Annotated in this window: 172 protein-coding genes, 2 tRNA genes, 2 rRNA genes and 1 riboswitch; of the genes, 118 read left to right on the forward strand and 58 right to left on the reverse strand. The window is 46.7% G+C overall.

Annotation, left to right across the window (positions count from 1 at the left end; translation table 11 throughout):
* The 15 genes from AAE250_RS16065 to AAE250_RS16135 all read left to right on the forward strand — a co-directional run.
* A 23S ribosomal RNA gene (locus AAE250_RS16065) occupies window positions 1-96 on the forward strand; the annotation flags it as partial.
* Window positions 97-164: 68 nt separating this feature from the next.
* A 5S ribosomal RNA gene (gene rrf, locus AAE250_RS16070) occupies window positions 165-275 on the forward strand.
* Window positions 276-417: 142 nt separating this feature from the next.
* Window positions 418-858 carry a hypothetical protein gene (locus AAE250_RS16075; RefSeq protein WP_294601985.1) on the forward strand — a complete coding sequence of 147 codons (441 nt, stop codon included), beginning with the start codon at window positions 418-420 and terminating at the stop codon, window positions 856-858.
* A gap of 153 nt (window positions 859-1,011) precedes the next feature.
* Window positions 1,012-1,824 carry a MotA/TolQ/ExbB proton channel family protein gene (locus AAE250_RS16080; RefSeq protein WP_294601984.1) on the forward strand — a complete coding sequence of 271 codons (813 nt, stop codon included), beginning with the start codon at window positions 1,012-1,014 and terminating at the stop codon, window positions 1,822-1,824.
* Window positions 1,825-1,853: 29 nt separating this feature from the next.
* Window positions 1,854-2,459 carry an ExbD/TolR family protein gene (locus tag AAE250_RS16085; RefSeq protein ID WP_294601982.1) on the forward strand — a complete coding sequence of 202 codons (606 nt, stop codon included), beginning with the start codon at window positions 1,854-1,856 and terminating at the stop codon, window positions 2,457-2,459.
* 40 nt (window positions 2,460-2,499) lie between these two features.
* Window positions 2,500-3,150, forward strand: a complete 651-nt coding sequence (locus AAE250_RS16090; protein ID WP_294601980.1) for an ExbD/TolR family protein — start codon at window positions 2,500-2,502, stop codon at window positions 3,148-3,150.
* 27 nt (window positions 3,151-3,177) lie between these two features.
* The gene (locus AAE250_RS16095; protein WP_294601978.1) at window positions 3,178-3,993 is read left to right on the forward strand and encodes an energy transducer TonB; all 816 of its coding nucleotides are present in this window, start codon (window positions 3,178-3,180) and stop codon (window positions 3,991-3,993) included.
* A gap of 10 nt (window positions 3,994-4,003) precedes the next feature.
* Window positions 4,004-4,954: a PstS family phosphate ABC transporter substrate-binding protein gene (locus tag AAE250_RS16100; protein ID WP_294601976.1), complete on the forward strand. Its 951-nt coding sequence runs from the start codon at window positions 4,004-4,006 to the stop codon at window positions 4,952-4,954.
* A gap of 5 nt (window positions 4,955-4,959) precedes the next feature.
* Window positions 4,960-6,405, forward strand: coding sequence for a tetratricopeptide repeat protein (locus tag AAE250_RS16105; RefSeq protein WP_294601974.1), 1,446 nt, complete (start codon window positions 4,960-4,962; stop codon window positions 6,403-6,405).
* Between the two features lie 204 nt (window positions 6,406-6,609).
* On the forward strand, window positions 6,610-7,464 hold the full coding sequence (locus tag AAE250_RS16110) for an ABC transporter ATP-binding protein (protein ID WP_294601972.1): 855 nt from the start codon (window positions 6,610-6,612) through the stop codon (window positions 7,462-7,464).
* Complete coding sequence (locus AAE250_RS16115) at window positions 7,461-8,291, forward strand: hypothetical protein (RefSeq protein WP_294601970.1); 831 nt, start codon at window positions 7,461-7,463, stop codon at window positions 8,289-8,291. Before AAE250_RS16110 ends, AAE250_RS16115 begins: the two co-directional genes overlap by 4 nt.
* A 2-nt stretch (window positions 8,292-8,293) precedes the next feature.
* A complete protein-coding gene (locus tag AAE250_RS16120; RefSeq protein ID WP_294601968.1) occupies window positions 8,294-8,662 on the forward strand; it encodes a GntR family transcriptional regulator in 369 nt (122 codons plus the stop codon).
* A gap of 12 nt (window positions 8,663-8,674) precedes the next feature.
* The gene (locus AAE250_RS16125; protein WP_294601966.1) at window positions 8,675-9,481 is read left to right on the forward strand and encodes a hypothetical protein; all 807 of its coding nucleotides are present in this window, start codon (window positions 8,675-8,677) and stop codon (window positions 9,479-9,481) included.
* Between the two features lie 206 nt (window positions 9,482-9,687).
* A complete protein-coding gene (locus tag AAE250_RS16130; protein WP_294601964.1) occupies window positions 9,688-10,788 on the forward strand; it encodes an SGNH/GDSL hydrolase family protein in 1,101 nt (366 codons plus the stop codon).
* A 33-nt stretch (window positions 10,789-10,821) separates the two neighbouring features.
* Window positions 10,822-12,132, forward strand: coding sequence for an anaerobic C4-dicarboxylate transporter family protein (locus AAE250_RS16135; protein WP_294601963.1), 1,311 nt, complete (start codon window positions 10,822-10,824; stop codon window positions 12,130-12,132).
* A 215-nt stretch (window positions 12,133-12,347) separates the two neighbouring features.
* On the opposite strand, the gene AAE250_RS16140 is transcribed toward AAE250_RS16135, so the two are convergent.
* Together AAE250_RS16140 and AAE250_RS16145 are read right to left on the reverse strand one after the other, a co-directional pair.
* Complete coding sequence (locus AAE250_RS16140; RefSeq protein WP_294601962.1) at window positions 12,348-12,587, reverse strand: hypothetical protein; 240 nt, start codon at window positions 12,585-12,587, stop codon at window positions 12,348-12,350.
* A 28-nt stretch (window positions 12,588-12,615) separates the two neighbouring features.
* The gene (locus AAE250_RS16145) at window positions 12,616-13,014 is read right to left on the reverse strand and encodes a hypothetical protein (RefSeq protein ID WP_294601960.1); all 399 of its coding nucleotides are present in this window, start codon (window positions 13,012-13,014) and stop codon (window positions 12,616-12,618) included.
* Between the two features lie 169 nt (window positions 13,015-13,183).
* Between AAE250_RS16145 and AAE250_RS16150 the strand changes: the two genes are divergently transcribed.
* The 46 genes from AAE250_RS16150 (at window position 13,184) to AAE250_RS16375 (ending at window position 52,127) form a co-directional block, all read left to right on the forward strand.
* Entirely contained in the window at window positions 13,184-13,387 is a 204-nt protein-coding gene (locus AAE250_RS16150; RefSeq protein ID WP_294601958.1) for a helix-turn-helix domain-containing protein, read from the forward strand.
* A 7-nt stretch (window positions 13,388-13,394) separates the two neighbouring features.
* Window positions 13,395-13,628, forward strand: coding sequence for a hypothetical protein (locus tag AAE250_RS16155; protein WP_294601956.1), 234 nt, complete (start codon window positions 13,395-13,397; stop codon window positions 13,626-13,628).
* Window positions 13,625-14,185: a response regulator transcription factor gene (locus AAE250_RS16160; RefSeq protein ID WP_294601954.1), complete on the forward strand. Its 561-nt coding sequence runs from the start codon at window positions 13,625-13,627 to the stop codon at window positions 14,183-14,185. The genes AAE250_RS16155 and AAE250_RS16160 overlap by 4 nt, the downstream gene beginning before the upstream one ends.
* A 29-nt stretch (window positions 14,186-14,214) precedes the next feature.
* Window positions 14,215-14,682 (forward strand): hypothetical protein, encoded by a 468-nt coding sequence (locus AAE250_RS16165; protein WP_294601952.1) that lies wholly within the window; start codon window positions 14,215-14,217, stop codon window positions 14,680-14,682.
* A 36-nt stretch (window positions 14,683-14,718) separates the two neighbouring features.
* Window positions 14,719-14,955, forward strand: a complete 237-nt coding sequence (locus tag AAE250_RS16170) for a hypothetical protein (RefSeq protein WP_294601951.1) — start codon at window positions 14,719-14,721, stop codon at window positions 14,953-14,955.
* Window positions 14,956-14,974: 19 nt separating this feature from the next.
* Window positions 14,975-15,340, forward strand: a complete 366-nt coding sequence (locus AAE250_RS16175) for a hypothetical protein (protein WP_294601949.1) — start codon at window positions 14,975-14,977, stop codon at window positions 15,338-15,340.
* 9 nt (window positions 15,341-15,349) lie between these two features.
* A complete protein-coding gene (locus tag AAE250_RS16180; RefSeq protein ID WP_294601947.1) occupies window positions 15,350-16,270 on the forward strand; it encodes a radical SAM protein in 921 nt (306 codons plus the stop codon).
* Between the two features lie 18 nt (window positions 16,271-16,288).
* Complete coding sequence (locus AAE250_RS16185) at window positions 16,289-17,134, forward strand: phosphoadenosine phosphosulfate reductase family protein (protein ID WP_294601946.1); 846 nt, start codon at window positions 16,289-16,291, stop codon at window positions 17,132-17,134.
* 10 nt (window positions 17,135-17,144) lie between these two features.
* Window positions 17,145-17,414, forward strand: a complete 270-nt coding sequence (locus AAE250_RS16190; protein WP_294601945.1) for a hypothetical protein — start codon at window positions 17,145-17,147, stop codon at window positions 17,412-17,414.
* Window positions 17,415-17,431: 17 nt separating this feature from the next.
* Entirely contained in the window at window positions 17,432-17,590 is a 159-nt protein-coding gene (locus AAE250_RS16195; protein WP_294601943.1) for a hypothetical protein, read from the forward strand.
* Between the two features lie 78 nt (window positions 17,591-17,668).
* A complete protein-coding gene (locus AAE250_RS16200) occupies window positions 17,669-20,536 on the forward strand; it encodes a hypothetical protein (RefSeq protein WP_294601941.1) in 2,868 nt (955 codons plus the stop codon).
* Window positions 20,517-20,831 (forward strand): hypothetical protein, encoded by a 315-nt coding sequence (locus AAE250_RS16205; RefSeq protein ID WP_294601939.1) that lies wholly within the window; start codon window positions 20,517-20,519, stop codon window positions 20,829-20,831. The genes AAE250_RS16200 and AAE250_RS16205 overlap by 20 nt, the downstream gene beginning before the upstream one ends.
* 549 nt (window positions 20,832-21,380) lie before the next feature.
* Entirely contained in the window at window positions 21,381-21,878 is a 498-nt protein-coding gene (locus AAE250_RS16210; protein WP_294601937.1) for a transcriptional regulator, read from the forward strand.
* A gap of 73 nt (window positions 21,879-21,951) precedes the next feature.
* Window positions 21,952-22,365 (forward strand): hypothetical protein, encoded by a 414-nt coding sequence (locus AAE250_RS16215; RefSeq protein WP_294601936.1) that lies wholly within the window; start codon window positions 21,952-21,954, stop codon window positions 22,363-22,365.
* A 51-nt stretch (window positions 22,366-22,416) separates the two neighbouring features.
* Window positions 22,417-23,331, forward strand: coding sequence for a S49 family peptidase (locus AAE250_RS16220; protein ID WP_294601935.1), 915 nt, complete (start codon window positions 22,417-22,419; stop codon window positions 23,329-23,331).
* Window positions 23,332-23,336: 5 nt separating this feature from the next.
* Window positions 23,337-24,830 (forward strand): hypothetical protein, encoded by a 1,494-nt coding sequence (locus AAE250_RS16225; protein ID WP_294601934.1) that lies wholly within the window; start codon window positions 23,337-23,339, stop codon window positions 24,828-24,830.
* A 16-nt stretch (window positions 24,831-24,846) separates the two neighbouring features.
* Window positions 24,847-25,431 carry a hypothetical protein gene (locus tag AAE250_RS16230; protein ID WP_294601933.1) on the forward strand — a complete coding sequence of 195 codons (585 nt, stop codon included), beginning with the start codon at window positions 24,847-24,849 and terminating at the stop codon, window positions 25,429-25,431.
* Window positions 25,432-25,545: 114 nt separating this feature from the next.
* Window positions 25,546-26,418: a hypothetical protein gene (locus AAE250_RS16235; protein ID WP_294601931.1), complete on the forward strand. Its 873-nt coding sequence runs from the start codon at window positions 25,546-25,548 to the stop codon at window positions 26,416-26,418.
* Between the two features lie 84 nt (window positions 26,419-26,502).
* Window positions 26,503-26,913 (forward strand): hypothetical protein, encoded by a 411-nt coding sequence (locus AAE250_RS16240; protein WP_294601929.1) that lies wholly within the window; start codon window positions 26,503-26,505, stop codon window positions 26,911-26,913.
* A complete protein-coding gene (locus tag AAE250_RS16245) occupies window positions 26,910-27,479 on the forward strand; it encodes a hypothetical protein (protein ID WP_294601927.1) in 570 nt (189 codons plus the stop codon). The genes AAE250_RS16240 and AAE250_RS16245 overlap by 4 nt, the downstream gene beginning before the upstream one ends.
* Entirely contained in the window at window positions 27,442-27,798 is a 357-nt protein-coding gene (locus tag AAE250_RS16250; RefSeq protein ID WP_294601925.1) for a hypothetical protein, read from the forward strand. The genes AAE250_RS16245 and AAE250_RS16250 overlap by 38 nt, the downstream gene beginning before the upstream one ends.
* Complete coding sequence (locus tag AAE250_RS16255) at window positions 27,798-28,421, forward strand: hypothetical protein (protein WP_294601923.1); 624 nt, start codon at window positions 27,798-27,800, stop codon at window positions 28,419-28,421. The genes AAE250_RS16250 and AAE250_RS16255 overlap by 1 nt, the downstream gene beginning before the upstream one ends.
* Complete coding sequence (locus AAE250_RS16260; RefSeq protein ID WP_294601921.1) at window positions 28,387-30,138, forward strand: hypothetical protein; 1,752 nt, start codon at window positions 28,387-28,389, stop codon at window positions 30,136-30,138. Before AAE250_RS16255 ends, AAE250_RS16260 begins: the two co-directional genes overlap by 35 nt.
* A gap of 629 nt (window positions 30,139-30,767) precedes the next feature.
* On the forward strand, window positions 30,768-31,091 hold the full coding sequence (locus AAE250_RS16265) for a trypco2 family protein (protein WP_294601919.1): 324 nt from the start codon (window positions 30,768-30,770) through the stop codon (window positions 31,089-31,091).
* A 244-nt stretch (window positions 31,092-31,335) separates the two neighbouring features.
* Window positions 31,336-32,286, forward strand: coding sequence for an AbiH family protein (locus tag AAE250_RS16270; RefSeq protein ID WP_294601916.1), 951 nt, complete (start codon window positions 31,336-31,338; stop codon window positions 32,284-32,286).
* A 146-nt stretch (window positions 32,287-32,432) separates the two neighbouring features.
* Entirely contained in the window at window positions 32,433-32,804 is a 372-nt protein-coding gene (locus AAE250_RS16275; protein WP_294601914.1) for a hypothetical protein, read from the forward strand.
* Between the two features lie 307 nt (window positions 32,805-33,111).
* Window positions 33,112-33,381 (forward strand): hypothetical protein, encoded by a 270-nt coding sequence (locus tag AAE250_RS16280; RefSeq protein WP_294601912.1) that lies wholly within the window; start codon window positions 33,112-33,114, stop codon window positions 33,379-33,381.
* Window positions 33,374-33,643, forward strand: a complete 270-nt coding sequence (locus AAE250_RS16285) for a hypothetical protein (RefSeq protein ID WP_294601911.1) — start codon at window positions 33,374-33,376, stop codon at window positions 33,641-33,643. Before AAE250_RS16280 ends, AAE250_RS16285 begins: the two co-directional genes overlap by 8 nt.
* Window positions 33,636-33,848, forward strand: coding sequence for a hypothetical protein (locus AAE250_RS16290; RefSeq protein ID WP_294601910.1), 213 nt, complete (start codon window positions 33,636-33,638; stop codon window positions 33,846-33,848). Before AAE250_RS16285 ends, AAE250_RS16290 begins: the two co-directional genes overlap by 8 nt.
* A gap of 154 nt (window positions 33,849-34,002) precedes the next feature.
* Window positions 34,003-34,185: a type II toxin-antitoxin system HicA family toxin gene (locus AAE250_RS16295; RefSeq protein WP_294601909.1), complete on the forward strand. Its 183-nt coding sequence runs from the start codon at window positions 34,003-34,005 to the stop codon at window positions 34,183-34,185.
* Between the two features lie 32 nt (window positions 34,186-34,217).
* Window positions 34,218-34,616 (forward strand): hypothetical protein, encoded by a 399-nt coding sequence (locus AAE250_RS16300; RefSeq protein WP_294601908.1) that lies wholly within the window; start codon window positions 34,218-34,220, stop codon window positions 34,614-34,616.
* Between the two features lie 108 nt (window positions 34,617-34,724).
* The gene (locus tag AAE250_RS16305; protein ID WP_294601907.1) at window positions 34,725-35,288 is read left to right on the forward strand and encodes a hypothetical protein; all 564 of its coding nucleotides are present in this window, start codon (window positions 34,725-34,727) and stop codon (window positions 35,286-35,288) included.
* A 2-nt stretch (window positions 35,289-35,290) separates the two neighbouring features.
* Window positions 35,291-36,646 (forward strand): hypothetical protein, encoded by a 1,356-nt coding sequence (locus AAE250_RS16310; protein ID WP_294601905.1) that lies wholly within the window; start codon window positions 35,291-35,293, stop codon window positions 36,644-36,646.
* Window positions 36,647-36,649: 3 nt separating this feature from the next.
* Window positions 36,650-37,504 carry a hypothetical protein gene (locus AAE250_RS16315; protein WP_294601902.1) on the forward strand — a complete coding sequence of 285 codons (855 nt, stop codon included), beginning with the start codon at window positions 36,650-36,652 and terminating at the stop codon, window positions 37,502-37,504.
* Between the two features lie 5 nt (window positions 37,505-37,509).
* Window positions 37,510-38,439, forward strand: a complete 930-nt coding sequence (locus AAE250_RS16320) for a DUF6712 family protein (protein ID WP_294601900.1) — start codon at window positions 37,510-37,512, stop codon at window positions 38,437-38,439.
* Entirely contained in the window at window positions 38,436-39,437 is a 1,002-nt protein-coding gene (locus AAE250_RS16325; RefSeq protein WP_294601898.1) for a hypothetical protein, read from the forward strand. The genes AAE250_RS16320 and AAE250_RS16325 overlap by 4 nt, the downstream gene beginning before the upstream one ends.
* On the forward strand, window positions 39,434-39,883 hold the full coding sequence (locus AAE250_RS16330) for a hypothetical protein (RefSeq protein WP_294601896.1): 450 nt from the start codon (window positions 39,434-39,436) through the stop codon (window positions 39,881-39,883). Before AAE250_RS16325 ends, AAE250_RS16330 begins: the two co-directional genes overlap by 4 nt.
* Window positions 39,876-41,720, forward strand: coding sequence for a hypothetical protein (locus AAE250_RS16335; protein WP_294601895.1), 1,845 nt, complete (start codon window positions 39,876-39,878; stop codon window positions 41,718-41,720). Before AAE250_RS16330 ends, AAE250_RS16335 begins: the two co-directional genes overlap by 8 nt.
* 117 nt (window positions 41,721-41,837) lie before the next feature.
* A complete protein-coding gene (locus AAE250_RS16340; protein ID WP_294601893.1) occupies window positions 41,838-45,491 on the forward strand; it encodes a phage tail tape measure protein in 3,654 nt (1,217 codons plus the stop codon).
* A 42-nt stretch (window positions 45,492-45,533) separates the two neighbouring features.
* On the forward strand, window positions 45,534-45,806 hold the full coding sequence (locus AAE250_RS16345) for a hypothetical protein (protein ID WP_294601891.1): 273 nt from the start codon (window positions 45,534-45,536) through the stop codon (window positions 45,804-45,806).
* Window positions 45,806-47,326: a hypothetical protein gene (locus AAE250_RS16350; RefSeq protein WP_294601889.1), complete on the forward strand. Its 1,521-nt coding sequence runs from the start codon at window positions 45,806-45,808 to the stop codon at window positions 47,324-47,326. Before AAE250_RS16345 ends, AAE250_RS16350 begins: the two co-directional genes overlap by 1 nt.
* A 3-nt stretch (window positions 47,327-47,329) precedes the next feature.
* Window positions 47,330-48,526, forward strand: coding sequence for a hypothetical protein (locus AAE250_RS16355; RefSeq protein WP_294601887.1), 1,197 nt, complete (start codon window positions 47,330-47,332; stop codon window positions 48,524-48,526).
* A 3-nt stretch (window positions 48,527-48,529) separates the two neighbouring features.
* A complete protein-coding gene (locus AAE250_RS16360; RefSeq protein WP_294601885.1) occupies window positions 48,530-48,910 on the forward strand; it encodes a hypothetical protein in 381 nt (126 codons plus the stop codon).
* Window positions 48,907-49,977, forward strand: a complete 1,071-nt coding sequence (locus tag AAE250_RS16365) for a hypothetical protein (protein ID WP_294601883.1) — start codon at window positions 48,907-48,909, stop codon at window positions 49,975-49,977. The genes AAE250_RS16360 and AAE250_RS16365 overlap by 4 nt, the downstream gene beginning before the upstream one ends.
* A gap of 10 nt (window positions 49,978-49,987) precedes the next feature.
* Entirely contained in the window at window positions 49,988-51,448 is a 1,461-nt protein-coding gene (locus tag AAE250_RS16370; RefSeq protein WP_342289164.1) for a hypothetical protein, read from the forward strand.
* 148 nt (window positions 51,449-51,596) lie between these two features.
* Complete coding sequence (locus tag AAE250_RS16375) at window positions 51,597-52,127, forward strand: hypothetical protein (protein ID WP_342289166.1); 531 nt, start codon at window positions 51,597-51,599, stop codon at window positions 52,125-52,127.
* Window positions 52,128-52,154: 27 nt separating this feature from the next.
* Here the strand turns inward: AAE250_RS16375 and AAE250_RS16380 are convergent, their stop codons facing one another.
* The 3 genes from AAE250_RS16380 to AAE250_RS16390 all read right to left on the reverse strand — a co-directional run bounded on the left by AAE250_RS16380 (window position 52,155) and on the right by AAE250_RS16390 (window position 53,687).
* Window positions 52,155-52,649 carry a hypothetical protein gene (locus AAE250_RS16380; protein WP_342289167.1) on the reverse strand — a complete coding sequence of 165 codons (495 nt, stop codon included), beginning with the start codon at window positions 52,647-52,649 and terminating at the stop codon, window positions 52,155-52,157.
* Between the two features lie 63 nt (window positions 52,650-52,712).
* On the reverse strand, window positions 52,713-53,093 hold the full coding sequence (locus tag AAE250_RS16385; protein WP_342289169.1) for a pyocin knob domain-containing protein: 381 nt from the start codon (window positions 53,091-53,093) through the stop codon (window positions 52,713-52,715).
* 60 nt (window positions 53,094-53,153) lie between these two features.
* Window positions 53,154-53,687, reverse strand: coding sequence for a hypothetical protein (locus AAE250_RS16390; RefSeq protein ID WP_342289170.1), 534 nt, complete (start codon window positions 53,685-53,687; stop codon window positions 53,154-53,156).
* A 110-nt stretch (window positions 53,688-53,797) separates the two neighbouring features.
* Between AAE250_RS16390 and AAE250_RS16395 the strand changes: the two genes are divergently transcribed.
* The 5 genes from AAE250_RS16395 to AAE250_RS16415 all read left to right on the forward strand — a co-directional run bounded on the left by AAE250_RS16395 (window position 53,798) and on the right by AAE250_RS16415 (window position 56,336).
* Window positions 53,798-54,160 carry a recombinase family protein gene (locus tag AAE250_RS16395; protein WP_294595568.1) on the forward strand — a complete coding sequence of 121 codons (363 nt, stop codon included), beginning with the start codon at window positions 53,798-53,800 and terminating at the stop codon, window positions 54,158-54,160.
* Window positions 54,161-54,437: 277 nt separating this feature from the next.
* Window positions 54,438-55,046 (forward strand): master DNA invertase Mpi family serine-type recombinase, encoded by a 609-nt coding sequence (locus tag AAE250_RS16400; RefSeq protein WP_294595570.1) that lies wholly within the window; start codon window positions 54,438-54,440, stop codon window positions 55,044-55,046.
* Between the two features lie 44 nt (window positions 55,047-55,090).
* Window positions 55,091-55,333: a hypothetical protein gene (locus AAE250_RS16405; RefSeq protein ID WP_294595572.1), complete on the forward strand. Its 243-nt coding sequence runs from the start codon at window positions 55,091-55,093 to the stop codon at window positions 55,331-55,333.
* Window positions 55,330-55,824, forward strand: a complete 495-nt coding sequence (locus AAE250_RS16410; protein WP_294595574.1) for an N-acetylmuramoyl-L-alanine amidase — start codon at window positions 55,330-55,332, stop codon at window positions 55,822-55,824. The genes AAE250_RS16405 and AAE250_RS16410 overlap by 4 nt, the downstream gene beginning before the upstream one ends.
* A complete protein-coding gene (locus AAE250_RS16415; protein WP_294595576.1) occupies window positions 55,821-56,336 on the forward strand; it encodes a hypothetical protein in 516 nt (171 codons plus the stop codon). The genes AAE250_RS16410 and AAE250_RS16415 overlap by 4 nt, the downstream gene beginning before the upstream one ends.
* Before the next feature lie 17 nt (window positions 56,337-56,353).
* Here the strand turns inward: AAE250_RS16415 and AAE250_RS16420 are convergent, their stop codons facing one another.
* Together AAE250_RS16420 and AAE250_RS16425 are read right to left on the reverse strand one after the other, a co-directional pair.
* Complete coding sequence (locus AAE250_RS16420) at window positions 56,354-57,523, reverse strand: tyrosine-type recombinase/integrase (RefSeq protein WP_294595578.1); 1,170 nt, start codon at window positions 57,521-57,523, stop codon at window positions 56,354-56,356.
* Window positions 57,524-57,655: 132 nt separating this feature from the next.
* A tRNA-Met gene (locus AAE250_RS16425) sits at window positions 57,656-57,728 on the reverse strand.
* Window positions 57,729-57,967: 239 nt separating this feature from the next.
* On the opposite strand from AAE250_RS16425, the gene AAE250_RS16430 reads away from it, so the two are divergent.
* The 4 genes from AAE250_RS16430 to AAE250_RS16445 are packed head-to-tail and all read left to right on the forward strand — an operon-like array spanning window position 57,968 to window position 62,570.
* Window positions 57,968-58,552, forward strand: a complete 585-nt coding sequence (locus AAE250_RS16430) for a TetR/AcrR family transcriptional regulator (protein WP_294595580.1) — start codon at window positions 57,968-57,970, stop codon at window positions 58,550-58,552.
* 30 nt (window positions 58,553-58,582) lie between these two features.
* Entirely contained in the window at window positions 58,583-59,329 is a 747-nt protein-coding gene (gene fabG, locus AAE250_RS16435; protein WP_294595582.1) for a 3-oxoacyl-[acyl-carrier-protein] reductase, read from the forward strand.
* A gap of 9 nt (window positions 59,330-59,338) precedes the next feature.
* Window positions 59,339-60,010, forward strand: coding sequence for an RluA family pseudouridine synthase (locus tag AAE250_RS16440; RefSeq protein ID WP_294595584.1), 672 nt, complete (start codon window positions 59,339-59,341; stop codon window positions 60,008-60,010).
* Window positions 60,011-60,032: 22 nt separating this feature from the next.
* Window positions 60,033-62,570: a S9 family peptidase gene (locus AAE250_RS16445; protein ID WP_294595586.1), complete on the forward strand. Its 2,538-nt coding sequence runs from the start codon at window positions 60,033-60,035 to the stop codon at window positions 62,568-62,570.
* Between the two features lie 661 nt (window positions 62,571-63,231).
* Here the strand turns inward: AAE250_RS16445 and AAE250_RS16450 are convergent.
* Together AAE250_RS16450 and AAE250_RS16455 are read right to left on the reverse strand one after the other, a co-directional pair.
* The gene (locus AAE250_RS16450; RefSeq protein ID WP_294595587.1) at window positions 63,232-63,414 is read right to left on the reverse strand and encodes a hypothetical protein; all 183 of its coding nucleotides are present in this window, start codon (window positions 63,412-63,414) and stop codon (window positions 63,232-63,234) included.
* 227 nt (window positions 63,415-63,641) lie between these two features.
* The gene (locus AAE250_RS16455; protein ID WP_294595589.1) at window positions 63,642-65,003 is read right to left on the reverse strand and encodes a sigma-54-dependent transcriptional regulator; all 1,362 of its coding nucleotides are present in this window, start codon (window positions 65,001-65,003) and stop codon (window positions 63,642-63,644) included.
* 93 nt (window positions 65,004-65,096) lie between these two features.
* On the opposite strand from AAE250_RS16455, the gene AAE250_RS16460 reads away from it, so the two are divergent.
* The 7 genes from AAE250_RS16460 to AAE250_RS16490 all read left to right on the forward strand — a co-directional run bounded on the left by AAE250_RS16460 (window position 65,097) and on the right by AAE250_RS16490 (window position 79,207).
* A complete protein-coding gene (locus AAE250_RS16460; RefSeq protein WP_294595590.1) occupies window positions 65,097-65,936 on the forward strand; it encodes a peptidylprolyl isomerase in 840 nt (279 codons plus the stop codon).
* Window positions 65,937-67,172: a M16 family metallopeptidase gene (locus tag AAE250_RS16465; protein WP_294595592.1), complete on the forward strand. Its 1,236-nt coding sequence runs from the start codon at window positions 65,937-65,939 to the stop codon at window positions 67,170-67,172.
* Entirely contained in the window at window positions 67,169-68,503 is a 1,335-nt protein-coding gene (locus AAE250_RS16470) for an MATE family efflux transporter (RefSeq protein ID WP_294595594.1), read from the forward strand. Before AAE250_RS16465 ends, AAE250_RS16470 begins: the two co-directional genes overlap by 4 nt.
* On the forward strand, window positions 68,500-70,806 hold the full coding sequence (locus tag AAE250_RS16475) for a hybrid sensor histidine kinase/response regulator (protein ID WP_294595596.1): 2,307 nt from the start codon (window positions 68,500-68,502) through the stop codon (window positions 70,804-70,806). Before AAE250_RS16470 ends, AAE250_RS16475 begins: the two co-directional genes overlap by 4 nt.
* A 431-nt stretch (window positions 70,807-71,237) precedes the next feature.
* Entirely contained in the window at window positions 71,238-75,800 is a 4,563-nt protein-coding gene (locus AAE250_RS16480) for a translocation/assembly module TamB domain-containing protein (RefSeq protein ID WP_294595598.1), read from the forward strand.
* A 16-nt stretch (window positions 75,801-75,816) separates the two neighbouring features.
* Window positions 75,817-78,171 carry a translocation and assembly module lipoprotein TamL gene (gene tamL / locus AAE250_RS16485; protein WP_294595601.1) on the forward strand — a complete coding sequence of 785 codons (2,355 nt, stop codon included), beginning with the start codon at window positions 75,817-75,819 and terminating at the stop codon, window positions 78,169-78,171.
* 124 nt (window positions 78,172-78,295) lie between these two features.
* A complete protein-coding gene (locus tag AAE250_RS16490; protein ID WP_294595603.1) occupies window positions 78,296-79,207 on the forward strand; it encodes a nucleotidyltransferase in 912 nt (303 codons plus the stop codon).
* Between the two features lie 8 nt (window positions 79,208-79,215).
* Here the strand turns inward: AAE250_RS16490 and AAE250_RS16495 are convergent, their stop codons facing one another.
* The 6 genes from AAE250_RS16495 to AAE250_RS16520 form a co-directional block, all read right to left on the reverse strand.
* The gene (locus tag AAE250_RS16495) at window positions 79,216-80,865 is read right to left on the reverse strand and encodes an ABC transporter ATP-binding protein (RefSeq protein WP_294595605.1); all 1,650 of its coding nucleotides are present in this window, start codon (window positions 80,863-80,865) and stop codon (window positions 79,216-79,218) included.
* 5 nt (window positions 80,866-80,870) lie between these two features.
* Window positions 80,871-81,137 carry a PqqD family protein gene (locus tag AAE250_RS16500; RefSeq protein WP_294595607.1) on the reverse strand — a complete coding sequence of 89 codons (267 nt, stop codon included), beginning with the start codon at window positions 81,135-81,137 and terminating at the stop codon, window positions 80,871-80,873.
* Between the two features lie 25 nt (window positions 81,138-81,162).
* The gene (locus tag AAE250_RS16505; RefSeq protein ID WP_294595608.1) at window positions 81,163-81,603 is read right to left on the reverse strand and encodes a S24/S26 family peptidase; all 441 of its coding nucleotides are present in this window, start codon (window positions 81,601-81,603) and stop codon (window positions 81,163-81,165) included.
* A gap of 26 nt (window positions 81,604-81,629) precedes the next feature.
* A complete protein-coding gene (locus tag AAE250_RS16510; protein WP_294595610.1) occupies window positions 81,630-82,553 on the reverse strand; it encodes a hypothetical protein in 924 nt (307 codons plus the stop codon).
* A 146-nt stretch (window positions 82,554-82,699) separates the two neighbouring features.
* Window positions 82,700-83,557, reverse strand: coding sequence for an Rpn family recombination-promoting nuclease/putative transposase (locus AAE250_RS16515; protein ID WP_294595612.1), 858 nt, complete (start codon window positions 83,555-83,557; stop codon window positions 82,700-82,702).
* 460 nt (window positions 83,558-84,017) lie between these two features.
* Window positions 84,018-84,917 carry a helix-turn-helix domain-containing protein gene (locus AAE250_RS16520; RefSeq protein WP_294595614.1) on the reverse strand — a complete coding sequence of 300 codons (900 nt, stop codon included), beginning with the start codon at window positions 84,915-84,917 and terminating at the stop codon, window positions 84,018-84,020.
* Between the two features lie 209 nt (window positions 84,918-85,126).
* Between AAE250_RS16520 and AAE250_RS16525 the strand changes: the two genes are divergently transcribed.
* The 3 genes from AAE250_RS16525 to AAE250_RS16535 are packed head-to-tail and all read left to right on the forward strand — an operon-like array spanning window position 85,127 to window position 89,106.
* Window positions 85,127-86,446, forward strand: coding sequence for a TolC family protein (locus AAE250_RS16525; protein WP_294595616.1), 1,320 nt, complete (start codon window positions 85,127-85,129; stop codon window positions 86,444-86,446).
* Between the two features lie 34 nt (window positions 86,447-86,480).
* A complete protein-coding gene (locus tag AAE250_RS16530; RefSeq protein WP_294595618.1) occupies window positions 86,481-87,515 on the forward strand; it encodes an HlyD family secretion protein in 1,035 nt (344 codons plus the stop codon).
* Between the two features lie 4 nt (window positions 87,516-87,519).
* Entirely contained in the window at window positions 87,520-89,106 is a 1,587-nt protein-coding gene (locus AAE250_RS16535; RefSeq protein ID WP_294595619.1) for a hypothetical protein, read from the forward strand.
* Between the two features lie 73 nt (window positions 89,107-89,179).
* Here AAE250_RS16535 and AAE250_RS16540 read toward each other — a convergent pair whose 3' ends face one another.
* Window positions 89,180-90,028 (reverse strand): AraC family transcriptional regulator, encoded by an 849-nt coding sequence (locus AAE250_RS16540; RefSeq protein WP_294595621.1) that lies wholly within the window; start codon window positions 90,026-90,028, stop codon window positions 89,180-89,182.
* A 395-nt stretch (window positions 90,029-90,423) separates the two neighbouring features.
* Here AAE250_RS16540 and AAE250_RS16545 point away from each other — a divergent pair, with 395 nt between their 5' ends.
* The 9 genes from AAE250_RS16545 (at window position 90,424) to rodA (ending at window position 103,637) form a co-directional block, all read left to right on the forward strand.
* The gene (locus tag AAE250_RS16545; protein WP_294595623.1) at window positions 90,424-91,926 is read left to right on the forward strand and encodes a sensor histidine kinase; all 1,503 of its coding nucleotides are present in this window, start codon (window positions 90,424-90,426) and stop codon (window positions 91,924-91,926) included.
* A gap of 89 nt (window positions 91,927-92,015) precedes the next feature.
* Window positions 92,016-93,971, forward strand: a complete 1,956-nt coding sequence (locus tag AAE250_RS16550; protein ID WP_294595625.1) for an ABC-F family ATP-binding cassette domain-containing protein — start codon at window positions 92,016-92,018, stop codon at window positions 93,969-93,971.
* 46 nt (window positions 93,972-94,017) lie between these two features.
* Window positions 94,018-96,054 carry a M13 family metallopeptidase gene (locus AAE250_RS16555; protein ID WP_294595627.1) on the forward strand — a complete coding sequence of 679 codons (2,037 nt, stop codon included), beginning with the start codon at window positions 94,018-94,020 and terminating at the stop codon, window positions 96,052-96,054.
* Window positions 96,055-96,249: 195 nt separating this feature from the next.
* Window positions 96,250-97,773, forward strand: coding sequence for a bifunctional phosphoribosylaminoimidazolecarboxamide formyltransferase/IMP cyclohydrolase (gene purH / locus AAE250_RS16560; RefSeq protein ID WP_294595628.1), 1,524 nt, complete (start codon window positions 96,250-96,252; stop codon window positions 97,771-97,773).
* 14 nt (window positions 97,774-97,787) lie between these two features.
* Window positions 97,788-98,810 carry a rod shape-determining protein gene (locus AAE250_RS16565; RefSeq protein WP_007667579.1) on the forward strand — a complete coding sequence of 341 codons (1,023 nt, stop codon included), beginning with the start codon at window positions 97,788-97,790 and terminating at the stop codon, window positions 98,808-98,810.
* Between the two features lie 9 nt (window positions 98,811-98,819).
* Window positions 98,820-99,665: a rod shape-determining protein MreC gene (gene mreC, locus AAE250_RS16570; RefSeq protein ID WP_294595630.1), complete on the forward strand. Its 846-nt coding sequence runs from the start codon at window positions 98,820-98,822 to the stop codon at window positions 99,663-99,665.
* Window positions 99,666-99,704: 39 nt separating this feature from the next.
* The gene (gene mreD / locus AAE250_RS16575) at window positions 99,705-100,205 is read left to right on the forward strand and encodes a rod shape-determining protein MreD (protein ID WP_294595632.1); all 501 of its coding nucleotides are present in this window, start codon (window positions 99,705-99,707) and stop codon (window positions 100,203-100,205) included.
* Between the two features lie 57 nt (window positions 100,206-100,262).
* Complete coding sequence (mrdA, locus tag AAE250_RS16580; RefSeq protein ID WP_294595634.1) at window positions 100,263-102,131, forward strand: penicillin-binding protein 2; 1,869 nt, start codon at window positions 100,263-100,265, stop codon at window positions 102,129-102,131.
* A gap of 54 nt (window positions 102,132-102,185) precedes the next feature.
* Complete coding sequence (gene rodA, locus AAE250_RS16585) at window positions 102,186-103,637, forward strand: rod shape-determining protein RodA (RefSeq protein WP_294595636.1); 1,452 nt, start codon at window positions 102,186-102,188, stop codon at window positions 103,635-103,637.
* A gap of 189 nt (window positions 103,638-103,826) precedes the next feature.
* Here rodA and AAE250_RS16590 read toward each other — a convergent pair whose 3' ends face one another.
* The 5 genes from AAE250_RS16590 to AAE250_RS16610 all read right to left on the reverse strand — a co-directional run bounded on the left by AAE250_RS16590 (window position 103,827) and on the right by AAE250_RS16610 (window position 109,794).
* Entirely contained in the window at window positions 103,827-104,312 is a 486-nt protein-coding gene (locus AAE250_RS16590) for a gliding motility lipoprotein GldH (protein ID WP_294595638.1), read from the reverse strand.
* A complete protein-coding gene (locus AAE250_RS16595) occupies window positions 104,290-105,693 on the reverse strand; it encodes a PSP1 domain-containing protein (RefSeq protein ID WP_294595640.1) in 1,404 nt (467 codons plus the stop codon). Before AAE250_RS16595 ends, AAE250_RS16590 begins: the two co-directional genes overlap by 23 nt.
* 10 nt (window positions 105,694-105,703) lie before the next feature.
* Window positions 105,704-106,828: a DNA polymerase III subunit gene (locus AAE250_RS16600; protein ID WP_294595974.1), complete on the reverse strand. Its 1,125-nt coding sequence runs from the start codon at window positions 106,826-106,828 to the stop codon at window positions 105,704-105,706.
* A gap of 19 nt (window positions 106,829-106,847) precedes the next feature.
* On the reverse strand, window positions 106,848-107,801 hold the full coding sequence (gene metF / locus AAE250_RS16605; RefSeq protein ID WP_294595642.1) for a methylenetetrahydrofolate reductase [NAD(P)H]: 954 nt from the start codon (window positions 107,799-107,801) through the stop codon (window positions 106,848-106,850).
* A gap of 91 nt (window positions 107,802-107,892) precedes the next feature.
* Window positions 107,893-109,794, reverse strand: coding sequence for a fimbrillin family protein (locus AAE250_RS16610; RefSeq protein ID WP_294595644.1), 1,902 nt, complete (start codon window positions 109,792-109,794; stop codon window positions 107,893-107,895).
* Window positions 109,795-110,135: 341 nt separating this feature from the next.
* On the opposite strand from AAE250_RS16610, the gene metA reads away from it, so the two are divergent.
* From metA to AAE250_RS16635, 5 genes are all read left to right on the forward strand, one after another.
* On the forward strand, window positions 110,136-111,053 hold the full coding sequence (metA, locus tag AAE250_RS16615) for a homoserine O-acetyltransferase MetA (protein ID WP_294595645.1): 918 nt from the start codon (window positions 110,136-110,138) through the stop codon (window positions 111,051-111,053).
* A gap of 16 nt (window positions 111,054-111,069) precedes the next feature.
* The gene (locus tag AAE250_RS16620; RefSeq protein ID WP_294595646.1) at window positions 111,070-112,929 is read left to right on the forward strand and encodes a peptidase U32 family protein; all 1,860 of its coding nucleotides are present in this window, start codon (window positions 111,070-111,072) and stop codon (window positions 112,927-112,929) included.
* Between the two features lie 110 nt (window positions 112,930-113,039).
* Entirely contained in the window at window positions 113,040-114,020 is a 981-nt protein-coding gene (locus tag AAE250_RS16625) for a hypothetical protein (RefSeq protein ID WP_294595977.1), read from the forward strand.
* 96 nt (window positions 114,021-114,116) lie between these two features.
* Window positions 114,117-114,326 carry a hypothetical protein gene (locus AAE250_RS16630; protein ID WP_294595648.1) on the forward strand — a complete coding sequence of 70 codons (210 nt, stop codon included), beginning with the start codon at window positions 114,117-114,119 and terminating at the stop codon, window positions 114,324-114,326.
* Window positions 114,323-114,598, forward strand: a complete 276-nt coding sequence (locus AAE250_RS16635; RefSeq protein WP_294595650.1) for a type II toxin-antitoxin system RelE/ParE family toxin — start codon at window positions 114,323-114,325, stop codon at window positions 114,596-114,598. Before AAE250_RS16630 ends, AAE250_RS16635 begins: the two co-directional genes overlap by 4 nt.
* Before the next feature lie 67 nt (window positions 114,599-114,665).
* Here the strand turns inward: AAE250_RS16635 and AAE250_RS16640 are convergent, their stop codons facing one another.
* From AAE250_RS16640 to radA, 5 genes are all read right to left on the reverse strand, one after another.
* The gene (locus AAE250_RS16640) at window positions 114,666-117,122 is read right to left on the reverse strand and encodes a TonB-dependent receptor (RefSeq protein WP_294595651.1); all 2,457 of its coding nucleotides are present in this window, start codon (window positions 117,120-117,122) and stop codon (window positions 114,666-114,668) included.
* Between the two features lie 98 nt (window positions 117,123-117,220).
* Window positions 117,221-117,832 (reverse strand): response regulator transcription factor, encoded by a 612-nt coding sequence (locus AAE250_RS16645; protein WP_294595978.1) that lies wholly within the window; start codon window positions 117,830-117,832, stop codon window positions 117,221-117,223.
* Between the two features lie 370 nt (window positions 117,833-118,202).
* Entirely contained in the window at window positions 118,203-119,762 is a 1,560-nt protein-coding gene (locus tag AAE250_RS16650) for an FAD-dependent protein (RefSeq protein WP_294595653.1), read from the reverse strand.
* 134 nt (window positions 119,763-119,896) lie between these two features.
* Window positions 119,897-120,541 carry a mannan-binding protein gene (locus AAE250_RS16655; RefSeq protein ID WP_294595655.1) on the reverse strand — a complete coding sequence of 215 codons (645 nt, stop codon included), beginning with the start codon at window positions 120,539-120,541 and terminating at the stop codon, window positions 119,897-119,899.
* Between the two features lie 170 nt (window positions 120,542-120,711).
* Entirely contained in the window at window positions 120,712-122,079 is a 1,368-nt protein-coding gene (gene radA / locus AAE250_RS16660; RefSeq protein ID WP_294595657.1) for a DNA repair protein RadA, read from the reverse strand.
* A gap of 227 nt (window positions 122,080-122,306) precedes the next feature.
* On the opposite strand from radA, the gene AAE250_RS16665 reads away from it, so the two are divergent.
* Window positions 122,307-123,623, forward strand: coding sequence for a tyrosine-type recombinase/integrase (locus AAE250_RS16665; RefSeq protein WP_294595659.1), 1,317 nt, complete (start codon window positions 122,307-122,309; stop codon window positions 123,621-123,623).
* Between the two features lie 301 nt (window positions 123,624-123,924).
* Here AAE250_RS16665 and AAE250_RS16670 read toward each other — a convergent pair whose 3' ends face one another.
* Window positions 123,925-124,815 (reverse strand): helix-turn-helix transcriptional regulator, encoded by an 891-nt coding sequence (locus tag AAE250_RS16670; protein WP_294595661.1) that lies wholly within the window; start codon window positions 124,813-124,815, stop codon window positions 123,925-123,927.
* Between the two features lie 286 nt (window positions 124,816-125,101).
* On the opposite strand from AAE250_RS16670, the gene AAE250_RS16675 reads away from it, so the two are divergent.
* The 6 genes from AAE250_RS16675 to AAE250_RS16700 all read left to right on the forward strand — a co-directional run bounded on the left by AAE250_RS16675 (window position 125,102) and on the right by AAE250_RS16700 (window position 133,695).
* Window positions 125,102-125,695: a DUF3575 domain-containing protein gene (locus tag AAE250_RS16675; protein WP_294595663.1), complete on the forward strand. Its 594-nt coding sequence runs from the start codon at window positions 125,102-125,104 to the stop codon at window positions 125,693-125,695.
* 57 nt (window positions 125,696-125,752) lie between these two features.
* The gene (locus AAE250_RS16680) at window positions 125,753-127,126 is read left to right on the forward strand and encodes an Mfa1 family fimbria major subunit (protein WP_294595665.1); all 1,374 of its coding nucleotides are present in this window, start codon (window positions 125,753-125,755) and stop codon (window positions 127,124-127,126) included.
* A 95-nt stretch (window positions 127,127-127,221) separates the two neighbouring features.
* Entirely contained in the window at window positions 127,222-128,124 is a 903-nt protein-coding gene (locus tag AAE250_RS16685) for a FimB/Mfa2 family fimbrial subunit (RefSeq protein ID WP_294595667.1), read from the forward strand.
* A 24-nt stretch (window positions 128,125-128,148) separates the two neighbouring features.
* The gene (locus AAE250_RS16690; RefSeq protein ID WP_294595669.1) at window positions 128,149-131,802 is read left to right on the forward strand and encodes a hypothetical protein; all 3,654 of its coding nucleotides are present in this window, start codon (window positions 128,149-128,151) and stop codon (window positions 131,800-131,802) included.
* A 25-nt stretch (window positions 131,803-131,827) separates the two neighbouring features.
* Entirely contained in the window at window positions 131,828-132,988 is a 1,161-nt protein-coding gene (locus AAE250_RS16695) for a clostripain-related cysteine peptidase (RefSeq protein ID WP_294595671.1), read from the forward strand.
* A gap of 158 nt (window positions 132,989-133,146) precedes the next feature.
* Window positions 133,147-133,695, forward strand: coding sequence for a hypothetical protein (locus tag AAE250_RS16700; RefSeq protein WP_294595673.1), 549 nt, complete (start codon window positions 133,147-133,149; stop codon window positions 133,693-133,695).
* A 10-nt stretch (window positions 133,696-133,705) separates the two neighbouring features.
* Here the strand turns inward: AAE250_RS16700 and AAE250_RS16705 are convergent, their stop codons facing one another.
* From AAE250_RS16705 to AAE250_RS16725, 5 genes are read right to left on the reverse strand one after another with little or no spacing between them, the layout of a single operon-like run.
* Window positions 133,706-134,710 (reverse strand): AMP-binding protein, encoded by a 1,005-nt coding sequence (locus AAE250_RS16705; RefSeq protein WP_294595675.1) that lies wholly within the window; start codon window positions 134,708-134,710, stop codon window positions 133,706-133,708.
* On the reverse strand, window positions 134,707-135,765 hold the full coding sequence (locus tag AAE250_RS16710) for an o-succinylbenzoate synthase (RefSeq protein ID WP_294595677.1): 1,059 nt from the start codon (window positions 135,763-135,765) through the stop codon (window positions 134,707-134,709). Before AAE250_RS16710 ends, AAE250_RS16705 begins: the two co-directional genes overlap by 4 nt.
* Window positions 135,766-135,798: 33 nt before the next feature.
* Window positions 135,799-136,620: a 1,4-dihydroxy-2-naphthoyl-CoA synthase gene (gene menB / locus AAE250_RS16715; RefSeq protein WP_294595679.1), complete on the reverse strand. Its 822-nt coding sequence runs from the start codon at window positions 136,618-136,620 to the stop codon at window positions 135,799-135,801.
* Between the two features lie 4 nt (window positions 136,621-136,624).
* On the reverse strand, window positions 136,625-138,295 hold the full coding sequence (gene menD, locus AAE250_RS16720; RefSeq protein ID WP_294595681.1) for a 2-succinyl-5-enolpyruvyl-6-hydroxy-3-cyclohexene-1-carboxylic-acid synthase: 1,671 nt from the start codon (window positions 138,293-138,295) through the stop codon (window positions 136,625-136,627).
* Between the two features lie 7 nt (window positions 138,296-138,302).
* Complete coding sequence (locus AAE250_RS16725) at window positions 138,303-139,451, reverse strand: isochorismate synthase (protein WP_294595979.1); 1,149 nt, start codon at window positions 139,449-139,451, stop codon at window positions 138,303-138,305.
* 698 nt (window positions 139,452-140,149) lie between these two features.
* On the opposite strand from AAE250_RS16725, the gene AAE250_RS16730 reads away from it, so the two are divergent.
* The 5 genes from AAE250_RS16730 to AAE250_RS16750 are packed head-to-tail and all read left to right on the forward strand — an operon-like array spanning window position 140,150 to window position 147,732.
* Window positions 140,150-141,412, forward strand: a complete 1,263-nt coding sequence (locus tag AAE250_RS16730; RefSeq protein ID WP_294595682.1) for a TolC family protein — start codon at window positions 140,150-140,152, stop codon at window positions 141,410-141,412.
* A gap of 7 nt (window positions 141,413-141,419) precedes the next feature.
* Window positions 141,420-142,511 (forward strand): efflux RND transporter periplasmic adaptor subunit, encoded by a 1,092-nt coding sequence (locus AAE250_RS16735; protein WP_294595683.1) that lies wholly within the window; start codon window positions 141,420-141,422, stop codon window positions 142,509-142,511.
* Window positions 142,512-142,526: 15 nt separating this feature from the next.
* On the forward strand, window positions 142,527-145,652 hold the full coding sequence (locus AAE250_RS16740; RefSeq protein WP_294595684.1) for an efflux RND transporter permease subunit: 3,126 nt from the start codon (window positions 142,527-142,529) through the stop codon (window positions 145,650-145,652).
* A 47-nt stretch (window positions 145,653-145,699) separates the two neighbouring features.
* Complete coding sequence (locus AAE250_RS16745; protein ID WP_294595686.1) at window positions 145,700-146,377, forward strand: response regulator transcription factor; 678 nt, start codon at window positions 145,700-145,702, stop codon at window positions 146,375-146,377.
* A 23-nt stretch (window positions 146,378-146,400) separates the two neighbouring features.
* Window positions 146,401-147,732, forward strand: a complete 1,332-nt coding sequence (locus AAE250_RS16750; protein ID WP_294595688.1) for a sensor histidine kinase — start codon at window positions 146,401-146,403, stop codon at window positions 147,730-147,732.
* A gap of 18 nt (window positions 147,733-147,750) precedes the next feature.
* Here the strand turns inward: AAE250_RS16750 and AAE250_RS16755 are convergent, their stop codons facing one another.
* The gene (locus AAE250_RS16755) at window positions 147,751-148,788 is read right to left on the reverse strand and encodes an asparaginase (RefSeq protein ID WP_294595690.1); all 1,038 of its coding nucleotides are present in this window, start codon (window positions 148,786-148,788) and stop codon (window positions 147,751-147,753) included.
* A 523-nt stretch (window positions 148,789-149,311) separates the two neighbouring features.
* On the opposite strand from AAE250_RS16755, the gene thrA reads away from it, so the two are divergent.
* Genes thrA through thrC form a run of 3 tightly spaced genes read left to right on the forward strand, consistent with a single transcriptional unit; the run spans window position 149,312 to window position 154,358 of the window.
* Window positions 149,312-151,744 carry a bifunctional aspartate kinase/homoserine dehydrogenase I gene (gene thrA, locus AAE250_RS16760; RefSeq protein WP_294595692.1) on the forward strand — a complete coding sequence of 811 codons (2,433 nt, stop codon included), beginning with the start codon at window positions 149,312-149,314 and terminating at the stop codon, window positions 151,742-151,744.
* A gap of 10 nt (window positions 151,745-151,754) precedes the next feature.
* A complete protein-coding gene (locus AAE250_RS16765; protein WP_294595695.1) occupies window positions 151,755-153,005 on the forward strand; it encodes a cofactor-independent phosphoglycerate mutase in 1,251 nt (416 codons plus the stop codon).
* 51 nt (window positions 153,006-153,056) lie between these two features.
* Window positions 153,057-154,358, forward strand: a complete 1,302-nt coding sequence (gene thrC / locus AAE250_RS16770; protein ID WP_294595696.1) for a threonine synthase — start codon at window positions 153,057-153,059, stop codon at window positions 154,356-154,358.
* A gap of 98 nt (window positions 154,359-154,456) precedes the next feature.
* Here the strand turns inward: thrC and AAE250_RS16775 are convergent, their stop codons facing one another.
* From AAE250_RS16775 to AAE250_RS16805, 7 genes are all read right to left on the reverse strand, one after another.
* Complete coding sequence (locus AAE250_RS16775; protein WP_294595698.1) at window positions 154,457-154,912, reverse strand: hypothetical protein; 456 nt, start codon at window positions 154,910-154,912, stop codon at window positions 154,457-154,459.
* Window positions 154,909-155,364, reverse strand: coding sequence for a DUF3990 domain-containing protein (locus AAE250_RS16780; protein WP_294595700.1), 456 nt, complete (start codon window positions 155,362-155,364; stop codon window positions 154,909-154,911). The genes AAE250_RS16775 and AAE250_RS16780 overlap by 4 nt, the downstream gene beginning before the upstream one ends.
* Window positions 155,365-155,541: 177 nt before the next feature.
* Window positions 155,542-156,087: an HU family DNA-binding protein gene (locus AAE250_RS16785; protein ID WP_294595702.1), complete on the reverse strand. Its 546-nt coding sequence runs from the start codon at window positions 156,085-156,087 to the stop codon at window positions 155,542-155,544.
* A gap of 206 nt (window positions 156,088-156,293) precedes the next feature.
* Window positions 156,294-158,096 carry a hypothetical protein gene (locus AAE250_RS16790; protein ID WP_342289174.1) on the reverse strand — a complete coding sequence of 601 codons (1,803 nt, stop codon included), beginning with the start codon at window positions 158,094-158,096 and terminating at the stop codon, window positions 156,294-156,296.
* On the reverse strand, window positions 158,093-158,308 hold the full coding sequence (locus AAE250_RS16795) for a hypothetical protein (RefSeq protein ID WP_294595706.1): 216 nt from the start codon (window positions 158,306-158,308) through the stop codon (window positions 158,093-158,095). Before AAE250_RS16795 ends, AAE250_RS16790 begins: the two co-directional genes overlap by 4 nt.
* 287 nt (window positions 158,309-158,595) lie before the next feature.
* Window positions 158,596-158,910: a type II toxin-antitoxin system RelE/ParE family toxin gene (locus tag AAE250_RS16800; RefSeq protein WP_294595708.1), complete on the reverse strand. Its 315-nt coding sequence runs from the start codon at window positions 158,908-158,910 to the stop codon at window positions 158,596-158,598.
* The gene (locus tag AAE250_RS16805; protein ID WP_294595709.1) at window positions 158,895-159,044 is read right to left on the reverse strand and encodes a hypothetical protein; all 150 of its coding nucleotides are present in this window, start codon (window positions 159,042-159,044) and stop codon (window positions 158,895-158,897) included. The genes AAE250_RS16800 and AAE250_RS16805 overlap by 16 nt, the downstream gene beginning before the upstream one ends.
* A gap of 69 nt (window positions 159,045-159,113) precedes the next feature.
* On the opposite strand from AAE250_RS16805, the gene AAE250_RS16810 reads away from it, so the two are divergent.
* On the forward strand, window positions 159,114-160,022 hold the full coding sequence (locus AAE250_RS16810; protein ID WP_294595711.1) for a DMT family transporter: 909 nt from the start codon (window positions 159,114-159,116) through the stop codon (window positions 160,020-160,022).
* A gap of 21 nt (window positions 160,023-160,043) precedes the next feature.
* Here AAE250_RS16810 and AAE250_RS16815 read toward each other — a convergent pair whose 3' ends face one another.
* Genes AAE250_RS16815 through AAE250_RS16825 form a run of 3 tightly spaced genes read right to left on the reverse strand, consistent with a single transcriptional unit; the run spans window position 160,044 to window position 163,516 of the window.
* Window positions 160,044-160,667 (reverse strand): thiamine diphosphokinase, encoded by a 624-nt coding sequence (locus tag AAE250_RS16815; protein ID WP_294595713.1) that lies wholly within the window; start codon window positions 160,665-160,667, stop codon window positions 160,044-160,046.
* The gene (pnuC, locus tag AAE250_RS16820) at window positions 160,643-161,278 is read right to left on the reverse strand and encodes a nicotinamide riboside transporter PnuC (RefSeq protein WP_294595715.1); all 636 of its coding nucleotides are present in this window, start codon (window positions 161,276-161,278) and stop codon (window positions 160,643-160,645) included. Before pnuC ends, AAE250_RS16815 begins: the two co-directional genes overlap by 25 nt.
* Window positions 161,279-163,516 carry a TonB-dependent receptor gene (locus tag AAE250_RS16825; protein WP_294595716.1) on the reverse strand — a complete coding sequence of 746 codons (2,238 nt, stop codon included), beginning with the start codon at window positions 163,514-163,516 and terminating at the stop codon, window positions 161,279-161,281.
* Between the two features lie 34 nt (window positions 163,517-163,550).
* Window positions 163,551-163,647: riboswitch (TPP riboswitch) on the reverse strand.
* Between the two features lie 107 nt (window positions 163,648-163,754).
* Here AAE250_RS16825 and AAE250_RS16830 point away from each other — a divergent pair.
* The gene (locus AAE250_RS16830) at window positions 163,755-164,624 is read left to right on the forward strand and encodes a mechanosensitive ion channel family protein (protein ID WP_294595718.1); all 870 of its coding nucleotides are present in this window, start codon (window positions 163,755-163,757) and stop codon (window positions 164,622-164,624) included.
* Window positions 164,625-164,672: 48 nt separating this feature from the next.
* On the opposite strand, the gene AAE250_RS16835 is transcribed toward AAE250_RS16830, so the two are convergent.
* The 6 genes from AAE250_RS16835 to AAE250_RS16860 all read right to left on the reverse strand — a co-directional run bounded on the left by AAE250_RS16835 (window position 164,673) and on the right by AAE250_RS16860 (window position 168,326).
* Window positions 164,673-164,921, reverse strand: a complete 249-nt coding sequence (locus AAE250_RS16835) for a hypothetical protein (protein ID WP_294595719.1) — start codon at window positions 164,919-164,921, stop codon at window positions 164,673-164,675.
* A gap of 116 nt (window positions 164,922-165,037) precedes the next feature.
* The gene (locus AAE250_RS16840; protein WP_294595720.1) at window positions 165,038-165,445 is read right to left on the reverse strand and encodes a pyridoxamine 5'-phosphate oxidase family protein; all 408 of its coding nucleotides are present in this window, start codon (window positions 165,443-165,445) and stop codon (window positions 165,038-165,040) included.
* A 144-nt stretch (window positions 165,446-165,589) separates the two neighbouring features.
* Window positions 165,590-165,910, reverse strand: a complete 321-nt coding sequence (locus AAE250_RS16845; RefSeq protein WP_294595722.1) for a heavy metal-binding domain-containing protein — start codon at window positions 165,908-165,910, stop codon at window positions 165,590-165,592.
* A gap of 463 nt (window positions 165,911-166,373) precedes the next feature.
* Entirely contained in the window at window positions 166,374-166,898 is a 525-nt protein-coding gene (locus AAE250_RS16850; RefSeq protein ID WP_294595724.1) for a hypothetical protein, read from the reverse strand.
* Window positions 166,895-167,617 (reverse strand): hypothetical protein, encoded by a 723-nt coding sequence (locus tag AAE250_RS16855; protein WP_294595726.1) that lies wholly within the window; start codon window positions 167,615-167,617, stop codon window positions 166,895-166,897. Before AAE250_RS16855 ends, AAE250_RS16850 begins: the two co-directional genes overlap by 4 nt.
* A gap of 100 nt (window positions 167,618-167,717) precedes the next feature.
* Complete coding sequence (locus AAE250_RS16860; RefSeq protein WP_294595728.1) at window positions 167,718-168,326, reverse strand: TetR/AcrR family transcriptional regulator; 609 nt, start codon at window positions 168,324-168,326, stop codon at window positions 167,718-167,720.
* A gap of 217 nt (window positions 168,327-168,543) precedes the next feature.
* Between AAE250_RS16860 and AAE250_RS16865 the strand changes: the two genes are divergently transcribed.
* Complete coding sequence (locus tag AAE250_RS16865) at window positions 168,544-169,869, forward strand: ATP-binding protein (RefSeq protein WP_294595730.1); 1,326 nt, start codon at window positions 168,544-168,546, stop codon at window positions 169,867-169,869.
* 17 nt (window positions 169,870-169,886) lie between these two features.
* Here the strand turns inward: AAE250_RS16865 and AAE250_RS16870 are convergent, their stop codons facing one another.
* On the reverse strand, window positions 169,887-170,489 hold the full coding sequence (locus tag AAE250_RS16870; protein ID WP_294595732.1) for a DUF1062 domain-containing protein: 603 nt from the start codon (window positions 170,487-170,489) through the stop codon (window positions 169,887-169,889).
* Window positions 170,490-170,582: 93 nt separating this feature from the next.
* Complete coding sequence (locus AAE250_RS16875; protein WP_294595734.1) at window positions 170,583-171,422, reverse strand: RteC domain-containing protein; 840 nt, start codon at window positions 171,420-171,422, stop codon at window positions 170,583-170,585.
* Between the two features lie 782 nt (window positions 171,423-172,204).
* Between AAE250_RS16875 and AAE250_RS16880 the strand changes: the two genes are divergently transcribed.
* On the forward strand, window positions 172,205-174,343 hold the full coding sequence (locus AAE250_RS16880) for a hybrid sensor histidine kinase/response regulator (RefSeq protein ID WP_294595736.1): 2,139 nt from the start codon (window positions 172,205-172,207) through the stop codon (window positions 174,341-174,343).
* A 113-nt stretch (window positions 174,344-174,456) separates the two neighbouring features.
* On the opposite strand, the gene AAE250_RS16885 is transcribed toward AAE250_RS16880, so the two are convergent.
* The 5 genes from AAE250_RS16885 to AAE250_RS16905 form a co-directional block, all read right to left on the reverse strand.
* Window positions 174,457-175,086, reverse strand: a complete 630-nt coding sequence (locus AAE250_RS16885) for a CatB-related O-acetyltransferase (RefSeq protein ID WP_294595738.1) — start codon at window positions 175,084-175,086, stop codon at window positions 174,457-174,459.
* Window positions 175,087-175,099: 13 nt separating this feature from the next.
* A complete protein-coding gene (locus AAE250_RS16890) occupies window positions 175,100-176,392 on the reverse strand; it encodes an MATE family efflux transporter (protein WP_294595739.1) in 1,293 nt (430 codons plus the stop codon).
* Between the two features lie 439 nt (window positions 176,393-176,831).
* A tRNA-Lys gene (locus tag AAE250_RS16895) sits at window positions 176,832-176,907 on the reverse strand.
* Between the two features lie 81 nt (window positions 176,908-176,988).
* Window positions 176,989-178,119, reverse strand: a complete 1,131-nt coding sequence (locus tag AAE250_RS16900) for an AI-2E family transporter (RefSeq protein ID WP_294595741.1) — start codon at window positions 178,117-178,119, stop codon at window positions 176,989-176,991.
* 23 nt (window positions 178,120-178,142) lie between these two features.
* On the reverse strand, window positions 178,143-178,748 hold the full coding sequence (locus AAE250_RS16905; protein ID WP_294595743.1) for a thymidine kinase: 606 nt from the start codon (window positions 178,746-178,748) through the stop codon (window positions 178,143-178,145).
* Window positions 178,749-178,858: 110 nt separating this feature from the next.
* Here AAE250_RS16905 and AAE250_RS16910 point away from each other — a divergent pair, with 110 nt between their 5' ends.
* From AAE250_RS16910 to AAE250_RS16930, 5 genes are all read left to right on the forward strand, one after another.
* Window positions 178,859-179,380: a hypothetical protein gene (locus AAE250_RS16910; protein ID WP_294595745.1), complete on the forward strand. Its 522-nt coding sequence runs from the start codon at window positions 178,859-178,861 to the stop codon at window positions 179,378-179,380.
* 13 nt (window positions 179,381-179,393) lie between these two features.
* Entirely contained in the window at window positions 179,394-180,068 is a 675-nt protein-coding gene (gene rsmI / locus AAE250_RS16915; protein ID WP_294595746.1) for a 16S rRNA (cytidine(1402)-2'-O)-methyltransferase, read from the forward strand.
* A 34-nt stretch (window positions 180,069-180,102) separates the two neighbouring features.
* Window positions 180,103-180,981: a Cbp1 family collagen-binding glycoprotein adhesin gene (locus AAE250_RS16920; protein ID WP_294595748.1), complete on the forward strand. Its 879-nt coding sequence runs from the start codon at window positions 180,103-180,105 to the stop codon at window positions 180,979-180,981.
* A gap of 118 nt (window positions 180,982-181,099) precedes the next feature.
* Window positions 181,100-181,798 (forward strand): YjjG family noncanonical pyrimidine nucleotidase, encoded by a 699-nt coding sequence (locus tag AAE250_RS16925; RefSeq protein WP_294595751.1) that lies wholly within the window; start codon window positions 181,100-181,102, stop codon window positions 181,796-181,798.
* Between the two features lie 53 nt (window positions 181,799-181,851).
* On the forward strand, window positions 181,852-182,505 hold the full coding sequence (locus tag AAE250_RS16930) for a MarC family protein (protein WP_294595753.1): 654 nt from the start codon (window positions 181,852-181,854) through the stop codon (window positions 182,503-182,505).
* Between the two features lie 123 nt (window positions 182,506-182,628).
* Here AAE250_RS16930 and AAE250_RS16935 read toward each other — a convergent pair whose 3' ends face one another.
* The gene (locus AAE250_RS16935) at window positions 182,629-184,107 is read right to left on the reverse strand and encodes a RagB/SusD family nutrient uptake outer membrane protein (RefSeq protein ID WP_294595755.1); all 1,479 of its coding nucleotides are present in this window, start codon (window positions 184,105-184,107) and stop codon (window positions 182,629-182,631) included.
* A 37-nt stretch (window positions 184,108-184,144) separates the two neighbouring features.
* Window positions 184,145-186,940 (reverse strand): SusC/RagA family TonB-linked outer membrane protein, encoded by a 2,796-nt coding sequence (locus AAE250_RS16940; protein ID WP_342289175.1) that lies wholly within the window; start codon window positions 186,938-186,940, stop codon window positions 184,145-184,147.
* Window positions 186,941-186,999: the final 59 nt, after the last annotated feature.

A 186,999-nucleotide genomic window follows, 5' to 3' on the forward strand; every position in this document is an offset into this window, starting at 1 on the left:
TTAGGGTCGTCAAAGACGATGACGTTGATAGGATGCAGGTGTACAGGTGGTAACATCATAGCCGAGCATTACTAATTGCCCGTTCACTTTTTGTCTTCCGGGTATGGGGATATATACCTTCAGTAAGCAAATAGCTTTACTTTTTTACATCATGTCTACCTTATTCAGGTGACTATAGCACCGGGGTTCCACCTCTTCCCATTCCGAACAGAGAAGTTAAGCCCGGTCACGCCGATGGTACTGCGTAACAGTGGGAGAGTAGGTAGTCGCCGTTTTAGAGAGAAGCCTCCATATCATTAGATGTGGGGGCTTTCTTGTTTTTATATGTTTTCTGTGTCGAAAATGTAAAAAAGTGCAGTTCTTGAAAAACAAATATAAACCTCAACTGTTTATTATTGTGAACCTATTAGAAACGACATGAAAACAACTGTAAAGACATTCTGGCTGTACATGCTACTGATGCTGACTTGCAGCATTAGTGCTAAAGCCTTTGACTTTACAAAGGTGGATGCCAGACTGGCCGAAACCTGCGAAGTCTCAGCTTCCTTATCTTCATGTTCTTCTTCCGATAATGTTGAAACGAAAGCCTCTGCTTTTACCGATATTAAATATACGTGGACATCGGATATAGAATTGGGTAATAAACCAATTACCGAAATCTATTCTATGAACCAGCAGCGTCTGCGCAGAGCTCTTGAAGATAACATATTTCTAAGAAATATTCTTTTGGTTTTATCCAATCACGAGAACCTTCTCGTACAAGATCAGTCTAAACTATACTATTCAGATAAAGACCCGTATTATGCAATGACGGGTAGTGATTACTATATTTATACGCTCCGGCGGATTTTGATTTAGCCGATACTTCTTTATTAAAACCTCTCTTTCCCCTTCTTTCCCTGTAGTAGCAGAAAGTGGGTGTCCTCTTCGTATGCCTTTGTGCTGAGATGTGGACATTGCTACCCCTATGCTTCAAAATCAATTTCAATACTAACAATTAAATTTATCGTTATGGAAACTACTCAAAAGAAATCCGCCTCTTTTAAGGGCATCAAGTCTGCCGGTTGGGTAATCGTTATCTGTTTTATTATCGCCGTGCTTATTTTTAACTTTGTGTTGGGAAATCCATCCAACTTCATGAACAATGATCCGAACAACCACCCGTTGCCGGGAAACTTCCTCGGTACTATCTATAAAGGTGGGTTTATTGTTCCGATCATTCAAACCCTCTTGCTGACCGTCATTGCACTCAGCATTGAACGTTACATTGCTATTCGTGCTGCTTTCGGTAAAGGCCAGTTGGCAAAATTTGTGGCTAATATAAAGGCGGCTCTGGCTGCCGGTGATATGAAGAAGGCTCAGCAGGTCTGTGATGCACAGCGTGGCTCCGTGGCCAATGTAGTGAATGCTACTTTGAAGAAGTATGCCGAAATGGAGAATGACACCGAGCTTTCTAAAGATCAGAAATTACTTGCCATTCAGAAGGAACTGGAAGAAGCTACCGCGCTGGAACTGCCGATGATGGAGCAGAACCTTCCGATCATCGGTACCATTACTACGCTGGGCACATTGATGGGACTGCTCGGTACGGTTATCGGCATGATCCGTTCGTTTGCTGCCTTGGCTGCCGGAGGTAGTGCCGACTCTATGGCGTTGTCGCAAGGTATTTCCGAGGCATTGATTAATACTGCCTTCGGTATCTTGACCGGTGCACTGGCCGTTATTTCCTACAACTACTATACCAATAAGATTGATAAGCTGACTTACAGCCTCGATGAGGTTGGCTTCTCCATTGTGCAGACTTTTGCTGCTACGCATAAATAAATCGACCGGACCCTTTAAATCTTACAATTATGGGTAGAGCGAAGATAAAAAAGAAAAGTACGTTCATCGATATGACGGCGATGAGTGACGTGACCGTATTGCTGCTGACTTTCTTCATGCTGACTTCTACGTTTGTGAAGAAAGAACCGGTACAGGTCACCACCCCGGCCTCCGTATCAGAGATTAAGATTCCGGAGACAAATGTACTCCAGATATTGGTCGACCCGAGCGGAAAAATATTTATGAGTCTGGACAAACAGGCTGACTTGCGCAATGTGCTGGAAGCTATGGGGCAGGAATACGGAGTAACCTTTACTCCGGAGGAAACCAAGAAGTTCATGTTGGCATCTACTTTCGGCGTGCCGATGAAGAGCATGAAGAAATACCTCGACTTGCCGCAAGACCAGCAGGATGCAGTGTTGAAGAATGAAGGAATACCGACCGACAGTATCGACAATCAGTTCAAAGCATGGGTACGCAATGCCCGTGCAGCGAACAGCGACCTGCGTATTGCCATCAAGGCAGATGCCAATACTCCTTATTCCGTAATAAAGAACGTGATGAACTCGCTTCAGGACCTCAGGGAGAACCGGTACAACCTGATTACTTCTCTGAAAACAACAAGTGACGAGTGACAAGCTACGAGTTACAAGTAGAACAAGAAAGGAAAACATTATGGCTGAAATACAAGAAAGCGGCAATAAGAAAGGCGGGAAAAGCAAACAGAAGAAAATGACCGTCCGGGTGGACTTTACTCCGATGGTAGATATGAACATGCTGCTGATTACCTTCTTTATGCTTTGTACCTCACTGAGCAAACCTCAGACCATGGAGATAAGCATGCCGAGCAACGACAAGAGCATTACCGAAGAGCAGCAGACTAAAGTAAAGGCATCGCAAGCCATCACGCTGCTACTGGGCGATGACAACAAACTGTATTATTACGAAGGAGAGCCCAACTACAAAGACTACACCTCGCTGAAGGAAACCACCTATCAGCCGGACGGTCTGAGGGCAATGCTCCTGCAACGTAATAGAGCTGCTGTGAATGAAGTGAACAAGCTGAAGCAGCAGAAACTGGAACTGAAGATATCAGAAGACGACTACCGGAAACAGCTCTCTGAAATAAAGAGCGGAAAAGATACGCCGACAGTCATCATCAAGGCTACCGATGCAGCCTCGTACAAGAATCTGATTGATGCCCTCGATGAGATGCAGATATGCAATATAGGTAAGTATGTGATAACGGACATTGCCGAAGCCGACCAGTTTCTGATGAAGAACTACGAAGGCAAAGGCGCTCTGTCGCAGAACATTGCCGAATGATGTGTAACACCTAAAAATTAGAAGAATATGTCTAAAGTAGATTTAAGTTCTCAGGCGTGGTGTGACCTGATATTCAGCGGCAAGAACAAAGCGTACGGCGCCTATAAGATGCGTGAGGACTCTCCCAAGCGTCATAATATAGCTGTGATATTGGTGATAGTCATTGCACTGATAGGCTTCAGCATTCCTACACTGATAAAGATGGCTACCCCCAAGCAGAAGGAAGTGATGACGGAAGTGACCACCCTCTCGCAACTGGAAGAGCCCGAAGTGAAGCAGGAAGAAATGAAGCGCGTGGAACCTGTAGCCCCGCCGCCGCCCGCCTTGAAGAGTTCAATCAAGTTCACCGCCCCCGTCATCAAGAAAGATGAAGAGGTAAGGGATGAGGATGAGATAAAGAGCCAGACGGAACTGACCCAGACCAAAGTCGCCATCTCCATTGCAGATGTGAAAGGTAATGACGAAGCCAATGGCAAGGACATTGCCGACCTGAAACAAGTGGTTACGCAGGCACCCGTAGAAGAGGAAAAAGTATTCGATATGGTAGAGCAGATGCCTACCTTCCCCGGTGGCCAGGCCGAACTGCTGAAATATATTGCCGATCATTTGAAATATCCGACAATTGCCCAGGAGAACGGTGTGCAAGGACGTGTGACCTGCCAGTTTGTAGTAGGCAAAGACGGTAAAGTGCGGGATGTGACCATCCTCAAAACCCTGGACCCCTACTGTGACAAAGAAGCCGTCCGGGTGATATTATCAATGCCCAGTTGGATTCCGGGCAAGCAGAATGGTAAACCGGTCTCTGTGAAGTATACAGTGCCGATAACGTTTAGGTTACGATAAGTGTGTGTGTATGAAAACGGTGAAACAACTTCAGCTTTCGGGCTTGTTCGTAATGCTGGCTCTGCTGTCTGCCTGCCAGAGCAAGCCCAAGGATGGACAGACGGATACCTATACATCCGGTGTGATTGCAATAGCTGCCGACGAAAGTTTCCAGCCTATTGTTCAGGAAGAAATCGATGTATTCGAGGGTCTGTTCCCCCTGGCAGGAATTGTACCCCGTTATGTGACGGAAGTTGAAGCCGTCAATCTCTTGCTCAAGGACAGTCTGCGGTTGGCAATAACCAGCCGCAGGCTGACTCCCGAGGAGATGAACTCCTTCAACAGCCGGAAATTCTTCCCGGAGGAGATAAAGATTGCCACGGACGGGCTGGCTTTGATTACCCACCGCAGCAATCCGGATTCGCTGATTACGGTAAAAGACATCCGCCGCATCCTGACCGGAGATGCCGGACAATGGACGGACATTTATCCCACTTCCCGCCTGAAGGATATTCGCTTGGTCTTCGACAATAAGAATTCCAGTACCGTACGCTTTGCAGTGGACTCCATCTGTCGGGGAGCAGCGCTCTCGAACCGTGTAAAGGCGCTGAAGACAAATAAAGAAGTCATCGACTACGTATCCCGTACGCCCGATGCCATCGGCATTATCGGTGTGAACTGGCTGAGCGACCGCAACGACAGTACAGGACTCTCTTTCAGTGCAGAGGTGCGGGTAATGTCCGTCAGTGCCGCCGACAAAGCCACACCTGCGAATAGTTACAAACCCTATCAGGCATATTTGTTTTACGGCACTTATCCGTTGACACGCAGCATCTATGCCCTGCTGAACGACCCGCGGGGCGCACTCCCCTGGGGATTTGCCTCCTTCCTCGCTTCCGACCGGGGACAGCGGATTATACTGAAGTCGGGATTACTGCCCGCCACCCAGCCGGTGCGCGTGGTGAACGTCAAAGATGAATAACTAAAATGAAAGCTGAAATGAAACACAAATTTGTACTCTGTATGGGAGCGCTGCTGCTGGCAGGTACGCTCGCCGCACAAACGCCGGTGCCCGAATGGCAGGCGGGTGTGGATAAAGTGAAAAGTCTGATAAAGACGAGTCCCGAACAAGCTCTCGATGAAGCCGATGCACTGCTGAAAGGCAAGAATAAAAAGAATGTGGATCTTGTGACCTCCGTTGCCCGTGCCTACCTGGATGCAGGCAAACTGCCGGAAGCCGAGAACTACCTGGAACTGGCAAAGAAGGCCGATAACAAAGCTCCGGCGGTCTCTGTACTCGAAGGTGACATAGCCCTTGCCCGGAAAGACGTGGGCAAGGCTTGCCAACTTTATGAGCAATCCATCTATTTCGACCCCAATTACCGCGAAGGTTATCTGAAGTATGCGCAAGCCTACAAATCGGCCAGTCCCACGCAGGCCATAGAGAAGTTGCAGCAACTCAAAGCGATAGCCCCCGACTGCGTGGAAGCCGACAAGGAACTGGCCGAAGTGTATTATGCCAACAACCGCTTTGGGAAAGCAGCCGAAACCTATGCCAAGTTTATCGACACCCCCGTGGCTACGGAAGACGACCGGCTGAAATATGCTTTCGCCCTGTTCCTGAACCATGATTTTGAGAAATCCTTGCAGGTTGCTCAGGAAGGTTTGGCTGCGAATGCCCGCCATGCCGCCTTCAACCGCCTTGCCATGTACAACACTACCGACCTGAAACGCTACGAGGAAGCCGAACGATATGCCGACGCCTTCTTCCACGCTTCGGACAATGCCGATTATTCTTATCTGGACTATCGGTACCATGGAGCTTTGTTGAGCGCCCTGAAGAAATACGATCAGGCTGTGGCGGAGTATGCCAAAGCATTAGAAAAAGACAATACCCAGATTGAACTGTGGCGCGAAATCTCCGATGCCTACGAGCAGAACAACGATTATCCGCAATCCATAGCTGCTTACCGGAAATATTATGATGCATTGAAGCAGAGTGAAAAGACTCCCGAAACCCTGTTCCAGTTAGGCCGCCTCTATTACGGAGAAGGAACTTCCCAGGACACGCTCGCCGTCCGGCCTGCCGACCGCATGGCCGCCTTGCAGTCTGCCGACTCTGTGTTTGCACTTGTTTCCGAACAAGCTCCCGATAGTTACCTGGGCGATTTGTGGCGTGCCCGCACCAACTCTGCTATAGACCCTGAAACAACAGAAGGTTTGGCAAAACCTTATTATGAAAAGGTAGCGGGCATACTTTTGGCTAAAAACGATTCGAAATACAACGCAGCATTGATAGAGTGCTACAGTTACTTGGGCTATTACTATCTGCTGAAGAGCGATTACCCTGTTTCAAAAGAGTTCTGGAATAAAATTCTGGCTATCGACCCCACCAATGCCACAGCAAAAAAGGCGTTGGACGGCATCAAATAGCGATAATTTTAGTTGTTTGTCGTGTCGGGAGGAGCGGAGAGTGATTCTTAGCTCCTCTTTTTTTTGAGGCTTCTGATTCTTTTTTCTTCTTCCTTTGCATTTTTCTTGCTCGGGCGCTTGCAGATATCAAAAGAATGTCTACCTTTGCGGTGTACTATTATACTAATACACATAAATAATAGAATATTTAAATCATCCAAGCGTATGTTACAAGTAGAAAACATTTCATTTAGTTATCGTAAGGGCAAGAAAGAAGTCCTGCACGATTTTTCGCTTTCGCTGGAAGGAGGCAGGGTATACGGGCTGTTGGGAAAGAACGGAGCCGGTAAGTCCACACTGCTTTACCTGATGAGCGGGTTGCTTACTCCCAAACGTGGGAAGGTAATGTACCGTGATACCGATGTACGTCGTCGGTTGCCTGTTACGTTGCAGGACATGTTCCTGGTGCCCGAAGAGTTCGAACTGCCATCGATTTCTCTGATCAGCTACGTAGAACTGAACAGTAAGTTCTATCCGCGCTTCAGTAAGGAAGATATGGTGAAGTACCTGCATTTCTTCGAGATGAATTTGGATGCAGACCTGGGAGCGTTGTCCATGGGGCAGAAGAAGAAAGTCTTCATGAGTTTTGCACTTGCCACCAATACCTCACTGCTGCTGATGGACGAGCCTACCAATGGGCTGGATATTCCGGGCAAGAGTCAGTTCCGCAAATTTATTGCTTCGGGCATGTCGGACGATAAAACCATTGTCATCTCTACACACCAGGTGCGCGATATCGACAAGGTGCTGGACCATGTATTGATAATGGACAATAGCCATGTGTTGCTGGACCAGTCCATTGCCAGCATCTGCAGCAAACTCTTTTTCACGGAGAGCGACGACCGGGAGCTGGCGAAGACGGCACTCTATACACTTCCGTCCGTGCAGGGCAATTTCCTGATGTTGCCTAATAAGGAAGGTGAAGAATCGGAAATCAACCTCGAACTGTTGTTCGGCGCCGCGCTTGCCGCCCCCGATGAGATAGCAACTATGTTTCACTCTAAAACGAACGAACAATGATAAGCGATACTTTTTTTAGTTTAAGCCGCTTTGTGAGCGTATGCCGCAAGGAGATGGTAGAGAATTGGAAGCCATACGTGCTCCGTTCGGTGATGGTCTATGGAGTTCTGGCAATTCTTTTTATTTGGAATGGGTATTATACTTATAAGTTTGCCGGTTCCTACTCGGCAGGTGAGACGGACCCTATGTGGGTATTTGAATCTGTATTGTTTCTGTGCGGACTTTTTGCCTGGGGATGTATCAGTGCTTCGTTCACCATGGAGCGGATGAAGACCAAAACGAGCCGGCTTGTTGTGTTGATGACGCCTGCCACCATGTTCGAGAAATTCTTCTCCCGCTGGTTACTGGCTACATTTGGTTTTCTCGTGGTATACTTGATTGCTTTCAAGATGGCAGACTGGACCCGCGTTGCTGTCTATACGGTAGCTTATCCTCAATTGGATATCGTCTCTTCATTCCCGCTTTGGGAGTTTTGTACGAATACCGGTAGCTTTTACGACGCTTCTGTAGAAAATGGCCAGGCGCTGATGTTTATAAGCGGATACTTCTTTGCCCAATCGTTCTTTTTGTTGGGTAGCGTTGTCTGGCCCAAGAATGCACTTGTCAAGACGTTTGCTGCCGGGATATGTATTGTGATAGTGTATGTTTTGGTTGCAATAGCATGTATCAAGGCTGTCGTACCCCATGATCTCAATATAAGCGGTGGAGATATCTCCGAAGTGGCGGCACGCAATACGGTAATTACGATCAATTTCATTTTCGTCTTCTTTAATTGGGTACTTGCCTATTTCCGTTTCAAAGAATCAGAAATCATTAACCGTTGGTAATTATGAACTTTAAAGATAGTAAAGCCATCTACCTGCAAATAGCAGACCGCATTTGCGATGAAGTGCTTCTCGGGCAATATCAGGAGGAAGAGCGTATTCCTTCGGTACGGGAGTATGCGGCTGTGGTAGAGGTCAACGCCAATACGGTGATGCGCTCGTACGACTACTTGCAGACGCAAGGCGTCATCTACAACAAGCGGGGCATCGGTTACTTTGTATCGGCCGGTGCACGCGGATTGATCCTTTCGCTGCGAAAAGAATATTTTCTGAAAGAAGAAGTGGATTATTTCTTCAAGCAGATATTTACGTTGGGGATTTCGGCCAAAGAACTGGCGGATATGTACCAGGAGTTTATTAAGAAACAAAAATAAAAGAAGATAGTTATGAAAAGAACAACTTATATACTGATAGGAATGCTGATTGCCGGACTGGTGGCGATAATCGGCGTAATATTCTATATACCTACCCTGGGTAGTACCTGGGAAGACAATTCCGTGGAGATCAACGGAGAACAGAAGACGGTGCAGTTGCCCGAATGCCGTGTAGTACAGTTCTTGATACATACGGACGAGAAGGATAGGGGGAAAACCGTCGCTTTTGAAAACACAACGCTGTTGATGCAATCTACGGGTGCGGCAACGGGTAGCTTTGCCTATGCCGATGGACTGGATTCATACTTGTCGATGAAAACCAGTGGAGATACTTTGAATATTGTGTTCGATCTCTCGGCAAACAAATTGGATGATAAATTTAAGGATATGCGCTGGATAAATGTGCGCACGGCAGGGATGTGCCTGAATATACCGGAGAGTGTTCAGCATGTGTCTGTCGCGGCTTATGTCTTGAAAACAACCTTCAAGGGTTTCGACCGGGATACTTTTTCGTTCAACGTACAGGGGGCTGCCAGCGTGGAAGATTGCCGTATCAATTCTTTAAGCGCTTGTGCTGAAAGCTTGCATTTTAATAGCGGTGAAGTACATGATTTATATCTGAACCTGGATGACATTCGCAGATGGGATGTAGAAACAGATTCTTTCCATATAGATACGGAGCATCTGACCGGTTCCAGGGAGCATCGTAACACTCTTCAGAAAGGAGAATGCCGACAAGTTTTGTGGACTCCGCAAACAGAAAAGGCTTCCTTGACTCTGAATTTGCCGGAGGCGGCCAAGATAGAAATAGGAGAGTGACCGATAATGCTGTAACAATAATATGCAGAGTATCTTAATTCCCCTCCTTCAGGAAGGAGGGGTGCCCGAAGGGTGGGGTGGTAGGTGAGTCCTGAGAGGAGGAGAATGGAAATGACAGATTTTCATTCTCCTACATTATAGCGAGTGCAGCTTTGCTTTGTTTTGTAGATTTTCCTATCTTCGCATCCTATAAAACATTAGAATCTATGAACAAGCATCTTTTTCTGCAAATAGTTGTTGCATTCACTTTCCTCAGCCAGTCGCTGGCTGTATTTGCCCAATCGGCTGACTGTACATTTATTCCCGCAAACGACTCCCGTATCGTCTACATGGGACGTGTTTCACATCGTAATCCTTCTTCGCCTTGCTTCACCTATCCCGGAGTCAGCATCATTGCGAATTTCGAAGGAACTTCCCTGGCCATGAAGGCAAAGCCCAACAGCGGCTATTTCATGGTAGAGATCGATAACCAATCTCCCTATAAAATCGGTTTCGGCGAGAAAGACTCTGTTCAGATTCTGGCGGAAGCATTGCCGGCAGGTGTGCATACGGCACGCATCATGTACGTCATCGAAGGTTTTCACCTTCGCCCGGAATTCAGAGGGTTCTATCTTGACAAAGGTTGTAAACTTGCCCAGGCTCCCCAACTGCCGGCGAGGAAGATTGAATTTATAGGCAACTCCATCACTTGCGGATATGGTGTAGAGGCTACCGATGCTTCGCTGCCCTTCACCAACGAAACGGAGAATCATTACTATACTTATGCGGCTGTCACGGCCCGTGCCTTGAAGGCGCAACATTTGGTGGTTGCCCGTTCGGGCATCGGTATTTATCGCAATTATAACGGGCCGAGGACGGGGAATCCCGACTGCATGCCTGCCATGTACGAGCAGACTTTGTTCTCCGACCCGTCCGAAACGTGGGACCATAGTCTGTATACTCCGGATGTGGTCTGCATCAACCTGGGTACGAACGATACGAGTACCGACAATTACGACCCGCAGCTGCTGACGCAAGCTTATCGTAATTTCCTGAAGACCATCCGCGGTCATTATCCCCAGGCTAAGATTGTTTTCCTGACCGGATGCATGTTGGGCGGTAAGTCTCTCGAAGTGGTAAAAACAGCTTTGAATACAGTCGTTACCGAAGCCAAGCAGAAGGGTGATGCAAACTTGTATCGCTTCGACATGTCTCTTCAGACGGGCGCTTTGGGAATGGGGGCTTCTTATCATCCTTCCCGCAGGCAGCAGCAAAAGATGGCAAATGAGTTGACTGCTTTTCTGAAAACAATTACGGGTTGGAATTAGTTTATACTTCGTAACGGATAGAATGTACAAAGTATGATTCTGCAATTAGCATTTGTATTAGTCGCTATCATCATCGGTGCCCGTTTGGGCGGCATCGGTCTTGGTGTTATGGGAGGAGTCGGCCTGGCGATACTGACATTTGGTTTCGGATTGCAACCCACCTCTCCGCCTATTGATGTGATGTTGATGATAGCTGCTGTTATCTCTGCCGCATCGTGTATGCAGGCGGCCGGTGGACTGGACTATATGGTAAAGTTGGCAGAGAAACTGCTGCGCAAGAATCCGTCGCAAGTTACGCTTCTGAGCCCTATCGTAACCTATTTGTTTACATTTGTAGCCGGTACGGGGCATGTGGCATATTCTGTGCTTCCCGTTATTGCAGAAGTAGCTACCGAAACAAAGATACGTCCGGAAAGACCGTTGGGGATAGCCGTTATTGCTTCGCAGCAAGCCATCACGGCAAGTCCTATTTCTGCTGCAACCGTTGCGCTGCTCGGACTGCTGACGGGGTTTGATATAACTCTGTTCGATATATTGAAGATCACCATCCCGGCTACTATCATAGGTGTATTGGTAGGCGCCTTGTTCTCAATGAAAGTAGGCAAGGAGCTGGTCGATGACCCTGAATACAAGAAAAGACTGGCAGAAGGTTATCTCGATACTAAGAAGGTAGAACTGCAAGACATACATAATAAGCATCACGCCATAATATCTGTATTAATCTTCATACTTGCCACTGTCTTTATTGTCTTCTTTGGCTCCTTCGATGGCTTACGCCCTTCGTTCGTGGTGGATGGTGAAACGGTGAAGCTGGGCATGTCTGCCATCATCGAGATTGTGATGCTGTCCGCCGCCGCCCTTATTTTGTTGCTGACCAGGACTGATGGCATTAAGGCGACGCAAGGTTCGGTATTTCCGGCAGGTATGCAGGCCGTCATTGCTATTTTCGGTATTGCCTGGATGGGTGATACTTTTCTTCAGGGCAATATGCTCCAACTGACGCAATCTATTGAAGGAGTGGTAAGGGAGATGCCGTGGTTGTTTGGCATAGCCTTGTTTGCTATGTCCATTCTGCTTTATAGTCAGGCGGCTACGGTGCGTGCTTTGATGCCTTTAGGCATTGCTTTGGGCATTTCACCGATGATACTTATTGCTTTGTTTCCAGCCGTAAATGGTTATTTCTTCATTCCCAATTATCCTACCGTCGTGGCTGCCATCAATTTTGACCGTACGGGAACTACCAAGATTGGTAAATATGTGTTGAATCATTCATTTATGATGCCCGGCTTAGTTGCAACGGTAGTGGCCATCGCATTGGGGTTGCTGTTTATAAAAGTCTTTTGAATGTAAAGGGAGACGGGTGATTACAGACGTATAGAAACAAAAAAGAATCGCGGAATTGCGATTCTTTTTTTATTTAGTTGCGGAGATCCGACCCTATATCGTAATTTGGATTTTAAAACATAGCTGATTATCAATCTTATACGTTTCTTTACTCAGTTGTTTTTATGGGTATTTGTCCGAAATCTGTCCGAGGATAATTCCTGTAAGTTATTGATTTACTGTATCTGATCTATCGCTTTCTCGATATTTTCCAATTTGTTCATGAGAACAGATTCCAAATTGATGATGGCAGCTGTCTGCATAAAAGCAGCTACAAGTTCGGGGTGATCCTCCGCATAGGCAACGCCATATTTATTGCTGATAATGTCCATTGCAGATGTCATGTAGAAGGTGGTTTCTTCTACTGATTGTTGCATAAGTTCTGAATATGCTTTCTTTTCAAATTCCTTTTCCATAATGTTTAATATTTAGATATTATATATTCTACTTCTCCAAATCTGATCCGCTTGCAATGGCACATATTACATTGCTTTCCTCGTGGACATCTTTTTTAATGACTTTAAGCTGACCTCTCAATTCACCAATTTCTAAAAGCAACTTTTTATTTTCACTCTCAAGCTGGTTGTACTTCTCGATGAAAAATGAAAAATTAATTTCACTATTCAAATTTTTATTATCATCAAGCAAGATATCCCCCTCTCCGGTTATAATTCTCATGATATTTACTGAAGGATATTTGGTATGTATATTTAGCAATACTTCTGTTGTTATATCCTTTTTAAGATTGGCGATGTAAGGACGGCTCATACCAATAGAGGTGCTCATCTCACTCGCAGAGATGCCCAAAGCTTTACAGATATCTAAAAGACGTTGCTTAATCATACTTTATTCCTAACTGATAATAAAAGTTAATACGATAAATATATTTATCTATTTATTTTAGTATGATAAATATGTTTATCATATTTGCGTTGTGTTACTAATAATAACACCGCTAAGTTAACAAAAACACAATTATAGCGAATTATAAACCATCAAATATTTATCAAATATGGCATTTAGAGACTATATAGATTCGTTACCCAATGTACGGTTAGATACAATCCAAAAGATTGCGGAGATAACCTATTCTTCCAAGATGACAGTGTATCGTTGGCTGTCTGGCGAGGTGGAGCCGCCTATGCTTAAAAAGAAAGTGATTGCCGAACATCTTGGCAAGAGTGTAGAAGAACTATTCCCGATAAATAAAAATTGATAAGGTTATGAGTGTACAATTTATTACAGCCGAAGAGGCACGAGAAAAAGCTATGAATTATAGCAATGTAGAGGAAATATGCAGTCATATAGAGATGGCGGCAAAAAGAGGTCTATACAAGACTCGTTTCATTTTTATTTCTGAAAATGACCAGGACAAATTGAAAGAACTTGGGTATAGTATAACAGAGGATGATGACTACAAGATGCCTTTCATTGTATCATGGAAATACAAACAATGACATCTCTTACTAACATAGAATTTTATAACACTCCTGAAGGTGAAGTGATGGTTAAGGCTGTGGGGCAACCGGCTGTTCCATTTAAGGAGAATGATCGGGAGCTCGTATCTGAAATGTTGGCCATTATCCGAGACAGATACACGAAGGCGCATGATGCGCTAATGAAGTTGTATTCTGCCAGCACGATGAATCGGTGGCACTACGAATATAAGGTCGTTCATCGCTTTATCCGCTGCAACTTCGGAGAGTATGATCAATATAATCTTGATATCAATCACAACGGTGTATTCCAATTCGAAGAGGTGCGTTGCCCTCTGCGTGGCGAGTGTGAGCTTGAAGGCATTGTTTGCAAGCCTGAACTTAATACCAAACTTACCGAGCGCGAGCTCGAAGTGTTTCGACTGATTGCGGCTAATTTGCAAACGGATGCAATTTCTGTAGAGTTGCATATTTCTCCGTGTACCGTGAACAGACACCGCGAGAATATCAAGGCTAAAATAAGGGTAAACAATGTGGCCGAATTGGTGGCATATTGGCATCAGAACCAAATGAAATAAAAAGTATTAACTTCAAATAATTAAGTAAAATGGATTTAAACAACATTGAAAAAGCAAGAACACTTTTTCCGGATGCAGTGAAGCTGCAGCTTCGGATCAATCAATCAGCAACCAAAGAAGATATTCGACGGTTATTGCCTGGTAGCGTTGTGCTGTTATCATGCAAGATCAGCAAGAACTATGCGAATGTCATTTATAGCGAGGGTGCGGCCAAACGTATGTTCCCGGATGCGACCAAGTATGTGGATAAGATAGATCTTGGCAATGAGCGTTTCGCTAATATCTATCGGGATGACCAGAACGACGGAGTTAAGGTGATGGTGAACTTTCTCCCAGCAACTTACGAGCGACTTATCAATGCGCTGGAGATGGCCTTTGGTGAGAATTTGTATCAAATGAGTAATTATGCAGAGTGCTCGATGGGGTGCCTTTTCTTCAAAAAAACATACGTAGAGGATGTTGCTAAAGTGCTTCTCCTATTCAAGGAAGATGCATGATGACAAACCGTAATTGATTAATAAAGGAATAATATTATGGAATCAAATTCAGAAAGAATTTTTCTTTTAGCAACTAAAGAAAGCAAAAAGTATGTAGGTTTTACCTATTGTATAGGTGTATTCAAATTAGGTACTCCAAACATGGAGTTTATTTTGGGAGAAACAGATAATGATCGGCAGTACAAGGCCGGTGATGAAGTAGCTTATATCTATAATGCCGATTATACTGATAGTTTGCAAAGCGCTTTAGATTGGTTAAACAAGAAAAAGTAATATTTAAGTAATAAGGATCATGATTACTAAAACAATATTCAAAAAGAAGTTCCCGGACGTTAAAGTACAGAAGCTGCAGACCAGTGTTGTCTTTAGCAGGCAGCAAGTGGAAGAAACCGTCTTGCAGATGTGCGATTCTCTCGGCATCGGATTGCTTTATTACAATTATTCTAATAGATGGATAACCGCCTATACCTCCGAGAAAATGAAAAAAGCACTGGATTCAATGGAGCCGGGTTCAGAAGTCTTTCACGAACATTATGGTGTATATGGCAAGGTGGTGAGCGAAAAGCCTTTTGTCATTTGCGGGGAGTTGTGTATTCGGGTTGACTTTGGAGGGATTCCTGAAGATGGAGTATATAGTTGTACATGTTTTGTAATGTAAAAAGAAGGTATGAACATTGGAATATTAGCAATTGACAGTAATTATCCTAATCTCGCACTTATGAAGATTAGTAGCTATCATAAGGCAATAGGTGACAATGTGGAATGGTATAATCCGTTGTTCCATTATGATAAAGTCTATGCCGCCAAAGTATTCAGTTTCACGCCTAATTACGGGTATTACATCAACACTGATGAACTGGAGGTTGGGGGAACGGGTATTAATGTAGATAAGATACTTCCTCTTGAGATAGACCGATTGCAGCCAGACTATTCGCTTTACAAACTTGATGACAAAGTGGCTTACGGATTCCTTACTCGTGGATGTCCCAACAAGTGCAAATGGTGTGTAGTTCCGAAAAAAGAAGGCCCGATAGCTCCTTATATGGACATTGAGGAAATATTCATCAATGGAAGAAAGAACATTATCCTGATGGATAACAATGTTCTGGCTTCTGATTATGGACTCAGACAAATAGAAAAGATTGTGAAGTTGAAGCTCCATGTGGATTTTAATCAAGGTTTAGATGCTCGTTTGGTAACAGATGATATAGCTCATCTACTTGCAAGGGTTAAATGGATAAAGCGAATAAGATTCGGTTGTGATACACCGGGGCAGATTGCGGAAGTTGAACGTGCAGCGATGCTGATTGATAAATACGGGTACAAGGGAGAATATTTCCTATACTGCATTCTAATGGAATTCAAAGAGTCCTTCCATCGTGTAAATCATTGGAAAGGTGTAAGCCGCCGTTTTCTCCCTCACTGCCAACCTTATCGGAGCTTGAACAATCCACACCAAGTGATTCCGCAATGGCAGAAAGATATGGCGCATTGGGCTGACCGGAAAGAATTCTATATGAGTTGCGAGTTTAAAGACTTCACCCCACGCAAAGGGTTTAGATGTAATGAATATTTTTATAACAATTAGAGTAAAATAAAAGTAGAAATGAACCTGCAATCCAAAATAGACTACTCCATTGCCCTACTTCGCAAATGTGAACAGATGGCACTTGATTATGACCCGGAGAATGGCTTCTACCTTGCTTTCTCCGGTGGAAAGGATAGCCAAGCCCTCTACCACCTTGCAAAGATGGCAGGAGTAAAATTTAAGGCTCACATGAACCTTACAAGCATTGACCCTCCGGATGTTATTCGCTTCGTAAAACGGAACTACCCGGACGTGGAACTGATAAAACCTAAAATGTCTATTTACGACATGGCTTTGAAGTGTCACTTTCTTCCGACACGTAGGTTACGTTGGTGCTGCGCTAAATACAAAGAAATGTCCGGTGAAGGAAAAGTAACTCTTATCGGCATTCGCCATGCAGAAAGCGTAAGACGTTCCAAGCGTAATGAGGTGGAGACAGGGGATAGAAAATTTAGCGGAAACTTCGACCAATTCTCCGAGCATAAGGAAAAGATGATTACGTGCGTAGGAGGCAAGGATAAAGTACTGATTTCTCCTATAATCTATTGGACTGATAAAGACGTATGGGACTTCCTAAACGGGAATGGCATAAAACATTGTTCACTATACGACGAAGGGTATAAAAGAATTGGTTGTATTCTTTGTCCGATGTCTAATTACAAGCAGAAACGAAAAGACTGTCAGCGTTTTCCCCATGCAAAACGAAAGTGGGTTCAAACTATTCAAAAGCTCATTGATGCCGGATATATCAACCATAACTTTACCGATGCCGAATTTGGTTTTAATTGGTGGATAAGCGATAAAAGTTTTGACCAATATTATGCAGACGAAGTGCTGCAACAGAAAATAGAGTTTAACGTATAACAAGAAATATATGAGCAAAACATGGATATTTAATTATAGATCAATGGCTGCCATGACGGAGGCGAATCCAGAGTATAACCCTACAAGTGGTGTAGAGCTTGTGATATGCGATTCTGAAACATTTGAATCTAAATCATCTGATTTTTTAGAAGCCTGCAAAGAGTTTGATGAATTTTCAAGAAATGTCAAAATGTGGGACGTTGATCCGGAAGCCTCTTTCAACAATGGAGAATGTTACAAAAACATTAAAGGAGTTGTAACGTATAATGAATTTTTATAACATCAAAACAAAGTAGAATGAAACATGAAAAAAAAGTCTTAACCATTACGTTCGATACCATGAGTGGAGCAATTTCTGCAGATTGGGATCAAGGAATTGAAGCTGAATTAATCAAACAGATGTGTGAATATGCGTGGTGCAAAGCTGAATGTGAGTTAGAGCCACCGGATGATTAAGCAATAATATGAAAAAGTTACGTCCTTGATAACTTGACCGTAACGCTATTCCTTTGTACCAATTAAATAATCCTCAATATGATTAAAGCTACCGATATCTACGCTGCTACCCATGACGGGTTAGATATTATTTTATACTACTACCCGCAAGCTGAAGGGTGCGTAGACAACAAAAAAAAATTCAAGCGCCGTCCTGATGAAGATGACGCTTCAGCCTGCCTCAAGAAGTTCCAGGACTGCTACAAGGTTACTGACTTCGGCGATGCAGGTTCGGCCATGAGCCCGATAGATATCTGCATGAATGAAGAGAACATCCGCTTTCCTGAAGCTGTGGCACTGCTTGCTTCTCGATACAATGTGACGGATGAACTCAAGCGATCCGTAAACAAACCTGATATTCGTAAGCGGCCTGCTATGGCTGACGAAGCCGAAGGCAGCAGGTTCTTCGAGCTCGAAGAGAAGTTTACTGATGAGCAATTACAAATCCTCGGCCCGCGCGTCAAGCAGGAGCATGCCGATGCGCTGCACTGGTATGTGGCCAAGTCCATTTCCTACGTCCGGAACCGTGAAGTCACCACCAAATACACTACGCCTACTTACCCCATCTTCATGCGCGAATGTGTAGTCACCAAAAAAGATGGTAGCACCGACAAGTTCTACAAGATATACGAACCTTTAAATCCAGATAAGCAATGGCGATTCAGCTATACCCCTGATGGAGTAAAGCCGAAACAATATATCAACGGTTTTGCCGAGCTACAGAAAGCTTATCGGGATTTCAATGTACAAGAAGAGAAATCTTTCTTCAATGATCCGAAGAACAAAGACGCCCAATACAAGGAGCAGAAGCTGAAAGAGGCCTTCATCTGTTCCGGTGAGCGTGATTCTCTCTGTGTCCGTGCCCTCGGCTGCCACCCACTGTGGTTCAACAGCGAAACCTACAAGGTGACTCCTGAAGAAATCAAGGAGATATATAAATACGTGGAGTGCATCTATAACATTCCCGACATCGACGATACCGGTATTCGCAAGGGAACCGAGTTGGCACTGTGCTTCCTTGACATCTATACGATATGGCTTCCGGATTGGTTGCGTGGCTATCGCGACCAACGCGGAAAGCCCCGCAAAGATTTCCGTGACTTTGTGGGCTTGCGGCCGAAGCAGGAGGACTTCCGCAACCTGCAGACACTGGCCATGCCCGCCAGATTCTGGGTGGATAGCTGGAGCGAGCGCAGCCGCAAGATGACCTATGAAGTGAACACTTCCTATCTGCACTATTTTCTTTCCCTGAACGGGTTCTATACCCTAAAGGATGATAACTCCAACGAGGTTAGGTATATACGTCGGAAGGGATGCATCATTAGTGAGATTAAGGCCAAGGATATTGTGGCATTTCTCAAGCGGTTTACCATAGAGCGTTATCTTCCGGTGGATATCCGCAATCTGATAATGAACTCTCCTCGTACTGGAGAATCGTCCTTGGCGCAGCTTGATGAAATCAACCTGGATTTCCGGAGCTATACCCCCAAGGAGCAATATATATTCTTCGACAAAGAGACATGGGAGGTCAGCAAAGACGGCATTAAGTCGCTGCATGGGCAGATACCCGACAACCGCAGCGCATGGGAGTCGAACGTAATAACTCATAAGGTCAGTATTCTCCCTCCGATGTTTGAATGGTCGTATAGACAAGATGCAGAAGGCAGAGATATATTCGATGTCACCATCAAGGAGCACAGGAGTTGCTTCTTCAATTATCTAATAAATGCCAGCCGCCTGTACTGGCGTAAGGAGCTGGAGTATGCCTGGAAGGATAAGGGAGTGGACGAAGCGGATAAGTACCGGGCAGAGCATAAGTTTGACATTGCCGGACCGCTGCTTTCTCCGGATGAGATCCGCGAGCAGAAGCAGAATCTGCTGAACAAGATGTTTGCCATCGGTTATAATATGCACCGATATAAATCGCCGTCACGTGCATGGGCGCTCTATGCCATGGACAACAAGATAGGCGAAGATGATGAATGTAACGGGCGTAGCGGCAAGAGCTTCCTTTTTAAGACGTTCCGGTTCTTTATGCGGACCGTCAATCTTTCCGGGCGTAATCCCCGTCTACTCGACAATCCGCACGTGTTCGATCAGGTGGATGTTCATACGGACTTTGTCCTGGTCGATGACTGCGACCGTTACCTGCCGATGAGCCAGTTCTATGACAACATCACTTCGGGCATGACGGTCAATCCTAAGAACAACAAATCATTCTTTATCGAGTTTGAAGACTCTCCGAAGTTCGGTTTTACCACGAACTATGTACCGCGTGAGTTTGATCCCTCCACGTCGGCACGTATGTTGTATATGGTGTTCTCGGATTACTACCACCAGAAGACAGAAGAAAACGATTATCTTGAGACCCGTACCATCCGCGATGACTTCGACCGCAACCTGATGACGAACACGGACTACAGTGAAGAGGACTGGAACTGGGATTTGAATTTCTTCGCCCAATGCCTTCAGTTCTACCTGGCCATGGCCGACCGCAGCATCAAAATACAGCCACCGATGGAGAACATCATTACCCGCAAGCGCAAGGCCGACATGGGCAGCGACTTCGAGGATTGGGCCTACTGCTACTTCGCTGAAGACGGCGAGAATCTGAATACGCCCATTGTCCGGGAATTGGTCTATGATGACTTCATTACCACCTCCAAGTCGAAAAAGGAATTCTGGAAGATGCAGCGCTTCACCAAGGCATTGCGTAGTTTCTCCGAGTTGTGCCCTTACATTGCCGAGATGAATCCGATGGATCTGCTCAACAAGTCCGGCCGATATCTCCAGAAGATAGACGGTAAGACCAAAGAGATGATTTATATGCGCTCAAGACAGAAGAATGGAGAGCCGGCGGCTTTCGTGCCTCAAACAGAAAGTAGTGATGGAAACGTTCCGTTCTGATTATATCAAGCATTACGAGCGGTTTCTTCCGGAAATGCTGCTCGATGAATCGGCTACCGCCTACATCCGTCAGGTTTATGACTACCTGGAGCTAATGAAGCCGACTACTATCCTGAACCTCAATGCCGACAAGAAGAAACTGCCGTGGATGCTTGTGGCTGTAGGCGCGTTCCTCCTGGCACAAAATCACTGGATGGACTTTGAGCTGAACGATGATTACACCAGGCTAAGGCGAAAGCCCCTGCCTCCGAATTTCCATAAGGCCATGAGGTACCGACATCCTGTACCGGAGTAGAGCTTTTTGTAAAGGCTGTGGGCACAACTGTCCGCAGCTTTTACTATTTAATAAGATAGCGCCGACATCCCTCGTTCCTGGGTTTCTCACTCTCTTTCCTTAATTTATACAAAAACTTTGTAACTCTGTAACCTATGTTTGAAAAAAGAGATAAATACTTAATAAATAGAAAGTAACAAAGGTTACATTCTTAGTAACAAACATCGGTTACAAAAAATAAGGGTTTGTTACTTTTAAAACTTGGATAACAAATGGGCTGCATAGTTACGATTCTATTTGAATGGCACAAATTGTATTCATTTGGTTTGTTACCAATATATATACTGGTAGCCAATTAGTTAAATCTTAAAAGTTACAAGGCGCAAAGTTGCAAAAATTTCTAAGCAAAACAATCAGAACGATATATAACGCAGAACAAATGAGAACGTGATAAGACTTTATTTTCCTAATAATGTAACTATATTTTATATAATTTCTGTTTTTCAGTAAAATTCAGATGTGATATCTATATTTATCACTATATTTGCTTTGAAATAAACTACTTACCGTATGAGACCTAACGTAATAATAGAACTGCATCCCTATCTGCATGATTACTTGTATCATGAATTCGGATGCAGGCCATCGGATGACGGCGTGAATGTGACTACATCCAACGATATAGGCAAGTTCATTCAGGCGATGGTCACCGTCACTGACCGCCCACCCAAACAAGCCATCAAAGAGAATCCGATAACCTTGTTTCTTCCTATCCAGGAGTGGAATCACTTCATCCTGCAAGAGAACTTCATCTATATACCCGAATGGAAGCAGCGTATGCTCCAGGATTATATTGAGGCATCCTTCCGCATCCGGGTGCGAGAGTATTTTGTGGCTGGCTATGAAAAAGGTTATAAACAAGACCGGATTGTCCGGGCATTCTTGATGGCATATAATATCAAGAGCAATGCCATCAATTACGATGCGGTCAAGAAGTTTGATTATCGCAACCGGCAGCGGATGATTAAAGAGGTGAACAAGGATATTCAGTTATCGTTGTTTCCTTAATATTTTTTAGCAGATTAATTGTTAAGTAAAAAACAGATTTTCAGTAATTTATCACTTAAAAATTCAGTAAAATATGAATCAGTTCAACAAGAGGTCGCAGATATGCGGTATGTATTTCCTGCCGATATCGGGTGCACAGATTTACAATGTTCCCGGGAGCAATATAATCAAAGTTCGTGGCGAATGGGTTAACCTTGCCATATCTTCCGGAGATTTTAAGGAGAAAGATGAACTCGGTGGGATTGTTGAGCAGGAGTTGAAAGCGATTGTCACGGATACAGGAGAGGATAAAGCTGCTCTGATACGTGATTTGATCATGAACGAAGGCCTGGTGTTAATTCAGATGACGAACGGCAGCCGTAGAGTGGTAGGTACAGAACAATTCCCTGTGGCACTATCTTCAGAGTGCGGCGGTTCTCCGATGACGCAAACGCTTTCGTTTAAACGTGATAGCCCCGAACCTGCCAAGATTTTAAAGTCCTTTTAAACGGTTATCTCCATTGTAATTTTGTACCGACAATCAATAGGTATAATTACAATGGCATTTTCCTCATTATATAGTGCAGTCTGTCGCGGCAAGTGGTTTATCTCTTTCCGGGATGTAGAAGCTAACCTGATACTGGTTGACAAGTTACTGGAGCGTGGCATCACAAAAGAAGATGCAACCAAACGTTCCGAAGTCGAACCGATATCGGTCATGTTATCCGTGCCGGGCAAAGAAGCCAAGGCGGGCAACGGGTTTTCCGATGCGCCCAAAGACAGCACGGCTATTGTTCCCATCCATGGAACTCTGCTGAAATATGGTACATATTGCAGCTATGGTACTACCGAACTGGCGGATGTATTGCGCCAGGCGGCTGATGCTCCGAATATATCTTCCGTTTTACTTGATATAGATTCGGGGGGTGGCAGTGTTGATGCCATCGCTCCGATGGTCGATGCCATTCAGTATGTGCAATCGAAAGGTAAGGCCGTGGTAGCGCATTGCGATCTGTGCGCTTCCGCTGCTTACTATATTGCATCATACTGTGATGAGATTATTGCCTCAAACCTGATATCTTCCGAGTTCGGTTCTATCGGTGTGATGATGAGCTTCCCGGATTATGCCAAGTATTACGAGCGTGAGGGTGTGAAGGTGCACACCATTTACAGCAGCTTGTCCGACTACAAGAATGCTCCGTTTGAGGCGGCCAAGGAAGGCAAGTATGAGATGATCCGCGAAGAAGAATTGGACCCGTTGGCTCTTGACTTCCAAAACAATGTCAAGGCAAATCGCGGTGACAAATTAAAAATGGACACGCCCGGATTGCTGCGGGGACGTATGTTCTATGCCAAGGATGCGGTTAATGTAGGCTTGGCCGATTCGATAGGTTCCGTTGACTTTGCCCTTCAGCGGGTAAGGGATATTCGTAGCGAGGCGTGTATTAACGAATATATTAATTCAAAATCGTAAAGTGTATGTTTGGACAAGTAATGAGCGTGGTACTTTCTTTTTTGGGTATTTCTGCTTTTGCGAAGGATAAAGAAGGCAAATCTGTCTTGCTTTCCGCACAAGAGGATCAACTCAAGAACAAGTACGGTGAGAAATTTCTGGAGGAATTTAAAAAAGATCTGGCCGAGTTCGAGAAGAGCGGGAAGTCTGCGGAAGAAGCTGTTACCAATGAAGTAAAAGCACAGCTGGAGGCAGACCGTGATAAGAATGCCAAAGATTTGAAAGAGGCCCGTGAGAAGCTGAAAGCTCTCGAAGAGAAAGAAAAGGAGTTTGAGGCATCCATCAAGGAGAAGGATGCTGAAATCGCCAAGTTATCAAAAGAAGAGGCTCCGGATGCGGGAGCTCATGTAGCGGGAGGAGCTGACATGACGAAGAAATTCAAGCCGGACATGACGCTGGCACATAACATGTATCTGGATGCCGTATTTAAAGGTGCTGCATACAGTGGTAACTCAACGATCGAAACGACTGAAATTCAGAAAGAGTTCGGCAAGTACGTTTCTTCCGAGCGTATTGAGATCTTGAATCGCCTGATGGGTACCACGGAGTCAACGAAGTACATGTCTACGATCGTGACAGACAAGGTAGAGGTGCGTGCACAACAGTCTGCCATTGACTCGGTTCTGCAGCAGTTCGTTCCGAAATGGACTCCGAAGGGTAAATCCAAGTTTACTCCGTTGACCATCAAGAACTACAAATGCAAAATCAACGTTCCGATCACTCCGTCGGATATCATGGAAGATATTCTCGGATATCTGTACGACGAGAACCTGAAGCCGGAGGATATGCCGGTTGTGAGGTATATTCTTTACCAGCTCATCTTCCCAAAGCTGGACGAAGAACGTGAGATTGCCTTGGCCGTGGGTGAGTTCAAAGAAACGACTGCGACCCAAGATGGCGATGAAGCTACTGATGCTAACGCAGTAATGGACGGTTATGTTACTCAGCTGCGCAAGCTCAAAAAGGCAGGTAATACGACTGTCACTTGGTTGCTCGACGGCATTGTTCTTGATGATGCCAAGCTGGTTGAGCAAATCGACAAAGCGGTAGACGAAGTATCTCCCTTGTATAAGAAGAAAACTATGTTTATCCATGCCGATCCTGACTTGGTAACCCGTTACAGCAAGGCTTACCGCAAGATCTATCCTTGGTTGAAAAACGAAGATGGTGAGAAAGTCAAAGTAGACTTCTCCAAGTTTTCGTTTGTTCCCCTCGAAGGCATGCGCGGCACAGGTGCTTTCTTCATCACTCCGAAAGAGAACTTCAAGCATCTGCGTAGTAAAGATCCGCAGAGTACCAAGGTATGGATGCAGGGTGAAAATTACGACGTGAAGATCTTCGCCGAATGGTGGGAAGCTGTCGGCTTCTGGTTGGCCGAAGCTATCTTCGCATACCTGCCACCGGAAGAGGCAGAAGGTTCTTCCGCTTCTTCAACTTCTTCCCAGGGAGAAGGTCTCTAAAATAAGGAGGTAATTTATGGCTGACGAAGCATATAAAATGGTATCGGTGCCTAAGAAGACATCGAATGCCGGTCGCCCTAAGGGCAAGAAATCGTATATCATCCTCTTTCTTTGGAAAGATGTGGCTGAGTACGAGCGCGACGAGAAAGGTGTCCGTGTGAGCAAATTCAAAATGGCAACGGGTAAGAAACCTATTGCCGTGTATGCAACAGACTCCACCATCAACATCTATCACACAAGTGAGGGGGAGGATGATGCACGCGGGTTTATCCATCATGTGGACTACGAGCATCCGGGCACGGAGCTTGAGCATGACGAGTTTGTCAACAACAACATTAACGAAGATATGGGAGCCATTGTATTGGGTTGCTCCGGCGGTGATGCAAAAATTGCCGGAACTCCCTGCACGCCTCTCAAAATGTCGAAAGCTGACAGTCAAGACAGCAAAGATGGCGACAAGAATACAATAAACTTGGCGAGCACGTTGCGCGGTGCGACTATCGGGCATATCGCCAAGAGTTTTATTCCTGTAACGGACAGTATCGAAATTAATGCCGAGCTGGGCTTGACAGCTTCCGGTTCTGCAGGTGGGGGTATGTAGTTTTTTTTATATGGTTAATGCGAAAAAAGGCGTGTGCGTTGCATACGCCTTTTTTGTGTCCTTTCGAGAATTGTACGTTGACGGTACTTTTGTGTCATACTAATATTTAAAGTTATGACAACAAAGAAAAAAACATCGAATGATGTGCAGAACCAAAGTGTAGATGCACAATTCACTGAAGCGTGTGTAAGAGGAACCTTGAATATTGATTCTAAGGGTTCTATGGCATGTACTGCAACCAAAGTTCAAGACCACACAACGGTGGTAATTCCTTATTGCAAAGAGTTTGCGCAAGGCAAAGAATTACTTTTCGCTCTACGCTCCTGGCAGAAGTATGTACGTTTCGGCATCAACATTGTAGTGATCGGCGACCGCGAAGATTGGTTCAGTGAAGAAATTACCTTCATTGAGCATCACCGTGTATCGGATAATCCGCAGGTTGATGTGATGGAGAAGTTGCTGCTGGCAATTTCTTCGCCTGACGTAACAGAACATTTCATCTGGTCGAATGATGATATTTACCTGGTTAATCCGATATCATTGGTGCATATCGAAATCCCCAAGGTAGTTGGCAAACTTGATTCGGATAAATTCTCAGGCACCTATGCTGCCAATATGATGTGCACGGCCGGGCTTCTCAAAGAGGCGAAACTGCCGACTCTGAATTATGGTACGCATACCCCTTGCTTGTTCGAAAAAACATCGCTGACTGCCATGTTCGAGAGATTCCCCGAACTGCAAAACGGTGGATATCTTCTTTCATCGGTGTATTACAATTCGGTATCGTACCCTGTTCATCCCGTATTTCTGAATTGGCCGACAGATCAGGTGCTGTTACCAATCGTATCTCAGACTCCTTCGGAGAGCAAGGTCTTGGAGTTCCTCGAGCGCAAAGTGTTCCTGAATAACGCTGTATCCGGATATTCTCCTTGGTTGGAGAGTTTCTTGGAGAGGTTATTCCCGGAGCAATCCGACTTCGAGGGATGAAGAGTATTGCCGGCATTATCTTCACGGAGAGAACCGAACTCTTTCCGTGAAGAGTTTTCTTTCTTGAATGATCCGTCGTGCCCCATGGAACTGGAGGCTCTTGCATCACGCAAGTTCGGCAAATATCATGCGTATGTGCAGTTACATTCACGACTCCGAGACTGTACCTCACTTCAGCAGTGTGCGGATATCGCCCGCGAGCTCATTGATAACTATATTGAGAACCGCATGATCTGGGAAGAGTTGAATTACTACAAGAAGCACCATGCGCTGCTTGGCAAGCATCCCGCCTTTGCCGAATTTCGTCGTAGAAGCGAGCTTCTGCATCTGCCTGTCAAGGAATTGGTGAAACGGCAGCGGCAGGTTGAAAACAATATCTGGCGTGTGAAATCTGAAATTGCCAAGGGAGATAAACCGCATTTGGACCCGATACGGCGTGAAAGATTGATAGGATATGAGAAAGAGCTGGCGGATATTAACAGACTATTGGAATGAGTTACTATTTCAGCCTGGAGGAACTTCGGCAGGAGATGTCAGATTCCCGCTTATTTTCCAAACGGTTTGAAACGATGCTTACTTTCAAGCTGAACAATCTCAAAGAGTTGTGCGGACGCCTGCCGAAAGATAACGAGGCTTTCTTTATTGAGACCAAGAAGAGCTTTACGGCATTTACCTTCATCGTGTATCTGATAAAGCATGCCGGACGGGTGAACCATCTATATATCGCCACCTATTCCACCAACGAGCGCATTATCAATGCACTGCTCCGTTGGCGCGAAAAGGGCCTGATAGGCACGATACATCTTCACATATCGGAAACCATCAAGTTTCGTATGCCGAAGATCTTCGGACGTTTGATGCAGCTCCATCAAGATGGTGATATCGAGCTTTCATTTGCTTGGAGCCACAAGAAGATTACTTGCCTGGACACGGCAGCGGGTTTCTTCGTTGTAGAGGGGTCGGGCAATTACGGTGAGAATGCCATGGAAGAGCAATATGTATTCCTGAAAAATAAAGAAGTATATGAGTTTCGTAGCGGACGAGGTGACCAAATGGCGTGAAAGCCCGCCATGGTATGACCGGATAGATCTGGATGAGTTTGAGAGGCTGGCAGGCATCGGCTATGAACCGAGGCAGATAGCCATGTATTATCATGTTGCGGAAGATGATTTCTTTTGGTATTTCAACCTGATAGGCTCTCCGCTGAAGTATCACTATGAACGCGGGCAACTTATCCAACGGGCAAAAGAGGGGCTGGCCATGTCTGCCAGTGCCGAGACGGGCGACAATGTGACCCAGGCGCAGCGGTTTGATAAATTTCGCCAAGCGACAGGGTATCGCAATTCGATTAACAAGATATTTTATGATGATATAGGCTGATGTTCGACAAATCTTACTTTGATACTCTGCAAGACTACATCGCTTCCGGCTGCACTATGCAGCTGACCGATGATGAGATGGATTACTACAACGTGCTCTATGCGCTGGTAGGCATTAACCGTAAATACGGCAAAGATAACGCCATTGCCTTCCTGACACACGAACCGTTCTGCGTCGAACGGATGCGGGCGAGACGGATGTATAGCGAGGCTATTAATCTGTTCTATCTCAATGATACGATTGAGAACAACGCTCATCGGAATATGATGTACGACAATCTGATGAAAGCCGCTCAGGTGGTTCTCCAGAATGCGGTTACCTCCAAGGATATGGAGGTTTATGGCAATTTGACTATCCAAGCGGCCAAGATTAAGCAGCTGGATAAGCCTGATCAGGTGAAGCCGAAAGAAATCGACGACAAACCGATTAAGGTGTATGATCTTGACCCCACTTCGGTGGGATTGCCGTCCGCTAACCGCCAGCTGCTTGCTGCGCAGATTGATTCGATACAGGATATCCCGACAAAAGAAAAGATACGCCTCAAACGGGATGCTAATATTATTGATGTCGATATAGAGGAGATGCTCGATGACCAGGAAGAAAAAACTAAAGATATCGGATGATGTGGAGCTGCGCTTCTCCAACTGGATGGCGCAGCTCATTGCCATTATGATGCCGTGGTCGCTCTATTGGGTTGCCGGACGTGCGTCAGCAAAGACAGTGCAGGTATTGGCCGAACGTGTGCAAGAAGTTGCGCTGGACTGCCACGGTGCACCGTTCGCTTGGGTTGCCGATACATACTCTGACCTGCATAAGAACGTGATACCTTCGTTGATTGACGGACTTTCTTTACTCGGGTGGGAATTGGGCATACACTACGTAATCAACCAAGAACCGCCGCAAGAATGGAAAGACCGTATGTATAACGTCTGTTCCGATTGGCGAAACACCATGGTGTTTTATACAGGCTTCAACTTCACATTCATTTCGTTGGATAGACCGGCAATCGGAGCAGGCCGTTCTTACGTTGGTGTGTTCGGCGACGAGGTGAAGTATTTCCCTGAAGAGAAGTTTACGAACTTGCTGAAGGCTGTTCGCGGTTTCCGTGTCAAGTATGGGGATAGTGTTTGGTACCGCAGTCGTACCCTGACCACGGATATGCCGAATCCGAACCATCTCGGAGAATATGACTGGATCTTGAAGCTGGCCAAACAGAACGACAAGAAAAAGATACTGCTGATGCTGCAAACGGGTTTCGTCTACAATGAGACGAAAAAAGAGTATGTGGCTTGTTTACAGAAGTACAAAGAGCTGAAAGCGGCTTATCGTACAGATCGTGCACTGCACAACAAGCTGGAGGCGGCAGAACGCTCCATGCAGCTTGCAGGCAAGAACATGAAGCGGTGGGAAGAGCGATGGATTAAGACTCGACGGGGAGTCTCTTTCTTTTTTATCTCTTCCTCCTATGTCAATGTCGATATTTTGGGAGAAGATTGGTTCTCCGATGAGTTTGCCGAAGGGCTTGAAGGTATCTTGTGCAATATCCTTTCCATTATTCCGAAGTTAGAAGCCAGCCAGATGTTCTATTGCAATCTGAGCATCAAGCATTTTTATGCAGACGGTTTCCTGAATGAAGTGATAGAGCAGCATCCGTTCGGGTGGGAGCAGGATTGTACGGTTCTGAGGTACCTGGATAAAAACAAACCGTTGGAGGCAGGTATGGACTCCGGCAATATGCTGTCTATGGTATTCGGCCAGAGAGACGGGCGTGTGATGCGTGTACTCAAGGAGCTATATACATTGCCTCCGAGTTCTGTACGTGAGCTGGCTGATAAGTTCTTGTATTACTTCAAACCTCACAAACGTAAGATACTGAAGCTGTACTATGACCGTTCGATGAACAACTACAAGGGGGTGGGTGCGGATATGGCCACTCAGATAAAGAAGAATATAGAGATAGATGCCGAGGGCAATCGCACAGGATGGCAGGTACAACTCATGTCTCTTGGCCAAGGCAATATCGGTAGCAACCAAGAATATCGGTTCTTCATGGACTTGCTCAGTGGCAACCTGGCACGCTCCCTGTTTACGTTGCTGATAGACCAGTATAACTGTCCGAACCTTAAATCGGAAATGGAGGTTACCGAGACCAAGATATCGAGCGGACCTAATAACTCCAGCTTGATAGTCAAGCAGAAGACGGGTGACAAGCTGCCCGTAAATAGATTGCCCAAAGAATCGACGAACCTCACAGATGCACTGAAGTACTTTACCATGCGCAAGGAGTTCATCCGCGTATGGAAGATAGGCAGAAGTGTGTCGGGTGCTGCTTCGGTGTGATGTAGCTTTCAATGTTGGTAGCGAGCCCTGCTTTCCGTGAGGATGGCAGGGATTTTTTATGTGGATGCACCGCAGCAGGTGGGATTTGGGCGGGGAAAGAACATAAAGGCACGTTTTGTAATTATTTTGTCATATCTCCGAACCGAAAAGGCCGCTTGCAATCGCAAACGGACAACGGCGCGGCTCGGCTAGCAAGCTGTTTCATCCCTCCGACATCAGTCGAAGGGATAGGCTTTTTTATTGGTTCTCAGTGGTATGCGATTTTGGACGGGACACTTTTACTTCAAAAAACGTCCCGTCATGAGAGAAAGATATCCCGATGAAGATCGGGCGCACGAAAAATCCGCGTACAGAAGATTAGTTTCTACGCCGCCGGAGATTAAAACGAAACCAAACTCCTGCACGCGGATTTTCTGTGTTTAAGCGGTAGAAAGCATCGCATTCTGTTTGATTTATTCAAACGTTCTCTTTTTTTGTATTTATTTTGGGATTCTGCAATTTTATGCTGATATTTGAAGTGCCGAATATAAACCAAATGATTCATCTCCTCATATCGTGTAACCCGTAATCAGTCGGGTTCCGGGTGGTTCCGGTCGGCGCACGATATGAGGAGATGATATTTTAATACTATGGAACTAAAAGATTTTATAAAAGCTACGATTAAAGACATTTCTGATGCAGTGACGGAATTGAATACGGAGATGGCTGATAAAAACTTACTTGTAAACCCAATACCTAATAATCATCAGGGAGGTATGGTTTATTCTGAAGATGGTAGATGGTTGCAGAAAATAGAGTTTGATGTATCTGTCACTACATCGGATAAATCTGAGAAAGGAGGAAGAGTGAAAATTTATGTAGCTAAAGCTGGAATAAGTGAATCTGCAAGTAATGAGGCTACAAGTTCATTGCATTTTCATATAACGGTAGCCTTACCCACGTGTACGGGGTAATTCAAAGTAGTTTGTTTCACCGGTGAGGAGGTAATGATAAAGGATTTCTGAAATTGCAAGTGGGTGCAACTCCTTTTTCGGACAAAAACTTTTATACCAACTGAGTATCTCGATGGCTTTGTCTAAACAGTATTTTCTGAGTTCAATGTCGCTCATGGTGATTGTTTTTTGCAAAAATAGTATATAAATGCCTGAAAAGGAAATTATTGACTAAATATTTATGAAATGATATTCTATTTAATATATGGATGAAGATTATAAATTAGTTCTTGTTCTTGGTAATGGTTTTGATCTTGATTTAGGATTAAAAACTAAATATGGAGATTTTATGGGTAGTACTTTCTTTAAAAGTTCTCCTGACTATTTAATGGATACGAGCCCCGTTTCCGGTGGAGTTAATTTGTTTAAGTTCTTGGAGAAACGTCTCTCTTCAGATAAGTGGATTGACTTAGAACATGAACTTGCAACACTCGCTCTTGTTAGGACTAAAAGAGGGCCAAACGCTTCTTTCGTAGAAGAAATGACATTTTTGGCTTTGCATAAAGCATTATGCTCTTATCTGAAAGAAATAAAGTATGATAATATAAATGAGGACTCTGTTGCTCTTACTTTACTTAGAATCTTGAATCAATATGACTTGTGGGAAATCCTGTCTTTTAACTATACAGATTTGAAGAACTTGGAACATTATGTTGGTGAGATAAATGTTCCGGTTGAATATATACATGGAAGCATAAAGGATGATTCTATTATTTTAGGTTTTGAAGATGACTTAGAAATTGATAGTAGTTTCTGCTTTATGATAAAATCGTTTAGCCCATATTATAAGTCACATAATGTAAGAGAAAAGCTATTGGATGCTAATGAAATAATATTTTTTGGGCATTCTTTAGGGCATACGGACTATCATTATTTTGAAGATTTGTTCAAATATCAGTCGCAAGCGGAAACTGCGAACCAGAACTTAATTATTCGGATTTTTACTTTTGATGAAGAGTCGCGTATAGAAACCTTACTTCAATTAAGAGAGATGAATAATAAGCGGACAGACCTATTATATGATTTATGCGATTTTGAAGTATATAGAACAAAGGATGGTATAGATAAGGGGAAAATTGATAAGTATTTTGGTGAACTTACAAAGAGATTACAAGAGCATGCACCAGCATATATACCAGGACCGATGTTTATGTAATAAAGCGGAATTTTGTTTTTTCCGTTCCTTTGACCACGGAGGGGAGAGATGCAACTCTATTTGCAGAATTTTTCTCTTGAAAAATATTGAGATATGCAAAAATGGGGTATTTTTGCGTATTATTTTAATTTAATATATCTGATAGTATGAAAAAATGTTTGTTTTTAATGGTTTGCCTGGCAAGCCTTATTTTGTATTCTTGTGAGGATAATAAGCCTACTTTTACGAGAGCTGCTATTATGTCGGAGGAATTTGTTTCATCAAGAATGAAATATCCGGCTGAAGTTGAATTTGATGGAGATCGCCGAGGGGCTGAAACTTCTTCAAATGAGTATAATGTTTTTCAGAAATTTACGGCAAAAAATGCGTTCGGAGTGAAATCAAGTTATGTATATAAGATACATATGATTTATAAAACAGGAGATTGGGCTGATATCAATAATTGGACGTATGATGAATTGACTATTGAAGATATTTCTACAGGGAAACAGAACGTTTATCGTTCTCCAAGTGATTGATTTTATTTTCATATAAAGAAGCGGAGCTTAAAACTCCGCTTTTTCTTTGTCATTACAAATATTATCCCCATATTTGCAGTGCGAAACAATCATAGGATGTATTCTATGTCGCGGAGCGCGGTTAATGCTCATGATATTTGATGGGCTTTTTTTATGCCCATAAGGATAGTAGAAGTCTTACTTATGTAAACTTATACGGCTGTCTTTCCCACATTATTTCAATGCTTCGGCATAGATTACTAATGATTGTTTCGCGACACGGGAAATGGCAGCCGTTTTTCTGCCTAAACGCGAAACAATCATTAGTATGAAAAATCAAACTTCTGGCACTCTCAATGTGCCTGCTTCCGGCATTCCTGCTGTGGGCGAATCTGTCAATGCTCTTACTGAGCAAGTAAATGATCTGCAATGCCGCTACTATCGTAGCTTGGCTCCTGACTGTGAACTTCGCAACTCTTCTGACCGCTGGTATTTCGGCGCTATTCTCGCTGTCTGTATAGGGTTTATATTTCCTCCTCTATTTGCTGTTGCGGCAGTATGTGTTTATAAAGCAAAGAAGGGAGGCAATCATGAATGATATGACTATTAACGGAGTTGTCCTAAATGAATCTATTTCCGAACATCTTAGATCCTTGCAAGATTGGGAAGCTAAATCCCTTGCCGGATTATTGGACGATGCGATTGGATTCATGCTTGGTAACAGTAGCTTCTTTGAAGATGATGCCAGAAATTTTGTTGGGGTTCTGGCTACATTGCACAATGCCCGTATTCAATTTCTGGAACTTATTCCGAATATGTGTCTGGAGGATAATAAATCGAAAGGAGGAAACCATGAATGATCTGCTGATTTATGAGTTGCCCAACACGAAGGGATTGCATGAGATTTTCTCGATAGTAAACGAGATTGGTTCCGAACTGGGTATGTATCCGGACCGAATAGAACTGAAAGATGGCAGGTCTGTGTCTTATAATCGCAACGATGCGAAAAAATTGGGCAATGGTTCTATAAGCGAAGAAGCCTACATCGAGAAAAATCAAATATAGAGAAACATTTTTTTATACATTAGATAAGTGAAGCCGACGGTTCGTGATGAATAGTCGGTTTTTTATATTGATAATAGCGAAATTTCTACGATTTGTTTGATAGTAGTAGAAATTTCGCTATCTTTGTAGAGTCAAACAACAAATAGAGATAATAATGAAAAGTACAGAATTACACCGGTTGTTCATAAAAAAGGGATGGAGGTTCGACCATGCGGAAGGAAGTCATTACTTTTATAAGAACGAAAAAGGGGAGTTAACAGAGCCCGTTCCCTACCATGGGGCAAAAGAAATGGGAAAAGGATTAGCAAACAAATTAATTAAGAAGTACGGGCTTTAATCCCCGTACTTCCTTAAAAGAAAGGATATATTATGGAAAAAATTATCGTAGTGATTGAAAAGAGCAAAGATTTCTATGACGGATATTCGGATAATTGCGACGGCATCTATGGCGCGGGAGATAGCATCCAAGCCGTAAAAGATGATATTCATGAGGCTATACGACTTATAAAGAAGAACTTGCCTGTGGATAGATGGCCTGAACAAATTAAGGGAGAATACGAAATCGAATTTAAGTTGGACGTTGCGAGCTTCTTGGAGTACTATTCGAGATATATCTCTTTGAGCGGTATGGAGAAGATTACCGGTATCAACCAGAAGCAGCTCTCCAATTATTTGAATCATCGCTCCCTGCCCCGCAGACAGCAAGCTGAACGCATCTGCAACGGGCTTCACTCTTTTGCAAAAGAATTGTTATCGGTTACGCTCTGATTTGTTGTTTGACATCACTTATTAGAGTTTGTTTGGAGGCCTTCCGTTTCGGAGGGCCTCTTTTTTTGTGTCCTTTTTGCTCATACCCCAAGAGGGTATATTTGCAACATGGGAGCACATGCAGAGAGATTGGCGCAAAGCAATAACCGCAATAACTGGGGTGGCAAGAGCAACCGGTTTGCGGGAGAGAGGTATCCGCTGGATGTTATCATCGAGGGAGATACTGGGCTTACGCAACAACATGAGCGGCAGCTGGATAAAGAGGCCGTGGCTGTGTTCAATGCCAAAGTACAGGCATGGGGCACGAAGGTAGATGCTGCATTGCGTATTTCTATCGGCAATAATATTGTGACCGATAAGAAGCTGTCGAAGTCGATGAAGCAGAACTATCGGCACTATGGCAAGCATCCGACCGAAGGGGAGGAGATCACGAGTATCGGGTTCAGCTTTAAAGAAGAAGGTGTGTATGTTCATCTGGGTGTAGGTAGAGGATATAATATGGAGGGCAGCAGCAGAGTGCTTACGAAAAAGTCGGATGACAAATGGAACAGGGAGCCGAAACCATGGTTTAATCCGATAATCGAGCAGCATATTCCGGAGTTGATAGAGATAGTGAAGGAGTACTGTGGTGCGCTGGTTGTGAATGCTACGAGAATTTTTATCAATACATAGATATGGGAGACAACTTTAAAAAAATAGGGAATTTCAGCTTCGTAGATACGGCAGAGGGCCAGTATGCTATTAACATGAACTGGAGTCAGGAGATGAGCCGTTTCTTCAACGGTGATTCGCAGGATTGGGATGGTGATCCGGTATCGGTTGCCGGAGTCAGAGTCGTGCCATGGGGAATTGACAACAACCTGCCGGATGCCATCCGTGACCTGCTGGAGAAGAACAATCTCGGTCCGGGTATTCTGGATCGTAAAACGGGATTGCTGTATGGCCAAGGGCCGCTCCTTTATCGGGTGAAGATTGAGAACAACGAGCGTGTCCAAGAGTGGATAGAAGATGAAGAGATTCAAGACTGGCTGGATAGCTGGGATTATCGTGGCTACATTCGCGATGCGCTGGTAGAGTACACGCACATGAACGGCCAGTTTTCCAAATATTACATGGCGAAGGGTGTCCGCATCGGCCGCCCGTGGGTAAATCGGCTTGAATGCCTGCACAGCAGGGAGTGCCGCCTGATATGGCCTGACAATGACAGCCGTCGGCTTGAAGATGTAAAAGGGTACCTCACAGGCGACTTTGACAGCTACCGAAGTCATACTTTCCTGAAGTATCCCGCTTTCGACAAGTGGCATCCCGCCAAGCACGAAACAGCGGTGAAATATCACTGTCTGCGCAGCTTCGGGCGCAGCATGTATGCTATATCTTGTTTTTACGGCTCCGTGCCCTGGCTGGAAAATGCGAATAATCTTCCGGAGATTATCCGACACCTGAATGAGAACATGATTGCCGCTGCGTATGTGGTGCATGCTCCGCAAGAGTACTGGAATCAAAAACGTGAACTGGTGATGACCATGCACGAAGATTGGAAAGAAGATCAGATCCAGAAGGAGATGGAGAGGCTGAAGGATGAACTGACAGAGACCATCGCCAATGTGATGGCGGGCAAGAAGAATGCCGGTAAATTCTTCTCTTGCGTGGACTTCGTAGATCAAGACGGCAATATGCAGAGCTGGAAGATTGAGCCTATCGAGATGAATATCGACAAATACATCGAGGCGCAGGCGAAGATATCGCGTATTGCCGACAGCTCCACGACAAGTGGTTTCGGCCTGTCTCCCGCACTGGCCAACATCATCATCGACGGCAAGAGTGACAGCGGCAGCCAAATGCTGTATGCGCTAAAGATATTCTACGGAGCTGATACGCAGATACCCGAAGAGATTGCACTGGAGGCCATCAATGATGCCATTCGTATCAACTTCCCGAACAAGAAGGGGGTATTCCTCGGTATTTATCGCAAGGTGATCAACAAAGAAGATAACGTGTCGGCTCCTGACAGGCCGACGAATCAAGTATAACCTATGAAGCAAAAAGACATTGAATTTCCCGAATGCTGGGAAGAGGTGAGACCGACGGAGTGGCTGCACCTGCTGAAGATACGTGATAAGCTGATGCGTCAGCCAGGGCTGGAGCTGGTGGATATTAAGCGCGAATGGTGTGCGTATGTACTGAAGAATCGTGGATATCGCTTTCGTTCCAAGATAGAAGACATGCGCCTTGTAGACGGATTGGCCAAGACGCTGGACTGGATGTGGAGAGCGGGCGAAGACGAAGAAGCACAAGGCGGCACCATTGTGGAGCTGACGTATGACTGTACGGCGAACTTGCTTCCCGCATGGCGGTACCTACGCGGGCCGATGAGCCACGGCGCTGATTTGACCTTTGGTGAGTTTCGCCAGGCGGCTGCCGTGGTTAACAAGTTCAATGCGGAGCATGATTTGGCAGACCTGCGAGCTTTATGCGGCATCCTCTATCGCAAGCCTGTGAAAGATAAAGGCTGCATCATGAGAGAGCCGTTCCGACCGCAATATATGAACCGATACATGGGGCTGGTTCGTGATATGCCTGTATGGATACAATGGGGTATTTATGCTTGGTTTGCCTATTTCTGCCAGTACTTGTTTACCGGAACATTTATCATTGACGGGCTGGAATTGTGTTTTGCGCCCGTTTTCGACCGGCATAAGAAGAGCGGGGGCTATTCCCCCGGCATTATCCAAAATCTGGGCATGAACAGTGTGCTTTATTCGGTGGCCGAAAGCGGTATCTTCGGCAATGTGGATGCGACCGATGATACCCTGCTGCTGCGTGTGATGATGAAGCTGCTCGATGACAAGCAACGGGCCGACGAGATATTGAGAAACCTAAAAAAATAGCTGCTATGATTTTCAACAAGGATGGCAAAGGAGCCAAAGAGTTGCGGGAACTGACTGGCAATTACTACGCAAACAATGATTTCGGTAAGGTGGCCGGAGAGATCGATATCGCTACGGAAGAATTATCTCTGCTGGTAGGGCCCGATGTGGTGGAGCTGGCGGATAAATATTACAATGAGGGCGAAGCGGATGCGGATAAGGAACTTGTCCGCAAGGTGCAGCGTCCGATTGCACTGCTGGCTACGCTGCGGATGTATCAGAAGAATGATCTCAGCCATGAGGATGACGGGCGAAAGTTCAAGGCGGCCACCGACGGGAGCGAAAAACTGCCATGGGAGTGGCAGCTTGATCGCGATGATGCACTGCATCTGGAGGAGTATCATAAGGCGGTGGATGCGCTTATACGGTACCTGAATAAAAAAAAGATAAAAGAGTGGGTTGAGAGCGACTTGTGCAAGCTATCTCAGTCGCTGATTATTCGCAACGGTGATGCGTTTGACTCTTATTTCCCCATTGACCGCAGCGAACGTATGTACCTGATGCTGGTACCGTTTATCCGCGAAGCACAAATGCTGACGGTGAAACGGGCCTATGGGAGCGAATGGGAGCAGCTGCTGGGCGAGAGCTCGACACCCGAGACCGATGCACATTTTGCCGCGTGCAAAGCAGTGGCACTACTGGCTATGAGCATGGCTTTACGTCGGCTGCCGTTGAGCCTGATACCCGGAGGAGTGGTACATAAGTACATGACCGAGAGCGGAATGGATAAAAGCAAACCCGCTTCGCTGGCTGACATAGAGAGGGTATCTCGCTGGATGGCGGATGATGCCACTACTTGGGTGGATGAAATGAAGCGGGCACGTGATGGGGGGCAGGTACCAGAGTACAACATGCTGCCAAAGAATGATCGAAGAAATAAATATTGCCGCTTATGAATGTGATTCAAAGACCAAGGGTAAGAGAGTTCTGCGGAACTATGCGGGACTATGTGATTGACACGGATGTGACGATAGCGTTTGCCGTGAAATACGGGGGGAACACGATTCTTGACGAAGAGTATGTTCCGGATGCGAATAACCAGGTGCGGGTGCGTGATCTGGGCAAGTTTTGCGAGCTGGCACTATGGGGAGTATGGTGCGCTGGTGAGAACACTGTGCAGACAGATGCGGCTGGTACGTTTTCTTTCTTGATTAATGGGGTGGAGGATGCGCAGAGTCTTGTCATGTTCAGCCGCCTCCAGACAAAGAAAGATGCGGAAGCACCGGGATGTTTGAGCGAAGTATCGACTAAGGTAACCCGTCCGGGGATGAAGGAGTATGTAAGTGGATATCTTGAACCAGTATCTGGTGGTTTAGGAATAGAGATTACCGGATATTGGGATGATGACTCAGAAGAAACTGTGTTCAGACGGATAGATTATGTTGGGAGTACAGAGCTGGTTAGTGTCGATGTCAGCCCGGAGCTTATTATTACTGGTTTCTCGAAATCTGATCCAGCTCGCTATAAGATAGGGATGTCGGGCGGTTCCATGCTTTTCTATGTGGATCGTACGCGGTATGCGGAAATGTGGTGTTTCCGCTTTAAGAATGTATATGATATGCCGGAGACGCTCACGGCTACGGGCGGACTGAAGATGGCGGGCAACAACGAGGGAGACACGGCTGCCATGTATGGGATAGAACGTAAGTTCGGTCTGAAGGTGACGGATGAATATACGGTCAACAGTGGTGCTGTGATGCTGCAGAGCGATTACAAGTTATGGCATAACCTTGTCAATGCGCAAGAAGCGGATATTCTGGTAGATGGTGAATGGCTCCCGATTGTGATTACTAAGCAAAAGTTTGAACGTGAGTTCCGAAGGAGCTTACTGAAGGCTGTAGAGTTCAGCTTCCGTATGGCGAATCCGGAGCAAAATAATCTGATAAGCGTATGATTGACATATTACGGTACCGAGAAATATTGGCCGAGCTGAGGGAGCGGGTGAATGCCCGTAGCGAAATGAAGATTGAAGGCGTGGTGATAGCCGTCAGTGACAAGCATCTGGTGAAGAAACTGAAGGACAAGGCGGGATTGATGCTTTGTGCAAATTATCCGGATGCGGAGTCGAAAGGCACGGCTGATAACTATCAGGAGAAAAACGGCCTGCTCTTGTTCCTACTGGAGAAAGTGGCTTCAGGCAGTGAGGATGATGGGGATGAACTGTTGCATTACGGCAAGATTCAGCAGGTGATGCAGGTGATGAAGGAGGAGTTGCGTACCATGAATTTCGTTTGCGGAGAGATATCGGGGGCTGATGACATGAATACGGAATGGGAGTACGATGTTTTCGGCGGATTCAACGGTTTGAGTATCGGATTAAAATTGGCGGATTATGACTGAGCTGTTTATAGACGGGATATCGGTGGTGCTGCCGAAGGGTTTCAATGTACAGGTGAAGCGTGAGAATCCGTTGGTTACTAAGAACGGTGAGTATACGTATGACATCACTTTGCCGTTGACGAATCCGACGAATGCTGAACTGTACGCGCATATCAACCGACTGAACGTCACGCAAGAAGTACGTGAGAAACGTTCGGCCATCTTGGTTGCTGACAACCGGATGTATTGTAATGGAACAGAGATCATCACCGGATGGACGGAGAAAACAGTTACGATACAGATAGCCAGTGGCAACTCGGAACTCAACTATGTTATCGGGAGTGATCTGCAGATTTCGTTTTTGAAAATGAAAGAGACCGTACCTGCTTGGGGTGATCTGAAATATATAGAGAAGCGATATCCCGAAGTTGAGTTTTGTCTGGCACCATTGGTCAATCAGGCGGCAGATCATATTGTTAACAAATGGGGGCTATCGCGCAAAAATGTTTCCGACGAACTGAAATTGGTGGCCGATGACGCCTATTGGTATGCACAGCCGTATCTCTGTGCGTACATAAAGGAGCTGTTCCGCGCTTTGGGTTATGACATGATTCTGAACCAGCTTGAAGATACGGCGTTCAAAGAACTGTATATATGCCATGCAGAAGAGACGAATGAATGGAATAAAATGATTCCCGGATGGTCTGTACAAGACTTTCTGGAACAAATAGAGAATCTGTTCAATGTGGTATTTGTGATTGATAATAGGAAACGATCCGTCAGAATTCTGGCAGAGGGTAATTTTTTCCAGGGAGTTCCGTGTGTCCATGTACGGCAGGTGAAGGATGTGTATGAGGTTGAAGTGGATAAAGAACCAGAGCAAGATACGAATGCAGCATCCAATGTGCAATATAAATTCCCAGAGAGTGCTTATTGGCGTTGGCGGTGCCTGCCGGATAATATACTGAAGGAGGCAAAGAAAGGAACTATTCCGGCTGATTATACTCCGCAAACATTCCGGCGTTTGCAGGAGTGGTTTATGGATGAAGCGCATAAGTTAACCGATACAATTTATACGGATAAAAAAGACGGCCGGCAATATCTCTATATAAAGGATCTTGAAGATTGGAAGAACCAACCGGTGTATGTGATGCTGAATGAGTTTGCTCCATTGGTACGCGAGGATGCGGTGAATACAATTGAACTTGAAATGATGCCGGCAGAGATGAGTGTGGCAAGGATGGCATCTTACTCTGAAGGAGTAGCATTTGAGGATCTTGATATGTGGATTCCAACCGTTGGCGGCACTTCTTCGGAAGAGGAAGTGCAAGGTACACTGGCTGATCAGATAGAGAACAATAGCCAGCAAGAGAGTTCCGGGAGTAAGGATAACATATATTTGGCATTCTATTCCGGGCTTGCAACCTTCAAGACATTGGGCGGGCTTGAGAGGCAGTTCCCGATACCTTATACAGATGAGTATCGTCCGTCGGGATTTAGCACTGTTTCTGAATATTATCAGACTAATACAGTAGGGGCATCTCTGCGCTTGATAACTCTTGACAGCTTGTTTTATCAAGGTAATTATGATATAGATTTTACCAAAGGGGTAAAGATTGAGAGTTATGATCCTAATTTGTATGATGCGAAGTATGTGTATGAGATACGCAACAAGCGGTATATCTGTAAGGAGACGGAATTTGTAATAGATGAGAATGGCCGCAAGGGGGCATGGACGGGAACGTTTTACCCTATCCGTATCAGTGATACGGAGGCTGATATCCGTTGGATATTGGCGGATGGTAAGTGGCGTGATGGCGGTGTGTGGATAGATAATGGCCGGTGGCTGGATGAATGATACTTTTTGTTCGATAGGAGGGTGAACCTGGTGGTCTGTGACGGATAGCCAGGTTTTTTTATGTCCTTTTTCGAGGCTGAACTGCCTGATACCTTTGTGAAAAACAATTCAATAGGTATGTCGATTAATATAAGTGACTTTAGAATGGCCATCCGGATAGATAATTCGGATGCTAAGGCGAAGTTTGTTGAAACTAAGGAGCAGATAGCCTCTGTTACTGAGGAAATGAAGAAGTTGGCTGCTGAGGGCAAGAAAAACTCTGATGAGTACAAGGCTCTTAAGCAGAAGCAGGATGAACTGAATAAGAGCCTTGCCGCCCAACGTAAGGAGACGGGACTGTGCTCTTTATCTTATTCGGAGTTGAGAAAGGGGGCGAACCAACTGAAAAGGGAGATGGATAAGGCTGTTCCCGGCACGGAGAAGTGGAAGGCGCTGCGGGCAGATTATCTGCTGACTAAAAATCGGATGAAGGAACTGTCCGTACAGGCAAGCGAAACCCGTTTTTCTCTTTCCAAAGTGGCAGACGGATTTAACCGCTATGCTGCTGTAGGAGCGGGGGCTATTGCGTCGCTTACTGGGGTTGCTCTGACTGCGCGTAAGTGCGTGGAAGAGTTCGCGGTCATGGAAGAAGCTGAGAGCCAGGTGCGAAAGTATACCGGCATGACACGTGAAGAAATCAAGGAGCTGAACGAAGAGTTTAAGCAGATGGATACTCGTACGGCGCGGGAGAAGTTGAACGCGCTGGCGGGTGATGCGGGACGCTTGGGCATCACTGCTAAAGATGAAGTACTGGAGTTTGTGGATGCTGCTGATAAGATTAATGTTGCCCTGGGTGAGGATTTGGGCGAGGATGCCGTGAAAAACATTGGCAAGCTGGCGCAGATGTTCGGTGAGGATGAGAAACTCGGATTGAGGGGGGCGATGCTGGCTACCGGTAGCGCCATCAATGAGGTTGCTCAGAATTCATCGGCTGCAGAGGCATATCTGGTCGGTTTTACCGCACGTGTGGCGGGGGCGGCTAATCAAGCGAAGGTCGCACAAGGCGATATCATCGGATATGCCTCCGTGCTTGACCAGAACATGCAACAGCAAGAAATGGCCGCTACGGCTTTCCAAACGTTGATGATGAAGATGTTTCAGACGCCTGCCAAGTTTGCAAAGATTGCAGGGCAGAGCGTCGAGGAGTTTTCTTCGCTCATCAAGAAAGATGCTAATGAGGCAATGCTCCAGTTCTTGGATACATTGAATAAGAAGGGGGGACTTGATCAGCTGGCCCCCATGTTCAAGGAGATGGGACTGGATGGCGTCCGTGCTTCAGGTGTTATCAGCACAATGGCGGGCAAGATTGATGATATCCGGGTGGCCCAGAAGTTGGCCAATGAGGCTTATCGTGACGGTACCAGCGTGGTAAATGAGTACAATGTACAGAATAACACGGTTCAAGCGGGATTGGATAAGGCGAAAAAGAATTTTAAAGAGGTGCGTATCGAGCTCGGAGAGAAGTTGCAGCCGGTGATGAAGTATATGATAACTACCGGTAGTCTGACGGTGAAGGGAATGAGCAAACTCGTTTCCGTGATGTTTGAATACAAGGGGGCTATCATTGCGGCTTCTGCTGCACTGGCTGCTTATACGGTTGTGGTGAGAGCAGACACGATTGCCCGCGGAGCGTGGAACGGTATTGTCAAAGCCGGTACGGTGGCCGTGAGATTGTTCAATGGAGCTTTAAAAGCCAACCCTTTGGGGGTTATTGCATCGCTCTTGGCAGGCGTCATCACGTACTTGGCCATTTTCAAGACCAAAACGAATGAAGCTACCGAAGCTCAAGAGGCCTTGAATGCCAAGATGGAGCAATATGAGGCGTTGATGGGGCGCATCTCTAAAATCAAGTCGAAGGCCGATAACTTGGATTTGCTGGATGATGACCAGAAAAAACGTACCAGAAGAGAAACCGAAGCGGCCATCAGCGAACTGAACGACCGCATGGCCGAAGAAATGGCCGTCCATCGGAAATGGTACCAGGAGCAGAAGGCTGAAAAGATGAAATGGATTGGCGATGACAAGTCTCTGGAGAAAGCGGTCATCGGCGGGCTGAAGCACCAGCTCGAAGAGCGCCTGAAGCTGTATGGCAGCTATGCCGTGAAAAAGAAGGAGCTGGAGGCTATTCTGGCTAAGTTGCCTGAAGAAGACAAAGAAGATCCGAACGGTGGCGGCGGTGTTGATGAGAGCGCATTGGATAAAGAGTTAAAGGCACGTGAGGCCAAGCTCAAAGAGTCTTATGATGCAGAGAAGAATCTGCAAAAAGAGAAGTACCTCAATGAGCAATTGACGCAGCAAGAGTACCAGCAAGCGCTATATGATGCTGAAATGCAGTATCTGTTAAAACGAAAGGCATTACTGGAGAGCTACGGCAAAGATGCGTCGAACATACAAGGCCAGATTTATGATAAGATGATTGCCGAAGCCGATCGTCTGACGCAGTTAGCGAATGGTGCGGATAAGAATGCGCATGATTCCAACATCGCTATGCTCGAAGAAGAATATCAGACTCAACGGACGGCTGTTAAAGAGGCGTATATGAATGGTGATATTCAGCGGGAATCCGACTATCAGGAGAAGTTGAAAGATCTGGAGCTTGACTATCTGAAGCAACGCAGGGATATGCTGGCAGTTTATGGTGATGATGTGGCTGATATCAATGGACAGATATTGGACAGGCAACTGAAGGATAAGGAGGAGGATAAGGATAAACAACGCGATTCGGGATATAACAGCATTGATAATACTTCGGACTTTAATCAGAAAAATGATATCCTGAAGGCGATGTATGATGCCGATCTGATCACTTATGAAGAGTACCAGGAAGAAAAGACACGTATAGCCGAGGAACAGAAACAGGCGCGCGAAGATGCTGAGAAGGCTACATTTGATGTTATCGGGCAAGCAGCTGCGGCGGCCAGTCAGGTGATTGGCGCATTGCAGGATGCCGAGATAAGCAAGATCACCCGCAAATATGACAAGCAGATAGCTGCTGCCAAGAAAGCGGGCAAGGATACTACCAAGCTGGAGGAGGGGAAAGAAGAAGCCATCAACGAGGTGAAAAAGAAGTATGCGGATAAGCAATTTGCCGCGTCCGTACTGCAAGTGACTGCCAGTACTGCGGTTGCCGCCATGGAGGCGTATAAAGCGATGGCGGGTATTCCCATTGTGGGGCCTGCTCTTGGAGCGGTAGCTGCTGCGGCAGCCGTCGCAAGTGGCGCGGCGCAAATAGCCGTTGCCAAGCAACAGCGTGATGAAGCGAAGGGGTTGAAATCCGGTGGTTATGTGGATGAGTATGTAGAGGGTTATACCAAGAACGGTAATCCTGATGACGTGGCTGGTGTTATTCCGGTACATAAGAATGAGTTTGTGACCAACCATGAAGGTGTGGCCAATCCGCATGTGCGCCAATTTCTGGATGTGTTCGATGTGGCGCAGAAGAATGGTACCATCCGCATGATTAATACGACGCAGATATTGGAACAAGTACGGACTCGTAGCGGGAGGTATAGTGGTGGGTACAGTGATGACGGAGTGCTGTCTTCTTTCTCTTTTGCTGGTGCTACATCTTCGGATCTGACTCCCGAGCAGAGGTCGCAGGTGGTACGGTTACTCATTGAGAATAATCGTTTGCTGGGCGTGCTGTGCAATAAAGAGTTGATTGTAGATCCACGCAAAGTACGCGATGGCATCAAACAGGTGGAGAAATTGGAAAGCAACGTGAGCCGATGATATGTCCTTTTTTAACGGGGGTGGTCCCGGTAACTTTGCGGTATGAAAGTATTTCAGGCAATAGATGAGATGAGACGGTTGTCGTCAGAAGGAAAGAGCTTCTCTTTTTCCTTCATGAGTTACAGCTACGAACGCCGTAAGAGTGACGGTGTAGTAGCTATGAATAATGCGCGTCTTCGGAAGCAGAGCCGCAAAGAACAGAACCGCTTTGCGGACTATATGCTGAATTTCATAGATCTGGACACAATGGAGTATGGTATGTGTTGGCAACCTCTGTTGTTGACATTCAATGGAGAAGAACTTGAATTAAGCTGATGGACACTAAGTTTGAAAATATAATCCCTTGGAATGGAGCGAACGATACCGGGCGGGATGTGCGGTTGAAGTGGCAGCGTAACTTTTCCCGTATCGCTGATGCGCTGAAGGAACTGTCGGAGGCTGATGAAAAATTGTTGGAGGAGGTCATAAAGGAGATTAATGGTCTTTTCCTTCATAAGGATCAGCCAGATTTTACCAATTATCTATTGAAACTATTGGGTGGTCTTGAAGTAGGCGAGGCCATTGACTCCATGATAGCAGGCAAGGGTGTTCTTGCTGATACCAATGGCCGTATGCAGCTGTCCCGATTGGAAGTTCGAGATTCTATGACGGTCATGCGCTTAATCATTAACGACCTGCAGGCTATGGCCGGCGATTTCTCTTTCTCCGACTGCGGTTGCATTGAGAAAGTCGAGAAAATTGATGATAGCACTTACAAGTTGTGGATGGAGAAACGTACCGATACCGATTGGACTACTCTCGACGGGGAGGACGTTATGTTCTCCATCATTAACAACTTGCTGCTTGGTGGCACTGACTATTACAAGTCCTGGTTCCGTTGTGTGGCGAAGAACCGCAACGATAATACGCTGACTGTCGTGCTTTATCCCGACAGCGAGGTGCCAGGCGGAAAGAATTATCCTCCGGTAGCCAAATACAATGTAGCTCGCCGGGGTAATGCCGTGATGCCCGATGAGAATGAACCACCTAACGAGCGTGCACAGAGCTGGCTTATCTCTTCCCGTGAAGGGAGAATGATGTTCCTTCAGAATGTGTTCAAACCCATTCTGGAAGACTACAACTATGCGCTCACGATCGGCCGTTTTCCAAATGTCAAGATGATAGATAAGTTGCCTATCGGCCCGACGGATGTCGGTGTCATGTCGAAAATCGGTGTTTTTGAAAAAATCTATGAAGCGGATTGGAACGGCGATATCATACCCAAAAAGGTAGACCGCGGCGAGTGGTCACTGGCCACCGCGCAGGGTAACGAGCCTTACAGGTTCGTCACTCATGAGGTCATGCTTGAGGACCAGTCTGTCACCACGCAGTTGGAGCAGCACACGGTTTATCATTTCGGATGTAAATGGGGATGCCTCGTTGACAAGACCATTGATGAACCGGCATGGAACTCTCCCGGATGGGTGATGCTTGAAGGTGACAAGAACTATCATCTAGAATTCACGTCTACCAACGGCTGGCAGTTCTTCCGCACGAATGTAAACACGGATATCGCTGCTGTAGTCAGCTACTCCAACCGTGATATAACGAACGTGCTGATGGCCACTACCGGTGTCGAAATAGAATGGCTCCGTGATACCGGTAATACTCCGGCCGATAATACCTGGAAGCCCACCTATGTAGACGGACAGAAGCATGTCATCCATTTATCTTCCGCCGATATGGGTAGCGAATGGGGATTGTCTGTCAGGATGGTAAAGTTTGTCTGCAGAATATTTATTCCGGTGGGTGAGCAATTTGAGACAGTAGAAAATTATGTTGGATTTAAAATATAGTATATGCCATTAATCAGTCAACCTCAAGATGTGCCTGTGCACATTGATCCGTATTCGTTCCTGGCAGAGATTCAGGTTTTATCGGGTAACCCGGTCCAGAACTATAATAAGGACACGGGCAAATACGAACCTGATCGAAACCTGATCCCCTGCGTCCTCATGCCTTATATCTCTGCACAAGATCCTGAAGGGATTATGAGTGGCAGCCAGGTTATCACCGGTGCAGAATGGTACGAGGGATCGCCTAAGGCTGACGGCAGCAACCGCATTATATCGGCAACATCCGGATATGTGATATCCGATAGCGGCACACCTACATATTCATTAAAAGTCAAGAAGAATATCGATTACAATACTCCTCTTGAACTGCACTGTCTATTTACATTCACCGACAAGCGTAAAAATACGCAGGAGACGGTTGAGCGGAGTATTGTGCTGAAAACAACACTGTTCGACTCATTGAATTACTCGCTGAAGCTTGACAAGCCGAAAGGATGGACTATCAATCCTCTGGATGTGGTTCCTGCATCGGGTGGCGCATGGTTGTACAGTATCACTGCACAACTCTACACCGGTGAAGATCCGGTAGCGGATGCGAATGCTGCATACTGGTGGGAAGTATTTGAAAATGGTGTTTGGCGTAACTTTACGGATGACGAGATCAATATCTTCGTTAACGGCAGGAACTCTAACGGTACCTGGGGAAAGAAAATCACGGTTGATGCCAGGATGTTCCGCCGTTTGACCGTTCGCGCCCGTGCCGCCTGGTATAGCGGAACCCGGCCATCTGTGCCGTCTTCTGCAGAGCTAATGGCAACAACAGCTGTCAAGGTTGAAATGCCGAGAACCTTGCGTGTGGATGTCCGACAGACCAAAGGCATCAAACTGACGGCGCGTATGAATACGACCGTCGGTTTCGAGGCGCAACTGAAGTACAATAACAACCTGATCAGCAATTCGAAGAATGACCTCTTTAAAATTGAATGGTACTGCAAATCGTCCAAGCCCGGCAGTAGTGCCGTATTGGTCGGTACCGGGCGGACGGTTGAGTTTCAGCCTAAGACCTATAATTTCGATCCGTTGTATAGCCTGGGAATTTATACCAAGGTGTATATGTATGCCGTCACTGCTTTGGTAATGTCCGGCACCAAGGCTATTACCTCCGGCTCTAAATATCTTATCACATCAAAATATGAATAGCTTATGAATTATCTACTCGTTAAAAAAGAACAAATGGATGACCAGGGATATGACTATCAGTATGCTGAGCGCATCCCTGACGGGCGTCTCATTCTGCCGCTCAGTGCTCTCAAGGTGCTTTCTAATTTTACGCCTGAAATTATCTCTGACGATAGCCTTCTCGAACTGATTCAGCAGCAGAAGGATAGTGGATTGTATGATGATGCTGCTGAAACGCCTGAAGAAACGCCGTCAGATACTACCGAAAGCACCAGCGATGAAGAACCTGCCGAAGAGGTTCCGGCGCTGGAACCTGATGAAGGCACGGGAGCAGATCCGGATGGCATTCCGTCTGATACTCCCAGTTCAGAAACCGATGCTACTGAAGAAGGAGGTGAAGCATGAATGTAGAGGGTCTATTTACGCTGATAGCACTGATGGACGGTACCACCATCAACGGAACACTCCGTGTTGAGGGTACTCCTTTGGTCCAGCGCTATAATAAAGGTACGGATGTGTTTATCCCGGATTTCACGAAGTTGGCCGAGAATAGCCGTCCCACCGTAGTTGTTATTTTGCGTAGTATCGCAGATGGAAGCATCCTGGTACCTCAAACAGTCGAATACCGGTATAATGATCTGTTGCTGACCTTTGATAGTAATGGCTTGTCAACCAATAGCGGTATGGTCGGATATTTTAAGAAGTTGACTGCATACAGTGCGAATATAGGTGGCAAGACGTATCAGCTCGCTGCCTTACGCGTGATGAAGAACCTGGTACCGATATCCGGCTACGACAATGACCGTATCACTGTGTCAGGTACGATTGAGGTCGGCGGCACCTCCGTTGCCTTTAATGGACTATCCAAAGAAGTGGTTATCCAGGAGAGTACCGGTAATCAGTATGACGTTGTGATATCCAACAATAAGGGTTCTCAATTCGTGAGTGCGGGCGAAAGCCTCACGGAGACGGCACGCGTATTCAAGGATGGTATCGAAATCACTGACTATACAGGTTTCACCTTCCAATGGGTCAGGATGCTGGGGGCAGGCGATAGCAACTGGGGAACTGCGCGGACGCAAGTTGTAAGTACCTCGGACGTAAACAATGTACTGAAGCTGCGCTGTGATGTTTCTAAGGGTGGCAGCAAAATAGCCTCCGGTTATGATGAAGTTACTGACTTTTCTGATCCGTACTATATGGTCACGAAGATTACCGGCATTAGCGGGAATTGTGTCAAGAAGGGAGAGACTGCTACTATTACTCCGGTTGCTGCCAAACGTAGTACCGGCGAAGAGGTGCCTTCTCTTATTAAGAGCTGGAGTTTCTCTATCAAAGACAATGCCGGTGCTGCATTTATTCTGACGGGAAAAAGTGCGGCTACATTTACGGGAACAAATTGCCAAGTGAGTTATGATGATATGGTTAGGGCTAAAATGGGCTTATCGGGCACTATTAGCGGGACTGCATAAATTATGTGATATGATGTTGACTGATACATTCTATTTAACAGCTGACGATGTACATTTGTGGATTGAGACAAATCCGGAGACTGTTTCGCTGGATGCGTACAATGTCCAGAAGTCTCCGCTCGCCATCCGGTTTTGGTCGGGTGAGGGCAGCCTGAAAACGGCAATGCCCGCTTATTTGACCTTGAAGGTTGAGAGTGTTGCGGGTAGTAGCGTCACGATATTATATACCTATAACTCTTCTGGCGCCGTGAGCTCGTATAGTTACACAATTCCTGCTGACAAGTACCCGACGGCTAACCGCATCAGCATATATGCTTATGAGGATTCGGCGCGCACGAAGGAGATTGCCTGCCGGCAGGTGAATATCATTGTGGATAATGCCACGCCGTTTCCGCGTGCAGAGGGTTGGTCTGCCGGTCTCACGTATAAGAATGGTGAGTATATCATGGTAGATGATGTATTGTACATGTGGAGCAGTCGCGTGCCGGGTAATACTGCTACTGATCCGAAGACATGGATACAGAACAACCCGACCAGCAAACTGTGGGTGTCATATCCTTATAATAAGATACTTGCTACGCAGATATTGCTTGCTAATTTCGCACTGATTGGTTCTGCCGTATTCAAGGATGAGTATATGTACTCGCAGCAGGGAGTTGATGCTTCCGGCAAATCCACGGTAGATTATCGCGGGTTTGGGAAGTCTGATTTTACCCCTAATTTGCTATTGGATTTCTTAACCGGTTCATTTACTTGCAATGACGTGAACGTGCGTGGAAGTATCGTAACGCCATATATAGGGATTGATGTAACTCCAAATATCGCTAAGTATATAACTGTCTCAGGACGCACAAACGCCTATGTTAACTGTTTGGGGAGCGGCTACCAGCAACACGATCTCTATATACCGTCTGCCCAAGATGTAGCGGCTGGTACGGAATTGAACTTGTATCATTTTAAAGCTTTTGGACGAATATCGCCCGCTCCTTATATTCGGATTACTGGTGGAGAAGAGTTTCTCCCAATTAACAAAGCGATGATCACGCTAACCAATGATGCAGAACTCCAAATGAAAGTTATCTTATACAATGGTGCCAATCGTTGGCTTATTCTCAATAGCCCATACAATCAGCTCAAGAAATCTCCCTTAGTATTAGCACAAGGAAAAGTGTATGGTACCAATACCGGAGCATCTATGAATGAGCGCTATACCTTCGATGACTCTGCCTTGACTGTGACAAGACAAAGTACTGGGATTTATAGAGTGAACTTTTCATCTTCCTGGGGACTCTTTGGTACGGATTACATAGTTTTGTTGACAGGATATGATGCTGTGTATAATACCTCAACAAATGCATCCAAAGCAACCTTAAAGAGTCGTGGAACAACATACTTTGATGTTATGGTATCAGATGATGATTCGTTAAATGATGGGAGCTTCATTTTTCAATTATTGGAGCTCAGAATGTAATTGTAATATACAGAGAATTCTGTCTTTTCCCAGCGCCTCCCGAACGCTGTGATTTCGGAAAATAAATTAAACAAAAAGAGATAGTAAATAAAATGTTAAATTGGACTGATTTTCATAACAGAAAAGATGTCCGTCAAAAGTACAAGGTATGATAGAGACTATACAGTTGGCAGATGCGGAAAAAAGTTTGCCGGAAGGAACACCATCCAAAATTAGAGCATTAAATGCTGCTGGGGGTGGTATAAATACAAGCGCTCAGCAAGTTGCAGATGCAGCATTATGTGTGAGGAAGGTGATGCTAATTGATACTTCTTTAGATCCGGTTCGATATCTCAAAATTGCTTCTATGAAAGCCGATCAGCCAACAGGATATGAAGAAGGATATAAAAACTCCATGTTGCTACAAATTAGCGGAGGAAACGTTTACACATCAATAATTGGCATGCAGTATGTATCATTAAGATTGCATAGAGGCAATGTTATCGCATCTAAATATACAATATTCTCATCACCCGAAGTCGGATATGTGAAGGAGAGCGGCCTTATAGAGATTTGGATGAAAGTCGTTCAGTATAATCATATTGTACTTGTTTCGATGCTTAATGTTAATAGCTTTGTTACAATCCAAGCAAACATTTTACAAAACAGCGCTCCTGACGGCTATACTGTTATAAATTAAATCTATAGGGGCATAGCGCCCCTATATTTATCCAACACTCCCGTTTACCAGATTGGTGTCAGTTGCAGCGTTATATTCCATCGATCCATCAATTGATATCGAATTTACTATATTGTGCAGGCTAAAAAAAGAAATACGGCTCCATGAAATTGAATTTGTCAATGCAATTTGTATGTAATTCTTTCCATATCTGTGAAATGCTTGCCCTGATGATATACATGGTACTCCGCATAGTGTTTTGATATAAAGAGAGTATGGTAATCCAGATGATGCACCGCCAGACATACCCATTGCAATACCAACAATGACCGGATTAGTATAACTACCAGTCGAAATGACCAATTCGGCTAATGATTTTGATGCAAGTTCTATAACGAAGGCTTTTAATGAAATATCCCCAAAACCTATTGACCCATATCTACCAGCAGCCAATCCACCCTTTATCCCAATATCTGCATTCGGAAATTTTTCTGATATACTGTTGATTACGCTACTATCGCTAACTTGTATTGTCTCAATCATACCTTTACTTTTGACGGACACAAGATATGGCAGAAGAACGAGAGGTCAAATATTGCTCGTTAATTAAGTAAGAGTTATTGATTTCCAAGTAGACCACATAGTTCCCGAATTTGTTCTTAATTTGGCAAGCATAACAGTTGGACGTACTTCTACAGCTATTTGAAATAAATAGTATGTGGTTTTAAATACTACTAATACGCCATATAATATGCCATCCGGAGAATTATCCGCTCCTCTTGAAGAATCATATATCTGATATATTCCACTATTTTTGAAGTTGTTATAATCCACGGTAACTTCTCCTCTATATTGAAACATTGCACTCAACAAATCACTCTTCTTAATTTTTCCCTGACTGTTATCTGTGCCTCCATATATATACGCCACATCCGTCACCGGTGCAAGTTGCCCCAAGGCATTACTAATATCAATCGTTTCTATCATATCCTTTAGTTTTGATGGACAAAGGATATGATTGAAAAAAGAGCTACTGCAACCCTTCTTTTAGAAAGTAAATTCTTTTGCAGAATACCCTTCAGGAATCGCTTCATTAACTTCCTCTGGTTTCTGCAACTTAAACTCAATTAGGCAGGACGCAGATATAATGAATCTGGTTTCCCCTGGAATCCGCACATATACATCTAAATAACTTATTAAAGATTGTGATTGTGCATATACAACACGAGCCTTATTTATAGGAGCTATTGGTGAAGATGCCATTTTAACTATGGTAGAACCGCTACCATAGCCTTCTGTAAATGCATACACTATTATTGCTCTTGGAGATTCATTATAAAAAACATTTGCTATATTGAATAAACCGGAAGACGGATAGTTACCTATAGCCCCAATAGCAATTCTGTACCACTTCCCATTATATACACTACCACTAACAATACCGCTTCCCATATTGGGATGCGGGAGATTAGCCGGATCCATTAGCACTCCATTGCCTGCAGAATTTAGCCCTCTGAGCTTTGCTGCATCACCTACTGGTAGGTTTTTCTCTACTTCCGATAATTGTATCGTCTCAATCATATCTATCCTTTACTTTTGACGGACAAAGGAAGCGCCTCTAAATACTTGTTTTCTTAACATTTTTATAAATGAGAATATTTTCTTACTTTTAATGCGAAAATTTATAGCTTATGAATTACGGATATATTAGAGTTTCGGGAGAGAAACAGACAGTTGAGAACCAACGCTATGAAATTGCCGAATATTGTGCAAAGAAAGGGATAGTCATAGATAAATGGATTGCTGAAAGTGTTAGCGGTGCCAAACATCCCAATGTGCGTAAACTTGGAAATATACTTAGTATCATCCAAAAAGGAGACACTATTCTTGTCACAGAGCTATCACGCTTGGGACGTTGCGCTTATATGGTCATCTCTATAATTTCCCATTGTTTAATGGTTAAAGCAAACATCTTAGAGGTTCGTGACGATAAAATAGTCATGGATGATTCGGATTCTGTACAAGATACTTTTTTCAAGGTCTTATTTGCCTAAAAAGAACGTGAAGACATATCACGTAGAACTAAGGCCGGACTTGCTCGACGTGTAGCGATGGGAATGAAATTGGGGAGAAAAGCGGGCAGTCACAATTCTCACTATAAACTGACCGGCAAAGAGAAGATCTTGAAGGATATGTTGAAGGCAGGTATCTCTAAAGCTCAAATATGTCGAATTTTTAATTGTAATCCTAAGACTTTGGATGACCACATGAAACGAATGTGCTATTTTCTGCCATCCTAAAAAATAAAACCATGTATCTTCACGCGCAAAAATGGTTTACGCGTATATAAGAGTGAGTACAGACAAGCAGACTCTTGAAAATCAAAGGTTCGAAGTGCAGAAATTTGCTATCGAGAAAAAAGTAGTCATTGATAAATGGGTATCAGAGACCGTCTCCGGTACAAAGAAAGCCAACGATCGTAAACTTGGTCCTTTATTGAGGAAGATGAAGAAAGGCGATACTTTGATAATAACGGAGATAAGTCGATTAGGCCGTAATCTCATGCAGATAATGTCGATATTAAACCTATGTATGACCAAGGAAACGATGGTACTCACCATTAAAGAAAGGTATGAGCTTGGAAACAATATTAATAGTCAGATACTTGCATTCGCATTCGGTCTTTCTGCTCAGATCGAGCGCGATCTAATCTCACAGCGAACCAAGGAAGCGCTTGCCAGGCGTAAAGCGAACGGCCAACGTTTAGGGCGGGAAGTCGGCACGAAGAACACTCATTATAAGTTGACCGGCAAAGAACCTCTTATCCAGACAATGCTTGATTACGGCTACTCTAAGGCAGCTATCTGTCGAAAGCTGAAATGTAATCCTAAAACCCTCGATGATCATCTTGTGCGCATGAATGATGTCCTTTCTTCTTAGGCATATCACACCTATCTTTGTCGAAAAAAAAGGTAAAGGATGAAATGAAGAAAGAAACAAAAGAATCCATACAGATATGGACAGCTGTTGGAATGCTAATTAGTGGTGTTGGTTTATCTACTGCAGGATTTATTGTTGCGCCCCTCGGCAAGATTGATGATAGTGTCTTGTGGCTCTTTGCTCAATGTCTACTTTATGCAGGTAGTATTTTTGGAATTGGTATATATGTCAACGGTAAGATTAACTATTTAGCGGATAAGATATCAGGAAAGGAAAATCAGAAATGAAGATTATTGATGCAATTATCATCCATTGCTCAGCCACACGTGCTGGGCAAGATTTGCGAGCCAATGACATTGATCGTATGCATCGAACACGCGGATTTAATCAGATAGGCTACAACTATGTTATTGACATTGATGGTACCATTGAGAACGGTCGACCATTGAATATTGACGGGGCACACTGTAATACAAAAGGTTTCTCCGAGTTATCATACAATAAACATTCGGTCGGCATTTGCTACATCGGCGGATTAGATGCCAACGGAAAGCCTGCTGATACCCGTACGGAAACACAGAAAGCAGCTCTCCGTGATTTGGTGGCTAAGTTATGTAAAGAATATCCCATCATTGAACTGTTGGGTCATCGTGATACATCGCCCGATTTGGATGGAAGCGGAGAAATTGAACCCAAAGAGTATATTAAAGCTTGCCCTTGTTTTGATGTCAGGAGTGAGTTTTGCAATTTTTTACGTAATATTGTGATACATCCATGAAGCGACTAATTTACTTTATAACCATTCTCCTGATGCCAGGAATATGGTTGTCCTGTGGTAGTCATAAGTCCACCACGAAGCAAGAAATGTTTATTGAGGAATCTTTGTATCATCAGCACAAAGATACATTTTCCGTTAGTCAACAAGTGGAAAAGACGGAACATGAAGATATAATCGAAACGATAGAAGAGGTTACGACACTCTATGATACTGGTAAGCCGATTGATCCACAAACAGGTAGACCTCCTTTGCTTTCAGAAACAAAGAAGAATACCAGGAAAGAAACAAATAAGAAAAAAGAAGAGAAGACTAATACACAAGAGAATCAAAGTAGTGATGACCAAACGTTTTCCCGAAGCCAGGAAAACGATAAGCATGATGTGCAGAAGCACAAAGATGAGACAACGATTCCTAAACAAATCGGCGGCTTGGTATGGGCTATTTCTGCTTTGGCGGTGATCGTGATCATCGGAAAGATTGTAAATAAGAAAAATAACAGTAAGGCAGCTTAAACTGCCTTTGCTTCGATCTATAACCCTCCTTTGAAATGCTTTGTTTCCTCATGTACTGCCAAAGAATCGCCTTTCAAGTACTTATTAGTGATTGATATGTCCGAATGCCTGGCTTGATCGCGAGCAACAACAATTCCTTCAGCATTCGCCAAATCTCTAATGCCGGAGTCTTTTAATGAGTAGAATTGATAGTTTTGAGGCAGTTTGAGTAATGCTCGAACTTTATTAAAGTATTCTCGAAATATTCGTGCGTCAGCTTTAGCTTGGGACGGTTTGAAATCTTTTCCAAACAGATAGCAGTCTGAGCTGTTATCGAAAGTCCCAAGCTCTATCATTAACTTGATAAGCGTGTCGTTTAGTCCTACCATACCATCCCGACGGTTTTTTGATATTGTAGAGGACACGAATACCTTCTGTTCCTTTAGATGGATGTCTCTCAGACGTATGTTGCTTAGTTCGTCCGGACGAATGAAAGTGTAATATTCCATTTGGCAAGCCAGCAGGAAATGCTTGTTTGTCTCTTCTAAATATTCTTTCATTCTTGACAGATCTGCTTGGGAGAAGGCTGAACGGAATTTTTCTCCTTCAACTAAGGTTTTTATCTTTTCGACTGGATTTGTTTCCAAATACTTTTTTTCTTGCAGCCAGGTGCAGAAAGCGGAGAGCCATGTCCGATAGTTATTTCGTGTGCGGGCAGTGGAATCTCGATCAAGAAGAATGTAATCTAAAAAGTCACTGATATATGCCTGGTCAAACTGATACATATATACGATAGGGGTGCTTCGGCTGAGATTGTATTCAAGCAACATATTCATCCGTGACTGATAATCATAAGACGTCTTCTTTTTCAAGGTGTTGCTGGCTGTGAGTTTCTCTATATACCTTATATAGTGAGATGTCACTTCTGGGAATTGTGCATATAAGCGTTCTGTTGTTGCTTCTATCCATGGGTTCCATCCTTGGCGTAAACGGTTGGTTGTGTTCGCGATAATTTCGGCCGCACGCTTTTTTCTCTCTGAAATTTTTGTGATGGAATCAAGCATAAATTTCTTTCGTCGCATTCGGCCATCAATAGGATCATAGCACTGGAAATCAACATACCAATTCTTCCCTGAATGTAATTTGGGGAGGGTGTAAGTTACAACATCTTTAATAGACGCGCCTTTTCTCGTTTTTTGTGAAGACATTTTTTTATACGTTTTTCGAGTACGAAAACGTATGATGAATAATAGGGCTATTTTTTTGTCCGACATCTGTCCGACCTCTTTAAAGAAATCGAGGATAAAAAACTGTATTTCAGTATTTTATCCTCGATATAGTTGCGGAGATCCGACTCGAACGAATGACCTTTGGGTTATGAGCCCAACGAGCTACCAACTGCTCCACTCCGCGATGTTATTGTTTTGTGGGTGCAAAGGTACGGCTTTTCTTTGAATATGCAAATAAAATCTACTTTATTTTTCTAAATAAATGCAGTTTAGTGTATAACATATTGATAGATAGCTTGGTATGGAAGGCGTTTTTTTATTCCTCTTTTTCTGCCCGATTGTTAATAAAATGCACAATTGTTTGTAGGATATGCAGAAATGTCTTACTTTTGCTCAAATTATTAAGCAATGTGCAATTAATCTATGACTGTATCGAAGACAAAAGCTAAATTAGTGGACGTTGCCCGTCAGTTGTTTGCAAAGATGGGTGTGGAGAATACCACGATGAATGATATTGCCCTCGCTTCTAAGAAAGGTAGAAGAACCCTTTATACCTACTTCAAGAGCAAGGAAGATATCTATATGGCTGTTGTCGAGTCGGAATTGGATATCCTTTCGGATATGATGAAACGTGTGGCAGAGAAAGATATTCAACCGGGCGAGAAATTGATGGAAATGATTTACACCCATCTGGATGCAGTGAAGGAGGCCGTTTTTCGTAACGGTACCCTTCGTGCTAATTTCTTCCGGGATATTTGGAGAGTGGAGAAAGTGCGTAAGCGTTTCGATGCCAAGGAAACCCTGCTTTTCAAGGAGGTCTTGCGCGAAGGCATGGAGAAAGGTGTTTTCCATATAGATGACTTGGATATGACAGCCGAAATCGTGCACTACAGTGTTAAAGGCATTGAGACGCCTTACATACGCGGTCATATAGGGGCCAATTTGGACGATGCGGTGCGTGATGCCTATGTGACACGTCTGGTGCTTGGTGCATTGGGAAAGAAATAAATACATTAATCAATAACTTAAAAAAACAGTATGGGATTATTAGATGGAAAAACAGCCATTGTAACTGGTGCTGCACGCGGTATCGGTAAGGCTATCGCTTTGAAGTTCGCTCAAGAAGGAGCAAATATCGCATTCACCGACCTGGTGATTGATGAAAACGCCGACAACACAGCCAAAGAAATAGAAGCTTTGGGCGTAAAGGCGAAAGGTTATGCTTCGAATGCAGCCAACTTTGAAGATACTGCACGGGTAGTGGAAGAAATCCACAAAGATTTCGGCCGTATCGATATCCTGGTAAACAATGCCGGTATCACGCGCGACGGATTGATGATGCGTATGAGCGAGCAGCAATGGGATATGGTTATCAACGTCAACCTGAAATCAGCATTCAACTTTATCCACGCTTGTACGCCGGTCATGATGCGTCAGAAAGTAGGCAGCATCATCAATATGGCTTCCGTAGTAGGTGTTCACGGCAATGCAGGCCAGGCCAACTATGCTGCTTCTAAGGCAGGTATGATTGCTTTGGCCAAGTCTATCGCACAGGAACTGGGCTCTCGCGGCATTCGTGCCAACGCTATTGCCCCGGGCTTTATCCTGACCGACATGACAGCTGCCTTGTCCGACGAAGTGAAGGCCGAATGGGCTAAGAAAATACCTTTGCGCCGTGGCGGTACACCCGAAGACGTGGCAAACATTGCTACCTTCCTGGCTTCTGATATGTCTGCTTATGTATCCGGCCAGGTTATCCAGGTAGATGGTGGTATGAATATGTAAGATGAGCGTATGACTGTCGTATACGAAGACAATCATATCATTATAGTCAACAAGACCGCTTCCGAGATCGTTCAGGGAGACAAGACGGGCGATACGCCACTTTCGGAAACCGTGAAACAGTATCTGAAAGAAAAGTACAGCAAGCCCGGTAATGTTTTTATCGGTGTCACCCACCGGCTGGACCGCCCCGTGAGCGGTCTTGTTGTTTTTGCCAAAACCAGCAAGGCACTTTCGCGTCTCAACGAAATGTTCAAGAACAGCGAGGTGAAGAAGACCTACTGGGCAGTGGTGAAGAACCGCCCCCGCGAGGAAGAAGGGGAGTTGGTGAACTATTTGGTACGAAACGAGAAACAGAATAAAAGTTATGCACATGACAAAGAAGTGCCGGGCAGCAAAAAGGCAATCTTGCACTACCGGCTCATCGGCCAGTCGCAAAACTACTATTTGTTGGAGATAGACCTGAAGACCGGACGCCATCATCAGATTCGCTGCCAGTTGGCAAAGATGGGATGCCCCATCAAAGGCGACCTGAAATACGGTTCTCCCCGTTCCAACCCGGATGGCAGTATTTGCCTGCATGCACGCTATATCCGTTTTGTGCATCCGGTATCCAAGGAACAGATTGAGGTGGAAGCACCCGTTCCGGCCGGCAATTTATGGAATGGTTTTGAATTAACCTGAAATTTACTTATAACTAAGTTCAATGAAAAAAATCACGATTTTATCGGGCCTGCTGCTTCTGGTGGGATTGGCAGCCCAAGCACAAGAGAAAGTGACCGAGTACAACGTGCGTCCTGCCGTTGTGGTACGTACCCCTATCCAAGGCGACAGTATCAACTATAAAGGCGACAAGTTTGCTGTCAGCAATCTTTTGAAGACAAGTATCGACCTCGATTTTGACGGTCGTCCCTACGAACGCATGTCGGCCGATACCGCCGGTTATGTTACGGTGAAGAAGGCAGATAAAGACAACCTTTTCTATCTGTTTGCTACCAACCTGCGCGCCGAGCGCTTTATGAAGGCCAAACTGAATATCTCTTCGCCTTCCCGTTTCGAAGTGTTTGTAAACGGTGTGTCCAAGCAAACCAAGGAGACGGCAGAAGACAGCCTATCGAAGGTTCGTCCCACGGTTGTAGACCTGCGTATGGACCCGGAAGCCGATTATGAAATTGTCATCAAACTGCTCTCTACGGCCGACGATAAAATGGAGCCGGTGCTGAAGTGTGAGTTTGAGAAAGAAAAAGACTTTGCCGGTGTCGGCTGTCAGATGGGACCGGACTTGAAGAGGCGCCTCTCTTTATTCAATACCGCATTCGGCTGCCGTGTGAGTTGGGTCTCTCTTTCTCCCGACGGTAAATATCTGTTGACGCGCTATTCGGACAATTATTCCGTGAAACGCTCCAAGAGCCGTTGTGAACTGACCGAAGTAAAGACCGGCCGGATGATATTGCCCAACGCCGATGAAAAAATGCGCTGGATGCCCAGCAGTAGTAAATTGTACTACACAGTGCTTGGCGAAAAGCAGAATGACCTGGTTGTATTCGACCCTGCCACCATGCGTCAGGAAGTAGTACTCAAGAATGTTCCCGAAGGATACTTCACTTGGTCACCCCGGGAAGATTACCTGATTTACTCGTCCAGTGATGAAGGCGAAAAGGTGGAAGGACCTTTGAAGCGCATCCTGCATCCCGACGACCGTATCCCCGGCTCGCGTACCCGCCGTTATCTTACGAAGTACGATCTGACAAGCGGTCTTTCCGAACGTCTGACCTATGGCAGCCACAGTGTTTATCTGAACGACATCTCTCCCGATGGCAAGAAACTGCTGTGTTCCACCTCCAAATCGAATATCACCGAGTGTCCTTTCTCGCTTTCCTCTTTGTTCGAGATAGACTTGGCTACCTTGCAGGCCGACACCCTGGTCCTTTGGGATCCTTATCTGGGCGGTGGCCAATATTCTCCCGACGGCAAGCAACTGCTGCTCACCGGCGGCCCGGCTGCTTTCGGTGGCATCGGCAAGAACTGCGGTGACCACCCTATACCCAATGACTTCGATACGCAAGCGTTCATCATGGACTTGTCCACGAAGAAGATAACGCCTATTACCCGCGACTTCAATCCTACGGTATCTCCTTTGCAGTGGAACCGTGCAGACGGTTGTATTTATTTCAGTACTACCGATGAAGACTGCGTACACATCTACCGTTACACTCCGAAGACAGGACAGTATGAAATGCTGCCGCTCAAGGAAGATGTAATTAGCTCCTTTACCGTGGCAGAGGATAACCCGTCGGTAGCGGCTTACGTGGGTGGTGGAAATACCAGCGTCGGTGTTGCCTACACTTACGACGCAAAGAAGAAAGTGTCTACCCTGCTTGCCAATCCGATGCAGCCTGTGCTGGACAAGATAGAGCTGGGCAAGATGGACGAATGGAACTTTACGGCATCAGACGGTACCGAGATTAAGGGTATGATATGCCTGCCCCCTTCGTTCGACCCGAATAAGAAATATCCGCTGATCGTTTATTATTATGGAGGAACAACACCTACCACTCGCGGTATCACGTCTCCCTATTCCGCACAGCTGTTTGCTTCACGCGACTATGTGGTTTATGTCATCCAGCCCAGCGGAACTATTGGTTACGGTCAGGAATTCTCTGCCCGCCACGTCAATGCCTGGGGTGACTATACGGCCGACAATATTATAGAAGGAACCAAGAAGTTCTGTGCTGCCCATCCGTTTGTCAACGAGAAGCGTATTGGTTGTCTCGGTGCTTCCTACGGTGGATTCATGACGATGTATTTGCAGACGAAGACCGATATGTTTGCCGCCGCCGCTTCTCATGCCGGCATCAGTGATGTGACGAGCTATTGGGGCGAAGGTTATTGGGGATATTCTTATAACTCCGTTGCCGCTGCTGGCAGCTATCCCTGGAACAACCCGGATTTGTTTACCAAACACGGAGCATTGTTCAATGCAGATAAAATCAAGACGCCGCTGCTGTTGCTGCAAGGTACGGTCGATACCAATGTGCCCCTTGGCGAGAGCATCCAGATGTACAATGCATTGAAGATATTGGGTAAGACAGTGGAATATATTCAGGTAGATGGTGAGAACCACTTTATCAGCGATTATCCCAAGCGTGAGTTGTGGCAAAATTCCATTATGGCATGGTTTGCCCGCTGGTTGCAGGATAGTCCGGAGTGGTGGAACGACCTTTATCCGGAAAGACATTGGTAATCCGATTCCTCCCGAAATAGAATGGACAATAGGCTGCGAAACTGTTTGATGTTTCGCAGCCTATTCTGTTTTGTAACGTGTTTATAATGAAAAGGGTACTGCTTTATTCTTGCTTTATGTATTGTAAAGTGCTGCTTTATTACTAATAAAGTAGTACTTTAATACTACTAAAGCATTACTTTATTATTAGTAAAGTAATGCCTCGAAGGGATCAGTCGCAAAACCTGGTGGATATCTTTCTATGAGTTATGTGATGCTTACTATTATTCATAGCGATATAGAAATGAATGAAATGATAAACATGAGTATCTCAAATTCTCCCGCCTGAAAGGGGGAGTACCCCGTAGGGGGGAGGGGGGCTCACATAAGCAGAGAGTAACTTTGCAATATATAAGTCCCTTCGGATGTAAGACCCCTCCGCCCTACGGGCACCTCCCCTTTCAGGCGGAGGAGTTTGAGATACTCTTGCTCATATCCCTGTGAGAAGTGAATGAAATGTCAACCAGTAGTAGCTCAAAACACCAGGTTTCGCGGCTGATCCCTTCGAAGTAGATGAAGAAAAACGGATTGCCTTCTTGCTGATAATAAGTGGTGAAATAAAAAAAGCCGTTCCCCAGAATAGACAAGGAGGGAACGGCTTTTTGTTGTAGTGTGCTTACTGTTATTTAGCCACTTGAGTTGTGTCAGGCACGTTCTTGACAGTTTGCGTAGAATCTGTAATTACAGTGTCGTTCGACAAGGTTGTTGTTTCAGACTTCTGTTGTGCAGATGTCTTCGCTTGTGCCAAGAACGAACCGCCACAAACAAACATAAACAGGGCTGCTACTAATACTAATTTTTTCATAATTTCATTTGCTTTAGGTTGATGTATATATTGTCCAATTAAAGTTTCTGAGTGATTTTGTGTGGCGTTTGACGTTCACGCCTAATATAGCTCAAATGACGTGCCAAAGTAGGGACTTTGTTGCTAAGTAGTTGATAAATAGGAATTAGATATGCCAGCGTAATGTGTGGCACAGTGTGGAAAAGTGTGGAATGTGTGGAACAGAGTGTGGAATTATTCCACACTTCTCAGTCGAAGATGTTGTAGAGTTTGAGTTTGTTGTATAGCGTCTTCCGGTCGATGCCCAGCAGTTGTGCGGCGCGGCTCTTATTGTAGTTTGTCTGCCGCAAGGCTTCGAGGATTTGATGTTTCTCGGCTTCTTCGTTGCGGAGGGGCATGCCTATGGGTGCCGGAGCAGGCTCTTTCAAGTCACTCAGTTCGTCTATGGTGATGAATTTGCCTTGTGCCAGCAAGGTGGCGCGGCGTACCATGTTCTTCATCTGCCGCAGATTTCCCGGCCAATGATACTCTTGCAAAGCCCTGGATGCTTTCTCGTCGAAACCTATCACCTGTTTGTCCATCTCGCGATTTGCCTGGTCCAGGAAGAAGTTGGCAAAGAGCAGGATGTCTTCGTGGCGGTCTTTCAGCGGCGGCATGCGCAGTGTGAACTCGTTGATGCGGTGGTATAAATCTTCGCGGAACGTACCTTTTTCGATGGCTTGCTCCAGGTTTTCGTTGGTGGCGGATACCAGGCGTACGTCCACACTGATTTCCTTGTTCGAGCCTACGGGGCGTATCTGCCGCTCCTGCAAGGCGCGGAGCAACTGTATCTGTACTTCATAACTCAGGTTTCCTATCTCGTCGAGGAAGATAGTACCTCCGTTGGCCTCGACAAAAGCACCCGTCTTGTCGGTCAGCGCACCGGTGAAGGCGCCTTTCACGTGGCCGAAGAACTCGGAAGCTGCCAGCTCTTTGGGGATGGCCCCGCAGTCTATGGCAACAAACGGCTGCTGGGCACGTTTGCTGAGTTGATGGATGCGATGGGCTACATATTCTTTACCCGTACCGCTGGCCCCGTTGATGAGAACGGACATGTTGGTAGGAGCAACAAGTTTTACATAATTATAGAGCTGCCGTGCGGCGTCGCTCTCTCCTTCCAGGAAATCGGAAGCGAGATGTGTGCCTTCTGCACTCTTTTGGGATGAATCATTGCTGCACTCCGAACGCATCATCTGTTTGGCGGCAACAGATGATGCTTTGAAAGCTTCATCCATTTTCTTCAACAGTTCGTCCGGGTTCACCGGCTTGGCTATGTAGTCGCAGGCGCCCAGTTTCATGGCTTGCACGGCCGATTGTATATCGGCATATCCCGTCATGATGATGAGCGGAATAGACTGGCCGCGTTCTCCGAGCCACTTCAGCAGATCGATGCCGTCGCGGTCGGGCAGACGCAGATCAGACAGTATCAGGTCCACACTTTCCGCTTCGATATGCTTTTGCGCACGGGCAATGCTGCTGGCAGAGGACACTTGGAAACCTTTCTTTCCGAGCCATGTCTTCAGCATCATGCCGTAAGTAATATCATCTTCTACGATTAGTATGGACTTCATAGTCTTTGCTTTTTATCTCTTTTATGAGACAAAGGTAAGTGCTTTTGTCCGATTTTAGTATATTTGCAAACTTAAATTAAATGAAAAAGAAATATGAAGAGGAATCTTATTGTATTATTAACCATACTGGCTTGTGGCTTGACAGCCTGCAAGTCGGGACAAAAGAAAGATGGAAACATGGAACAAGAAACGAAGTTGAAGATTGAAACAAGTGCGGGTGATATCGTTGTAAAACTGTATAACGAGACACCGAAACATCGTGATAACTTTATCAAACTGGCTGAGAACGGCACTTACGAAGGTACGCTGTTCCACCGCGTCATCAAGGACTTCATGATTCAGGCAGGTGACCCTGAGTCGAAGAATGCTCCGAAGGGCAAGATGCTGGGTTCGGGCGATGTGGGCTATACCATTCCTGCCGAGTTTGTTTATCCGAAGTACTTTCATAAGAAAGGTGTGCTCTCTGCGGCACGTATGGGCGATGATGTGAATCCGAAGAAAGAATCATCCGGTTGCCAGTTCTACATTGTGACGGGAAAGGTGTACAATGACTCTACGCTTCTCGGTATGGAGCAGCGTATGAACCAGAACCGTTTGAATGATGCTTTCAATGCGTTGGCACAGAAGCACATGAAGGAAATCTACAAGATGCGTAAGGACAACGATCAGGATGGGCTGATGAATCTGCAAGACTCGCTGATAGCACAGGCTGAGGCGCAAGTGGCGGGAGAACCTGAGTTCCACTTTACGCCGGAGCAGGTGAAGGCTTATACCACTGTAGGCGGTACTCCGCATCTGGACGGTGCATATACCGTATTCGGCGAGGTGCTGGAAGGCATGGATGTGGTCGATAAGATCCAGCAGGTGAAGACTGACCGCAGTGACCGTCCCGAAGAGGATGTGGTTATCAAGAAGGTAACTGTGATAAAGTAAATGAAGATTAATAAACTAACCTTAGACAACGGTCTGCGGCTGGTGCACCATGAGGACACCAGTACGCAGATGGTTGCGCTGAACATTGTTTACGACGTGGGTGCCCGCGATGAACATCCCGACCACACTGGCTTTGCACATCTGTTTGAGCATCTCATGTTCGGCGGTTCGGTACATATCCCCGATTACGACGCCCCCTTGCAGCAGGCGGGAGGAGAGAATAACGCCTGGACAAACAATGATATAACCAATTACTACCTCACCGTTCCCCGTTCCAACGTAGAAACCGGCTTCTGGCTGGAGTCCGACCGTATGCTGGAACTGGCCTTCAGCGAGCAAAGCCTCGAAGTGCAGCGCGGCGTGGTGATGGAAGAATTCAAGCAACGCTGCCTGAATCAGCCTTACGGAGATGTAGGACACTTGATGCGCCCTTTGGCCTATCAGGTGCATCCCTATCGCTGGCCCACCATCGGCAAGGAACTTTCGCACATAGCCAATGCCACGCTGGACGAAGTGAAGGATTTCTTCTTCCGCTTCTATGCCCCTAACAATGCAGTATTGGCTGTCACCGGAAACATTTCGTGGGAGGAAACTGTTAGGCTGACTGAGAAATGGTTCGCTCCTGTTCCCCGGAGAGATGTTCCCGTGAGGCAGTTGCCGCAGGAACCGGTGCAGACGGAGGAACGGCGGCTGATGGTGGAACGTAATGTCCCGCTCGATTCTCTGTTCATGGCTTTTCACATGTGCGGCCGCGAAGAAGAAGATTATTATGCATTCGATATTCTGTCGGACATTCTCAGCAACGGACGTTCCAGCCGGCTGAACCGCAAACTGGTGCAGGAGCAGAAGCTCTTTGCCAGTCTCGATGCCTATATTTCGGGTACGCGGGATGCGGGGTTGTTGCAGTTTAGCGGCAAACCGTCCGCAGGTGTGTCGCTGGAGCAGGCCGAGGCAGGCATCCGCCGGGAGTTGGAGGAGCTGAAGCAGGAACTTGTAGGAGAGCAGGAACTGGAAAAGGTAAAGAACAAGTTTGAATCTACCCAGATATTCGGCAACATCAACTACTTGAATGTAGCCACAAACCTTGCCTGGTATGAACTGACGGGGCAGGCGGAAGACATTGACCGTGAAGTGGAAAAATATCGTTCCGTAACGGCCGAACAGCTTCACACGGTGGCGCAGCGGACTTTCCGGGAGGAGAACAGCGCAGTGCTGTATTATATGAAAAGTAAATGAATAAACTGATACAGACATACGGAGGGCATTACAAAGCCCTGTTCCTTTTGGGGTTGCCTATCGTTATAGGTCAGCTGGGTGTCATCATCCTCGGTTTTGCCGATACGCTGATGATAGGGCATCACAGCACTGCCGAACTGGGCGCCGCCTCTTTCGTGAACAATCTTTTTACCCTTTGCATCATTTTCAGTACCGGCTTCAGTTACGGGCTGACCCCGATTGTAGGCGGTTACTACGGAAACCGCCGTTTCCCCGAAGCCGGACAAGCTTTGCGGTGCAGCCTGGTTGCCAATGTCCTGGTAGCCGTATTGCTTACCCTCGTTATGACTGTTCTCTATTTCAATGTAGAACACCTGGGGCAGCCCGAAGAACTGATGCCATTAATTAAACCTTACTATCTGGTGTTGCTTGCCTCGCTGGTATTTGTCATGTTGTTCAACGGCTTCAAGCAGTTCACGGACGGCATCACCGATACCAAGACCGCCATGTGGATTCTGCTTGGAGGAAACGCACTGAACATTGTAGGAAACTATATCCTTATCAACGGAAAGCTCGGTTTGCCTGAAATGGGACTGCTTGGTGCCGGCATCAGTACACTCTTCTCGCGTATCGTCATGGTGGTGGTCTTTGCGGCGATTGTGTTCCGCAGCCGACGTTTCATCCGCTATAAGATTGGCTTTATGCGCTTGGGGTGGTCTACGCCGATGTTCAAACGACTCAATGCGCTGGGCTGGCCCGTCGGCCTGCAGATGGGGATGGAGACGGCTTCTTTCAGTCTCAGCACCATCATGGTGGGATGGCTGGGGACGCTGGCGCTTGCCTCGCATCAGATTATGCTGACTATTTCGCAATTCACCTTTATGATGTTCTACGGTATGGGGGCTGCGGTGGCGGTTCGCGTCAGCAACTTCAAGGGGCAGAACGATATACAGAATGTGCGCCGTTCGGCATACGCCGGTTTCCACATCATCCTCTGTATGGAGGTGGTGTTGCTGAGCATCGTCTTTGCGCTTCGCAGTCATGTGGGCGGCTGGTTTACGGACAATGTGGAGGTGTCGTCGCTGGTGGCTTCCCTGTTCTTCCCGTTCCTTATCTATCAGTTTGGCGACGGCTTGCAGATAAACTTTGCCAATGCCCTGCGCGGTATCTCGGATGTGAAACCGATGATGATTATAGCCTTTATATCCTATTTTATTATATCTTTGCCCGTAGGATATCTCTGCGGCTTTGTATTCGGCTGGGGGCTGGTAGGCGTCTGGATGGCTTTCCCGTTCGGACTGACCAGCGCGGGCCTGATGCTATGGCTGCGGTTCCGATATAAAACGAGATGAAGGAAGAAAAGAGTAACGTTTCCAGACTGAAGATTGCCGTCGGCTATACGTTATTACTGGCGGTATTGTTCTTTTCCCTGGTCTTTGTACACCGGGAAATGGAGAACCTTACGCGCTCCGATGACTATGATGTGCAGTGGACGGACAGCCTGCTGGCGCTTCTGCGCGAGAAAGATACGAATACCATCACCATGCTGCGCACGCTGAGCGAAGCGAACGAAAGCATGATTTCCACCAACGACATCGAGCAGATTATTGCCCGGCAAGATTCGGTCGTAACCCAGCAACGGGTGCAGCACCGCATCGTCAGCCATCGCGATACCGTCGTTACCAAACCCAAGAAGAAAGGCTTCTTCCGCCGGCTGGGCGAAGTGTTTGTGCCGCCCAAGAAAGATACTGCCATACAAGTAAAGACCTCCCTCGAATTTGCTACCGATACGGTGATCGAAGCCTACAATCCTACCGACTCTCTGCACGAGAAGCTCCGTGCCGTGGCTCAGCAGCAGAAGCAGGTGAGTTCTGTTATACAGCGTCGCAACCGCTACCTGCAACGTCTTGACCGAATGCTGACTGCGCGCATAGACAGCTTGCTGAAGGACTATGAAGAAGAAACCTTGGAGCGTGCCCGTGCCGAAGCAGAATACCGGCAGATAGTCCGCCGTCGTTCTGCCCGCATCATCGGCAGCATTGCCATAGGGGCGGTATTGCTCTCTGCGTTCTTCCTTATCATCATCGGGCGCGACGTCACCCGCAGCAACCGCTATCGCCGCGAACTGGAAGAAGCGCGCCGCCGTGCCGAAGACCTGCTTGCCACGCGCGAGAAGCTGATGCTTGCCATCACCCACGACTTCAAAGCCCCCCTCGGCTCCATCATGGGTTATGCCGACCTGCTTGCTCGCCTCACGGTGGACGAGCGCCAGCGCTTCTACCTGGATAATATGAAAACCTCTTCGGAGCATCTGCTGAAGCTGGTTGTAGACCTGCTCGACTTCCACCGCCTCGACCTGAACAAGGCGGAAGTCAACCGCGTCACCTTCCATCCTTCGCGTTTGCTGGAAGAGATACACGTCAGCTTCGAACCGTTGACGGCTGCCAAAGGACTGACTCTGAACTGCGATATCGCCCCCGAACTGTCGGGTACTTTCATCTGCGACCCGCTGCGTCTGCGGCAGATTATCAACAACCTGCTTTCCAATGCTGTGAAGTTTACCGACCAAGGCAGCGTCACGCTGACCGCACGCTATGAAGACCGTCGGCTGGTGGTGGCCGTAACCGATACAGGCAAAGGCATGGACCCTGCCGACCGTGAACGCATCTTCCAGGAGTTCACCCGTCTGCCCGGTGCGCAGGGCAAAGAAGGTTTCGGCTTGGGGCTTTCCATCGTACGCATGCTGGTGCAGCTGCTCGAAGGCGATATAGATGTGGATAGTGTACCGGGCAAGGGAAGTACCTTCACCGTACGGGTACCGCTATTCCCCGTAAAAGGAAGAGTCGCAGACCCCGCAACGCATACCGATACTGCCGCGCAAGAAGAAAGTCCGTGTTCTTCCGATGCCTCTGCGTCTTCCGCGGTTTCCCCTTCTCTCCGCGTCCTTCTTATCGATGACGACCGCATCCAGCTCACCCTCACCGCCGCCATGCTCCAGCAGAGCGGCATCGCTTCCGTTTCTTGCCTCCAGCTGGACGAACTGCTCGACGCCTTGCGTACCGATACCTTCGACGTACTCCTTACCGATGTGCAGATGCCCGCCATCAACGGCTTCGACCTGCTGCAACTGCTGCGTGCTTCGAACATTCCGCAAGCCCGCACTATCCCGATAATAGCCGTCACCGCCCGTAGCGACATGCAACGCGAGGAGTTCACCGCACACGGCTTTGCCGGTTGCCTGCACAAACCCTTCACGGTGCAGGAACTTCTTCGTGAAATGAATGTGGCAGGAGACGCTTTGCCGGTTGCCGGGAGCACTGTTCCCGACTCCCTTTCGGGCTATAATTTCTCTGCCCTTACTGCCTTTGCCGACGATGACCCCGAAGCGGCAAAGTCTATCACCGAGAGCTTTGTCTCCGAAACCCGCCTCAATGCCGAACGCCTGCTGAAGGCTATGGAAGCCCGGGACGTGGACGATATCGCTGCGGTATCCCACAAGATGATTCCGGTCTTTACCTTAGTAGGAGCTGCGGAACTCGTAGCGCTATTGAAAGAACTGGAAGCTTCCCGTGCCCTCCCGTTCTCCGAAGAGATGGGCTTGAAGGTACAGACGGCTCTTTCGCTGATAGATGATATGCTAGCGGTCATGCCTTGACATTATGGGGTGTAACATCAGTACTTAGCATAGATCACTTTAGGATTGAGGGAGGCTCACCTATATACTGAGTACCCTGAACTTCCCCATCTATTATCAAAAAACATCCCCATCTTTTACCCTAAAAGATCCGGATGTTTTAGAGGAAAAGATGGGGATGTTTTGGGACAAAAGACCCGGATGTTTTGGGCGCTCGGTATAGGAGTGTGAGGTGCTCAGTCCTAATGTGTGAAGTGCCCGGTCCCGGTGTGTGGGGGCTTAGTTCTTAGTCCTTAGGGATATGTCTCTTCGGCAATTGGGCGCAGACCTCTATTCGATAAACGGTTCTGCGAAGGTTATATTTGCTTTTTCTCCTTTTAGTCAACCAAATCTCATCAGAATTTGTTTACTTTGCAAAGCGGTTTAAGCGCTGACTATTGAATAAAGTTTTCATGAGAAAGAAATGGTTGAAAAGAGCACTTTGGGTGCTGCTTACTCCTATTATACTGTTCGTAATACTGATGGTATTGCTCTACGTGCCTCCCGTACAGAATTTTATACGGAAGCAGGCCACGGCAATGGCATCGGACGCCACGGGTATGGACATTTCCGTGGACCGTATCGACCTCCGTTTCCCCCTGAACCTGCTGGTGCGCGGCGCGCTGGTGGTGCAGCCTGCCGATAGCGTTGCGGGCGTGCAGCATCCCGACACTTTGCTGAGTATGGAAAGCCTGAACGTCCGTGTGCAGGCATGGCCCCTGCTGAAGGGGCGCGTCGAAGTAGACGACATCACCCTGAAACAAGTGGCCGTCAACTCCTCCAACCTGATAGAAGGCATGCAACTGAAAGGCGTCCTCGGACGTTTCTTTCTCGAAAGTCACGGCATAGACCTGAGTAAGGAAGACGCCATACTGAATAACATCGAACTTAGCGACACCCACGTACAGGTACTGCTTGCCGATACCACCGAGACTCCCAAAGATACTACCGAAACTGCCCTCAACTGGAAAGTTACTCTCCATGCCTTGACATTGAAGAACGTTTCCGTAGACCTGCAGATGCCTCTCGACTCCATGCGCCTGGCCGCCCATCTGGGCGATGCCAAGATTACCGATGCTGCCGCCGACCTGAAACACCAGTTCTACGGCTGGAAGAAGTTTCTGCTCTCCGGCACTTCTCTCAACTACGATACAGGCAGTACCCCTGTCGCTACCGACAGCATTGACGTGAAACCCGTCGAAGGCTTCGATCCTTCGCATATCGCCTTGCGCGACATCCGCATCGGCATTGATTCCGTGATGTACATGGGCAAGAATATGAATGCCGTCATCAGTGAATTCTCCATGAACGAACGTTCCGGTCTGAGTGTAAGTTCCTTGACCGGACGTCTCTTTGCCGACTCCACAGTCATCCGCATCCCCTCCCTGAAGTTGCTTACCCCGCATAGCGAGATGAACCTCACCGCGCAAACCTATTGGGAACTGATAAACATCCCTACTGCCGGTCGCCTGACTGCCCGTTTCAGCGCCCGCATCGGCAAGCAGGACGTACTGCTGTTTACCGGCGGACTACCCGAAACCTTTAAAGAAGCTTATCCGTTCCGCCCGCTTGTGATCCATGCCGGTACGGAAGGAAATCTGAAACAAATGCAAATCACCCGCTTCACTGCCGACCTGCCCGGAGCTTTCTCCCTGAGTGGCGGTGGTGAGTTTTGGAACCTGACCGATAGCCTGAAGCGCAGCGGCAGCATGGACTTTGAAATGCATACGCAGAACCTGAACTTCCTGACCGCACTCTCGGGTACCGTCCCCGACAATTCCCTCGTGATACCCGACAGCATGAACCTAGCTGCCCGCGTAGGATTGGACGGTCCGCAATGCACTGCCGCCCTGAAGTTGCAGGAGCAAGCAGGCACCCTGAATCTGGATGCTTCCTATAATCTCTCTACCGAAGCCTATCATGCCGACCTTGCCGTCAATGCCTTGCAGGTGCATCATTTCCTGCCCAAAGACTCCATCTACACCCTGAGCGCCCATGTTGCCGCCAAAGGGCAAGGCGTGGATATCGCCTCGCATAAAACCGTTGCCGCCCTGGAAGCCTCTTTGAAAGAACTGCAATACAGGCATTGGAACATTTCCGGTATAGACCTGCATGCCGGGTTGAAGTCTTCCGTCGCCACCGTCCGCCTGGCCAGTGACAACCCGTTGCTGAAGATGCAGGGAGATGCCGACATGCATCTCGACCGCCGCTACCTGGACGGTACGCTGAATGTAAACGTAGAAGAAGTGGACTTGCACAAATTAGGCCTCACTCCGCAACCGATGAAACATCCGTTTGCCTTTAATCTGGGGGCAGAAGCACGCCACGACTCCATCAAACTGAATCTGGATGCCGGCGACCTGAACATGCGCTTCCGCGCCCGGAGCACCTTGAAGAAACTGCTGACCCAGTCCGACGAATTCGTTGCCTTGCTGATGAAGCAGCTGAAGGAAAGCCGTCTGGACCATGCCGCCTTGCGGCGTGTGCTCCCCTCGGCAGGCATGCAGTTGACGGCAGGAAAGCAGAACCCTGTTAGCTACTTCCTGGCAACGAAAGATATCTCATTCCATGACTTCAACCTTCGTTTCGGCTTTACTCCCACACGGGGCATCAACGGCCGCACCGCTGTACACGGGTTGCGGATGGACTCCTTGCAACTCGATACCATCTTCTTCAGCGTAAGGCAGGATACAGCCCTCATGCGTCTGCAGGGCGGTGTCATCAACGGACCGAAGAATCCGCAGTTCGTATTCCGCAGCACATTGACAGGCGAAATACGCAACGAAGACGCAGAACTTACAGTGGACTACACGGACGGCAAAGGAAAAACCGGCGTGCTCTTCGGTGTCAATGCCCGTCCGCTGGTCGAAGGACACGGAAAAGGAAACGGGGTCTTGCTGAATCTAATACCTGCCGAGCCTATCATAGCCTATCGCAAATTCCACTTTGTGGACAACAGCAACTGGATTTACCTGCACAAGAACATGCGTGTCTATGCCAATATCGATATGGACAGTGACGACGGCCTCTGCTTCCGCATGCAGTCCGACCGGAAAGATACCGTCTCCCTGCAGAATATAAATGTAGAATTGAGCCGCCTGCGGCTGGACGAGTTGACGGATGTGCTTCCCTACATGCCGCGGCTTACCGGATTACTCTCCGCCGAAGCCAACTATATACAGACAGCCACTTCCCTGCAGGTATCTGCCGAAGCCAATATCGACAAGCTGACTTATGAACGCCAGCCTGTTGGGGATATCGGCTTGGGAGCTACATGGCTACCGGGTGATAAAAATACACACTATCTCAATACCTACTTCACCTTCGATGACGAGGAGGTACTGACTGCCGACGGCATCCTGACGCAGAAGAACGGCAAAGATACGCTGGAAGTAACCACCCGTCTGGAACATTTCCCGTTGAAGATGGCCAATGCCTTTATCCCCGATCAGGTGGTGGCATTCACCGGAGACATTGACGGCGGACTGTATATTTACGGTTCCATGGACAAACCGAAGATGCACGGTGATATTGCGCTGGACAGTGTGTCAGTCTTTGCCCGCCAGGCAGGTGCGCGTTATTGGTTCGACAACCGTCCCGTGCAGATAAAGGATAACCAACTGATATTTGACAAGTTTGCCATCTATACCACCAGTAAGAATCCGTTTACGATTGACGGAAACATTGACTTCCGCAATATGGAACGCCCCACTGCCAACCTTAATCTGCTGGCCGAGAACTATACCCTGCTCGATGCCCCCCGTACCCGCGAGAGTCTGGTCTACGGAAAAGTCTTCGTCGACCTTCGTGCTACCGTGCGTGGCCCGCTCGACGGACTGACCATGCGCGGAAACATGAACCTGCTGGGCAATACGAACGTAACCTACGTGCTGACCGATTCTCCGTTGACGGTAGAAGACCGCCTCGAAGGATTGGTTACCTTTACTTCCTTCACCGATACCACTTCGGTGAAAGAAGACGATGGTCCGGCCATGTCCTTGGGTGGTCTGGAAATGTACATGTCCGTCCACATCGACGATGCGGTGCGCCTGCGTGCCGACCTGAGTCCCGACCGCAGTAAGTTCATCGAACTGGAAGGCGGCGGCGACCTGAACCTGCAATACACTCCGCAAGGTGATATGAACCTGACCGGACGCTATACCCTTTCGGGTGGTGTCATGAAGTATTCATTACCCATCATCCCGCTGAAGGAATTCCAGTTCAACCCCGGCAGTTATGTAGACTGGCGCGGCAACATCATGAACCCCGTGTTGAGTCTGAAAGCCACGGAACGCATGCGTGCCTCTGTTGCCGACGGTGACGGAGACGGTTCGCGCATGGTGAACTTCGACGTCTCCATCTCCATCAAGAACCGCCTCGATTCGCCCGACCTGATCTTCGACCTCTCTGCTCCCGAAGATGCCACTGTAGAGAATGAGTTGCAGGCGATGGGTGCGGAAGAACGCAGCAAGCAGGCCATTGCCATGCTTGCCACCGGCATCTATCTGAACAGTGGCGCCAAAGGCGGAGGCCTGACGATGGGTGCTGCCCTGAACAGTGTGCTGCAGAGCCAGATTAATTCTCTTGCCGGAGGTATAAAGGGTGCCAACATCAGCGTCGGGGTAGAAGACCGCACCTCTGCCGAGACCGGTGATACGCAGAAAGATTTCAGCTTCCGCTATTCACAACGTTTCTTCAACGACCGTGTGCAGATAGTGATTGGAGGAAAGGTTTCCACCGGTGCCAATGCAACGAATGATGCAGAATCTTTCATCGACAATATCTCGTTGGAGTATCGTCTTGATACGTCGGGTACCCGCTATGTGCGCGTATTCCATAACAAGAACTACGAAAGCGTGCTCGATGGGGAGATTACCGAAACGGGTGTCGGCCTCGTACTCCGCCGTAAGATGGATCGCCTGAGTGAGCTTTTCATCTTCAGGAAGAAAAAGAAAACTGTGGAGGAGGAACAATGATAAAGTGAATAGCGATATGAGACGATTGATACTATATATAATAGGTATGCTATTTCTGGCAGGATGCTCCACCACCAAGCACTTGCCCGAAGGGGAGATACTTTATACCGGTCAGAAACCGATGATTGTATTGAACCGCAGTGAGACTGCCGTCGGCGAGGTGGCGATGGAAGAGGTGGAGGCTGCCCTTGCCACTGCACCGAACAACTCTTTGTTAGGAAGTTCCACCATTCGTTATCCTTTCCCCCTTGGCTTGTGGATATACAACGGTTTCCAGAAGTACGAGAAAGGCCTTGGCAAATGGATATTCAACCGGTTCGCCGCTACTCCGGTACTGCTGTCTACCGTGAACCCTGATATTCGTCAGAAGGCTGCTACCAACTTGCTGCGCGATTATGGCTACTTCAACGGCACGGTGAGCCACCAGACCTTTATAGACCCGAAGGACTCTTTGAAAGCTAAACTGCAATATACAGTGAACATGCGCAATCCTTATTTCATAGATACGGTGTATTACCGTGGCTTCAACCAGCGTACTACGCGTATCATGGAGCTGGGGCGGAGACATTCGCTTATCAGTCCGGGCGAACAGTTCAACGTAACCGATCTCGACGGGGAACGTACCCGTATCAGTACCTTGTTGCGCAATGTGGGTTGCTACTATTTCCGTCCCGACTATCTGACTTACCAGGCGGACACAACGATGGTGCCCGGAGGACACGTCTATATGCGCCTGATTCCTATCCCAAATATGCCGGAAGTTGCCGAGAAGCCCTTCTATGTAGGCAATCGTTCTTTCTATCTTCTTGGCAAGCAGGGAGAAGAACCGAATGACAGCATCGACTACAAAGGACTTTCTATTCACTATTACAATAAGTTGGGCGTACGTCCGAATATGCTTTACCGCTGGCTGAACTATCAAGGCTATCGCCGGAAACGCCAGGTGCAGGACAGTGCAGGTATCTCCCGCCAGCGTTCCATGCAGAGCATGTACAGTTTGTATCGTCAGACTCGCGTGCAGGAGCGCCTCGCCAATGTCGGCATTTTCCGGTATGCCGAGATGCAATATGTGCCGCGCGACACGGCGTTTGTTTCCGATACGCTCGATATGAGGATCGTTGCCGCCCTCGACAAACCATACGATGCCGAACTGGACTTTAACGTCACCATGAAGAGTAACAACCAGACGGGGCCGGGTGCTGCCTTCACCGTGACCAAGAACAATGTCTTTGGCGGTGGCGAGAGCTGGAATGTCAAAGTGAACGGCTCCTACGAATGGCAGACAGGCAAAGACCGCTCTTCCCTGATGAACAGTTATGAGATGGGTGTCTCTACCTCGCTCATGTTCCCGCGCATCGTCTTTCCCCGTATGGGCGACCGCGAATACGACTTCCCGGCAACAACGACTTTCCGCCTGTACATCGACCAGATGAACCGTGCCAAGTATTACAAGCTGCTGGCTTTCGGTGGAAATGCTACATACGATTTCCAACCTAAGCCTACCGTGAAGCATAGTATTACTCCTTTCCGGTTGACGTTTAACGTGCTGCGCAATCCTACGGCAGCGTTTGATACTCTGCAGGCTAAAAATCCGGCGCTTTATGTCAGTTTGCGTAACCAGTTTATTCCTGCTATGGAATATACTTATACGTATGACAATGCCTCCCTTCGTGGCAAGCGCAATCCCATCTGGTGGCAGACTACGGTTGCATCGGCTGGTAATATCACTTCTGCCATTTATCGTATTTTCGGGAAGCCTTTCAGTGAAAAGGAGAAGAAACTGTTCGGTGTACCCTTTGCCCAGTTCCTGAAGTTGAATTCGGAGTTCCGGTACCATTATCGGATAGACAAGAACCAGATGATAGCTTCGCGCATTGCAGGTGGTGTAATCTGGTCTTATGGAAACATGAATGTTGCGCCTTATACCGAACAGTTCTATATCGGTGGTGCCAACAGTGTGCGGGCCTTCTCGGCGCGCAGTATCGGTCCTGGTGGCTATCCGCCCAATGATGGAGAGAAATACACTTATATCAATCATGTCGGTGATATCCGTATGGAGGCGAATATAGAATACCGCTTCCGCATTATCGGTGACTTGCATGGGGCGTTGTTCTTGGATGCCGGTAATGTGTGGCTGATGCGTAAGGATGAAAGTCGCCCGAACGGTGAGCTTACTTTGAGGAATTTCCCGAAGCAGATAGCTCTTGGCACGGGAACGGGCTTGCGCTACGACCTCGATTTCCTTGTTTTCCGTCTGGACCTGGGTATAGGTTTGCATGACCCGTATGATACCGGGAAATCGGGATACTACAATATTCCTAAGTTCAAAGATGGCCTGGCCTGGCATTTTGCTATTGGTTATCCGTTCTAAATGTACGTTTTTGAATGAATAGTGGTAAAGAATGAACTAAATCTCCCTCTTATGAGACGTAAATTTTAGTACATTTGCAACCGTAATCAATGTGATACACTAACCTTTTTAAATAATAACTAATATGAAACCAACTTTATTCTTACTGGCAGCCGGTATGGGCAGCCGTTACGGTGGCTTGAAACAATTGGACGGACTGGGTCCCAATGGCGAAACTATTATGGATTACTCTATTTACGATGCTATCAATGCCGGTTTCGGTAAGCTCGTTTTCGTTATCCGCAAAGACTTTGAGCAGGACTTCCGCGATAAGATTATTTCTAAATACGAAGGTCACATCCCGTGCGAACTGGTGTTCCAGTCTATCGACGACCTTCCCGAAGGCTTCACTTGCCCCGAAGGCCGTACTAAACCGTGGGGAACCAACCATGCCGTAATGATGGGTGCCGACGTTATCCACGAACCGTTTGCAGTTATCAACTGCGACGACTTCTACGGTCGCGATTCTTTCCAGACGATGGGTAAATTCCTTTCTGCACTGCCCGAGGGCTCAAAGAACGTTTATTCTATGGTAGGTTTCCGTATCGGCAATACGTTGAGCGAAAGCGGTACTGTATCTCGCGGTCTTTGCGGAACAGATGCCAACAATCTGCTGACTTCTGTTGTAGAGCGTACCAAGATTCAACGCATGGACGGTGAAGTGAAGTATATCGACGATAACGGTGAATGGACAGCTACTCCCGAAACAACTCCGGTGAGCATGAACTTCTGGGGCTTTACTCCCGATTACTTTGCATATAGCGAAGAATTCTTCAAGACTTTCCTCAGCGATCCCAAGAATATGGAGAACCTGAAGAGCGAATTCTTCATTCCGTTGATGGTTGATAAATTGATTACCGACGGTATCGCAACCTGTGAAGTGCTCGACACTACCAGCAAATGGTTTGGTGTTACTTATCCCGAAGACCGTCAGGATGTGGTAAATAAGATCCAGGCATTGGTGGATGCAGGTGAATATCCTGCCAAGTTGTTCTAAAGAATAAATCAGAGTCTGACCACCGCCTCGCATGCCTCGGCCACTGCCGGGTGGTGAGTGACGAAGATAAATGTTTTGCCTGCGCAGTTTCTGCGCAGGTTTTTTATTAGCTGGTGCTCCGTCTCGGGATCGAGGGCAGAGGTGGCTTCGTCCAGCAGCAGGATATTACCGGGACGAAGCAATGCACGGGCGATGGCTATGCGTTGGGCTTGCCCTTCGCTGAGGCCGCCGCCTTGCTCGTTGAGGGGAGAGTCTATTCCGTCAGGAAGCTGGAATACAAAATCAGCGGTGGCAGTGCGCAAGGCTTGGTGCATGGCTTCGTCAGTAGCTTGTGGATTGCCCATCAGCAGATTATCGCGGATGGTACCGCTGAAAAGAGTGTTGCCTTGGGGGACGTAGACAAAGTTGCTTCGGGTTTGCGGAGACACTTCAACAGTTGATAATTGACTGTTGATCATTGTGGATGAGGGCTGCGCTATAAGTATTATTTCCCCTTTTTGCGGGCTGGCAAGGGCGAGCAGCAGGCGGATGAGAGTTGTTTTGCCTCTGCCCGTTTCTCCTACTACAGCAGTGCAGCTTCCGGCAGGAAAACGACAGGAGAAATGACTGAAGACAGGGCGGTCGCCAGGGGTATAACCGAAGGTGACGTCTTTCAGCTCCAAATCCGGAGTAGTAGGGAAGAGGATGCTTTCGCCACTGGTTTCGGCAGGAAGAGCTTCGAGCTCCAGCAACCGGTCTATGGCGGTGAGGGCATTGACTACCGAGGGTATCAGGCGTGAGAGGTCGAGAACGGGACGTTGCACTTTTCCTACCAGTTGCAGGAAGGCAGTCATTGTACCGAAAGTAATGCTGCCTGTGCTGAGGCGTACGGCTCCCCAAAGAAATGCAATGAGATATCCTCCGGAAAAGGCGAAAGCAACGAACATGCGGGCAGTCAGCGAGAAGCGGGTGCGCCCCATGACCTGATTGCGAAGCACATCCTGTAAGTCATCGAGCTTGTCGATGTGGCGGTCGCTCTGTTCCAGGGTTTTGATTACTGTGCGGTGTTGCAGGCTCTCCTGGATGACGGACTGGATTCGGCTGTCGCTATGGCGTATATCATGCGTGTAGCGTTTCATGCGGCGCATGTAGAAGCGACTACCCAACAGGAAAACGGGAAGAATGGCCACAATAAGCCAAGGCAGTGAGGGATCGAGGAAGCAGAAGAAGAGGAAAGCAGCCAACAACTGTATGCTCGTGACGATAAATGCAGGTACCGAGGAAGTCAACAAACTGACAATGGCAGACGTATCCTGCTCCACGCGGTTCACTACATCGCCGGTATGAAAACGCTCCAACTCGTTCCAGCGGCTTTGCAGTAACCGGGAAAAGAGGCGGTGGCGCAATGCATTCCCCGTTTCTATCTGCATACGGGTGCTTATCCAGGTATCGGCGGCGCCGCAAAGAAGCTGTACTATGAGCAGGGCGATGGTAAGGATGGCTGCGTGCATCATGTTGCCGCCGGTTACTCCGGTTGCAATATCTATCACCTGCTTGGAGGCGTAGATAAAAGCAAGCGCAAAAGCTACTCCCAAGGTGCCGGTAAAGCAACTCAGCAGAATCCTTCCACGCTGTCCGGCGGAGACTTCCCAAATGTATTTCAGCTTTTTGCTTTGCATACTTTTTAATATGCCACTCCGGCTTCTTGCAGGTGCTTAATGAACTCTTCGGCATCTTTGTATGCCTGTTCCTCCGTCACGTCGTAGTGTTCGGTCAGTATCTGCACTAATCTGTCGGTGTCGAACTCCTGATGCTCAATCTCCGTCCACAGAAAGGCTGCGGTAGGGTTCAGGTTGATAATATTGCTGAAGTCGATGTTGGAGGAACCGTCTTGCATCACAATGCATTCTTCAGCTATCTTGTGTAGGAAAAGTCCTTCTTTGATTCTCATGATTCTGTAGTTTTATTAATTGTTTTTAGATTCGTCTGAATATTGCCAGTAACCAGCGGCGCAAGGGCTTTAGCTTCAGCCACCAGTAAGAATATCGCCTCCATGCCTTGCTCTGGGCAGAGTATCGCTTTTCTTTCCGTATGGCTTCTGTCATCAGCCCCATCACTTGGTCGATGGAAGTCTCTTCTGTCTGTGCAAGGTTACCGTCGCCTTGTAGTATCAAGGTGTCGTCTTTGCGACTGATGATGCGGTGAAAAACGATGCGCCCCGTTGTATCACGTGCCAGTACAGTGGCACCGGGTTGCAGGTCCTCTGGAGTAAAGCTGCCTAAAGTAACCCGGTCGCGGCGGTCCACCAGAAATGGGTTCATGCTGTTTCCCCGGACGATGATGGTCGCCGTATGCCCTTCTTCTATCAGTCGGGCTACTTCGGGAAGCAGTATTTCATTAGGGATGCTTTTCTTCATTGGAATTTATGACTGTGCAACTGTTCTTACCGGATGGCGTTCCATGCGAGTTCTGCTGCTGTTTTATCAGGCAGGCATTTCAGATGGAAAACCCGCGCGTGGGATGCAATGCAGGTTACTACCCGCACTACTTTTGCATACATCTCTTTATCTTGTCTCAGGTAAGAGCAGGAAGGCAACAAGGATGCAAAGGCGTGTACTGTTTTTTCTAAACGTATTTCGTTCTGCGGTGCCTGCTCCAGGCGGACAAATGCGCCGACAGGGGCAGATTCGTTCCGATAGCAGGGTGTTTTCCCGCTCCATGGTGAGCCGTAGACTGTGATTTTGTCGGTGAGGCACTCTATATGTACTATCGGATTGTCGTCATTCAGCAGGTGACTGCCCTCGATATGTTCCAACCATAACGAAGTATGTGTGCTTTTCCCTGTACCGCTTTTCCCGAGGAAAATATATCCTTTGTCCTTGTTCACTACTACCGAAGCATGCATCAGCAAGGTACAGTGTTGTATGGCATTAAAGGCATAGAGCATCATCAGGAAGTTGTTGAGGATAAAACTTTTTGTATTTCTCTGTTCGGCACTTTCCTCTGTAGCTTTGCTGCCGGTGGACAGGTATGCGGTGCAATGATGGAAATTGTCGGTACACTCCATGCAGTAAGGAACTTCTGCATTTCGTGGCGTAATGGCTACAAGGTATGCCTTGTCTGCCAGTGGGCGGATGACGCAGTGTGCGTCTTCCCAGTCAAAGCCGATGTCAGCAGCGTTGTTATCTGCCGGCATTGCTTTATGTGCATCTTCCAGATAGAGCTCGAAGATGGGCTGTTCATTTGTCTGCATCGATTCGACAAATGGTGAGAGCGCAGGTAGTGTTTCCGCAATGTCTATGGTAGAACCGTTGGCAATGCGGAATATATGCGGACCGACGCGATATGTCAGAAAAGGCTTGTCCATGAGGTTGTTTGTTTGTCTTGCTTTATAGCCTATTATTAAACTATTGAGGCAAATATAGTGAATTATTGGTGACTTATTGTTAAGTTAGAGTAATTGTCACGACAGAATATCCTCCACGATAGATAGTTTCAACGTATTTGTAATTATTAAAGGGCATTAATTTCTTCAGCACTTAATCCGGTGATTTGAGAAATGAGTGTACAAGCTATCCCTGCTTCTTTCATTTTACGGGCATTGTTCAAGCGCTCTTCTGCTTTTCCCCTTTTTTCACCAATTTCTATTCCTTTCTCTATTCCTTCTTTTTCCGCAGCATCCAATACACACAAATTTGTGCGGTACACATTCACGCTATTCTGATAGCGTTCCTGCTCCTCTTTGCTAAGAGAAGCTACATCGACAATGTCTTCCAGTTTTTCGAAGACTGCCTTGCGTGCCTTGAACGGCATTCGTTTCAGTGTCTCCATATTCTTCAATGTATATATCCAACGTTCAAAATCTGTTTCACATTCCTCCTCTTCCTTATCGAATAGAGGTAACGCAATAAATATCGGCCGTATCCGGTCGCAGAACAACTCGCCCGTATCACGGTCGGCAAGAATCACATCCGTACGGAACTTAACGTTCTCACTGAACAGAAAGTTCATAAAGAACACACCGTACACTGCCTTTACGCTAAACTTCCATTCCGTACCAGGCTTTGCCTGCTGCACAATGGCATTGGACAAATAATAAAGCGCCCGTTCCTTAAAATTCGTTTGCGACTTGTTTTGCATCTCCACAATGATCTTTTCACCAGTGTCCGTACTGCAATAAATGTCGTAAATCAGTCCTCGTCCCTCATCGTATTGAGGCAGTTGTTCGTTATTCAAAAATGTGAGATCTGTTATCACCCGTTCCCCTACCAGCAAGTCATTTAAGAAGTCTATCAATAAGTCTTTTGATATTTCTTGGCCGAATATTTTCTTGAAACCGTAGTCGGTAAACGGATTTATAAATCTACCCATGTTTTGCGTGCTTTAATGTTTCTGCAAATATAGGTAATTTGTTTGAGAACCTGAATTGAAACGGGTTTGTTTTTTCTTTGTTCAATCCGCTGCGAAGGATAAATGGGTATTTATAGTAAGATACTCCTTTCTGATTTTGTTCTATTTCTCTTCTAATTCGTCCCTTCTCCCTGTCTTCTTCTTGTCTATAGAGTGGGAATTTACAAGAACCGGATAAGACTCGGGTAAGAACCGGGTAGGAAGAAGGTAGGAATCGGGCATAATTGTTCTAAAACTCCGTTTATGCCTTGCGGATATGTATTCGCACAGCGCGAATACATATTCAAGCCTTGTGAATATCCGTTCGCAAGGCTTGAACAGAGAATGTTTACTGGAAAGAAGAAGTTCTACCTTGTTTGCGGTTAAAAATATGATTTAAGCCGCAAAATTTGCGGCTTATTGGCAGATGGTAGCCGCATCATCATCTGACTTCTTTCTCCTTGCGATAATCGATGGGCGAAATTCCTGCCCGGCGTTTAAAGAACTTGCCGAAGGAAGATTGGTCGGAGAAGTGCAGGGTGGCGGTGATCTCTTGTATGGAGAGTTGCGAGCAGGTCAGCAGATTGCGGGCATCGCTGTAGAGCATCTCGAAGATGAAGTCGCAGACGCTTTGTCCGGTAATGCGCTTTACGATTAAGGTGAGGTAATGGGCGGAGAGGTTCAGCTTGGAAGCATAAAAATCTACTTTGTGCTCTTGGCGGTAATGCTCCGTCAGCAGTTCGATGAAGGACTTGATGATGCTTTCATGGCGTGTCAGGTTGGGGTCATCGTTGCATTCGCTTCTTTGGTCGATGATGTTGCTCAGGTCGAGGTAGAAGGCGAAGAGGGTGTTTAGTATCATGTCTTTGTAGTGTCGGTGGGTGGTGTTGCTTATTGCCTGGTCGATGGCGGTTATTCTTGCGGTGAGGAGGGAGAAGTCTGTATCGCTCATAGCAAGTATAGGATTGTTGTATAGTTTTACGCCGTATCTTATCCGTTTGTAAATCATATCGGTAGAGTCCATATCTTCCATGAACTCTTTGCCGACCAGGAGGCAGAGGCAGTTGAAATCCGTACTGTAATCCTCGAAATAGAAGAGGTGGGAGGCAGAAAGTACAAGAGTGGTACGGGCGTCTACCGGATGTTGCTTGTGATTGATGTTTGCCCGGGCTGTTCCAGATAAAACCAAAATGCAGACTGCTGCCTTGAAAAATACGGGAGTAGACAGATGCCGGTCAACACCGTTGGCATTGACTTCCATGCAGTTTATCTTCCTGCGTATATCTTCTGTATTTCCTTCTACAAAGTCGCTGATGCTTTTGATGTGAACGGTTTGTTTCATGTCCTGATCTTCTGCTTGAATCTTTGCACAAAGGTACTTAAAACCTTTGGTTGGTACAAATAAAACCAATTTTGTTCAATTTGGAATTTCGGGCGGCAGGGCTTTTTGCCGACCTTTGCAGCCGGTTTTGGGAAGGGGCAAGTACGCTTGCGCGCGCTAAATTCCCATTTAGAAGAAACGTAATTATAATATATAATATAGGTATTAGTATGAGGAAAATAACGAAAGTCCTGTTCTTTCTTTTAGGAATGGGCAGTTCGGTCTGCGTCTCGGCTCAGACGATATCGAAGTGTGTGCTGAGCATCGAGCAGATGTTTGAACTGGCTGATAAGAATAGCCGCAGTATCCGGACCTTTGATCTGGCGGAAAAGGAAGCCGGGCAAGCAGTGAAAGTGGCAAAGAACGCTTTGTTGCCTTCAATCGACGTCTCTCTTTCTGCCAGCTATCTGGGTGATGCCTGGATTTCCGACCGTGACTTCTCGGATGGTGAGAATGCGCCTATGCCGCATTTTGGGAATAACTTCGCTATCGAAGCCTCACAGGTGCTCTATGCCGGCGGTGCCATCACAAGCAACATTGCTATTGCCAAGCTCCGTCAGCAAGTAGCTCAGTTGGATAAGGATAAGAATCGCCAGGATATCCATTTCTTGCTGGTAGGCAATTATTTGGAGCTATATAAATTATGCAATCAGGCCGAGGTGTATAAACAGAATATAGAACAAACCAAACGTCTGCTGGCTGACATCACGGCTAAAGAGAAAGAGGGTCTTGCCTTGAAGAACGATATCACCCGTTACGAACTTCAACTGAAATCGCTGGAGCTGGCGCTGACGCAGATTGAAAATACTCAGATTATCATCAACAACCAGCTTGTCACTACATTAGGACTACCGCAGGAAACGGTTATCGGCATTGATACCTGCATACTTGGCAATCTCCCGCTTGTCTCTCCGGAAATGGAATGGCAGGAAACCGCTGCCGGCCGGCTTCCGGCATTGAAGCAGGCGGAACTGGGCATCGAGCAGTCCCGGCATGGCGAGAAACTGGCAAAGTCGGAACGTTTACCCTCTGTAGCCTTGTTTGCTGCGAATCTGCTGGATGGGCCGATAACTATTGAGGTACCGCCCATTGACAAGAACCTGAATTATTGGTATGTCGGGGTAGGGGTGAAGTTCAACATTGCTTCTATCTATCAGTCGGGAAAGAACATCCGTCGGGCGAAGATTGCTACGCAGCGGGCTGTGGAAGGCAAACGCCTGCTCGAGGAGAATGTGCAGACCGAGGTCAAAGCGGCCTATGTGCGTTTTGGTGAGTCGTTCACCGTTTTCGACACGCAGATGAAGAGCCTGGAACTGGCCAATCAGAACTACGATGTTATCCGCAACCGTTATCTGCACGAACTGGCACTGATTACGGACATGCTTGATGCCAGCAACTCCAAACTGAGCGCTGAACTGCAAGTAGCGAACGCACGTATCAATATTCTTTTTAACTACTTCAAACTGAAGAAGTCAGTAGGAGACTTGTAATCCGAATTATTAATCAATTTAAATATAGAAAGCAATGAAGCACAAGACTAAGAAATTAATCTATAACATCGTCGTCATTACCCTTATTATAATAGGTATAGTTTGGGTGAGTTCCCGTTTTGTACATTTGGGTAATGTGGAATACACAGACAATGCGCAGGTAAAGCAACTCATCGTACCCGTGAACTCCCGTGTACAAGGTTTCATCAAAGAAATTCGTTTTGACGAAAACCAGGCGGTGCGCAAGGGCGACACGCTGGCTTTGATAGAGGATACTGAGTTTCGTTTCCGCCTGGCACAGGCAGAGGCTGATTATCAGAATGCCTTGTCCGGCAAGTCGGCCATGGCGACTACTATAAATACGACGCAGAACAATATCTCCGTATCGGATGCTACGATCGAAGAGGCTCGCATTCGCATGGAGAATGCAGAGCGGGAGTACATCCGCTATAAAAATCTCTTTGAACAGGAAGCTGTGACTCGCCAGCAATACGATGGTGTGAAGACAAATTACGATGCCCTGAAGGCGCGTTATGAGGTTTTGCTTCGTCAGAAGCATTCCACCACTTTGGTGAAGCAGGAGCAGACGCAACGCCTCGACCAGACTGTTGCCGGCATCCAGCTTGCCGAAGCTGCACGGGCATTGGCAAGGCTGAATCTCTCTTACACGGTTATCCTGGCTCCCTGCGACGGAACCACCGGGCGCAAGAATATCCAGGAAGGGCAGCTGATACAACCAGGGCAAACTCTTGTCGACGTGGTGGATGCTAATGACCGCTGGATAATAGCCAACTATAAGGAAACGCAAACGGCTCATATCCAAGTGGGGCAACCTGTAGAGATTGAGGTGGACGCCATCCCCGGTGTGACCTTCAGAGGAGTCGTGCAATCTCTGGCAAAAGCTACGGGAGCCAGCTTTTCGTTGCTTCCGCAAGATAACTCTGCAGGTAACTTTGTGAAAGTGGAGCAGCGCATCCCTGTCCGCATAGAGTTTGCTGCGGACAACCGTCCCGAGGACATGAAGCGGCTTTGTGCCGGTATGAATGTGGAGTGTGAAGTAATCTATTGATATCATGCACGAATCAGGACCTTTTTCAATTCCCGCTATCCGCGATTTCGTCCCGGAGAAATGGAAGCCGTGGATTATTATCTTTATGGTTATTGTCTTCCAGTTTTCGGGTGGCATCTATATGGCTGCAGCCGGCGAGATGGTTGGTTCGCTGGCACTGATGCAGGAGGACATTATGATGGCAGGTTATGCTTCTATGGTAGGCATGGCGCTGACGTTTGCCATCATGTTCCGCTTGAAGTTCCAGTTTACCTCGAAGGTGGCTTTCATGACGTGCTGCATTGCGCTTGTCATCTGCAATCTGATTTGTGTGCATACGGATTGTGTGCCGTTGCTGGTGGGGGTATGTTTCATTTCGGGCTTCTTTCGGATGTGGGCTACTTTTGAATGCAACTCGACGATACAATTGTGGCTTACGCCAAAGCGTGACCTTTCCATTTTTTTCTGCTTTATTTATCTGCTGGTGAATAGTTGCATTCAACTTTCGGGGCTTGCCACGATTTATGTTTCTTATTTTTCGAAATGGGAGTATATGCATTGGTTCATTATCGGGCTGCTGGGGTTGGTGATGCTGCTGGTGATGTTGCTTTTCCGCAATATCCGTGTGCTGCATCGTTTGCCTTTGTACGGCATCGACTGGTTGGGGGCGTTGCTGTGGGGACTGATTGTGCTCTGCATTATTTTCGTCTGCCTCTACGGCGATCATTACGATTGGTATGAGTCCGACTACATCGGTATGGCTACGTTGGCAGGTTTGGTTATATTGTTGCTCAATATCTGGCGTGCGTCGTTCATCCGGCATCCGTTCATCGCACTCCGTACCTTTCGTTATCGTATGGTGTGGTTGCCATTCCTTCTCTACATACTGATAGATTTCCTGCTTGCACCGTCACACTTGCTGGAGCATATTTATCTGGAAGGTATTCTTGGTTATGACTCGCTGAATACGGTTTCGTTGAATTGGGTAGTATTGCTTGGCATTGTGACGGGTGCCTTGTTCACCTATCAGACTTTTGCTTTGCGGAAATGGCGGTATAAGGTAATGACATTGATTGCTTTTACGTCCATCGTGGGGTATTTGATGATGTTTTATTTCACCATCGACTATAATCTGCCTAAATCGGCATTGGTGATACCTGTCTTCCTGCGTGGCTTCGGATATGTGATTATTGCCATCTGCTTTCTCACTTCGTTGTCGCGCGTACCGTTTGAGAATTTCTTTCAGGCAGTGAGCGTACAAGGATTTGTCAGTGCAGCATTCGGCGGTGTACTGGGTACGGCTGTCTTAAACGAAATATTGAAATTTACCGTAAGGCGGAATGCTATGCTGCTGGGAGCAAATCTCGATCATGTGAATCCACTTGCTGCGCACATTCCTCTCGGACAGTTGTACGGTGCTGTGCAGCAACAGGCGCTTATGGTGTCGATGAAAGAGATATTCGGCTGGCTGACGCTATTGGGATTATTCTGTATTCTGATGTTTCTGTTGAATGAAAGCAAGGTGCGTCCGCAGAATGCAATACACCCTACTTATAAAGCTATTCGGAGATTGATGAAGCGGGAGGCATGGCAGTCTACACACGAAGAGTGATCCCTCTTAAAAAGGCTACACCCTTTACCCCGGATGGTGTAGCCATCCGGAGCAAAGGGTGTAGCCCTGGCACCTAAAGGGTGTAGCCCTTCCGAAACGTCTGTGGAGTCATCCCTACGTGGTGCTTGAAGAACTTGTTGAAGAAGGCTGCATTGTTGAATCCCAGGCTCATGGCAATATCCTTCACCGGTGTGCTACTGGTGCGGAGTTGCGTCTTGGCATCCATAATAAGCGTATGGTTGATAATTTCCATCGCTGTTTGCCCCGACTCCTTCTTGACGAGTCGGCAGAGGGCAGCCGGTTGCATTTTCATTTCTTTAGCGTAGTAGTTCACTTGGTGTTCCCGGGTGTAGTCGGCATGTACCATCTGGAGGAAAGTACGGTATTGCTGGAAATGCTTGCTGCCTGGAAACTCCTTGACTTCAACTTGTTTCGGACAAAGTTCGGATACGCCTTGCAATGTAAGGCCTAACAACATTTGTAAAGTGGAGTGGCTTAATAAATTGCCCACTTCTTTATATAGGTGTGCTTGTAGTGTGAACATTTCTTCATAGAGTTGAAATGGAATTTTAGGTAAAGGTATAACGTTATTGTTTTCAATGAGATGAAGTTTTTCTACCATATTCTTTACCATATCGGCACTTTGTATGAGCTGCTGGGAATACATGATGATGTGCAGCAGTACATCGTCGGACATGGCTGTGATCTGGACTAACGAACCGGCCGGAATGGCTATAAGGTCGTTCGGGCCGATGCGGTATTGGTTTAGGTTTATAGTTATTTTCAGGACTCCTTTGCGGCACAAGGCAAAGATGCACGCCTGGGTACGATGCGATTGTTCTAATCGCTGTCTCAAGTCATTGGTGGTGACGTTGATGTAAGCAATGAAATCTGCACTTATGTCGAACTTGGGTATACTCATGTGTTAATCCTCTTTCAATTTACAAAATTGAAAGATATTGGCGTATATTCACAGAAAAAATCGTTAATTTCACTGCTGCGCATAGACTTTGTGTGTTAAATAAAATAAATATGTAAATAATGGAATATATAACAACATTAATAGAATGTTGTTTTTCTGTCGATAAGTTGTCTTATAAGTGTATTAGCCCGACCTTTGCTTGTCTATGCTTGCCATGTTGTGCGGTGCAGGTTTTTTAGGAGTTCTTGGATCTAAGTAATACGAATAAGCATTGATTTATGTACACTGGTACTTTTGTTATTTATCCTTTACTTATAGAAGATGTTAATCTTTATATAGTACTTATTATCATTTTGTTGGCTGTCATTGTCGGGCTGTGTATATATATTTTCCGTATGCATGCCAAGTTGTATCCTGAAGCTGAAAAGATGGTTAACGCGGTAGCGGAACAATTGTTCGATTCGTGGCCGGTGGGCATTGTCGTTGCCGATGCGAAAGGACGTATCGACCGCATTAACAAGCAGGCTGTTGAAGACCTGCAGCAAAAGCACGCGGAGGCTTTGATAGGCAAGGACCTTGCTTCTGTGCTGGAAGTGATACAAGATAAGGAAAATGTATTGCCCCGTTTCTTGCAGAAGATACAGGAAGGCAGGGAACCTGTGACGACATTCTCCGCCAATAGTTTTATCTGTGAGCCGCAGCGTAAAATACGTTTCCTGATAGAAGGCTCGCTGGCGGGTATCTATAGGGATAAAAAACTGTCCAGGGTGGTACTGTACTATCGGAATGTGCTTGAAGAACGTACCCGCACACGTCTGTTGAATATTGCTTTGAACCGGATGCAGATTTTCCAGTGGTCGTATGATATGGACAGGGATCTGATGGTTATTGATCCCCGCTACTTTGAATATTTGGGAATACCGACCAAGGACTATACGCTGACTACCGAAGAGTTTATCAACTATCTCCATCCCGATGATGTAGATACCGTTATCGGTGCTTTGGCTTCACAGTTGGAGGGCAAGCTGAATGAGAATCTGATACCTTATCGCTTGCGCCGGCAAGATGGAACTTACGAATGGTTCGAGGTACAGTCTACCTATGTAGGGCAATTGGCCGACTTGCCTTTTCGCGTCATCGGCATCTGCATGAGTACGCAAAAGTATAAGGATACGGAAGCCCGCCTGAATGAAGCTTTACAGAAAGCCCAGCGCAGCGACCAGTTGAAGAGTATGTTCCTTGCCAATATGAGCCATGAGATACGTACACCGCTCAATGCGATTGTGGGATTCTCCACTCTGCTGGCCTCCGAGGTGGAGGAGTTGAGTGCTGAAGAAATCAATGAATTTTCTTCTCTGATAGAAAAGAACAGTCAGCTGCTGATGGTCTTGATTTCGGATATTCTCGACTTGTCCAAGATTGAGTCGGATACAATGGAGTTTCATTTGCAGGATGTCTCCTTGGACATGGTGCTCAATGATATTGCTAAATCACAGAAGATGAATATGCCGAAGGGTGTGGAGATGATATTGGATTTGCCGGAATACCTTCCTTTGCTCCATACAGATCCGGCACGGCTGGGGCAGGTTGTGAACAACCTGATAAACAATGCTGTAAAGTTTACGCATGAAGGATGCATTTGCTTGGGATGCAGGCAGGAGTGCCCCGGCACGGTAGAGGTGTTTGTGAGAGATACCGGAAAAGGGATGTCGGAAGAGGTGCTCTCTCATATCTTCGAACGTTTCTATAAAGGAGATTCTTTTATCCAGGGCACAGGGCTGGGATTGCCTATCTGTAAAAATATTATCGAACATCTGAATGGCAATATAACGGTTGTTTCCAAAGAAAACGAAGGTACCTGTTTTACAGTGACGTTGCCGTTGGATGTGGCAGGATAGATGTATTGATAGATTTATCGTGTTTTTCTCATTATATACGGTTGGAATTCGTTATCTTTGCAGTCCTAAATGATAAAATCGCTGACACTATGATATCTGTAGAAGGACTGAAGGTAGAATTCAATGCTACGCCTCTGTTCGAAGACGTCTCTTACGTTATCAACAAGAAAGACCGCATTGCCCTGGTGGGTAAGAATGGTGCGGGCAAATCTACCATGCTCAAGATATTGGCTGGTTTACAGCAGCCTACGGCCGGCGTTATAGCCGTACCCCGCGAATGCACTATCGGCTATCTGCCCCAGGTGATGATACTCAGTGATGAGCGTACCGTGATGGAAGAGGCTGAGCTTGCTTTTGAGCATATCTTTGAGATGCAGGCCGATATAGAGCGTATGAACCAACAGCTTGCAGAGCGTACCGACTACGACAGTGAGGATTACCAGAAACTTATCGACCGCTTTACGCACGAGAATGAACGTTTCCTGATGATGGGCGGTACGAACTATCGTGCCGAAATAGAACGTACTCTTCAAGGGTTGGGCTTCAGCCGCGAAGATTTTGACCGTTCTACTTCCGAGTTTTCCGGTGGCTGGCGTATGCGTATCGAGCTTGCCAAGCTGCTGTTGCGCCGTCCCGATGTTCTGCTTCTGGACGAACCGACGAACCACCTCGATATCGAAAGTATTCAGTGGTTGGAAAACTTCCTTGCCACGCGTGCCAATGCAGTGGTGCTGGTGAGCCACGACCGTGCTTTCCTGAACAATGTCACCACCCGTACCATTGAAATCACTTGCGGGCGTATTTACGACTACAAAGTGAAGTACGATGAATTTGTCGTACTGCGCAAGGAGCGCCGGGAGCAGCAATTGCGTGCTTACGAGAATCAGCAAAAGCAGATAGAAGATACCGAAGCCTTCATTGAGCGTTTCCGCTATAAAGCTACCAAGGCCGTGCAGGTGCAGAGCCGCATCAAGCAGTTGGAGAAGATAGAGCGCATCGAAGTGGACGAGGAAGATAACTCGGCACTGAGATTGAAGTTTGTTTGCAGCAGCCGTAGTGGTAATTATCCTGTGATTTGTGAGGATGTGGCCAAGGCTTACGGCAGTCATGTAATCTTCCACGATGTGAATCTGACGATAAACCGCGGTGAGAAGATTGCCTTTGTAGGCAAGAACGGCGAGGGTAAATCTACCCTTGTGAAGTGTATCATGGACGAAATTACGGACTATACCGGCAAGCTGACTTTGGGACATAACGTACAGATCGGCTATTTCGCACAAAACCAGGCGCAACTGTTGGACGAGAACTTGACGGTGTTTGATACGATTGACCGTGTGGCCGTGGGAGATATCCGTACGAAGATACGCGATATCCTCGGTGCTTTCATGTTTGGCGGTGAGGCTTCGGACAAGAAAGTAAAGGTGTTGTCCGGTGGAGAACGTACTCGCCTTGCCATGATAAAACTGTTGCTCGAACCGGTAAACTTCCTGATTCTGGATGAACCTACGAATCATCTCGATATGCGTTCTAAGGACATACTGAAAGATGCGATACGTGATTTTGACGGTACTGTGATAATTGTGAGCCATGACCGTGATTTCCTGGACGGGCTGGCGACTAAAGTATATGAGTTTGGTGGCGGCTTGGTGAAAGAACACCTTGGCGGCATCTACGAATTTCTGCAAAAGAAGCAGATCGAGAACCTGAATGAATTGCAGAAAGCTCCGTCTCTCTCGGCTTCGCCTGTCGGCACTAAAGCTGCTGACACGGATGCACTGCCTTCGGAGAACAAATTGTCTTACGAAGCCCAGAAAGAACTTAATAAGAAACTGAAGAAGCTGGAACGCCGGGTGGCAGATTGCGAAGCGGAAATAGAACAGACCGAATCGGCCATCGCCATACTGGAATCCAGGATGGCTACCCCGGAAGGCGCTTCGGATATGTCTCTTTATGAACAACATCAGAAGCTGAAAACCCAGTTGGACCGAGTGATGGAGGAATGGGATGCGGCTTCGGTGGAACTGGAAGAACTTAAAAACGCGTGATGGAATAAGGGCGTTACTTTATGGTATCAATTTAATTAATATAAGTATGAGAGCATTTCATTTTTTACCCATCGCAGCATTCTGCCTGTTGGCAGCATCCTGCAGCACCGGCAAGAAGCAGGCAGAATTTACTGCCGGCATCCAGCTTGCCAATCTTGACACAACGGCTCTTCCCGGAACCGACTTTTATCAATATGCCTGTGGCGGTTGGATGCAGAACAATCCGATACCGGGCGAGTATTCACAGTATGGTTCCTTCACTATTCTTGCAGAAAACAACCGCAAGCAGATTCAGGAACTGATTGAAGAACTGTCTGCTACCCAGCACGAGGCAGGGAGCATAGCACAGAAGATAGGCGACCTCTACAAAATTGTAATGGACAGCGTGAAACTGAATAAGGAGGGCGTGGCTCCAATTAAGGCTGAACTCGACCAACTGGCAGCTCTGAAAGATACCAAAGAACTTTATGCCTTGCTTGGAAACTTGCAGAAAAAGGGCATTGTATCCTACTTTTATGTCGGTGTAGGTGCCGATGATATGAACAGCGACATGAATGCTGTGCAGTCTTATCAGACGGGCTTGAGTATGGGTGAACGCGAATATTATCTGGAAAACGACGAAGCTACTTCTAAAATCCGCGATGCCTTCCGTACGCATGTACAGAAGATGTATCAGTTGGCAGGCTTTGATGAGGCTACTGCCAAGAAGGGCATGGAGGTAGTGATGGATGTGGAAACACGTCTTGCTAAAGCATTCCGTTCCCGTACGGAGTTGCGCGATCCTCATGCTAACTATAACAAGATGAGCATGGAAGAGTTGAAGAAGAATTATCCCACTTTCGACTGGGATGCTTATCTGTCTGCTTTGGGATTAAAGGATGTAAAAGAAATTATTGTAGGCCAGCCTGCTTCCTTGAAAGCTGCTGCCGATATTCTGAATACTTTGCCCATCGAACAACAAAGCCTCTATTTGCAATGGAAGTTGATCGATGCTGCTGCAAGTTGCTTGAATGATGCAATGGCTGAACAGAACTTCGATTTTTATGATCGCACCATGAGCGGTACTCAGGAAATGCAACCACGCTGGAAGAGAGCTGTCGGTACTGTAAGCTCTGCTTTGGGTGAAGCTGTCGGCCAAATGTATGTGGAGAAATATTTCCCAGCAGCTGCCAAAGAACGTATGGTGACTTTGGTGAAGAACCTGCAGGAAAGTTTGGGAGAACGTATTCAAAACTTGAGCTGGATGGGAGATTCCACCAAAGTGAAAGCATTGGAAAAACTGGCTACCTTCCACGTGAAAATCGGATATCCTGATAAATGGAAAGACTACTCTACGCTGGAAGTCAAAGATGATTCTTACTGGGCAAATGCCGAACGTGCCAATGAGTGGAATCATGCCGAGATGATTGCCAAAGCCGGCAAACCGGTAGACAAAGATGAATGGTTCATGACTCCGCAGACCGTGAATGCTTATTATAATCCTACTACCAATGAGATCTGTTTCCCCGCCGGTATCCTGCAATATCCGTTCTTCGATATGAATGCGGACGATGCATTCAACTACGGTGCTATCGGTGTTGTTATCGGACATGAAATGACGCATGGATTCGATGACCAGGGTCGCCAATACGATAAAGACGGCAATCTGAAAGATTGGTGGACGGAAGAAGATGCCAAGAGGTTTGATGAGCGTGCACAGGTAATGGTGAATTTCTTTGATAGCATTGAAGTTGCACCGGGAGTATACGGAAACGGACGTATGACATTAGGCGAAAACATCGCGGACCATGGTGGTTTGCAGGTGTCTTACCAGGCATTCAAGAAAGCCACTGCCGCCGCTCCGTTGCAAGATAAAGACGGCTTCACACCCGAACAGCGTTTCTTCCTGGCCTACGCAGGCGTATGGGCCAACAATATCCGTCCCGAAGAGGTATTGAACCGTACGAAGAGTGATGTTCATTCACTGGGCAAGTGGCGTGTAGACGGTGCTCTGCCACAAATCGGTGCTTGGTACGAAGCATTCAATATTACGGAAAAAGATCCAATGTTCTTGCCGGTAGAAAAACGAGTTTCTATCTGGTAAGCAGAAAACGATACTGCTTTTAAGAGAGGGTGTCAAAGCTAATTTCGGCTTCGGCACCCTCTCTCTTTTTATCATCTTTCCCTGCCTTTTTTAATTATACCTAATTTATTGTGTATGAATGTATGTGCGAATAAACAAAATTTGTAACTTTGCGCATCAAATTCTAATATACGCATACTTTTAATACGCAAATCCATGTCTGAAACAAAAAGAATCAAAACAGCTCTGGTATCCGTCTACCATAAGGAAGGTTTGGACGAAATCATAACCAAACTGCACGAAGAAGGTGTAGAGTTCCTGTCGACCGGTGGAACCCGTCAATTTATAGAATCTTTAGGTTATCCCTGCAAGGCGGTGGAAGACCTTACTACATACCCTTCCATCCTGGGTGGCCGTGTAAAGACCCTGCATCCGAAAATATTCGGAGGTATTCTCTGCCGCCGCGGACTGGAACAAGACATGCAACAAATTGCCAAATATGAAATTCCCGAAATAGACCTCGTTATCGTCGACTTATACCCGTTTGAAGCAACCGTTGCCAGCGGTGCCGACGAACCGGCCATCATCGAGAAGATCGATATAGGCGGTATCTCACTGATTCGTGCCGCTGCCAAGAATTACAACGATGTGGTGATCGTCGCTTCGCAAGCCCAGTATCAGCCGCTCCGCGATATGCTGATGGAGCATGGTGCCGTTACTTCCCTCGAAGAACGCCGCTGGTTTGCCAAAGAGGCTTTCTCTGTTTCCTCTCACTACGACTCGGCTATCTTCAACTACTTCGATGGTGAAGAAGGCTCTGCTTTCCGTTGCTCTGCCAATAATCAGAAGACTTTGCGTTACGGTGAAAACCCGCATCAGAAAGGTTATTTCTATGGCAACATCGACACCATGTTCGATCAGATTCATGGTAAGGAAATCTCTTACAATAATTTGCTGGATATCAACGCTGCCGTTGATTTGATAGACGAATTCGACGATCTGACCTTTGCCATACTGAAACATAACAACGCTTGCGGCCTGGCTTCCCGCCTTACGGTGCTGGATGCTTGGAACGATGCACTTGCCGGAGACCCGGTATCGGCTTTCGGTGGTGTGCTTATCACCAACGGCGTGATAGACAAAGAGGCTGCCGAAGAGATCAACAAGATATTCTTTGAGGTGATCATTGCTCCTGACTATGATGTGGATGCACTGGAAATCCTCGGTCAGAAGAAGAACCGTATTATTCTGGTTCGCAAGCAGGCTGCCCTGCCCAAGAAGCAATTCCGTTCTTTGCTGAACGGTGTGCTGGTACAGGACCGCGACCTCAAGGTAGAAACTCCCGAAGAACTGAAGACCGTAACTACCAAAGCTCCTACGGCTGAAGAAATAGAAGACATGCTCTTTGCCAACAAGATTGTGAAGAACAGCAAGTCCAATGCGATTGTACTGGCAAAAGGCAAGCAATTGCTGGCAAGCGGTGTAGGCCAGACCAGCCGCGTAGATGCCTTGAAGCAAGCCATCGAGAAAGCCAAGAACTTCGGCTTCGACCTGAATGGCGCCGTAATGGCCAGCGATGCTTTCTTCCCCTTCCCCGATTGTGTGGAGATTGCAGGCAACGAAGGCATAACTGCCGTTATCCAGCCGGGCGGAAGCATCAAAGATGAACTTTCGTTTGAGTATTGCAACGAGCATGACATGGCAATGGTAATTACCGGATTCCGTCATTTTAAACATTAATATTCAATTAAACAATGGGATTATTCTCTTTCACACAAGAAATAGCGATGGACCTTGGCACAGCCAATACCATCATCACCACAAACGGTAAGATTGTGGTGGATGAGCCTTCGGTAGTGGCGCTGGATCGTCGTACTGACAAGATGATTGCCGTGGGCGACAAGGCAAAGATGATGCACGAAAAGACCCACGAAAACATACGTACCATCCGTCCGCTGCGCGACGGTGTAATTGCCGACTTCTATGCTTGCGAGCAGATGATACGCGGACTTATCAAGATGGTGAACAACCGTAACCGTCTCTTCTCTCCTTCACTCCGTATGGTAATCGGTGTTCCTTCGGGAAGTACCGAAGTAGAGCTGCGTGCTGTACGCGACTCTGCCGAACATGCCGGCGGACGTGATGTTTACCTGATTTTCGAACCCATGGCTGCTGCCATCGGTATCGGCATCGACGTAGAGGCACCGGAGGGTAACATGATTGTAGATATAGGTGGTGGTTCAACTGAAATTGCCGTTATCTCCTTGGGAGGTATCGTGGCAAACAACTCCATCCGCATTGCCGGTGACGACCTGACTGCCGATATTCAGGAGTACATGAGCCGTCAGCACAATGTAAAGGTCAGCGAACGTATGGCCGAACGTATTAAAATCAATGTAGGTGCTGCCTTGACCGAACTGGGTGAAGATGCTCCCGAAGATTACATCGTTCATGGTCCGAACCGTATTACGGCATTGCCCATGGAAGTGCCGGTATGCTATCAGGAAGTGGCTCACTGTCTGGAAAAGTCTATCTCCAAGATTGAGACGGCTATCCTGAATGCACTGGAGAACACACCTCCCGAACTGTATGCCGACATTGTACACAATGGCATCTATCTGGCAGGTGGCGGTGCTCTGCTCCGCGGACTGGACAAGCGTCTGACAGACAAAATCAACATACCGTTCCACATTGCGGAAGACCCCTTGCATGCTGTTGCCAAAGGTACGGGCGTAGCATTGAAGAACGTCGACCGCTTCTCATTCCTGATGAGATAATACCGGCGTATGCGAAATTTACTGAACTTCCTTATTAAATACAATTACTGGTTCCTCTTTCTGCTGTTAGAGGTGGCCAGTTTTGTTTTATTGTTTCGCTTCAACCATTATCAGCAGAGTGTGTATTTCACTTCTGCCAACGGAGTGGCGGGGAAGGTTTATGAGATTTCGGGCGGCATCAGTTCTTATTTCCACTTGAAGTCCGTCAACGAAGATTTGCTGGACCGCAACATGTGGCTGGAACAGCGGGTAGCTTCTCTGGAGAACACATTGAAGGAGAAGGGAGTGGACTCTGCAAGGCTTTATAGCCTGGAGCGGCTTGCTACCGACCAGTATCGGATATTCAAGGCGAACGTCATAAAGAATAGTCTGAACCGGGCAGACAACTACATTACCCTGGACCGTGGCACTTCGACAGGTATCCGTCCCGAGATGGGGGTGGTGGATGCCAATGGCGTGGTAGGTATTGTGTATAAAACCTCTCCCAATTATTCACTGGTCATTCCGTTGCTGAACAGTAAGTCCAGTATCAGTTGCAAGATTGTGGGCAGTGATTATTTCGGTTATCTGAAGTGGGAGGGAGGCGATTCGCGTTTCGCTTATCTGAAGGACTTGCCCCGTCATGCCGAATTCAACCTGGGAGACACGGTGGTGACCAGTGGTTATTCTACGGTATTTCCCGAAGGTGTTTTGGTAGGTACGGTAGATGATATGTCCGACTCGCACGACGGGCTTTCGTACCTGTTGAAGATAAAGCTGGCTACGGACTTTGGAAAGGTGAGTAATGTGCGCGTCATATCGCGTAGCGGACAAGAGGAGCAGAAGGCGCTGGAAAATGACAAAGATTTGAAGTGATAAGTAATTTCAGTTGAAAACAGTAAAATCTAAAAGAAATTGGTAATCAATTATCTGCATAAAATAGGGTGGTTTATTGGTTTGGTACTGTTGCAAGTGCTGATACTGAACAATGTGCATATAGCAGGATATGCCACTCCGTTTCTATACATTTACCTGATATTGAAATTCGAATCGGACACTCCCCGCAATGCATTGATGCTATGGGCATTCTGCCTGGGACTGGCGGTGGATGTCTTCTCGGACACTCCGGGCATGAATGCGGCGGCTACGGTGTTGCTGGCTTTCCTGCGTCCCACTTTCCTGCGGCTGTTCGTGCCTCGCGATACACTGGAAAGCATTGTGCCCTCTATTCGTACAATGGGTGTTTCTCCTTTCTTGAAATACCTGGTTGTCAGTGTCTTTGTGCATCATGGAGTGTTGCTTACCATTGAATTCTTCTCCTTTGCCCACATGGGCACGCTGCTGCTGAGAATTGTGGCAAGCACGTTGCTCACCGTAGTCTGCATCATGGCGGTGGAGGGGATGAGGAAGAAGTGATAGGGTGATAAAGTGATAGAGTGATAGGATGATAAAGTGATTGATGGGGGTTGAGTAATGGCAAAAGATTATGTACTGGAGAAGCGTAAATATGTGATAGGGGCGGCGGCTGTGGTCATCGTCCTCCTTTACATGCTCCGGTTGTTCGACTTGCAAATCATGACGGATGATTACAAAAAGAATGCGGACAGTAATGCTTTTCTGAATAAGATACAGTACCCTTCGCGAGGGGCTATCTACGACCGCAACGGCAAGTTGCTGGTCTTCAATCAACCGGCTTACGACATTACTTTTGTGCCGCGGGAAGTGACACAACTGGATACACTCGACTTCTGCAACGCTCTGAACATCACTATGGAGCAGTTCGAGAAGCGGATGAAGGACGTCAGGAACCGCTGGATGAACCCCGGTTATTCAAAATACACGCATCAGACGTTTATGACGCAACTCTCTGCCGAAGAGTGCGGGGTGTTTCAGGAGAAACTCTTCAAGTTCCCCGGCTTCTACATCCAGCGGCGTACCATCCGGCAATATACCTACAACTCTGCCGGACATGCATTGGGAGATATCGGCGAGGTGTCCAAGCGGGAAATCGAAAATGACGATTACTACATCCGTGGTGACTATATCGGCAAGCAAGGTATCGAGAAATCCTACGAAAAGTATCTTCGTGGAGAAAAGGGGGTAGAGATACTGCTTCGCGATGCACATGGGCGCATTCAAGGGCGCTATATGGACGGGCAACTGGACCGTCCTTCCGTGCCGGGCAAGAACCTGACCTTGGGGCTCGACATCGAACTGCAGATGCTGGGCGAGCGTCTGCTGAAGAACAAAATCGGTGCAATCGTAGCCATCGAACCGGCCACGGGAGAGATTCTCTGCATGGTTTCCTCACCCTCCTTCGACCCTCATCTGATGATCGGACGTCAGCGGGGCAAGAATCACCGTCTGTTGCAGATGGACAAGCGGAAGCCTTTGCTGAACCGTGCTATTATGGGGGCATATCCACCGGGGTCTACTTTCAAGACTGCCCAGGCGCTGACCTTCCTTCAGGAGGGGATTATCCATGAAGACTATCCGGCTTTCCCTTGTGCGCATGGATTCAACTACGGAAGCCTGCATGTGGGGTGTCACGGGCACGGTTCGCCATTGTCATTGATACCCGCCATTGCCACGTCTTGCAACTCTTATTTCTGCTGGGGACTGTTCCGTATGTTCGGTGACAAGAAATATGGTTCGCCGCAGAATGCCATTACGGTGTGGAAAGACCACATGGTGTCACAAGGCTTCGGCTATAAACTCGGTGTAGACCTTCCGGGTGAGCAGCGTGGTTTTATTCCGAATGCCAAATTCTATGATAAACCCTACCGGGGTTCCTGGAACGGACTGACGGTTATCAGTATTGCCATCGGGCAGGGCGAGATTACCGCCACCCCGCTGCAGATAGCCAATCTGGGAGCAACCATTGCCAACCGCGGGCACTTCATCACGCCGCATATCGTAAAGGAGATACAGGACAATGAACTGGACAGCCTCTACCGCACGCCGCGCTATCCCACCATCGACCGCGAATATTACGAAGAAGTGGTGAAAGGCATGCGCGCTGCCGTCACCGGAAGTACGGGTAGTGCCACTTGCCGCCTGGTGGGTACTTTCCTGCCCGGCGTGGAGGCATGCGGAAAGACGGGTACGGCGCAGAACCGTGGGAAGGACCATTCCGTCTTCATGGGGTTTGCACCGATGAACGATCCGAAGATAGCCATTGCGGTATATGTGGAGAACGGTGGTTTCGGGGCGACTTATGGGGTGCCTATCGGTGCCATTATGATGGACCAGTACTTGCATGGAAAGCTGTCGCCGGAGAATGAGGTACGTGCAGAGGAATATAGCAACCGGGTAATCCTCTATGGCGACGAAGAACGATAATAAACAATTGACAGTTGATAATTGACAATTAACAATTAAATAGTAGATAAACAGATGCGTAGAGATAGTATATGGAAATCATTGGATTGGGTGACGATTGTCGTTTACCTGATACTGATTGTATTCGGCTGGTTCAGCATCTGCGGGGCAAGTTACGATTACGGCGACCGTGACTTCCTGGACTTCTCGACCCGTGCCGGCAAGCAGTTTGTCTGGATTATATGTTCCTTCGGCCTTGGTTTCGTACTGCTGATGCTGGACGATACTATCTATGATATGTTTGCATACCTTATATATATAGGGCTGATGCTTCTGTTGCTTGTCACCATATTCATTGCGCCCGATACGAAAGGGTCGCGTTCGTGGCTCATCCTGGGGCCGGTGAGTTTGCAGCCGGCGGAGTTTGCCAAGTTTGCCACGGCCCTGGCGCTGGCCAAGTATATGAGTGCCTATTCCTTCACGATGAAGAACTGGAAGAATGCCGTTATGCTGGCGTTCCTCATTCTGCTGCCTATGCTGCTGATTATCATGCAGCGGGAGACCGGTTCGGCGTTAGTGTATGCTGCCTTCTTTCTGATGCTCTATCGGGAAGGTATGCCGGGAGTAGTGCTGTTCTCCGGCATTTGTGCGGTGGTCTATTTTGTGGTGGGCATCCGCTTCGATGAGGTGATGATTGCAGATACTCCGACGCCTATCGGTGAGTTTGCGGTACTGCTGATGGTGCTGCTGTTTGCCGGGGGCATGGTGTGGGTATACAAGAAACGTTGGGGGCCTACGCGGAATATTATAGGCGGGTCGTTGGCCGTGTTGCTCGTTGCCTATCTGATTTCGGAGTATGCGGTTCCTTTCAATTTGGTGTGGGTGCAGTGGGGGCTGTGCGTGGTGGTGATCGGCTATCTTATTTTCCTTTCGCTGAGCGAGCGCAGTTCTACGTACTTGCTGGTGGGGCTGTTCGCTCTTGGTTCGATAGGGTTTCTTTATTCCAGTGATTATTTCTTTAATAAAGTGCTGGAGCCGCATCAGCAGATACGTATCGAGGTGGTGCTGGGTATGGAAGAGGACTTGGCAGGTGCCGGATATAACGTCAACCAATCCAAGATTGCCATCGGTTCCGGCGGACTGACCGGCAAGGGCTTTCTGAACGGTACGCAGACGAAGCTGAAGTATGTGCCGGAACAAGATACGGACTTTATCTTCTGTACGGTGGGCGAGGAGGAAGGCTTCATAGGTTCCGCGGCTGTATTGCTGCTGTTCCTTATCCTGATATTGCGTCTTGTTGCCGTGGCGGAGCGGCAGCCTTCTACCTTCGGGCGGGTGTATGGGTATTCGGTACTCAGCATTTTCCTGTTCCATCTCTTCATTAATATCGGCATGGTGCTGGGGCTGACGCCGGTTATCGGCATTCCGTTGCCTTTCTTCAGTTATGGCGGGTCTTCACTTTGGGGCTTTACCATCTTGCTCTTTATCTTCCTGCGGATTGATGCAGGGCGTAATCGTAGAATCTAAAGGACTTGATTTCTTTTCTTATGGAGGCACTCCCGTTTCCATATAGGGGAACGCGCGTTCCCATAAGGAGAAACTGGCGTTCCCATTAGGAGAAACGCTCGTTCCCATTAGGAGAAACTGCCGTTTCCGCGGGCAGAAACGCTCGTTTCCTACCGTAGGAAACTGTAATGGCTTTATTTACAGAGGTTTCTATCGATCTAATTTGATGCCGATATCATTGATTCCGGGCAGTGTTTCGTCCGGTAGGGTGTAGGCTACTTTGAAGAGATATGTACCCGGCTTGTCTATTTGTACGCTTCCTGCCGGAAATGCAGATTGGTACAGGCCGCCCCAGCCGTCTCCTTTCCATATACCTTCTTTATCTGCCAGGATGAGTTGCAGGGTGTCTGCAGGGAGACTCTTTCCGTCGGGGGCAGTACAACTGACGGAGAGGTTGATGTTTTGATAAGGATAGTTGTTCCGGTTTCGGATTTCGACGGACAGCTTGTAGTAAGTAAGTGAATCGGGGACTTCTGCACTGAAGCAGAGTGTATCTTCCCGCTGCCAACCTTCGGTGGGGATGGATTGGAAGACATGATACACTGTCTGCTCGTTGCAAGCACTCAATGCACTTGCAACGAACAGCAGGATAATACTTTTCAGACCAAAGTTTCTATTCTTGAGCAGGCTTCTCATTGGGGGCTGGTCTTTCTCCTTGAGGTTTGGGATTGTTATTGCGCGGAGGACGGCGGTTGTTGTTCCGTTGCGAACGTTCGCCACCTTGTCGCGGCTCTCGTCTCTGTTCTCCTTGTCTTGGCTCCCTTGGTTCTCTTGGCTCTCTTGCTTCCCTCGGTTCCCTTTGTGCTCTCGGTTCCCTCGGTTCTTTTTGCTCTCTTGGCCTGGATTGCTGCTCGCCTCCTTGCGGACGGTCTGGATTGCTTTTCTTCTTTTTCTTATTGCGGTTGCCGTTGCTGCTATTGTTTCCGCCATTATTTTCACCACTGTTTCTGCCTCTGCCGCGGCTGCGGTCGAAGCGGGTGAGGCTTTCCTGTTCCAGCAGGTCTATCGGCTTCTTGGGTTCGGGACGCTGGGTTTCTTCGGTCAGACTGTCGGGCTTGATGCCGCGTTTGTTCTGTCCGATAATCTCGAAGGCACGCCGGCTGCTGATGGTTACCAGGTTGGCAGGTATGTTTTTGTCGCTTGAGTAGGTAATCTGGTTACTTAGGATATCGGCTTTGAAGAAGTAGAAGACGCCGTCTTTGGTTTCCAGCTCTATCTCACGGGAAGGCAGACGCTTTTGTGCTTCCACATAGCAGTCTACTTCGTAGTTGAGGCAGCATTTCAGTTTGGCACATTGTCCGGCCAGCTTCTGCGGGTTCAGTGAAATGTCCTGGAAGCGGGCGGCGCTGGTAGATACCGATACGAATGAAGTCATCCAGGTGGCGCAGCATAGCTCGCGGCCGCAGGGACCGATACCGCCGATGCGTCCCGCTTCCTGGCGGGCGCCGATCTGCTTCATTTCGATACGCACATGGAAGGCTTCGGCCAGCACCTTGATCAGTTGGCGGAAGTCTACACGCTCGTCGGCAATATAGTAGAAGATGGCTTTGTTGCCGTCTCCCTGATACTCTACGTCTCCGATCTTCATGTTGAGATTCAGGTTCAGGGCTATCTGGCGGGCGCGTATCATGGTGGAGTGCTCGCGGGCTTTGGCTTCGTTGTACTTGTCCATGTCCACCGGTTTTGCTTTGCGGTAGATGCGCTTGATATCTGTTTCCGACTTGATGTTGGCTTTCCGCATTTGCAGCGGCACGAGTCGGCCCGTCAGCGTCACCACACCGATGTCGTGTCCGGGAGTAGCTTCTACGGCAACGATGTCGCCTTTCTCTACGGGTATCTTATTGCTGTTGCGGTAATATCCCTTGCGGGTGTTCTTGAACTGCACTTCCACCAGGTCGCTTTCATCGGCATTGCCCGGTATGTCGGCCAGCCAGTCGTAGGTGTTCAGTTGCTTGTCCTGCCTGCCGCAACTTTTGCAGCAGAGACATCCGCTTCCGTTATGTAGTTTGAATTCCATTTCTTTATATCTATTGTTTTAATAATACAATCATTTTCAGTGAGAAGTCGAAGAATACCATGCGGGCATTCACGTTCTGCTCAATGTGTCTTTGGGCTTCGCTCAACTCGTCCATGATGCCCATCACGTTCCGTTCGTTGACGAAGGGGGCGAAGCGGGTGGCGAAGTTCTGTTCGGGTAGCGTCATGTAGTTCATCTCTTTGCAGTGCAGGTTGTAGATGAAGTTCTCGCGTATCATGCGCTGGCAGTACTCCAGGAAGTTCTTCTGCCGTTCGCGTCCCATGCCGGCCAGTTGCTCGCTCCATTGTTTCATTTCCCGTATCTTGCGCTGGTAGGAGAGGCGCATCAGGCTGACGAACAGGTTGAAGAACAGTTCGTTCTCTTCGTTCAGGTGGATGGTCTCCAATGCTTTGATGAAGTTGCCGTTTGCCAGGTGGGCAATGGCTTCGCTGTCTGCGGGCTGTACGCCGAACTTCTGCTGCAAGGCTGCGGCCACGTCCGCTTCTTCTATCTTGGGGATATTGAACCGCTGCGTACGGCTGAGGATGGTGGGCAGTATCATTTCGGGAGCTTCGGAGACGAGCAGGAATACGGTCTTCTCGGGGGGCTCTTCCAACAGCTTGAGCAGCTTGTTGGCACAAACTTCGTGCATCTTCTCCGGCAGCCACACGATGGTTATTTTATAGCCGCCTTCGCTGGATTTCAGGCTGAGCTTGCGCGTTATCTCGTCACTTTCTTTGGCATAGATGATGGCTTGCCCGTTCTCGGCGTCCATTTCGTTCAGCCAGTGGTTGAGGCCGAAATAAGGGCTGCCCAGCACCAGGTGCCGCCAGTTGGTGATGTAATCGTCGCATACTTCCTTCTTTCCCTTGGCGCTTTTTACAATCGGGAATACGAAATGTACGTCGGGGTGCACCAGCTTGTTCCACTTCACACAAGAGGGACACGTGCCGCAAGCATCTGTCTCCGTGCGGTTGGGGCAGCAAATGTAACGGGCATAAGCCAGTACCAGCGGGAGTTTGCCCACGCCAGCCGGACCGCAGAACAGTTGTGCATGCGGGATGCGACCTTCCTGCACTTCTTGTATCAGCCTTTGTTTGGCTGCTTCTTGTCCTATTACATCTTTAAATCCTATCACGATTTTTGTTTTCTGTTTAATAAATCTGTTTGGCAACTTCCTTGATGCTGTCTGTGGCTCCTACGGAATAGAAGTGCAGACTGGGCACACCGTGCGCTATGAGCTCTTTGCATTGTTGCACGCACCATTCGATGCCTACCTGCTGTGCTTCCGCATCGGTCTTGCATTTCATGGCTTCTATTGTCAGCTCCTCGGGCAGGTCTACCTTGAAAGTTTTGGGTATCATGCTGAGTTGCGACAGTTTCTTGAAAGGCTTGATGCCCGGTATGATGGGAATGGTGACGCCGGCTTGGCGGGCACGCTCCACGAAGTCGAAATATTTCCGGTTATCGTAGAAGAGTTGGGTTACTGCGTATTCCGCACCCATCTCCATTTTCTTTTTCAGCCAGTAGATGTCTGTATCGATGTTTGGAGCCTCCTCATGCTTTTCCGGGTAGCAGGCCACGCCATAAGAGAACGGCGTATTGGTGACCTTCATCTCGGAGCCGTCGACGAAAATACCTTTATTGAAGTTGTTGATTTGTTCTTGCAGTTCGATGGCGTGGTAATAACCGTCGCCTTCGGGAGTAAACACGGACTCGTGTTTGGCTTTGTCTCCACGCAGCACCAGCAGGTCGGTGATGTTGAGGAATTGCAGGTCGAGCAGTACGTATTCGGTCTCTTCGCGGCTGAAACCGCTGCAAAGGATGTGGGGCACTACTGTGATATCGTACTTGTTTTGAATGGCGGCAGCTACGGCAACCGTACCGGGGCGGCGGCGCAAGCGGTTTCGCCGGAACAATCCGTTGCCCAGATCCTGGTACACATATTCGCTGCGGTGCGTGGTGATATTGATGTATTTGGGATCGAATTCCCGTAATGTATCTATGGTTTGATACAGCTTTTCGATGCCGGTTCCTTTCAGCGGCGGCAGTATTTCAAAGGAAAAAGCTGTTTTTTCGTTACTGTTTATCAGGTCGATTACTCTCATTTCTTTTTCGTTATCTTTGTCCGATTGGCAAGAAACTTGCACATTGGGAACAAAAATACGAAAAAGAAATGAAAAACGCCGAAATTGATGGTTATTCTTTTATACAGCGGATGGAAAGAGCCTTATAATAGTCTTTATTGCTGACATGTGCCGTGCTTTGAACGAACTCATTGCTTTCACCGAGAAAGTACACTGTTTTCTCTGAAAGCGTATTCTTTGCCTTGTCCCAACTCCAGAAAGCTGTCATCTTGTAAGGGCTGTTATGCTCTTTATTATACCACATCCCTACAGGGAAAGCACTAAACTGCGCATAGTTATTAACAGGAACTACTTCTCCTGATATCATTGTCTGCCATTCTCCGGCTTTAAGTAGGGCGGCATCACCGATGTATTTCTTTAGTTCTTCCCAGTCATTGTCCGATGGAATCTTCCAGCCGTCGGGTGTCAGTTCACCTCCTAATATGGCTTCTCCATTGTAAAAATAAATATTGTATTTATCCGGTTTATAATATCCGGCTTTGTCTTTCCCCAGATCGATCTGTTTTTTCAGTGCGGTTCCGTCCTGATAGGTTGTTGCACGCAGTTCTTCTCTCATCCAATATTGTCTTCCGATTTTGGTGATGGGATATTCATCGGCTATTCCTTTTCTGATATCCAGCAGGGTGTGGCTGGCAATATTTACTTTGACAGCATTTTTCGGTTTCTTCAGGGACAGATTGTGGGCGTCGTCTATGTAAAACTTGTCTATGGAGGTGGCATCTCCTTCAGTGTAAGTGAATCCATAGTCGTCCGTATTCCAGCTGATTTTTCCTCCACAAATCATGTCGTTGCGGTCTGTAAGTTGCAGAATGATTCCGTTACTCAAATCGGTCTTTTCGTTCTCTGTCACCGGATAGGCAACGATGGCTCTGGAAGTCAGCGGGTCGGTAAGGTATTCTTTGCAGACTTCGGCTACGGGTGTTCCTTCATGATAAATTCTGTAGACGTTGGATTGGGAAAAAGAAAGTGCTGAGATATGTACAGCGGTATAATCTTCTGTATTATCGGTTTCCATCGGGTCTATGTTTGTCCATTCTTTGATTTTCCCGGCAAAGCTGCTCAGTACATTGCTGTTGCTTTGCATGGTCGATATGTTGATGGGGCATTGCATGCTGCTTCCCATTTCTACACTTGGTATTGCGCAACTGTATATACGTCCGTTCCACTCCATGATGAACGACTGTCCGTCGCCGTCTATGGCTTGTGGTATGATGATGATTTCTTTTCCGACAAGTTTGCCGTCTTTATCGGTTTTCCAGTCTCCGGAAGCTACGATGTCTTTGGTGCCTTCCAGGTTGCTGAATGTTCCGTCTTCCAGGTTGTAGTTGGCGGATGTCTTGAGTCCGGTTGCTACGATTCTCGGGTTGGCTTTCAATAAATTATCAGCGGTGTTGCTTGCGTCGGGAGTCAGGGTGATGGTCAGTTTGGACAGCTTATGTTGGAATTCCAGTGTTACGGCTTTTGATTTATTGGTGATTCCCCCTGTCTTTGCGATTAGGAAATCGCTTTGTGAACGGTTCTTGTCACTGCTTTGGTCTATCTGCACAGATACGGGTATAAGGGAACTTCCGGCAGGAACTCCATCGGGCTGGTAGGGGTAATAGCTTATAAAGTCCAGCGCTACGTCACCTTCCGGATAAAAAACGGCTTTCTTTGGTGTGAGAGTGCTACCTTCTGTATATTCTAATGCCAGGTTGTCGATATATCGTTTTCCTTTGATGGAGCCGGAGGCAGTAGTTGCGAAGAGTCCCATCTTGTCTCCTTTCTCAAAAGTAGTATTAGTGACTCTTGTCGTTTCTTTCTCCATTTTGATGGAGAAGGTGATGGGAGTAGTCCCCTCTGCTACGTCTATCTCTGCATCTTCGTCGATACTGTTTACACAAGCTGCATTCCAAAAGGCCATGCAGCTGAATAGGGTTGTAAGGATCACCCCTTTTGATGAAATAGTTTTCATAATATTATTTTTATGGGTTGATGGCATCGCCACTTACCCGGTTAGTCTTCAATATGTTGTGTGTTGAGAATGTGGATAAAGCAGGGCTATAATTCGTATGGAAAAGTTGTTTACGCTTTTGGACGCTAATTACTGATGCCACGCTTGGCTTCACGGTGCTTTTTAATCTTATTTCTTTGCACTGTTTGTTTAAAACGGTCGCAAATGTAATTAAAAGTGTTAAAAGGAGAAGACTAAATCAATAAAAACTTTTATAAAATATTTATCCCGCTCTGATTTTTTGGCTAACTTTACACGCTAAAATCGTAGTCAGTAACAAGTTAAACCATAGATATAAACTCATGCCTTTAAATTTACCTGATAAACTTCCTGCCATAGAGTTGCTGAAAGAAGAGAATATTTTTGTCATAGACAACTCTCGTGCAACCCAACAAGACATTCGTCCGCTGCGTATCGTTATCCTGAACTTGATGCCGTTGAAGATTACAACGGAAACGGACTTGGTACGTTTGCTTTCCAATACTCCGCTTCAGGTGGAGATATCGTTCATGAAGATAAAGAGCCATACCTCCAAGAATACTCCGATAGAACACATGAAAACGTTCTATACGGATTTTGAGAAAATGCGTCACGAGAAGTACGACGGCATGATTATTACCGGCGCCCCGGTGGAGCAGATGGACTTTGAAGAAGTTACCTACTGGGATGAGATTAAGGAAATCTTTGACTGGGCGCGGACGCACGTCACCTCTACTCTTTATATCTGCTGGGCGGCACAGGCCGGACTTTACCATCATTATGGAGTATCCAAGTATGCTTTGGACAAAAAGATGTTCGGTATCTTCGAGCATCGCACCTTGCTGCCTTTGCATGCCATTTTCCGCGGGTTCGACGATGTCTTCTATGTGCCTCATAGCCGCCATACGGAAGTGAGAAGGGAAGATATTCTGAAAGTTCCCGAACTGACACTGCTTTCCGAATCGAAGGAAGCGGGCGTATATATGGCAGTGGCGCGTGGCGGACGCGAATTCTTTGTGACCGGCCATTCGGAGTATTCTCCGCTGACGCTGGATGGAGAGTACCGTCGTGACTTGGATAAAGGCTTGCCCATCGAGATACCACGTAATTATTATGTGGATGATGATCCGGAAAAAGGAGTGCTGGTGCGCTGGCGTGCCCATGCCAATTTATTGTTCTCCAACTGGCTGAACTACTTTGTATATCAGGAGACGCCGTATAATATTAACGATATAGAATAATGAATCTGCCTCAGATATGATAAAGCAGCGTAAAATAGAACTGTTGGCTCCTGCCAAGAACCTGGAATGTGGTATCGAAGCCGTCAATCATGGGGCGGATGCGGTGTATATCGGTGCGCCTAAATTCGGTGCGCGTGCTGCTGCCGGCAATTCTTTGGAAGATATAACTGCTTTGGTGGTGCATGCGCATTTGTATAATGTCCGCATTTATGTTACTGTCAACACCGTCTTGAAAGAAGAGGAACTGGCGGAAACGGAAAAGATGATCTGGGCTTTGTACCGTGCAGGAGTCGATGCACTGATTGTGCAGGATATGGGAATTACGCGCCTGAGCTTGCCGCCGATTCCACTCCATGCCAGTACGCAGATGGATAACCGTACCCCGGAGAAGGTTCGTTTCCTGGCCGATGCAGGTTTTCGCCAGGTAGTGTTGGCGCGCGAACTTTCGTTGCAGGAGATACGTGGCATTCATGAAGCTTGTCCCGAGATGCCGCTCGAGGTGTTTGTGCACGGAGCGCTTTGCGTAAGCTATAGTGGACAGTGTTATGTCAGCCAGGCTTGCTTCGGGCGGAGTGCCAACCGGGGAGAGTGTGCCCAGTTCTGCCGGTTACCCTTCAGTTTGGTAGATGCCGATGGGAAGACGATTGTGCGAGACAAACATCTGCTTTCCCTGAAAGACCTCAATCAGAGTGAAATACTGGAGGAATTGCTGGATGCCGGAGCTACTTCCTTGAAAATAGAAGGCCGCTTGAAAGATGTTTCTTATGTGAAGAACGTGACCGCTGCCTACCGCCAAAAGCTGGATGCCATCTTTGCCCGCCGCAAAGAGTACGTCCGTGCTTCCTCCGGTACTTGTTCTTTTGATTTCAAGCCCCAGTTGGATAAGAGTTTCAGTCGTGGCTTCACCCATTATTTCCTGCAAGGCCGCGGGCCGGAGATTACTTCATTCGACACTCCCAAGTCTTTGGGCGAAGAGATGGGGACAATGAAGGAACAGCGCGGCAACTATCTTACAGTGGCCGGTGTGAAGCCTTTTCATAATGGAGATGGTGTTTGCTTCCTGGATGAACAGGGCCGTCTGCAAGGTTTCCGTATCAACCGGGTAGATGGCAATAAACTTTATCCGGCAGGAGAAATGCCTCGTATCAAGCCTCGTACCCGCCTTTATCGTAATTTCGATCAGGAGTTTGAGCGTCTCCTTGCCCGTAAGTCTTCCGAACGTAAAATCGGAGTCTGCTGGGAATTGGCAGATACTTCTTTCGGTTTCAGTCTGACGATTACGGATGAGGATGACAATCGAGTAACACTTTCCTTTCCTTATGCAAAGGAATTGGCACGTACTCCACAGGCCGATAACCTGCGAAATCAGTTGGCAAAGTTGGGCAATACTCCGTTTGAGATAGCGACGGCTTTGTCGGAAGATGCTTCCGGCATCGTTTTATGTCTTTCTCAGAACTGGTTTCTGCCTGCATCTGTTGTGGCCGATTGGCGGCGTCAGGCTATTGACAAGCTGGTGGCTGCACGGCGTATCACTTATCACCGCGAACTGGTTGCCTGGAAACAGACCGGCCATGCATTTCCCGCAAAGACTTTGACTTATCTGGGCAATGTTACGAATAGCGCTGCCCGGAGTTTCTATCAACAGCACGGACTGTCGTCCATAGCTCCTGCTTATGAAGAGCAGGCAGTTCCCAATGCTGTGCTCATGTTCTGCAAGCATTGCTTACGTTTCAGTATGGGATGGTGTCCCACACACCAGAAGGGACACTCGCCTTATCGGGAGCCTTATTATCTGGTAGGGACGGACGGCAAGCGTTTCCGCTTGTCTTTTGATTGCAAGAATTGTCAGATGAAGGTCATAGATAATGAAGAATAAAGATGGAGAATGAAGAGTTGAAAGCGAGTGGAGCCTGTCATTCTGAACGCAGTGAAGAATCTCTTCTCTTTGGGCATATCCGGTGGAAGGGATTCTTCACTGTGTTCAGGATGACGGGAGGAACTGCCCTTAAAGCTTTTCATTTCCTTCTTCTTTTGGCATTGATATTTCTTTCTTCCTGCCATTATCCCCGTCCCAATCTGGATGCGGAGGACTTGAATCAGGAGACGCGCGATTCACTCACCTACCTCTATGAGCGGCATTATACCTGGAATACGAATCTGGAATTGCATGTCGATTCCATTAATCTTGCCTGCCTGCCCGTCAAGGATTGTTATAATATGCTCTATCGGGGAGACCGTGTTGTAGTGGCCGAGTTTGCCATTCATCCGGCAGATAGCGTGGACAGTGTGTGGGTAAAATTGGCGCATTCGCAGGAAGTGCAGGGCTGGCTCCGCGAGTCTGAAATGAGGCAGGCTTTTGTTCCGACAGATAGCATTTCGCAGGCCATTTATCTGTTCAGCGATACGCATGCCTCTTATTTCATCATCATCTTTGCCTTGTTCGTAGCTGTCTGGCTTTTCCGGGCTTTCCGTCGCAAGCAGTTGAAGATGGTTTATTTCAATGATATCGACAGCCTTTATCCGTTGTTGCTGTGCCTGCTCATGGCTTTCAGTGCTACGATCTACGAGTCGATGCAGGTGTTTGTGCCCGATACGTGGGAGCATTTTTACTTCAATCCTACGCTGTCGCCTTTCAAGGTGCCGTTTGTGCTTTCCGTTTTTCTGCTGAGCATCTGGTTGTTTGTCGTTGTGCTGCTGGCTGTTCTCGATGACCTTTTCCGTCAGCTTACTCCGGCAGCAGCTGTGTTCTATCTGCTGGGACTGGCATCCTGCTGCATCTTTTGTTACTTCTTCTTTATCTTGACGACACACATTTATATAGGTTATGCATTCCTGGCTGCTTTTATCTGGATATTCTGCCGGAAATTGCGTCTATCCCTGATGGCGGCACGTTATCGCTGTGGCAATTGCGGACAGAAAATAAAGGAAAAAGGAGTTTGTCCGCATTGCGGGGCTATTAATGAATAAGGGATCTTACAGAATAATTTAACTCATAAACGGGCCGATTGATACCGGAAAATGTCTATCTTTGTACGTATAATTAACACATAAAGATATACGAAGATGGATTCTGCAACTTTACAAACCGTAAGCCTCGATATCCCCAAGGCTGATATGCGACTTTTCAAGGAGTTGGCAAAGAAAATGGGATGGCTGGTCAGGACTCCGGATAAGTGTAGCTCTGGATTGGATGAAGCCATTGAAGACTATAAAGCAGGGCATGTACATCAAGCTAAGGATGTAGATGACTTGATGAAGCAACTGATGGCATGAAATACGAAATTGAATATACTACGAAGTTCAAACGTTCGTTTAAGAAATGCTTAAAGCGAGGATTAAATCCTGCTGTTTTGGAGAAAGCAATGCAGGTATTGTCCGATTCGGGAACTTTGCCTGCCGAATATAGACCTCATAAGCTTTCAGGGCAATACGAAGGGTATTGGGAGTGTCATTTGCAATCGGATTGGCTATTGGTTTGGTTGCAGGATGATGGTCGTTTAGTTCTTACATTGATTGATACCGGTACTCATGCTGATTTATTCTGAACAGTAAATAAAAACTAAATTGCCCCATCACTCTGCCGTTCAGAGGGGTGGGGCAATCTTTCTTCTCTTAGAACCTGCAGCGCAACTCTATCCCAGCCTGCACCGGGCGCCCTTTCTGCATGAATCCGTTCCCCATGCTTTCGAAGTAGAAGGAGGCATAGTCCTTATCCAGTGCATTGCGTACCCAGAAATCGATTTGACCATTTCCTTTCTGGAAGCTGACACGACCGTTCAAAGTTCCGTAGAGGGCTTGGCTGACGGTGTTCTGCTCTGTCCAGTAGATGCGTCCTGCACCGGTGTAGTTGGCATTCAGTTGGATGCGGTCGAGTATGTGCCCCGGGTTGATGCGGAAGATATATTGTCCGCCTATGTTGAAGGTATGCTTCGGTACAAACGGTACATATTTCCCATTGTAACTGATTTCCTGGAGCTGACCGTTTACTTTTTCATTAGTCACATAGTCTTTGAAGGTGGCATAAGTATAACCATAGCAGGCACTCAGCGTAAGATTGGTGGTGACTGCGGCAGTCAATGTAATCTCAGCTCCCTGGCTACGGCTTTTCCCGGCATTGGCGGTTTCGCGTCCTAATCCGGTAGGGGCGAAGCGGGAAATTTGCTGGTCGCGTGTCTCCAGCCAGAAAAGGGCGGCATCGGTGCGGAGGCGTCCGTCGAAAAGATTCAAGTGAGTCCCTACTTCATAGTTCCATGTTTGTTCCGGCTTGTAGATTGTGGAAGCTTTGGCATCGGGGTTTTCTCCGGCATTGGGGAAATTCTCCTCGAACAGCTTCTTGTATGCATCCGGCACATGAGCCATAATTTCATCCTTACTCTGCTTCATCATGTCGTTTCTCAAGCTCGACTGGAGTAAATCCGAAAACATCTGCACATTGTAACCTCCCGAACGATAGCCCTTGCTGACTGTTACATACACATTGCCCATATTCTTGTCGAAGTCGTATTGCAGGGCAAACTTAGGCAGCAGTTGCAGGTAATCTTTATGAATGTTGCCTTTGTAACGGGATTCTACAGTCAATGCTGTTTCGGGCATCATCTCTATTTCTCTGATGACTTGTCCTCCCTGCATCATTTCTCCTTTGATGCCTACCGTATAGTTCATATCCGTGCCGGAGTTATAATTCATCTTCATCCATTCGTAGTCCAACCGCAATCCGGCAGTGAACGACAACCCTTTCAGGCCAAACAATTCTCTGAAGGTAGATTGGTGGAACAACGCCCCGTTGAGCAACGGCGTGCTGAAGTTCCCGCCTATCGGCATGATTTGGTCTGTGATCTTCAATGAGGGAAGAATATTCATACTCATGGACGGTCCCATGCCGACCTCAATTTTTGATGGAATTACGCTGCCCAGCATCTGGTCCATCATGCTCATGCCGCCTTCCTTGAAAGTGACGGGAGCATCCGTTTTCAGCCATTGGTAGAAGCCGAAAGCACCTGTTGTCCACTGCCAGCGGCGATTATCTTTGCTTTTCAGGATGATCTCTTCACTCAGAGCATGCGAACGTTGCTTCTGTGCCAGTGTGTAGATGTTCTCGGCTGTAAAATCCTGGTCGATGTCCATGCGGTCTTTCAGATACTGATAACCGGTGACCATGCTTAAGGTAAACTTCTGTGCCTGGTATTCCATATTTATACCTGTGTTCAGCAGGTTGCGGTAGTAGTTGTTCTCCGCATTGTTGGATATCTTTCCGATGAAAGGTTTCAGCTCTTCTTTCTGCTTGGAAGCGTCCAGGCTGCCCATATAGAAGTAGGGGTAACCTCCCTGATCGCTATATTCATAGTTGACGTTTATATCTACTTTCCAATTCTCGGAGGGCAGGTAGATGGCACGGAATCGGCCGCCTCCGGCTTGTCCTTTGTCGGCTTTTTCATTTCTCACTACGTTGCGGAAGAATCCTCCCTGATAATCATAGAATCCTCCGGCGGAAAAGGCAAAGCGATCGGTGATCCGATGGTAGTGGGTGAGCGAGGCGTTATAGGCATTGTGTGTGCCGGCCCCCATGCGGAAGTCTGTTCCTTGGTAAGTAAAAGGAGACTTTGTGTGGATTTTGATAAGACCTCCCATGGCATTGCGTCCGTATAGTGTACCTTGCGGGCCGCGAAGTACGTCGATACGTTCAACGTCTGCATAGCTGAAGTCAAAAGCAGACTTGTCTATATAAGGTATATTGTCCACATACAGTCCTACGGAAGGGGTGTTGATACGCGAACCGATACCGCGGATATATACGGCAGAAGTAAGCCGCGAACCATAATCGGGGATGAACATATTGGGGACAACCGCTGTGAGGTTTTTGATGGAGTTTACTTGGGCATTCTGCATGTCCTGTTGTGAAAGCAAGGTGACGGCGGTGGGCTGCTCGCGTAATTTGCGGTTCTCTTTGGGTGCTGCGATGACGAGGATTTCTTCTACGTCCACTACTTTCAGCGTGTCCACTTCTTCTGCCAAAGCATTACCGGCAGCTAAAAAAGTTAAGGCTAAGATGAAAAATTTATGTCTGTTCATAATCTGTTTTTATTTTGCCTGCAAAGTAACGGCAAATCTACGGGGTATACAATCCTCATTTATTAGGATATTATGCGAATCAGCAGTTATATTGCAGACTATATCCGGTCTGCCTCTATATATCCGTGCATTACAGCATAGATTGTCAGCCCGGAAACGGACTTGATGCCCAGCTTCTCTGTAATATTCTTGCGGTGTGAGATGACGGTGGTCAGGCTGATATTCAGTTTGTCTGCTATTTCTTTGTTGATAAGTCCTTTGGTAATCAGCACCAGCACTTCTATTTCCCGGGCGGAAAGGTCGTGCTCACTGGTCGCATTCGGGGCAATGTCCGGATGACCCGCAGGCATCTGTTTTCCGTGCTGTCTGTTCTGATGCCCGTATTGATGTAGTTGCAGAATGCTTTTTACCAGATTCTTCTCATCCTGATAAATGTTCAGAGTTGGCATTCCCGACAATTGGGGCAATGTTTCCCCACCTGCCAGTATAATCGTTTTAGGCTTGCGCTTCAGAAAGAAAGCCGTGTGCTCGAAATAGATTTGTGAAGAGATGAAGTAGTGAGCGTACATATCGGGCGTGTCGTCCATCAGTTCGCCGAAGGAATGGAAAGAACGGATGGTAGCCATCGGAATGATTTCTTCCAGCAGGCTCTGCAGCCCCAGGCACGACAGGGTATCGGGGTTGACGATTGCTATTTCCGGGGATATCATGTGAGGCGTTTCCGTATGTGGCATCCGGCTTCTTCTGTTTTTAGATTCTTTGCAAAGATAATGCTTACGCATCGAATTTACCCTAATTCTGTAGAACAAATTTTCTGCTTCCTATCCATCAAGGGAGCCGACGGGGAAAACACTTACTCCCGACAGCGTGCACATTATCCCCTAATCATTGAAGCCCGTAAGGATACGATGCACAAGATGCCATCTTGAGCTGCACAAGATGGCATCTTGAACAGCATAAGATGGCATCTTGTGCAGCATAAGGAATAGTGTTACAGAAGAGAGGGAATAGTGTGGAAGAGAAAAGGGAATAATGTGCTTGGCGAAAAGAAGCAGGGGCTGCTCCTATAATACCCTATATTCAATCCAAAAAGGCTTTAGCTGCTTCTGCACATCGCTCTCCGTCAACTCCGGCAGAAACAATGCCTCCGGCATATCCGGCTCCTTCGCCGCAAGGGAACAGTCCCTTCACACGGATGTGTTGCAGCGTTTCCTTGTCCCGGATGATGCGTACGGGTGCCGATGTCCGGGTTTCCACTCCAATCATCACTGCTTCGTTGGTCAGGAAGCCATGGCTGTATTTGCCAAACATCTGGAATCCTTTGCTTAATCGTTCTGTAATGAAAGCCGGCATCCAGAAGTGCAGGGGAGAAGACACCAGGCCGGGAGCGTAGGAACTTTCGGGTAGGTCGTAGCTCAACTTCTTCTTGGTGAAGTCTGCCATCCGCTGTGCAGGTGCCGTCTGCTTCATGTTGCCCTGTTGCCAGCAGAGGCGTTCCAAATGCTCTTGGAAATACATCATTTTCAATTGTCCATTATCCATTGTCCATTGTTCCAAGTCTTCCGGGCGCAGTTCCACTACCATTCCCGAATTGCTCCAACGGGAACCGCGGTTACTGGGGCTCATGCCGTTGACTACGATTTGTTGCGGTCCGCTGGCTGCGGGTACAACAAAGCCGCCCGGGCACATACAGAAACTGTATACTCCCCGTCCGTCTACCTGATTTACAAAGCTATATTCGGCGGCAGGCAGGTATTTGCCCCGTCCGTTCCGGTTGTGGTATTGAATCTGATCTATTAATTCGGCGGGATGTTCCAGACGCACGCCTACGGCGATGCCTTTGGCTTCTATTTCAACCTGGTTGGCAGCGAGCCAGCGGTATACATCCCTGGCAGAGTGTCCGGTGGCAAGTATTACCGGACCTAAAATTGTTTTTCCCGTATTGGTTTCGATGCCCTTTACTTCATCTTCTTCTATAATCAAGGCATCCATGCGTGTTTCAAAATGAACTTCCCCACCACAGTTGATGATGGTATTCCGCATATTCTCGATGACGCGCGGCAGTTTATCCGTACCGATATGGGGATGTGCATCCACTAATATGGAAGTGGAAGCACCATGCTGGCAGAATACATTCAGGATCTTGTCTACATTACCCCGCTTCTTGCTGCGGGTATAAAGCTTCCCGTCCGAATAGGCTCCTGCACCTCCTTCGCCAAAGCTGTAATTGGATTCCGGATTGACCGTTTGCTGCCGTCCTATTAGTGCGAGGTCTTTCTTACGTTCGCGCACGTCTTTGCCGCGTTCCACAATGACGGGACGCAGTCCGAGTTCTATCAGCCGCAATCCGGCAAAGAGTCCTCCGGGACCGGCGCCTACAATGATGACTTGCGGCTTGCCTTCCACATTATTATATTCGGTATGTTGGTATTCGTCATCTTCAGGCATTTCATTCAGGTATGCCCGTACGGTGAGGTTGATGAAGATGGTTCTTTGGCGGGCATCTATGCTACGCTTCAGGATGCGTGTAGCTGTAATTTCCCGTGCATTCAATCCTTTCTCTTGCACGAGATACTCTTTCAGACGTTGTTCATTGGCCGCTACTTCGGGCAAAACACGTATTTGGTACTCTTGTATCATTATCGGACTTTTATTTCATGAAGATACAAAGGTACGTTATTGGCAGCAAATGTTCTAATAATCGATTCGATTTTCGGGGATTCGATTAATATATTCCTCCGGATAATCAACTCCGGAGGAATATAAAAAACTAATTACCAATTAAATTCGCATTCGCAAACGCTCATTTTTCCGGGAACAATCGTTACCCACTTTCCTGTCCATTTGCCACCGTAAGAAGCGCAAATAGCTTCACACTTTTCTTTTGCGTCTTGGTCGTTCCACAACGGACCTGCCGGAACATCCAGTTTGAAAGAAACCTCACCTGCTTGCGGAAAAGGCAATTCACATTCCACGACACTCATTCGGCCCGGAATGGTAGTAATCCATTTCCCGGTGAAGCGGCCGCCGTGTGCGGCGCAAATAAACGGAGCACGTTTTTTTGCATCTTCATGGCTCCACAGTGGACCGGCAGGTATCGAAATGCAAAATGAGTCCTTGTTCAGATTTGTATCTTCTCTTTCAGGCAGACGGATGATTTCTGTAATATATACTTCTCCTTTACCGGGAAGTGGCTTGAATATTACCATTTCAGCTTGATAGCGTTCTGCATGTGCAGTCACTGGTTCTGCAAGGCAAACAAAACGATAGTTGGTACCGGCTACAACTTGAGTTGATACTCCATGTGGGGAATATCTTACACCGACCAAGTTCTGTGTTGCTTGTCTAAATACTTGATGATCTTCTTCTGTCAACGGGCGAACAGGTGTCCATCCGCCATTAGGATTTTGGTTTTCCATATCTACTTCATTTTTAAGTTAAATAATATCCTCTTTTCGAGGGGAACTTCTACAAACATAATGAAAGGAAATGGATAAACATTCTCTTTTTTCCAGACGACCAAATAAGTTTTTAAACGGTATAAATTAACATGTAAACGACATTTTCAAGCTTCCGAATCAGGACATACCTATCCGAATAGTGTTCTGAACGCCTCTTCTACCTTTCGTACAGGTATCAGCTCAATCTTTATCTTCTTGGTATTCAGCCCCTGCATGTTATATTTAGGCAATATGAACCGTTTGAAGCCCAGCTTTTCCGCTTCTCCGATGCGTTGCTCTATACGGTTTACAGGGCGGATTTCTCCTGACAGACCGATTTCTCCTGCCATACATACTTCCGGTTCTATGGCCGTATCCATATTGCTGGAAAGGATAGCACTGATAACGGACAAGTCTATGGCAGGGTCGTTCACCTTCAATCCTCCGGCTATATTAAGGAATACATCTTTTTGTGCCAGTTTGAAGCCGACGCGCTTTTCCAGTACGGCGAGCAGCATGTTCATCCGCCGTATATCAAAACCGGTAGCGGAGCGTTGCGGATTGCCATATACTGCACTGCTGACCAATGCCTGCGTTTCGATGAGGAAGGGCCTTATTCCCTCTATGGCAGAGGCTATGGCTATTCCGCTCATCCCTTCGTGATCCTGGCTCAGCAATAATTCGGACGGATTGTCTACCTGCCGTAGTCCGTTTTGGCGCATTTCGTAGATACCCAGTTCTGCGGTACTTCCAAAGCGGTTCTTGATGCTGCGGAGGATGCGGTACATATAATGCTGGTCGCCTTCAAACTGAAGCACTGTGTCTACAATATGCTCCAAGACTTTAGGGCCGGCTATGCTTCCTTCCTTATTAATATGCCCGATCAGTATGACGGCTGTATGCGTCTCTTTGGCAAAGCGCAGGATGGAAGCGGAACACTCCCGCACCTGTGCAATGCTTCCGGGAGACGATTCAAGCGTTTCGGTCGAAATAGTCTGTATGGAGTCTATGATTACAAGATCCGGCCGGGTGTTCTTGATGTGTACATAAATCTGTTCCAGTGAAGTCTCGCAGACGATGAGGCAGTCACTGGAAGCGGTCGTCAGCCGGTCGGCACGAAGTTTTAGTTGGCGGGTGCTCTCTTCACCGGAAATATAGAGTATTCGTTTTTCGGGAATTCGGAGTATCGTCTGCAGGACTAAAGTTGATTTGCCGATACCCGGTTCACCGCCAATCAGTACGAGGGAGCCTTGCACCAGTCCGCCGCCCAGTACCCGGTTCAGTTCGGCATCATGGAGGTCGATACGAGGTTCGTCATCGGCTATGATTTCATTCAGGGTGATGGGCTTTGCTTTGGTTGTTTCTATACCCGATACCGGCCGTTTGTTTACTACTTCTTTCCGTACCACTTCTTCTACATACGTATTCCATTCTCCGCACGACGGGCATTTGCCTACCCATTTGGGTGATTCTTGTCCGCAGTTACTACATACATAAACTGTTTTTTCTTTTGCCATAATCGGGTATTCATATTGTAACGATGGCCAAAGGTACGATTTTTCATCGCAGCGGGCACATCGTTCCATAGAGTTTTTTATTGGGTTGCAAATGGTAATTTGTGTATTTCAGTTGTCAATTCCTTCATTTAATGTGAGAAAAGTAAGGAAGTAGTCATCCCTATACTTTAATTTGTGTTGTAGTAAAATGCAATTTTGCATGTTAGAATTTTAATTTTAAAAGTTTTATGACAAGTGTGAACTTAGTGTATCGTCCTTCTACTAAGAAAGGACGGCATCCGGGAAGTTTGTCCCTGCGGGTAATTCATCGGCGTCGGAACAAAACGGTTACGCTGCCGGATTGCCACGTATTCTGTGAAGAATGGGATAAAGAAAGACAGAGAATCATTTATCCGCGCCACGATCCCGACCGGATGGCTTATCTGGAAGAAGTGGAATCAAGACTAAAGAACGCAGTAGATTTTCTGGCAGGTTTTATTTCGGAATTGGAGAAAAAAGGACGTTATACGGTCGAAGAAGTGCTCGCTCTTTTTCGGGAGAAGAAAGATGAGAATAAGTTATCGGGATATACCGAACGCCTGGCCAGGGAGTTGGAAAGGCACGGGCAATACCGGACAGCCCGTGCTTATCGTACCGTTACGCGCGGTATTGTGAGGTTTAATAAAGGCGAGGATATACCTTTGCAGCATATAAACGCTTGCCTTATTAAGGATTTTGAAGTTTTCCTTCGTGACAACGGACGTTCGCCCAACACCATATCCTATTATATGCGCAATCTGCGGGCAATATACAATAAGGCTGTCTCTGAACGGAGAATTCTTCACCGAACGGACGGAAAGCCTTTTGCTGGAGTATATACGGGCGTCACGAAAACAATGAAGCGCGCTCTTACGTTGGATGAGATAAGGGCACTGCATGATTTTGATATTCCTGCACTTTTAAAAGAGAAGAATCCCTTTACCGGGGAATATGAAGCTCTGAAGAGTCTCTATGATGCCCAACGTTATTTTGCATTCTGCTTTAATGCAAGGGGGATGTGCTTTATTGACTTGGCTTATTTGCAGAAAAATAATATCCGTGGTGGTATCCTGAGGTATGTCCGTAAAAAGACGGGGCAACAAATCGAGGTGAAACTGACAACTGAGATGAACGATATCATCAGTAGCTTCTCCGATGAAACAGCAGAGACACCCTATGTTTTTCCCATTATCCGTGATATGGAGAAGAATCTACGGTTGCAATATGAGAACGGATTGCGTACACAGAATATCCGTTTGAAGAAGTTGGCGGCCCTTGCCGGGATAAAGAAGCCACTGAGTACCCATTGGGCGCGGCATTCGTGGGCTAATATAGGCAAGCAGGAAAATATCCCCTTGCGTGTAATCAGCGAATGTCTGGGGCATACTTCAGAACGGACAACATTGATTTATCTGGACCAGTTGGATAATTCACTTCTGGATGCCGCTAATGAACGGGTTACAGCCGCTATCCTGCGTCCGGTTATGGCAGGCAGTGAAGCCGCTGCCGGAGTTTCGCCCGGATAGCAATATGTTCATCTGATTTTTTGATTCCGCCCGCCGTAAATTCTGCGGGAAAGGACTGTTTTATCTTGATGGATAGTGATGCTGCAGAAAGAATTGTTGTGATTGCTGAAAGTAGCCCTCTTTGTGTTAAAAATAGGCTGGCAGGGAGGATAGAAACGAATTTTTCTTACCTTTGTATCAGCATGGATGAGGCAAACTGCCATCTGACACTTTATAAGTGTCAGAACATGTTTTATTGACACAACAGAAATCTGGGGCAAAAATAGGCCATAAATCCTTTGTGGCCGTTGTCAAATACCATTTATTTATTGTCAATTCCTACCGGCGACGCATTTCGGCTTGCCCGGATATCTGTCGGAGTCTTTCCTATTTCTTTTTTGCAGAACTTTGTAAATTGCGGCAGGTCGCTGAATCCGTTTTCAAAAGCAACCTGCTTAATCGGCTTGTTTGTGGATATGAGCTGCTGCCGGATGATTTTCGTTCGTTCTTCTTTCATCCATTTATAGGGTGTGGCGGCAAATATCTTTTTAAATCTCTCTGAGAACTGCCTGGGAGTGAGGTGCATGTATTCCGCCATTTCTTCTACGTTGCGGAAGCGATGCCAGCGCATCCGTACATATTCCGAGAAAGAAGTGTCTTCACTAAGTATCAGATAAAGAAAATCATAGATGTCTTTTTTGGTATAATACAGGCGCACAAGCATAAAGAACTCTTTGATTTTGAGGTCGAAGTATACTTTGCATTTTACTCCGTCGTTCAGGCTGTCTATAATTCCGTCCAGGAAATGCCATATCCGGGTATTTATATCCATCACACTGAACCTCCGTCGTGTGTGCGGCAGATATGTAATGCCCTTTTCTCTGCTTCCATAGAGCTTTTCCACCGAATAATTATCGCACAGTACAATAGGTCCCCGTATTCGGAAAATGACCAGTAACGAGTTGTTGATGGCTGTATACGAATAGCGTCCGCCGGCCGGCAAAAAGAGTATCTCTCCCTTCTTGCCTTCATAGTCCGGAAAATTTCCAAAGATAAACCGTACCCGTCCTTCCATAAAGAAGACTACTTCATTGTTGGATATCTCCAGTTTGCTGCTGTCTCCTTCTGCAATTCTTACCATCTCAATAGCAGGTTTTGCTGAACGTTCGAAGTGAAAGCATTGCTCATGCTCATATTCATGGGATAATTTCATAATATGTTGTTATTCAGTTGTTTTACTAATGTTCCACTTTTTTGTTTTGGCCTTTGTCTCAAACCTTATGCTAACAACTTGATTCTCCTTTAATTTATAGGGGTAGAATGATTGTTCATTCGGTATGCCTGTTCTACAAATGTTAGACAAGCTTCTTTCTGTCTATCCTGAAATCTGCTTAATTATCAGATAATCAGTCTTTATGCGTGTCGCTCAGGTGACGTTCTGACACTTATAAAGTGTCAGAATTGAAACCGTAAATAAACCCAAGATAAGAATGTATCACATGAAAATCTGTAAAGTAACATATAGGCTGTGTGCCTTTATTCTTTTTAGTGTATTGCTGGTTCCTCATTTGAATGGCCAGGAACTAACAGCTCCCACTTCGTCATGGGCTGTTAAAAGCAATCTGCTTTATGATGCTACAACCAGTCTGAATCTGGGTGCTGAGTTTAAGGTCGGACAACGGCTGACAGTGGATATTCCATTGAGTTACAATCCATTTTCATTTGGTGATAATAAAAAGTGGAAGCATATTTTGCTTCAACCCGAGCTGCGCTGGTGGGTAAAAGAACCTTTTGCCGGGCACTTCTTCGGTCTGCATGCACACTATGCTTATTATAATGTAGGAGGCATCGGCACGCGGTGGATGAAGGACAACCGCTTTGAAGGCTGGCTTGTGGGTGCAGGTCTTGCCTATGGGTATCAGTTCTTTCTCGGCCGCCATTGGAACCTGGAATTGTCCATCGGTGCAGGTTATGCTTATCTTGACTACAAGCGCTATTCGTGCAAGACATGCGGTGACTTTAAGGGTAATGAGAATAAACACTATATCGGCCCGACAAAAGCAGCTGTTACCCTTGTATATGTAATCAAATAAAAATAGATGATAACAAGTGATTTAATTAACAAGAGTTTCTAATTAAAAAGTTAAACGATGAACAAATTTAAGTTTGCGACCATGGCTTTCGCCGCCCTCACTTTGGGCTTAACAAGCTGTAACAATGAAGATGATCTGAACGGTCAGGCTACCCCTAAAGGGCAACCTACGGCAATGGAGCTGACCATTACTACGCCGAGTGTTCCCCGAACCTACGCTTCCACCGACCCTAACGCAACCAATGATGAAATCGAGTTGAAAACGGTTAATGTACTGATCTATGCTGAAACATCCACTCCGGGCAGCTATATTCTAGAGAAGAATGCAGCGCTTACTGTGTCGGACTTTGATCCGGTTACAGGTACCCCTGACACCTACGTTTTGAAGCAGGCCAGCAAGATTTCTACTACCACTGGTAATAAGAAAATATATGTGGCAATGAACTACCCTTCCGGTGGTACCTTGCCTTCGGTTAATACGCCTCTTACAAACCTTGCCGGCCTTACTCATGCATTAGGAAGTGCTACAGAGCTTTCTTCCAATGGTATTACTATGTTCAGTGCTGAAGAAGAATCAGCAGCATTGATAGCCGAAACCACTCCGGGAACTACTCCGGCAGCGAACAAAATTACGGTAAGTGTAAAACGTCTTGTTGCCAAGATTACGGTACGGGAGCAGATCGCACGTGACGGTAGTGGTAAGATCATCAGTCAGGGTGGTGAACTCACTAACCTTCAGTTTGCTTTGGGTAATGCGAACAAGAGCATTTATCCTTTGCAAAACCGTGTAGGTACTTCTCCTAACATTGTTGTCCAAGACCCTAACTGGAGCAGTTTTGCAGCCGGTGATTTCTTCACTATCAGCAATTATGCCCTCGCCTCCAGCGAATACTATGCTGTTGATGACATCAGTGAAACGGCCCTTACTGCCCAGGCTGTTTATGCTCCTGAGAATACGACACAGGCTTACGATGCTGCCGGTGGCAACCTGACTTATATTTCAGTACGTGCCCAGTATGCACCTGAATTTTTCTGTGATGCAACCGGAACAAACAAAGGTGCAGGTGCTGCCGGTACATCCTTCTGGACTGTTGTCAAGTCCGACGGATCTGTTTATTACTTTGATGTTGAGTCTGATGCAACTACCTTCCAAGCTGCTAACTCGGGTTCTGTCAAGAGTGATGAATATGTAAGTGGACTTTGCTATTTCCGTGCTTACATTAATAAGAATGGTATTGCAGACGGTAATATAGCAGGTTCCAAGGCTGCTAAATTCGATGTACTGCGTAATAACTACTACGATATGGTTATTAATAGTATCAAGGCTCCCGGAGCCTCTAAAGATGAGGGTGCTGTGACGGAACCAACTTCCATTATGGTCGATGTTGAGGTAGAACCTTGGTTTGCAGTATCGGATAATTACGATTTGTAAAAGCCCTCATTAAACTATTCTATAAACTCAATTGCATGGAAGCGGGGAGAATCCGCCCCGCTTCCATCTTTTACCTCCAAATAAATTATTCAATAATGAAGTTATATATACGGAAATATCTGTCGGGGATCTTTCTTCTTGTACTGCTCTTTACGAGTTGTATCAAAGAAGATTTATCGGACTGCCCTACAGGGATGAAACTCTATTTTACCTATGAACCGGCCACCTATGCCCGTACGGGTATCAATGAATCAGAAGTAGAAAGAATAGACCTTTTCGTATTCGATGCCGAAGGTGTTTTGCAAGCCGTATATACGGATGAAAGTCCGACCTTATCTCCCGAATACTACATGAGAGTGGATGATTTGTCTTCGGGCGACTATACCTTTGTTGTGTGGTGCGGTGTTCCCACTTATTATAAAATAGGCCCTCAGGAAATGAGGATAGCCCAAACCAGGCTGAACGAAGCCATGCTGTATCTCGATTATGAAGATGAAGTCCTGAACGGTGTACAACCGATTTTTCATGCACATGTTTCGGAGCATGTCGGCAATAAACGAGATCAGATTATTTCCCTGCCGTTGGTACAAGTTTACAATACAGTCAACCTGACCACGGAAGGACTGTCGCCGAACGACGACACTTACCGTATGAGAATCTACGATAACAACGGTACATATAAATTCGACTATACTTTCGCCGAATGCGGCGATTTGATATATACTGCCCAGTGCGACAAGGACACTTCCGGGCAACTCTCTGCCAGCCTTAACGTGCTTAAACTGGCCGATGGACGAGATCCCATATTTGAAATCACCAACGTTACACGGGGCACTACATTATACCGTGCGAACCTTGTAACTCTAATCAATGAAATAACCACTACGGATTATGATACTGTCCACGTTTACGACATACACTTAAAATTCGGACTGGATGTTTCCGTCAGCATTAATGGCTGGTGGGTGGTGCGAGATGGAGAAATAGGATTGAATTAAAAAGATAAGATAAAATAAAACGATATGAATAGGATTAAAACGAAATTACTCTTTTGGCTGGTATTATCTACCGCTATTTTTTCTTCCTGCTCCACCGAGGATGAAAACTATGGCGATAATGCTACCGTAACGGGTAAAGAGATTGAAGTACAAGTATTGTTCCAGATGCCTGCATCATCCCCTAAAACGCGTGCCATATCAGAAATTGACGAAAACCTCGTCGAAGAGATTGATGTTTTGGCCTTCGAACAGGATGCCGCCAAACCTTCGGGCTGGGCTTTCAAATATAGTGCCCAGGGGCATACCATAAAGGATGCAGAGGGCAGCAACCCTACGAAATCGAAGAAACAGTTTACGGTAAAGCTACTGAAAAACAGCACTCCGCAGACATTTGTCATCCTTGCCAATGTGCGGTCGGAAGTAGAGGGGCTGGGCGAGATAGCCGGAGGCGCCGATAAAGACGAATTGCTGGCAAGGCTTGTTTATTCGAATGCCGGCAGTTGGAATGGCAACAATGATAAAGAGGATAACGATCCGGCCAAGGATTTCGACTCTTTCCCCATGTGGGGAGAAGTGACAACAACCCTTACCGATGCAGTTTCACAAATAACAGATGTGAAACTGCTGAGAGCTATTGCCCGTTTTGACGTGGTTTTGGATCAGGACGTAATCGACGCCAATAACTTTGTGCTGGATGAGGTCTATATCTATAACAGCAAGAGTCAGGGACGTATCGTACCGGATCCGGCTAATCTGGAAACAACGGCAAAAGTGAAGGCGGCAACCGAACCTGCCGGGAGCATCAATAATACCAATCCGCTCGTTTATACTGTTCCCTCATCCATGAACACGGCGTTCGAGAGAACGATGTATTTGTTTGAAGCGAAGGGAAAGGCGGAGAACGAGTCATCGCAGGCTACTTGTGTGGTTGTCGGCGGCACTTATGGTACGGATACACAAACAACTTATTACCGCCTGGATTTCCTGAAAAAGGAGACGGCAGATACTTACTTCCGTGATATACTCCGTAACCATAAATACGTGATGAATATTACAAGCGTTACAGGCAGTGGATACGATACTCCTGAGAAGGCTTTCAATTCCAAATCTTTCAATATAGATGCCGAGGTTGTAGAATGGGATGACGGAGGTATGAACAATTCTGTTTTCGACGGACAGTATCAACTTACTGTAAACAAGGACTCCCTTTATTTCTATAGTGAGGGGCGTGCTCAAGAAATGAGGGTGTATACTGACTATCCTTTGGGCTGGACTATAGAGAATGCTGATATGCCATCTTGGCTGACCATCACTCCGCAAAGTGGTGCGGCGGGCGATAGAGTGGATATTCAGGTGGAGGCTGCCTCACATTCAGTTCCCATGACCGACCGTGAAGGGTATTTCTATATAACGGCCGGAAGATTTAAACAGAAGATAAAGGTGGTTCAGACGGTAGCGCCTGAACTGACAATAGAAGTGACTCCGACTTCGCTGGTTTTCCGTAAGTCGGGCAGTAATGCGAAGTCTATTGAGGTAACGACCTATCCCGGTGGTACAGAAGTCTATTTTACTGAGGTGCCGGGTGCCCATCCTATTTCCTGGGTTCCGAGTACTGGTTTTCCTGTTGGTGCATTGCCAAACATGACGACTTATACTTTCCAACCTGTGGCAAACAGTTCGGGACTAACTTTGAATACTTCTGTTGTGGTTTATATAACGGGGCCAAATGGTACGCTGGCTTCGAAGCAAATCAATGTCGTGCAACTTGCCACAGACTTGTTGTTCAATGTAACGAAACAGTCTTCTTATTCTGCGGAAGGGGGAACAACTTCTTTTACTGTAGATTCCGATACGGACTGGCGTATTTACAGTGTGGATGATAATGCTACATCAATGGTGAGTAACTGGAGCAATGCGAATAATGATAAAGGCACCGGAACCATTTATACATTCGATCTTACTAAGAATAATACTTGGGATTACCGTAATGCGACTTTCAAGGTTTCCTCTTCCGACCCTGACTTTGCGGGGCAGGACATTGTAATAACCCAGAACTATACAAATCCTTCTATAAAGCTGGATAAGAGTACACTTGCTTTTGGAAATACTACCTCTACAGCTTCGCAGAGTGTAACAGCGACTTCGAATGCAGAATGGACATTTGCAACTTCAGGAGATTGGACCAATGTGGTGGATGCTGCATCTCCTGCAGCAGGTATAACTTCGGGTAGCCACACTTATAGTTCTACGACTGTCGGGTATGTGGCGTTTACACCCAAAGCATGGTCTGCTGCTGCAGGAACTCCCGCAGCAGGAAGCTCTTTCTCGGCGACGGCGAAGTTTACAACTATAAATCATTCTCCTGCTACTGCTGCTACTGCAGATTTGACGATTACCAGAGTTGTCCCTACATTCTTTGCACTCAACACGGGTAATACAAGTGCTGTTCGCGCAGGACAGAACATTGCGGTAAGTGTCAATACTAATGCTGCATGGAATGCTACTCCCGCTACGGGGACTGCTACGGGTAATCAAAGCCCGACAGCCTATGGTACCAAAACTGCTAATATTGCTATCCCTGCTAACACTATCTGGTCAACTACTACAGTGGCGGTAAACAGGGCGATTACTGTAACAGTGAAATATGGTCCTAATACTTCCTCTATATCTACGAGCGGAGGAACGTTCAATGTAACGCAGCCGGGGTATTATATATCGGCGGCATCTACCAGCCTTACCAGTTTATTGGCTTATGCTGCTACAAATGTTTCGGTTGCACTTACAGGGGCATATCCGGCCATGACCAACTATGTGCGTGCTCTTGACGTAACGAACAATGTAGCTCTTGCTACAGGAACGATAACTGCCGGAGAATCCGGCGCCCGATCTGTAACCCTTTCTGTCCCTGCCAATGCTACGTGGGCAGCGAGATCGGTCAGAATGCAGTATTATCATCCGGGAACGAAAACTTGGACTTATGTAGGCTCGGCTGTAGCGCAAGCAGGGTATGCTCCGACTCTCACTGCAGCGGGAACACCAATAGGAGGTGGCTTCAAAGTTACTGTAACTGGAAATGGATATGCACCGGCTCTCCAACTGCGCTGTGCTGTGGGCAATGCTCAGATTAGCGGATCGGTAATCACTACCTTGGCAGCCGGGACTACTGGAAGTCGTACTCAAACGGTAACAGTACCGAACAATCCATCAACTACCTCCAGTAGAGCGGTACAAATACAATATAATCGTAATGGAACCTGGACAACTATCGCCACCTATACACAGCCGGCGGGAAATGTGGTGCTTTCATCTGGCCGTGTGGTTGCAAAAGCGGATATCTCCTCGTCTAGTGCCAATTGGGCTTCTGCAATGGGAATCTCAACGGGATTTAATACGGTACTATGGGGAGGGAATCCCAGTACTTATGCCCCTACCACGACTGCTACTGGCTGCGGAGCATATTCCGAATCGGGATTCCCAGCAGGGACATGGAGGCTTCCAACAGATGCAGAAGTGACAGAAATGTTCACAAAGTACTTCACTGTATTGGGACTGTGGAATACTTATTACTGGTCGACAAAAGAATATGATGCAAAGTATGCACTTGGTGTAGGTAATGGGGCGACTATGTATCTCGAAAAAACAAGCAAGCAGTGGGTTCGCTGCGTACGGGCACAATAGAATAATAGAGTAAAGCAACGTTTCAATGATGAAAAGAAAGAAGAATACTGTTGAGTGTATCTCCCGCCTTCGGGCGGGAGTACTCCCTCTATTGTTCTTTCTGTTGCTCTGCGGATGTGAAAAGGAACGATATGATCGGCAGCTTGTACCCGTACGAACAGTTCTCTTTTATATGGGCGGTGATAATAATCTGACAATGGAAGTAAAAGCCAAAATGGATATAATTAGATCTGCACCCCTCTCTCCGCATTGCCGGATAGTGATATATGCAGATATGAAAGATGGACCGCCGCAACTATTGGAAGTTACTGCTGCATCGGGCGTCAACATATTGAAACCTCTACGGGAGTATGAAGAAAGCAACTCTGCCGATGTGGAAGTCTTCACATCCGTGTTGTCCGAAGTAAGAGAACGCTACCCGTCTTCTTCGTATGGTCTGATATTGTTCTCTCATGCTACGGGCTGGCTTCCCGAAGGTGCTTATGAAAATCCTGTAGGCTATTCGGGACATGCAGATGTGCGTTCGGTGATAAAAGACGGTAATTCCGAAATGGAAATACCTGCTTTTGCGGCTGCCATTCCCGATGGTATGTTTGACTTTATAATCTTTGAAGCTTGCTATATGGCAGGCGTTGAAGTGGCCTATGAGTTGAAGGATAAGACTCGCTTTATCGTTGCCTCTTCGGCTGAAATCGTATCGCCGGGTTTTGCCCGTTGCTATGCTGAGGCTTTGCCTTTACTCTATCAGCGGGAGGCAGATCTCCAAGGGTTCTGCCGGGTGATTAAAAACGATTATGCGACTCGCCCGGGTGACTATTCTTCGCTGACTTTGAGCTTGATTGATACAGAAGAGCTGGATGCCCTTGTCTCTGTTGTCCGGGAATCTACTCTCTCTTTTCCTGATAATGGAGCCGGCATTCAGACCTTCGATAGAGGTAGCGGTATGTTGTTCTTCGATTTGGAAGATTGCTATGTAGTGGCGTCCGAAGAACAAACCGTAATAAGAACAGCTATCGGTAATTGTGTAAAGTGGAAAACGGCAACGGCAGACTTCATGCCTGGCTATGGAGGATTCAAGGTGCGGGCACATTGTGGTCTGACAACTTATGTCCCGCAGCAAAGATATGCTCGCCTGAACGAAGCCTATAAAAAACTGAGATGGTATAAAGCAATAATGAAAGAATGAAAACAATAAAACACATATTAAATAAATACCGGTGGGATTTCATCGGAGTTTGGTCGTTGTTGCTGGCTATGTGCATTGGCTCATTGTACCTGGTCGGAACTTTGATTCTCACAGGCTATAAGCATTTTTAAGGAAGTGTTGAACTAATAAAAACAGATATGATGGATAATAGTGAAACCGCTTGGTTGATTCAGCAGTTATTGCCCCGATTCCAAAGTTGCCGGGAAACAAGGAAAGGTGTATTGTATAACGAATTGCCGAAAGGGCGTGTCGAAGACTTGGAAAGCAGTAGCGACTACCGTCTGTTTTTCCTGATGGAAGGCAAGGCCTTTATGAATTGTGAAAGTTCTGAAAAATACCTGTTGCAAGGTGGGCATTTCTCGCTGCTTCCACCGGGATGTCCGATAAGCTGCGCATCGTTTACAAAGTCCTGCTATTCCATTGTCACCTGTACCGGATTAACCAGCGCAAGCAATCGGGACTTTGTTGAAAAACTGAAGGATATCCCGTGTAGGAGCATACCAACTGTAACCGCTCTCCCAATCCGGGATAAACTGGATAAGATTCTATATAACTTTGCCACCTATACTTGCAATGAGTACCAATATCCGGATATTTACGATACCGTGTTCATCATTTTGCGCGTTTTATACACTCCGGAGGAATTGGTATCGTTGCTGTTTCCCATGCTGACTGCATCAAAATAATACAAAGCATTCATCCTCTTGCCAAAGTCCTTGCCGTGGCCCTGTCCGGTTTCCCTGTTTCGGTCAGTGGTAACCGTGATACTGTTACGACCCGTTTGGGGCGCCAGTAGGGAGGAAGTGTCTGTTTGCAGATGTTTTCGATATCATCCGGTGCTTCGCCTTCAATCAGTAATACAACGATTTCTCCGAATTTTTCGTCCGGGGCGGAAGTAATTAAGAAAGGGCGGGACAGGTGTTCTTTCAAAGCGGCTTCTACCTGCTCTATCTGTATTTTTACTCCTCCGCTATTGATGGTATTGTCTTTTCTTCCTAAGATGCGGAATTGCTTACAACCGTTTATTTCTGCGATGTCATTGGTGACCAGCTCCTCCTCGCATACTTTGGGCGCATGAATGATGAGCGTGTTTTCTTCACTTAGGCGAATCTGTACACCTTCAAAAGGCGTGTACCAATCGGAGGCATCCGCACCACTCAGTCTTCTCAGTGCAATGTGCGATAATGTTTCCGTCATGCCATACGTAGACCACACTGCATTCGGGAAGTTTTTCAGTTCTTTGGCGAGCTGGGCATCAATAGCTCCCCCTCCGATGATCAGATGCTTTATTTCCCGCAGAACGTCTCTTTCTTTGGGCACTTGCAGTGAGTTATAAACCTGCATCGGAATCATTGCGGCAAACACCGGCGCTTCTTTCATCCCTTTCAGCGGATGGCCCGAAGGGGTGACCGATATAAGGTGGAGGTCGGCAACCAGGGCACGTACTACTACCATTTTTCCGGCAATGTACTGCAACGGCATGCATAGCAAAGCCGAATCCCCCTTCTTCAGTCCAAGAAACGAGCAGGTGAGGCGGGCGCTTTCCTTCATGCGTTCTTTTTCCACCCACAACTCCTTGGGCTTGCCGGTGGAGCCGGAGGTATGCACCAGGACGGTGCTCTTGGAGTCGGACCATTCAGCCAGAAAGGCTGAGAGATCCGTATTTATTTGTTCTTCCATATCCGTGCAGATAGTTGTCATGCTTGCAGCCAATTGATAAGGTCCGGTTCTTTCTCTTCGGGATGAAACCGGAGGCAATCGCCTTCAATATGGAGCGGATAGTCTATGTTGTCGGTAAACAGCAGCCCGGTTCCCAACCCTTGGGGCAGCGTGGGCTCTAACGTACCGCACCATTGTGCAATGGCATTCAGCCCGACGTTCGATTCAAGGGCGGAGGTGATCCAAGAACCGATGCCTCGTTCGGCAGCCAGTTCTATCCATTCTTCCGAACCGCTGATACCTCCGTGCAAGGAAGGCTTCAGTATGATGTACTGGGGGCGGATGGTTTCCAGCAGTTCTATCTTCTGTGTGCGTTCGTTGATACCTATCAACTCTTCGTCCAAGGCGATTGGGAAGGGGGTGGAGGCGCAGAGGGCTGCCATTTTCTGCCACTGTCCTGCGCGGATGGGTTGCTCAATGGAGTGAAGATGGAATTCGGAAAGACGTTGCAGTTTCGCAGGGGCATCGGCGGGGGCGAAGGCTCCGTTGGCATCTACGCGCAGTTCTATCTGCTGGGGGGTGAAGTGCCGGCGGATATGCGACAGTAGTTCCAGTTCTTTCTCGAAATCGATGGCGCCGATTTTGAGCTTGATGCAACGGAAGCCTTTCTGCATTTTCTCTTCGATGCGGCGGTACATTTCGTCGAAGTTTCCCATCCAGATAAGGCCGTTGATCGGGATGCCTGCTTTTCCTTTACTGAAAGGGGTAGGCCAGAATTGCAAGCTGCCGGCCTGGAGGTGCAACAGGGCGGTTTCCAGCCCGAAGAGGATGGAGGGATAGGGGAGTAGGGCTGGGCGGTTTATTTCTCCGTCTTCTTCAAATTCTTTGCAGGCTTTTGCCAGCACTTCGTCGTAATCGGGACGGGCGTCGCAACTTAAATCGGGGAGCGGGGCACATTCCCCGACGCCGTAACGGCGGCTTTCCGGTTCGGTGAGGAGAATGTACCACACGTCGCGGGTGGTATATACTCCTCGGGATGTTCCGGCAGGTTGCTTGAAGTGCAATTGCTTCTTGATGATTTGGATTTGATACTTCATTATAAGTGCTATGTTGATTCTTTAGACGCAGATTTAAGGGAACTTCGGATAATCCTTGAATCTGGGTTTGCGCTTTTCCAGAAACGCTTTTCCGCCTTCTTGCGCCTCGTCGGTCATGTAGTAGAGCATGGTGGCATCCCCAGCCAGTTCCTGAATACCTGCCTGTCCGTCGAGTTCGGCATTCAGTCCGGCTTTAATCATGCGCAGGGCGAGCGGGCTGTGCTCCATCATTTTCTCGGCCCATGCCACGGTTTCGTCTTCCAGACGGTCGAAGGGAACGACGGCATTCACCAATCCCATATCCAATGCTTCCTGTGCCGAGTATTGGCGGCAGAGGAACCATATCTCACGTGCTTTCTTTTGCCCTACGATGCGTGCCAGATAGGACGAGCCGAAACCGGCATCGAAGCTTCCTACCTTAGGACCGGTCTGCCCGAAGATGGCGTTGTCGGAGGCTATCGTCAGGTCGCAGACGACGTGGAGGACGTGTCCACCGCCGATGGCATATCCGTTCACCATGGCGATGACGGGTTTGGGCAGCGAGCGGATTTGTTTCTGCACGTCGAGTACGTTGAGGCGGGGAACACCATCGGTGCCCACGTAGCCGCCGTGCCCTTTTACGTGCATGTCGCCACCGCTGCAGAAGGCTTTGTCGCCGGCGCCGGTCAGCACCACGACGTTGATGTCCTGGCACTCGCGGCAGTAGTACAATGCATCGCTTATCTCCGAAGTTGTGGTCGGGGTGAAGGCATTGCGGTAACGCGGGCGGTTGATGGTAATTTTGGCTATTCCATTATAAAAGTCAAACAGTATATCCTGATACTCTTTGATCGTCTTCCATTCTCTTGTTTCCATCTGTTTATTCTCTATTTTTTAATCCGTGATAATATTCTCTTTGTAAGGTCGTATCTTTTTCTTTGTCCGTAAATACTTCCAGCAGCATCGGTTTGGCTTGCTGCTCGGGAGTGGCGAAGAGTTTCATAGCCTCCTCTGCTGTTTCTTCGTCCGTAGCCTGCAGGTAAGCGAATCCCTGCTCTTCGGCCCAGCCTCTGGCCGTGGTATGATGCTCGGCAGTGATGAACCGGCGGGACTGGCTCGACTTATCCATTCCCGGCAGTGTGTGGAATATTTCTCCTCCCTCGTTGTTCAGTAACAGGATGCGTACGTTGGCACCGATATTCTGAATCCAAAGCGCATTCATATCATAGAAGAAACTCAAATCCCCTATCACTATAAAGTTCAGCTTATCCGATGCCATGGCATAGCCAATCGCCGTAGAAAGTGACCCCTCTATGCCATTCACTCCGCGGTTGCAGCAGACTTCCACATTCGGCGAAATCTCAAATAGCTGGGCGTAGCGAACCGTAGAACTGTTGGCCAGATGTATGGCACAAGGCTCCGGCAGCGACTGAATCAGCTTTCCTATTACTGAAATCTCCGAGTAAGGAAGCACCGGCACCGGAATGGTTTTGCAATAATTCTCCCACATCAGCGGATAGTTATTGGGCCTGTTATCCAGCATGCCGCTTATCTTTTCCAGGAACTCGAACGGGTCCATTTCGATAACGGTAGTCAGACAACCGTAAAGATCCGCTATTTTCCCGTCGGCGGCAATGTGCCAATGCTCGCGGGGCGGATGGTTTCTCAGATATTTCTTCAGCTGTTTGGAAACGATGTGCCCGCCGTATGTAATCAGAATCTCGGGTGCCATGTCCTGTTGCCGTTCGGCGGTCATGGAGTAGATGGCAGCGTCGAAGTTCTTGATGGGCAGACCGGGGATGGTCTGGTTGCCCAGGTGTTCCGTCAGCCATGCGAAATGCTTGTAGAGCGTCTTTACGTATTTCTTTTCGAACAGATAAATCAGATTCATCTGCCCCACGACCACCATTCGCTTGTTAAAGGCATTCAGTCGGTCAATCAGTTCGGTGTAATCGCGGTCGTAGACGTTCAGTCCCTGATAGCGGGTGATGACGCGGACGTCGGGCAATGCCTTTGCCGTGAATCGGTAGATAGGTTCGGAGATGGGAACGTTGATGTGTACCGGTCCCTTGCCATGGTGGGTGGTTTCCAGTATCGCTTCATTAATCAGTCTGTTGCAGAACCATTCATCTTCTTCCGTATGCACCTCGGGCAGGTTGACGGATAGCTTGACCAGCGAACCGAATACATTGGGCTGCGGCAGCGTTTGCCCGTCCATCTGTCCGATCCAGGCAGCGGGGCGGTCGGCAGAAATCACGATGAGCGGCACTTGCTGATAGAATGCTTCGGCTACGGCAGGATGCAGGTTCAGCAGGGCCGAACCGGAGGTGCAGCATACGGCGGCAGGTCCTCCGCCTTGCAGCGACAATCCGATGGCAAAGAAGCCTGCACTGCGTTCGTCGGTCACCGGATAGCAGGTGAAGTCTTCCATATTGGAGAGCGTATGCACGATGGCGGCATTGCGGCTGCCGGGACACAACACTATTTTCCGCACGCCGTGTGCCTTGAGGAGTGCTGCTAACTGAAGTATGTTCTTTTTGTCTGAATACATAGTTCCTTTACTTTATGGTTATGCCCTCGTCGGGGCTGACAATGCTTCTCATTGTTTTCATTTTCTCGCTGGTTTCTTCCCACTCGGATTCCACTTCGGAGGAAGCCAGGATGCCGCCTCCTGCATAAAAGGTTGTTTCGGTGGGACCTGTTTCCATGCAACGCAGGTTTACGTATAGGTTCGTATGCCCGTCGGGGTCCAGCCAGCCTATGAAGCCGGAATAATAACTGCGGTCGTAGCCTTCATTGTCCGGAATAAACCGGAAAGCATCTTCTTTCGGCAGTCCGCAGACGGCAGGGGTGGGATGGAGCTCTTGCAGCAAGTCACCCAGTTGGCCGGTAGCTTCCAGCCGAAAGTTGAAGTCCGTTTTAAGATGCACCAATTGCCCGGCGCGGGCGGTATACGGCCCTTTTTCCGTCATTCCGTTGCCGAATTTCTCGATAATCCGCCGGATGTAATCGGCTACGTAGCCTTGCTCTTCCAGATTCTTCCTGTTCCATTCCGTGGGCATCACTTCGCCCTGCATCGGCATGGTGCCCGCCAGTGCTACGGTGTTCCATTCCTTGCCTTGTCCGCTTAGTAAGATTTCCGGGGTACTGCCTATCCAGGTGCCGGATGCCGGTGTGTGGCACAGATAAATCATCATGCGCGGATAGCGGTTGCAGGCACGTACGAAAGCACTGAGCGGTGAAAAATTATCATCAGTGCGTCGGACGGCGGAGCGTGATAAAACAAGTTTCTGGAAGCGCTTGTTCCGTAAGGGAGTGATAAATCGTTCAAAAGCTTCGGCATACTGCTGCTTTTCAATCTCTTCGGAGATGAGGGGAGTGGATGAGGCCTCTGCACAATGGAGAGCTTGCACGATATCGTTGAATTCCGATGCAGAAAGAGCCTTGCTTATTTCAGCCCAACCGCATGCTGTGATATCCGGGCGGATAACAACCAACGGCTGTTCATCCGATATACGGAAAGGTGCCATGACAAATCCTTTCTTGCCGTTCAGATCCCGGATATTTGTCAGTTGCTCTACGCTGCCCGATGTTTGTAATACCAGATGAAAATGGTCTGCCCACGGTAGCCGATACAGGGCAAAGCCCAGCTGGCTACGTGTCAGGCAGTCCAATATCTCTTGTGTATGCCTGTCCGGTAAATTCACTTTAGCTTGAATAATCTGCATGTTTCTTTTCCTGTCAAGGCTACAAAATTACATAATCCTGCTAAAATACTACGTTATTTTGTGGTGAAAGATTATACTTGCAATAATTTCAGGATATATTTTCCTGGCATAATGATACAGACCCTCATTTTTTGTTTTAATCTTTGCTTTTTCCCATTTTCTTGTTTTAAGGGGTAATAACTGTTTGAGAATCAACTGTAGGAAAAGGAATACATCCTCTACGTGAGTTCGGGATAAGTAAATGGGTAATCTCCTGTTTTTATCCTCTATTCTCCCTACTTTTAACTCCGTAAAGCTCTATTTCTATTTCGTTATACCTTGGTTGATCTTTCGTTAGACCTTGGTTGATTTTTCGCTCGACCATGGTTATTCTTTCGTTAGACATATATCTAACGAAATAAAAAAGGTACTTTATGAGTGTAAAGTTCCTTGTCCGGAGGGTAAAAAGCCCCACATTTCCGGCAAAAGAAGCTGATTTTGACTTTTCAGTTGAGACATAAATTTTAACCGTTCCACATTGCCTTATCCGGTGAAAGCCGCTTTCGGAGAAATCCGTCGGCGGCTTTTATTTTGCGATGTTTCTAATCATTTTCTAATCTCGTTTAAATGTATTATAATCGCCTTTGGACTGTCTTCTGCAAAGAGAGCTTTACTTTTGCGCCAAAATAAAAGTAAGCATGAAAAGACTGTTTGTTATTTTATTCATTTCTATTGTTTGTGGACTTCTGCATGCACAAGAAGCAGCTTTGCAACTCTCTCTGAAGGACGCAGAAAGAATGTTTCTTGAACGAAACCTTTCCTTGATTGCCGAGCGCTATAACATTGATATGGCGCAGGCACAAGTCACCCAGGCACGGTTGTTTGATAACCCCGTTATCTCACTGGAACAGAATGTGTACAACCGACTGAACGGGAAGTATTTCGACTTTGGGAAAGACGGAGAAGCCGCAGTTGAGATAGAACAGGTGATTAATATTGCCGGACAGCGCAATAAACGGGTGCGCCTGGAAAAGGTCAATAAAGAAATAGCCGAATATCAGTTTGAAGAAGTGCTGCGTACCCTGCGGAGTGAACTGAACCAAAAGTTTGTTGAAGTCTATTTCCTGACCCGCTCTATCGGGATATATGATAAGGAGATAGAATCTCTTGAACAACTTCTGTTGGCTACCAGAGAGCAGCAAAGCAAAGGTAATGTTTCGTTGATGGAAAGCGCTCGTCTGGAAGCTTTGCTACTGTCTTTGCAGACGGAACGGAATGAAGTGGAAAATAACCTGGTCGGTCGGCAAGGTGAACTGAATTTGTTGCTGAATCTGTCTGCCGGGCAGGTAGTGCATCTGTTGTTGGATGACGATATACTGGGAAAAATAGATCTTTCTGTTGTTCCTTTTGCCGATATGAGCAGTATGCTTGCTGTACGTCCCGATTTGAAGATGGCTCGCGCGGAAGTAACAGCGGCTAAGGCTAACTTGAAGTTACAGCGCTCCATGGCTGCACCGGAGTTTGCTATAAAAGGTATGTACGATCGTGCCGGAAACTTTATCAACAACTATTTTGCAGTAGGGTTCAGCTTTTCCGTTCCAATCTTTAACCGGAACCAGGGAAATATCAAATCGGCCAAGTTTGATGTTTTGCAGAATGGTAAAGAGGAAGAATATGCTCTGGAAAAAGCGCGCATGGAACTCCATGCAGCCTATCACCAATTACAAAAGGCGGTTGAACTTTACCAGTCGTCCAATAATGAACTTGAACACAATTTCAACCAACTCATTGGAGGTGTCAACGAGAACTTCCGCAAACGGAATATCAGTATGCTGGAATTCATCGATTACTATCAGAGCTATAAAGAAACCTGCTTGCAACTGTATGAACTGAGGAAGAATGTTTTTCTTGCCATGGAGAATTTGAACACGATTGTCGGACAAACCGTATTTAACTATTAATAAAGATATGAACCGGATTTTATTCCCCGTTTGCTTATGTGCCGCCTTGCTGAGCGCTTGTGCAGGCCCTTCTGAAACATCTCAAGTAACATCGCAGGAACTCTTTCTGACGGATAGCCTGAAGAGTATAGTGTCTGTAGACACCGTTTGCCTGCATGAAGTAACCGATGAATTGACACTTAACGGCAGGGTTACCTTCAACCAGGAACAAGTAGCCCGGGTATTCCCAATTTTCGGTGGTACGGTGACCGATGTACATGCCGAGATTGGCGACCATGTACGTAAAGGTGATGTACTGGCTACTATCCGGAGCGGTGAAGTGGCTGATTACGAAAAGCAGAGTAAAGAAGCGGAGCAACAACTTATCATTGCCCGCCGTAGTTTGCAGTCGGTACAAGATATGTTTGAGTCGGGCATGGCTTCGGAACGTGATGTGCTGCAAGCCCGGCAGGAACTAAGCAATGCCGAAGCCGAAGAACGGAGAATATCCGAAATATTCTCTATCTATCACATTTCCGGGAAATCGCTTTATCAAGTTAAAGCACCCGTATCGGGCTTTATTGTCGAGAAGAATATTAATAAGGAAATGCAGTTGCGTTCCGACCAAAATGACGAGATTTTTATTATTTCGGGCTTGGAGAATGTGTGGGTAATGGCGGATGTGTATGAAAGCGATATAAGCAAAGTGCGCGAGGGTGCTCCGGTACGTATCACCACACTTGCCTATCCCGGCAAAGAATTTACCGGTAAGATAGATAAGGTATATAATATGCTGAACGAAGAAAGCAAAACGATGAACGTACGGGTGAAGCTGTCTAATAATAATTACCTGCTGAAACCCGGTATGTTTACTAACGTCTGTGTGCAAAGCAAGGCTTCCGATAAAGAATTGCCGCGTATAGATTCGCATGCTCTTGTGTTCGAAGGAGGGAAGAACTACGTTGTGGTGGTGGAAGCTGATGGCAGGCTTGCCGTGAGAGAGGTTGCAGTCTATAAGCAACTGAGCAAGGAATGCTACCTTTCTTCCGGTATAGCTGCGGGAGGCCGGATTCTGAACAAGAACGTATTGTTAGTTTACAACGCATTGAATGCAGATTAACCGGAGGAACAGACGATGCACAAGTTTATTGATAACATTGTAGCCTTTTCGCTGAAGAACAAGTTCTTTATCTTTTTCTGTACCACGATTGCCGTGATTGCAGGAGTTGTGTCCTTTAAGCATACTCCGATTGATGCTTTTCCGGACGTAACAAATACCAAAGTGACCGTCATCACCCAATGGCCGGGACGCAGTGCCGAGGAAGTGGAGAAGTTCATCACGATTCCTATTGAGATAGCCATGAATCCGGTGCAGAAGAAGACGGACATTCGCTCGACAACTCTTTTCGGACTTTCAGTGATCAATGTGATGTTTGAGGATCAGGTAGATGACTTCACGGCCCGCCAGCAAGTCTATAATCTGCTGAACGACGCTGACTTGCCGGAAGGAGTGACTCCCGAAGTACAACCGCTTTATGGACCTACGGGTGAGATTTATCGCTATACCCTGCGCAGCAATAAGCGGAGTGTGCGTGAGCTGAAAACGCTTCAGGACTGGGTGATTGAGCGCAATCTGCGTTCCGTATCGGGCGTAGCGGATATTGTAAGTTTCGGTGGAGAGGTCAAGACATTCGAGGTAAGCGTCAACCCGCACCAACTCATCAACTACGGCATTACTCCGTTGGAACTTTATAATGCCATTGCCAACAGTAATATCAATGTAGGTGGAGACGTCATCACCAAAAGTTCGCAAGCATATGTAGTACGCGGTATCGGCCTTATCAATGATCTGGAGGAACTCAGAAATATTGTGGTGAAGAACATTAACGGGACTCCGGTACTGGTCCGCCACTTGGCCGATGTGCATGAATCTTGTCTGCCTCGCTTGGGCCAGGTAGGTCGTATGGACGAGGATGATGTGGTGCAGGGAATCGTTGTCATGCGTAAGGGGGAGAATCCGGGCGAGGTAATCAATGCGCTGAAAACGAAGATTGAAGATATAAATAATAATATACTGCCTAAGGATGTACAGATTGTTCCGTTCTACGACCGGGAGGACTTGGTGAATCTAGCTGTGAACACGGTTACCCACAATCTGGTGGAAGGTATTCTGCTGGTTACCTTTATTGTATTGATCTTCATGGCAGACTGGCGCACTACAGTGGTGGTAGCGGTGGTTATTCCGCTGGCATTGTTGTTTGCATTTATCTGTCTGCATGCCATGGGTATGTCTGCCAATCTCCTTTCCATGGGAGCCATTGATTTTGGTATTATCATAGACGGAGCGGTGGTGATGGTAGAGGGGGTATTTGTTGCGCTCGACAAGAAAGCGAAAGAAGTGGGAATGCCCGCCTTTAACCTGATGTCCAAGATGGGGCTTATCCGCCATACGGCGAAGGATAAGGCAAAGGCTGTATTCTTCTCCAAACTGATTATCATTACGGCACTTGTTCCCATCTTCTCGTTTCAGAAGGTGGAGGGGAAAATGTTTTCTCCGCTTGCCTATACACTGGGCTTTGCGTTGTTGGGAGCGTTGCTGTTTACCCTGACGCTGGTCCCGGTGATGTCATCCATGCTGCTAAAAAAGAACGTTCGTGAGAAGAATAATTTCTTTGTCCGTTTCATCAATGAGAAGGCGGTGGCGCTTTTTGACAAATGCCACGCGCGCCGTACCTTATCTGTCGGTGTGGCAAGCATTATTGCCGTGGGTGGTCTGTGGATGTTCACTTTGCTGGGGACGGAGTTTCTGCCACAGTTGAATGAAGGCTCCATTTATATCCGTGCCACTTTGCCGCAAAGCATCTCATTGGATGAGTCCGTGCAGTTGGCAAACAAGATGAGGCGTAAACTTGCCGCCTATCCCGAAGTGAAGCAGGTGCTTTCGCAAACCGGACGCCCGAATGACGGGACAGATGCTACGGGATTCTATAACATTGAGTTGCATGTAGATATCTACCCGGAAAAGGAGTGGGAGAGTAAGCTGACCAAGTTGCAGTTGATAGATAAAATGCAGGATGACCTTTCCATATATCCGGGCATCGACTTCAACTTCTCCCAACCCATCACGGACAATGTGGAAGAGGCTGCTTCGGGAGTAAAAGGTTCTATTGCCGTGAAAGTATTCGGAAAAGATTTGTACCGTTCGGAGAAGATAGCAGTGGAGATTGATAAGATTCTGGCTACCGTACAGGGCATTGAAGACCTGGGGGTGATTCGCAACATCGGGCAACCGGAGCTTCGTATAGAACTGAATGAAAAGAGCCTGGCACGTTACGGAGTGGCCAAGGAAGATGTGCAGTCCATCATAGAGATGGCTATCGGTGGTAAATCAGCGTCCCTACTTTATGAGGACGAGCGTAAATTTAACATCGTAGTACGCTATAAACCGGAGTTCCGGCAGAATGAAGAGGAAATCGGGAAGATACTGGTACCTGCCATGGACGGTACGATGATACCCATCAAGGAGTTGGCGGAGATAAAGACTATTACCGGACCTTTACTGATATTCCGCGATAACCATACGCGTTTCTGCGCGGTGAAGTTCTCGGTTCGTGGCAGGGATATGGGTACTGCTGTGGCCGAAGCGCAGAAAAAGGTGAATGCCGCCATTCGTTTGCCGGAAGGATACAGCCTGAAGTGGACGGGAGATTTTGAGAACCAGCAGCGGGCTACGAAGCGTTTGTCGCAGGTGGTACCCGTCAGTATTGCAATTATATTCGTTATCTTGTTTGTGCTGTTCTCCAATGCCAGAGATGCTGGACTGGTATTGCTGAATGTTCCGTTTGCTGCAGTAGGCGGTATTATAGCATTGCTCATTACTCACTTCAACTTCTCTATTTCGGCAGGTATTGGCTTCATAGCCTTGTTCGGTATCTGCATTCAGAATGGAGTGATTATGATTTCGGACATTAAGCATAACATACAGGCACGGCTTCCCTTGTCCCAAGCGATAAAGGAGAGTGTCCGTTCGCGCGTCCGTCCGGTGGTGATGACAGCAGCTATGGCGGCTATCGGTCTGATGCCTGCAGCTATGAGCCATGGCATAGGATCGGAATCACAGCGTCCGCTGGCGATTGTCATCATCGGGGGACTGATAGGAGCTACCTTCTTTGCCTTGTTCATATTCCCGCTCATTGTGGAGATGGTGTATGAGAAAATGCTGTATGACAAGGAAGGAAACCTGAAACAAAGGAAATTATAATCTGTAATTCTTGTATCTTTGCAAGGCATTTTAAAGTATCTCGTGGTATGGCTAAAATATTATTGGCAGAGGACGAAGTGAATATTGCTTCTTTTATTGAGCGCGGATTGCAGGAGTTCGGACATACGGTTACGGTGGCTCACGACGGTGCCTCCGCATGGGAATTGTTGCAGAATGAAACTTTCGACCTGCTCGTGCTCGATATCATTATGCCACGTATGAACGGCCTCGACCTTTGCAGGCAATATCGCACAAGGGAGGGGTATCATACTCCGGTCGTCATGCTTACGGCATTGGGCACTACCGAGGATATAGTCAAGGGGTTGGATGCAGGTGCGGATGATTATCTGATGAAGCCTTTCAGTTTTCAGGAGTTGGAAGCGCGCATCAAGGCATTGTTGCGCCGGGGCAAGGAGGCTCCGGTCCTTCAACTGACCTGTAATGATCTTGTACTGGATTGCAATACGCGTCGTGCACAGCGGGGAGATACGCCCATCGACCTCACCGTGAAAGAGTACCGGCTTTTGGAATACTTCATGACGCATCAAAGGGTGGCTCTTTCGCGCCTGACCTTGTTGAAGAATGTGTGGGATAAGGATTTCGATACCAATACCAATGTTGTAGATGTTTATGTAAACTACCTCAGAAATAAAATAGACAAGGATTTTGATACCAAACTTATCCATACGGTAGTGGGGATGGGGTATATTATGGGAGTACAATAGCTGACGGTCAAGGGAAAAAACGTATGAAGATAGGGTCTAAAATAGCACTGTTCTATACCGTTATTACGGTAGCGGCTATTGCTGTGGTTGTGCTGGTGTTCTACTTCTTCACTTCCCGCTACATCAATAACCTGTACGATTCTTATCTTGCAGAAAAAGCATTCCTCACTGCCCAGAAGCACTGGGAGAAGGATGAAGTGGATGAGTCCAGTTATCAGGAGATACAGCAGAAGTATAACGAGCTTTTGCCTCAAGCGCAGGAGGTATTGCTGAATATAGACAGTGTGCCTGCCATAACCGATTCTCTGAACAAGTATCTTGACGCTAATCAGCAAGTACGGCTTTTCAAGAGCATCCCTGTAGCTTTTGTTTATGGGAAACTGAGAGGGTCGGCTTTGTATTATCCTGATAACGAAGGTAATTTTGTAGTGCTGGTGATGGCGAGCAACCATTACGGGCACGATATACAGAAGCATATCCTGGTGCTTGCCGTCTTCCTGTTGCTGGTCAGTTGCGGCTTTATTTATCTCATCGGTCGGCTCTATGCCAACCGTATTCTGCGTCCCTTGCAGCACATACTCAAGGAATTGAAACGCATCCGGGGAAATAATCTGAATATCCGTATGAAAGCATTCGACAATAAGGATGAACTGGACGAGCTTATCCGTACCTTAAATGATATGCTCGATAGAGTCGATACGGCTTTCCAGGCAGAGAAGTCGTTTATCAGTAATGCTTCGCATGAACTGAATAATCCGCTTACGGCAATTCAGGGGGAGTGCGAAATCAGTTTGCTGAAAGAACGCTCTGCAGCAGAGTATATCGAATCGTTGCAGCGCATCTCCACGGAGAGTAAACGCATTATCCTGTTGATAAAGCATCTGCTGTTTCTTTCGCGGCAGGATAAGGAGCTTCTGCAGAATGCCAGGGAACAGATTGACTTGGTAGTGTTGTTGCGTGATTTATGCCTGCAATATCCACAAGTGGCATTCAGTACGGAACTGGCGGAAGGGCAAGCGCACATTACCGCCAATTACCATCTTCTTAGAGTAGCTCTGCAGAATATTATAGATAACGCTCGGAAATACTCCAAAGAGCAAGTGGAGATTTGCGTGGGGATGCATGACGGCAATTGGGTTATTGAAGTCGAAGATTATGGGATCGGTATTCCTGAAGATGAAATCAAGCATATTTTCCATTCGTTCTACCGGGCAAGCAATACGCGCGAATATGCCGGGCAGGGAATAGGGCTGAGCCTGTCAATGAAGATACTGGCTGTATATGGCGGCAAGATTACCATCAATTCGCAGGTAAACAAGTATACGCGGGTTACTGTGACTTTCGCCCGCGTATGATATCTCCTTTGGATTCTTTTATATTGTGATTTCTCCTGCCAGCGGACGGCTCATCAACTCCCGCACTTTGGCAGGGGGATAGTCGTGCCCCAAGAGGAACATGAGCTTGGTGACGGCAGACTCCGTTGTGCTGTCATATCCGCTGACGACGCCGGACTGCATTAATTGGTAGCCGGTTTCGTAGCGTTCCATTTCAACGGTGCCGGCACTGCACTGAGTTACGTTGACAATGACGATGCCTTGTTCGCAAGCATCGTGCAGGCGGCGGAGGAACCACTCGCTGCGGGGAGCGTTGCCCGAACCATAAGTCTCAAGCACCACCGCTTTCAAGCCTTCTGTGGCAAGTATGGCAGCAACGACATTCTCCTGGATACCGGGAAACAGCTTCAATACGGCAATATTGGTATCGAGCAGATAATGGGGCTTTAGTTCGCGGCGGTTGCCGTGCATCTGGATTTGCACATTATTATATTTAATATGTATGCCGGCAGAGGCAAGCACCGGATAGTTAAAGGAACGGAACGCATTGAAGTTTTCCGCATTCATCTTGGTGGTGCGATTGCCACGCATCAGGTGATTCTCGAAGAAGATACAGACTTCTGGCACGAGGGGCTGTCCGTTGGAATGGCGGGCGGTGGCAATCTCGATGCTGGTCAGCAGATTTTCCTTACCGTCGGTGCGCAGTACGCCGATGGGGAGCTGGGAACCGGTGAGGATGACGGGTTTGCTTAGTCCTTCGAGCATAAAGCTGAGGGCAGAGGCGGTATAGGCCATGGTGTCCGTGCCATGTAGAATGACGAAGCCGGAATATTGGTCGTAGTTGTCGCTGATGATGCGTACGAGTTTGCGCCAGGCATCCGGGTCCATATCCGAGGAATCCATGGGAGGATCGAACTGATAGGTATCGATTTGAAATGTATATCGTTGGAGTTCGGGCACATGCTTCTGCAACTGTTCGAAGTTGAAGTTTTCTAAGGCACCGGTTTCGGGGTTCTCTATCATGCCGATAGTTCCACCGGTGTATATTAGCAAAACGGAAGTGTTTTCTGTGTTCATACGCACTTTTCTTTCATAATTTCAATGCAAATATAATGATATATCTTGAAGATAATAACAAAATGTTAGAAAAGTACGCGCGGATTTGTAGAAATAAGGCATTTAAAGTATGAAAATGTAAGTTGTGTGCTGTGCATATTTCTTGCCTTTTTCAACCCTATCTATATTTTTATTACAAAAAAGTCGCAAAAAGTGATAGATTGAATGTTTTTATTCTTACTTTTGCAACACTTATCAGAAACGATAGAAACAAGAGACTATGAACAAGTACTATCAACATACAGTCACATCCATGTGCACCATGACCCTTAGGGGTTAGGGATAGTATTTTGTGTTTCTACGTGTTACACCATTTTCAAACAGTTTTTTCTATTTAAGAGGCATGTAAATGTCATTCGGAGGAGCAGGGCGACGAAGAATTTCTTCTCTTCGTATGCGGCTGCAGGGAGTAGATTCTTCACTACGCTCAGAATGACAGGTGCTTTTAGGATTTTAGGTAGTTACAAAAAAAAATAGCAATATAATGAAAGTAATTAAATTCGGCGGTTCATCCGTAGGAACCGCGAACAGTATTTTAAGCGTCAAGAGAATTGTAGAAGCAGTAGACGAACCGGTAATTGTAGTAGTGTCCGCATTGGGCGGCATCACAGACCAACTGATAAACACCTCCAAGATGGCAGCGGCCGGCGATGCTTCTTATGAGAATGAGTTCCGTGAGATTGTTTATCGCCATGTGGAAATGATTAAGGAAGTGATTCCTGCCGGAGAGGCGCAAGTTGCATTGCAGCGTCAGGTAGGCGAGTTGCTCAATGAACTGAAAGACATCTTCCAAGGCATTTATCTGATTAAAGACCTTTCGCAGAAGACCTCCGATACGATTGTAAGCTACGGTGAGCGTCTTTCTTCCATCATAGCCGCGCAGCTGACGGGAGCGGAATGGTTCGATTCGCGCAAGTTCATCAAGACAGAAAAGAAACATTCCAAGCATGTGCTGGACACGGAACTGACCAACTCACTGGTACGCGAGACATTCAGCAACCTGCCTCGACGTGTGCTCGTGCCGGGCTTTATCTCTACCGACAAAACAACGGGCGAGGTGACGAACTTGGGCAGAGGCGGTTCCGACTATACAGCCGCCATCATCGCTGCTGCACTGGATGCCGATTGTTTGGAAATATGGACCGATGTGGACGGTTTTATGACAGCCGACCCGCGTGTGATATCCAGAGCATATACCATCAGTGAGCTGACTTATGTAGAAGCTACCGAGCTTTGCAACTTCGGTGCGAAGGTGGTTTACCCGCCGACTATTTATCCGGTTTGCCACAAGAATATACCTATATTAATAAAGAATACGTTCAACCCCGATGGTGCGGGAACGGTTATCAAACAAGAGGTTTCCGATCCGCGCAGCAAGGCCATCAAGGGTATTTCGTCTATCAACGATACAAGTCTGATAACGGTGCAGGGCCTTGGTATGGTAGGTGTTATCGGTGTGAATTACCGCATCTTCAAAGTACTGGCAAAGAACGGCATCAGCGTGTTCCTTGTATCGCAGGCATCTTCGGAGAACTCTACGTCTATCGGTGTGCGCAATGCCGATGCCGACCTGGCTTGCGAAGTGCTGAACGAGGAATTTGCCAAAGAGATCGAGATGGGTGAGATTTCGCCTATCCAGGCCGAAAAAAACCTGGCTACGGTAGCCATCGTAGGCGAGAACATGAAGCATACGCCGGGTATTGCCGGTAAGTTGTTCGGCACGCTGGGACGTAACGGTATCAATGTGATTGCCTGTGCACAGGGTGCTTCGGAGACGAACATCTCGTTTGTAGTAGACAGCAAATCGCTGCGCAAGTCGCTGAATGTAATCCACGACTCCTTCTTCCTGTCAGAGTATCAAGTGCTGAACCTCTTTGTTTGCGGTATCGGTACGGTGGGCGGCAGTCTGATAGAGCAAATACACAGCCAGCGGCAGAAGCTGATGCTGGAAAACGGTTTGCAACTGAACGTAGTGGGCATTGCCGATGCCGACCGGGCAATGTTCAGCCGCGAAGGCTTCGACCTGGGACGTTTCCGCGAAGAACTGAAGGAGAAAGGCAAGGAGAGTTCACTGGAAACACTGCGCAACGAAATCATCGGTATGAATATCTTCAACTCCGTGTTTGTGGATTGTACGGCAAGTGCAGGAGTGGCCTCGCTCTACAAAGACTTGCTGCAGCACAACGTTTCCGTGGTGGCAGCCAACAAGATTGCCGCTTCGTCGGAATACGAGAACTACCGCGAACTGAAGCAGATTGCCCGTCAACGCGGTGTGAAGTATCTGTTTGAGACAAACGTCGGCGCAGGACTTCCCATCATCAACACGATAAACGACCTCATCCATAGCGGTGACAAGATACTGAAGATTGAAGCCGTGCTGAGCGGTACGCTGAACTACATCTTCAATAAGATCAGTGCGGATATTCCTTTCAGCAAGACCATCAAGATGGCGCAGGAAGAACGCTATTCCGAACCCGACCCGCGCATCGACCTCAGCGGTAAGGACGTTATCCGCAAGCTGGTGATTCTGGCACGTGAAGCCGGTTACCGCCTCGAACAGAGTGATGTGGAGAAGAACCTCTTCGTGCCCGATGACTTCTTTGAAGGCTCGCTGGACGACTTCTGGAAGAAAGTGCCGAGCCTCGATGCCGACTTCGAAGCCCGCCGCAAGGTACTGGAGGCCGAGAACAAGCACTGGCGCTTCGTTGCCAAGCTGGAGAACGGCAAGGCATCCGTAGGTTTGCAGGAAGTAGGCGCCAACCACCCGTTCTACGGTCTGGAAGGCAGCAACAACATCATCTTGCTGACTACGGAACGCTATAAAGAATATCCGATGATGATACAAGGCTACGGAGCTGGTGCAGGCGTAACGGCCGCGGGTGTATTTGCGGATATTATGAGTATTGCGAACGTTTAATAAGAAAGAAATGAAACATATTATTATATTGGGTGACGGCATGGCCGACTGGCCTGTGAAAGCCTTGGGCAACAAGACTTTGTTGCAGGCTGCCGACACACCTTGCATGGACAAGCTGGCACGCATGGGACGTGTGGGACGGTTGATGACCGTTGCCGAGGGTTTCCATCCGGGCAGTGAAGTGGCGAATATGTCCGTCATGGGCTATAACTTGCCGAAGGTGTACGAAGGCCGCGGCCCGCTCGAAGCCGCAAGCATCGGTGTGGACTTGCAGCCGGGTGAGATGGCGATGCGTTGCAACATTGTCTGCATCGAAGGCGATCTTATTAAGAACCACTCTGCCGGGCACATCACTACTGAAGAGGCCGATGTATTGATACAATACCTGCAAGAACAATTAGGCGACGAACGTGTGCACTTCTATACCGGTGTACAATACCGCCACCTGCTGGTGATAAAAGGCGGAGACAAACGCATAGACTGCACCCCGCCGCACGATGTTCCGTTGAAACCTTTCCGCCCGTTGCTGGTGAAGCCTGCGGAGGGCACGGAGAACATCACCGTTCCCGAAGGCGGAGCAGACCTTACCCCCAGTCAGACGGCCGACCTGATTAACAGCCTGATTCTTCGTTCGCAAGAACTCTTGAAGAACCATCCCATCAACCTGCAGCGTATCGCCGAAGGCAAAGACCCTGCCAACAGCATCTGGCCCTGGAGCCCCGGTTACCGTCCGCAGATGGAACGCCTCTCCGACAAATTCCCGCAAGTGGAACGCGGTGCCGTGATTTCTGCCGTAGACCTGATTAACGGCATCGGCTACTATGCCGGACTGCGCCGCATCACCGTAGAAGGTGCCACCGGCCTTTACGACACCAACTACGAAAACAAGGTAGCCGCCGCCCTCGATGCCCTGAAGACCGACGATTTCGTCTATCTCCATATCGAAGCCAGCGATGAGGCCGGTCACGAGGGAAACATCCCCTTAAAGATAATGACCATCGAGAACCTGGACAAGCGTGCCGTCGGCCCTATCTATGAAGCAGTGAAAGATTGGGATGAGCCCGTAGCCATCGCCGTGCTTCCCGACCATCCCACCCCCTGCGAACTTCGCACACACACCAACGAACCGATTCCTTTTCTCATCTGGTATCCGGGCATCGAGCCGGACGAGGTGCAGAATTACGACGAAGTATCTGCCTGCAACGGCAGCTACGGACTGATGAAAGAAGACGAATTTATCAATGAATTTATGAAGCATTAGCCCCCATTCATTAACTATCAATTATCAATTATCAATTATCAACTATCAACTATGAACTATTATAGTACCAACAAACAAGCCCCCGAAGCTACCCTTGAAGAAGCCGTAGTGCGCGGACTTGCCGCAGACAAAGGACTTTTCATGCCCTTTACAATCAAACCCTTACCGCAAGAGTTTTACGACAGTATCGATACGCTTTCCTTCCAGGAGATAGCCTATCGCGTGGCAGACGCCTTCTTCGGCGAAGACGTCCCGGCCGACGTGTTGAAACAGATTGTGTACGACACGCTGAACTTCGATGTTCCCCTCGTGCCGGTTACGGAAAACATCTACTCCCTTGAACTGTTCCATGGCCCCACGCTTGCCTTCAAGGATGTAGGCGGCCGCTTCATGGCGCGTCTGCTGGGCTACTTCATCAAGAAGGAAGGCAAGCGGCAGGTCAATGTCCTCGTAGCCACTTCCGGCGATACGGGCAGCGCCGTTGCCAACGGTTTCCTGGGTGTGGAAGGCATTCACGTCTATGTACTCTACCCGAAAGGGAAAGTCAGCGAAATCCAGGAAAAGCAGTTCACCACGCTGGGGCAGAACATCACCGCCCTCGAAGTGGACGGCACGTTCGACGACTGCCAGGCATTGGTAAAGTCCGCTTTCATGGACCGCGAGTTGAACGAGCACCTGCAACTGACCAGTGCCAACTCCATCAACGTGGCCCGCTTCCTGCCGCAAGCGTTCTATTACTTCTATGCATACGCCCAACTGAAACGTGCCGGACGTGCCGATAACGCCGTCGTCTGCGTGCCCAGCGGCAACTTCGGCAACATCACTGCCGGTCTCTTCGGCAAGCGCATGGGGCTGCCCGTGCGTCGTTTCATTGCCGCGAACAACCGCAACGACATCTTCTATCAATACCTGCAGACGGGTGTTTACGCGCCCCGCCCCAGCATCGCCACCATTGCCAATGCCATGGATGTGGGCGATCCCAGCAACTTTGCCCGCGTACTCGACCTTTACGGAGGCAACCATGCCGCCATCTCTGCCGAGATCAGCGGTGCCACCTATACCGACAGTCAGATTGCTGAAACCATGCAGGCCGTCTGGAAGCAAGACCACTACCTGCTCGATCCCCACGGTGCCTGCGGTTTCCGTGCCTTGACCGAAGGTCTGCAACCCGGCGAAACGGGCGTATTCCTGGAAACGGCACATCCGGCAAAGTTCAAGGATACGGTAGAGAAGATTATCGGCGAAGCCGTTGAGATTCCGGCGAAGCTGCAAGCCTTTATGCAGGGCGAGAAGAAGAGCCTGCCGATGTCGAAGGAGTTTGCAGACTTCAAGGGGTATTTGATGAAGGTATAGGAGTATTAGATTCAGGCACGGATTACACGGATTTCGCGGAAAGATTTTTTAGACGCGGATTGAGCGGATCAATCCGCTCAATCCCCTGACAACCTATCTCACAAGGCCCGTCCCGCCTTATAGGACTCAAACAGATAACTCGGGTTTTCGTAATACATACTGCTGTTGTAATTATCCAGACTGTCCGAAATCCAAGAGTTATAGACTTCTATCAGCCCCTCAATGGCAGGTTTGTTCTCCCATTTGCAAACGTCAATAATCAGTCTGTGATAGACTTTTCCTATATCCCAATGGGTGGGAATGCGATATTGGCAGGCAGCCACATTGTCGAATGTTCCTTCCGAAATGCGGTGTTTATTGATTAACTCATGCGTTATCTTGTCTATGTTTTCGCTATGGTAAACATCCGCCAGGTCGTAAATATGTTCCAGTTCTTCTTTGCCGAGAGCATTTACTATCACCTTTCGTTTATTCTTAGTCTGGCGTGCAATGTAGTCTATCAGGCTGCAAACAAAGAAAAGATCATTCTGTTTTTTATCTTCCCGTCCATTCATTTCTTTACCTCCTCACTTCCTTTAAATGTCAGGCATTGTAACGCTTTTGGGGTACAAAAGTTGATCTGATGCGTGGGATATTTGAATTTCGCCAATACCCAGAATTGTTCCCTTGTCAATACTCCGTTTATGTAGTCGGAGATATAGTTGTAAATTTGGTCATCTGCCATTGCGCCGATAACGATATCGTAGTCGTGCGAGGTATTGTGGCGGCAAGCTACAATGAAATCAAGCCATTCTTCTGTCATTTCTTTGAAATGAAGAGTTTTCAGGGAGGAGTTCTCCTGATAATCGTAGATGCTGACTATGGGGGTGGGATAGCGTTTGGACCATCGTTCGGCTTGTTCCTTTATTTCGGTGCAATAGAAGCCGCAGCCAAAGTCCTTGGCGAATTCTCCCTTTATGATTCGGGGAGTTTCTATTGCTTGGTAACCTCCGTGATATATTGTCATAAATTTGGTTGCTATAGGGGCTTTTCAGCCGTTCGTATCCTTGTTAATCTGTTCACAAAGGTAGCTTTTTCTTTCGATAATACGCTAATTTGGAGTAAAGAAACGACCATCCCTGCACGCTGCATTGTGCCTGGATGGTCGTTTCTCTTTTCCCTGACGGGGCTGACGGAGAGAGTGTTATCCCAACGGGTTTTCACTTTGGTCGCCGTCGCTGCCGCCACCGCCTTCACCGGAGCCGCCGCCTTGCTGGCCACCGCCGCCGGAGCCTCCGGGGCGTGCGGCTACTTTGTACTCCTGATAAGCCTTGACGCTGTTGTAGGTGAAGCCTTCTTCCACTACGCCGATGTTCTCGAATGAGAGTCCGTTCTTGATGGACGTCATCAGTTCCTTGCTGGGGGTGAAGATGACTTTGACGTTCTTCATCATGGTGGCGGCGTCGAACTTCGTGACGTCGTCCACGCCCTGGCTGCCGAAGCTGAGGCGGAGGGTGCCGAGTTCGCCCAGGCGGACGCTGTTGCCCTGCTGCAGCTCGTGGGGAATGCCGTCGCACACGAAGTTGAACGACGATTCCAGTTCCGTGGGGGCGGTGGTGGTGTTGCGGGTCACGACCTTGCACACGGCGCGCGTGTTGAGTTGGTTCACTACCGAGGGGATGGCGTACCATTTGCCCGGTTCATCTTTCTTTTGTGGGTTTGTTCTTTTGACAAGTTTAAATTTAGCCATAAGTTTGCTATGAATTAGTTAATAATATTCCCCCTTTCGGGAGAGGGTTATCTTGGGTCTTAATCTGCATGCGGGAGGAGGCAAATCTGCATGCGGGTGCAGATTTTGCTCCTCCCGCATGCGGCAAAATTTCCTCCCGCATGCAGATTTGCCCGGATGCGGGAGGAGATTTTGCTACGTTAGGGAGGCGGGATTGCACCGTGCCGTTACTTCGTTTTCGGGGTGCCCCAGATATCGCTGTGATAGCCGTCTTGTGGGTCAGCGTTGCTGATGTAGGCACCTTCAAAGCAATCCCAGGTGCTCCAAGTCCCATCGTCGGGGGCGTATTTCCAGAGTTCGGGGGCTTTGCCCGGAGAATCTGCCTCACTGCCGACTGATTCAAAACAGCTATCGAAGTTCATTTTTTTGCCTGCGAAGCGTTCTGCCATCTTGCTTTCTTCGCAGAATATCTGCTTGTTCAGCGTTGCTTTTTTGCACTCGTAGAAGCAGTTGGGAAAATTAGTCGCTTCCATATTCTTGTCGAACAGCTTTGTGGGGATACTTTGCAGTGCTGAGCAACCGGAGAAGCAACTGCCGAAATTGGTCGCTTTTGTATTTTTGTCAAACAGCCCTGGGGGTATGCTTTGCAGTGCTGAGCAGGCGTAGAAGCAAATTTCGAAATTAGTCGCTTCCGTGTTTAGGGCAAATAGTCCGCCGGGTATATTTTCCAGTACTGAGCAGCCGTAGAAGCAGTAGCTGAAATCTGTCGCTTTCGTATTATTGGTAAACAGAGCTCCGGACACGCTTTTCAGTGTCGAGCAATCTCGGAAGCAACTTCCGAAATCAGTCACTCCCGTGTTCAGCAAAGGAGTCTCTATGCTTAGGAGCTTTGTACGATTGGTACCGGTATAGCTGTTTCTATACCAGTAGAAGTTCATTTCTGGTATTTGTTGCATGGTTGCGTCCGGTTGGTTGGAGGAAATGGTGATGGTGTATTCACCTGCTTGCTCATAGGTATGCTTGAAGGCATCGGTGCTGCTGAGTCCGGTGCCATGGGGTACGAGGATTTCTTCTCCTCCTTCTTCCCACTTTACCTTGATGCCTGCCGGGGTGGAACCGGAGGTGGGGAAGGGGATGAAAAAGGTTTCGTTGGCTGCATTCGTCTTGATTTTGAAACTCATTACCGCCTGCGTATAGTCTTCGCTTGGAGTTTGCCAATCATTCCCGATGATGGTTGCGGTATATCGATGCCCCTCTTCATACTTTTTGCCCGTTGTAGATTTCAACTTGGCCGTATAGACTTTATCTCCTACGAGCGATACGCTGAAGCTGCCGTTTGCCGGAAGCTCGGCAGGCTCGAAGCTTAGAAAGGCGGTCAGCGTACTCGTTTTGTTGTCGAACGTCACGGCGTCCTGCGCGAAATAGAGGCTCTGAGCTACGCAGTTGCTTGCCGACCATTGCAGTTGCTTCAACTTCCCTACTTTATCAGGAATGCCGCTCAGCTCGAACTTCATGATGCAGTTTTTCATCTGCAGCGTAAAGCCCTTCTCAAGCTCCGTTTCAGTTATACCTTCCGCTCCTAATGTTATGAATTTCTTCAAGTGATCGGTGCTTTTGTCTGCTGTTTGTATCTGCGTAGCGCCGTAAGAGGAGGGAGAGTAATAAATGTCATACGTCGCCGCGTCACTGTAGATCGTTATTTCAAAGTCGGCGGAGGGAGCTCCGTCTTCACCTTCATAAGTATATGTATCGTAATAATACATGTCGCCGTTTCTATCATAGGCCTCTACACGCAGCTGATCCCCCTTCTGCCAGGTCAGTTCCAGTCGGTCGTCATCATAGGCCACCCGGGTTTGTGCATCGTTCTTGTTTCCGGGCATGCTTACGCGCAGGGTTATCGTCTTCGGCTCGTTTCCGTCTTGGCCGTCCTGTGGGTTGTCAGTCCAATCTTCATTGGTGCAGCCTGTGGCTGCTGCCACGAATGCGGCGATGAGCGCCGCACATTTCAGGCAGTTTGAGATCTTCATCATTGCTCTACGGTTAGGATGTCGTTAATCAAATCTTCCAAATCGCTGCTCGAGGCGCTGTTGTAGTTTCGTGTATTGCCGCTCGAGATGCTTCGGGTGGCGGAACCGCCGTCGTACACGGGGTCCATGCTGGCCGCCATCACGCTTCCTTCGTTTTCCACCGCTATCACTTCGATGCAGGGAGCGGTGTACTTCTGTCTTTCTTTCTGTTTCATACGGATAATATGTTTAGAATGTTATACAAATGTTCTGGGGTGGGTATACGAAATCATCCGCAGGGCACGCTATGGGGCGTGCTCTGCGGATGATTCTTGTATTCGGAGCGTACGGCTCCGTATATTGAGAGTGAATAATATTTACATTAACGGGGGGGGGGGGTAAACACCTTCCGGCAGCCTGGGCTGCAGGCTGTGAGGGTATATCGCGTCCGGCGGTGTTGTTCATTGTCCTTGTCCTCTTCTTTATAAAGTACGACAAAGGTAGTTAAATATTCGGAATGTATTCAGCTTTCTTCCGGTTTTTGTGCATTTATTCTTCCCATCTTATAATGATTGTTCCATAGTACCAGCACCTCGATCTGTAGCAGGCTGTGCCGGTAGAAGAGGGTGTAGTCGGGGTGGGGCGTGATGTAGCGTATATTCTCTGTTTCGGTCGGTTGCCCGATGAAAGGGTTCAGGCTGACGCGGTGCAGGGCGCCTTCAAGCAGTTGGAACATCATCTTGCTGTACTGTTTGCTTTGATGCCTTTCCTGGGAAGAAAGCAGAAGTTCCTTCAAGGCTTCCTTCGCCAGGGGCGACCAGGTTACTTTTTTAGCCATGCTTCTACCTCCTTGCTGATGGTTATGTCCTCTTGTCCTTGCCCTTCGTCCAGTTGCCGGCAGGCTGTCCGGATGGCGTGGCGCAGCCGGGTGGAGAAGACGAGGACTTCTTTTTCTTGTTTTGTTTTTGCCATATAGTCAATCTCCTTTGTACTAAAACATTTTAGGACTGTGAATTGTTTGAGCGGAAAAAAGGTAAGTTTATGAAAGATAAGAAACTGGAAGCCAATCTCAGCATGATGGCATCGCGCGTCATGGCAGGACTGAATATGAATGGACTGAAATATCTGCTGCCTTTGTGGATGGGTGCGTTGACGGGTGTCACGGTGCGTTGCATCTTTGCCGCCGTGGCATTCTGGGCGACAGGCTGGTTTGTAAAAGAAGCACCCGCCACGAGGCGGCAACGCGTCGGGCTGTTCTGCCTGGGAGCCTTCGGGCTCTACGGATTCATGTTCTGCTATCTGCTGGGCATCAGCAAGACGACGCCCGTTTCCAGTGCCATCTTCAACTCCATGCAGCCCATCTGGGTATTCCTTATTTCGGTCTTCTTCCTGCACGAGAAGGCAACATTGATGAAAATCATCGGCATCGCTTTGGGCTTTGGCGGTGCGTTGCTGTGCATCCTTACGCAAGGCAGCGACGACCTGGCGCATGACGCATTTACGGGGAACATGCTCTGTATGGTCAGCTCACTGGTTTTTGCCATTTACTTGATTGTGAGCAAGCGGTTGCTGGAAGAGGTTGAAGTCGTGACGATGATGAAGTATATCTTCGGCGGTGCGGCAGTCTCCGGGCTGGTGGTATCGTCCATCGTAGGCTGGGATGCGCCGATGTTTGCGGATGCCTGGCAAGGGGAGTGGCATTGGATGCCGTGGGCGGTGTTGGCGTTCGTTCTTATCTTTCCTACTTACCTCAGCTATTTCCTGGTGCCCATCGGACTGAAGTATCTCAAGACGACGGTGGTGGCGATGTACAGTTATCTGATATTGGTGGTGACGACGGTCGTCTCGCTCTCCTTGGGGCAGGACCGCTTCAGCTGGACGCAGGCTGTTGCTATCGCTATGATCTGCGTGAGCGTGTACTTTGTGGAGGTGGCGGAGAGGAAGAAGTAGATACGCGGATGCGTATCTTATTTAATAATTGATGAATATCAGATACTCCCCTTCTGCCTCAATCGTAAACTCCGTGCCCGTGCATTCGTTGAGCGTACCTTGCCACCAATTGGTGAAGTCGCTGAGAGGATAGGTCAAGCCGTGCCCGTGCAGGCCGTGGGCGGTGAAGTTGATGATGGAGACCTGCTGCCCGGGACGACAAGTAAAGGTGTGGGTACCCCGGCAGGGGATGAAAACACCATAATCTGTATAGGTGCGTACGTCTGCTCCGGCACGCATGTAGTCGATGAGCAGACTGATGTTGCCCAGCGTATGGTCTTCGCGCTTGCCCGTGGCTCCCACAATGGCGATATGGCGCTTGCCTTGCTCCAGCAGATAATTGACAGCTTTGGTCTGATCGTTCGTTTCCTGATCGCTGAGCCGATGTAGGATATGTCCGTACTTCGTCCGGTTCTCTTTACTGAGAGAGTCACCGTCACCGATAATCACGTCGGGTACGTGTCCCCGGCGGATGTATTCGTCGGCGCCGCCGTCACAACAGACTACGTAAGGGGCATCTGTCAAGCATTGCAAAGGCAGAACCGCCGTCGGATAGTCCCCATTGGCGAGGACTACCGCTTCTATTTTTCCATTATTCTTTTCCATTTGAAGTAGCCAAAGATAGCGATTATTGTGTAAAGGGCGTATAGTCCGGCAGTAAAATCGAGCCCTTTGTAGATGTACAGTCCGGCGCTGACGGCATCGACGGCAATCCATGCCCACCATTGTTCCACATATTTGCGGGCCAGCATCCACATGCCGATGATGCTCAAGGCGGTGGTGAAGGAATCCAGCCAGGGGACGTTGCTGTCGGTGAAATTTATCAGTACCCAGGCGATGCCTGCAAGGGCAAGTATAAACACACCTGCAAGCGGCAGCAGATAGCGGTGCGGCACGCGAGTAATGGGGAGTTCATGCTCTTCCGCCTTCTGTCCTTTTGTTCTTCTGTCTTCTCCTTCTTGTATTGTCTTCTTCTGTCGTAGCAACTTCCGGCGCACGAAACTTCCATACTTCCACATTATCCAACCATAGACGGCAGCACCCAGGTAGTAGATGTTGATGCCAAAGTCGGCATACAGCCCTGCATCGTAGTAAACAAAGATGTAGACGGCCGGCATGATGATGCCCGCTATCCACAGATAGATGCTGGCCCGGTATTCCAACCAGAGGTAGAGGAGCCCGACGAGCGTGCCGATGATTTCAAGAGTTTGTTCCATTTAGAAGCTGATTGCTATATGTCCTAATACATTTGTTCCTGCCTGTGCAGCATAACCGGCATCATTATAGCGTACCTTTTCGCCGTTTTCTATCTCATAATAGCTGCCCGCATATCCATTATTCTCATACTCCTCATTGAATAAGTTGTAGATGGTGCAACCCACGGTGACAGACTTCAGTTTGGGCAGCTTGAATGTATACGACAGGTTCAGATTACTAACGAAATAAGCATCCAGCGTACACTCCTCCTGCCGGGCATTGCTCATATACTGCTTGCTGATGTACTGCGATTGCAACGCCGCCTCGAATCCTCTGAACGTATATCCGAAACGGTTGTTCAGGATAAAATCAGGCGAAAAAGCAATAGGCGTATCATCGTGCTTGATAACCCAGGCTTCAGTACCCACTGTTCCGTCTTCGAATAGCGTCTCGGTGAAATCCTGTACCCGGTTCTTGCTCAGCGTAGCATTGATATCCCACTGGAAACCACAAGGCAACTTGATGCCTGCCATCAACTCGATTCCCATGCGGTAGCTGTCCGGCACATTGTTGGCCATCGGTTCACCGATTTCGTTCAGTTCGCCCGTCAGTACCAACTGGTCTTTGTAGTCCATATAATAAAGATTAGCACCTGCGCTCAGCCACGAGTTAGCATAAGTATAACCCAGTTCGTAGTCGAAGAGGCGTTCGGCTTTGGGATGGTTCGTAAAATAGCCGTCGGTATAGTTATTCCGCGTCGGTTCTTTATGCGCCACGCTGAACGAACCGTACAAACGATTGTTGCGGTCTATCTGCCAGGAAAGCCCTGCTTTGGGGTTGAAGAAGTCGAAGTTCTCATCGATGGCCAGCTTCTGCATACCGGGAGTGGTGGCAGTCCAGTCGTACTTGTCATTCGAGCCGTTGATCTTATAATCGATGTGGCGGTATTGCAAATCGAGGTAGGCGCTGAGGCTGCCGAACAGTTCGTAATTCGCTTTCAGGTAGATATTCCCGTCGTTCTTCGTGGCATTGTTTTGGTAATAGTCATGGTCTGGGTCCAGTGTTCCGATGTAGTTCTGTACCCAAAGCACCTTGCCGAAGTGGTCGCCGTCGTACCGGTTCAATCCGCCGCCCAGTGAAGCATTCAGCCGGTCGCCTTTGTAACTCACGGAGAAGATGCCACCACCAAACCAGTTGTCCATCGCCTTTTTGCGGATAAGATCACTTTTCTCTACCAGACTGCCGTTGTGCTCGAAGGGCGCCATTCCGTATTCCACCAGTGAGCGTCCGCCTTTATACTCCTGATAATAGCCGTCGCCTTTGGTGTAGTGTAAGCCGATGTTCAGGTTCCATTGCGAAGTGAAATTATGGTTTAGCAACAGTTGGTAGTTTTTCTGTGTATAGTTATCGGTCTGGTCATCGTAGAAGTGCGGCGTGCCATCATCGGTGGTGTACATAAATCCGCAAGAGTTATATCGCCGTCCGTACAGTTCCATCTCCTCCTTGCTTGCATAGTTCCAGGCGTGGTAAGTCCGTTCCTTGCCGGCAAAGGTGATCAGCTTGATGGAAGTGTTGTCATCATAATATCCGCCTTGCAGATAGTACGAATTCAGCCCTACCGATGCCCGGTCTATATAACCGTCCGTACTGATATTCGAGAGCCTTGCATCGAACGACCAATGTTCGTCTATCAGCCCCGTACCTACCTTTACCGTTTCTTTGTGTGTATTGAAAGAACCGTACGAGCCATTGAATTCGGCATACGGTTTCATTGAGAAATCTCCCGTCTGCATGTTGATGCTTGCCCCGAAAGCGCCTGCACCATTCGTCGATGTACCTGCGCCGCGCTGTATCTGCATATCCTTTACGGACGAGGCAAAGTCAGGCAGATTTACCCAAAACACGGTGTGACTCTCGGCGTCATTGATAGGAACACCATTGGCTGTGACGTTGATGCGCGTACCGTCCGTTCCGCGCACTCGCAGGGTGGTGTAGCCTACGCCGGCACCGGCATCACTTGTGGTGATGGCGCTGGGCGTCATGCTCAGCAGATAAGGCAGGTCCTGCCCGAAATTCTGTTTTTTCAGTTGTTCTTTGCTTACGTTGGTAAATGCTACCGGCGTGTTTGCGGTAGCACGTGTGGATATCACTTCTACTTCTTGCAGGTTTATCACCCGCAGACTGTCCTTTTCGTGCGTCTGCGCATAGACGCCCAGTGCTGCCGCCAGCAGGCAGACTGCTATTGCATGTCTCTTCATTCGCAATAATTCCATTTAGATTAATACAGAAAAGGGGGGACTTTTCTTCTTTTCCCTACGTCGGCACTACCCGAATCAGGTCAATGGGTATGATCTCAGCCCGTCATATTAGGGCACCCCTTAGTTGAAATCAGCGGCAAAAGTAGAGCTTTCTGTTGAAAGAGGCAAACGAAGTGAACGAAAATCAAGAGTAATTTGTTAATTTTGCAGTCAACTAATTTAAAAAACGAATTACATTATGCTATCACCTCTATTACTGGCAGCCCTTGCTGCCCAAACAGCCGAAGACGGCTTCAGTAAAGTGCAAATCCTTATCCAGCAACTGATAGACTGGGGGGTAAGTGCCGGTGGACGACTCATCGGAGCCATTATCATATTTGTGGTCGGACGGTTCTTGATATCTCTTATCAGGAAGCTCTTATCCCGCGTCCTGGCAAAGAGACACATCGATGCCGGTGTCCAGACCTTTGTTAAGAGCCTGGTCAATATTACGCTGACCATCTTATTGATTATTGCCGTTATCGGCAAGCTGGGAGTGGAAACGACTTCATTTGCCGCTTTGTTGGCATCTGCCGGTGTTGCCATCGGTATGGCGTTGTCCGGAAACTTGCAGAACTTCGCGGGTGGACTTATCGTATTGCTCTTCCGTCCCTTTAAAGTAGGCGACTGGATTGAAGGGCAGGGAGTGTCCGGTACGGTACGCGAGATTCAAATCTTCCATACCATTCTTACTACTGCCGACAACAAAGTGATTTACGTCCCTAATGGTGCTTTGAGCAGTGGTACGGTGACTAATTACAGCCGTGAAGATACCCGCCGCGTAGATTGGGTGATCGGTGTGGAATATGGCGAGAATTATGATAAAGTAGAGAGTACTGTGCGTCGTATCATTGCCGACGATAGTCGCATTCTGAATACCCCGGAGCCTTTTGTAGCTCTCCATGCCTTGGATGCCAGCAGTGTGAATGTGGTGATTCGCGTATGGGTGAAGAGCGGAGATTACTGGGGCGTTTATTTCGATATGAACAAGAATATTTACTCCGTATTCAATAAGGAAGGAATAGGCTTCCCCTTCCCGCAGTTGACGGTACATCAGGCGAAAGACTGATAAATAATAAATTAGCGGGCAACCTTAGGCTGCCCGCTAATTTATTATTTATGATTCGTAAACTCCCACTTCCTCTTCTATCTCTTCGCAAACATCTTGCTTCAGATTCAGCAGGCGATTGATTTCCCTTCGTTTCTCCAAGTCCGTGAAGTAGCTTTCTACTACCGCATAAAGATCGAACCCGGTTGTGGAACCTGCTGCCAGATCGAGTGACTCTACCATTTTCTCTACTGCCTGATGAATGCGTTTCTTGCTAATGAAATGCAACTCATTACTATGAATTAAACTCTTTTCCATAATACTTGCTGTTTTGGTTATTTGTAGATATAACATTCCATCGAGCAGGTTAGTTCAAACAGAGTAGGAGGATGCCGGGATTCACGGCATGTTTTACAGCATTACATTTAGCCTTCTTAGATAGATTTGTGTACGAACTGTCCGTCAATCCAGATAGTAGCATGTTTCCCCTGGAACTTCAGCAGAACATAATTTGGATCCGTAGGGCCTTCGGTAAAGTGTTCGATGAACCAATCTTGCCACATCTCCTTCTTGGTGGCTTCGTCTTCAATCACCTCCACCTCTCCTGTAAGTGCAACGCTGTTGCCGTTTTCCTGAAAGCACAAGCCGGCTTTCGGGTTTGCGATGAAATCTTTCGTCTTCAAAGAATCTTTCCCGGTGGACATCCATACGGTTGAGGCCCCTTCCGACTTAATCTTGCTCATGGGCACGGGGCGGGGATAGCCCTCTTTGTTGATGGAGGTGATTATTACTACTTCGCACCTTTCCAGGATTTCTGTTGCTTTTTCAATAAGTGTTGCCATTATTACTATAGTTTATATATTCGTGGTAAATATAAGAATAATCTTTTAGGGGAACCAAGATGATTTTAACTATTTCATTCTTTAAATAAAGAAGCAACCTCCAAATTGAAGATTGCTTCTTACTAAATAGTAAACCGATGATACTTACTCTATAGTTACCGCCGTACCGCAGGCAGTCACCATCAGCATACTGCCGCTTCCTCCTACTGTTTCGTAGTCAAGGTCAACGCCAATTACTGCATTGGCTCCCAGCATCAGAGCTTGTTCCTGCATCTCGCGCAATGCTGTATCTTTGGCTTCGCGAAGCACTTCTTCGTAGGAGCCGCTTCGTCCGCCTACTACATCACGGATGCTGGCGAAGAAATCACGAAACACGTTGGCACCGATAATTGTTTCACCGGAAACAATGCCATAATAACGGGTGATACGTCCACCCTCAATAGTCGGGGTTGTTGTTACTAACATAATCTTATTTCTCGTTTTAAAGTTATTTGCATACTATTAGACGCAGGGAGAGGGCGAAAAGTTGCAATCTTAAAAATATATCTTATAACTGATATTACTATACTTTGACCGTTTCTATTTCTGTTCCTCTTTTGTTCTATTTCTCTTATCTATCTTACCTTCTCCCTATTTCCTTCTTGTCTATAGAGTGGGAAGATACAAGAACCAGGTAAGACTCGGGTAGGAACCGGGTAGGAAGGAGGTAGGAGTCGGGGCTAATTGTTCTTTTTGTCGTTTTGGAGGAGGTGAACAATCTATTTTTGGTGTGTTGGGGAGCGGAAATCTTTTTGAAATATTAACCATGTATTTCCTCGTATCAAAAAGGGCTACACCATTTGCCCAAAAGGGTGTAGCCATAATCACCAAAGGGTGTAGCCATCCGGGGCAAAGGGTGTAGCCTTTTTTGAGAAGCGTTTTAGGTACCTTAGAATAGAATACCGAATCTCACTGAAAGGGTGTTGTGAGTAAGCTTTTCCTTGAACTCTGCTATATAATAATCATTCTTGTATTTTTTCAATCGTTCCAGTTTCTGCATCTCGTATCCCAATCCTAATAATAGCTTGATATTGCCATGAATTGCGTATTGCACGCCTATTGAAGGGGTCAAGAGGAATCCTCCATTAGCCTCCTTAGTAGGAGCAAAAGCATATCCTGCACCACATAGCAGGTAGGGAACGAATTTCCTCGGAGCAGTGAGCAGAAACTTTGCATCTACAAAGGCCGGAATCAAAGCTTCTTCGTAGACTAAAAGTCCGGTTCCTGCACCGATAGCGAAGCGTTCTGTCAGTTTGTGATGTACCGATATCTGCCACGAGAAAGGGGTAGAAGAGGGTTCACTCATCGGAATACCGGTCCCGATGGTGGTGGTATAGGTGATAGGGTTCTTATTCTGTCCTTTTATTGCTACTGCAACCAAGGCAAACATTGATAGAAAGATAAATTTCTTCATTGTATATAGATCGTTATATGTTTTACAATATGGAGAGCCGTTGTCAATGTGGAAGTATCAGCTTCTATATCGCCGGAACTTCCATCGGGACTGCTGTGTCCTGCCAGAACGGCTTCGAAAAACTTCTTGCCAGACAGTAAGTCTACATCTGCGGAATAGACAACGGCGGGCTGCCCACTACCTTCTTTCCCGCCGGAATAGTTGGGAGTACCTTTTGTGGCAGATTTGGGATAATGGTCGTTGAAGTCAGTAGAATGGTTGATTTCAATCTTGACTCTGAACTGTCTCAATTTGTCAGTCAGATGCAGCCTTACGTCGAAGTTGCCGCGGGGAGTTGCTCCTGATATACCATCTGTCAGCGGATGGTCTTTGGTGGGCAGATAGAGTCCGTCTTCGTATTGTACTCCGCGCGAGTAACACCAATGTGGCAGAGCCTCTTTCCGGCGGTTGCCTCCTGCGCTTTGCCACGATTGGGTTGCTATCTTGTGGCTGGCATAGATAGTAAATAAGTATTTGCCTTGCATATCTTCTACCCAAATGGCTATTTGCGGAGGGTTCTTCTTCTTGATTCCCAGGAATAACGGGAAATCGTGCAACCATTCTTCACCTTGTTCAATACACACTTTTAGATCTCCGCTTTCGTACTTTATCAGTTCCTCTTGGCAGGCACAAAAGGACAAGAGTGATAAATAAATCCATACCATAATCATTTTCTTCATCTTAATATATTTATTTGTTAGTATATCCATTATTATTGTTACCGGGTGGGAACATCGCGTGCACAAGTCATCCTGTTGCCATAAATGAGTTTTGATGATACTATGCCGGGAAGGCTTTATCGATGAGGTGGTCTATTCCACAGATTATTTGTTCCCAACCCGAATTGTCGTTCAGAGGAATGCCATTGTAGACGGGGCAGAAGTCCTCCAGCATCACGAGATAGGTGATGGAGGCTGTTACAATGGATGCCATTGCAGCAAGTTCTTTTTGCGGATAACCGGTGAGGTCGCTAACTTTTTCTATGAGTTGAAGACCAGCATTCTCCCGCTGCTGCCTTAGCTTTACGATCATTTCATTGTCCGAAGAGAGCTCCCACCTGTAAAGCCTTCTTAGGGTAGGGTTGCTGCGTAGCTGTTCTATTTGCTCCCGGAACATCTTTCTTAGAAAGGCGGGCAGTTGGCTGCGATCAGGAATTTCCTGGGGGAGGTTAATCCAGAAGTCATGTTGACGTATATATGCCGCCATCAATCCTTCTACAGAACCGAAATAGCGATATACCAATATCTTGGAAACACCGGACTGTGCAGCAACAGCATTGATGCCTATCTTCTCAAAACCATTATCGTTTATCATCTGTCCGATGGTGCCTAATAAACGCTTTTCGGTTGCCTCTCTGTCTCTTTCGGTGGTGATGCTTTTTGCCTTCATATTGTTTAATGTTACTGATCGGAAACAAAGATATGTTACTGATTGGAAACATGCAAGGAAAAACAAGAAAATTTATTCTTTTCTTGATATTCAGCTTTTTACTTGTGCGGTATTCTCGATTTTATTTATAACTTTGCTATTGGAACTAAATTTTATCTCCGTAAAGTTTACGGCTGTAAAGTTTGTAATGATAACATTATATGCAAAAAGACCGAATATGAAATTTTATAATAGAGAAAAAGAGTTGGCATCATTGGAGAAGGTCCGTCAAGTATCTTTTTCGGTACATTCTCAAATGACGGTACTTACCGGACGGAGGCGTATCGGTAAAACCAGCCTTATTTTTAAGAGCTGTGAAGGTTTCCCTACGGTGTATTTGTTCGTTAGTCGAAGCAATGAAACGGATCTCTGCTTGAGGTTCACTTTGGAAATTCGGCAGGCGCTGGATATTTATGTACCGGAACTTACTAATTTTGCAGAAATGTTCCGCTTCTTGATGGACTTAGGAACACGTATGAAATATAATTTGATTATAGACGAGTTTCAGGAGTTCTACTATATTAATCAGGAAATCTATAGTCTGATGCAGGATACATGGGATCGTCTGAGAAAACAGAGTCATGTCAATTTGATTGTAAGCGGTTCGGTCTATACGCTGATGAATGAGATTTTCAGAGATTCTAAAGAACCGCTGTATGGCCGGGCAGACAGTATCATGAAATTGGCTCCTTTTACTACCGATGTATTGAAGGAAATTATAGCAGATCATAAACCGAACTATACCAAAGATGACTTACTGGCACTCTATACGTTTACCGGCGGTGTTCCTAAATACATCGAGCAGTTTATGGATAACGGATGTACGAGTATGGAGAGCATGGTTGACTTTATGTTGCAACCGGACTCGTCATTCCTGACAGAAGGACAAGCCTTGTTGATACAAGAGTTTGGGAAAAAGTATGGAAATTATTTCTCTATTCTATCCGCTATCTCCAATGGCAAGAATACTTTGCCGGAGATGGAGGCTGTTATGGGGGGGATCAGTTTGGGAGGACAGCTGAAGAGGCTGGAAGAAGATTATGACTTAGTAAAGAAGAAGCGGCCTATACTTTCGAAAGAAAATTCGCAAACCGTCCGTTATGAAGTCTCGGATATGTTTTTACGTTTTTGGTTCCGGTATTTCATAAAGTATCAGAACTATATAGAAATCCAGAACTTTGAGCGGCTGGCAGATATCATTAAAAAGGATTACTCCACTTTCTCCGGTTTGGCATTGGAAATGTATTTCCGCCAACAGATGATGGAGAGTAAGGAGTTCTCGGAAATAGGTTCCTGGTGGCAAGGTAAAAACAGTAAGGACCAGGACGAAATAGATATTGTGGGATTGTATGCTGAAGAGAAACGGGCATTGGTGGCGGAGGTGAAAAGGCAATCCCGGAATTTCAAACCGGATTTGTTTGCTCTTAAAGTAGAAGCATTGCAGAAGAAGATATTGTTTAAGTATGAGATAGAGAGCCGGCTTTTTTCCATGGAAGATATGTAATATATAAGATTATCAGATTATTTACTCCCTTCCATTAAGCGCCTTATATTGATTGAGATAACATCTCCGTCCCTTACTTTATACTTCTGAAGTGAGCCGCTTGTTGGAATGGAAATAATGTCTTGTTCAAGTACCTGCTTGATTTGTCTGGAAGAAAGCGAGAAGAACTTTCTGAGCAGCAAAGGCAGTTTGATACTGAATTCAAAGTTACATTTTATCCGGATGCTGATGAATTCATCCGTCATTGTCAGTAGTTCTTCCGGGGAGGTGCTGCTGACGATTTCATAATCAACACTGTTAAAGTCGAATGTTGCGTTGTTCTGCCTTTCCAGTTCTGAAGAGAAGGCGTACTTCCAGGCTGTTTCCGTATCATTTACGGAGAAACTGTGGAATAGAGCTTTGTCTATTAAGTCTGTCCTCTTTCGTGACAATAGGGTGAGATTGCACGTGTTGTCGCATTGCACGCATCTGTAGATTAGCCATACGTCAATACTCTTTTTCTGTGCATTCATCCTGAACTTGTCGCTGCAATAGAATCTGTCACTATCGCAATGGCTGCATTTCTTTTTTAATAAAGGCGTGTTCTTGACCTTTATTTCCCATGTGATTATTGTGCCCATCGAATTAATATTTTTCTTTGTTTTTAAGTTTTCTGCAAAGTTGGATATTAGCGAATTGGCTTTTTCACAAGATGTCACAAGGTGCGGTATGATTTATTTGTCCAGTTCATCCATCATCTTAATTATTTTCTCTTTCAGCTTGTCAAGGAATTGAGTTCTGTTCTTCTTTCTGTTCCTGATTTCCAGGAATATTCTGTAAAAATCACCAATCTCGATATTGAAAAGAAGTTCGCAGCAGAAAGCGATGTCTTTTAAACTGCTGTCCCCGTTGTTGAGGCACTTGCCTGCATAGAGTGCATAGATAAATTCTACCAGTGCAACTTTGCTCTCCGTCCACTGCAATTGTTTCTCTTCTATGATGGCGGCAAGCTTGAAATGCAGTTTATCGGACAGTGCATCTATTTCTTTGGATAGATATTGGGCTAAATGCTTATCTGCCAGTATTTCGGCAACACTGGAATCGTGCATTGTGGAGAAAGAAATGTCTTTGTTCAGGAAGTTACATTGGGCATCGGAGTAAATATCATAATGCCCTCTTCTGAAATAGAGCGTATCAAGATCTGTTTGTCCTGTTTGGTAATAGCTGTAAAAACTATTATCAAGAGGTTTCCTTTTCAGCGTTTCGTATTCTGCTTTAAGATACCTGAACTGAGCTGTTAGAGACTGCTCGGCGCGATGCTTTTCAATCCGGTATAAATGGATATAGAATGCCAATAGACTGAATACTTGTGGTTTCCAGACTTTAAAGAAAAGAATCTCTTCCTGTGGACTTTCAAATTGATAGTCCGCGGTTTTCTGTTTCAGCAGAGTGAGCGAAGATTGTATGAAAGCAATGGTCTGCTTTATTTTATCGAGCGTATCAATCTGTAGTTGCTCAATTCTTTGGATTTCTATATCTATGCTTTGCTTAATGTCTTTTACGAAATTTTCCATTTGCATTTAGGCCACCAAATCCTCCAACGGCATAATAGGTCCGTTGAAGTGCTTGAATAGCAGATGACAATTGCCTGCCAGGGCAATGTGATTAATAGTAGAAATGATAAAATGAAAAACCTGTTCAAGTAGAATAACTCAAACGAAAGAAATTAGCCTGCGGTCTATGAGGCTAATATTAAGCTAAAACAAATTTAAGAATTGTACCCAAAATATTCTTGTTTATGGATTTGCAGGCAAATATAGCTGTTTTACGGTGAACAAAAAATTAATTTATGGTAATTCCGGGGTTTTCTTGAACCTCAGGTGAGTGTTATTTGTTCTTTCATGTTACAAATGTGCAGCACTTCTAATGTAATTAAAAGTAAGATGATAAATCCTATTAAAATGTAAGCCATAATGTTTTCCTGAAATTTTGTAGTGTTAGAATTGTGTCCTCCTATCCTCTTGTCCTACCTCTTTGTTTGGTTTGATAGCTTAATGTGTGTGTAAAATATAATTGTGAATACGAACTTTATGCTTGGTGAAAGATATCTAAAACGGATTGTTTAAAATCGTATAGATATTGCATGAGCTATGAAGTGGACTTATGTTATGAATACTTCTATAAATATCCGATTATTTGGGGCTTAGAAGATTATATGTCGAAGAGAGAATTGTTTTCTGTTTATAAAATAAATGTATATATTTGTATGATATGGAATGTTTCTCAGTGGATTTTCAGTAGCATTTTTATTTTAATTACTGCTATTGGTCAAATATTAATTAAATATTAGTTGAGTATGAAATATACTGATTCCGAACAAGAACGAGTAAATATGGAGCTGGAACAGTACCGGACACGGCTTGAACAGATGGTCGAAGAGAAATCAAAAGACTTGATAGCTATCCAGGAAGATTTGGAGGCAACCAACCGGCGACAGGCATTGTTCATCAAAGTGCTGCAAATACTGCAACTGGAGGCAGATATACCTAAAGCCATGAATATGGCACTTGCCGAGATTGGCCGTTATACCGGTGTAGACCGCTTGGCGACTTGGGAGAACCATCTTGATGGGGTTACGTACGGTTGCACCTATGAATGGTGTAACGATGGCAGCGAGCCTGCCATAGATTATCTGCGGAGCATGACCATTGAAGCAGGTAAACCATGGTTCGATATGCTTGCAAAAGATAATCTTATTTGTACGTCTGATATCTATTCGCTTGATCCCTTTATCACGCAAATGCTGGAAGTGCAGGGCGTAAAAGCCATTGCTGTCTTTCCGCTGTCGCAACTGGGCGTTCATTTCGGTTTTCTTTCATTCAACTTCTGCTGGAACAAGCAATGGGATGAGAAAGATATAGAACTAATGAGCCAAATCTCGCAAATTGTATCTACCGCTACAAAGCGCTGGCAGGTCGAGACTTCCCTGCATCAGTCGCAGCGGACTATGCAGAAGGTATTGGACAATATCAATACGAATATTTTCGTTAGTGATTACGATACACAGAAAGTGCTTTTTGCAAACAAGCCTTTCAGGGAAGCTGCCGGAGAAGTTCCGGAAGATGCAGAATGCTGGAAAATGCTGAATGCAGGGTTGGATGGTGTGTGCGAGCATTGTCCAAAAGCACTGCTGCTCGATGCTGAACGCCGACCTACGGGAGTTCAATTCTGGGAAGACTATAATCCTTCTACCGATCGTTGGTACACCATTCAGAGCACGGCGCTGGAATGGCTTGACGGGCGGTGGGCTATTATGGAGTTGGCTACCGACATCACTACCCGCAAACAGGTAGAATTGGAACTGATTCAAGCCAAAGAGAAGGCTGAAGAATCGGATATGCTCAAGTCGGCATTCCTGGCTAACATGAGTCATGAAATCCGTACTCCTCTAAATGCTATCGTAGGTTTCTCGAGCTTGCTGGCCGAGACTGAAGAAGTGGAGGAACGCCAGGCATATATGTCTATAGTGCAGGAGAACAACGAATTGCTGCTCAAACTTATTTCCGATATTCTGGATATCTCCAAAATAGAGGCCGGCACGATAGAGTTTAATAAAGCGTTGGTAGACGTACACCAGCTTTGTAGGGAAGTGATTACTTCTTTCTCGCACAAGGCCGGCGACGGGGCGGTAGAACTGCGTTTTGACGAAAGTTCACCGCAGATAGTGATTGATGGTGACAAGAACCGGATTACGCAGGTGATCTCTAACTTCATCACCAATGCCTTTAAGTTTACTACCCAAGGGTCGATTACCCTTTCTTACACTTTGGAGGGTGGCAATCAGGTGTGCTTTAGTGTGACGGACACCGGTAAAGGCATCCCTGCAGAGAAGCAGGATGAAATCTTTAATCGTTTCGCAAAACTCGATTCGTTTGTGCAAGGTGCAGGTCTCGGGCTGTCGATATGCCAAAATCTGGTTGAGCGGATGGGTGGAAAGATTGGAGTGGAATCTCGCGAGGGAGAAGGCGCACGCTTCTGGTTCACACATCCATATACGCCGGAGGATCAGGCTATATCGGAAGCGGGAATGGATGATGCGTCTGTTGCTTCAATTTTAAAGACCACTCCCAAGAACTATAAACCCTTGATTTTGGTGGCCGAGGATATAGACAGCAACTACTTGCTGATTGAGGCGCTGCTCAAAAAAGATTATCGTCTGCTGAGAGCACACAATGGTGAAGAAGCTATCGAGTTACTTGATGCTCAAACTCCGGACCTTGTATTTATGGATATGAAGATGCCGGGCATGACCGGGATAGAGGTAACCAAGATATTGAGAGAAAAAGGCGTTCAGATTCCCATTGTTGCACTTACGGCATTCGCTTACGACGACGACAGGAAATTGGCCTTGGACGCCGGTTGTAACGACTTTCTGACTAAGCCTATATCTCCGCCAGAATTGCGCAGGATGGTCAGTAAATGGACGACTCGTTGATATTTTGCCATGTAAATCAGAGCGAAGCGAAGAATTTACTTCCTGTTATGTGAAGGGGAGAGATTCTTCGCTTCGCTACTGATAGCAGACTGAGCTGCTTTGGAACGAACTTCTTATTCGGCTGCAAGTAATTCGTTCATATTGCCTTTTCTTATATACGGCAGGCAGGAACGTATCTTGTCAACAGGCCAATCCCACCATTTCAGTATGAGCAACTGTTCTATCACATCCTGGTCAAAGCGTTTCCGGATTTCCTTGGCGGGAGTACCACCTACGATTGTATAAGGTGGAACGTCTTTGGTTACAACTGCACGTGCGGCAATAATTGCCCCGTCTCCGATATGAACTCCTGCCATAATCACGGCTTCATAACCAATCCAGACATCATTGCCTATTATAATGTCTCCTTTGTTATCCCATGCGGAGGTGACATCTGCTTTATCGAGCCCCCAATCTTCATAAAATAGAGGAAAGGTGTAGGTAGATAGGGATTTTAATGTGTGGTTGGCGCAGTTGAAAAGGAATTTTGTGCCACAGGCGATGGAACAAAATTTGCCTATCACTAATCTTTCCCGATGGATGGGATAATGATAAAGCACATTGTTCTTTTCAAAAAACAAAGGGTCGGCAACAAAATCATTGTAAATGGTATAGTCGCCAATCTCTATTTGGGGATCTTTCACTACGGTATTAAGATATACCGTTTGTTTGTCTGCGCTACGCGGATATATTTTGGTCATCATAACTTCTTCTGTTTTAATAATGTTTTCTTTTTAGATAAATGATAGATTGTACAGCCAAGAGAATCACGAAAAGGTACTCTGCAGTTAAGTAGACTGCCAGAGGGGCTTGTGTGTAGTAACTCAGCCAGTAGAGATAAATCAAATACGCCACTGTCGTTGTAACTTGAAAGAGAAATGTGGCTTTTGTTTTTCCTGTCCCTCCAACGGCATTGAGATAGACGTAGCCGGGCAAAGCAAAAGTGTAATTCAGCAACATCACGACGAAAGGAGCGAAGGCTGACTGTATCAGCAGCTCATTATCGGTATAAAATCCTATAATCTGCCTGTTGCCACATAAAGCAACTCCCACCAATGGGAGGCCTATGGCATAACCTAATTTTAGAATCTTTCGGCAGATGGGAAAAAGAAGTTCCCTTTTGCCTGCTCCAATCGCATTGCTTACCAATGACCCGGTAGTAACGGCAAAGGAGTTGGCTATTACAAAAAAGATGGCTGACACGCTTCGGGTAATATTAGAAATCGCTAATTCTGTTTTGCCCAAATGTTCAATAGCCACGAAAAACAAGAACCATGGGGCTACACTGATAAAGGCATGAAACATACTCCATACCGATAGGCTTAGCACTCCTGCAAGTAGCTTTCCATCATAGACTGGTCTCATTCCATATTTTGCTCTATCTATTTTTCTCCACATGTAGATGCCAAGCGCGATAAATGATCCCATTTCTGCTAATGATGAAGCGATTGCTGCTCCCGAAATACCTGATTTCAGAATGAATATCAAGAAATAATTTAGAGGGATGTTGATTATTACCGCGACAGCCGTAGCCCACGATAAAGCTTTGGTATGTGTTATTCCTACCAGGAAAGCCCGAATGGCTAAAAATGGAAAAGAGAATAACAATCCAAAACTACGCCAATCTAAGTACTGGATAGTAGCTCGATAAATATCAGGTGAAGTAATTAGCCGTTTCAGTATGAAAGGCGAAACTCCCTGGATGAGAAAACAAAGGAAGAGGGCTAATCCTGTTAAAAAGAATAATCCTTGAAAGAAAGTTCTTCCTGTCTCCTTGTAGTTCTGTTCTCCGTTCCTCCGGGCAACCATCACTTGCAAGCCGATACAAAATCCAAAGCCGAGCATATAGATTGCCAGATAATAGATTCCGGCAATAGCGGATGCTCCTAACTCGATCTCTCCAACGTGGCCTAAAAAGACGGCATCCGTTATATTGATCAGTTGTTCCATTAAAATGCTCATCATCACCGGAAAGTTGATGAGCCATATTTGTTTATAGGTATAATTCATTGCTCAACTATTAAAATAGCACGATAGAGCAGACTGCATTTCGCTGAGTCTGCAACTTCGCAAATTCATAAATAAAAGGATATAAAATCTCTGTGGCAAATAATTGATTATTTGCCGGATAGCTGAATAGCTTGATTGAGTGGGCTATTCGTTGAGCGTAGCTATATACAGAGTTTCATAAGAGGTGAATGCTTTTTGGTTAATGGATCACATCGCAAAAGTATGAAAAATATCCCGCAAAATAATGCCTTTCGGATTTTTACTAAAATTCCGACTGATATTTACTAAAAATCATCTGAATTTTTAGTAAAAATTTCCAGCCTCCTCAGAATGCCTTCTGGTAGGGGATTGCGAATATGTGATACGAAAGAGACATTATTTTGTACGTTGGCGAGGAAAAAAGAACTCCCTGATAATCGAAATTATCAGGGAGTTTCTTTGGTGAACCGCTTGGGGCTCGAACCCAAGACCCCAACATTAAAAGTGTTGTGCTCTACCTGCTGAGCTAGCGATTCAGACCTTGTTTTGCTGTTAAGCGGGTGCAAAGATAGGTACTTTTGTTGAAAATGCAAGGGAATGGGAAGAAAAAGTTTGTATTATTTCTCTCCTTTTGCGCCTTCTTCTTGATTATCAGTAGCTTCTAATTTGTGGATATTTTCTCGATTGATTATAAAACGTTGATAGTAGGAGAGCATAAGGGTGGTAAGCGGGAGTGCAATGATCATACCCAACATGCCCATTAACGATCCCCAGATTGATAGAGATAATAGGATAATAGCAGGATTCAGCCCGGTAATCTTTCCCATGACGCGAGGTACGATGAGGCCATCTTGAATGGCTTGCACTATCGCAAATACGGCAGTAGCTGAAGCGATGATAATCCAAAAATTCTGTCCGGTATCTGCAGCTTTCAGAATTGCAAGTATAATGGTAGGGATGAAACCGATAATCTGAAGATAGGGTACTAAGTTCAGAGCACCAATGAACAGCCCCAAGCCGATGGCAAGAGGGAAATCTATAATCAGAAAGCCGATGCTGAACAGAATGCCTACACATAAGGCTACAAATGCTTGTCCGCGGAAATATCTGTTCATGCCATCTTTCACGTCATTCATCACACCAACGACAAGAGGGCGATATTTCTGTGGGACAAGATGAGTCCATCCCTCGGAAATACTTTCATAATCCAACAATATAAAGACGATATATAGAAGGATAATGAAGAATGCGAAGAAACTGAATAAGAAATTGACAGATTCCGATAGTATCGACCAAAGCCGTGGAACAGTATCTTTGATTGCATCCAGCAGATTCTTCTCGCTGAACAGCTGGGTGATGAACTGCATATCTATATTCTCACGTAGGAATTCTGATAGCGTCTTGGGGACATTACTGTCACTGGCTCCATTAGAGAAGTATTCTATCAGTAAGTCCTTTACCCGGGCAAACTCCTGAATCATAGGAGGCACAAGCAAATAAAATGCAACTGCACCGACTAATACAAGTGTAAGCAATGCACAGAATATGGAAATAATCCGGTTCCTGAACTTTAGCTTATATTGGAAAAAGGCGACCAGAGGATAAATTAAATAAGCGATGAGCCAAGCTATGAAAAACGGTAGCAGCACACTGCTCAAACGCTTGAGGAGCATCAGAATGCCGATGATGATAACGCCAAGTATGACGCCACGGATAAAACTGTCGAATGTGATTTTTTTACGCTCCATAAGATTCTGTTTAGGGTGATTGCTTAATCGCTGCTGGTTTGCCTGTCTGCCTGGGTGGCCTGCAGGTAGCATTCCCTGCATAATGGTTCATATTCTGCCGTTTCTCCTAGCAATACCTGCTTTTCGTTCTTGACAGTGCGGTGAGAGAAGGATGCCAATTGCCCGCATTTCACGCAAATGGCATGCACTTTGGATACTTCGTCGGCAATGGCGCATAATCCCGGCATGGGACCGAATGGAGTACCGCGAAAGTCCATATCCAGTCCGGCAACAATAACGCGTATCCCATTATTGGCCAACTGGTTGCATACATCAATCAGACCGCCGTCAAAGAATTGGGCTTCGTCGATGCCTACTACATCTATTTCCGAAGTAAACAACAGGATACTTGCTGAAGAGTCTATCGGAGTCGATGCTATAGTATGGCTGTCATGCGACACTACATCTGCTTCTGAATAGCGGGTATCTATGGCAGGCTTGAAAATTTCTACACGCTGTTTGGCAAATTTCGCACGTTTCAGCCGGCGTATCAATTCTTCCGTCTTGCCGGAGAACATTGAGCCGCAAATAACTTCAATTCTTCCTCTACGTTTGGTTTCTTGTATGTGATCTTCCGAGAATAATACCATGTTTTTAAGTGTTATATTTAAGCGCAAAAGTAATACTTTTGTTTGCTTTCCGATATTTTTTCATTATTTATTTCTACATTTGTGGCATTAATGCGGACTGTGTAAAGGATATGCAAACATTATTGAACGACATAGAACTGGACATTCAGGAATTGAAATGTTTAATGCAAGCTATCTCGAGTGATGCCAACCCGGCATTGCGGGTAGTGATAAAACGAAATATTCAGCAGATGAAGGCACGCCTCGATGCACTGCAAGCCTTGCTGGATGAGGCTCCTGCAGGGCAAGAGAATCCGGTAGAACCGGCTATAGATAAGAATGTGCCGGAGGAACCGACAGACAGTCCTGCCGAATCGGTTCAACCTATTGTGACTCCGGTTTCTCCTATTTTAGCAGAACGTATCAAACCTGCTACCGATTTGCGCCATGCCATTAGTTTAAATGATTCATTCCGTTTTACCCGTGAACTCTTTGAGGGTAATGCTGTCCGGATGAATGAGGTGGTACGTCGGTTGGGTGAAGCTTCTTCTTTGGACAAAGCTATGGATCTTTTCGTCTCGGAAGTGCACCCGGACGAAGAGAATGAAACTGCAGCCGATTTCGTAGAACTCCTCAAGAAATATTTCAGCTAAATCATCTATCAATATGGGAAAACTTTATGTAGTGCCTACGCCGGTAGGAAATTTGGAGGATATGACCTTCCGTGCCATCAGAATCCTAAAAGAAGCTGATCTGGTACTTGCTGAAGATACACGCACTTCCGGAATATTGCTGAAACATTTTGAAATAAAGAATGCAATGCAGTCTCACCATAAATTTAATGAACATAAAACGGTGGAAAGCGTTGTTAATAGAATAAAAGGGGGCGAAACGGTCGCTTTAATTTCGGATGCCGGTACCCCCGGAATATCAGACCCTGGGTTTCTGGTGGTACGAGAATGTGTACGCAACGGCATCGAGGTGCAATGCCTGCCGGGAGCTACAGCTTTTGTACCGGCGCTGGTGGCTTCGGGATTGCCAAACGAGAAGTTCTGCTTCGAGGGCTTTCTTCCACAGAAGAAGGGACGCATGACGCGTTTGAAAGCATTGGCAGAAGAATATCGTACGATGGTATTTTATGAATCTCCTCACAGGCTGGTAAAAGCTTTGACGCAATTTGCCGAACACTTCGGTGCGGAACGTCAGGCATCCGTTTCGAGGGAGATTTCCAAGATACACGAGGAAACCGTACGCGGAACCCTCACAGAACTGATAGAGCATTTCACAGCCAACGAACCGCGCGGTGAAATTGTGATTGTAGTAGCAGGAATAGACGATTAAATAACTTCATTAACAAAACGTAAAACAAAAGCGTATGAAAAAGTTAGCAGTTTTAATTGTGTGCGCAGCCGTAATGGCTTCGTGTGACAGCTTCTCTGGTGGTAACAAAGACCAGCTGAAAGCCGAAAATGATTCTCTTTTGATGGAATTGACCCAGCGTAATGCAGAACTGGATGAAATGATGGGTACTTTCAATGATATTTCGGAGGGATTCCGCCAAATCAATGCAGCCGAGAGCCGCGTAGATTTACAACGTGGCGCTGTGGCCGAGGGCTCTATGAATGCCAAGCAACAGATAGCCTCGGATATTGAATTTATCCGCAAGCAGATGGAAGAAAACAAAGAACAGATTGCCAAATTGCAATCCATGCTGAAGAGTAGCAAGACCAATTCGGCTCAGTTGAAGAAAGCTGTGGAATCTCTGACTCAAGAACTGGTTGCAAAGACTCAACGCATTGAGGAGTTGCAGGCTGAACTGGCTTCCAGAAACATCCGTATTCAAGAACTGGATGCAGCAGTTACCGGCTTGTCTGCAGATAAAGAAATGCTGTCTGCTGAAAATGACGCTAAAGCCAAGACTGTTGCCGAACAAGACAAAGCGCTTAATACGGCTTGGTTTGTATTCGGAACGAAGAAAGAGCTGAAAGACCAGAAAATTCTGACCGGTTCGGGACTCTTTAAGAAAGGCGATGTGCTGAAAGATGGTGATATCAACAAGGACTACTTCACACAAGTGGATATCCGTACCACCAAAGAAATCAAGTTGTATTCTAAAGATGCTGATATCCTGACTACTCATCCGGCCGGTTCTTATGCTTTGGAGAAAGATGACAAAGGACAGCTCACTTTGAAGATTACAAATCCGAAAGAATTCTGGAGTGTATCCAAGTATCTGGTTATCCAGGTGAAATAACACATTTGTAGTGTGTGCTGATTGAACGCAGATTATCGCAAATAGCCAAGGCAGCAATGCTTTGCGTGGGTTTGCGATAATCTGCGTTTCTATTTTTTATATCTCATACTAATATATTATGGCATATCAATATAAGAATCTCTTTATCGATCTGGATGATACTCTTTGGGCTTTTTCTCTGAATGCCCGCGATACGTTTGAAGAAATGTATCAGAAGTATGGATATGATCGTTTCTTTCAGTCTTTCCAGCATTTTTATGCGCTCTATCAACAACGCAATGTGGAGTTGTGGGAAGAATATGGCAAGGGGCAAGTGACGAAAGAAGAACTGAACCGCCAGCGTTTCCTGTATCCTTTGGAAGCTGTTGGGGTGGGGGATGCCATGCTGGCAAAGAGCTTTTCTGATGATTTCTTTTCTGTGATTCCAACTAAAAGTAAGTTGATGCCCCATGCCAGGGAAGTATTGGAATATTTGTCGGCAAAATATAATCTGTATATTCTTTCTAACGGTTTTCAGGAACTTCAGTGCCATAAGATGCGCTCGGCAGGTATTGATCATTATTTCAAAAAGGTAGTATTGTCTGATGATATAGGGGTGCTGAAGCCGTGGCCTGAGATATTTCATTTTGCTCTTTCTACTACGCAATCCGAGTTGCAGGACTCTTTAATGATAGGCGATAGTTGGGAAAATGATGTTGCTGGAGCGAGGGAAGTAGGAATGCATCAGGTGTTTTATAATGTAACCGGAAAAACGGAACTACCTTTTCAGCCGACTTATCAAGTCAGTGACTTAAAAGAATTGATGCAAATTCTGTGACATTGTAAGATTTAGTTGTATTTTTGTCAGCAGAAACGTATAAAAATATAGCTATGGAGACTATCTTGCCTTTCGCTTTGCTTTGTTTTACTTCCTTCTTCACGTTGACCAACCCTCTTGGAACGATGCCGGTTTTCTTGACCATGACTCATGGTATGACCGAAAAGGAACGGCAAACTGTTGTATCGCGTGCTACTTTGGTGGCTTTTGCTACGATTATGGTTTTTACATTTGCCGGGCAGTTTCTTTTTAAATTCTTCGGCATCTCTACGAACGGTTTCCGCATAGCAGGCGGTGTCATTATCTTCAAGATTGGTTTTGATATGCTGCAAGCCCGTTATACTCCAATGAAACTGAAGGATGAAGAGATCAAGACGTATGCTGATGACATCTCTATTACTCCGCTTGGTATCCCCATGCTTTGTGGTCCCGGTGCCATAGCGAATGCCATTGTATTGATGCAGGATGCCAATTCTCTTGAGATGAAAGGAGTCCTGATAGGTATGATTGCCTTTATCTATTTAATCACCTTCTTTATATTACGTGCTTCCACGCGTCTGGTGAAAGTCTTGGGCGAAACGGGAAATAACGTAATGATGCGTTTGATGGGGCTTATCCTGATGGTGATTGCTGTGGAATGCTTTGTCAGTGGCGTGAAACCGATATTGGTGGATATTTTGAAAGAGGGAGTTACGGGACTTCTTTAAAGCTTCTCACTAAACATATGACATATAACAAAAGTCGTTCGCTTCACAGCGAACGACTTTTAAAACACTTTATTTATAAAGTTCAGTTTTATAACTGAATTGAATTATTGACCAGTCATTTTGTTATTTAGGTAGAGTACTTGACCAATCATTTTGTTCTACTCCAAATCCAGAATTAACTTCTGCACTAGGGATGGGGAATACTAGATTTGAAATTTTGTAGTTGGTATAAGTGAATGACTCATTAGGAGCTTTGGCTGCATACACTTCTGCATTTTCATCCCAACGTCTTAAATCATATAAACGCAAGCCTTCTTGGAATAATTCACGGGCACGTTCATCTTTGAGGAATTTCATTAAATCATCCGATGTTGCGGGCAAGTCTGATATAGATGTAATATCTGCATTGCGTTTAGCAACTGTCAGCAGGGCGTTTTGAGCCTTTCCAAAGTTACCGTTCGAACTTTTCAAGTTGGCTTCTGCAAGGATCAAGAACATTTCAGGTGCATTTACTATATAGTTAGTACCGTAAGCAGGATTTCCCGAATCATAATGAGAGAATTTGCCTGATTTGAAAACAGGTACGGCAGGTGAAGACTTAGCGTCCCATTCAAATATACTTGTACGGCAATCATTTTCACCATAAAGAGCCTGCAATTTCGGACTTGGGCTGTAATTGTATGTAGACCATAACGTACCACATGAATTAGCCGACCAGTTGTCTGTTTGTGTAATTGCTAATGCAAACATACTTTCTGAATTCGATGCTTCGTTGTTATAAAGTGCCTTATACTTAGCAGCACCATAAGTTAACTCAGTAATTCCTTTTTCATCAAGAGCGTTTTGTGCATATTGCATAGCTTTATCCCAATTCTCTAAATAGAGATGGGTGCGCGCCAACAAACCATATACAGCAGCCTTATTGAAGTATACCAAAGACTGTCTGTCTCCACCAGCAGCATTAAAGTGTGCAATGGCCTGTTCGAAGTCTGACACAATAGCCTCATAATTTTTTCCTACTGTTGAACGGCTTACTTGAGCTAGTGCCTCAATAGGCTGTTCAATCAGTACAATGCCAAGATCTGATGAATGGTCAGTGCCATTCACTTTTACTTGGTGGGCATAAACATTGGTCAATATCAACTGTGCATATCCACGTAAGGCGTAAGCTTCTGCCATACAGCGATCTAATTCAGCTTTTTCTTCTGTTGAAGCATTATCATAGAGAGCTTGGGAAGCTACTATTACACGAGCTGCATTATCCGCTGTTTTGTATCCATATTCCCAAATTGCTTTCAGGTAAGTGTCTGTATCAGTGAAAGTGTAGGTATATATGCCATCAAAATGTCCTGTTTTACCATTCCAGTAGCTAATATCAGTTGGGATATCACCGATGCTGATAGCATAGTTTCCGGCAAAGTAATAATAGAACAAGTCGTAGTAGGTACCATTCAGTGCCGTTGAGATATTGTCAACTGTGGACAATCCTGTTTCTACATCAATGCCTTTGTAATAGTCGGTTTCGAGGAAACTGTTTCCGCATCCTGAAAAACCGGCTCCCAAAGCCAATATGACGAATGTTTTTAATATATTCTTTTTCATATTCATAAATTGCTTTTAATTACTGTAATATACTATATTAGAAAGTAAGCTGAATACCTCCAATGAAGGTGCTGGTTGCAGGATATTGCCATGCAATAACACCGTTAGCAGAAGTTTCCGGATTGTATCCTACAAAATCACTTGCTGTAAACGTGTAGAGATTATCTGCTGATGCATAAACACGCAGTTTCTGAATAAATGCTTTTTCAGTCCATCGTTTGGGTAATGTGTATCCCAATGTTACATTGCTGATACGCAGGTAGTTTCCGTTATAAAGATAACGAGAAGAGGTAGCTGTGGCTTTATTGGGGTCACCATAGATGTACTGAGGATATTTAGCGTTTTTGTTCGTTTCTGTCCATGAGTTGAGAGCTACGTCTTCAAGCGGCGTGCGGAATGCCATACCAAAACCGGTAAAGGCTGCTCCGGAATCGTATACTTTTCCTCCTAAACGGTAATTGAAATTAATGTTGAAATCGATTCCTTTCCAAGTAAGGTTAGTTCCAAAACCTCCCAAAACTTTGGGATCGGCATTTCCTACATAGCGCTTGGCGGCTGCATTGTAGTCTGATGTAGTTTCGTTACCTTCCTTATTGAGGTACCACAGTGGTTTACCAGTCTCATGGTCCACCCCTACATATTCTTTCATATAGAACTGGCTATAAGGATGTCCCTTCTCAATAATTTGGAATGTATATTCCAATGGATCATCAGTAGACAATTTTATAACTTCATTTTTATTCCATGTTAAGTTAGCAAAGAAATTCCAGTTTAAATCATTTTTCTGGATAATCGAAGTATTTACTGAGAACTCAATACCACGATTGCGGATAGAACCGATATTCTGATAAGTCTTTGACATACCGGTAGTCATAGATAAAGGTATTTCAAATAGAGCATCAGAAGTTTCTTCATTATAGAAATCAAAGGTAAGATGGATACGATGAAGGAACGAAAGGTCAAAACCAACATCGAATTTCTTGGAAACCTCCCATGTCAATTCCGGATTGGGAATACTTGTCGGTCTCATACCTGGCATTTGGTTGTAGTTATAGCCTGAGGAATAGAATCCGCGGGCAGCATACCAACTAATATCTTGATTACCTACTGTACCATAAGATGCACGAAGCGTAGCATTCGTTATTGTTTCGTTTTCATTTAGGAAGTCTTCACCTGAAATACGCCATTTTCCACCCACTGACCAGAAGTTACCCCAACGGTTATCGGCACCGAATACGGATGAACCGTCGCGGCGGAAAGAACCGGAGAGATAATACTTATCTGCATAAGCATAATGTACATCTGCAAAATAAGAGGCTAGACGAGCTTCTTGCTTATAGTATTCATTGCCTTGATCGGTACCGGCTGTTGTAAGGTCGCGCATACCGGAAGCTGCAAACGGAAAGTCCGATTTTGCATAATATTCATAGAAATAGCTCTTCTTCTGCATTTCTTGACCTAACATCAAGCTAATATCATGTTTATTGGCAAACTTATAGTTCCAACCAATAATATTATTCCAGGTGATGACTGTACTTCTGGAGTTGTATTGTTGTCCCAGACCATTATAGTCTTGTGCTTGTGGATTGTATAGAGCACTCCAATACTGATATTGGCGTAATTCGTTGATATTTACTCCTAATGTTGTTTTGGCATAGATTCCTTTACCAAAATCTATTTGGAAATAAGGATTCAAATTCACCATTTGAGTTGTATTTTGGTTAAGTTCACCCGCTTTCTCGTCCATCAATGCCAACGGATTATAACCATTGATGTTAGCATAATTTCCTTCTGCATCATAAAAGGGATCCATAGGAGTCTGGCTGGAGATAGCAGCTGTGATTGGACTACTCATAGAACCTGATGTGGATAGTGAAAAACCATTCTGTGTAGAGTAACTGTATGATGAATTCACTCCCAAAGTAGCCCATTGGAACTTAGTATCCAAATTGAGGCGGCCAGAGAAGCGTTCCAAATCCGATCCTATAATCAAACCTTCTGTATTCAGATAACCTAAACCGACGTAGTAGCCGGTAGAACCGGTACGTCCTTGCATATTAAGGTTGTAGTCTTGATAGTAGCCTTTACGAGAAATGGCATCCATCCAGTCGTAAGAAGACTTGCGATCCCAGCCAAAATAATCATCAGCTAAGTAATCATAATTTTCCTGCCAATCACCACCTTGTGCTGCAGTGTAACCGTCAGCGAAAAGCTTCATGGTTTGTTGCGCATTAGCAAAATCCATGTTGTTGTTGGCAGTTGTTACAAATCCTTGCTTAATATCAAGATTGATATTAAATTTGCCTTCTGAACCTTTTTTAGTAGTAACCACAATTACTCCATTGGCTGCACGCGAACCATAAATAGCAGTAGCTGCCGCATCTTTTAATACTGTGATGCTTTCAATGTCGGCAGGATTAAGTGAAGACATCGGATCTACTACATTATTAGTGCTATAAGTAAGTGAATTATCATCCGTATCAGAGTCAACCGGCATACCATCAATTACATAGAGTGGCTGAGTTCCGGAATTAAGTGAGCCACGTCCACGTACATAGATAGATCCCCATATACCTGGCATACTAGTTGAATTGTTCATTTGAATACCAGGTACAGCACCCTCTAATGCCTTTACGAAATTAGCATCAGTCTTCTTTGCAAGAACATCTTTACCTACAATAGCGGCTGCTCCAGTAAACGATGCCTTTCGTTGTACACCATAACCTGTTACTACAACTTCGTCTAAGACTTCTGTATCAGGCTTCATTGCGATTTTCATATTCGCCTTAATACTCACCTCTTGAGTCTGCATACCAATATACGAAATAATCAAAGTCTTCGCAGAACTGTAAAATGAGTATATTGTTGATAATCATGACTTTGAAAAATATA

The organism is Bacteroides sp. GD17 (assembly GCF_038448625.1).
Taxonomy (GTDB): domain Bacteria; phylum Bacteroidota; class Bacteroidia; order Bacteroidales; family Bacteroidaceae; genus Bacteroides.

What these genes read in the sequence shown, in the direction of transcription:
- AAE250_RS16075 (WP_294601985.1), top strand. Translation starts at nt 418, where the DNA reads ATGAAAACAACTGTAAAGACATTCTGGCTGTACATGCTACTGATGCTG.
- AAE250_RS16080 (WP_294601984.1), top strand. Translation starts at nt 1,012, where the DNA reads ATGGAAACTACTCAAAAGAAATCCGCCTCTTTTAAGGGCATCAAGTCT.
- AAE250_RS16085 (WP_294601982.1), top strand. Translation starts at nt 1,854, where the DNA reads ATGGGTAGAGCGAAGATAAAAAAGAAAAGTACGTTCATCGATATGACG.
- AAE250_RS16090 (WP_294601980.1), top strand. Translation starts at nt 2,500, where the DNA reads ATGGCTGAAATACAAGAAAGCGGCAATAAGAAAGGCGGGAAAAGCAAA.
- AAE250_RS16095 (WP_294601978.1), top strand. Translation starts at nt 3,178, where the DNA reads ATGTCTAAAGTAGATTTAAGTTCTCAGGCGTGGTGTGACCTGATATTC.
- AAE250_RS16100 (WP_294601976.1), top strand. Translation starts at nt 4,004, where the DNA reads ATGAAAACGGTGAAACAACTTCAGCTTTCGGGCTTGTTCGTAATGCTG.
- AAE250_RS16105 (WP_294601974.1), top strand. Translation starts at nt 4,960, where the DNA reads ATGAAAGCTGAAATGAAACACAAATTTGTACTCTGTATGGGAGCGCTG.
- AAE250_RS16110 (WP_294601972.1), top strand. Translation starts at nt 6,610, where the DNA reads ATGTTACAAGTAGAAAACATTTCATTTAGTTATCGTAAGGGCAAGAAA.
- AAE250_RS16115 (WP_294601970.1), top strand. Translation starts at nt 7,461, where the DNA reads ATGATAAGCGATACTTTTTTTAGTTTAAGCCGCTTTGTGAGCGTATGC.
- AAE250_RS16120 (WP_294601968.1), top strand. Translation starts at nt 8,294, where the DNA reads ATGAACTTTAAAGATAGTAAAGCCATCTACCTGCAAATAGCAGACCGC.
- AAE250_RS16125 (WP_294601966.1), top strand. Translation starts at nt 8,675, where the DNA reads ATGAAAAGAACAACTTATATACTGATAGGAATGCTGATTGCCGGACTG.
- AAE250_RS16130 (WP_294601964.1), top strand. Translation starts at nt 9,688, where the DNA reads ATGAACAAGCATCTTTTTCTGCAAATAGTTGTTGCATTCACTTTCCTC.
- AAE250_RS16135 (WP_294601963.1), top strand. Translation starts at nt 10,822, where the DNA reads ATGATTCTGCAATTAGCATTTGTATTAGTCGCTATCATCATCGGTGCC.
- AAE250_RS16140 (WP_294601962.1), bottom strand. Translation starts at nt 12,587, where the DNA reads ATGGAAAAGGAATTTGAAAAGAAAGCATATTCAGAACTTATGCAACAA.
- AAE250_RS16145 (WP_294601960.1), bottom strand. Translation starts at nt 13,014, where the DNA reads ATGATTAAGCAACGTCTTTTAGATATCTGTAAAGCTTTGGGCATCTCT.
- AAE250_RS16150 (WP_294601958.1), top strand. Translation starts at nt 13,184, where the DNA reads ATGGCATTTAGAGACTATATAGATTCGTTACCCAATGTACGGTTAGAT.
- AAE250_RS16155 (WP_294601956.1), top strand. Translation starts at nt 13,395, where the DNA reads ATGAGTGTACAATTTATTACAGCCGAAGAGGCACGAGAAAAAGCTATG.
- AAE250_RS16160 (WP_294601954.1), top strand. Translation starts at nt 13,625, where the DNA reads ATGACATCTCTTACTAACATAGAATTTTATAACACTCCTGAAGGTGAA.
- AAE250_RS16165 (WP_294601952.1), top strand. Translation starts at nt 14,215, where the DNA reads ATGGATTTAAACAACATTGAAAAAGCAAGAACACTTTTTCCGGATGCA.
- AAE250_RS16170 (WP_294601951.1), top strand. Translation starts at nt 14,719, where the DNA reads ATGGAATCAAATTCAGAAAGAATTTTTCTTTTAGCAACTAAAGAAAGC.
- AAE250_RS16175 (WP_294601949.1), top strand. Translation starts at nt 14,975, where the DNA reads ATGATTACTAAAACAATATTCAAAAAGAAGTTCCCGGACGTTAAAGTA.
- AAE250_RS16180 (WP_294601947.1), top strand. Translation starts at nt 15,350, where the DNA reads ATGAACATTGGAATATTAGCAATTGACAGTAATTATCCTAATCTCGCA.
- AAE250_RS16185 (WP_294601946.1), top strand. Translation starts at nt 16,289, where the DNA reads ATGAACCTGCAATCCAAAATAGACTACTCCATTGCCCTACTTCGCAAA.
- AAE250_RS16190 (WP_294601945.1), top strand. Translation starts at nt 17,145, where the DNA reads ATGAGCAAAACATGGATATTTAATTATAGATCAATGGCTGCCATGACG.
- AAE250_RS16195 (WP_294601943.1), top strand. Translation starts at nt 17,432, where the DNA reads ATGAAACATGAAAAAAAAGTCTTAACCATTACGTTCGATACCATGAGT.
- AAE250_RS16200 (WP_294601941.1), top strand. Translation starts at nt 17,669, where the DNA reads ATGATTAAAGCTACCGATATCTACGCTGCTACCCATGACGGGTTAGAT.
- AAE250_RS16205 (WP_294601939.1), top strand. Translation starts at nt 20,517, where the DNA reads ATGGAAACGTTCCGTTCTGATTATATCAAGCATTACGAGCGGTTTCTT.
- AAE250_RS16210 (WP_294601937.1), top strand. Translation starts at nt 21,381, where the DNA reads ATGAGACCTAACGTAATAATAGAACTGCATCCCTATCTGCATGATTAC.
- AAE250_RS16215 (WP_294601936.1), top strand. Translation starts at nt 21,952, where the DNA reads ATGAATCAGTTCAACAAGAGGTCGCAGATATGCGGTATGTATTTCCTG.
- AAE250_RS16220 (WP_294601935.1), top strand. Translation starts at nt 22,417, where the DNA reads ATGGCATTTTCCTCATTATATAGTGCAGTCTGTCGCGGCAAGTGGTTT.
- AAE250_RS16225 (WP_294601934.1), top strand. Translation starts at nt 23,337, where the DNA reads ATGTTTGGACAAGTAATGAGCGTGGTACTTTCTTTTTTGGGTATTTCT.
- AAE250_RS16230 (WP_294601933.1), top strand. Translation starts at nt 24,847, where the DNA reads ATGGCTGACGAAGCATATAAAATGGTATCGGTGCCTAAGAAGACATCG.
- AAE250_RS16235 (WP_294601931.1), top strand. Translation starts at nt 25,546, where the DNA reads ATGACAACAAAGAAAAAAACATCGAATGATGTGCAGAACCAAAGTGTA.
- AAE250_RS16240 (WP_294601929.1), top strand. Translation starts at nt 26,503, where the DNA reads ATGGAACTGGAGGCTCTTGCATCACGCAAGTTCGGCAAATATCATGCG.
- AAE250_RS16245 (WP_294601927.1), top strand. Translation starts at nt 26,910, where the DNA reads ATGAGTTACTATTTCAGCCTGGAGGAACTTCGGCAGGAGATGTCAGAT.
- AAE250_RS16250 (WP_294601925.1), top strand. Translation starts at nt 27,442, where the DNA reads ATGAGTTTCGTAGCGGACGAGGTGACCAAATGGCGTGAAAGCCCGCCA.
- AAE250_RS16255 (WP_294601923.1), top strand. Translation starts at nt 27,798, where the DNA reads ATGTTCGACAAATCTTACTTTGATACTCTGCAAGACTACATCGCTTCC.
- AAE250_RS16260 (WP_294601921.1), top strand. Translation starts at nt 28,387, where the DNA reads ATGACCAGGAAGAAAAAACTAAAGATATCGGATGATGTGGAGCTGCGC.
- AAE250_RS16265 (WP_294601919.1), top strand. Translation starts at nt 30,768, where the DNA reads ATGGAACTAAAAGATTTTATAAAAGCTACGATTAAAGACATTTCTGAT.
- AAE250_RS16270 (WP_294601916.1), top strand. Translation starts at nt 31,336, where the DNA reads ATGGATGAAGATTATAAATTAGTTCTTGTTCTTGGTAATGGTTTTGAT.
- AAE250_RS16275 (WP_294601914.1), top strand. Translation starts at nt 32,433, where the DNA reads ATGAAAAAATGTTTGTTTTTAATGGTTTGCCTGGCAAGCCTTATTTTG.
- AAE250_RS16280 (WP_294601912.1), top strand. Translation starts at nt 33,112, where the DNA reads ATGAAAAATCAAACTTCTGGCACTCTCAATGTGCCTGCTTCCGGCATT.
- AAE250_RS16285 (WP_294601911.1), top strand. Translation starts at nt 33,374, where the DNA reads ATGAATGATATGACTATTAACGGAGTTGTCCTAAATGAATCTATTTCC.
- AAE250_RS16290 (WP_294601910.1), top strand. Translation starts at nt 33,636, where the DNA reads ATGAATGATCTGCTGATTTATGAGTTGCCCAACACGAAGGGATTGCAT.
- AAE250_RS16295 (WP_294601909.1), top strand. Translation starts at nt 34,003, where the DNA reads ATGAAAAGTACAGAATTACACCGGTTGTTCATAAAAAAGGGATGGAGG.
- AAE250_RS16300 (WP_294601908.1), top strand. Translation starts at nt 34,218, where the DNA reads ATGGAAAAAATTATCGTAGTGATTGAAAAGAGCAAAGATTTCTATGAC.
- AAE250_RS16305 (WP_294601907.1), top strand. Translation starts at nt 34,725, where the DNA reads ATGGGAGCACATGCAGAGAGATTGGCGCAAAGCAATAACCGCAATAAC.
- AAE250_RS16310 (WP_294601905.1), top strand. Translation starts at nt 35,291, where the DNA reads ATGGGAGACAACTTTAAAAAAATAGGGAATTTCAGCTTCGTAGATACG.
- AAE250_RS16315 (WP_294601902.1), top strand. Translation starts at nt 36,650, where the DNA reads ATGAAGCAAAAAGACATTGAATTTCCCGAATGCTGGGAAGAGGTGAGA.
- AAE250_RS16320 (WP_294601900.1), top strand. Translation starts at nt 37,510, where the DNA reads ATGATTTTCAACAAGGATGGCAAAGGAGCCAAAGAGTTGCGGGAACTG.
- AAE250_RS16325 (WP_294601898.1), top strand. Translation starts at nt 38,436, where the DNA reads ATGAATGTGATTCAAAGACCAAGGGTAAGAGAGTTCTGCGGAACTATG.
- AAE250_RS16330 (WP_294601896.1), top strand. Translation starts at nt 39,434, where the DNA reads ATGATTGACATATTACGGTACCGAGAAATATTGGCCGAGCTGAGGGAG.
- AAE250_RS16335 (WP_294601895.1), top strand. Translation starts at nt 39,876, where the DNA reads ATGACTGAGCTGTTTATAGACGGGATATCGGTGGTGCTGCCGAAGGGT.
- AAE250_RS16340 (WP_294601893.1), top strand. Translation starts at nt 41,838, where the DNA reads ATGTCGATTAATATAAGTGACTTTAGAATGGCCATCCGGATAGATAAT.
- AAE250_RS16345 (WP_294601891.1), top strand. Translation starts at nt 45,534, where the DNA reads ATGAAAGTATTTCAGGCAATAGATGAGATGAGACGGTTGTCGTCAGAA.
- AAE250_RS16350 (WP_294601889.1), top strand. Translation starts at nt 45,806, where the DNA reads ATGGACACTAAGTTTGAAAATATAATCCCTTGGAATGGAGCGAACGAT.
- AAE250_RS16355 (WP_294601887.1), top strand. Translation starts at nt 47,330, where the DNA reads ATGCCATTAATCAGTCAACCTCAAGATGTGCCTGTGCACATTGATCCG.
- AAE250_RS16360 (WP_294601885.1), top strand. Translation starts at nt 48,530, where the DNA reads ATGAATTATCTACTCGTTAAAAAAGAACAAATGGATGACCAGGGATAT.
- AAE250_RS16365 (WP_294601883.1), top strand. Translation starts at nt 48,907, where the DNA reads ATGAATGTAGAGGGTCTATTTACGCTGATAGCACTGATGGACGGTACC.
- AAE250_RS16370 (WP_342289164.1), top strand. Translation starts at nt 49,988, where the DNA reads ATGATGTTGACTGATACATTCTATTTAACAGCTGACGATGTACATTTG.
- AAE250_RS16375 (WP_342289166.1), top strand. Translation starts at nt 51,597, where the DNA reads ATGATAGAGACTATACAGTTGGCAGATGCGGAAAAAAGTTTGCCGGAA.
- AAE250_RS16380 (WP_342289167.1), bottom strand. Translation starts at nt 52,649, where the DNA reads ATGATTGAGACAATACAAGTTAGCGATAGTAGCGTAATCAACAGTATA.
- AAE250_RS16385 (WP_342289169.1), bottom strand. Translation starts at nt 53,093, where the DNA reads ATGATAGAAACGATTGATATTAGTAATGCCTTGGGGCAACTTGCACCG.
- AAE250_RS16390 (WP_342289170.1), bottom strand. Translation starts at nt 53,687, where the DNA reads ATGATTGAGACGATACAATTATCGGAAGTAGAGAAAAACCTACCAGTA.
- AAE250_RS16395 (WP_294595568.1), top strand. Translation starts at nt 53,798, where the DNA reads ATGAATTACGGATATATTAGAGTTTCGGGAGAGAAACAGACAGTTGAG.
- AAE250_RS16400 (WP_294595570.1), top strand. Translation starts at nt 54,438, where the DNA reads ATGGTTTACGCGTATATAAGAGTGAGTACAGACAAGCAGACTCTTGAA.
- AAE250_RS16405 (WP_294595572.1), top strand. Translation starts at nt 55,091, where the DNA reads ATGAAGAAAGAAACAAAAGAATCCATACAGATATGGACAGCTGTTGGA.
- AAE250_RS16410 (WP_294595574.1), top strand. Translation starts at nt 55,330, where the DNA reads ATGAAGATTATTGATGCAATTATCATCCATTGCTCAGCCACACGTGCT.
- AAE250_RS16415 (WP_294595576.1), top strand. Translation starts at nt 55,821, where the DNA reads ATGAAGCGACTAATTTACTTTATAACCATTCTCCTGATGCCAGGAATA.
- AAE250_RS16420 (WP_294595578.1), bottom strand. Translation starts at nt 57,523, where the DNA reads ATGTCTTCACAAAAAACGAGAAAAGGCGCGTCTATTAAAGATGTTGTA.
- AAE250_RS16430 (WP_294595580.1), top strand. Translation starts at nt 57,968, where the DNA reads ATGACTGTATCGAAGACAAAAGCTAAATTAGTGGACGTTGCCCGTCAG.
- fabG (WP_294595582.1), top strand. Translation starts at nt 58,583, where the DNA reads ATGGGATTATTAGATGGAAAAACAGCCATTGTAACTGGTGCTGCACGC.
- AAE250_RS16440 (WP_294595584.1), top strand. Translation starts at nt 59,339, where the DNA reads ATGACTGTCGTATACGAAGACAATCATATCATTATAGTCAACAAGACC.
- AAE250_RS16445 (WP_294595586.1), top strand. Translation starts at nt 60,033, where the DNA reads ATGAAAAAAATCACGATTTTATCGGGCCTGCTGCTTCTGGTGGGATTG.
- AAE250_RS16450 (WP_294595587.1), bottom strand. Translation starts at nt 63,414, where the DNA reads ATGAAAAAATTAGTATTAGTAGCAGCCCTGTTTATGTTTGTTTGTGGC.
- AAE250_RS16455 (WP_294595589.1), bottom strand. Translation starts at nt 65,003, where the DNA reads ATGAAGTCCATACTAATCGTAGAAGATGATATTACTTACGGCATGATG.
- AAE250_RS16460 (WP_294595590.1), top strand. Translation starts at nt 65,097, where the DNA reads ATGAAGAGGAATCTTATTGTATTATTAACCATACTGGCTTGTGGCTTG.
- AAE250_RS16465 (WP_294595592.1), top strand. Translation starts at nt 65,937, where the DNA reads ATGAAGATTAATAAACTAACCTTAGACAACGGTCTGCGGCTGGTGCAC.
- AAE250_RS16470 (WP_294595594.1), top strand. Translation starts at nt 67,169, where the DNA reads ATGAATAAACTGATACAGACATACGGAGGGCATTACAAAGCCCTGTTC.
- AAE250_RS16475 (WP_294595596.1), top strand. Translation starts at nt 68,500, where the DNA reads ATGAAGGAAGAAAAGAGTAACGTTTCCAGACTGAAGATTGCCGTCGGC.
- AAE250_RS16480 (WP_294595598.1), top strand. Translation starts at nt 71,238, where the DNA reads ATGAGAAAGAAATGGTTGAAAAGAGCACTTTGGGTGCTGCTTACTCCT.
- tamL (WP_294595601.1), top strand. Translation starts at nt 75,817, where the DNA reads ATGAGACGATTGATACTATATATAATAGGTATGCTATTTCTGGCAGGA.
- AAE250_RS16490 (WP_294595603.1), top strand. Translation starts at nt 78,296, where the DNA reads ATGAAACCAACTTTATTCTTACTGGCAGCCGGTATGGGCAGCCGTTAC.
- AAE250_RS16495 (WP_294595605.1), bottom strand. Translation starts at nt 80,865, where the DNA reads ATGCAAAGCAAAAAGCTGAAATACATTTGGGAAGTCTCCGCCGGACAG.
- AAE250_RS16500 (WP_294595607.1), bottom strand. Translation starts at nt 81,137, where the DNA reads ATGAGAATCAAAGAAGGACTTTTCCTACACAAGATAGCTGAAGAATGC.
- AAE250_RS16505 (WP_294595608.1), bottom strand. Translation starts at nt 81,603, where the DNA reads ATGAAGAAAAGCATCCCTAATGAAATACTGCTTCCCGAAGTAGCCCGA.
- AAE250_RS16510 (WP_294595610.1), bottom strand. Translation starts at nt 82,553, where the DNA reads ATGGACAAGCCTTTTCTGACATATCGCGTCGGTCCGCATATATTCCGC.
- AAE250_RS16515 (WP_294595612.1), bottom strand. Translation starts at nt 83,557, where the DNA reads ATGGGTAGATTTATAAATCCGTTTACCGACTACGGTTTCAAGAAAATA.
- AAE250_RS16520 (WP_294595614.1), bottom strand. Translation starts at nt 84,917, where the DNA reads ATGAAACAAACCGTTCACATCAAAAGCATCAGCGACTTTGTAGAAGGA.
- AAE250_RS16525 (WP_294595616.1), top strand. Translation starts at nt 85,127, where the DNA reads ATGAGGAAAATAACGAAAGTCCTGTTCTTTCTTTTAGGAATGGGCAGT.
- AAE250_RS16530 (WP_294595618.1), top strand. Translation starts at nt 86,481, where the DNA reads ATGAAGCACAAGACTAAGAAATTAATCTATAACATCGTCGTCATTACC.
- AAE250_RS16535 (WP_294595619.1), top strand. Translation starts at nt 87,520, where the DNA reads ATGCACGAATCAGGACCTTTTTCAATTCCCGCTATCCGCGATTTCGTC.
- AAE250_RS16540 (WP_294595621.1), bottom strand. Translation starts at nt 90,028, where the DNA reads ATGAGTATACCCAAGTTCGACATAAGTGCAGATTTCATTGCTTACATC.
- AAE250_RS16545 (WP_294595623.1), top strand. Translation starts at nt 90,424, where the DNA reads ATGCATGCCAAGTTGTATCCTGAAGCTGAAAAGATGGTTAACGCGGTA.
- AAE250_RS16550 (WP_294595625.1), top strand. Translation starts at nt 92,016, where the DNA reads ATGATATCTGTAGAAGGACTGAAGGTAGAATTCAATGCTACGCCTCTG.
- AAE250_RS16555 (WP_294595627.1), top strand. Translation starts at nt 94,018, where the DNA reads ATGAGAGCATTTCATTTTTTACCCATCGCAGCATTCTGCCTGTTGGCA.
- purH (WP_294595628.1), top strand. Translation starts at nt 96,250, where the DNA reads ATGTCTGAAACAAAAAGAATCAAAACAGCTCTGGTATCCGTCTACCAT.
- AAE250_RS16565 (WP_007667579.1), top strand. Translation starts at nt 97,788, where the DNA reads ATGGGATTATTCTCTTTCACACAAGAAATAGCGATGGACCTTGGCACA.
- mreC (WP_294595630.1), top strand. Translation starts at nt 98,820, where the DNA reads ATGCGAAATTTACTGAACTTCCTTATTAAATACAATTACTGGTTCCTC.
- mrdA (WP_294595634.1), top strand. Translation starts at nt 100,263, where the DNA reads ATGGCAAAAGATTATGTACTGGAGAAGCGTAAATATGTGATAGGGGCG.
- rodA (WP_294595636.1), top strand. Translation starts at nt 102,186, where the DNA reads ATGCGTAGAGATAGTATATGGAAATCATTGGATTGGGTGACGATTGTC.
- AAE250_RS16590 (WP_294595638.1), bottom strand. Translation starts at nt 104,312, where the DNA reads ATGAGAAGCCTGCTCAAGAATAGAAACTTTGGTCTGAAAAGTATTATC.
- AAE250_RS16595 (WP_294595640.1), bottom strand. Translation starts at nt 105,693, where the DNA reads ATGGAATTCAAACTACATAACGGAAGCGGATGTCTCTGCTGCAAAAGT.
- metF (WP_294595642.1), bottom strand. Translation starts at nt 107,801, where the DNA reads ATGAGAGTAATCGACCTGATAAACAGTAACGAAAAAACAGCTTTTTCC.
- AAE250_RS16610 (WP_294595644.1), bottom strand. Translation starts at nt 109,794, where the DNA reads ATGAAAACTATTTCATCAAAAGGGGTGATCCTTACAACCCTATTCAGC.
- metA (WP_294595645.1), top strand. Translation starts at nt 110,136, where the DNA reads ATGCCTTTAAATTTACCTGATAAACTTCCTGCCATAGAGTTGCTGAAA.
- AAE250_RS16620 (WP_294595646.1), top strand. Translation starts at nt 111,070, where the DNA reads ATGATAAAGCAGCGTAAAATAGAACTGTTGGCTCCTGCCAAGAACCTG.
- AAE250_RS16625 (WP_294595977.1), top strand. Translation starts at nt 113,040, where the DNA reads ATGACGGGAGGAACTGCCCTTAAAGCTTTTCATTTCCTTCTTCTTTTG.
- AAE250_RS16630 (WP_294595648.1), top strand. Translation starts at nt 114,117, where the DNA reads ATGGATTCTGCAACTTTACAAACCGTAAGCCTCGATATCCCCAAGGCT.
- AAE250_RS16635 (WP_294595650.1), top strand. Translation starts at nt 114,323, where the DNA reads ATGAAATACGAAATTGAATATACTACGAAGTTCAAACGTTCGTTTAAG.
- AAE250_RS16640 (WP_294595651.1), bottom strand. Translation starts at nt 117,122, where the DNA reads ATGAACAGACATAAATTTTTCATCTTAGCCTTAACTTTTTTAGCTGCC.
- AAE250_RS16645 (WP_294595978.1), bottom strand. Translation starts at nt 117,832, where the DNA reads ATGATATCCCCGGAAATAGCAATCGTCAACCCCGATACCCTGTCGTGC.
- AAE250_RS16650 (WP_294595653.1), bottom strand. Translation starts at nt 119,762, where the DNA reads ATGATACAAGAGTACCAAATACGTGTTTTGCCCGAAGTAGCGGCCAAT.
- AAE250_RS16655 (WP_294595655.1), bottom strand. Translation starts at nt 120,541, where the DNA reads ATGGAAAACCAAAATCCTAATGGCGGATGGACACCTGTTCGCCCGTTG.
- radA (WP_294595657.1), bottom strand. Translation starts at nt 122,079, where the DNA reads ATGGCAAAAGAAAAAACAGTTTATGTATGTAGTAACTGCGGACAAGAA.
- AAE250_RS16665 (WP_294595659.1), top strand. Translation starts at nt 122,307, where the DNA reads ATGACAAGTGTGAACTTAGTGTATCGTCCTTCTACTAAGAAAGGACGG.
- AAE250_RS16670 (WP_294595661.1), bottom strand. Translation starts at nt 124,815, where the DNA reads ATGAAATTATCCCATGAATATGAGCATGAGCAATGCTTTCACTTCGAA.
- AAE250_RS16675 (WP_294595663.1), top strand. Translation starts at nt 125,102, where the DNA reads ATGAAAATCTGTAAAGTAACATATAGGCTGTGTGCCTTTATTCTTTTT.
- AAE250_RS16680 (WP_294595665.1), top strand. Translation starts at nt 125,753, where the DNA reads ATGAACAAATTTAAGTTTGCGACCATGGCTTTCGCCGCCCTCACTTTG.
- AAE250_RS16685 (WP_294595667.1), top strand. Translation starts at nt 127,222, where the DNA reads ATGAAGTTATATATACGGAAATATCTGTCGGGGATCTTTCTTCTTGTA.
- AAE250_RS16690 (WP_294595669.1), top strand. Translation starts at nt 128,149, where the DNA reads ATGAATAGGATTAAAACGAAATTACTCTTTTGGCTGGTATTATCTACC.
- AAE250_RS16695 (WP_294595671.1), top strand. Translation starts at nt 131,828, where the DNA reads ATGATGAAAAGAAAGAAGAATACTGTTGAGTGTATCTCCCGCCTTCGG.
- AAE250_RS16700 (WP_294595673.1), top strand. Translation starts at nt 133,147, where the DNA reads ATGATGGATAATAGTGAAACCGCTTGGTTGATTCAGCAGTTATTGCCC.
- AAE250_RS16705 (WP_294595675.1), bottom strand. Translation starts at nt 134,710, where the DNA reads ATGACAACTATCTGCACGGATATGGAAGAACAAATAAATACGGATCTC.
- AAE250_RS16710 (WP_294595677.1), bottom strand. Translation starts at nt 135,765, where the DNA reads ATGAAGTATCAAATCCAAATCATCAAGAAGCAATTGCACTTCAAGCAA.
- menB (WP_294595679.1), bottom strand. Translation starts at nt 136,620, where the DNA reads ATGGAAACAAGAGAATGGAAGACGATCAAAGAGTATCAGGATATACTG.
- menD (WP_294595681.1), bottom strand. Translation starts at nt 138,295, where the DNA reads ATGTATTCAGACAAAAAGAACATACTTCAGTTAGCAGCACTCCTCAAG.
- AAE250_RS16730 (WP_294595682.1), top strand. Translation starts at nt 140,150, where the DNA reads ATGAAAAGACTGTTTGTTATTTTATTCATTTCTATTGTTTGTGGACTT.
- AAE250_RS16735 (WP_294595683.1), top strand. Translation starts at nt 141,420, where the DNA reads ATGAACCGGATTTTATTCCCCGTTTGCTTATGTGCCGCCTTGCTGAGC.
- AAE250_RS16740 (WP_294595684.1), top strand. Translation starts at nt 142,527, where the DNA reads ATGCACAAGTTTATTGATAACATTGTAGCCTTTTCGCTGAAGAACAAG.
- AAE250_RS16745 (WP_294595686.1), top strand. Translation starts at nt 145,700, where the DNA reads ATGGCTAAAATATTATTGGCAGAGGACGAAGTGAATATTGCTTCTTTT.
- AAE250_RS16750 (WP_294595688.1), top strand. Translation starts at nt 146,401, where the DNA reads ATGAAGATAGGGTCTAAAATAGCACTGTTCTATACCGTTATTACGGTA.
- AAE250_RS16755 (WP_294595690.1), bottom strand. Translation starts at nt 148,788, where the DNA reads ATGAACACAGAAAACACTTCCGTTTTGCTAATATACACCGGTGGAACT.
- thrA (WP_294595692.1), top strand. Translation starts at nt 149,312, where the DNA reads ATGAAAGTAATTAAATTCGGCGGTTCATCCGTAGGAACCGCGAACAGT.
- AAE250_RS16765 (WP_294595695.1), top strand. Translation starts at nt 151,755, where the DNA reads ATGAAACATATTATTATATTGGGTGACGGCATGGCCGACTGGCCTGTG.
- thrC (WP_294595696.1), top strand. Translation starts at nt 153,057, where the DNA reads ATGAACTATTATAGTACCAACAAACAAGCCCCCGAAGCTACCCTTGAA.
- AAE250_RS16775 (WP_294595698.1), bottom strand. Translation starts at nt 154,912, where the DNA reads ATGAATGGACGGGAAGATAAAAAACAGAATGATCTTTTCTTTGTTTGC.
- AAE250_RS16780 (WP_294595700.1), bottom strand. Translation starts at nt 155,364, where the DNA reads ATGACAATATATCACGGAGGTTACCAAGCAATAGAAACTCCCCGAATC.
- AAE250_RS16785 (WP_294595702.1), bottom strand. Translation starts at nt 156,087, where the DNA reads ATGGCTAAATTTAAACTTGTCAAAAGAACAAACCCACAAAAGAAAGAT.
- AAE250_RS16790 (WP_342289174.1), bottom strand. Translation starts at nt 158,096, where the DNA reads ATGATGAAGATCTCAAACTGCCTGAAATGTGCGGCGCTCATCGCCGCA.
- AAE250_RS16795 (WP_294595706.1), bottom strand. Translation starts at nt 158,308, where the DNA reads ATGAAACAGAAAGAAAGACAGAAGTACACCGCTCCCTGCATCGAAGTG.
- AAE250_RS16800 (WP_294595708.1), bottom strand. Translation starts at nt 158,910, where the DNA reads ATGGCTAAAAAAGTAACCTGGTCGCCCCTGGCGAAGGAAGCCTTGAAG.
- AAE250_RS16805 (WP_294595709.1), bottom strand. Translation starts at nt 159,044, where the DNA reads ATGGCAAAAACAAAACAAGAAAAAGAAGTCCTCGTCTTCTCCACCCGG.
- AAE250_RS16810 (WP_294595711.1), top strand. Translation starts at nt 159,114, where the DNA reads ATGAAAGATAAGAAACTGGAAGCCAATCTCAGCATGATGGCATCGCGC.
- AAE250_RS16815 (WP_294595713.1), bottom strand. Translation starts at nt 160,667, where the DNA reads ATGGAAAAGAATAATGGAAAAATAGAAGCGGTAGTCCTCGCCAATGGG.
- pnuC (WP_294595715.1), bottom strand. Translation starts at nt 161,278, where the DNA reads ATGGAACAAACTCTTGAAATCATCGGCACGCTCGTCGGGCTCCTCTAC.
- AAE250_RS16825 (WP_294595716.1), bottom strand. Translation starts at nt 163,516, where the DNA reads ATGAAGAGACATGCAATAGCAGTCTGCCTGCTGGCGGCAGCACTGGGC.
- AAE250_RS16830 (WP_294595718.1), top strand. Translation starts at nt 163,755, where the DNA reads ATGCTATCACCTCTATTACTGGCAGCCCTTGCTGCCCAAACAGCCGAA.
- AAE250_RS16835 (WP_294595719.1), bottom strand. Translation starts at nt 164,921, where the DNA reads ATGGAAAAGAGTTTAATTCATAGTAATGAGTTGCATTTCATTAGCAAG.
- AAE250_RS16840 (WP_294595720.1), bottom strand. Translation starts at nt 165,445, where the DNA reads ATGGCAACACTTATTGAAAAAGCAACAGAAATCCTGGAAAGGTGCGAA.
- AAE250_RS16845 (WP_294595722.1), bottom strand. Translation starts at nt 165,910, where the DNA reads ATGTTAGTAACAACAACCCCGACTATTGAGGGTGGACGTATCACCCGT.
- AAE250_RS16850 (WP_294595724.1), bottom strand. Translation starts at nt 166,898, where the DNA reads ATGAAGAAATTTATCTTTCTATCAATGTTTGCCTTGGTTGCAGTAGCA.
- AAE250_RS16855 (WP_294595726.1), bottom strand. Translation starts at nt 167,617, where the DNA reads ATGAAGAAAATGATTATGGTATGGATTTATTTATCACTCTTGTCCTTT.
- AAE250_RS16860 (WP_294595728.1), bottom strand. Translation starts at nt 168,326, where the DNA reads ATGAAGGCAAAAAGCATCACCACCGAAAGAGACAGAGAGGCAACCGAA.
- AAE250_RS16865 (WP_294595730.1), top strand. Translation starts at nt 168,544, where the DNA reads ATGAAATTTTATAATAGAGAAAAAGAGTTGGCATCATTGGAGAAGGTC.
- AAE250_RS16870 (WP_294595732.1), bottom strand. Translation starts at nt 170,489, where the DNA reads ATGGGCACAATAATCACATGGGAAATAAAGGTCAAGAACACGCCTTTA.
- AAE250_RS16875 (WP_294595734.1), bottom strand. Translation starts at nt 171,422, where the DNA reads ATGGAAAATTTCGTAAAAGACATTAAGCAAAGCATAGATATAGAAATC.
- AAE250_RS16880 (WP_294595736.1), top strand. Translation starts at nt 172,205, where the DNA reads ATGAAATATACTGATTCCGAACAAGAACGAGTAAATATGGAGCTGGAA.
- AAE250_RS16885 (WP_294595738.1), bottom strand. Translation starts at nt 175,086, where the DNA reads ATGATGACCAAAATATATCCGCGTAGCGCAGACAAACAAACGGTATAT.
- AAE250_RS16890 (WP_294595739.1), bottom strand. Translation starts at nt 176,392, where the DNA reads ATGAATTATACCTATAAACAAATATGGCTCATCAACTTTCCGGTGATG.
- AAE250_RS16900 (WP_294595741.1), bottom strand. Translation starts at nt 178,119, where the DNA reads ATGGAGCGTAAAAAAATCACATTCGACAGTTTTATCCGTGGCGTCATA.
- AAE250_RS16905 (WP_294595743.1), bottom strand. Translation starts at nt 178,748, where the DNA reads ATGGTATTATTCTCGGAAGATCACATACAAGAAACCAAACGTAGAGGA.
- AAE250_RS16910 (WP_294595745.1), top strand. Translation starts at nt 178,859, where the DNA reads ATGCAAACATTATTGAACGACATAGAACTGGACATTCAGGAATTGAAA.
- rsmI (WP_294595746.1), top strand. Translation starts at nt 179,394, where the DNA reads ATGGGAAAACTTTATGTAGTGCCTACGCCGGTAGGAAATTTGGAGGAT.
- AAE250_RS16920 (WP_294595748.1), top strand. Translation starts at nt 180,103, where the DNA reads ATGAAAAAGTTAGCAGTTTTAATTGTGTGCGCAGCCGTAATGGCTTCG.
- AAE250_RS16925 (WP_294595751.1), top strand. Translation starts at nt 181,100, where the DNA reads ATGGCATATCAATATAAGAATCTCTTTATCGATCTGGATGATACTCTT.
- AAE250_RS16930 (WP_294595753.1), top strand. Translation starts at nt 181,852, where the DNA reads ATGGAGACTATCTTGCCTTTCGCTTTGCTTTGTTTTACTTCCTTCTTC.
- AAE250_RS16935 (WP_294595755.1), bottom strand. Translation starts at nt 184,107, where the DNA reads ATGAAAAAGAATATATTAAAAACATTCGTCATATTGGCTTTGGGAGCC.